This window comes from Roseobacter sp. HKCCD6576-2, from assembly GCF_013179285.1.
In the GTDB taxonomy this organism is placed as follows: domain Bacteria; phylum Pseudomonadota; class Alphaproteobacteria; order Rhodobacterales; family Rhodobacteraceae; genus Rhodophyticola; species Rhodophyticola oceani.
This window is the reverse complement of the sequence record NZ_WVNW01000005.1, coordinates 1-227,333: the sequence shown is the minus strand read 5'-3', so window position 1 is coordinate 227,333 and position 227,333 is coordinate 1. Positions and strand designations below refer to the sequence as shown.

The following is a 227,333-nucleotide window of genomic DNA, read 5'->3' as shown; positions in this document are numbered from 1 at the left end:
CGCTGGCGTCTTGCGCTTGTCGAACAACTGGATCGTCGCGCGCCTGATGGCGGTCTATGTCGAAGGCTTCCGGAATATTCCGACGCTTTTGTGGATCTTGATCGTTTTCGCGATCATGACAGAGGCGACACCGCAGCCGCGCGATTTCCGTGGCGATGACCCGGAAGCGAGCATGATTTTGTTCGACACCGTCGCAATCACCAATCGCGGGATTTACACGCCCGCGCCGGTTTGGGGCGATGGGGCGCTGATGCTCGTTCTGGTCTTTGTCGCGTCTCTGGTGGGCATTTGGGCCTTCCGTCGCTATGCGCGGAAACGCCAGGAGCAGACAGGTGAGATCCTGCCGGTTTTCTGGACGTCGCTGGGCCTGTTCTTCATCCCGTCGATTTTGTTCTACTTCATCCTCGGTCGTCCAGTGACGCTGGAGTACCCCGAGCTGACCGGGTTCAACTTCTCGGGCGGGACGCATATGCGAAACTCGTTCATTGCGTTGACCTTGGCGCTGGCGCTCTACACCGGCGCGTTCATTGCAGAGAATGTCAGGTCTGGCATTCTGGCTGTCAGCAAAGGGCAGACTGAGGCGGCATTTGCCTTGGGGTTGCGTCCGAACCGGACGATGAACCTGGTGATCTTGCCGCAGGCGCTGCGGGTCATCATCCCGCCGCTGATCTCGCAATATCTGAACCTGACCAAGAACTCCTCCCTCGCAATCGCGGTGGGGTATATGGACGTTCGCTCGACACTGGGCGGGATCACGATCAACCAGACTGGGCGAGAATTGGAAGGGATGCTTCTTCTGGGGCTATTCTATCTGATCACCTCACTCATCATCTCCTCTCTGATGAACGTCTATAACTCTTCCATCAAATTGAAGGAGCGCTGAGATGAGCGATACACATGCCCATGACGCTTCTTTCGTGCGGGAAACCATGCTGCCAGAGGCGGCACCGCCCGCAACCCAAACCGGTGTGATCAAATGGGTTCGAGAGAACCTGTTTTCGTCCTGGTTGAACACCTTGCTGACGATCATCTCGCTCTACGTGATCTATTATGTTCTCAGCCATACGCTCGGCTGGATGCTCTATGGGATTTGGGATGCGGGATCGCTTTCCGAGTGCCGTGAGATCCGCGACGAAATCTATGGCGCGGATGCCAGTGTCGCCTGTTGGGCGGTTCTGGCGGATCGTTGGGATCAGTTGCTCTTCGGCTTCTACCCACAAGATCTCTATTGGCGGCCGGTATTGGCGCTTCTGGTGTTCTTTGTCGCCGTCGCTCCGATCCTGTTTGAGAATGTGCCGCGAAAGCTGTTTTACGTCACAGCAGTCGCGCCGTTTCTCTGCTTCTGGCTGATCTGGGGCGGCTCGATTTGGACACCGATTGCCGTGGCTATTGGCTTTGTGATTGGCGGCGTGATCATCCGATTTGGTGATGAGATCCTGGGGTCACTCGGTGCAACCATCGCCGGGCTTGTTGTGCCGATCCTTTATTGGCTGTTCTTGGCAGGCCCGGTCGCAGGCGGTCTTTCGGCCATCGCGCCGATTGAGATGCAGTATGTCGCCTCCGATGAAATCGGCGGCTTCATGTTGGCGATCATTATCGGTGTGACCAGCATCATCTTGTCCTTCCCGCTTGGCATCGTTCTCGCGCTCGGACGGCAATCGGACCTGTTCATTATCAACAAGAGCTGCGTGTTCTTCATTGAGGTGATCCGCAGTGTGCCGTTGATTGTGTGGCTCTTCACCGCGTCGCTGCTTCTGAACTACTTCCTGCCGCCTGGCACCAATTTTGACCTGCTTCTGCGGGTGATCATCATGGTGACCTTCTTCGCCTCGGCCTATATGGCCGAAGTGATCCGCGGCGGGCTCGCGGCATTGCCGCGAGGTCAGTATGAGGGCGCGGATAGTCTGGGCCTGAATTACTGGCAGTCGATGCAGCTGATCATCTTGCCTCAGGCGCTGAAGATCTCGATCCCAGGGATCGTGAACACCTTCATCGGCGTCTTCAAAGACACCACATTGGTGGTCTTTGTGGGCCTGAGTGATCCCATCGGGTTCTCCAACCTGATCCGTGCCACAACCGATTGGAACGGCATCTATTGGGAACTCTTCATCTTCATTGGGGCGTGTTTCTTCATCTGCTGTTTCGCGATGTCGAAATACTCGCAATTCCTGGAGCGCAAGCTCCGCACCGACCATCGTTAAGGAGACGTCTCAATGACTGACGCTCAAACTTCTTCCATCGCGGATCGGGAAATCGACCGTAGCCATATGACCGTCTCCGATGAGGTGGCCATTGAAATCCAAGGCATGAACAAGTGGTACGGCACGTTCCATGTGCTGCGCGACATCAACTTGACCGTGAACCAGGGCGAACGGATCGTGATTTGTGGGCCCTCGGGCTCGGGTAAATCCACCTTGATCCGCTGCATCAATGCCCTGGAAGAGCACCAACAGGGCTCGATCACGGTTGATGGCACGCTCCTGTCGAATGACCTGAAAAACATCGACAAGATCCGGTCCGAGGTTGGGATGTGCTTCCAGCATTTCAATCTCTTCCCGCATCTGACGATCCTGGAGAACTGCACGCTGGCCCCGATCTGGGTGCGGAAGACGCCCAAGAAAGAGGCCGAGGAAACAGCTATGTATTTCCTCAACAAGGTCAAAATCCCAGAACAAGCCGACAAGTACCCCGGTCAGCTTTCGGGGGGGCAGCAGCAGCGGGTGGCCATTGCGCGCTCGCTCTGCATGCGGCCGCGGATCATGCTCTTTGACGAGCCGACTTCGGCGCTTGACCCTGAGATGATCAAAGAGGTGCTGGACACGATGATCCAGCTTGCCGAGGAGGGCATGACCATGCTCTGCGTGACCCATGAGATGGGCTTTGCGCGGCAGGTCGCCAACCGAGTGATCTTCATGGACCAAGGGCAGATCGTGGAGCAGAACGAGCCGGAGGAGTTCTTCATGAACCCCAAATCCGAACGGACGCAGCTGTTCCTGAGCCAGATCCTCGGTCACTGATGTTACCGTTTGGTAAGGTGCAAGCCCCCCGGAACCGCTTCCGGGGGGCTTCGTTTTAGGCGGGTGTGTATGTCATCCGCAGAACATATTGCCCCGAGGCATCATCGAACCGTTCGGCTCCCTCGGTGAGGCCATAACGGGTATAGAACTGGCGTGCCTTCGTGTTTTCGCGAAACACGTCCAACTCCAACCCGCCTTTGCGTTGCACGGCCCGATCCATCAGAGCCTGGCCGATGCCATGGCCATGATGTTCGGGCCGTAAAAACAACCCGCCGACTTCATGGCCAATTAGGGCGACGAACCCAACCGGCGTGCCATCTTGCTCAGCCACCCAAATCTCGGCCATGTCCAACAACGTGTCCCGGATCAGGTTTTCGGCCTCACTCATGAACTCTGAGCTTAGAAATGGATGCGCAACCGCGCTTGTGTCACGCCAGATTGACATGACGGCCTGCTTATCGGCAGGCGAATAAGGTCTGATCATCTGTCAGATCTCCTTTGATGTGCCCCTCCCGGAGGAGCGGCAGTTACTTGAGTCTTGGAAAAGCACATCTTCAAAGCGGCCGATCCCACATTGCGGGCGGCGTTTGCGTTCTCAGATTGTGCAGGGGCGCAAGCTGCGACCGATCAAAGGCGGGACATCAAATCTCCGTTTCAGACGATGACCAGATTAGGGGACAGGCGCGCCGACCGCAATCAGCTTGGTTCCGGCTTCAAATCGCGGGGTACCGTAAAGGCGATGACCTCGCCCATACCCGGCTCGATCTGCGCCCAGTTTTCCACGTCGAACCGCAGGATCAGGCTGGCCCCCGTGGGGTAAAACCCGAATTTCGGATGGGTCGGCGGTTTGGCGCATAGCGCATAGGCGATACTGCCAATACCGGGGTTATGCCCGATGATCGCAAGAGGACTGGTGTCAGCTTGTTGGATTTTTGTGAGGATCGTCGCGGGATCGGCATGGTAAATCGCGTTGGAATAGGACGCCGTGACTGGATCGGGCAACTGGCTGGCAATCCCGCTCCAGGTCTCTTGTGTGCGCCGCGCGGTGGAGCAGATCACCTGCTCTGGGTTGATGCCCGTGTCGCGCAGCCATGCGCCGATCCGCGGGGCCGCGTGCCGCCCGCGATCATTCAAGGGCCGGTCATGGTCATCCAAGAGCGGATTGTCCCAGTCGGATTTCGCGTGGCGGATCAGAACAAGGGTCAGGCTCATGGGTGAAAACTCCGCATGTGAAAGGCCGATTGCGCGGGCAGGCGGCCATAGGATTGGCTCAGCGGGCAGGCGCGGCGGACGGCGCAGCCCTGCATCAGGCAATCTGCACCTGCCTCTGTGTCCAGATACCCATGACAGGCCGCTGTGTCATAGCCTTCCGGTGTCAGGGCGCTCACTGGACAGGCGGTCAGGCATGGTTTGCTGCAACTCTCACAGGGGCGTTCAATGGGCAGTCGCGGCAAGTCGATCCGCTCTTTCAGCGCGAGCGCGCCGCGATAGGAGACCATAAGCCCGGCCACATCATGCACCAGGATCGTCACAGGGCTGGGCCAGGCGCGACCTGTGCGCGCAGCCCATCGGATAAAGGGCGCAAAGGGTGGGCCACCAAACGGAAACTGCGCCTTTGCGCCCAGGTCGCACGCGAGACGCCCAATCACCCGGCGGGACCAGCGGTCCATCGGGTCAGGTTTTCCGTCTGTGAACTCTGGCTCAGTGGTGACATGGGCCCAAAAGCCCGGCTCCCGCGGGCCAAGCAGGACGAGCGTTTCTGTTCCTTTCGGTGCCGCATCCTCTGGCGTGGGGTGAAATGCCCCGAAGACATCAAGATGCAGGTCGTGAACCGCGCGGGTCAGGCTCTCGTAATCCATCTACACACCCTGTCGGGCCGGGCCACGACACGCAAGGTGTCAGGCGCGGATGATGCTGCCCGCGCCATGTTCGGTGAACAGCTCCAACAACACCGCGTTCGAAACCCGACCATCAACGATCACACAGGCGCGCACGCCGTTTCTGACGGCATGCAGAGCAGTTTCGGTTTTGGGGATCATGCCGCCCGCAATGGTGCCGTCCTTGGTCATCGCTTCGACATCCGAGACACTCAACTCGGTCACCACCTCGCCATCGGCGTTCTTCACACCCGCGACATCGGTCAGAAGCAACAGGCGATCCGCCTTCAGAGCCGCAGCAATCGCGCCCGCGGCTGTGTCGCCATTGACGTTGAAGGTCTCCCCATTCCGGCCAGCGCCAAGAGGGGCGACAACCGGGATCATGTTGTCTTTGAAAAGGTTCAGCAGCACGTCCGGCGTCATCTCTGCCGGTTCGCCGACAAAGCCCAGTTTCGGGTCAGCCGGATCACAGATCATCAAATTCGCATCTTTGCCGCTTAGCCCGACGGCCCGCCCGCCTTGGGCGTTGATCGCTTGCACGATGCGTTTATTGACGGTGCCCGAAAGCACCATTTCGACGACTTCAACGGTCGCCGTATCGCTCACTCGTTTGCCGTCGACAAACTCCGAGACAACACCAAGCTTGCTCAGCATCTCGTTGATCATCGGGCCGCCGCCATGAACGATCACCGGGTTCACCCCGACTTGTTGCAAAAGTACGATATCGCGGGCGAAACTGGCCATCGCAGTGTCATCGCCCATGGCGTGACCGCCGAATTTGATCACCACGGTCGCATCATCATAGCGCTGTAGGAAAGGCAGCGCTTCGGAAAGCGTGCGGGCGGTGGCAAGGTAATCGCGGCTCATGGTTTGTTTCTTCATCGCTTCGGCCTCATGGTCGCGTCTTGTTACGGCAAGGGGCCGAGGCTGCCAAGACCGGCTCAGTCGAGCGTCGCGATGATGCTGCGGAGCGTTTCGATCCCATCCCCCTTTTCCGAAGAGGTCAGAACCAGTTCGGGGAAGGCGGCGGGGTGTTTTGACAAGGCATTGCGCACCTGTGTCAGGATCTTCTCACGATCCTTGTCTTTCACCTTATCAGCTTTGGTCATCACCACTTGAAATGTCACCGCGGCCTTGTCGAGAAGCGTCATGATCTCTTCATCCACGGGTTTCACCCCATGGCGCGTGTCGATCAAGACAAATGCCCGGCGGAGGCTTGCCCGGCCCGCAAGATAGGCTTTGAGCAGGCGTTGCCATTTCTCGACAACCGCCACCGGCGCATTCGCAAAACCGTAGCCGGGCAGGTCCACGAGATAATGGCTCTCGGCGAGGGTGAAGAAATTGATTTCTTGCGTTCGACCGGGCGTGTTGGAGGCCCGGGCCAGAGCTTTTCGACCGGTCAACGCGTTGATGAGCGTTGATTTTCCAACATTTGAACGACCGGCAAAGCAGACCTCTATGCGATCGGCGGGCGGCATCCCATCCATCGCGACGACCCCTTTTAGGAAATCGCCGCCCGTCGCGAAGAGCTTCCGGCCCCGCTCCCGCGTGATCGCGTCAGGTGCTTCGGCCAATGGGAAGGGGAGGGCGCTCATGAGAGCACATCAACGGGCATATCTTCGGTGATCTCGCCACCCTTTGAAACCCGAGCATAGACGCCGAAATTCGTGTGTCCCCAACCGTTTTGCAGCGCGCCCAACGTATTTGCATCGCGCCGCCCGGTTTCTGGGTTCGCTTCTGTCGCGCGGCACCGCCCGATGGGCTCGACGACTTCCAATTCTGCATCGCCTATGCGGAGCGTTTTGCCGACGAGGTCGAACTCCTCCCAAGGTGCCAACCCGTCCAGCCAGAAGTTGCCGCGAAACCGGCGCGGGTCGAGCTGCATGCCGATTTTTTGCGACAGTGCCCGGAGCGACGACAGGTTGAGCACCGAGACAGATGCAAAGGGCGCATCGCTCATCCCTTGCTCTGGCGATTTGACCAGGGCCGCTGGCGCGGCGCGGTTCTCTGGATAGATCGGGCGGAGCCAGTCGAAAAGTGTCGCGGGGTCGCCCGCCGGGGTGACGGTCAGGTCTGGTTGGTCCGGGTGGCTGAGATGGATTACATCGCCGTCGACCCGCGCCGTGATCGCCATCAAGCCCGGCCCTTTCGCCCCACGTAGGAAGTTGCGGCAAGACCGCCAGCCATCAGATGCGTCGCCACCATCCTCCAGCACCGCCCAGGCTCGATCCAACGGCAGCGGGCGGTCCGGGCTCAAAGTAATCCGATCGAGCGCCTCGGCTCCGATCCCCTTGATCGGATGGCGCCAGATATGGGCGAGTGTGACGGTCATTTCTCGTCAGATTTCTTGCGCTGGAAGCCTGAGCGGATGTTGCCGAACACGTCCGGTTTGAAGCCTTGGCTCCGCATGATCGTGTATTGCTGCACAAAGGTGATCGTGTTGTTCGCAATCCAGTAGACCAATAGGCCGGATGCAAAACTGCCCAACATGAACATAAAGACCCAAGGCAGATAGGCGAAGATCATCGCCTGCGTCGGGTCTGTGGGTGCTGGGTTCAGCTTTTGCTGCAACCACATCGAAATGCCGAGCAAGAGCGGTAGGATACCGATGAAGAGCAACGCCATGATCGTGCCGGGTTCGGGTGCGGCCCAAGGCAGAAGCCCATAGAAGTTGTAGATCGATGACGGGTCGGGCATCGACAGGTCGGTGAGCCACCCGAAGAAGGGCGCGTGCCGAAGCTCTAGGGTGACGAAGATCACTTTGTAGAGCGAGAAGAAGATCGGGATTTGCAGCAGGATCGGCAGGCAGCCGGAGGCCGGATTGACCTTGTTCGTCTTGTAGAGCTCCATCATGCCCTGTTGGAGCTTCTGGCGGTCATCGCCTGCGCGTTCCTTCAGCTTCTCCATCTCAGGCTGAAGTTCTTTCATCTTCGCCATCGAGACATATGATTTGAACGCCAGCGGCAAGAGCAGCGCCTTGATAATCAGCGTCAGAGCGATGATCGCGACGCCCATATTGCCGATCAGTGCATTGAGATTATGCAGCAGCCAGAAGATTGGCTTGGTCAGGAAATAGAACCAGCCCCAGTCGATCGAGTCGAGGAAGCGCGCGATGCCGCCTTCGTTCTGGTAGTTGCGGATGGTCTCCCATTCCTTGGCGCCAGCAAAAAGCTGGGTACTGATCTCAGCGGTTTCACCGGGCGCGACGGTCATTGTCGGTAGGCGAGCTTCGGTCTGATAGATGTCGCTGGACTGGACATAGCGCGTGACCGAGGTGAACGGCTGCGCTTCACCAGGGATCAGCGTGGTCATCCAGTATTTATCGGTGAAGCCGATCCAGCCGTTTTCCGCGACATCGACCACTTCCGCCGGGGTGCCTTCACGCTGGATGAAGTCCAGATCGGGGAGGTCGTCATAGGCAAGTTCGTCTAATGTGCCGTCCGATTTGCGAACGACGCCTTCATGCAAGATGAAGAAGTTTTGCAAATCTGAGGGCAGCCCGTGGCGCGCAACGATGCCGTAGGGCGCCATGCGGGCGGAGGCATCGGTCGTGTTTTCAACCGATTGCGTGACCTGGAACATGAAATCTTCGTCGATCGCGATGCTACGGCGGAAGATCAGGCCATTGCCATTGTCCCAGACCAAGGTGACGGGTGTCTCTGGTGTGAGCGTCTCGCCACTTTCGATTTGCCATTCGGTGTTCGCGCCGGGCACATCTTCAAACGCCAAATCGCCTGCGGGGGCCCAGCCATAGAGGGCATAATACGCCTCGGACTCGCCAACGGGAGACAGGAGCGTGACGGTTGGGCTGTCCTCTTCAAGAGTCTCGAAGTAGTTATTCAGAGAAAGATCATCGATCCGTCCGCCGACGAGCGAGATGGACCCGGAAACCGCGGGTGTTTCGATCGTGATCCGCTCAGCCTCGGCGAGGATGGTGGCGCGCGTCTCCGCATCGGTCGCCAGTTGCGGTGCATCACCCGCATCTGCCACCGGCGGCGTCAGAGCCATTTCGGTACCGTTTTCATCCAGCACGGTCACCGCAGGTGTATCAGTGGTGTCTGTAACCGTCGGATCAGGCGGAGGGAACAGCAAGAACCAGACAAGAATGACCAGAAAGCTTAGCGCTGTCGCAAGGATCAGGTTTCTATTCTGATCATCCATCGTTGCAGACCATCCCTTGGTTGAAGTCACGGAGGTTCAACAGATTGGGGGTGGAAAGGTCAAGGGCTTTTCCCCCGTGACCAAAGGCGTCGTGCTCAGTTTTGCATCGGCGCGGCCCCCCGTTGCCATCACACCGATGACGCGTGGCGGCCCGGCCAATGCTGCATATCAGCCGATTGACGTCAGAAAACTGTTGACATCCGACGGGCTGCGATCATCCGGCTTGACGACGAATACATGTGGGGGCGCCAAGCTTCTGGTTGTAAGCGTGGACCCACGCAATCGTGTCTTCGAACGGCATCGGGCGCGCGATACCAAATCCTTGAACATAGCCACAGCCAAGCTGAGCCAGTGTGCTATGTTCGCCAGCTGTCTCAACCCCTTCGGCCAAGGTATCCAGGCCCAAATGCTCCGCGAGGGACAAGATGGCCGAGACCATGGCGTACTGTGTCGGGTCTTCGTCGAGCTTGGTGACAAATGAACGATCCATCTTGATCCGGTTCACATGGAAGCGCCGGATATTCGCGATGGAGGCTTGGCCCGTGCCAAAGTCGTCCAGGTCAAGATTAACCCCGTGCCGCGAAAGCAATTCGATGTTGCGGATGATGATGTCATCTTCCGATTGCGCGGCGACCGTTTCCAATATCTCGACCGTCAATCTATTCGGGCGGAGATCGAACCGATCAACTTCCCATTTGATCCAATCCGCAAAGAGTGGGTCGCGCAGTTCTTCCGTTGAGAAATTCACCGCGACCGTCGCGATGTCGAGTCTCGCCCTATCCCAGCTTTTGAGCGCCGAGAGTGCATTGTAGAGCATGACTTTGCCGAGTCTGCTCATCTGCCCGGCTTCCGCGACTGCCCCAAGGAACTCCCCTGGGGCCAAGACGCCATCTTCGGGGTGATGCCATCGCGCCAAGGCTTCGAAGCCGCTGATGAGGCCGGTGTCGGTGCAGATTTGCGGTTGATACCAAGCTTTGATCTCGCCGTTGGTGAGAGCGGCTTCGACCTGGTCGACCAGATCAGCCTGCCTTTTGCGTTCCTGACCAAGCTCTGGGCAAAAGCCGCGTATGGCCGATGCCCCATGGCCACGTGCATCACCCAAGGCCATCTCTGCAGCGCTTAACATAGAGTCGCCGGTGCGTGCAGGAGACATGTCGAGCGTGCAGTGGCCAAAAGAGGCCGAGACATGGGCGGTTGAGCCGCCAACTAAGATTGGCTTCTGAAGCACGTTCCGTAGCCTATGGATAAGAGGCAGAACGCTATCAACTTGGGCACTATGGCTTGGGTGCAATACGATGCCGAATTCGGTCTCTCCGATCCGCGCAATCACGCCGCCTTCGCCCAATGCCTCCCTCAGCCGAGTGGCCGCACAGCTTAGGATTTCATCTCCCAATTGGCGGTTCCACCGCTCGGCCACGGGACCCGATTTATCGATTCCGATTGCGATGGCAACGGTCGTATTGCCGGGGGCAAACGTCACAGTGCGATCAATCATTGCCGTTAGAGCGGGCCGCCTTGGAAAACCAGTTGGCCCATCTACTGATTGTTGCAAAAGCGGGTCTTTAGGCCCGTGCTCCGCTTGGCCGAAAGCCTGCAGAGCGAGTAGCGTGGGAAGTAGGAAAGCCGTGACAAGTAGGAGATCCCAGTTGCCAAACCAGACCGCCGCGAGTGCAAGTATCGGATAGAGCGCGAGGATTTCCACGCGAGACAGTCCCGCGCGAATGCCGTTGATCAAATCGGAACTGCGCAACAACCCAAGTCTCGGCATGGCGATCCCTTCGGAATTCCATCCGACGGCTGTGTCGGATCTCACCTTCCTCGCTAAGGCAAACTGCCTGACAGGCTCTTAACGCTGCGATCTCAGTCCCCCGGTTTTGGTTCAAATGCGAACGATCTTGAGAGCCCCGCAAAGTCAAAGAGTTCCGCGTCGAGCAGATGCGAGGGGCGCGCTGACATAAGGGCCGAGAACATCTTTTGCCGTCGCCCGGGCGCCTTCGCCTCCCATGTATCCAGCATTTGCTTGATCGCCTGACGTTGCAGGCCATCTTGGCTACCGCAAAGGTCGCAGGGGATAATCGGATACGCCATCGCCCGCGCGAAGGCGTCGCAATCGGCCTCAGCCACATGCGCGAGCGGGCGATAAACAAAAACGTCACCGTCATCATTCAGCAGCTTTGGCGGCATCGTGGCAAGTTTTCCGCCATGAAACAGGTTCAGAAAGAATGTCTCCAGAATGTCATCGCGGTGATGGCCCAAAACCACGGCAGAACACCCTTCCTCACGGGCGATGCGATAGAGGTTGCCGCGGCGCAGCCGTGAGCAAAGTGCGCAATAGGTGCGCCCTTGCGGGACCTTATCCATGACAATGGAATAGGTGTCTTGATATTCGACGCGATGCGGCACCCCCATCCGGCCGAGGAATTCCGGCAAGACGGTGGCCGGGAAACCCGGTTGGCCCTGATCGAGATTGCAGGCCAGCAACTCCACCGGCAGGAGACCGCGCCATTGCAACTCAACCAGCACCGCCAGAAGCGTGTAGCTGTCTTTGCCGCCGGACAGGCACACCAGCCAGCGGCTGCCGCGCTCAATCATGCCGTATCGCTCAATCGCTTCGCGGGTTTCGCGGACGAGCCGCTTGCGCAGCTTTTTGAATTCGGCGGTTTTGGGGGCGCCATGAAAGAGCGGATGGATGTCGTCGGCGGTGTCCAGCATTGCGGGCTTTCGGCAGTGGTTTTGGGTTCTTGCAACCATAGGTCATTCTGATAGCAGTTGAACCCATAGGGAGATTATTCAGCGATGCCATAGTTTATTTTGAGCCGCCGAGGGTTTGATCGCTCAAAGAGCAGGTTCCCCAATAGACCTGCCTCGCTAACGGGGCTTTTGGTGATCGTTCCAATGCAGGTGTCGGACCGACCGTTGTTGGCATCCCCGCTGATCAAATGGGCAATACGCGTGGGTTGCTGAACGGGGTTGGACCGGATCATGTGCTGAAACGCTGACTGGCTTGCGGCGCAAACTGCGGTCTCGGCGGGTCGTTCTATTTGGGCGGGTCCCTATCCGGGACGTTGTCGATACCTGACGAGCCCCAAGGGTGACAGCGACCGATCCGTCGGAGCGCCAGCCAGCTTCCCTTCAGGCCCCCGTGTTTTTCCAAAGCTTCCAGGGCATAGGCCGAGCAAGTCGGATGATAGCGACAGTTAAACCCAACCCATGGGCTGAAGATCAGCCGGTAGGCGCGCACAGGCAACGCGAACAGTTGGGCCAAAAGGGTCATCGATGCACTTTCTTTAAGGCCCGGGATAGGTCCGCTTTGAGCTGCGCAAAGGGCAGCTCAGCGGTGGCACCTGCCCGGCCAATCAGAACATAGTCCCAGCCCGGTTGCCCTTCCAGAGGCAGAACCGCGCGGGCAATCTCGCGCAGTCGCCGTTTGGCGCGATTGCGGGCGACGGCATTGCCAACTTTCTTGGAACAGGTGAACCCGACGCGGATCACTTCGGGCGTGACCTCTTCGGTGGCGGCGCGTTTGCGAGCTTGCAGCAGAAATCCTGGCGCTGGTGCACGGGCGGCCCGCGCGGCGCGCAGGAAATCGGGTCGCTTGGTCAGAGTCTCAAGCAAAAAAGCCCCCGTCGACGGGGCCGTCGGCGGAGGCGCGTTCGGTGTCATACCACCGGCCTTTCGAGGCAAATCAGGCGCTGAGCGACTTCCGGCCGCGGGCGCGGCGGGCGTTCAGAATCTTACGGCCTGCTTTGGTGGCCATGCGCGCGCGGAAACCGTGGCGCCGCTTGCGGACCAGGTTGGACGGCTGAAACGTACGTTTCGACATTGTTTTGCTCCGTAATCTGGCCGGACGGCATCCCGGATGGAGGCGTCAAACGGCGAGGGAATCCTTGAGAACCCGGGCAATACGGTCTTGGCGCGCCCGTGTCAACAAATGCCGAGGCGGAATCGACAGAACTGAAACATCACCGGGTCAGATATGTCAGAATGGTGGGAATTTCTGACATAAACCCCCGCTTTCTGTCACGTCCTATCAAGGCAGCGTGAGGGGCCTATGTCTGGCCCCCGAACGAGGGCATGTTCTGGGCAAATCACGCCATTCAGGTAGTTTCGAGATGTCCGACACCATGACAGACCCCAAATCCCGCGTTTCCCGGTTCCTGCCCCTAATCCTCATTGCGGCAGGGGCGGCGCTGGGCTGGTTCCTGCTGGGCGATCTCTTGTCGTTTGAGACGCTGCGCGACAATCGCGAGGCGCTATTGGCATTCCGCGACGCCAACTACGTCGCCATGGTGACGGCTTTCGTCGCGATCTATGTGCTGATCGTCGCCTTTTCCCTCCCCGGCGCGGCGATTGCGACCTTAACCGGTGGCTTTCTCTTTGGTCTCTTCCCGGGCGCGCTCTTTGTCATCATTGCCGCGACACTGGGTGCGACGGCAATCTTTCTGGCGGCAAAATGGGGGCTGGGTGATCGGCTTGCGGCGCGGATGGATGCGTCAAGCGGACTGACGAAACGCATCAAAGACGGGATCGCGGAAAACGAGCTGTCGATGCTGTTTCTGATCCGTCTCGTGCCGGTGGTGCCATTCTTCGTCGCCAATCTCCTGCCCGCATTGGTGGGGGTTCGGCTGAACCGCTATGTGTTCACCACCTTCTTCGGGATCATGCCCGGCTCTGTCGTTTATACCTGGGTTGGGGCGGGTTTGGGCGAGGTCTTCGCCATGGGTGAGACGCCGAACCTTTCCATTATCTTTGAACCGGCGATCCTTGGCCCGATTCTTGGCCTTTGCGCCTTGGCAGCTCTGCCGATCCTCCTGAAAGCTATTCGCGGCAAGAAAGGTCTCTGACATGACGCGCATCAAGACAGATATCTGCGTCATCGGCGCGGGGTCCGGAGGCCTGTCCGTTGCTGCGGGCGCGTCACAAATGGGGGCTAAAGTCGTGCTCCTGGAAGGCCATAAAATGGGTGGCGACTGCCTGAACTATGGCTGCGTGCCGTCAAAGGCGTTGCTGGCCGCCGGGCACAAAGCACATGAGACCTCCGTCGCGGCCTTCGGCGTGGCGGGTCACGCGCCAGACGCGGACTTCGCGGCGGCTAAAGACCATGTGCAGAGCGTGATCGAGACGATTGCCCCAGTCGACAGCCAGGAACGGTTCGAGGGGTTCGGCGTTCATGTGATCCGCGAGTTCGGCCGCTTTATCTCAGAGACCGAGGTGCAAGCCGGAGATCATATCATCGAAGCCCGCCGGTTCGTCATTGCCACCGGGTCGCGACCATTCGTGCCGCCGATCCCCGGCCTGGAGACCGTGCCGCATTTCACCAATGAGACGATTTTCGATCTGCGCGACCGCCCCGATCATTTGATCATTATCGGCGGCGGTCCGATTGGCATGGAAATGGCGCAAGCCCATCTGCGGCTTGGAAGCAAAGTGACTGTGCTGGAAGGCATGAAGGCGCTCGGCAAGGACGACCCCGAGGCGGCCGCGATTGTGCTGGAGAAACTCACAGCCGAAGGAATAGACATTGTCGAGGGGGCGCAAGTCTCAGAGGTCACCGGTCGTGATGGCGCGGTGACCGTGACAACCGAGGACGGTCGCAGCTTTGAGGGCTCCCATCTGCTGGTCGCCGTGGGGCGTCAGGTCAATGTTGACCAAATGGACCTCGAGGCGGGCAATGTCGATCACACCCGTCGGGGCGTGACCGTGGATGCCGGGCTCCGCTCGACCAGCAACAAACGCGTCTATGCCGTGGGCGATGCCGCAGGCGGGCTGCAATTCACGCATGTGGCGGGGTATCATGCCGGGGTGATCGTGCGATCAATGCTTTTCGGCCTGCCCGCAAAGGCCCGGACCGATCACATCCCGTGGGCCACCTATACTGACCCGGAGCTTGCCCAGGTCGGGCTGACGGAGGCGCAGGCGCGCGAGGCCCATGGCGACAAGCTGGAGGTCGCCCGTTTCCCTTATCATGAAAATGATCGCGCGATTGCCACCGGACAGACCACGGGTTTTGTGAAGGTCATGGTGGTCAAAGGCAAACCCATCGGTGCCACGATTGTCGGCGCTCAAGCCGGCGAACTCATTCAAATCTGGGCCTTGGCCATTGCCAACGGCTTGAAAATGAGCGCTGTTGCCGGAATGGTCGCGCCCTATCCGACGCTTGGGGAGATTAACAAACGCGCCGCGGGGGTCTATTTTTCCCCCAAGCTGTTTGAAAACGCCTGGGTCAAACGGGTGGTGCGGCTGGTCCAGCGGTTTTAGAGCCGCCAAGCTGAGGGAAGACGCGCGACGTGAATTCGCTTTCTGGCAGATTTTTGATCCTGACGGTGATCTTCGTGATGATTGCCGAGATCCTGATCTTTGTGCCGTCTGTCGCCCGGTTCCGCGAAGACTACCTCCTGAACCGGCTGGAACGGGCCCAGATCGCCTCCCTCGCGCTTCTGGCGACGGATGGAATGATCGACGACGAGTTGGAATATGAGCTTCTGGAGAATGCGGAGGTTCTGAACGTGGTCCTGCGGCGCGACGAGGTGCGGCAGTTGATCTTGGCCACGCAGAACATCCCACCCGTCTCCTACAGTTTCGACCTGCGCGATGCGCCCGCCTGGCAGCTGATCCGCGATGCGATGATGCGGCTGACGACACCAGAAAACCAGACGATCCGGGTGATTGGAGAGCCGGTGCGCGAGGCCGGTCTGCTGATCGAGGTGACAATGTATACCGCGCCGTTGCGTGCGGCGTTGATTGACTATGGGATTCGTATTCTTTGGCTCTCGGCCCTGATCTCTGTCGTCACGGCGGCGCTGCTGTTTTTGGCGGTGCGCCGTTTTCTGGTGACCCCGATCAAGCGCGTGGTCAGTCACATGATGTCTTATGCCGAAGCGCCCGAGGATGCGCGTCGGATTATCGAGCCTGAGGCTGGCGTGACTGAATTGCGTGATGCGGAAACGGCGCTGCAGTCGTTGCAGACCCAATTGACAGGCGCATTGCGACAGCGCGAGCGCCTGGCGCAATTGGGCGAAGCCGTCGCAAAGATCAGCCATGATCTTCGGAATATCCTGACGGTTGCGACGCTGATGGCCGACCGCCTTGAAACTATTGATGATCCGACCGTCAAGCGCACCACGCCAAAACTAGTGGCTTCGCTTGGCCGGGCGGTGAACCTTTGCGAGGGCACACTTGCCTTTGGGCGGGCAGAAGAGCCGCCCCCTGCGTTGGCACGAGTCGATCTGCATGATCTGATCGGTGATCTGGTAGAAAGTGAGCGCCTGATCGTCGGCGAAGACGCGGTGACCCTCACGACCGATATCCCGGCCGGGATCATGGCGCGTGCCGATCCCGAGCAGCTCTACAGGGTTTTGGGCAATCTGGTGCGGAACGCCCGTCAGGCGATTATCGCGACCGAGCAACCAGGAGAAATCAGCGTCAGCGCAGGAGAGAATGGCGATGGCTGGTGGGTCAAGGTCCGTGATACAGGGCCGGGTTTGCCCAAAAAAGCGCTCGATCATCTGTTCCAGCCGTTTCAGGGTGGTACGCGGAAGGGCGGCACAGGGCTCGGCCTAGCGATCGCAGCGGAGTTGATCCGTGGCCATGGCGGGCGTTTGGAACTGGATGAGACCGGCCCCGAGGGCACCGTCTTTTGTATCCACCTGCCCGGCAACATCGCAGCTTGATTTGGCCCTTGCGCTGACCGAGGAGGGGGGGTAAACCCCGCTCTCACGCGCTGGTAGCTCAGCTGGATAGAGTACTTGACTACGAATCAAGGGGTCGGGGGTTCGAATCCTCCCCAGCGCGCCACTATATCTGTTGTTGTGCGACACATAGTTCTTCCTATTGCGCCAAACTCTTTCCTATTGAGACGCTCTCCGTTGCTCATTCCTAAGCCCGCTTGTTGTGTTTGATCCCGTTTCCAAACCGGAAAATCGGGGGCGATTTGGAGGTCAGACGGCGAAGCCGCCTGCTCCTGCAAATCTGCCACGTGGCGAACGCGGAGGGGGGCGAGACAGGACAAATCGACAAGGGTGGTGCGGCCCGCAGGCGTGAGCCGAGGACACGGCCTTGTCTATTTTTCTTGTCCGAGGGGGGAGGCCGCGCCTCCACCCTGACGGCGAAGGGCGTTTGGCTTGTTCAAATCCCGTAAGCCTGCTGGTGGCGTTCCAAATTGCTTCAAGAGATTTTGTCGGGTTGGCGGCAAAGCAGACATTCGCTGCGACTGCGCAGTAAGCGCCCTTTCTAAGCAAGCCCGGCCTCTCCAAACTCGTTAAAAATGACGGCGATGCGCTCCTCGGATGTCTTGGCGAGGATGACATTCAACAGGGTTGTTTTGCCGGCACCGAGAAAGCCGGTCAGCACAGTTACCGGCGTGCGCCGATCCTTTACGTCGTCTTGCCTGAGATCAGAGGGGGCCATGGAAAGGGTCTCGCCCATTTATGTAATAACATATCATTTCTATGGAAAAGAAACCGGACTGTCCAGATAGGTTATTGCCAGGCTGAAGCTGATCAGCGCGATGATGGCTCCACTGGCGACATGCAGCCCGGCGGATATCTGCTGAAGCTGTTGTCCAGTCGCTTGAACATCCACCAACTTGCGCGCGGCCACGCCCGATCCCGCAACCATCAAGTTGAAAGCCGCGGTCCCTAGCCCCATCGCCAGAACGGCCACGCATCCGACCCAGAACACCTCCATGCCAAGCGCAATCACCAGCACGAACAAGGCACCGGTGCAGGGCCGCAACGCGATGGACGCGACAAGAGCCAGCGCCTCGCGCAGTGACCCAAGGCTCTGGAGTTCGGCAACGCTTGGCCCATGCGAATGACCGCACCCGCATTCCGATCCCGCATTGGTGTGATCATGGCCGTCCGGGTTGGCGACAGCCCGATGGTTCGGCCACCCCCGAACGCCCCGGATCACCAGAACAAGACCAAGAGCTGAAACAGCAAAGGCGCTGGCTGGCGCGAGCCACGCCTCGGTCAGTCCAACCAGATCCTGCGTTGCCCATCCCAAAGCAAACCCAATCCCTCCCACAAGGATAATGGCAAAGGCAGATTGGGCCAGGCTGGCGCTGAGGGTTAGGATGGCCATCCGTCGAAGGGTTGCCCCCGATGCAAGCGCCGCGCCGCCCAAGAGCACTTTGCCGTGCCCGGGCCCAACGGCATGCACGAACCCATACGCCGCCGTTGCGACGCAGAGCGTCCAGATGGCAAACGGGTCACCGCCATGGATGGCTCGCATGGCGCCAGCCATTGCGGTCTGAAAGCCGCGTTGTTCCTGGGCCGCCCAGATTTGGAGTTGGCTCCACGGCACGAGGTGCCACAGAGCGATGGCGGCACATAGCAGGAGGCCAAGCCACATAATCGCCCAAAGACCGCTCCGCCGACGCGGTCCGGTCATGGGAGGCGGAACGGTTGGAGCTGACGCTCCGGCCGATCCGGTTTTTGGTGTCACAGGCACTCCGCCAAGGTCGTTGCCATATTGCGGAGAAGCTGCGGGTAGAGATCCGATCCTGGTTCAAGCTCTGCGCCAAGCGGATCAATCACGCCGGTATTGGCGTCCGTTCCATCCAGAACAACCTCGACAATCCCAGGATTGAATTGCGGTTCGGCAAGAACGCAATCGATCCCCTCTTCCTGAATGCGACCCTGGATCTCGGCAATCCGAGCCGGGCTTGGGTCAGAGGCGTCGCTCAGCGAAATCGCACCTGAAGCGGGGAAATCGAAATCCATCTCAAAATACTGGTACGCGTCGTGGAAAACGATGAAGCTGCCGCCGCGAACCGGGTCGAGCGTGGCAGCGATCTCAGCCGAGAGCGCCTCCATATCTTCGCGCGCCGCTGCGGCGTTGGCAAAATAGGTGCCGGCATTGTCCGGATCAGCGGCGGACAATTGACCCGCGATCAGGTTCAGCCACGTGCTGGCGTTTTCCGGGGACAGCCAGGCATGAGGATCGTGTTCGCCATGGTCGTGGCCTTCATGCCCGTGGTCATGGCCGGCATGGTCGTCATGATCATGTTCCCCATGGTCGTGGTCGTCATGCGCGTGATCATGCGCGTCGTCATGGGCATGCTCATCATGAGCGTGTTCGTCATCATGGGCATGTTCTTCATGGTCATGATCATGCGCGTCCTCTGCGTGCGCGTCATGACCTCCATCACCATGGTCGTGGCTATGCGCCTCAAAAAGCGCGCCTTCGCGGAAATCAAGCAGGATCGTTCCTTCGGCGTCCAACAGAGTCGTGACGGCGGCATCCTCGGCCAGCGTCTCAACCGCATCGTCCATCCAAGGCGTCAAGTCCTCACCCAGCCAGAACACGAGGTCCGCCTCTTGCAAAGCCGCAGCCTCCGAGGGGCGCAGGCTGTATTCATGGGGCGAGGCACCCGGCTGCACAATCAGGTTCGGCGTTCCGACCCCGTCCATGACACGCGCCACCAGCGAATGGACCGGCGCGATATCAACCGCCACGTTCGGCACATCGGCCATCGCCGTGCCACCCATCAATGCGGCCGTGGCTGATAGGGAAAGAAGCTTTCTGGACATAAGAACCCTCATGTGATTTTATAACGTTGCGAGCCACATATCTGATATGGAATAACATGACAAGAGACGCGCAGACCCAAGACGCGGAAGACACGACCCCGCTCGGGTTCCAGCATCATGATCACGGCGCCTGCATGGCGGACGCCCTCGCATCGGCCGAGGCAAGATGCGCGGCTGAGGGGCTGCGCCTGACCCCGGTCCGGCGAAAGGTGTTGGAACTCTTGCTGCAAGAACACCGGGCGCTTGGGGCCTACGCGATCTTGGATCTTCTTCGCGAGGCCGGCTTTGGGTCGCAGCCCCCGGTTGCCTATCGTGCGCTCGATTTTCTAGTCGAGAACGGGTTTGTTCATAAGGTCGAGCGCCTCAACGCATTCGTTGCTTGCGCCCATCCGGGCCGATCGCACTCGCCTGCGTTCATGATCTGCCGCATGTGCGATGCGGTGGCCGAGGCTCAATCGGCGCCCGCGAAAGGCGCGCTTGGGGCCGCTGCGCGCGCTACGGGCTTTCAGATTGAGCGCACCGTCGTGGAGGCCGAAGGGGTTTGCCCGTCCTGTGCGGAAAAGGCCGACGCATGAGCCTCATAACTGTCGACAACCTCAGCGTCCGCTATGGCGCGAACACGGTGCTGCACGACGTGTCTTTGAGCGTCGAGCCGGGCGAGATCGTGACCATTGTCGGTCCGAATGGTTCGGGCAAGACCAGCATGCTGAAGGCCATCATCGGGGCCATCGAGCCCGCAGCGGGAGAGGTCAAGCTGCAGCAAGGCCTGCGGATCGGTTATGTGCCGCAGCGCCTGCATATCGATGCGACCCTTCCGATCACCGTCGAACGCTTCATGCGCCTGACCGGGCGCGTGACGCGTCAAGACTGCGCGTCAGCACTTGAGGCGGCAGGCGTGCCAGATCTTCTGAAGCGGCAGATGTCGCAAGTGTCGGGGGGGCAGTTCCAACGGGTGCTGCTGGCCCAGGCCTTGATCAATCGGCCCGACATCCTGCTGCTGGATGAGGCGACGCAGGGGCTCGACCAGCCCGGCTCAGCTGCGTTCTACCGACAGATCGAAGAGGTCCGCCGCGACACCGGCTGCGCAGTGCTGATGATCAGTCATGAGCTTCACGTCGTGATGAGCGCGTCGGACCGGGTGATCTGTCTGAACGGTCATGTATGTTGCGAGGGAACGCCCGCAATCGTGGCCTCCGCGCCGGAATACCGGGCCCTCTTTGGCACGGGCACGGGTGGTGCCCTGGCGCTCTACCGCCACGATCACGACCATGGTCACGATCACGACCATCCGCATAGCCACGAGGCCGCTGAATAATGTTCGACGATTTTATGACCCGTGCCACCCTCGCCGGGGTTGGTGTCGCTTTCGCGGCGGCGCCTCTTGGTTGTTTCGTGGTTTGGCGGCGTATGGCCTATTTCGGGGATGCCACGGCGCATGCGGCAATCTTGGGCGTTGCCCTATCGCTCGCGCTTCAGATGTCGATTTTTCTCGGCGCCGTTGTGGTTGCGCTCATCATGGCTCTGACGGTCACGCTCCTCGCCGGGCGCGGCTATGCAATGGACACATTGTTGGGGGTGCTCGCCCATTCTGCGCTTGCTTTCGGGCTGGTTGCGGTTTCGTTCCTCTCAGGCATCCGGATTGATCTGATGGCCTATCTGTTCGGTGATATCTTGGCTGTCTCGCGCAGCGATCTTCTCGTGATCTGGGGCGGCGCGGCTTTGGTCGTGGCTCTCATCGCTTGGCGGTGGTCCCCACTTCTGACATCGACGCTGAACGCAGAGCTGGCTTATGCCAGTGGCATAGACCCCAAGCGGGAGCAGTTGATCCTGACGCTCGCCCTGGCGATCACCGTCGCCGTCGCGATCAAGGTGGTTGGCGTGCTTCTGATCGCCGCCATGCTGATTATCCCCGCCGCCGCTGCGCGGTCTCTTGCCCGCACGCCGGAAGCGATGGCCCTGATCGCGGCGGCCATTGGCGGGATTTCGGCGGTTGCCGGTCTGCGCGCGGCCTATCTGTTCGACACGCCAGCAGGCCCCTCCATCGTCTGCGTGGCGGCGGTTTTGTTCGCGGGGTTGAGCGCGATAAGCTGGCGCAACCGGAGCGGGGCGTAGGCGGCGCAGTCACTCGCACGAAGCATATCGGCTCAATGCGGCGAGCAGCCGAGAAATCTGCTGCTCACATTCTGGTCGGTTCGCGCGCAGACGCGCCATTTCACGCCAGAAGTCCTGCAGGTTGGGGGTCGTCGAAAGTGTCGAATAGTCGAGAGGTGAGCAACAGACGGACCCTCTCGCTATCGTTATCCCAAGCAGATTCGAGAGATTGGGCCTGAGCTTTACTCATCGATGAAGCGAGCACCAGTGCTGCGATGCCCATACAGGGCGCATAGTTGGCGACTAAGCCTCAATACTTTATACCTTGTCAGCCGTCTCCAGCGAACAATGATCTTAGGGCATTGGGTCTGGCGTAGCGAAGTCATAAGGTCTATCTGTTCATCTGTGAGACCTGCAAGAAAACCATGCGAGCACATCATTGCACTTTTCAGACATGATGATACTGGTCTCATAGAAGGTGATGCCAGCCGACCAACCGACCTTTGTTAACCTTTACAAACGGTAGTTGCCCCGGGTCACATGCGAAATAACCGTCCTTAACCGCTCGGTTGGCTGCTCCCGGGACCTTGCGATTGGCAACTGATACGACTTCTTGGCAAACTCATAAGTCTCATTTGGGCTCGGGGTATTGCCGTGCGTTGCGTTAACGGCGGCCTTAGGCGAACTGACATTCAGTGTAAGTGTTTTGGGTCGCAAAGATAATCCACTTCGCCAAGCAAAACATCGCCACAAAAAACCATGCTTTGTACGCTGCCAAATGTAAGAGCTATGTGTCGCTCCACACCGTGTTCGGCAGCACATGGGTTTCGATTTGCGTCGAGACTTTGGTCCTTTGACGGACCAATGCTTGCCTTCCATCGGCCCTTTTTGCGCGGTTAACTGTGACGGTCTGGCCAACAAAGCAGATATGATTTGAGGCCCGGGTACCTCCGGCGACTATCTCGTCAAGTCATTCAACACCATCTTCGCGTGCAAGCAGTGCCGCTTGCGTCCGGTTTTTGACTTTCATTTTGGTCAGGATGTTTTTGACGTGTAACTTTACAGTCACCTCCTGCAATCCGAGTTCCCGGGCGATTTCCTTGTTCGATTTGCCTTCGCAGAGCTGCAGTAAGGTTTCCATTTCGCGAGGGGTCAGGCCGCGATAGTCGGCCTTGTTGCTCGTTTCGGCTTGCTCTTTCGCAAACTCAAAGGGGAAATACTGCTCGCCTGACAGCACAAAGCGGATCGCGTTGACCATTGACTCGGCCGAAAGGGATTTCGGAAAGAACCCTCGGGCCCCGAGGCTCATCGCTTCTTTCGCGACCTCCGGCGTTGCGACACCAGACATCAGCGCGATTTTGCTGATCGGGTATTGCGTGACCGCCGCTTCGAGACCGCTCAGCCCATCCATTCCCGGCATATTATAATCCAAAATGGCCAAGTCGATGGGCAACTCCCCGCCCAGGCTTGTCAGCGCATCCCGCAAAGTTGCGACCGTTATCACTTTAAAATCGGGTGATTGTGAAAGATACGCAGCAATCGTTTCGCGCACCAAATCATGGTCATCAGCGATTAAAATATTTGGCATTGGCCACCTGTATTGCCGAACCACCTGATCTTTTATGGAAGGTTTTTAAGGCAATGAACAGCATTACCTATACGAAGGTATAGGTCCCTATCCGCAATACCTGCCACCGCGCAACATTTGGCGTGTATGACCAGCCCATCGATTTGGAACTGAAAGGATCTCTCATGCTTGGCCGAACGTCGATGTTTGGAGCCGCGATGGCTGTGGCGCTGTTGGCTCAGTCGTCTACCGCAATGGCGCAGGATGCTTGGGTGCTGACGGTGACGGGCACTAATGGTGCCGAAACCAGCTTTGCTCTGTCTGATCTCGATGCCATGGAGCAGGCCGAGTTTACGACCTCAACAATTTGGACGGACGAGGATGTGGCTTTCAGCGGTGTGCCGCTGCGCGCAATCCTGTCCGCGGCAGAGATCGAAGGCACCTCGCTTTCGATGATTGCGCTGAATGATTATGCGGTCGAAATGCCGCTTGATGAGATTGGCGAGGAGTTCCCGATTGTCGCAACGCGGATGGATGGCGAGACGATGTCGGTCCGTGACAAGGGGCCGTTTTGGGTTGTGTACCCTTATGATGCCGATCCTGAATTCCAAACCGAAACGATCTATGCCCGCTCGATTTGGCAACTCAACCGGTTATCAGCCGTAGATTGATTGGTCTTTGCCAGCTAGTCTGAGGCTGACAGGCAAGGAGTGAAGCAGAGCATTATGTCCCCGAGGCGGCTTCTCATTCTGACTGCAATTGGCGGTCTTATGGTGCTTCTTGCGGTCATGGGGATAAATGTGCTGCGCGAGGTTCGCGCGCTGTCGACGGCGGATAATGATAATATCCAATGGACAATCCTTCAGGTCGATACAGAAATTGCCAATTTGCGCGCGACCCTTGCCGAAGAGGCGATCCGCACACCGCCAAACACAGATCGGGTCCGCCTCCGGACCGATATCGCGCTCAGCCGGATTGGTTTGGTTCGAACCGGTCGCGGCGCCGAATTGTTTGCCGGAAATGAGGAGGCTCAAGAGCTCCTCGCGGCACTCGACAGTTACGCCACAGATGTGGCCGCCGTGATCGACTCTGGCGCGCCGCTTGATGCGGAGGCGATTGCCGGCATGCGGGAGCGGACCAACGCGCTCCGCCCGGATGTCCGACGATTGGCGGTGCTGGGCCTGGCCTTGGGCGCGGAGGCGTCTGAACAGCGCCGGGCCGAGTTTGCGCGGCAGTTTGCGTGGACGGGAGAGATCGCGCTGGCCCTGGTTGCGATATTAACCGTGATGCTCATCATCTTTGATCGTCTCTTGGCCCGCGCGCGGCAGAGAGATGCGGATTTGGAGGCCACGACAGATCGGCTTGCCTCAACCGTTGCGGCCTCGTTGGACGGCATCGTGATTGCCAACGAAGCCGGCGAGATCGTCGATTTCAACGAAGCCGCCGAGGGAATCTTTGGATGGCAACGCGACGAGATGATTGGCCACAAACTCGAAGACAGGATCATTCCAAATCAATTTCGCGAGGCCCATCGAAATGGCATGTCGCGCTATCTCAAGTCACGGGACCCGCACGTTCTCAACGCAGGCCGGATTGAATTGTCGGCGCTTCGCAAAACCGGTGAGGAGTTTCCGGTCGAGCTCAGCATCACCTCCGCTCAACAAGGCGATGGAGAACTGTTCATCGCGTATCTGCGCGATATCAGTGAGCAGAAGATCAATGAACAGACCTTGATTGACGCGCGAGACAGGGCCGAGCGGACTGACCGCGCCAAGTCGCAATTCCTCGCAGTCATGAGCCATGAGATGCGCACGCCATTGAACGGCATCCTTGGTGTTTTGGACTTATTGCGTACGACAAAGCCAACGGATCGCCAGGAACGGTTTTTGCAGGTTGCCACCGCCTCTGGTGAGATTTTGCTGGAGCATATCAACGAGGCGCTCGACATCACGCGGATCGATAGCGGGGCGATGACGCTGACCCCGCAGGAATTCGAGCTTGAAGAAACGATTGGGCATGTGGTCGAAGTGCTCCGCCCTTTGGCCCAGGAAAAGACGCTCAATCTCGATCTGGAACTCGAACCAAACATGGCGATGGCGTATCTGGGAGATGGGGGGCGGATCGGGCAGATTGTGACCAATCTGATCGGAAACGGCATCAAGTTCACCGATCACGGCAGTGTAACGGTTCGCGTCTCCGGCATTCATGGGGCAGAGCAAACCGTTGCGAAGATCAGTGTTACAGATACGGGCCCCGGTATCGACGCTGAGCATCTGGAAGATATCTTCGAAGACTTTGTGGCCCTGTCCCATTCTCAAGGGCGACAGTCGCGCGGCGACGGTTTGGGCCTATCGATTTCACGAAAGATCGCCCGGTTGATGGGAGGCGATCTCAAAGTCGAGAGTGTGGTGGGCGAGGGGAGCTGCTTCACGCTGACCGTGCCGCTTGAGCGCATTGCGGCGACCGACGAGAGTGACGATCCATCTCTAGGCGCCGATGCTGATGCCGATGCTGCGCAACAGTCGCGGTCCATTCTGGTGATCGAGGATAACGCGATCAATCGCTCGGTGCTCAGGGAGATGCTCATTAATCTCGGCCATGAGGTGACCGAGGCCGTTAATGGCCTTGAAGGACTCAAATTGGCGGAGGCCACGGCGTTTGATCTGATCGTGATGGATATCAGCATGCCCGTGATGGACGGGATCGAGACGACGCGACGCATTCGCGCCGGAATCGGGCCAAACAAAGAGACGCATATCGTTGGTCTGACCGCGCATGGTCGCGAAGAATACCGCGCCAGGGCCGAAGCGGCGGGTATGAATGAGTTTTGCACCAAACCGATCCGCCTCTCCGTGCTTGGCGCGGTGCTGTTGGGGGTGGCTCAAACATCGCGCGAGATGTCGCCCGCGACGGGATTGATCGCAGAGGATGTCTTTGGCGAGTTGTTGGGCGCGCTTGGTCCAGAGAAGACCCGCGAAACCGTCGACAGATACTTTGCTGAGTTACGCGAGACGTTATCGAATTTGAAAGTGCAGTCGCCGACAGCCGATCAAGTCAAGATCTCGCAAATGCTGCACAAGCTCCGCGGTGCGACTGTGATGTTGGGTCTGGATGCGCTGGTCAAAGGGATTGACCGGGCCGAGACGGCCAATACCTCAGACGACGCCGCAGGTTACGACTCGGCTCTACTGAACTTGGATTCGATGCATGATGATGTAGAGGCACATCTGGCCACCGTTCTGAATCACGAAGAAACCTCCCACACATCTGGCTAGGCGCCCTATCCTTCGGGATAGGCTGGGTCTCCAATTCCCCGGAATCTATCCTTCCGTGACCCGGACGGGGGCGCTTGCACCCCATAAAACTAGGCTCATCAGCAACATAGCGCATCCGCGCAACGGATGATGAGGAACTAGAAACATGGAAAAGACAAAGAACATCATTGTAATCGGCGGCGACGGGTTTTGCGGCTGGCCGACAGCCCTGCACCTGTCCGAGCTTGGACATAACATCACAATCGTCGACAACCTGTCTCGGCGCGAAATCGACGAGAAAATGGGTGCCGATAGCCTGACCCCCATCGCATCGATGGAAGATCGCCTGGAGGCCTGGACCGAATGCACCGGGAAAACCATCGATTTCGAAAACATCGATGTCGCCCGCGACTTTGATCGTCTGACCGAGCTTCTGGCGTCGGTTCGGCCCGACACTGTGATCCACTTCGGAGAGCAGCGCGCCGCCCCTTATTCGATGAAAGGCATCGCGGAGAAGCGCTACACCGTCGACAACAATATCTCGGCGACCCACAACCTTCTGGCCGCTGTAACCGAACTGGGCATCGACCCGCATATCGTGCATCTCGGCACAATGGGCGTCTATGGTTATGACGGTGACGGTCTGGAAATCCCCGAAGGATACCTGCGCGTCTTTATCCCCGGTGAGAACAAGCAGATCTTCCAGCGTGATATCCTCTACCCGACCAACCCGGGCAGCGTCTATCACATGACCAAATCAATGGATCAGCTTCTGTTCCAATTCTATGCCAAGAATGACCTTTTGCGGATCACTGACCTGCATCAAGGCATCGTCTGGGGCACACAGACCGAAGAGACCAAGCGCGACGAGCGCCTGATCAACCGCTTCGACTATGACGGCGATTACGGCACCGTGCTGAACCGCTTCCTGATGCAGGCCGTGGTCGGTCATCCGCTGACAGTGCATGGCACCGGCGGTCAGACCCGCGCCTTTATCCACATCAAGGACACGGTGAAATGCATCGCGCTTGCCGTTGAAAACCCACCGCAGAAAACCGGCAAGGTCGCCATTCTGAACCAGATGACCGAGACCCACACTGTTCGGCACCTGGCGCAACTGATCGCACGCAATACTGGCGCTGAGGTCGCGATGGTCGATAACCCGCGCAATGAAGCGGCCGAGAACGACCTGCGGGTCTCCAACGAGACCTTCCTGGATCTCGGGCTGGAACCCACGACGCTCGCCTTCGGCCTGATGGAAGAAACGCAAGAGATCGCGGCCAAATACGCGGACCGCTGCATCATGGACATGATCCCCTGCGTCTCGACTTGGACCGACAACCAGCAACCTGGTGTCGTGCCCCCGAAAGCCGCCTAAACCTAACGGTTTTCGCCGGGTCCGCGTGGAGGTGGACCCGGCGAACCCTCGTTTAGGCGCGGTTCATGAGGATTGGCAAATGAGACTGATTGGCATCGGGCTTCTGGCATCCCTTCTCGCAGGTCTAGCCCTCCTGCTCTCGAATTCCGAAGCTGTGAGGCTTGGCCTCCGGCAGGCGAACGATCTGGTGTTTGGTCCGCAGATGCGGTTCGAAACCCCGGTCGCGCCCCAATCTACGCGCGGCGATGACACGGCTGTCGTGTACCGCACCGCGCCGACCGATCCACTTCTTCTTACAGGACTACCTGCCTATCAGGGCGCGACGTTTTATATGCCAATCGACGCGCGCCCGACTTCTGGATACCTCCAAATCGATGCTACATTTCAAGCGCTTACCGGAGTCGAGGGGGTGTTGCGCATCTCTATCGGCAATACCCGGCGGGCCGAGATGTTGCTGCGTCCAGGAGAGGCAGGACGCTCCATGCGCATTGATCTCACGTCAGATGAGATTGCGCAGGAGCGGCTGGTTGTCTCGTTCAGCTTGCGGGGAGAGGGACCACACCGCCCCTGCGGCATCGATACTGGCTTCGAAGCCATTGTCGAGATCGAGACAACCAGCGCTATTTTTCTGACCTTGGACCAGCCGCTTGAGACGGCGCGCGATCGGGCGGTTGTCGCCGGTCGCCAGGTTCAGGTCGTCTGGCCGTCTGAACGGGCAGGTGACACCCGGCAGACCGGCTTGATCGCCGCCGCTGGGCTGCGTCAATCCGGTGTCGCGGTGACATTTCGCGATGACGACGCGGCCGCGTTTACCGGCGAGGATCTTTTGGAGCTACAGCGGGCGACACGTGCCCGTCCGCGCCAAGACCGCAATGAGTTTGCCTGGACGCGTGCGGTCGAGCCGGACAGTGCGCTGTTCCAGTTGCGGCGGTTTCAGCGGATGCAGGAATGGCGTCTCACCTATGATATGTGGGATGCTGAGGATCAGACGCTGCCGGGCGTTTTGGCATTGGCCATGCGGCTCGGGCCACAGCCCTCGGGCGGGCAATGGCAGATCACCGTGGCATTGAATGGTCGCCTGGTTGCGCATGAGCTTCTTCCAGCAAGCGCAGATGCCTATCAGGCTGATATCGCGCTTCCCGCTGACATGCAGGAGCGGCAGAACGTCATAGAAATCATTGCCAGCTCCACCTATGACGCACCGGGTGAATGCAACGATGGCCCTGATCTTGTTGCCGAAATCACCGGCGAGACCCGCCTTCTGCCGGGGACATCCTCCTACACCGATGGCATTCTGGAGCTGCAGCAGATGCTGCAGGCCCGCGCGTCGGTCAGCTTGGATGTTCTGCCGGGCGTGAACTCTGCCGAGGCGACACTGGCGGCGTCGACACTGGCCGCCGTTCTGCCAGCTACACTTGACGTCACCGCAACCTCGTCCGACGCGGACATCACCGTTTTGCCGCGCGGGACGCCATTGGCGCCTTGGACCACGGGCGCGGACTCGGGGTCCTGGCTGGTGTTCTATTCCGAAGAGACCGGCCTAACCGCGATGCCCATCGTGGACTACCCATTTGAAGACGTGGCCCATGTCGCCTTTGTCATCACCCGGTCGGGAGATGCAGCATGAGCACCGAAAGCGCCGACGACAAACGCGATCAGATCAACTTCATCTCGGTCGATAGCGCCCCCAAACGGTTTGCTGGCTTCGTTTCGGTCTGGCGGGCTCCAGCAATGCTGTTGGCCTTCACATGCCTGGCGGTCGCGCTCCTGCTGTTCGTGAACTCGCCCGTGGGCAGCACGATTTTCCCGAACCGGGATCTGGTGTTTTCCCCGCATGAGGGGCGTCACGCCATCGCGATCCGAATCTTCTTGGTGTCTTTCTTCATCTCGTTTGCAGGGTTCAGTTCGGGGTCTGCGCGCGGGCGGGTGTTGTTCGCCCTCGATATGACAATGAGCTATCTGCTAATCTGCGCGATTATGGATTTGGCCAATGTGGTGCTCCACAAGTGGGCCGGGTTCGCGTTTTCCCTGCATTTCAGTGCGATTGTCTCCGGCCTGCTCGGCTTTGCAGTGTATTCCTTCAAGCTTCTGGAACGCGGCCATATGCCGGAACGCATTCGGGTCGAACATCGCCCCATTAGCCAGCGCCGCGCCGTTTGGCGTTTGGTTGTGACCATTGTGGTCGCGGCGGCGGTGTCGATCTATGTCGGCGGGCTGGATCTTTGGATTGTCGGTTGGATGCGGCAATGGACGCTTCTGGGCGGGATCGGCCCTGGTGTGTTCCTCTTTCTGCCAGTGCTCTTTGGGCAGCTTTACGCGATCGCGATTTGGGACGTGCTGACCGCCAAAACACCGGTGTTCCGCCCGCCGGTTTCGATCATCGTTCCGGCACATAACGAGCAATACATTATCAAGGATACGATCGAAGCTATGGACAAAGCCGCGGCGCATTACGGCGGTGAGGTTCATATCTTGATCATGAACAACAACTCCACCGACGAGACCGAAGAGATCGCAACCGCGACGCTGGCCGCTTGCACCGCGGCCAAGGGGCGGGTGATCAATGTGCCGAAACCTGGGAAGTCCAACGCTCTGAATGCCGGGCTTGATGCGACGGAGACGGAGTTTCTGGTCCGCGTGGATGCCGATACGCTTCTGGGTGAGGACAACCTAAGCCGCGCGATGCCCTATTTCACCAACCCGCAGGTGGGGGTTGTGGGGGGTGTGCCTGTGCCACCCGGCGGCGCGCTGTTCGATCGGGCGCGGCTCTTGGAAGTTCTGGTCAAACACGGATTCTATTCCGTCGCTATGGGCGCGGTGAACTGCGTGGTCGGTATTCCCGGCATGTTTGTGGTCTATCGGACGGAGCACCCACGCTATCTGGGCGGGTTCGTCGAGGGAATGAATGGCGAGGACACTGATATTTCGCTTCGGATCGGTGAGCTTGGCTATCACTCAGTCGTTGACCCGAAGATCCGTTATATCTCGGAGGTTCCGGCCTCCTATATGCATATGCGCGAGCAGCGGATGCGCTGGTTCCGTTCGGTCTATCATATCAGTTCGCGCTGCCGCGACCTGATCTATTCGCGTCACAAAACCCTGCGGGGAAAGGTGATCTTGCCTTACATGCTGATCAATTCGGGGCGTCGCGCGATGCTCGTTCCGTTGATCATCTATGGCGCGCTGGAATGCTTGTTGAGCTTCAACCCCGACAGCCCGATCATGTGGCAATCGGTTGTGGCCGTGACCACGGGGGCGCCCTCGATTGTGGCGGTGGTCTCCTCACTTCTGAATGGCGTTCCGCGTGGGATTATCGCTTTGCCGGAATACCTGATCTTCCGAGTGATGCGGTCCTATTTCACGCTTGAATCGATGCTCAGCATTCTGATCGATGTGAAAGCTGAGACCATGGAGCATGCGACGCTCAAAGACATCGTCGGCACTAAACCCATACGCGTGGCATGACCGGTTTGGGGTTAGATCAGCGCGGTAGACAATTCCGGAAAACGGCTCAGCAGGATCAGAACGATCAGCGTTGCCAAGAGGAAGGGCCAAAGGGCTTTGAAAATTGCCACTGGCTTCACACCGCTCATCGCGGAGGCAATATAAAGACCGATCCCGACCGGTGGCGTGAGCAAGCCTAAAATCAGGTTGATCGAGATCACCACGCCGAATTGATAGGGGCTGATATCGTAAGAGTTCATCGCGATGGGCAGCAGGATCGGCGTGATCAAGATCACCGCCGCGATACCGTCGATCAACATGCCGACGAAAAGCAGCGCCACATTCACGATCAGAAGAAACAGGAACGGGTTTGACGTGACCGTCGTGATCAGCGCTGCGAGTTGCTGCGGCAACGCCTCATAGACCACCACCCAACCAAAGACGTTGGCGGTGGCGATCATGAAGATCACAAGGGCGGAGTTGCGCGCGGTGCGGATGAAGACTTTGCCCAAGTCACGGAACCGCACCTCGCGATAGACGAACCGACCAAGGGCCAATGCGATGACCGAGGCGATTGCGGCCGATTCCGTTGGCGTAGCAAAGCCAAAGAGGATGCCGCCGATAATGGCGCCGGGGATAATCACAGCGGGCAGGGCTTGGCCAAGCGCGCTAAACGCCTCCGGACGGGTCAGCCACCGGCCAGACGGAAAGGGCGAGAACCAGCCGATCGTGGCGATGACCAAGGCGAAACTGCTGAACATCAAAATCCCAGGCAGAATACCAGCGAGGAACATGTCGCCCACCGGGATTTGCGCCAACACCGCAAAGATCACGAAAAGCATCGAGGGTGGGATCACGGGCGCGAGCAAACCACCCGCCGCCGTTGTGGCTGCTGCGAAACCTTTGTCGTAGCCCTCCCGTTCCATCGCCGGGACCATGGCCCGGGACATGATCGCGATCTGGCTGGCAGCAGAGCCGATGATTGCCGCCATGAACATATTGGCGACGAGGTTGATCCAGGCGAGGCCACCGCGGAATCCACCGACGAAAACGCGTGCCGCATTGATCAAGCGGCTGGTGATGCCGCCTTCATTCATCAACTCGCCGGTCAACATGAAAAGCGGGATGGCAAGCAGCCCGTAATTCTCAAGGCCCGAGAACATCTGCTGCGCGAAACTGTCGAACAGAACCGTATTGCCGCTTTCCAAAACATAGGCCACAGCGGCGAGGCCGAGGACGATGGCAATCGGGACCGCGCCGAAAAGCAGGATCGCAAAGACAAGCGCGGTCATGTGGCCTCCACCCGGTCTTCGGGCAGGGCGCCACCGCCCAAAAGGTTGTTCACGCTATGAAGCAACATGCCGAAAGAGAAGAGCCACATCACCATCCATACAAGGTATTTGGGATAGCCGATGGTTGTTGTGGGTTCGGAATAGATGAAGTTGAAGGTTGCCCCCTGGAACTGCAGGATGTCGAACCCTGCTTGGACCATCTGCAGCGGCAAATACCAGCGCCAGCAGAACCAAACCATCAATATGGCAAAGACCAAGACAACTGCATCTTTTACCTTGAGGATCACTTCGGCCACCGGGCGCGGGGCCAGATCCGTCACCAGAGTGACGGCAACCGATTGCCCATGATGCACGGCGGCGGAGGCCGCAAGAAACGTCATCCAGGCCATCGTATAAATCGCCGCCTCATCGACCCAATAGATCGCGTTGCCGATCGCGCGGGTGACGACATTGAGGAGGATCAGCCCGGTGATCGCGGCGGCCAAAATCGCGGCGACCGTGATCTCAACTTTGGCCCAGAAGGCAGAGATCTTTTGCAACATGGCGAAAGGGGTCCTGCTCAATCGAAACCCACCAGCGGGAGCGCCAGTGGGTTTGATATATGTTTGATCTGTTGAGAGCCTATTCCGCCGCCAACTCTGCCGCAACGTCGCGCATATCGCCCAGAACCGAAGAGCGTTCAGACCAAATTGCGTCCCAGGCTGCCGGCACATCGCCGAAGAACTCCGGGCCAACCTCGACATAGGTTTTACCCGTGCCCTCGATCTCGTCCAGCCATTGCGGGTCCATCTCGACATAGGTGTCGATCACCTGCGAGAGCTGTTCTTGCATCAACTCCTGGATCATCGCCTGATCGTCAGCCGAAAGCCCGGCCCAGACCCGGCCAGACACCAAGCCGACCATCGGGAACATCATATGGTTCGACACCACAATCGTGTCGGCATGTTCATAGTAACGCAAAGCCCAGATCAGTTCGGCATCCATGTCGATTGCATCGACCTGACCGTTGGCCAAGGCGTCATAGACGTCGGGCAGTGGCATTGGCGTCGGCGCCGCACCGACCTCGTTGTAGAAGTCGAGGATCGGGGTAAACGGCGTGATCCGCAGCTTCAGACCTTCCAGATCGGCCGAGGAGCTCACGTCGCCGCGGGTCACGATCTGCCGTAGGCCTGCCATGCCATAGCCGATGCCGACAACCCCGGCTTGCGCGGGAAGCTGGTCAAGCATTGAGGCCGCGAGGTCAGAGCGCAGGATTTCACCCGCATGGGCAATATCTTCGGCCAGGAAGGGCGCGTAGAAGGCGCCGAAATCGGGCACCCGGTTCGAGACTTCGGCGACGGTCAGAAACGCCATATCAAGCGCGCCCGACTGCAACTGCTGCAACATCTCGGCTTCATTGCCCAACTGACGCGCCGGGAAGACCTGCAGCGTGTGTTCGCCATCCGAAGCCTCGGCCAGCGCTTCGCCAAAGCGTTCCGCAGCTTGGGTCCAAACATGCGGTGGTGGGGTGATCAGGCCAAGGCGGAACTCCTCGGCTGTTGCATATGTCCCCATCAGAACCAGGGCGGTCGCAGCCCCCCCGATCAGCGTCCCGAAAGTCTTCGGCATCTGTGTACTCCCATTGTTGATAAGCGTGGCGCTTTGATGCGCCATCATTGGTTCTAAAGCGTGACCCATCCCTCGGGCGGTTCCTTGCCAGGGTGGATTTCGCCACAGCTTACGCAGGTCCGTAATTTATTTGAAGCATAAAATTTCTCGTAGACTGGCGGCAAGTCATCGACGATGGATTGAAGCTGCATTTCGGCCCGGTGGACCAAATTTTGGCAATTAAAACAATACCATTCGATGGCATCCAATTCTCCGGTTTGACGTTTCGGCTCGATCACGAGGCCGATGGAGCCTTCTTGCGGGCGCTGCGGCGAATGCCGGATATGCGGCGGCAAGAGGAAGATATCGCCCTCGCGAATCGGCACATCATAGAACTCGGTGCCGTCATAAAGCTTCAGCAGCATGTCGCCTTGAAGCTGATAGAAAAACTCCTCGACCGGGTCATCGTGATAGTCGGTCCGCTTGTTCGGACCGCCGACAATCGTGACCATCAAATCGGCATCTTCCCAGATCTGTTGATTGCCCACCGGCGGCTTCAACAGGTGCCGGTGTTCGTCAATCCAGTTTTGAAAGTTGAAGGCGCTCAACCGTCCCATGATATCTCCTCGCGCAAGCGGTGTTTGGGTCAGACTGCGCTTGCTCTGATATCCGCTCAATCCCTAGTTCTGAAACCAGCTATCGGGAAAATCTATACCTGTTAAGGTGTCAGATGGCGTTTGCCACCTGACGAAGCGCCGTTAAGAACCCGTCGGCGGCGGGCGAGAGATTGTCCTTCTCTCGAACGGTTACACCCACCGGCCCGGTCCCAAACGGGACCTTCCAAGAGAGTGCAGCCAAAAGGCCGAGCGCGACATCCTGCTCCGCCACATGGGCCGGCATGAAGCCGATCAACTCGTTGTTCTGAATAAGCGTCCGGTTGGTCAGGTAGGAGATGCTTTCGACCATCATCGGCGGCACATAGAGGTCTTGCCCGACGAAGAACTGATCGATTTGACGTCGCAGCGTGGTTTGGGCGGGTGGGAGAATCCACCCGAATGCTTCGAGATCCGAGAATGTCAGGTCGGCCCTCCGCGCCAGAGGATGGCCCGGGCCAACCACCGCCAGGATATGTTCTTCAAACAGCACGATCTGCTCAAGCTCTTGCCGATGACGTTGCGAGGGTAGACGCCCGACCACCATGTCTATCTCGCCATTGCGGAGGGCAGGCATCAGCATTTCATTGGTGCCCTCCACAACCCGCAAGGCCACGCCTGGGCGGGTCGTCAACATCGTCTCGATCGCCTTTGGCAAGAGATGTGAGGACGCGGCCAGAAGCGTGCCCACCACAATCCGCCCACTATTGCCCTCCGATAAGTCGTCGAGTTCTTCGGCGGCGTTTGCGATCTGCGCAAAGATCAACTTGCAGTGACGGATCAGCACCTCGCCCGCTGGCGTTGCGATCACGCCGCGATTGGTGCGGGTAAAAAGCTGCACGGCGAAATCCAACTCCAGGTCTTGGATCATTTTGGTCGCGGCGGGCTGCGAGACGTTCATCTCCCGCGCGGCGTTCTGGATATTGCCGTGACGCCCCACCGCAATCAGCAGGCGGAGTTGCCTGAGTTTCAGCCGGTTGGCGATGCGTTCCGCGATCCGTTGGGCCATCTCAGAACCCGATGCCGGCTTGGCTCTGCCGGACGGCGGCGACGGCGCTCATCGCGGCCAGCGCCGAGCTTTTCGGATTGTCTGGCAGGCTCCGCCCCGAGATTTCAAACCGAAACGTGCCAAATGCGCCCTCGGCTTCCAGAACGTGGATGTTTGCGGTGATGCCGGGGTCTGCGATCAGTTCGACCTTCGTGTCGTCAAATCCGATCCCGGCAAGCGCCACTGCCGCCGCGACATTGGCGTTTTTCGGATAGGTCAGCGCCGCATCGCGGGCCGTGCCGTCAAAATGGGTGGCGGGCGCAAGGCCCATTTCTGTGAGGTTCAAGATGTCCTCCGCCGGCGATCCAAGCCAACCCTTTGGCGGTTTGCGTCCTGTATAGCGTACCGCGCCGATCTCTCCGACCGATGCCGCACGGAGCGCATCGAGCGCGCCAATTGCGCCGCTCGCCAGATGCAACCGGCGTCCCCCTGCTTTGGCGGCGATTTGCAACTCGGTTGCCAGCGCCTCATCGGCTAAGGCGCCAAGAGACAGTGTGATCACAGAGAGTCCAGCCCTGAGCGCATCAGGGCCATGGGCGGCAAGCCCGCTATGCCCCGCGCAGTCGATCAGCAGTGTCACTTCAGAAGGCAACTCGGCGACCGACCCAACATATGCCGCGTCCGGCACGGTTTGCGCCCGGGTGCTGCCGGGGCGGGTGATGAAGGCGGCAGGTCCATCGCCGCTGCGTCCCAATTGGGCGGCCACATATCCTGCGATACTGCCATTCCCGATCACGGCGATTGTCATAGCATGGCTCCTCCTCCTTAGGCTCTTGTTGGCACAAGTATTCCTTTGCAGCAAATTCTTTAGCTATTCTTTCAGTGAATACCCAATTTCGGACTTACGATTTTACCCCGCGGGAGAAGCGGTGTTGGTATCACCGCGAATAGCGCGGAATGCCGAAAACCGATGTCGAAGACTTCAAATCGCTGGATTGGCGCCCGCATGACGCGGCGGGAAGACCCCGATCTGCTGCGTGGGCGAGCCCGGTTTACCGATGATATCCGGCTCGACGCCCCGCTTCACCTGACCTTCCTGCGCAGTCCGATGGCCTCTGGAACCTTGGTGGAGGTCGAGATTGAAGAGGCGCTGGCCTCCCCCGGCGTGCACGCGATCCATCTCGCGCAAGATATCGGGCGGACCTCCCCGCTGTCGGTCAACCGAGTCCTACCGTTGCCGGACCCACCGGCCTATCCGCTCTTGGCGCAATCCCGGGTCGAGGCCGTGGGTCAACCGATTGCGGCCGTTCTGGCCATCGGCTTGGCAGAGGCGCAGGACGCAGCCGACTTGATCTTTGCCGAGATTGAGGACGAAGACACTCCGCCACCGCGCCCACTGGCTCAGAAAAACTGGAAAACCGGGACTCTCGACCAGATCTTTGCCAAGGCCGCGCTTGTGGTGGAAGCGGAAATCCAACATCCGCGCCTCGCCCCATCGCCGATGGAACCGCGTGCGATTGCGGTCGCGTATGATCGTGCAACGGAGCGGGCGACGATCTGGCATTCGACCCAAACACCCCATCGTACGCGCTCGGAACTCGCGCAGATATTGGGGGTCGATGCCGATCGGTTGCATGTGATCGCGCCCAGTGTCGGCGGGGCGTTTGGTATGAAGGCCTCGCTCTATCCGGAGGAGGTTTTTGCCGTTTGGGCTGCGTTTCATCACCGCCATGCAGTGAAATGGACGGCGAGTCGCAGTGATGATTTCTTGTCTGCGACTCACGGGCGCGGCTTGACGACAAAGGGGCGTCTGGCGCTGTCAGAAGAAGGGAAGTTCCTGGCCCTGAGTGCCGAGACTGACGCGCCGCTTGGCCATTGGCTCCCCAATAGTGGGTTGATCCCGGCTTGGAATGCGGCCCGCATTCTGCCAGCCGGGTATGACATTCCAGAGCTTGATTTGGCGACAACGGCCCGCGCCGAAAATCGCCCGGCAATGGGAATCTATCGCGGGGCAGGGCGGCCGGAAGCCAATTGCCTGATCGAACGTTTGATCGACAAAGCGGCCCGCGTCAGTGGCATAGATCCGGTTGAGTTGCGGCGGCGCAATCTTCTTGGTCCCATGGATTTGCCGCACAAAACGCTCTGTGGCGACATACTCGATTCCGGTGATTACCCGGGCGCGCTGAACCGGTTGACCGAGCGCGCGGGCTACGCTGCCTTGTTGGAGGAGAGAGACCGACGGCGCGCGACGGGCGAGTTGGTTGGCGTTGGTGTTGCTTTTTACCTCGAACCCTCTGGCAGCGGGTGGGAAACCGCGCGTGTAACGCTTGAACCGGACGGGCACGTCGACGTGTTAAGCGGCAGTTCCTCTCAAGGGCACGGTCGAGAGACGGCCTTTGCGCAAATCGCTGCGGATGCGCTTGACCGAGATCCTGCCAAAGTCACCGTCACCTGTGGTAATACCGATCTTTGCCCCGCAGGGATCGGCGCCCTGGCGAGCCGCAGCACAGCCATCGGCGGCAGCGCCGTGCTCGCCGCCTGCCAGGAGATTGCCCGTCGGCAGGAACAAGGCGAACCCGCGCCGCATAGCGCCGAAATGCGCTATGAAAATGATGGTCAGGCCTGGGGATATGGCGCGTACCTCGTGATGGCGGCGATTGATCGCGAGACCGGGGTGATGACGCTGGAACAGGTGCATGCCATTGACGATGCGGGCACCATCCTGAACCCGCTTCTGGTGGAGGGCCAAGTCATGGGCGGCTTTGCGCAAGGTTTCGGTGAAGCGATGATGGAGGCCCTGCATTTCGATGCGGATGGGCAACTCTTGACCGGGTCCTTCATGGATTATGCCATGCCGCGCGCGACAGATGTGCCACCACTGAAGATCGACAAGACCGAAACACCGAGCCCGATGAATATCCTTGGCGCCAAAGGCGTGGGGGAGGCTGGCACAATCGGCGCGCCCGCTGCCATTCTCAACGCCGCCCATGATGCGCTTGCGCCGCTTGGTGTAACCGATCTGCAAATGCCCCTGATACCCAGCAAAATCTGGCAGGCGATCTGCGCCGCCGAAGAAGGAAATACCTGATGCACTACTCGAAGCTTGATGCGAAAGACTATGCCCGAGAGCACATGCGCGGCATCTGGGCCGCCGCGCTCAACCCGTTTCATGTCGATGGCTCCTTCAATGAAGAGGGGCTCCGCGCCAATATCCGCCATTGGATTGACGACTTGGGCATCGCGGGCTTGTTCATTGCCGGGAAGCAGGGTGAGTTCTTCTCCATGTCGCTTGAAGAACGCAAACGTAACTTCGAGATTGCGGTTGAAGAATGTGATGGCAAGGCGGGCACAATCATGTCTGCCTCGGATCAGAACTTCGATACGGTTGTCGAATTGGCCAAACAGGCGCAGGCCTGCGGCGCGGATTATGTGGTCGTCCACGCACCGGTCCTGCATTTCGTGACCGATCCCGATGATACGGTTTTCAATTACTACAAAACCCTGTGCGATCAGGTGGATATCGGCATCGCCATGTGGTCGCATCCCGATAGTGGCTATCTGATGAGCCCCGAACTTTGTGCCCGGGTGGCGGAATTGCCTAATATCGTGGCGATCAAATACTCGGTCCCGCGAGAGATGTATGTGCGGTTGACCCATATGGTGGGCGACAAGATTCACGTCTCCACGGCGTCAGAGGCCGAATGGCTCGACAATATCGAAGAGCTTGGGTGGCGGCTCTATCTCTGCTCCTCGCCGCCCTATCAGTTGCAGACGAAATCCGACCAACGGATGAACGACTATACCCGGTTGGCTTTTGAGGGCCGTTTTGCTGAGGCCCGCCAGGTGCGGGACAGCTTGGAACCGGTGCGCGAGGCGATCAAAGCCAGCAAGCCAGGCGGCAAACCCCAGGCCCATGGGAAGTATTGGCAGGAACTGCTTGGGCAGGTCGGTGGTCCGGTCCGCGCGCCGCTTCTGCAATTGACCGAGGAGGAGAAAGCCGCCACCCGCGCGGCGTTCGAGGGCTGTGGCCTCAAGCTGTGATCGGCCTCTATGTCGTTAAGGCTGTATCCAAGGCGCGTGAGAGCTTGCCGACCAGCTCATCGATCTGCGCGTCTTCGATGATGAAGGGCGGTGCCAGCAGGATGTGATCTCCGCTGCGGCCATCGACAGTACCACCAGCAGGGTAGCAAATCAGCCCTTCGGCCATCGCGGCGCTCTTTACCCGCGCGTGTAACTTGCGGGCCGGGTCAAAGGGTGTCTTCGTGGCCCGATCCTCGACCAATTCGATCCCGCGAAACAGCCCACGCCCACGGATGTCACCGACATGTGCGTGCTGGGCGAAAGCGTCGTGCAAAGCGGCGGCGAGAGTGTCGCCCTGAGCCTTCACGCGCGGCATCAAATCCCGCTCAATCATCGCGTTTACAACTGCATGACCCGCTGCGGCGGCGAGGGGGTGGCCATGATAGGTATGCCCGTGCTGGAAACTGCCCGATCCATCCGCGATGGCTTTGTAAATCGCGCCGGAACACAGCATCGCCCCAATCGGCGCATAGCCCGCGCCAAGCCCCTTGGCGATTGTCACGATGTCAGGGGAGATGCCTTCCTGCTCGCTGGCAAAGAGGCTCCCCGTCCGCCCCATGCCACACATCACCTCATCCAAGATCAGCAAGATGCCATACCGGTCGCAGATCTCGCGAATACGACTAAAATACCCGTCCACCGCAGGCACGGCACCTGCTGTTGCGCCGACAACCGGTTCGGCGATGAAGGCCATCACGGTCTCGGGGCCAAGCCGCTCGATCTCGGTTTCCAATTCATTTGCCGCCCGCTGACCATAGTCATGAAGGCTCTCGCCTTCGGCTCGGTGACGATATTCAAAGCACGGTGCGATATGGCTGGTTTCAACCAAAAGCGGCGCGTATTTCTCGCGCCGCCAGGCATTGCCGCCCGCCGCCAACGCGCCAAGCGTGTTGCCGTGATAGCTCTGCCGCCGAGCGATGACACGGTGGCGCTCTGGCTCCCCGATCTCCAGGAAATACTGCCGGGCGAGCTTGATGGCGGCCTCAACCGCCTCGGAGCCGCCGGAGAGGAGATAGACTTTCTCAATCCCATCGGGCGCCTGCGCGATCAGAAGGTCGGCCAATTTCTCGGCAGGATCGGAGGTGAAAAACCCGGTATGGGCAAACGCCACTTGATCCAACTGCGCATGGACAGCCGCCCGGACATCCGCGTCGGAATGGCCCAGGCATGAGACAGCCGCGCCACCGGAGCCGTCAAGATAGGCTTTGCCGGTGCTATCGTAGAGATAACAACCGTCGCCGCGCACCGCCTTCGGCAAAGGTGCCGAACCGCGACCAAAGATATGGCTCACAGGCCTTACTCCCCCCGGACGACAAAGACCGATTGTTTGGCGTGGCGCACCACCCGGGCCGCGTTCGGGCCAAGCAGATAATCGCTCAGACCCGGCGTGTGCGACCCCATCACAATGGCATCGACATTCAATCGATCCGCAGCCTCAATGATCAGGTCATAAACCCGGCCATGCAGCACATGAGGATGCACCTCAATGTCATCGGGGATGTGCGCGGAGACCCAGGCCGTGAGCTTTTCGCCAACCTCGTGCAGCGCCTTGTCTTCAAAGCCGGGCTCAAAATAGCTGCCGACGATCGACATGCCGAAATCGGGCACCACGGTTGTGACATGCAGGATGCAGCCATTGCCCTCGCAGAGTTTCAAGGCGGCGGGCAGGGCCTTTGCCCAACTGTTTTGTGCTGAAAGGTCGATGGGTAGGAGGATCGTTCTAAACATCTCTCGCACTCCTCAGAAGGCCGGTTTGGTTTGACGCCGCCGTTGCAGCAGGACCACCAGACCTAGAAGCAAAAGCGCCGGGAGATAGAAGACTTGCTCGGGCATCCGGTCCTGCGGCATCCGCACAGCGGCCAGTTGCACGGGTGTATCGGCGTAGAAGTCGAAATCAGCCAAGGTCTCGGCGGTGGCGGTCCCGAACATTGGCTCGTCCAAACGGACGACCTCGCCGTCGGGGATCAGGAGCAGCCCGGAATTCGCGATCCGCTCCGCAGCGCTTGCCCCCTCGGCGTTCAACACCAACGTGGTTTCGGTCATCTCGCCGGTGTTGAAATCAGGCCCTTGGATGAGCAAGCGCAGTTGTGCCCCCTCGGCCGCTTCGCCCACGGCCGTTTCAAATTGGGCTGGCGGCACCTCGCGGAACGGGTCTTGCACGATATCGAGCCAGATATTTGGCACGAAAAGCGTAAAGGCCACCAGCAACAGCGCCGCGCTTTCGTAGATGCGTGAGCGGGCCAGGAAATAGCCCTGGGTCGCCGCCGCAAACAGCAGCATGGCGAAGGTCGCGACGATGAAGACCGTGACCGCCTGGAATATCCCCTCCCATGTGCCAAGATCGACCCCATACAGGATCAGTGTCGGGTTGAAGATGAACAGGAACGGCAAGGCCACCGTGCGCAAACTATAGAAGAACGCCGTGAACCCAGTCTTGATCGGGTCGCCGCCTGAGACAGCAGCGGCAGCGAAACTGGCTAACCCCACAGGGGGCGTCACATCCGCCATAATCCCAAAATAGAACACAAAGAGGTGCGCCGCGATCAGCGGAACGATCAGCCCTTCTTGTGCGCCAAGTGACACCACGACCGAGGCCATGAGCGATGAAACCACGATGTAGTTCGCAGTTGTCGGTAGTCCCATCCCGAGGATGAGAGAGAAGACGCCGATCAAGATCAGCATCACGAACAGGATGCCGCCCGAAAGCTGCTCGACGAGACCCGCGAGTTCAGTCCCAATCGGGGTCCGCGTCACAGTGGCCACGATGATCCCGGCGGCGGCCGTGGCGACCCCGATACCGATCATATTGCGTGCGCCCGCGATCAACCCGTCTCGTAGATCAACAAAACCTTCCTTGAACTCATGGGCCATTTCCGCGCCCTTGCCACGAAAGAACGCTTTCAGAGGGCGCTGCGTGACGATGATCAGGATCATCAATGCGGTTGCGAAAAACGCCGACCGCGCCGGGCTCTGCCGTTCCACCATGAGGAACCAGACCAAAACCACGATTGGCAGCACATAATGCAGGCCAGTGGCATAGATCTCTTTGACAGTCGGAAGTTTGATTTCGGTTGCGTTGGGGTCGTCGATCTCCAGATCCGGCTTGCGCGCGGCAATGGCCACCAGCCAGACATAGATCGCCGCCAAAAGTGCCATCATGATCGGCCCGGTCAGGTCAGGGACCACGTCGCGCAGGGCGCCGACACCATAGATCAGTGCGGTGAACCCGGCACCTGCAACCGCAAAGCCAATGAAGAATTTCACAATCATCCCGACGAAGCTTTTCGCCTCGCCAAGCGCGGGCATGTCTTTCTTCAGCGCTTCGAGGTGCACGATGTAGACCAGCGCGATGTAAGAGATCACCGCCGGGATGAAGGCGTGTTTGATCACCTCGACGTAGGAAATCCCGATGAACTCCACCATCAGGAAGGCCGCGGCCCCCATGACGGGGGGCATGATCTGGCCGTTGACGGAGGAGGCGACCTCGACCGAACCGGCCTGCTCATTGGTGAAGCCCACTCGCTTCATCAATGGGATCGTGAAGGTCCCGGTTGTGACCACATTGGCGATGGAGGAGCCGGAGATCAGGCCGGTCATGGCGGAGCCAACGACGGCCGCCTTTGCCGGACCGCCACGCAAATGGCCCAGACCGGCGAAGGCCAGTTTGATGAAGTAGTTCCCGGCGCCCGCCTTATCGAGCAGCGAGCCGAAAAGCACGAAGAGGAACACAAACGCTGTCGAGACGCCAAGCGGGATGCCGAAGACGCCGCCTGTGTCTAGCCATTGCGCGTTGATCAGCGCGGTGAAGGAGAGGCCCTCATGTTCGATCAGTTCTGGGATCAACCAGCCCTGGCCCATATAGGCGTAAAGCAGGAAGATAGAGCCGACGATTGTCAGCGCGGGTCCAAGCGCCCTGCGGCTGGCCTCGAGCAGCAACAGCAATCCGACAGCGCCGATGACCACTTGGGTCTGCGTCGGCAAGCCGGACCGCGCGGTCAGAGCCAGTTCTTCCGAAAACCAGAAAATGTAGAAGGCGCAGGCGCCACCAATCGCCATCAAAATCCAGTCGAAGATCGGGACGTGATGGCGGGGCGATGATTTGAAGGCGGGATAAGCCAGAAACGCCAGAACGATGGCAAAGGTCAGGTGGATGGGCCGGGTCTGCGATGAGTTCATCACCGGCAGATATTCCGCAAACCAGAGCTGCGGTTGGGCGATCCAAAGCTGGAACAGCGACCATGCCAGCGCCAACCCGGCAATCAGCAGGGCGATATTTCGGTTGGATGGGTCGCGCGCGCCGCTATCGGTGCTGGCGACCAGATCCTGTAGTTCTTCATCGGTAAATTGGCGCCCCTCGCGCCCGTCCTGATCCGTCATCGGGCCACTCCCTATTGGTGCTGCCATCTTTGGGCCGCGTATTGGACCCGGGGCGCGTGCAGTAAGGCGCGCGCGCCCCGGATCAGTGTCATAGGCCTATCGGCCTGGGTCCGATCACTCGATCAGGCCAGCTTCGCGGAAATACCGCTCGGCACCTGGGTGCAGCGGCGCGGAAAGACCGTCATTGGCCATTTCCGCCGGGTCGAGATTGGCGAAAGCCGGGTGAAGGCTGCGGAATTGGTCGATGTTTTCGAACACCGCGCTGACCACTTCATAGACCACATCTTCGGAGACATCGGCCGAGGTGACGAAGGTTGCGCCGACCCCGAAGGTCATCGTGTCATTATCATTGCCGCGATACATGCCGCCCGGAATGGTCGCCGTGCGATAGAACGAGTTGTCAGCCACAAGCTGCGCGACCGCGTCGTTGTCGACCGTCACCAGAACCGAGTCACAGGCCGTGGTCGCCTCCTGGATCGAGCCGGACGGGTGGCCAACGGTGTAGATCATCGCATCGATGTTGTTGTCGCACAGCGCTTGGCTTTGCTCCGCCGCCTGCAATTCGGAGGCAACAGCGAAATCATCCATCGTCCAGCCCATGGCGGCCATCAGCACTTCCATTGTGCCGCGCTGACCCGAACCGGGGTTGCCAACATTGACGCGCATGCCTTGCAGATCTTCGAAAGTTTCGATGCCAGCATCTGCGCGAGCCACAACGGTGAAGGGCTCCGGGTGGACTGAGAAGACGGCCCGCAGACCTTCAAATGCGCCCGTTTCCTCAAACCGCGAGGTGCCGTTGAACGCATGGAACTGCCAATCGGACTGCGCCACACCAAACTCCAACTCGCCGCCACGGATGGCGTTGATGTTGAAGACGGACCCACCGGTCGACTCCACGCCGCAGCGGATGCCATGCTCGGCCCGGTTGCGGTTCACCAGACGGCAAATCGCGCCGCCAGTCGGGTAATACACCCCGGTGACGCCGCCGGTGCCGATGGCGACGAAGGTCTGATCCTGAGCCGTGGCTGCGCTTGCACCCAAGGCGGTTGTGGCCGCGACCAGCGCGCCAACCAAATGTTTGTTCATGAACTCTCTCCCTGTTGAGCTATCTGAAACACGGATGAGAGACGATGAAACAAATCGTTGAAAATAGTCAAGCACTTGGGTCATTTGTTTCATATGACGCCGCGCCTGACGCCGAAATATGAAACGCTCGATGATCTCAGCCAGGCGCTGGCGGAGTTGGTGCATGCGGCCTCCCCGGCGATTTCCGGGTTTGCCGCTTGGGCGCTGGAGCATCCGCAGGAAATGGCCTTTCACTCTGTCAGAGCCCTTGCAAACCGGGCCGGCGTGAATGTGAACACGGTCTATCGCCTGTCCCTGGCTCTTGGGTTTTCCGGCTTTGAACCCTGTCGCGAAGCCTTCCAGTCGGCGCTTAGACAGCAGCGCGGCTTGTATGGCTCTCGGGCGGCTAAACTCCGATCCGGCGCGGGGGCAGGGGTGGTTGAAAAGGTCCGCGCCTCCGCGCAGCACAATCTCGACACGCTGTTCTCGGCGCAGAATGTCGCGCGAATCGGCCAAGCCGCCGAGATGTTGGCAGGCGCGCGGCGCATCTATTGCGTCGGTGTCCGGAGTTGTTTTTCCTTGGCGCACTACATGTCGTATTCGGGGCGGATGGCCTTTCCGAATTTCGCACGCCCTTTGGCCGAGCCGGGCAGCATCGCCGATGTTCTGACCGAAACTGGCCCGGAGGATGTGATCGTCCTCATCACCTTTTCGCTCTACTCGGCCGAGGTTGTCCGCGCCCATGCTTCGGCCTTGTCGCGCTCGGCACGGATCATCGCGATCACGGATAGCTACACCTCTCCCATCGCGAGAGAGGCGGACATCGTGTTCTGCCTGCCAATGGACGGCCCGCAGCCTTTGCCGTCGCAAGGCGCGGGATTTGCCTTGGTCGAAGCGATCATTGCCCAGATGATCACCCAGAACGGATCTGCCGCAGGTCGCATCGCCGAGTTCGAGGATCGGTTGCTGGATTTTGGCAGCTATGTCCCGCCACCGTCGCGGAGCGATGAGGGATAAGGTATTCCAGCCCGTTCAGGGGCCCAGTGACCTTTGACTTGGCGCGTCGAATTGATTGCCTCTGGACGCGGGACTAGTCATGCGTTCTCAATCAGCATAGGGCTGGCCGCACGGCAAGCGCCCGTCTGTCTCGACGGTGAAGCTTGTCCAAGGGCACATTGGTTTCGCAAGCCGCGCGAGTTCTGAGCGAGCTCATGCGCTTTGGCCCCTGCTCAGCTTTGCGGCTTGTGCAATTTGGTGCCGTTTCCACTGACCATAAAACCCGTAGATCAGCGATGCCAAGCTGCCGATCAGCAGAACGGCGGTGATCGGGCGGGAGGCGAAGTCCCAGTAGTCGTAGTCGCTGATCACCAGGCCTTGGCGGAGGCTGCGCTCAGCGATGGGGCCAAGCACCAATCCGATCACAAAGGACGCGATAGGGTATTTGAGCTTCCGCAGCAGGAAACCAAAGGCCCCCATTGCGAGCATCACACCAACGTCGACGATGTTGGAGTTCAGCGCATAGACCCCGGTCATGCAGAGCACAACAATCGCGGGGCCGACCAACGCGTAGGGTGCTTTAAGCACCAGCGCGAAATAGCGCGCGGCGCGGATGCCGAAAATCAGCATCAGGATGTTGGCGACAAACATGCCGATGAACACTGTGTAGACGAGCTGCGTATTGGTCTCCATCAGCAACGGGCCGGGGATGATGCCATGGATCGTTAGCCCCCCAAGCATCACGGCGGTTGTGGCGCTGCCCGGGATTCCAAGGGCCAGAAGCGGGATCATGGAACCGCCAACAGCAGAGTTGTTGGCCGATTCCGGCGCGGCAATGCCTTCGGCCACTCCGGTGCCGAAATCCTGTGGCCGTTTGGACCACCGCACGGCTTCCGAATAGCTGATGAAGGCCGCCGTTGTCGCGCCGACGCCTGGCAGCGCGCCAATAAAGGCCCCAATCGACGAGGAGCGCAGGAGTGTGAACCGTGTCGCTAGGAACTCCTTCATGCTTGGCAGCTTGGTGGAGACGTCGGTGATGACATCAGCCGTAGATGTCCGTTCGCCGGCCCGTTGCAGAACTTCGGCCAACGCGAAGGTGCCGATAATGGCGGGTACGAAGCTGATGCCGGTCAGCAAAGAGAGATTGCCAAACGTATAGCGCTCGGTCCCGGTGATCGGATCAAGACCGACCGTTGCAATGCCAAGACCCAGAAGCCCCGCCACAAGCCCTTTCAAGACCGATCCACCGCCGATGGCCGAGATCGCTGTGATGCCAAGAACGGCCAGCGCGAAATACTCGGGCGGCCCGAAATTCAGCGCAAACTGCGCCATAGGTGGCGCCAGGAGCATCAACACGATGGTTCCGAAAATGCCGCCAATGGCCGAAGAGGCGAGCGCGATGCCAAGGGCCTTGCCCGCCTGCCCTTTCTTGGCCATCGGATAGCCGTCAAGCGCTGTACAGGCGGCTTCGGGACTGCCGGGTGTGTTGAACAGAATGGCTGAGATCGACCCACCGAATGTGGACCCCACATAGACCCCTGACAGCAAAAGCAGACCGGCGGTGGGATCGAAGACGAAGGTGAACGGGATCAGAAGGGCCACACCCACGATCCCGGTGAGACCAGGAACCGACCCAAAGGCGATGCCCCAGATCACCGAGAAGATGATCAGCAGAAAGGAGGATGGGTTGCCGAACAGATACGCAAGCGCTGAACCATATGCTTCCAACATGATGAGGGGTCCTTCCAGGGCTCAGTAGAACAGCACGTTCAGATCATAGAAAACTCCGGTTCCCCGGGGCAGCGGCAACTCAAGCGCCTGCGTGAAGAACAGGACCAGGACCACCGTGAAACAGGCCGCGAAGATCACCCGCGCCAAGTTGTTTTTGTAAGGAATGACAAAGCTCGCAAGGATGAGAAACGCGAAGGTGGCAAGGATGAAGCCCACGTGCTGAAACGCCACGAAATAGGTCAGGATCAATACGCCCATCGCGCCGACGCGCACCGTCGCAACCCGGAACTGAGGCGGGATCGTGAAGGCCCCGGCCATCTGCGCGCGGTCCTTGCGCAGGTTGAGCACGGTGCGGACTGCGATGATCCCGGTGATCAGCGCCATGGTTGCAAAGATGATCTTGGGCCAGAAATCAGCATCGGCTTGGGCAAAGCGGCGCGATTCAGGGAAGCCGTCCGCGACAAACCACAGGAAGATCGAAAGACCGAACAGAAGGCTGGCAAAGGCCAGATCAAGCAAACGATGGGCCATGGTTCCATTCCTCGGGATATTCTGGTGGCCCGTCGCGCAACCAGCCATTCCAGGCCGAGGGCGCGACGGGCGAAAGGATCAGTCGGTCAGACCAAGCGCGTCAAGCACGCGGGTGTAGACCTCGATCTCACTGTCGATGAACGCCTGGAACTCCTCCGGGCCAAGCAGTTCCGAGCGATATTGAAGCGCCGCTTGCTCCTGCACTTCCTGGTATGAATCGGACGCAACAGCCTCGGAAACCAGACCAAAGAGCGTGTCGACCTGGGCCGGATCCGCATCCGCTGGCATCGCGAAGGCCCGCCAGCGTCCAAGCGTCACGTCATAGCCGAGTTCAACGGCCGTCGGCACATCGGGCAGCACCGGCAGGCGCTCGTCGGAGAAGACGACCAGCGGACGCATGTCGCCGGAGTCGATCAGGCCACGGGCGGGGCCGTATTCCTCATGCATGGCATCGACCTGGCCGCCAAGCGTGTTCGACACCATCTCGGACGAGCCGAAAGGAACGGTTGTGACCTCAGCCCCGGTTTCGATGTTCCAAAGACCCATGACGGTGTCGTCGAACCCTGCGGCGTTGGTGATCCCAACGTTCAACTCACCTGGGTTTTCACGGGCATGCTCCATGAACTCTTGGATTGTTTGGAACGGGCTAGAGGCCGGGACCAGGATCATACCCTGATCATATTGCACTCGCGCCAGCGGCTGGAACGAGTCCATCTCGATCCGGCCCAGCACATGGGCGATGATCTGATCGGGGCTGATGGCCATCAGCGTGTAGCCATCAACGCGACGCTGCTGGAAGTTGGCATAGGCCGGCATGCCGCCCCCGCCTTGGATTGAAATCGGCACCATCGACTGGCCGGCGATCTCTTCGAAGGGCACGCCGACGGCGCGGATGAACCGGTCAGTGCCGCCGCCGGGGCCATAGGAATGGATGACCTCAATTGTGCGGGACGGATAGTCCTGCGCCATCGCGGCGGGCGCCGCTAGAACAGTACCGGCCACAAAGGCAGCAACGGTGGCGGTTTTCAGGGACAACATATTCTCTCCTCCAAGAAATCTGTCAGGGATGTGCGGCATGTGTTTGAGAGGGCGCCCCGGTGCCACACGAGATGGCGCGCCCCTTAGATCGTCACTCCGCGGCGAGGTTGCGTGGAAGGTCCTCCTCCAGGACCGCCATCGCCGCTGCCGCGCCGCCGCTCAAATGCGGGATACCTGCTTTCGACAGGCCCATTTCGATCCCCGATAACGTGCCCATGAGCATCGCATCGTTGAAATCGCCCAGATGCCCGATGCGGAAGACGCGGTCAGCCACTTTCGACAGGCCATTGCCAAGCGAGATGTCGAAGTTCTTCAAAACGGTTGCCCGGAACGCATCGGCGCTATGGCCCTCGGGCATCATCACCGCGGTCAGAACACCGCTTTCCTGCCCCTGCTGTCGGCAGAGCACCTCAAGACCCCAGGCCCGCACGGCGGCGCGGGTGGCACGACCGTGGCGGGCATGACGGGCAAAGACATTCTCCAGCCCCTCTTCATGCAGCATCGCGACCGCTTCGTTTAGGCCGTAAAGCATGTTGGTGGCGGGTGTGTAGGGGAAGTATCCGGTTGCGTTCGGGCCGGTCATGTCCTGCCAGTCCCAGTAGGACCGGCGCATCCCACCCGTGCGTGACAGCTCCATCGCCTTTGGACTGACGCAGTTGAACGAAATCCCCGGCGGCAGCATCAGACCCTTTTGCGAGCCCGAGACGCAGACATCCACGCCCCATTCATCGAACCGGAAATCGACCGAGGCCAGGCCCGAGATAGAGTCGACCATCAAAAGTGCCGGATGACCCACGGCATCCATCGCGCTGCGGACTTCGGCGACCGGCGACACCGACCCGGTGGACGTCTCGTTATGCACCACACAGACCGCCTTGATCTCGTGGGCTTTATCCTCGCGGAGCCGGGCCGCGATGGCTTCGGGATCTGCCCCGCCGCGCCAATCGCCCGCAATGAATTCCGGCGCCAGGCCAAGCCGTTCCGCCATCTTCATCCAGAGTGTCGAGAAATGGCCGGTCTCATACATCAGCACCCGATCGCCCTCAGAGAGTGTATTGATCAGTGCCGCTTCCCAAGCGCCGGTGCCGGACGCGGGATAGATAATGACCTGCCCAGCCTCAGTCCTGAAGATCGACTTCATGCCGTCGAGCGCAGCCTGCCCCACCGCCGCAAAATCCGGGCCGCGATGGTCGATCGTTTGCGCGCTGATCGCCCGCAAAATACGGTCAGGCACCGCACTTGGACCGGGAATTTGCAGAAAGTGCCGACCGGCATTTCTCGATGTCATTGATAATCCTCCACATTGATCCGGTTCAAACACAGTCACATGTATTGCCGAATGCATAATCTTGAATTATGAATACAATTTGAAAAGATGAGCTGTCAAGCCACCGTACTGGGGAGGAGAAAAACATGCCGCTAGATATGCTAAAGGGCCGGTTTTCAGGGGAAATCCTCGAAGATGCCTTTTCTAGAGGGCGTTATTCGACGGATGCCTCGATCTACCAGATCATGCCCTCGGCTGTGGCGATTCCCCGCTCCAAAGACGATGTTTCGGCCGCCCTCGCCGCCGCGCGCGCGGCTGGCCTGCCCGTGACCGGTCGCGGCGGCGGCACGTCCCAATGTGGTCAGACGGTCAATTCAGGGCTGATCCTCGACAACTCCAAGCATTTCAACCGCATTCTCGAGATTGACGTCGAGGGGCGTCGGGCCATCGTTGAACCAGGCGTTGTGCTGGACGATTTGAACCGCGCGCTAAAACCCCATGGCTTGTGGTTCCCCGTCGATGTCTCCACGGCCTCGCGGGCGACCATCGGCGGCATGGCGGCCAACAACTCCTGCGGCGGGCGATCTCTGCGTTATGGCACCATGCGCTCAAACGTTCGCGCCATTGATGCGATCCTGGCCGATGGCACCGAGGCGCGATTTGGTGAGGTACCGGGCGGTGCACTGTCGAACCATCCCGCGCAAGCGATTGTGGACGATGTGCTCCGGCTCGGCGCGGCCCATGGCGATCTGATCGATACGCGCTTTCCCAAATTGAACCGCCGGGTTGGTGGCTACAATCTTGACGCCCTGGTGCCAGGAGATGCGCCGATAAACCTCTCGCATCTTTTGGTCGGCTCCGAAGGAACGCTGGCCTATTTTACGGCCATTGAGTTGAAGCTCTGGCCGCTGGTGGGGGAACGTGTTCTGGCGGTTTGCCATTTTCCCAGCTTCTATCAAGCAATGGATGCAACCCAGCATCTGGTGGCGTTAAACCCGCTCTCCGTGGAGCTGGTCGACAACACGATGATCGGCCTGTCGCGGCAAATCCCGCTCTTCCGGCGCACGATCGAGGCCTTTGTTGAGGGTGATCCCGCCGCGCTGTTGCTTGTGGAGTTTGACGAAGGCTCGGCCGAAGCCAATGCCCGCAAACTGGCCGAGATCACCGAGCGGATGGGCGACCTTGGGTTCTCCTGGAGTGGCGAAGGCCGCAACTGGGGCGGTGTGAAGCCGATCACTGACCAACGCCTGCAAGGCCAGATTGCAGAGGTGCGCAAATCCGGCCTCAACATCATGATGTCGATGAAGCAGGACGGCAAACCCGTCTCCTTCGTCGAGGATTGCGCCGTCGAATTGACTGACCTGGCCGATTACACCGCACGGCTGACCGAGGTCTTTGAACGTCACGGGACCCAAGGCACCTGGTACGCGCATGCGTCTGTCGGGTGCTTACATGTGCGACCGGTCCTGAACCTCAAGCTGGAAGACGATGTGAAGAAAATGCGGTCCATCGCCGAAGAAGCCTTTGCGCTGATTGCCGAATACAAAGGGTCGCATTCGGGTGAGCATGGCGACGGGATCGTTCGCTCGGAGTTTCACGAACGCATGTACGGGACCGAGATCACCGATCTCTTCCGCGATGTGAAACAGCGGTTTGACCCGGATGGGGTGTTGAACCCGGGCAAGATCGTCGATCCGCCCAAAATGGATGACCGCAGCCTGTTCCGCTATAGCGCCGACTACACCGTCCCCGCCCTGAAGACAGCCTTCGACTGGTCCGCCTGGACCGGCGCCGGTGGTGGTTTCCAAGGCGCCGTCGAGATGTGCAACAACAATGGCGCTTGCCGTAAGCTGAAGGGCGGGGCCATGTGCCCCTCCTATCGTGTGACCCGGAACGAACGGGACGTCACGCGCGGTCGCGCCAACAGCCTGCGTCTAGCGATCTCGGGGCAGCTTGGGCCGGACGCCCTGACATCCGATGCGATGGCGGAAACGATGAAGCTTTGCGTGTCCTGCAAGGCCTGCAAACGCGAATGTCCGACCGGCGTTGATATGGCGCGGATGAAGACCGAAGTTTTGGCAGCGCGGGTGGAGAAGCACGGGCTGAGCCTGCATGACCGTTTGGTGGGCTACATGCCCCACTATGCCCCCTGGGCGGCGCGCGTGCCGTGGCTGATGAATCTGCGCAATCGCATACCGGGCCTGGCGAAACTGACCGAGGGGATAACCGGATTTGCAGCCGCCCGCGACTTACCGACCTGGTCGGCCAACCGGTTCCGCGACGCGGAGTTCGCCGATCCGAACCCCGATGTCATCCTCTTCGCGGACGCGTTCAACCGTTATTTCGAACCGGAAAACCTGCGCGCGGCGGGCCGGGTGCTACAAGCGGCGGGTCTAAAGGTGAAGGTCGCGACGCCGATTGATGGCGGTCGCCCTCTGGATTGCGGTCGGACGCTTCTGTCGGTCGGCCTTGTGGAAGAGGCCCGCATTGAGGCCGAGCGTTTGGTTGCCGCGCTTCTGCCCCATGCCGAGGCTGGTGTTCCTATTGTCGGGTTGGAACCGTCTTCGCTCCTCACCCTGCGCGACGAGATTCCGGCGCTGATCACAGACGGGCGGGCGGAGACAGTCGCCGCTCAGGCATTCCTGCTGGAGGAGTATCTGGTCAAGCATGAGGTTGACCTGCCACTGCGACCTTTGGGTCAGAAAATCCTGCTGCACGGGCATTGTCATCAGAAAGCGCACCAAGTGATGCCGGATGTGCAGGCGGCACTTGGCAAGATTCCCGAGGCCGAAGTGGAGGTGGTCGAGACCAGCTGTTGTGGCATGGCCGGGGCTTTCGGCTATGGTCGCGATACGATAAACGTATCGCTAAAGATGGCTGAGGCCGATCTGCTGCCGGCTGTACGACAAGCATCTGACGACACACTGATTGTCGCCGATGGCACGTCTTGCCGGCATCAGATCGCCGATGGAGCAAACCGCACGGCCATCCACGTCGCGCGCGTGCTTGAAATGGCTCTGGCAGAGGGAGGCCAATAGTATGAACCTGTCGACCCCGCTCGCTCGGCCGTCGCTTCATGAAGAGCTTGTGACCCGCTTGCGGCAAGCCATTGTCGAGGGCTCACTCGAACCTGGCGCAAAGGTGCCAGAGAGGGAGTTGTGCGAAAATCTCGGCGTGTCCCGCACCCCGTTGCGCGAAGCATTAAAAGTGCTGGCCAATGAGGGGCTGGTCATCCTCGAGTCGAACCGGGGCGCGCGGATTTCCAACGTGACGATGGAAGAGCTCGAAGCCGCCTTTCCGGTGATTGCGGTTCTGGAAGGTCTCGCAGGCGAGTTGGCCTGCGAACGGGCGAGTGATGACGAAATGGCCCAGATTGTGGCCCGCCATCGCGATATGTTCCGCCACTATGACGCTGGCGATAGGCCGGCCTATTTTCAGGCCAATCACGACATCCACGCCGCCCTCATGGCTGCGGCTCGCAATCCGGTCCTGGCGCAGCACTACGCGATGTTGTCCTCGCGGGTGGAGCGTGCCCGTCTCTTGGCTAATGTCTCGGACAGCCGCTGGGCCCAAGCCGTCGAAGAACATCGCGGCATAATGGAGGCGGTGGAAAACCGCGACGGACCACGCCTGAGCACCTTGTTAAAGGCCCATTTGAATAACAAGCTTGTTGCATTGAAGGCAGCGGTGACCTGAGTTCTTTCTGGGTCCGCAGGCGACGTGCTGGGCGCATTGCGAAGTTCATAGATGACTTTCCATAGACCACCTCAATCCACCCGACGGACTTATAGCTGGGTCAGAACATGATTTTTCATGCGCGTGTATTCAGGAACTCGCGACGGCCTGATTTCCGGTCAAACCTTTCGTAGCAACCGACGCGCAGGTTGCGCCTACGTGTCGGATGTCAATTGGTTGAGCCCGTGTATTGTGCAGGGTCTGGTGTGGCACAACCGCATTGAGTTGTATCGCTTGAGGAGCACATGACATGACAGTGTGGGCTGAGCGGACTGGCGCACTCGATATTGGCTGACCTCCTCGCATTGGATCAGCAAGAGCCGGGCCAGTTCGACCGGTTCAGGAAAGCAATGCTTCCGCGCCTATGCCGAAATCACTGCGATACGCGTCGATCGGCCATCGCCCCTGACTTCAATTTGCGCACGCGCGGCGGAAACGACGCCAAACCGCGCGAATGCCAAGCCAGAGGCCGAACAGCACCGCCAGGACCAGCGCACCAGCATAGGTCATAAGCGCCGGCGGAGTCAGAAGGGCCGGCAGGCGCTCAGCCCGCACGAGGCCGACCTGCAGCAGATCCCCTGTCGCGAGGGCTGTGGCCCCATCGAGAATGCCGCCGTTGACGCGAAACCGCTGCGGTGCGGAGGGGATCAGCGTTAACGGATCGGTAAGCCCGGACGTAAGGCGGGCCGACCCTGCGTCGGACTGCACTCTCAACGGCATTGCATAGGCGAAGAACCATAGATCGGGATCCACCAGATCGATCGCGAGATAATACCCGTCGATCCCCTCATCTATGGGAATGTCAGGCGGCGGTCCGGCTGCAAGGTCGGGTATAGCAAGCTCAAGTAACCTGCGCCCAGACACCGATGTCGGATGATTGTCGGCCACATTCGTCATTGCGATGACGGCGGTGCCGGAGTCCGGGTACAGCGCGAAATGGGCGGCCCCCCAGGTCGTCGTGCCATCCCACCAGACCTTGCGACCGGCCTCCCCCATCCGGACACCGAAGCCAAGCCCGAACCCTTCATCGAGATCGGGATGGGCACGCGCTTGCATGGTCATCATCTCATCAACCGCTGCCGCGCTCAGAATTCTGCGGCCTTCGAAGACACCATCGTTGAGGAACATGGTTGCCAGACGCGCGAGATCCCCCGGAGTCGTCAGCAGGCTTCCAGCGGCGGCAAGCGCCGTCAGATCAAGATGCGGTTCCGGTTCCAGCATGTCGCCAGCACGTGCATGACCGGCCGCAAGCGGGCCGTCATAGTCCTCCGCTCGGCCAAGAGAGGATTGTGTCATGCCGAGCGGCGTGAGCAACCGATCTTGCGCCAAGTCCTCAAAGGTCATCCCGGCGGAGGCTGCCGCAACCTCTCCGGCGAGAACGAACCCGACATTGGAATAAACCAGCCGGTCGCCCGGCGGATGCACGATGGTCCGCGATGCGGCGATATAGGCCTCCCGGCTCTCGACCGGCGGATAGGGTGGAAAGCCGTCCCAAGTCACCGGCAGGCCGGAACTGTGCGACAGAAGCTGGCGCAGTGTCACCTCGACCTCAGCCCCATCCGCATCCATGGGGCGCAAATCAGCCGGGATATGCTCAGCAATGGGTGCGTCGAGATCCAGTCGACCGGCATCGACTTCGGTCATCACAAGCGCGGCGGTGAGGATCTTGGTCACCGACCCCGCCGGGAAACCCGTATCAAGGCTCGCGTCGATGCCCATCGCGGGGTCAGCATGCCCGTCCACAACATGCGCCAATATCTGCCCATCGCGCAGAAGGATCGCGGAGAGGGCCGGCGCATCGGCGGCGTGACGCTCCTCACCGACGATGCCAGCTGCGGCCTCCTGAAGGGGTTGCGCATCGGCGGAGGATAGGGCGGCACCTATCAGGATGACGCAGGCCGTGGCACCGCCGAACAGGCCATTGTACGCGCCAGAGGCGAAAGAGCGGAGGGATTGAACGGGCATGAGGCCTCCTTTGTCGGGATCTATAGGAGTTACGTCGGAAAACCGACCGTACTGCATGGGTTAGCGGGGACGGCCCGTGACTGTGCTGGGCGCGCGCCGTTATCGGCGGCGATGGTGCAGCAAACCGTCAAACGGGTTCGGGGCCAGTCACATTGGTTGGTTCCTCCTTTGAGGTTTGACATTCTGTCCACTTCACGCACCGGGTGTTGCGGGCTGACGTCGGGAGCCGATGGTCAGTGCCAGTTGTTTCTCCAGTTCGAGCAGAACGAACAGCACGACGCCGATCCCGACGATGATCAGCCCATCCAAGACCGAGACGTTCTCGGTGCCGAACGCGATTTGCAGCGGTGGCAGATAGGTGACCGCGAGTTGCAGGATGGTCACCGCGATCACACAAAGCCAGACGACCCGTGTACCCCGCACGGCCTCCCAGGTCAGCGAGGTGCCATAGATGTTCCGGATGAAGAACAGGTGGAAGATTTTCAGCACCACCAACGTGTTCAGCGAGAGCGTCTGTGCCAAGGCGATGTCATAGCCCTGGTTCAGCGCATAGCTGAAGATCCCGAAGACGCCGGCCAGGAAAAGGCCCGAGACCAGCACGATATGCCAGACAAGCTCTGGGCCCAGGATCGGCGCATCGCGGGCGCGGGGTGGGCGGTGCATAGTGTTTTCTTCGGTTGGTTCGAAGGCCAGCGCGATGCCAAGCGTGATGGCGGTGACAAGGTTCACCCAGAGGATCTGCAGCGGGCTGATCGGCAGGGCGAGGCCGAGCAGGAGGGCCGCCACAATGGTCAGGGCCTCGCCTGCGGATGTGGGGAGAATCCAGCTGATTACCTTCTTGATATTGTCGAACACGGTCCGGCCTTCGCGCACTGCGGCCGCGATGGAGGCGAAGTTGTCGTCTGCCAGAACGATATCGGCGGCTTCCTTGGCGGCCTCCGACCCTTTGCGACCCATGGCAATGCCCACATCGGCCCGTTTCAGGGCCGGGGCGTCATTCACACCGTCCCCCGTCATCGCGACTGACAGGCCATGGGATTGCAACGCGCGCACCAGGCGCAGTTTGTGCTCAGGGCTGGTGCGCGCGAAGATGTCGACGTCAAGGACATGACTGGCAAGGTCTGCATCATCCATCTCGTCGATCTGCGCGCCGGTGATGACCGCCCCGCCATGGGCCAGCCCGATCTCCCGCCCGATGGCAGCGGCTGTGCCCGCATGATCGCCAGTGATCATCTTCACGGCGATCCCCGCGCCGCGGCATTCGGCGACGGCCTCGATGGCTTCGCTGCGGGGCGGGTCAATGATGCCAACGAGGCCGAGGAAGGTCAGCGTGCCGTCGATATCCTCGTTCCTGAGTTCAGCAGTGCCTGCGTCCATCCTTCGGCTGGCAAACGCCAGAACGCGGCGGCCTTGGCCTGCCAACTCCGTTTCGATGACAGCCCAGTGTTCGCGATTCAGAGGCGTGGTTGTGCCATCCACGCCATGTTCGGTTGTGCACATCGCAAGCACCTGCTCAGGTGCGCCCTTTACGAAGGCGACGACTGTATCGTCGGTGCCTTCCTCAAGGCTCGCCATGAAGCGGTGGCGCGAGTCAAAGGGAATGAGATCGCGCCGGGACCATGTTTCCCCGATCTCGTCCAACCCGTGGCAGGCTTTCGAAGCCAGGCTCAGCAATGCGCCTTCCATCGGGTCGCCGCTGACTGTCCAAACCCCATCGATTTCCTGCAATTCCGCATCGTTGCAAAGCGCTGCGGCTGTGGCCAACTCGTGCAGCGCGGCGTGTTCTCCGGGGCTCACCGGCTGGTCATTGTGGAACACCTGCCCATCTGGGTGGTAGCCGTCGCCATCGACCTCAAAGACCCGGCCCGCCGTTGCGACCGTGGTGACCACCATCTCGTTGCGGGTCAGGGTGCCGGTCTTGTCGGTGCAGATCACCGAGACCGATCCCACGGTTTCGATGGCGGGCAGGCGTCGCACAATCGCGTGCCGCCGGGCCATGGCCTGCACGCCGATTGCCAAAGTGATCGACAAGACGGCTGGCAGCCCCTCGGGGATGGCCGAGACCGCAAGCACCACCACAGCCATGAACAGCTCGAAGAACTCGTACCCGGCGACGAAATACCCGAAGACAAGCAAGACGCCCGCGACCGCCAGAATAAACAGCGTCAGCCAGCGCGAGAACGCGTTCATCTGTTCAACCAGCGGCGTGGTCAGTTCCTCGACATCTGACAGCATCCCGCTGATCCGCCCGATCTCGGTCCGGTGCGCGGTTGCCGTGACGACGCCACGCCCCTGACCCGCTGTGACCAGCGTGCCGCCGAACACCATGCCGCGCCGGTCTCCCAAAGAAGCTTCCGCCGCAACCGCATCGACACCTTTCTCGACGGCCACGGATTCGCCTGTGAGCATGGCCTCTTGCACCTGAAGCCCGTGGGTCTGAAACAGGCGCAGATCCGCGGGCGGTTTGTCGCCTGCCTCCAAAAGCACGACATCGCCGGGCACCACCTCGGCGCTATCGACAGAGATCCGTTGCCCGTCGCGCAGCACGGCGGCCTGCGGCGCAAGCATGTCATGGATCGCCTCCATCGCCTTTTCAGCGCGGCCCTCCTGCACGAACCCAATGATGGCCGTGGCAACGACGACGGCCAGGATGACGCCGGTGTCGATCGGGTGACCGAGCAGAAAGGTGACAATGGCGGCCCCGATCAGGACATAGATCAGCACATGGTTGAAATGCTGAAGAAACCGCAGAACAGCGCTCTTCCGTTTCCGCGCCGGCGGCTCATTGCGGCCAAACACGTCCAACCGGCGCTTGGCCTCTGCCCTTGGTAAACCCGCTTGCTGCGATCCAAGCGCCTCAAATGCCTGCGCGGCATCCACGGCATGGGCCAGTTCCAAGTTTGATATGTCTCGTATGGGCGAATCCTTCACCGCCAAACCCTTTCGGTTGCATCGACTCTCAGTGCAAGTGAACGCATCCCGGCTGGCCCGATACACGGGTTGGCGGTGGATCGCTGTCATTCCGGGTCAGTATATCGCTGCCCAAAGCGGCATCTCACCATGATTTACGTCAAGGCGCGCGGACCGTTTTGCATCGACAAGGGCACCATGCCTGACACAGCGCGCTCGACTCGAACACGTTCACGTGCGAACGGGCACAGCCGAGGCATGTTACAGCCCCATTTCTACCGGCGACGGCGCTGTCGGCGGTGTTGCCCGAATTCGATTATGGCGACCTTGGTCGACCGATCACTGTATCTCTGCCGCATGCCGGGCCATCAGCCAGTTAGGACTCGCCGAGCGTGCGCGGTTCCAGATGCGCTAGAGGGCTGTTGCCATCTCTAAATCGACAAGATCGTTGCGCTGCAAGAGCGCTGTGTCGCGCAGACTAAGGAACTTGGACGAGGGAGTGTATCGTAAGCCCTGATGCGGAAGCCACTAACTTGTGTGTGCCATATCCCAGGAGACGGTTCTGCCAGAACTCGCGATAGATCAGCTCTGAACAGGAAACCTCCAAAAATGGGAAACGGTGAAAATGGCAGCCGAGCTAAAGGCAAAGAACTGGGTATTTCCAGCGACCGAGTCGCAGCTCAGTTCGACGATAGCGAAAGAAGATCGTTGAATTGTCTTCGGAAGGTCGAGGCAAACCAACTGGTCATAAATGCCCTGAAGCGTGTGGCTGGGGTGGTAGGATTCGAACCTACGGTACACGGTACCAAAAACCGCTGCCTTACCGCTTGGCTACACCCCAACTGTGACGCGCTAGTTACGCCGCGACGGGCGGAGGATCAAGCCCCTGGTGTGCAAAAATTCACCAGATTTGCTGGACTATTCTTGCGGGGCCTCGCGCGCCAAAAGGTCGTCATCGCCCAATGCCTCCCGTTCGGCGTCGACGATCCGTTCCAGCGCCTCTGATTCCTCGGCGTGGACGTCCTGCACCTCCGCAGGTGTGGTGGGTGGTGCTGTGGTGTCCTTGGCGGATGTGTCCGACGGCGCTTGCCGGATCGTGGTGTCGCTGATCAAACGGTAGGTCGGTTCTGGCAGCATAATGCCGGCCTCTTCCAGGCGGGCCTTGGCAATCCGGATCGCCTCGCCCTTGGCCATGCCCAGACTGGTCTTGTGCTGCATCACCCAGCCCGCGCCGGTGATGGAGATGGTGCTGTCGCCCAATTCGTTGACCCAAACACCGGGGCCGGGGCTTTCCAAAAGGAAGGGCAGCTCTTTCAACGCATCCAGGATGATCCGCTGCGCCTCGGCAATATCGGCGTTGGGGTCGACCCCGAGGACGAAGGTGAAGCGGCGTTCGTCATTGCGGCTGTAGTTGATGATCCGAGCCCGGAACACGGTCGAGTTGGGGATGCGGATATGGTTGCCGTCGAGCGATAATAGAATCGTCGCACGCGAGGTCAGGCGGATCACATGGCCCATATCGCCCTCGATCTCGACCAAATCCTTGGGGCGGAACGGTTGACGGATCGACAAGAGGATCGAGGCGATGAAGTTCTCCACCATATCGCGCACGGCAAACCCGATGGCGAGACCGACGATCCCGGCGGCGCCCAAAATCGTGCCCAGAAGGGCGGTGGCGTTCAACAGATCCAGTGTTAGCACAACCGCCAAGACCGCGAAGAGCAGACGGATCACCTGCCGGTAGATATCCGCAATAAAGGCGTTTGGCGCGAGCCGATCCCAGGGGTTCTTCAGACGCGCCAAATAGAGGCCGAGAAGCAAGACCAAGATGCCCGCCGCGACGGCCACCAGGATCAAGGGCAGTTTGGCCAAGAACTGCTCGATCCGAGCTTGAATGCGCTCAATGGCGGGGTTTAAGCGTTCGACCACATCGGTGGTCTCGGTGACAGCGTTTTCAATCGCCACAACGCCTTCGACCCGACCCACGAGCCCATTCAGCGCTTCGATTTGTGCCGTCTCAAGGGCAGTCCCCCGCAATGTAACGATGCCATCGGCGACGGAGACACTGACATTTTCATAGCCCTCCAACTGCCGCAGAATATCGCGGATGCGCGTGGCAATCGCGGTGTCTTGCTGGATGTCGCTTTCGACGGAGATCGCGCCGTCGGGTTGCTGTGCGGTGTCTTGAGCCAGCGCGATGAAGGGCAGGACGACAGCGAGGTAGAGGATCAGAAAAAGACGCATTAGACAAACGGGCGTTGTTGAAATGTCCCGCTTGTCTAGGCCGATTTCCTGCGGCGGGGAAGTCAGATTGTCTGGTCGTAGTCCCCGACGGCAGGCTCGGTGCGGATCACCGCATCAATGTCTTCGAAGATCGCCCGCATCTGCGCCTCGCTTTCCGGGCTTTCGCAGACCACCACCAGATTGGGCGTGTTCGACGACGCGCGAACCAGCCCCCAACCGCCATTCTCCAGCATCACCCGCGCGCCGTTCACCGTGACGACATCGGCGATTTTGACGCCGCCCAAACTGCCGCCCTCGGCATGACGAGCAACGAGTTTGTCGACCAAACGCTCCAGCACCTCGTATTTCTCGGTATCCGCGCAATAGGGTGACATGGTTGGAGTCGCATAGGTCACCGGCAGGGCCCCGCGCAGATCGGCCATCGACATATCCGGGTTACGATCCATCAATTTGCAGATCTCAACCGCAACCCGCATACCACAATCGTATCCGCGCCCGATGGGGCCTGCGAGGAAGTAATGGCCGGATTTCTCAAAGCCCGCCAGCGCGCCCAGTTCATGGACTCGGCGTTTCATATGGCTGTGACCCGTCTTCCAGTAATCGGCCTTGGCACCGTGTTTTTTCAACTCCGGGTCTGAGGCAAAGAGACCAGTGGATTTCACATCCGCAACGAAAGTCGCGCCGGGGTGAATCTTCGCCAAATCGCGGGCCATGATCACGCCCATCTTATCAGCGAAAATCTCTTCGCCTTCGTTGTCGACCACACCGCAGCGATCCCCATCGCCATCAAAGCCAAGCGCGAAATCTGCGCCGGAGTCTTTGACCGAAGCGGCCATATCGTGGAGCATCTCCATCGCTTCGGGGTTCGGGTTGTAATGCGGGAAGCTGTAATCGAGCCGGTTATGGGAGGGCACAACCTCCACCCCAATCCGCTCAAACAACTCGGGCGCGAAGGCCGAGGCTGTGCCATTGCCGGTGGCACAGACGACACGCAGCTTGCGAGTCATTTTGAAATCACCCGCCAGATCGTCCAAATACGCCTCGCGCACGCCGTCGACAAATTCATAACCGCCGCCGGGCCGCGCCACGCCCTCGCCGCTTAGAACAATGTCGCGCAGACGACCCATCTCGTCGGGCCCGTGGGTCAACGGGCGTTGAAAGCCCATCTTTACGCCGGTCCAGCCGTTCGGATTATGGCTTGCCGTCACCATGGCCACGGCGGGCGTATCGAGGTGGAATTGTGCGAAATAGGCCATCGGGCTGACTGCCGGGCCAATGTCTTTCACATGAACCCCAGCCTGCATCAGGCCAAGGATCAGTGCGTTTTTGACCGAAAGCGAGTAGTCACGGTAGTCATTTGCAACCGCAATAACGGGTTCGATACCGGCCTCAAACATCTGCGTGCCAAGGCCCAGACCAAGCGCTGTGATGCCGGGCAGGTTGATCTCATCTGGAAACTTCCACCGTGCATCATATTCCCGGAACCCCGTCGGCGTAACCATGGCATCGCGCAGGAAGGCCCAACTGTTTTGGGTGACGGTCGGCAAGGGCTTGGTCATTCGGGTGGCTTTCGCTGGTTACAAACGGATCGGCTCTGCTTTTGCCAGACGATCGAAGCGCATCAAACTATCCAAAAGGTGAGGCATTTGGTGCAAATGGATCATATTCGGCCCGTCGCAGGGGGCATTGTCAGGGTCTTGATGTGTTTCCGTGAAGAGCGCACCGATCCCAAGCGCCACCGCAGAGCGTGCCAGGACTGGTGCAAATTCGCGTTGACCACCGGAGGAGCCGCCCAACCCGCCGGGCTGCGCCACGGCATGGGTCGCATCCATCACCACCGGATAGCCGGTCTTGGCCATTTCCGGTAGCGCCCGCATATCAACCACAAGCGTGTTATAGCCAAAAGACACGCCACGCTCCGTCAGAAGGATGCGCGTGTTGCCGGTGCTTTCGATCTTGGCCACCACATTGGGCATATCCCAGGGTGCCAGGAACTGCCCCTTTTTGACATTGACCGCGGCGCCGGTCTTGCCGGCCGCCAACAGCAACTCGGTCTGCCGGCAAAGAAAGGCCGGGATCTGAAGGACGTCGCACACCTCGGCCACCGGCGCGCAATGCGCGGGGCCATGCACATCCGTCAGAACGGGAACCCCAATCGTCTCTTTCACCGATTGTAGAACCTTTAAGCCCTCATCCATGCCAAGCGCGGGCTTGGCGTTGATCGAGGTGCGGTTGGCTTTGTCATAAGAACCTTTGAAGATGTATTGCGCCCCCGCCTTGTCACAGGCCTCTTTGAGGGTGCCCGCGATCATCTGCGCATGATCGGCGCTTTCCAATTGGCAGGGACCGGCAATCAGCGTCAGTGGACGGTCGTTGCCGGTGGTCAAAGACCCGATATCTACATGTTTCATGACTAGGCTGAGACCTGTTCGCGGAGGATGGAAACCGTCATCGATATCAGCAGGTAAATGCCAGAAAAGACCAGGAACGCAAGAAGCGTGTTCTCCAATGCGCGGGGATAGGCCGCTTCATCCGGCGCCACGGGGAAGACCCCGATCGACAGGTAAAGAGACTGCCGATTTGCCTCGAGCCGCGCGGTTTCCATTTGCTGCAAGGCTTGCGACAGCATCAACTGCCTAGTCTGCAAATCAGCTTCGGCGACCACCAATTCCGATGAAATCCGCGCCAGAGAGACCTCGCCCGTGCCGGTGGCAGTCAATCCGCCCCTAAGCTCATCGATCAACGCTTCGAGTCGGGCAATGTTGCGCTCGGCCACCTCAACTCGGGTCTGGTTCGGGCGCGTGTTGCTTTGCAGTTCCAAGAGACGTAGGCGCTCTTGCTGCAGCTCCAGTTCAAACGTGTTGATCTGCGAGAACACCGCGCTGACTTCGGCCTCTGCGCTCAACACGCCGCGTTGTTCTTGCAACTGAATCACCCGCTGCTGTGCGAGCACCATCCGCTCTTCGGCATCTTCGAAACTGCTTCTTGCATCGGACATTTGTGCCTCGCGGACGCGCTGGCTCATCTGATCCACTCGTTCTTCGGCATACTCGATCAGAGCGGCGGCAAAGGCCTGGCTGGTCTGGGCATCGCCCGCAATGACTTCCAGCCGGATCAATCCCTCCGTCGGATCATAGCCGATGCTCAGATTGCGCCGATATGTGTCAAACATGTCCTCGTCTGTCGCGTCGGGCGCGAGGCGGGTCAGTGGGTCCATCTGCTCCGAAGAGAAATGCGCCCGAAACCCATGTTCTTCATCAAGCCGGAGCATGGCTTCCCGGCTTTCGAGATAGCTTTGAACGGTGATGCTTTCCTGCACAGTGGCAAAGCTAGTGCCGCCGAGCATCCCGGCCAGACCGCCGCCAGCGGAGCCACCACCGCCTTCGGATTTCTGAATCACAAATTCGGAATGGGTCGAAAACAGCGGCGTGGCCACGGCAAAGAAGTAATAGCCCACCAAAAACGTTGGCAGCAGCACGAAGAACATCAGCCGCGTGGCCAAAAGCGCCAGGCGTTTGCGCCGCCGCGCCGCGATATCGCGTTGTACCCGCATAATCTCGGCGGCACGGGTGCCTTCGTCGAGCGGTGCCCCGACGGGGCCGGGGACGCTTGGTTGACGGACGGTCGCGGGCAGGTTGGTCGCCGCTTTGGCTGCTGCGGACCCTACGCCGCCGGTCTGTGCAGCGGCTGCGCCGTTGCCATTTTCGTCATTGACGATCAGCTCCAACAGGTTGTTTCGAGCAAAGGGGTCAATCCCTTGGCGGCGCAACAAGCGCACCGCGTCAAAATCCGATGCGGGCTGCAGGCCATGCTTTTGCGCCGTGCGACGGGCCATGCGTAATTGCCGACCGGTCAAACCTTCTTGTCGAATGGCCGCGAGCTCTTGCTCTAGCGGGATTTCACCGGCTGTTTCCGTACTCTCCGGCGTGTCGTCTTGCGCTGGTGCCTCTTGCCGGTCATGCGCCGCCGATCCCGGGAACGGGGCCTCGCCAAACCCATCGTCGACTTCGCCGAGCAACTCGGTCTCGGTCGACGGGGCTGGGGCGCTTTGCGACGAAGAAGCGCTGCGGCGGATGCGAAACTTTTTACCCTTGGGTTTCATAATCATAAAGCCTTTTTGCTTCTTCGAGCGTGTCGAAGGAATAGAGTTGCCCGTCTTTCAACACAGCCGCCCGACGGGCAAATTTTTCAAGTGTTTTGGCCTGATGCGAGACGATGACAACCGTCGATGACTTCAACCGATCCGCCAGAATGCTACCTGCACGACGGTTGAATTCGGGGTCGGTCGATTGCGGCATGCCCTCATCAATCAAGTAGATATCGAAGTCGAGCGCCAGCAGCAGCGCGAAGTTGAACCGGGCGCGCATACCCGACGAATAGGTGCCGATCGGCATGTCAAAGTATTCTTCCAAGCCACAGAGCCAGCGGCAGAAAGCTTCGATATAGTCGGGGTCCAGCCCGTAAAGCTGTGCGATATATCGGCTGTTCTCGGTCGCGGTCAGTTTGGTGATCACGCCGCCCATGAAGCCAAGCGGGAAAGAGATGCTGCTACCGCGAACAATCTCGCCCTCATCAGGCTTTTCCAGACCGGCCATCATGTTGATCACGGTCGATTTGCCGGTCCCGTTCGGGGCCAGAATGCCAAGCGAATACCCCAAATCGACCCGAAACGAGGCGCGATCAAGGATCACCTTGCGCTGTGTGCCGGTCCAAAAGGACTTTGAAACATTGATAAACTCGAGCAAATTTGCCCCACCGCTGCTGCATCTGCCGTCGCTGCGCGCCCATCTTTCCCGTCGGCTGCGCAGGCCTAACCATAGGGTTCCAATTGGGCGCCATTATGGCCGTGATCGTCCTTTGTTCCAAGCCCGGCGCGCGTATTGTGGCATCAACATGGCGCAATCTCGGTATATTACCGCGTTGCTGTGGCCAACGCACATCTCTTGTTTCAGGTTCCGCAACAATTTTCGGGGTGGTTATCGGGCAAAGAGCGATGATCGCGTGGCCGATGCAGGCCGGCGAATGGCTTGTGACGACGTTTCTGCGCCGGGGCATGTTCCGCCGCCGTTGGTGCACGCACAGGGATTGCCGATGCGCCTATACCAGACAAGAGATCAGGCGAATGCACCCCAAGCCATGCCGGCAAGGATTGCGCCTGCGATGGCCAGGCCGAGATAAGCCACGAAAACCCGCGGTTTGACGAGCGCCCAGACCGCGACGGCAGCGGGGATGCAGCTCACCCCCCCGGCGATGACAAAGGCCATCGCCGCACCCTGGCTCATACCTTGGGTCAGGAGCCCTTCAATCAGCGGCACAGCGGCGTAGCCGTTCAGATAAGCCGGGGCACCCACAAAGGCGGCAATCAAGATTGGGCCAAGCCCGTCGCCGCCAATCACGCCCGCGATCAACTCGGCGGGGACATAATGGATCAAAAGCGCCTGCAGCAGATAGGCCAAGGCCAACCATTTGCCGAGGAAGAGCAGATTTGACCAGACGGCCTCGCCAAAGACCGCGCGGCGCGAGGCCTCGGTCCAGAATGTCCAGTTCAGGGTGAGTTTTTTCGCACTACAACACCCGCCGGTGATGCCATTGGCTTTCAGCGGATCGTTAAAAATCGGCGATTTCGCGAGGGTCATCACCACGAACCCGCCCGCGATGCCAAGGGCCACTGCGGCGGCGGTCTTGGCGATGGCGAAGTCAAACCCGAGTCCGCCCGCGGTGATCGCGAACATCGCCGGGTCCATCAGCGGCGAGGCCAGCCAAAAGGCCATAACCGCCGAGAGAGGCGCGCCTGCCGCCAAAAGCGCCGCCACGAAGGGGATCACTTGGCAGGAGCAAAAAGGGGAAAGCCCGCCGACAAGCGCGCCAAAGACAATCATCCGAAGCTCGCGGCCCTGAAACGCGCCATCCAGCAGGCGCTCGGAGCCGGAGGCTTTCATCACGCCAATCGCCAGGACGGCAAAGAGCACATAGGGCAAGGTCTCGAAGAAATGCTCGCCGGTCTCCATCACTGTTGGGACGGTGTTGGGCCGGTCGAAGGCGTAGATCACGGCGATGATCGCTAGGCCGGTCAAAAGCACTTTGTCGATCCGGGCCCAGATGTCGCGGATCGGGGAGGGGTGTTGTGTCAGATCAGCCATGAGTGACGCCTTTGAGATGGCCGCCTTGGTCGGCGCAGCATTCGGAGAGAAGGAAATTGGAGAGGTCTTCGATCTGCTGGATGGCGACCGAGCAGAGTATACGCCGCCCATCGCGGCGCTGAGTCACGAGCCCTGCGCTGACCAACTGTTTCAGGTGGTGGGTCAGGACCGACCCCTCAACACCCACATCTGCGCCCAAAGCCCCCATCGGCAGGCCCTCCGGCCCCGCCCTGACCAGACGGCGCAGGATGGCCAAACGTTGTTCCGACCCGAGGGCGGCAAAAGCTGTCGCGGCCAGGGTGAGGGCGGGTGGGGAGAGAGGTGTTTGTTTCATGATTCTAGATTTATAGAAATATAGAAGCGATGTCGAGTCTTTCCTTTCGCGGGCCGTGCCCCTAGGTCTTGGCCATGTCCTTTCAGGCGCTCACATCCGATTTGGCGGGCTGCACAATCTGCGCCGAGCGGTTCGCGGCAACGGAGACCGGTCACGCGCCGCGCCCGGTGGTATGGTTCGCGCCCGGCGCACGAGTCTTGATTGCTGGCCAAGCACCGGGGATGAAAGTGCACCTATCGGGCAAGCCCTTCACTGACCCATCAGGGGACCGGTTGCGGGACTGGATGGGCGTCGGCGAGGATGTGTTTTATGACAAAAGCCGGGTGGCGATTGTACCGATGGGGTTTTGCTTTCCCGGCTACAACGCCAAAGGCAGTGACTTGCCGCCGCCAAAGATTTGTGCCGAAACATGGCGTGCGCGGGTGTTGGCGCATTTGCCAGATGTGTCTTTGACCCTCTTGGTTGGCGGGTATGCCCAAGGCTGGCACTTGGGCGGCAAGCGCGGCGTCACGGAGACGGTGGCCGGATGGCGCGACCATGCGCCCGACGTGATCCCCTTGCCGCACCCGTCCTGGCGCAATACCGGATGGATGAAGAAAAACCCCTGGTTCGAGGCGGAGCTTTTGCCGGTGCTGCGGGCCCGCGTGGCGGAGATATTGGCGATATGACGATGCTTGATGAGGCCCATGCGGCGATGGAGGCCGCGCCGGGCGATGATGCGTTGCGGCTGCGGTTCTATGATCGCTTGGCCAGTGCTGAACTGTTCTTGTTATTGGAGCGCGAGGCCGAAGGGGATCAGATCACGCCGCAGGTGTTTCCCGTCGAAGGGCAGGACTTTGTGTTGGTTTTTGATCTGGAAGAGCGGCTGACTGAGTTCGTCGGAGATACGGCGCCTTACGCGGCTTTGTCAGGGCGCGCCTTGGCGGGGATGTTGGTGGGGCAAGGGATCGGGTTGGGGGTCAATCTCGGGGTCGCGCCTTCGTCGATTCTGATTGAGGCCGACGCGGTCGATTGGTTGGCCGAAACGCTTTCCAACGCCCCGGGCGAGGCCGAAGAGCGGCCCGACGAGGTATTTGCACCGCGCGGATTGCCAGAGGCATTGATTACCGCCTTGGATGCCAAGCTGGCCAGCGCGGAAGGGATGGCCAAATTGGCCTATCTGGCAGGGGTGACCTATGAAAGCGGGCGGCGCGCGCATTTGTTGGGATTTGTGGGCGCGGCACCCGAGGCGGAGGCCGGGTTAGCCCAGGCCGTCGCGGAAGCACTGACCTTTTCAGGCATCGAAGCAGGCAGTTTGGATGTCGGGTTTTTCGCGGCCCATGATCCGATTTGCGCCTCGCTGGCGCGGCTTGGGCTGCGGTTTGACTTGCCGGAGCCGGTGGCGCTTCAGGTTCCGGGCGCGGCACCGGGGATGGATCCGGACGTGCCTCCCAAATTGCGCTGACGCGCGGGGCGGCGGGCCGCGTCAGGCCCTTTCGGGAGCCATCCTTGGCCCGCGTTGCCACGAGAGCGTTGCAACGTCCCGGCTTTTCGTCCTGTGCTGCATTTGGCCAGAGGTTGGAGCCTCCGGCGGGGATATTTTGAAAGCAGAGAAGGGGTTAGTAGCCCAGATCGCGATCGACAAGATGGAGGAAGGGCTCTCCGACCTCGCCGCGGCGGATGTTGTCGATGATCACGCGGGCGGCGCTGTCGGCGCGGGTCTCAGACGCGATATGGGGGGTAACTGTGACCTTGGGGTGGGCCCAAAACGGATGCTCTTTCGGCAGTGGCTCGATGCGGAATGTATCGAGGGTGGCATGGCTGATTTGGCCGCTATCGAGTGCGGCGAGCAGCGCGTCATCGTCGATGAGCGGGCCGCGGCCTGGGTTTAGGATGACGGCACCACGGGGCATCAAAGCGAGGGTTTCGGCGTTGAGTGTGTTTTCGGTCGCGGGCGTGTCGGGCAGCAGAAGGGTTACAATTTCTGCCGATTTCAGGATTTTTTGTAACCCATCGGGGCCGTGACCCGTTTCAACACCGGGGATGTTTTTCGGGCTGCGCGACCAGCCGGTGACGCGGAATTTGAGCCCGGCAAGCGCCGTCGCGCAGGCCGTGCCAAGCGCACCGAGGCCCAAAATCGCCACTGTACGATTGCGCGCCAAAGGCGGTACAATACCCGCGCGCCAGACCCCGTCTTGGCCATGGATATGGGCATCCATGCCGAGATGGTGGCGCAGGGTGTGGCCCACGACCCAATCTACCATGCCTTCGGTCAGCCCATAGTCGACCATCCGGGCCAGCGGCACGGTCAGAGTCTCATTGCCGACCACATCCTCGACCCCGGCCCAGAGGTTCAGAACAGCTTTCAGGCGGGTAAAGGGCGTGAAATCCTGCACATCACCGTTCGGCGCATAGATGATGTAATCGACCTCCGCCGGATTGGCCTCGGTCGTCAGGTTGGCGTGCGACAGATTGGCCTCGGCCAGGGCCTCGCGCAGATGCGGCTCATATTGGGTCCAGCGCTCGGGGCGCGCGGCGAAGAGAATATTGGGCATGGAGGTTTTGGCCTTAACGGGGACGGTGGATATGCGCTGATTGCACCAAACCGAAGGCCACCATCAAGACCAACATGGCCGAGCCGCCATAGCTGACCAGGGGCAGGGGCACGCCGACCACCGGCGCGAGGCCCATGACCATTGCCATGTTGATCGCGAAATAGAGGAAAAACGCCACCGCGATGCCGAGCGTGACGAGCGACGCGAAGCGATCTTTGGTCTGCAGGGCGGTCACGACGCAGAAAAGCAGGATCAGCAGATAAAGCGCCAGAAGCGAGGCCGCGCCGACGAAGCCGAACTCCTCGGCCAATGTGGTGAAGATGAAATCGGTGTGTTTCTCAGGCAGGAAGTTGAGCCGACTCTGCGTGCCTTCCATGAAGCCGCGCCCAGAGAACCCGCCGGAACCCAAGGCAATCTGACTCTGGGTGATGTGATAGCCCGCGCCGAGCGGATCGGTCGAGGGGTCTAGGAACGTGTCGATGCGGCGGTACTGGTAATCCTGCAAAAGCTGCCAGGGCGTGCCGCGGGAGGCGAAGACGGCGCTGACTGCCCCGACGCCTGCGGCGACAACGGCGGCGAAATAGGCCCAGTGGACGCCCGCGAGGAACATCACGGCCCCGCCGCCCATCAGCAGCAGGAGCGCCGTTCCAAGATCGGGCTGGCGCAGCGTGAGCATGGCTGGGACCACAATGATCAGGAGTGGGATCAGCACATAAAGCGGGCGCGACATTTTCCGGCTGTCGAGCCAATCGTAATAGGCCGCCAACAGCATCACCATAGTGATCTTGGTCAGTTCCGATGGTTGCAGCCGCATGAAACCCAGGTCGATCCAGCGCTGCGCCCCCATACCGACGGCACCGAAAAACTCCACGTACAGAAGCATCAGGATCGAGATGCCATATGCGACGCCCGACATGTTGCGCCAGAACCAGATTGGGGTCATGGCAACTATGAACATGGCCAGCAGGCCCAAGCCAAACCGCTGCATCTGTGGCTCGACCCAGGGGCTCATAGAGCCGCCGGCGACGGAGTAGAGCATCAGAAATCCGATGCAGGCCACAGCGGTGATCAAGAGCACCAGACCCCAATTCAGATAGAGCAATTTGCGCAGGCCGGAGGGCGTGGATTTGACCGTATATTCCAGAAAACTCATGCCTGACTGCTCCCGCCGCTGTCTTCGGGAGGTGTCGCGGGCCTCAGCGGCATTTGCTCATGCATGTCTTCGATGCGGCGGCGCTGTCCCGACGGGTAGAGTTCGGGTGGGGGCACGTCGCCATGTTGAGCGCGCAAGAGAAGATCCCGGCCAATCGGCGCCGCCACCGCTGAACCGCCACCGCCATGCTCAACGACCACAGAGATTGCATATCGAGGCTGCTCATAGGGCGCATAGCCGACGTAAAGCGCGTGGTCGCGGCGTTCCCAAGGCAGGTCTGCATTGCGGATCACACCGCGCGCCCGCTCGGCAGCGGTGATGTTGCGGACCTGGCTGGTGCCGGTTTTGCCCGCGATGGTATAAGCCGCGTCGACTGACCGGCTCGAATAGGCGGTGCCGCGCCCGGAATTGTTGACCTCGTACATGCCGCGGCGGACCAGAGCGAGATTTTCGGGGTTCAGGCCCAGATCCTCGGCGTCTGACGGTACGTTGTCCCGCCCATCTATGGATTTCACCAGGGTCGGCACGATATTGCGCCCTGTGGCAACCCGCGCCGTCATGACGGCGAGTTGCAGGGGTGAGGTCAAGACAAAGCCCTGCCCGATGGAGGCGTTGAGTGTGTCGCCGACCAGCCAATCTTCGCCGCGATTTTCGCGCTTCCACTGCATCGTCGGCGCGAGCCCGGTGACCACGCCCGAAAGCGGAATGTCATGACGGATTCCGCAGCCGAAGCGCCGCGCCATGGCGGAGATCGCCTCTATCCCAGTCCGTTGCGCCAGCTCGTAGTAGTAGACGTCGCAGGATTGCGAGAGGCTCTGGATGAGATTCATGTGGCCGTGGCCGCCGCCGCGCCAGCAATGAAAACGCCGGTTGCCCAATTCGGTGAAGCCGCCGCAAAACACGGTTTCGTCCGGCGTGATCACACCGGCCTCAAGCGCGGCCAGCGCGACGATCATTTTATAGGTGGAGCCGGGCGGATAAAGGCCCTGCGTCGCTTTGTTGGCCAGCGGGCGGTAAGGATCGGTGTTGAGTGCGTTCCAATTGGTCGTGGAGATGCCGCGCACAAACAGGTTGGGGTCGAACGTGGGGGCGGAGGCAAGCGCCAAGACTTCGCCGGTTTCAACCTCCATCACAACGGCGCCCGCGCTTTCGCCATGGAGCCGGGCCTCGACGTAGTTTTGTAAACCGGCATCGATGGTGAGTTGCAGATCCGAGCCTGGGTTAGCGGCATCTCGGTCAAGCTCGCGCATGACCCGGCCGCCTGCATTCACTTCCACCCATTTGCTGCCAGCCTGGCCGCGCAGATCGGCCTCCATCCGGGCTTCGACATTATAACGACCGACTTGGAAATCAGGGATTTGCAAGACAGGGTCCGTGTCGCCAGTTGTCTCGAGATACCAGTCGGAGACCGGGCCGACATAGCCAACCACGTGAGAGAAATCGGCACCGAGCGGATAGATGCGGCTCAGGCCAAACTCGGGGGTGACGCCGGGCAGGGCCGGGGCGTTGACCGCAACGGTTGACAGCTCTTCCCAGCTTAGCCGATCTGCGATGGTGACGGGTACATAAGGCGGGCGTTCAAGAATTTCTTGGTGAGCGCGCTCCAGACGGCCCTGGTCCAGATTGACCAATTCGGTGAGGCGCGCGAGGACCTCGTCCAGATCGTCCACATCCTCGCGGGTCATGACGATGCGATAGTTCTGCTCATTGCCCGCGAGAAGAGTCCCTCCGCGGTCAAAGATCAATCCGCGGGCAGGGGGCAGGAGGTGAATGTTGATCCGGTTTTCTTCGGCCAAAAGCCGGAAATCATCGGCCCGTTCCACCTGCAGATAGCGCATTCGTCCGGCCAGAACGGCCCCGGTGCCTGCCATCAGGCCACCGACCACCAGGCTGCGGCGGCCAACGAGGCGGGCGCTGTCATCGGTTTCTTTGGGCGAGCGTTTCATGCGGCTTTGGCGGCCTCGGGGTCAATCGGGCCTAGCTTACGCAAGCCAATGAGAAATTTCGAGACCGCGACAACGATCGGATAAATCGCGACGGTGACAATCCCGTGTGCCAGGGTCAGGCCGAGGGTGGTTTGATCGACCATCAGCACCCAAAGCGCCACGCGGTTGAGGATCAGCAGCCCAAAGACCGCCAATGCAAAGGCACCCCACTCGAAAAGGAATGGAAACGCGGTCATCGGTGCGCGACGGGTGCGGAGGTTTTCGCTAACCAGCAGCACCAGGGCCGTCCAGAGGCCTGGCGGACGGTGGAACAGGAAATCGGCCAGCAGGAAAACCACGATAATGGAGGCCATTGGGACAACGGCGGGCTGGCGCAAGATCCATGCCAGAGTGAGGGCCAGAAGGATGTCGGGCGCAGGCAGGCCAATGTTGCCCAGGCCAAGGGGCAAGAGTTTGTAGGTCATGACCACCAGGCTCAACGCGAGATAGATCAGCCGATAGGTCCAGATATGGCGCGTAACCGGGTCGATCATTGGCCCAACTCACCGGTTTCCAGAAGCGGCGCACTGATTGGTGCGGCATCTGTTTCGGTGTCAGGCAGCGGCCAAGGTGGGCCGATCAACCCGCCGGGATCGCTAAGCGTGGTGCCAGGGTGGCTCCGCATCACCCTAAGGAAGTTTAGCCGGGCATAATCGGCCGCAAGCCGTGCACGCACCCGCCCATCGGGGGTCATCACGACCTGACCGACCAAAAGACCGGCAGGGAAAAGACCACCATCACCCGAGGTCACCACCCGGTCGCCGGCGGAAATATCTTCGGGGTCTTCGATAAACTCCAGCGCGGGGGCGAGGGAGTTGTCGCCAAGCAAAAGCGCTTGCTGGCCCGAGGGCTGCACCGTGACCGGCACTCGGCTATTGCTATCGGTTAGAAGCAGAACCCGAGCCGTGCGTTCGCCGACGCCGGCGATCCGGCCAACAACGCCCAATCCGTCCATTGTGGCCCAGCCATCCAGAATGCCGTCGCGCGCCCCCACATTGAGCAAGACGGAGCGTCGGAAGGGCGAGCCGCTATCGGCCAAGACGATGCCGGTCACGAAAGTCAGTTCGGGGTCAAGTTGTACCCGGTTCAGATCGAGGAGCCGGGCGTTTTCCTGTTCCAGTTGCAAGGCTGCCTCGCGCCAAGCCCGCATCTGCTGCAACTCGCGGCGCAGTTCCTGGTTTTGCTCGTAGAGCCTTGTGTAGCTTTGGAAGTCATCCAGCATCCGCGCCATGCCGGTGACTGGCGCCATGGCCCATTCCATATTGGGCACCACCCGGTCGATGATCTCGGCGCGCATCCGTTCAACCCTGGGATTGTCGATCCGCCAGATCAAAACGAGGGACACCAGGCATAGGACAACGACCGTCAGCAGCAGGCGCCGGACGGGGCGGGCATAGGCTTGATCATTGCGATCCCGGGCCATTTTGATCCTTGCGATCCGGCGGTGTCAGGGGCCGGGTGGCGGACTAGCTGTCGTAATCTATCGCATGGCGGAGGAGTTTTTCATACTCCAACGCTTTCCCTGTACCGAGCGCCACACAGTTCAGGCTTTCATCGGCAACCGAGATCGCCAGACCGGTTTGCTCACGAAGCGCGAGATCAAGTTCGCCCAGAAGTGCTCCGCCGCCGGTCAACATCACGCCGCGGTCGACAATATCGGCGGCCAGATCGGGCGGCGTCGCTTCAAGCGCGCTCATGACGGCTTCGCAGATTTGTTGCACCGGTTCGGCCAAGGCCTCGGCAACTTGCGCCTGACTGATCTCGGTTTCCTTCGGCACCCCGTTCAACAGGTCGCGGCCCCGGATCTGCATCGAGGCGCCGCGGCCATCATCGGGCATCCGCGCCGTCCCAATGGAGGTCTTGATCCGCTCGGCGGTGGCCTCCCCGATCAACAGGTTTTGCTGCCGACGGAGATAGGAAATGATCGCGTCATCCATCCGGTCGCCCCCCACCCGGACCGAGCGCGCATAGACAATGTCGGCCAGCGACAAGACGGCCACCTCGGTCGTTCCGCCGCCGATATCGACCACCATATTGCCAGTCGGATCGGTGATGGGCATGCCTGCACCGATGGCCGCCGCAATGGGCTCAGCGATCAGCCCGGCCTTGCGCGCACCTGCCGAGAGCACCGATTGACGGATGGCGCGTTTTTCGACCGGCGTTGCGCCATGGGGCACGCAGACGATGATTTTCGGTTTGGTGAAGGTGGTGCGTTTATGGACCTTGCGGATGAAGTGCTTGATCATCTCTTCGGCCACGTCGAAATCGGCGATCACACCGTCGCGCATCGGTCGGATAGCTTGGATCGAACCGGGCGTCCGGCCCAGCATCAGCTTAGCGTCTTCACCGAAGGCCAGCGCCTTCTTCACACCGTCTTTGACTTGATAGGCCACCACGGAGGGCTCGTTCAGGATCACGCCTTTGCCTTTCACATAGACAAGCGTGTTTGCCGTGCCGAGGTCGATTGCCATATCGGCGGAGAAAAGGCTGCCAAGTCCGAAGGCCATATTTGGGGAAAATCCTGCTGTCACGTCCAAAAGAGGCGCGGGAAGACTCACCAGCGCCAAACCGGTCTGCATATAGGCACCCTGTTTCGCGTCCGTAAAGGGCGTTATCAGCGCAGATCAGCGCTATTTCGCTGTTCCGGGTGGGGCCAAATCGCACATTCAGAGGATTTGTGGCGGCGTTTGGCTGTGGGGGTCGGCCCCGCCCGGGGTTTGAGTCACATCAAGAGACGTCTTTATAAGACACTTCCGGCAGGTCATGGCCGGCGCCCTTCTCACGGCGGAGGATCAGGCGGTTGAGGGCATTGATATAGGCGCGTACACTGGCCACGACGGTGTCCGTATCGGCGGATTGACCCGTTGCGATCCGGCCTTCTTCCTCCATCCGGACGCTGACCGTGGCCTGGGCGTCGGTGCCCTCAGTCACGGCATGCACCTGATAAAGCTGCAGCGTTGCAGCATGGGGAAAGACCGCTTTGACCGCGTTAAAGGCCGCATCGACAGGGCCGTCCCCCGTCGCTTCGACCGATTTCTCGACGCCATCGACCGTCATGGTCATCGTTGCTTTTTGCGGCCCCTCCGTGCCGCACACTACGGTCATCGATTGCAGTTGCAGATGGTCATCCAGATCGGTGGCGGCACTGTCGGAAACCAGAGCGACCAGGTCGTCATCGAAAACCTCTTTCTTGCGGTCCGCCAATTCTTTGTAGCGGACGAAGAGATCGTTCAACTGGTTGTCGCCCAGATCATACCCCAGATCTTTCAGCTTCGAGCGCAGCGCCGCGCGGCCGGAATGCTTGCCCATGACGATATTGGTTTCGCTGAGGCCGACATCCTCGGGCCGCATGATCTCGAAGGTCTCGGCATTTTTCAGCATCCCGTCTTGGTGGATGCCCGATTCATGGGCAAAGGCGTTTTTGCCGACGATCGCTTTGTTAAACTGTACCGGGAAGCCGGAAACCGTGGCGACGCGGCGCGAGATGTTCATGATCTTGGTCGCATCGATGCCGGTGGTGAAGGGCATGATGTCGTGGCGGACCTTCATCGCCATCACGACCTCTTCCAACGCGGTATTGCCCGCGCGTTCGCCCAAGCCGTTGATGGTGCACTCAATTTGCCGCGCGCCGCCTTCAACGGCTGCCAGTGAATTGGCCGTCGCCATGCCCAGATCATTATGGCAATGGGTGGAGAAAATCACCTCATCCGCGCCAGGGACCTCGGCGATCAACCGACGGATCAACTCGGCGGATTCGTTCGGGGCGGTATAGCCAACCGTGTCGGGAATGTTGATGGTGGTCGCCCCGGCCTTGATCGCAATCTCGACCACGCGGGCGAGGTAATCCCACTCGGTCCGGGTCGCGTCCATCGGGCTCCACTGCACATTGTCGCAGAGGTTCCGCGCATGGGTCACGGTGTCGTGGATGCGTTGGGCCATCTCATCCTGGGTCAGGTTGGGGATCGCGCGGTGCAGTGGCGAGGTGCCGATGAAGGTGTGGATGCGGGGCTGCTTGGCATGGCGCACGGCCTCCCAACAGCGGTCGATATCCTTGTAATTCGCGCGAGACAGGCCGCAGATCACGCTGTTCTGGGCGTTCTTCGCGATCTCGGAGACGGCGGCGAAATCGCCCTCCGATGCGATTGGGAAACCGGCCTCAATGATGTCGACGCCCATATCGTCCAGGAGACTCGCGATCTCCAATTTCTCTTCGTGGCTCATGGTTGCGCCTGGGGATTGCTCGCCATCGCGCAGGGTGGTGTCGAAAATCACCACGCGGTTTTTGTCAGTGTTCATTGGTTTCATCTCATCAAATAGAAGGCTTGGGGGCAGGCGCGCGGTCTGCGTCGCCGGAATTGGGTTCGCCAGTCGGCTCGATTAGGAGGACTTTGGCCTCTTCCTCGGCGCGTGGCCGGTGTATCACGCCTTTGGGCACAACAACGATTTCGCCGGGGCCGAAGCGGATGGGGTCATGGTCTTCGAACTCCATCGTCACTTCGCCGTCGATGACGAGGAAGAAGTCGTCCGTCGTCGCGTGTTTGTGGAAGGGGAACTCCCCTTGAAACTTCACGATCAGAACGTCGTTATCATTATAGGTCGCCACCACATGGGGGTCCCAATGGGTGTCGAACATGGCCAGTTTTTCGGCAAGGTTCACTTTCTGCATGATGTCTCTTCTTAGATTGCCTGGGTCACTCGGCGCTATTCCTCCTCTGAGCGGTCGCGCCGAAAGGCACGCTCAGAGGCGGCTAAGAAGGAGAAGACCACGCAGGTCGAGCGCGCCCAAAGGGGCGGCGGTCGGAACGATATGGCTGCGCGATGTCATGGGTCGCAGTTTACGAACACGGGCGCAGATGAAAACCCCCTTTTTGGGTCAGCGCGGTTGACCCGTGGTTCGACCCGGCTAGCTGGCAAAGGATGACAGAACGCGCATTGATCATTGGCGCATCGGGCGGCATCGGTTCCGCGCTGACGGAAGCCCTGCGACTGCGGGGGGCTGAGGTGACGGGCCTCTCACGCTCCGGCGACGGGCTGGATGTGACCGACGAGGCCAACGTCGCGGCGCATCTCGGGGCGTTGGAAGGAACGTTTGACCGGATCGTTGTGGCGAGCGGCGCGTTAGAGATCGCGGGGGCAGAGCCGGAAAAGACCCTCAAGACGCTGTCACCCGAGGCGATGCTTGATCAGTTCCGGCTCAATGCCTTGGGCCCGGCTTTGGTGTTGAAACACGGGCTGGCGCTCCTGCCACGGGAGCGGCGCAGTGTTTTCGCCGTGCTCTCGGCGCGGGTTGGGTCAATCGGAGACAATCGATTGGGCGGTTGGATCAGCTACCGAACCGCAAAGGCCGCGTTGAACCAGGTGATACGGACCTCTGCCATCGAGATCGCGCGAACGCGGAAACCGGCGATCTGTGTGGCCTTGCATCCCGGCACGGTGCAGACGGCGTTCACAGAGAAATACCTGGGGCGCCATCCGTCTGTTCCCGCCTCCGAAGCGGCCGAAAACCTGCTGAACGTTATGGACGGGCTGACCCCGATCGATACCGGCGGTTTTTTTGATTGGACCGGGCAGGCGGTGCCGTGGTGAGGCTGGTTCTAGTCCTGGGGGATCAACTCAGCCTGGATCTGTCTGCACTACGCGAGGCCGATCAGACATCCGATGTCGTGATCATGGCAGAGGTGGCTGACGAGGCCAGTTACGTGCCCCATCACCCGAAAAAGATCGCGTTTCTCTTTGCGGCGATGCGGAAGTTTGCCGTGCGGTTGGCGCAAGACGGCTGGCGGGTGCGCTACACGCGCCTTGATGACCCGGACAACACCGGCTCAATTACTGGCGAACTACTTCGCCATGCCGCCGCGTTAGGGGCGATAGAGGTGTTGGCGACGGAGCCCGGCGAATGGCGTTTGATCTCGGCGTTAGAGGATAGCCCTTTGCCCGTGCATCTGTTCCCAGATGATCGGTTTCTTTCGTCGCACGCAGAGTTCGACGCCTGGGCCGAGGGCCGCAAAGCACTGCGAATGGAGCACTTTTATCGCCTTATGCGGCGCAAAACCGGGCTGTTGATGGAGGGAGACAAACCGGCGGGCGGGCAATGGAATTACGACCATGACAACCGCAAACCGGCGCCTGATAGCATCGACTTTGATGGCCCGATGCGATTTGCGCCCGATGAGGCCGTTGACGCCGTATTGGCGCTGGTCGAGGCGCGTTTCGGCGATAACTTCGGCACGCTGCGCCCGTTTTGGTTTGCCACCGATCAGGCCGAGGCGCGTCAGGCGCTTGACCATTTCATCACCCACGCCTTGCCGAAATTCGGCGATTATCAAGACGCCATGCTCAGCGGCAATCGGTTTCTCTATCATTCTGTGATCTCGATGTATCTGAATGCTGGGTTGCTGACCTGGCAGGAGATTTGCGGCGCGGCGGAGGCGGCCTGGCGGGCGGGGCAAGCGCCGATCAACGCCGTGGAGGGGTTCATCCGCCAGATCATCGGCTGGCGCGAATACATGCGCGGCATCTATTTCCGAGAAGGGCCAGATTATGTGACCCGAAACGCCCTAGGCCATGATCGGGCGCTGCCCGCGTTCTATTGGAGCGGAGAGACCGACATGCGTTGCGTCGCCGAAGCGGTCGAGCAAACGCGGGACGAGGCTTATGCCCATCATATCCAGCGCTTGATGGTGACGGGCAATTTCGCCCTATTGGCCGGTATTGATCCCTACCAGGTGCATGAATGGTATCTGGCTGTGTACGCGGATGCCTATGAATGGGTCGAGGCGCCGAACGTGATCGGGATGAGCCAGTTCGCGGATGGCGGCATTGTCGGGTCGAAGCTCTATGTTTCGGGCGGCAACTACATCAACAAGATGTCGGACTACTGCCGAGACTGCGCGTATTCGGTTGCCCAGCAGACCGGCGTCGGGGCCTGCCCGTTCAACCTCTTATATTGGGCGTTTCTGGACCGTCATCGTCGCCGATTTGAGACAAATCCGCGTATGGCGCAGATGTATCGGGTCTGGGATCGGATGGATGCGACACGGCGGGCGCATGTTTTGGAAGGTGCAGCGGAGGTGCTGGCACGATTGGACCGGGGGGATCGTGTCTAAGCCCACTTTGGCCCAAACGCCAAATCCTATACGATTGGTGGCAAGGGGGCGTGATGACGGCAAACAAAACCCAACCAACAGGCGAGTCTGTAACCGCCTTTCTGGAGGCTGTGGAACATCCGGTGCGCCGGGCCGATGGGTTGGCGCTGGATGCGCTGTTTCGCGAGGTAACAGGCTGGACGCCGGTTATGTGGGGGCCGACGATTGTGGGCTATGGACGCTATCACTATCGGTATGACACGGGCCGAGAGGGAGATTTCCTCGCCACCGGGTTTTCGCCACGGAAATCAAATCTCTCGCTCTACATCATGCCCGGCTATGCCGAACGCGATGCACTCTTGGCGCGGTTGGGCAAGCACAAAACCGGTCGGGCCTGTCTTTATGTCAACAAGCTTGCAGATATCGACATGGACGTCTTGGCCGAATTGATCGCCGATGGGCTTGAGGATTTGGGCCGCCGCTGGCCGGTCTCCCCAAGCTGACCCCCCGGTCGGGTTGCTGCTTAGCCCATAAGCTGCCCGGCTTCCGGAACCCAACGGAACCCGTCACCATCGGTCGCGACATAACCCAAGGCGGGGAAGGGCATATGATAGCCGATGGCCGGAAGGCGTTCGGCCGCAATCATGCTCAAAACACGTCGACGGCTGGCTGCGGCGGCCTCTTTATCCATATCAAACCGCACCTCCCAATCCGGGCGGGCCAGCGACCAGATCGGGTGATTGGCGAGATCCGCGAAGAGGACGAGGCCCTCGCCCTGGCTTTCGATCCGATAGACCATATGGCCCGGTGTATGACCGAACGCCGCCATCGCGGTCAGGCCAGAGGCGGCCTCTTGGCCGTCCTCCAAGAAGGTCATCTGATCGGCAAACGGGCGCACGTTTTGGTTGAACCCGTCATTGCCGGCGGCGGCCCAAGCGTCATATTCGACACGGCCCGTGGCATAACGGGCATTGGGGAAAGTCGGTGGGCCGTCCGACAGCATTCCGCCGATATGGTCGCCGTGCATATGGGTCAACACGACGAGGTCGATCTGATCCGGCGTATACCCCGCCGCCGCAAGCGCGCCGGTGGTGCCCGCCGCGTTCAACCCCGTGTCGAACAGCACCAGGTCGGCCCCGGTGTTGATCACGGTCGGTGTGAAGAAAAACTGTGCCTGATCAGGCGAGATGAAATTGGCGGCGCTGACCTCGGCAAACTCTTCGGCGCTGACATTCATCCCGAAGATCGATTGCAGGTCATTGGCCGGCGAGGTGCCGACCAGAAGCGTTGTGACTTCAAAACCGCCAAGGGTGAACCGGCGATGCATCGCAAAATCGGCCCCAAGCATAGGTGCATCTGCCTGCGCGGCAGGCGCAAGGGCGGCCAGCGGCAGGGCAGCCCCGGCGGTGAGGGTTTGGCGGCGGGTTAAGCGAGGCATGCGGCAGGCTCCAATCTGAGGGATGTCTTTGGAGAAAGGTAGCAGCGGAATCACCCCAGGCCAGCGCACAATGGTGTGAGCCGGGCGACGTCACTCCCACCAGCGGTCAATCTGGGCAATATCGGCATCGGACCAGCCGAAGTGATGCGCCAGTTCATGGACCAAGACGTGGGCAACAAGATCGCCCAGGGGGACGTCGCCGCGTTCGGCCCATTCCTCCAAGATCGGGCGGCGGAAAAGCCAGATCGTGTCAGGGCCAAAGGGTTGATCCATCACCGATTTCTCGGTCAGGGGGATGCCTTCATAAAGACCGGTCAACTCGAACGGGTTCTCCATTCCCATCTCGGCCAGCATCTTGTCGGGTGCGAAATCCTCGACCCGCAGAACGACGGCTTGTGCCGCCTCGGAATAGGGCGCCGGCAGGGTCGCGCGCGCCGCAAGCGCCAGCGCTTCGAATGCGTTAAGATCGGGCGGTGTCGATTTGGACCAGTCGGACATAGGCCCGATATGGACAAAAGCAGTCGCCTGTGAAAGAGGATCGGCCCTGAATTTGGAGGTTCCGATGACCATCACCCGTTTTGCGCCATCTCCCACTGGTTATTTGCATATCGGAAATCTGCGTGCTGCGCTGTTCAACTACCTAATCGCGCGGAAGGCGGGCGGGCAATTCATCCTGCGCTTGGATGATACCGACCCGGAACGTTCCACCCAGGCTTATGCCGATGCGATCCAGGAAGACCTGGAATGGCTCGGCCTGACCTGGGACCGGGTTGAACGGCAATCGGACCGGCTCGACCGTTACGCGGCAGCGGCGGATGCTCTGCGCGAGAAAGGGCGGTTTTACGAGGCGTTCGAGACGCCGGTGGAACTGGACCTGAAGCGCAAGAAGCAGCTCAATATGGGGCAGCCACCGGTCTATGACCGGGCGGCGCTGAAGCTGTCGGACGCTGAGAAGGCCGCGTTGAAGGCGGAGCGCGGGCAGGGGGTTTGGCGGTTCTTGCTCGACCACGAGCGGATCGAGTGGACCGATGGTATTCTGGGCGATCTGTCGATTGACGCGGCCAGTGTCAGTGATCCGGTCCTGATCCGTCAGGACGGGCAGGTGCTCTATACGCTTGCCTCCGTGGTTGATGATACCGAGATGGGGATCACCCATGTGGTCCGCGGCTCTGACCATGTGACCAACACGGCAACTCAGATTCAAATCATCGAAGCTTTGGGCGGCACCGTGCCGAGCTTCGCGCATCACTCGCTTCTGACCGGGCCGCAAGGGGAGGCGCTGTCGAAACGTCTCGGCACGCTGGCCTTGCGCGATTTGCGCGCGAATGGAGTCGAGCCGATGGCGCTCCTGTCACATATGGCGCGGATCGGCTCGTCGCAGCCGGTGGAACTGGCCGGCTCGCTCAATGAACTGGCAGACGGGTTCGATTTGGATCATTTCGGCGCGGCCCCGACGAAATTTGACGTCGAAGACCTTTACCCGCTGACCGGGCGCTATTTGCATGGTCAGCCCTTGTCTACGGTGGCCGAAGATGTCGCGGCCCTCGGCGTGCCTGCTGATCTGGCCGAGCCGTTTTGGACCGTCGCACGGGCCAACATCACGACGCGCGCCGATCTGGCGGGGTGGTGGGCGCTGTTCCGGGACGGGGCCACGCCTTTGGTGGACGCGGAAGACCACGATTTCGTGGTGCAAGCCTTCGAGATGCTGCCGGAGCCACCCTATTCGGAGACCACCTGGGCCGAGTGGACCAGCGCGGTGAAAGAGGCGACGGGACGCAAAGGCAAGGGATTGTTCATGCCCCTCCGCAAGGCGGTGACCGGTCTGGAACGGGGTCCCGAGATGGCCGATGTAATGCCGCTCTTGCAGAAAAAACCCAGTCTCTAAACGCAGAGCGGACTTCTCTGCTTCAAAAATATCCCCGCCGGAGGCATTAAAATCTCTGGCCCGCGCGCGTCATCCATGCCACGGCTAGGGCGAAGGGACGCGCGATGGCACAAGCACAGGCGAAATTCCTGAGCGGAAATCTGTTCCGGCATATCTCGGTGATGTCGCTCACTGCGACGATCGGGTTGATGGCGGTGTTCCTGGTCGATTTTGTTGACATGATTTTCATCTCGATGCTGGGCAAGGCGGAACTGGCCGCTGCCGTGGGATATGCAGGCGCAATTCTGTTCTTCACCACCTCCTTTGGGATCGGGATGGCCATTGCTGGTGGCGCTTTGGTGGCGCGGGCCTTGGGCGAAGGCGACGAGGCGCTGGCGCAGCGGCGGGCCACCAACACGTTGATCTTCGGTGTGGTGTTCGGCGCGATTTTTAGCGCCATCGTCTGGACGAACCTGGCCGGTCTGACGGCCCTGGTTGGCGCGAGCGGCGAGACGCAAGAGCTTGCTGTCGACTATTTGCAGATCATTATCCCATCGCTGCCCTTCCTCTTGGTCGGGATGGTTGGTGGTGCGATCCTGCGCGCCCATGGCGATGCCAGGCGGGCGATGATGGCGACGATCTGGGGCGGGCTGGTCAATGCGGTTTTGGACCCGATTTTGATCTTCGGCTTGGACTTGGAACTGACCGGGGCCGCACTGGCCTCGGTCGCCGCACGGCTGACCATTGCGGCCACGGCATTGATCCCGATCATGCGCTATTACGGAGGCTTTGGCCGCCCAAACCTGCCGGAGATGCGGCTTGATTTGAGTCCGGTTGTGACCTTGGCTTTTCCTGCGATCCTGACTCAACTCGCGACCCCGATTGGTCAAGCCTATGTCACCCGTTCCATGGCGAGCTATGGCGAGGAGGCAGTTGCCGGTATGGCGATCGTCGCGCGTCTGACACCAGTCGCCTTCGGGGTGATCTTCGCGCTGTCGGGAGCCATCGGGCCGATCATCGGGCAGAATTACGGGGCCAAGGATTATGACCGGGTGCGGCGCGCCTATCGCGATGGCATGGTGTTTACAGCGCTTGTGGTGATCTTGGTGACCGCCGTTCTGTTCGCGATACGTGGGCCGATTGCGGATTTGTTCCAAGCGTCTGGCATCACCCGCGATCTGGTGTTCCTGTTCTGCGGCCCGCTGGCGCTGGCCTTCTTCTTCAACGGGATGATCTTTGTCTCGAACGCGGCGTTCAACAATCTCGGCCATCCCTATTATTCAACCTGGATCAATTGGGGTCGCCACACATTGGGCACGGTCCCTCTGGTGATCCTTTTCGCGTCCTGGTTTGGCGCAGCGGGCGTCTTGATTGGCCAAGCGGTGGGCGGGCTGATCTTTGGGTTGATCTCGCTTTGGCTGGCGCTTCGGGTTATCGGCAAACAAGAGGCGGTGGCCGCGCCCGGGGTCTTTCAGCGTCAGGCGCGGCAGCTACAACTGTTTCACCACCGTCGATAGGCTCTCAAGCTGATTATCGACGAAGCGCCGTTCATCGGCCTCAAGCGGTTGTGCACGTGGGTAGATAGGGGCGGCGCGATCATTAAGGATCGACAGCTCCCAGCCGATGGTCGTGTGAAAAAACTGCGCGGCGCCGTTTGTGCCGAACTCCCGCAGATAGCCCTGAACCACCGTATCGAGATAGCTGAGCAGGATCGGGTGATCTTCCCCATCGGCTTCGTGGTGTGGCTCAACTTTGTAGATCTGCACCGCGACGCTGTCTTCATGGTTATGGCTGATCTCTGCCACCTGATGGCGGGCATAAGCCCGTTCGCGCGCATCGAGAGCGGCCCAATCCGCACCAGGCACCGCTGCGATCAGCCCGTCGATCTCGGCCCCCGGCATCTCGACCGCCGTTAGATACGCCACGCGCCTCAGCCGCGTGCCGCGCCAAGCACGCCCCCAGCCCGATACTCGCGCTTTGGTCGCGCGTGGATAGGCATGGGTGGCGCGATTAACCAGGCTGCCATAGCCAAAAAAGAAGGGGTCGGACATGGGCGGTAGTTTTGAGCCGGCATACGGCGGCATGCAAGCCCCTTGCCGGAATCAAAAATCTGGGTATTTTGGGCGCAGTTCAGGCAGGGAGAAGCTGGCGCATGCGCCGGTGCCGAAGGAGCAACCGCCCCGGTAAACTCTCAGGCAACAGGGACCTGTTTGAGCAATAGAACTCTGGAGAGAGGCGCGGGGACCGCGTCCGCCGAAGGGATAACGATCTCAGGCGAAAGGACAGAGGGGGCATCGAGACGCGCGCATGAGGCGCGGGTGATACGATGCCGGGCCGCGCCCCGGTGACCGGGGGAAACATGGCCGAGTTGAAGCGCCTGACATTACATGATCTGCACGCCGAATTGGGCGGCAAATTCGTGCCGTTTGCGGGCTATGATATGCCCGTGCAATACGCCGCCGGCGTGATGGCCGAGCATTTGTGGTGCCGCCAGAAGGCGGGGCTCTTCGATGTCAGCCATATGGGGCAGGTGCTCCTGCCGCTTGATCAGGACGCGGCGCTTGAAGCCTTGGTCCCGGTCGATGTGATTGACTTGGCGCCCGGACGGCAGCGGTATGGGCTGTTCACCAATGACGCAGGTGGGGTGCTTGACGATCTGATGATCGCCCGACGTGCGGAGGACCTGTTTCTGGTGATGAATGCCGCGTGTAAGGACGCCGATATCGCCCATCTCGCGGCGCATCTTTCGGGTGTGCAGCCGGTGGAGGGCCGGGCGCTCTTGGCGTTGCAAGGTCCCTTGGCTGAGGCGGCTTTGGCCCGCGTGCTGCCAGAGGCGGCCGAGATGCGGTTCATGGATGTGGCGCAGATGGGCTGGCAAGGTGCGGAGCTTTGGCTGTCACGGTCCGGCTATACGGGCGAGGACGGGTTTGAAATCTCGGTGCCGGAGGCCCAAGCTGACGCTTTCGCCCGGGCGTTACTGGAGATGGATGAGGTCGCGCCGATTGGTCTCGGCGCACGCGATAGCTTGCGATTGGAAGCCGGGCTGCCGCTTTATGGCCAAGACCTGAGCGCGGAGATTACGCCGATCGAGGCGCGGCTTGGCTGGGCGATCTCGAAAGTGCGCAGGGCGGATGGCGCGCGCGCAGGCGGGTTCCCCGGCGCGGACCGGATTTTGGCGGAGATGGCCGATGGCGCGCCGCGCAAGCGCGTCGGGCTGCGCCCAGAAGGTCGCGCGCCAATGCGGGCTGGCGTGCCGCTATTTGACAGCGCGGAAGGTGGCACAGAGATCGGGGTTATCACATCGGGCGGCTTTGGCCCGTCGGTGGGTGGCCCGATCGCAATGGGCTTGATCGACAGCGCCACCTCATCCGATGCTGTGATCTATGGCGAAGTGCGCGGCAAGCGCTTGCCCGCCATCCAAACCGCCACACCATTTTATAAGCAAAGCTACAAACGTTGAGCGAGGGAGACGACAGATGAAATACACAGAAGAGCATGAATGGCTGCGCGTCGACGGCGATGTCGTGGTTGTGGGCATCACGGAACATGCCGCGACGCAATTGGGCGATGTGGTGTTCGTGGAACTGCCCGAAGAGGGCACTGAGGTGGCCAAAGATGACGAGGTTGTCGTGATCGAGAGCGTGAAGGCCGCGTCTGACATCCTGGCCCCACTCGACGGCGAGATCGTTGAGGTGAATGGTCCGCTCGCGGACAATCCCGGCATGGTCAATGAAGACCCGACCGGCGATGCCTGGTTCTTCAAAATGAAGATCGCCGACATGAGCGCCATGGACGAGATGATGGATGAAGCCGCCTATAAGGATTTCATCGGAGACTGACGGATTTGTGCATCGCCGAACCTTCGTGAGGGCTCGGCGATCCTTGTGACCGTTCCGAACACTGGCCTTGCGCCGCAGACCTGGAGAGCCCGGATATGACCTGGACGCCCACCGATTACGACCCGACCGATTTCGGAAACCGCCGCCATATCGGCCCGTCGCCAACCGAGATGGCCGAGATGTTGCAAGCGGTGGGTGCGGGCAGCTTGGATGAGTTGATCGACCAAACCGTTCCGGCGGCGATCCGACAGGCCGATGCGCTGGATTGGCCCGCGCTTTCAGAAGCCGAGTTGATCGGCCATATGCGGGCGATTGCGGGCAAGAACAAGGTCATGACCAGCATGATCGGGCAGGGCTATTACAACACCCATACCCCGCCAGCGATCCAACGGAATGTGTTGGAAAACCCCGCCTGGTACACGGCCTATACGCCGTATCAGCCTGAGATCGCGCAAGGTCGGCTTGAGGCGCTGTTGAACTTCCAGACCATGGTCGCCGATCTGACTGGGTTGGAGGTGGCCAATGCGTCTCTGCTCGATGAATCCACGGCCTGCGCCGAGGCGATGGTGATGGCGCAGCGGGTGGCGAAGTCGAAGGCCGCGGCTTTCTTCGTGGACGAGAATTGCCATCCGCAGAATATCGCGGTGATCCAGACCCGGGCCGAGCCTCTGGGTATTGATGTGATTGTCGATGATCCGGCCAATCTGGACGCTACGGCGGTTTTTGGCGCGGTGTTCCAATATCCCGGTACCTATGGCGGGCTTTCGGACCCCTCGGCGCAGATCGCGGCGCTGCATGAGGCGAAGGCGATTGGCATTGTCTGCACTGATCTCTTGGCGCTCACTCTTATAAAAGAACCTGGTGCGATGGGCGCGGATATCGCCGTCGGGTCAGCGCAGCGTTTTGGCGTGCCGCTTGGCTATGGCGGGCCGCATGCGGCGTTTCTCGCCTGCCGCGAAGCTTATAAACGCGCGATCCCGGGGCGTTTGGTCGGTGTCTCCATTGATGCGCGTGGGGGCAAGGCTTACCGGCTGGCTCTGCAAACGCGGGAGCAGCATATCCGCCGCGAAAAGGCGACCTCGAATGTCTGCACGGCGCAAGCATTGCTGGCTGTCATGGCGTCCTTCTATGCGGTGTTCCATGGGCCGCAGGGTCTGAAAGCGATTGCGCAGCGGGTGCATCTGAACACCGTGCGTTTGGCGGCAAGTTTGCAGGCTGGCGGGTTTGCGCCCGAAGAAGAGGCGTTTTTCGATACCATTACGGTGCCCGTTGGTAAAAAGCAGAGCCGGATCATGGCCGCAGCTGTGGCGCGGGGGATCAACCTGCGCGATGTGGGCAATGACAAGATTGGCATTTCGGTTGATGAAACGACGACCGAAGAGCACCTGGCCGCCGTTTGCCGTGCCTTTGGTGTGCTTTTGGCGGGGCCGCAGACACTGCCGGCGATCCCCGATGACCTGCTGCGCGGGTCGGATTATCTGACCCACCCGATTTTCCATATGAACCGGGCGGAATCCGAGATGATGCGCTATATGCGCCGCCTCTCGGACCGGGATTTGGCGCTTGACCGGGCGATGATCCCGCTTGGATCCTGCACCATGAAGCTGAACGCGGCAGTCGAGATGATGCCGATCACCTGGCCGGAATTTGGCGCGATACACCCGTTTGCGCCCGCCGACCAGGCCGAAGGCTATGCAGAGATGCTAGAGGACCTCTCGGCCAAGCTCTGCGACATCACCGGCTATGACGCGATGTCGATGCAGCCCAATTCCGGCGCGCAGGGCGAATATGCCGGGCTTTTGACCATTGCCGCCTATCACCGGGCCAATGACGATGAGGATCGCGATATCTGCCTGATCCCGGTTTCGGCGCATGGCACCAACCCGGCCTCGGCGCAGATGGCGGGGATGAAGGTGGTCGTCGTTGCAGCCGCCGAGAATGGCGATATCGACCTGGATGATTTCCGCGCCAAGGCGGAGGCGGCGGGCGACAAGCTCGCGGCTTGCATGATCACCTATCCGTCGACCCATGGCGTGTTTGAAGAGACCGTGCGTGAGGTTTGCGAGATCACCCATGACTTTGGTGGGCAGGTCTATATGGACGGCGCCAATCTCAACGCCATGGTGGGGCTCTCGAAACCGGGCGATATCGGGTCGGACGTGAGCCATTTGAACCTGCACAAGACCTTCTGCATCCCCCATGGCGGTGGTGGGCCCGGCATGGGGCCGATCGGCGTCAAGGCGCATCTCGCGCCGCATCTGCCGGGGCATCCCGAAACCGGCGGGCTGGAAGGCCCGGTTAGCGCCGCGCCTTATGGTTCGGCGTCGATCCTGCCGATCTCCTATGCCTATTGCCTGTTGATGGGGGGCGAGGGGCTGACCCAAGCGACCAAGGTCGCAATCCTGAACGCGAACTATATCGCGGCGCGGTTGAAAGAGGGCTTTCCGGTGCTCTTCACCGGCAGCCAGGGGCGCGTCGCCCATGAGTGTATCCTCGATACACGACCGTTTGCGGAGGCGGGCGTGACTGTCGATGATATCGCCAAGCGCTTGATCGATAATGGTTTTCATGCGCCAACGATGAGCTGGCCCGTGGCGGGCACGTTGATGGTCGAGCCGACCGAGAGCGAAACCAAAGCCGAGATCGACCGGTTCTGCGATGCGATGATGTCCATTCGGGCAGAGATTGCCGAGGTCGAGGCGGGCACAATTGCGGCCGAGGACAGCCCGTTGCATCACGCGCCGCACACAGTGGAGGATTTGGTGGGTGAGTGGAACCGGGCCTATAGCCGCGAGCAGGGCTGCTTCCCGGCGGGGGCTTTCCGGGTCGACAAGTATTGGCCACCGGTCAATCGGGTCGACAATGTGCATGGCGACCGGCATCTGATCTGCACCTGTCCGCCACTGGAGGAGTATCTCGACGCGGCTGAGTAGGATGCGGTCCGTTTGAGTTCGTCGAGTCACAGGGGGCGGCGATCTATGGCTGTTTTGGCCTCAGATGCCGCCGCCTTTAGGCGTCTAGGCCCACCGGGACAGTTGGGTCGAGCTTCTGGAACCGTGAGCAGGCTGGGCTCCACCGAATGATGTATTCGGTCGGAGAGTCCTGTCTATCGAGTGACCTTCAAGATGGATGGGACAACCGCGGGCAATCGTCAGCAACGCGCATTGACCATGCGACGTTGCTTGATGAGGCAATCTGTGTTTCGCGCCGCAGGTCGACCGGTGCTCATGGCGGCTTCCGCACCAAAAACCGTGCGAGAGGGGGCTGATTTGATCAACGATACGGCGTTCAAAGTATGTCTAGCGACACTTTCACGCGATCCATCACGATCGAAGATGTGAACCGGTTCACATTGGATTCGTCAAAGAAATACTCTTGCGTGAACTCTTCGTATTCTTTGATGTTCTGAACGACGACGACCAGGATGAAATCCGCCTCGCCCGTGGTGTAATAGCATTGCTGCACCTGAGGCGCGCTGCGCATGCGCCGCTTGAAGGCGTCAAGCCGCACGCGGCTTTCGCGTTCCAGCATGACCTGAACGATGACCGTCATCTCGCGGCCCAGCTTCGCCGGTGACAGGACCGCGATTTCCTTTTCAATCAGCCCGGTCTCGCGCAGCCGTTTCAGGCGTTTCTGCACGGCCGGGGGTGACAGGCCAATCTCGAACCCGATCGCTTCTGCGGTCAGGCGCGCGTTGGATTGCACGAGGGTGAGAATCTCTAAGTCTTTGTCGTCCATGGTCACATAAAGATCATGTCTGGCTCTCATAACAACGTTTTTTATCGCCTTGCCGCGAAAATCGACGTCTTGCCTCGCGAAGCCTTCCTACGATCATCGGTGCGAGAAAAAGAAACTGCGCAAAAAGACTGGTGGTACGAGACCTGTTTGTCTGAGCGTTGGCGCCCCTCTCTCTGGCGCTTTGCTTTGCCGACAGGTGCCTTGTGCGGATGTGCTTTGCACGTTCCCCAAGCCACCTCAGGCACGGAGGTAACAATGCCAATGACACCAACCAAACTGTCCATCGCCGCGGGGCTTGTCGTTTTGGGGACAGCTGCGTCTGCGATTGCGGGCCCGCTGACCGACCGGATCGAAGCCGGAGAGCCGATCCGTATCGGCTTCTCGAATGTGCCGATCTGGGGTTACCCCGATGAGAACGGCGAGGCGAAAGGTTTCGTGAACGAAATCGCCATCGGCATTCTGGCCGAGATGGGCATCACGAATATCGAAACCAACGTGACCGATTGGGCGGGTCTGATCCCCGGCCTGCAGGCCGGGCGCTATGATCTGATCACGGGCGGGCTTTATATCCTCAACAGCCGCTGCGAAAACATCGCCTTTTCCGAGCCGATCGGATCGATGGGCGATGCGTTCATCGTCCCGGCGGGCAACCCGATGGGTCTCAACAACTACCAGGATGTGCTGGAACAAGGCGCGATGCTGGTGGCACCTGCGGGGTATAACACCATTGAGGCTGCGCGCCGCGAAGGCATCGGTGATGATCAATTGATGCAGGTGCCTGGGCCAAGCGAAGCGCTGGCCGCTGTGCGCGCCGGGCGGGCCGATGCCGCCGCTCTGACCTATTTCGAAGCCGATTATCTGGCCGAGCAATCCGGCGGCACGATCGACGTGACCAATCCGCAAGACCTGCCGGAATGGACGCTGAATTGGGTCGGTATTGGGTTCCGCTTCAACGACACCGATTTCATGGAACAGTTCAACGCTGCGCTGGCGGACTATGTCGGTACCGAAGAAATGCTGGCCTCGGTCGAGGAATACGGGTTCACCGCCTCGCATTTGCCGGGAGACCGGACGGCGGAATGGGTCTGCGCAAACCGCTGATCAAAACAGGCGGCGGCGGGCCAGCAGGCCACGCCGCTGCCTTACACGCGCGGACAGGTGGGGCCGATGTCGTTTACCGAATTTCTACTACAATACTGGCCTAGGCTTCTTTCTGGGACCGGCATCACCGTGGCCCAGTTCTTGCTCGCGGCTGTGCTCGGCATCGCCATTTCGCTGGTGATGGGGTTGATGAAGCTCTCTGAAAACCGGCTCATGCGCGGCACGGCGATCACCTATATTGAGTTCTTTCGCGGCACCTCGCTTCTGGTGCAGCTCTACTGGATCTTCTTTGTCCTGCCGCTCTTCGGGATCACGGTGGAGAAGTTCACCGCAGGCTATCTCGCCGTCAGCATGAATATCGGTGCATATGGCGCGGAGCTGGTGCGCGGCGGCATCCTGTCGGTGCCCAAGGGCCAATGGGAAGCTGCGCTGGCGCTTAACATGAGCCCCGCCCAACGGATGCGCCGGATCATCCTGCCGCAGGCGCTGGTCAATATGCTGCCGCCCTGGGGCAATCTGATGATCGAGCTGCTGAAAGGCACAGCCCTGGTCTCGCTGATCTCGGTCACGGACCTGATGTTTGAGGCGCGCCAGATCAACAACACGACCTTCCTGTCGGCGCAGATCTTCGGGACGGCCCTGATCATCTACTACATCCTGGCACGTTTCATGGTCACGCCCTTCATGCGCTGGCTGGAGCGCCACATGTCCCGCAAGATGGGGAGGAGTTGAGCGATGCTGGAATGGCGTTGGGAGTTTGTCTGGGAAATCCTACCCCGTCTGATCGAGGCCACCGGCAACACGCTGTTGGCCGCAGGCGGCGGCTACGCGATTGCCGTCGTTCTTGGCCTCGTGCTGGCGCTGGCACAGCGCACGCCTTACCGCGGGCTGACCTTCGTGGTGCGGGAATTTGTGGAGTTCATCCGCTCCACCCCGCTTCTGTTGCAGATCTTCTTCATTTTCTTTGTCGGGCCGCAATTCGGTATCCGGCTCAGCCCCTGGACCTCGGGCATGATCGCGATCGGGCTGCACTATGCCTGCTACCTGTCCGAGGTCTATCGCGGCGGCATCGACAGCGTCGCGCGCGGCCAGTGGGAGGCCGCGACCGCGCTCAACATGACCACGTTTCAGACCTATCGCCGGGTGATCATCCCGCAGGCGATCCCGCCCGCGATCTCAGGGCTCGGCAACTATCTGGTGGGCATCTTCAAAGACACGCCGATGTTATCGGTGATCGGGGTGACAGAGTTGATCCACACTGCCAATGCGATCGGGTCCGAGCATTATCGCTTTTTCGAGCCGTACACACTTGTCGGCCTGATCTTCCTAGCAATCTCACTGCCTGCGGCGGGCCTGATCCGGCTCTTCGAAGGCTATGTGCGCCGCAAAATGGGACTATAAGACAATGGAAACCCTTTCAGATTTCCCGCTTGAACTCACAGGCGACGCAACACCGATGGTCCGGTTTCGCAAAGTGCGCAAAGCTTATGGCGCGCTGACCGTGCTCGACGACCTCGATCTGGATGTGGCGGAGGGCGAAATGGTCTCGATCATCGGCCCGTCGGGGTCCGGCAAAACCACCGTGTTGCGCATGCTGATGACGCTGGAGCAGATCAATGGCGGTTGCATCTATGTCGATGGTCAGCCCCTGACGCATATGCCGAAAAACGGGAGACTTGTACCCGCCAGCGCGCGCCATCTGCGGGCCCGGCGCTGTGACATCGGCATGTGTTTTCAGCATTTCAACTTGTTCCCGCATATGACTGCGCTCGAAAACTGTATGGAAGGCCCGGTGCATGTGTTGGGCATGCCGAAGGCGGAGGCGCGCGACCGGTCCGAAGAGCTTCTGGAACTGGTGGGGATGATCGGCAAGAAAGATCAGCACCCCTCGCGCCTGTCGGGCGGACAGCAACAGCGGGTGGCCATCGCGCGCGCGCTGGCAATGCGGCCCAAGGTGATGCTGTTCGACGAGGTGACCTCGGCGCTTGACCCGGAGGTGATCGGTGAGGTCACCAACGTCATTCGCGGGCTGGTGTCGGAACACAAGCTGACCATGCTGATGGTGACTCACCAGATGGGGTTTGCGCGCGACATCTCGGACCGGGTCTGTTTCTTCTATGGCGGCAAGATCGAAGAGCAAGGCCCCCCGGCCGAGCTGTTCGGCAATCCGCAGAAAGAACGCACGCAGCAGTTTCTGAGCGCTGTGCGAGAAGCGGTCTAACGCCCCTCAAATGGATCGGGAGAAAGGTGCCATGTTTGCAGAGAGATTGACCAGGCTCCGCGCGCATCTCGTGGATGCGGGTATCGACGTGGCGCTGATTACCGATGACGACAACATCTATTACCTGACCGGCTACTACGACTATCTGCATATGGAGTTCGGCCGCCCGACAATCCTGGTGGTGCCCAAAGACGGCCCGACGCTGCTGATCACGCCAATGATTGACCTGACGCTGGCCGAGGCCACGGCAGAGGTCGATCGGATCGCGCCTTGGAATGACGGCGCTGGTGAGGAATGGCGGACGGAGTTGCCGTTGGCGTTGGCCGGGGCCGGGCGGGTTGCGGTCGAGTACGATCACATGCCGCCTTTGGTGCGCCGCTATCTCGATACATTGGTCGATGTTCGGCGCGTCACCAACGTAACACCGATCCTGGCCGAGATGCGCATGATCAAATCGCCGGAGGAACTGCAACTGGCCCGCCATGCCGGTGAGGTCGCCTCCGCGATGATGCAAGCCGGGCGAGACGCGATAGGCGACGGCGTGGCCGAATTCGAGGTGGCTTTGGCGACCTCGGCAGCCGGCGCGCACAAGGCTGCCGCCCTGCTGGAGGTCTTCTACGGTGACACCATCATGTCACCCATGACCCATTTCTTGCAGATCATGGCCTCTGGTCCCGAGATCACCAAAACGCATCACCGGGCCAGCACCCGGATCATGCGCCGGGGAGAGCCGGTGTTCCTGTGTTTCTGCGGCATGACCAATTTCCACCGTTTCAAGCTCGGCTTTGACCGCACATTCTGGATCGGCGAGATCGCGGACGATACGCAGGCCGCGGTCTATGAGGTGGCGCGCGCCAGTCAGCAAGCCGCACTGGATGCGCTCCGGCCCGGCGTGACCGCCGAGAGCGTGCATCAGGCCTATGCAGCGGTGATCCAGGGCGCGGGCTATGATTACCCGTTCCGATGTGGCCGCGCGACCGGGTTCAGTTTCCTGGAACACCCGCAGCTGGTGACCGGCGACACAACAATCCTGCAACCCGGCATGGTTCTGGCCGTGGACGGGTCGGTTGCGACCCCGGAGTTCCGCGCCCAGGTCGGCGACAGCTTCATTCTGACAGAAGATGGCTATGAGCCGCTCACACTGCACCCGAAATCGCTAGCAGAGGTGGTATTGTAACATGTTCAAATCCGGCGACACCGTCGCATCGAAACCCTGGACCGCAGAATTGAACGGCGGGCGCCACCATCGCGCGCAGCTTGGGTTCATCTTCATGTCCACCGATCTGGCGGGTGAACAGGACTTTTTCGACATGGTCCCCGAGGGGGTTGGCGTGCACATCACCCGGCTGAAGACCGAGGATTACACCACCAAAGAAACCCTCGCCCGACATATCGACGCCATGGCCGATGCCGCCGCGCGGTTGCAGCCCGATATGAAGCCTGAGGTAATCAGCTATAGCTGCACCAGTGGGTCGATCGTGAATGGGGAAGAAGCTGTGTTTGCTGAAATCCGCAAGGGCGCCCCCTGGGCAGAGCCGATGTGCCTGGTGACTGGGGTCGTGGATGCGTTGCGCGAGCTTGGCGCACAAAAGCTGGTCGTCGGCACGCCCTATCTGGACGAGATCAATACGGCAGAGGCGGAGTTTTTGGTCGAGAAAGGCTTTGAGATTTTGGACATTCAGGGCCTCAACCTGGAAACCGGGATCGAGTTTGGCTGCGTCACGCCCGCCTATTGGAAAGAGTTCGCGCTGACCATTGACCAGCCTGAGGCGGATGCGATCTTCCTCAGTTGCGGCGGCATTCGTGCGCTTGAAGTGGTCGAGGAAATCGAACAGATCGCGGGCAAACCGGTCATCACCAGCAATCAGGCGCAATTCTGGAGCTGTCTGCGGCGCGCGGGCATCGAAGATCAAATTGCTGGCTTTGGAGAGATTTTCGCGCGGCCCGGCACATCGCTGTTGCCGCGCCGCTGAAGTCAGTCAGATCACCGGCAAGTCACGCGGCGCGCGCCGGGTCAGAAGCTCGGCGCCATCGGCGCGAATGACGATGTTTTCCTCATGCACCATCATCAGCCCGTCGCCATAGCTGAGCGAGGGTTCAAGCGTCAGTACCATGCCCTCTTGCAGTACCGTCTTGTCAAATGCCGCATGGGAGGGTTGTTCGGTCAGTTGCATGCCAAGCCCATGGCCCAACCGCCCGATATCTCCGCCACTGGAATCCATCTCGCCGATCACCGTCGACATGGCCAGAAACAGATCGCGGCACGTGTTGCCGGGCTTTGCGGCCTCAAGCCCAGCTTCGGTGGTCCGCCAGAGCACGTCATAGGCCCGCAGAGCGGCCTCATCGGCCCGGCCAATCGCCCAGTTACGGTCGAAATCGCAGAAATACCCGTCCCAAGTGCAGCCAGTGTCCAGCATCAGGATGTCGCCGGGATGCAGCGGACGATTTGATGGCGGAGAGATCACATCGCCATAGCCGCCCTGATCAGCACCCCCGACCACATAGGGCGCGTCATCGGCCCCTTGCGCCAGGGCCTCCCGGCGGAAGGCACGGAAGACCTCCTCCAACGGCATACCTTCGGCCACAAATGCCGGCACATGTTCGAACGTGGCAGAGCCAATGGCGCAGATATGGGCCAGTTTCTCGATCTCGGCAGGGGATTTCACCATGCGAAGCCCCTGCACCAAGCCGGTTGCATCGGCGACCTGAAGCCCCGGCAGAGCGGACAGCAAGCGCTCCCAATCGCCCAAAGGCATCCGGAGATTGGTTTCATGGCCCTTCGGCACGCCAATCTGCGCCCTTTGCATGGCCAACGGGGCCAGCAGATCGGTGAGCAGGCTGATCCCGTCATCCGTGGGCGCAGGCGCGCTCCAGGTGCGGATATCGTCGAGCCAGCTTTGCCGCATCAGCGTCGCGCCGATCTCGGGGATAACCGCAATGGGTTTTCCGCCGGCGGGCACAAACAGAAACCAGGGTCGGGTCGGGCTTTGCCAGAACAGGGTCTGAAAACCGCTGAAATACCGAACCTCAGCCTCCGTGGTCAGCAGCAACCCCGCGAGCCCGGCTTCGGCCATCCGCATCTGCGCCCGCTCTACCCGGGCCGCATATTCGGCGTTAGGAAAGCCTCTTGCCGGAGCGTCAGGCCGCATCGCAGCCCTCCATGATCCGGTTGAAGATCGCCTGATCCGTCACGCCCTCGGACCCGATCAAAAGCACCCGGGCATGGCTGTTCAGGCCAAGCTGAGCCGCTAAATCTCTGTCGTTACAGGCGGTGATCAACGCCGCAAGGCCGGCCACAGCACTTTCGCCTGCCTCGATCGCCGGGTCGTCACCAAGCGGTTGCGCCAGCAGACGCATCGCCGGGCCAACCAATGACTCTGGGATCGTCAGGAAGTCGGACGCCTCTTCGGCCAGAATTGGCCACGCCAGTTCCGAGGGATCACCGCAGGACAGGCCGGCCATAAGGGTTTCTTCGGCCAGATCGACCTTGGTCGCCTCTCCGCGTCGGGCGCTTTCGATCAAACAGGGCGCCAATTCCGGCTCGACGATGATCACACGGGGTGAGTTATCGCCCCAATGCTGCTTGAAGCTGGCGATGATCCCTGCCGCCATGCCACCCACACCGCCCTGCAGGAACACATGGGTCGGCGCGCTGTCTATCGCCTCAAAAATCTCGTTGGTCATCACGCCATAGCCCGACATCACATCACGCGGCGGCACCGAATAGCCCGGCCAAGAGGTATCGGAGACCACGAACCAGCCATTGGCCTCCGCCTCTGCCTTGGTCAGCCGCACAGACTCGTCATAATCGCCCTCGATCCGGATCACCTCTGCCCCCAGGTTGCGCATGGCAATCGCCCGGCCCTCGCTGACTTCGGAATGGATGTAGATCCGGCAAGGCGCTCCGAACCGTTTACACCCCCAAGCCAATGATCGGCCATGATTGCCGTCGGTGGCCGAGACCAGCATGATCTGCGCGCACTCCTCGGCCAATTTGCCCTGCCGGATGTCGGCGAGGCTGACATCCCGCCCAAGGCGCCGGGCAATCTCGCGTTGCAACACGCGCTGCGCGGCATAGGCTCCGCCAAGCGCTTTGAAGCTGCCAAGGCCAAAGCGGGGTCCTTCGTCCTTATACAAGATTTCGCCCACGCCGATCCTTTCCGCCAGCGCCCGCAGCGCCCACAGAGGCGTCGGCGCATATCCATCCCATTGCGTGATCTCGGCGCGGGCTGTGGCGATACTCTCGGCGGGAATGACCCGAAGGGCAGCATCACCTTCGATGCGGTTGGCCGCCACATGTTGCATTTGCGCAGGGGGGAGAAGCTCAGTCATGTTTAGTCCTGTCTGACGGGGAGACGGTCGCGGATCAGTTCGGCCCAAAAGGCCGCCCCGATCGGCAAGAGCGCGTCATTGAAATCATAGGTATCCGCATGCAGCGGTTGCGCGTGTGGCCCTGTCTCGCCATTGCCGAGCAGCAGGAAACAGCCCGGAACAGCGGTGCAGAACTGCGCAAAATCCTCGGAAAAGCTCATCGGTGGACAGTCCGGGATAACGTCGAGTCCGGCGGCACTGCCCGCACGGATCACCGCCTCGGTCGGCGTGGGCGCATTGATTGTCTCCACGAACTCGGCGTTGAAGCTCATCGTGGCTTGCACGCCATGCGCCGCGGCGACACCATCAACAATCTGCCGCATAAAGCCTGCAACCGCCTCCCGATCCTCCGGTCGGCGGGCCCGTACATCGCCCTTCAGCGTCACATGGCCGGGCAACACATTGCGCTGCCCATCGCTTAGAAACTCCGTGACCGAAACGACCGCGCCCGCACCAGGAGAAAGCTTGCGCGAGATGATGGTTTGCAGCGCCAGCACAAGCTCAGCCCCTACGGTCATGACCTCTGCGCCGACATGTGGCATCGAGGCATGGCCGCCTTGACCGGTGAGCTCGATCCGAAACAGGCTTTCGCTGGCACAGATTTGCCCGACCCTTGTCGAAACCTGACCCAACGGCGCGCCCGGCAAGTTGTGGATCGCGTAGACCTCGTCTAGCGGCAGTTGCGCTAGCAATCCCTCGTCCAACATCGCCCGCGCGCCGCGGCCCTGTTCCTCATCCGGTTGGAAGATGAAAACAACTGTGCCGTCGAAATCGAGGCTCTCGCTCAGAAGCTCCGCCGCGCCTAAAAGCATTGCCATATGGCCGTCATGCCCGCAGGCATGCATCACGCCCGGAGTCGACGAGATATAATCATGGTCGCTTTGTTCCTGGATCGGAAGCGCATCCATATCGGCCCTGAGACCGATCGCGCGGTTGCCGCCCCCGGCGCGCAAAATGCCGATCACGCCAACACCTTCCTGCACCTCCAGTCCAAGAGCGCGCAGATGTGTTGCGATCTTGGCCTTCGTCTGCCGCTCTTCAAACCCTAGCTCAGGGTTGCGGTGGAAATCGTGGCGCAGCGCCGTCAGTTTTGTGAGAAGATCAGTCATACAAGTCCCAAGCTATCACAATCGAAGTATTGCGGTTTTGGGTTGCGCAAGACTGTCAAAGATACCCATTTTGGAGATTAAAACTATCTCCCTTGGTGGCGTTTCTTGATTGTTTTCGGAGCGGATCGCGTTGCGGGGCAGTAAATGTTGACTGTCCGTCGGCGCCACAACCTGGTCAGAGGTTGGGCGGCCACCATCGGATTGCCTCGGAATCTACCGGCCATAACAGCCAATAGTACGGACAGAGTGGATACAGGCATCGGAATCGGCTGCTGGTGCCACAATATGGGCGGTTGCGCTGTTGCCGCCCAATGATCCTGGACCGATTGGGCAGACGCACGTGTTCACGTCATCTGGCTGTTCGGTGGCGACTTGGTGCAGTCTGGCGGGTCTGTCCCAACATCACCTTATGTGGCCCGTGTGTATTCAGGTGAAATATTCCGGCCCAAAGTTCCGCAGGTACATACTCTCCCGCAGGCGCTCGAAACCGCGTTCGCGTAACTGTCGAATCCGTTCCCTTGAGACGCCGTATTGCGCACCGAGACACTCAAGCGTCGCGGGTGGGTCATGGAGTTGGGTCGCGACGACGATATCGCGTTCCCGGTCAGGCAAGCCGGATAAGGCATCGACAAGCGCCCGGCGTAGTGCCGTCGCTTCGAGCTTCCGCAGCGGCGCGGGATCCTCGAGACTGTCCGGATCAACCAGAAGGGCGATACGGTCTTCCCCATCATCGCCAAGGGCGGGTGCGTTCAGGGAATGATCGCGACCGCTGATTTGCGCACGCAACTCAGCAACCCGTTCGATATCTATGCCGAGCGCCTCGGCGAGCCGTTTGTCGGCCTCCGCGCGGCTAATCCGCGGCCCGGTTGCCATCTCTGCCTCAAGAGCCGCGATTTGCGCCGCTGCCTTGCGGGTCTGCGCGGAGTTGGGCCGCTTGACGATCGACTTGTTGGCGCGTGCATAGTCCTGAATCTCGGCACGTATCCACCAGATCGCATAGCTGGCAAAGCGATTTTCGCGATCGACATCGAACCGGTCGGCGGCCTTCATCAACCCGATATTCGCTTGCTGCATCAAATCCGGATCAGCCTCTCCAGACCCTCGCATGAAGCGTTTCGCAATCGACGCGGCCAAGGGGGCAAAGGCATGGATCAGCTTGTCGCGGGCGCGCCGGTCGCCACGGTCTTGCCAGGCGCGAACCAGATGACGTTCCTCCTCCGCGGAGAGCATGTCAGCACTGCGCTTGCGGCGCGCGTGGCGGCCGAAATTGGGGACAGGTTTGTTCATAGGCTCGGACTCATTTAGTATCGAAGCGAAACTAATCAGATCGGCCCGGTGTTGTCAAAGTGATTTCGATTCGATACCAGTTGACTATGATCAATGAACACCAGACGCCGGATCGAATCGCTGAATTGCTGGTCCATGTGGGCCGCGCTGCGCGCAGCGAGGATGGACGCTCGGAACTGACGGCGGCGCAGTGGACCTGCTTGCGGTTCTTCGCGCGGGCCAACAGCAACACGCGGACGCCCTCGAATTTCGCCAGTTTCCAGGCGACGACGCGAGGCACGGCCTCGCAGATAATCAAATCGCTGGAAAGCCGGGGCCTGATTGCCAGACGGCGGTCGGACCGGGATGGGCGGAGCGTATGCTTCGACTTGACAGAGGTCGGGCAAGGGATGCTGATGCAAGATCCGCTGCGCGATCTGATGGGTGTGATTGATGAGCTTGGCGCCAAAGAGCGCGACCGTTTCTTGGAAACACTGTCGCGACTGGCGACAACGCTTGCCAGCCTGAGGGAGGTTCCGTCTTTCGGCACCTGCGACGATTGCAGTCATTTCTCATCTGACGGAGGCACGGCTTATTGCGCCTGCATTTCGGCGGAACTTGCCACCGAGGAAATCGACAAGCTGTGCGCGAGTTATCGCGGACCAAGCCAGACATTGAAGACGGAAGGAGAACGGGATGACCGGGCCTGAGCAAACCGTGGGACCCCGCATGATTGCGATCAGCAGCGGCAAGGGCGGGGTCGGCAAATCGACGGTCACCGCCAATATCGCCGTCGCGATGGCCGAGGCAGGCCTGTCCGTTGGCGTGGTGGATGCCGATATCTATGGTCCGTCGATCCCAGGCATGCTGGGCATTCCGGGTACCAAGCCCGCCATGACGCCGCAGCAAATGGTGATCCCGGCCGAGGCGCATGGCGTGAAGGTCATCTCCATGGGGATGCTGACCGATGATGACAAGCCTGCGATCCTGCGCGGCCCGATGGTCACCAAATATCTGCAAATGTTCGTCAAGCAGGTCGATTGGGGCCAGCTTGATGTGCTCCTTTTGGACCTTCCGCCAGGCACCGGTGACATTCAACTGACGCTGGCGCAGGCGTTTCCGCTCGCGGGTGCCGTGGTGGTCAGCACGCCGCAAGATGTGAGCCTCAAAATCGCCCGACGCGGGTTGCGGATGATGGAACAGGTGAATGTGCCGATCCTGGGCGTGATCGAGAATATGAGCGGGTTTACCTGCCCGTCCTGCGGAACGGTCACGCATATTTTCCACCAAGGCGGCGGAGAAGCCATCGCGGAGGAATTGGGTGTGGCGTTTCTGGGCAAGGTTCCGCTTGATCCCAATGTCGTGGATTGCGGCGACGATGGCACCCCTCTGGTCAAGGCCGCTCCGGGCAGCCCGGCGGCCACGGCTTATCGTCAGGTCGCGGCGGCATTGGCACAAACCGACGATAGCGCAGGGGGCATTGCGACGCCCTTTGCCTGGTCGATCGCCGATGGCGCTGGCAAGCCGATGCCAGCCGCACCCGTCACCGGGGGGGCGCCGGACAAGCTGGCGGCATTGGACCATGACGATGGCGGCCTGACGCTGCGTTGGGCCGATGGATTTGAACAGCGCCTTGCCCAACGCGATCTACGCCTGGCCTGTACCTGTGCCCAATGTCGTGACGAGATGACGAGTGCGCGTCTGCTGGACCCCGACACGGTGCCGCTCGACACACGGATCACGCGGATTTGGAGCATCGGGAATTATGCGCTAGGCCTGTCTTTCACCGATGGGCACGACACTGGCATCTACACGTTCAAGGCGCTCCGCGCGTTGCAGGGGACGGAGCTTGAAGATGTCTGACCCGACAACGCGGCGGCGCATTCGGGCCCAAAGCTCGGCAAGCGATGAAAACGCCATGGGCTTTGTTCTGGATGCGCCTCTGCAATCCGGCAGCCCACTCCGCTTTGATGCGCCGGACGGCCCGCCGCTGGCGCGGGCGCTTTTCGCGATCCCTGGCGTGCGGCGGATCGAGGTGACGGGGGCAACGATCTGGGCAAAGAAGACCGAAGCCGCCGATTGGGACAAGCTGAAGCCTGCCATCGCCGCCGTCATCCGCCACGTGCTTGACGAGACTGAGACCCCGCTCCTCTGGGAAGACGCCCCGGACGACGCTGACCCAGATGCGGTGCTATTCCGAGAGGTTGAGGATTTGCTCGACCGTCAGGTCAATCCCGCCGTCGCCGCCCATGGTGGGCAAATCTCGGCGGATCGTGTTGAAAGCGGGACGGTTTATCTGCGCATGTCCGGCGGTTGCCAGGGCTGTGCAGCCTCGTCCGCCACGCTGCGCGAAGGCGTCGAACGGATGCTACGCGCCGCCCTGCCGCAGATCCGCGAGATCGTGGATGTGACGGATCATGCTGCGGGCAGCAATCCGTTCTATGCGCGCGACGATGGTCCGTCGCCGGTGCTGAACCGGCCCGTTCCGGAGGGTGTGATCGATTGGGACGATGGGCATATCATCGTTGACCCGGCGTATCTTGCGCCGAAGCTTGGCCTGACAGCAGATGCATTGCGCCTGGGTCTGCAGCTTGGCGATGTCACGGGCGTGACCGAACGCGGCGAAGGCGCGGATGCGGGCAAGACTCGAGTCATTATGCGCACGACCACCCGCGCTTGGGCCGCAGAGGTCTTGAGCGATGGAACGGCGCGAGAAATCCCGCCGCCGCGCGAAACCGATGCCGCCGTGAACCGGGAGCGTGAGCTTGCCGACCGGGTGCGGGCCTATCTTGTGGCGCGCGCTCCGAGCCAAGCGCCGGTCACCTATGGGGCGCTGGCGCGCGCGCTTGGGCTTTGGGCGCCGGGCTCCGTCCGCAAGATCACGCGTGCGCTTGAAACTACGATGCGGGAGGACGCGGCGGCAGATCAGCCTTTCATCGCTGCTCGCGCTGTCAGCCGCGGACAAGGCAGCTTGCCCGGCAAAGGCTTCTTTGAGTTGGCCCGCAGCCTGTCGCGAGGACCGCACAACGGCGAAAGCGATCAGGACTTCTATGACAGCGAATGCGACCGCCTCAATCAGGCGCTTGTCGATGCGGGTGACCAGATATCGAGCGCTGAGAGCCAAGTTCGGTAAAAGAGGTTTGGAACCTGGGTCGCGTCTCCGCTAAAGAACGACGGTCGCACCTTCCGACAAGCGGTCAACTGCCCGTTTGCCTGTTGCAAAACACGCCCCTGTGCGCCGAACGACAGAGGCGCTCATTGCGCAACTCAGGTCAGACGGTAGAAAGCTGCGCGAGATCAGCCGAATATCTTCAGTCAGCTCTCCACCGAGGTGTCGCGGGGTGTCTTGGAGATATCACCGCTGACCGAAGCGCGCGCGGAGGCTTTCAAGGGTATAGCTCTTGGCCACCGGCCCATGCTCTTCGGGGAAGAAATTCGGGTCTGAGGGCAGGCAATCCCGGCCACAGACTTGATGCATATTGCCGGTCTGACCATTCACAAACCAGAGCCGCCCGCCCGGGGTTGAGACCCAGCCATTGACGCCTTGTCGCATATCCCCCTCAACATCGACTGTGGAGGGGACCTCCCCATCATACCCCTCGCCCCAGGCCGCATGTGTGTGCCAGGAGGAGATCACCTCGACGCCCGGTGGGACCGGTAAGGAGGCGCAAGAGGCATTGGTGCCCCAACTGACCTTCGTGCTGTCGAGTTCCCCGGATGGGCGGCGCACCACATAGCCGCAGACCTCGCGATTAAACTCGATCGAGAGGGGGTTCATATTCATATAGAGCGCGGTGATAAATTCCGTCTCTTCGGCGCTTTGGGCCTGGGCAAAGGGGGCGGTCATCAATGTGACAACGCAAGCCAGGATCAATCGCATCGGGGAATCTCCAGTAGATAAGACAATACTTAAACGATAGCGGCTATGTCTGATTTTGCCAGTCATTTGCCCAGCCAGAGCTGCAACGGGCAAAGAAAAACGGGCGCAGCCATATGGCGCGCCCGTTCGAAACTCTCAACTTGCCAGAAACGGCAAAAACCTGTCGCTTATGCCAGGGCCAGGTTGGTCGCGCTTTCGCGGCCGTCACGGCCAGCTTCGACGTCGAAGGTCACTTTCTGACCATCGTTCAGACCGGTCAGACCGGCGCGCTCAACGGCCGAGATGTGCACGAACACGTCGCGCGAACCACCTTCGGGCTCGATGAAACCGAAGCCTTTAGTTGCGTTAAACCATTTTACGGTGCCATTGGCCATCCGCTTTTCTCCTTTAAAATCAACTGCCCGCGTGGTGCGGCAGCGACGGCGTCAGTCAGTAGCAGGTCGAGTCGTGCGCCTATGGTGGGGAAACAGCGGGTCGAATTGCGGTAACGGTCGCAGGGCGCATATGGGGCGCATTTGGTCACAAAGCAAGAAAATTCGCCCCGGCTTGGCGATCTCTTGCTGACCAAAACTCACCGCCGGACGATGGTCATGGCTGATAAGGCCAAGAGCGCGACCGCGCATGTGGCCACCGCGATCCAGCCGAAATACCAGAGCTGCCCGGCGGCCTCATCGCTGGCAAAGGAGGCCGCGAACCGGGCTTGTCCAGTCATCGTCAGCCAAAACGCCAGCCCGGTGGCCAACGCCAATCCAGGGATGGCGAAACGCGCCGGAAGTCGGCTCGCGAGTGCTGAAAGAAGCAAGCCCAAGACCAACCCGATCCAGGCGACCTGCGTGTCCCACCAGGGGTGCGCGCCCATGGCTCGGGTCAAGCCCAGATGAGCGGCAAGCGGCACCAACAGACCGGCGATGAATGCGGCGATGGCGGATCGGAGAAACGGGCGGGTCATAGGGCCGATCATATAGCCGCCCAATCGGTGAAGCGGAAGGGCGTGGGCGCCGGTCGCGGCGCAGTGGGCTGGCTTGGTGGCATTGGTTTGCGGCGGGTCATTGGATGGCTCCTTTCATGGATCAGACATGGGGCGGAACCGGCGCCGGGGCAGAGATGTTACGCCAATCTGGCGTCGATGTGAGCAATCGTGCACGTCTGTGCATGGCCGCAGGTCTGGCCTGCGGTTGGTTGCGCGTGCTGGGCCAGGTATGACCCGAAGCCGTGCCATAGGGTGGTGGCCCGAGATCGCTGCCGACCATCGGACTCTCGAGTATCGAGGGGTGCGGAGAAGTAAGTCGCTCCGCTGCGCCCGAGCTGACCAATGCCTACGCGTTGAGGTGCACCAAGTGGAATCACCTAAAAATGCAGTTGCGCAAGGTTGCCTGCAAAGAACAGTCGAGTTAGGAGGCCATATCTAGCCTCTGGACGAATGGACCAGATAGGCGGAAAGATTTACCTTCCAGTCGACTTCTTACCGCACAAATTTCTTGTACTTCACCCGTTTTGGTTCCAGCGCGTCCGGGCCTAGGCGACGTTTCTTGTCCTCTTCATAGGCGGAGAAATCGCCCTCGAACCATTCCACATGCGCCTCACCTTCGAAAGCTAGAATATGGGTGCAAATCCGGTCGAGGAAGAAGCGGTCGTGGGAGATGACCACGGCGCAACCGGCGAAATCGACCAAGGCGTCTTCAAGCGCGCGGAGGGTTTCGACATCGAGGTCGTTGGTCGGTTCGTCGAGAAGGAGCACATTTCCGCCCGAGCGCAGGAGCTTCGCCATATGCACGCGGTTGCGCTCGCCGCCTGAGAGCATCCCGACTTTCTTTTGCTGATCCCCGCCCTTGAAGTTGAAAGCCGAGCAATAGGCGCGGGAGTTCATTTGGGCGTCGCCCAATTCGATGATCTCGGCCCCGCCAGAGATCTCTTCCCAGACGGTTGCGTCACCTGACAGCGCATCGCGGGACTGATCGACATAAGCGAGATCCACTGTGTCGCCGTATTCGAGCGTGCCCGCATCGGGGGCTTCTTGACCGGTCAGCATGCGGAAGAGCGTTGATTTACCGGCACCGTTCGGGCCGATCACGCCGACGATCCCACCCGGGGGAAGCGCAAAGCTCAGGTCCTCGATCAGTTGTTTGTCACCGTAATGCTTGGCCAGCCCATCAACCTCAATGACTTTGCCGCCAAGACGCGGCCCATTCGGGATGATGATCTGCGCCCGGCTGAGTTTCTCGCGCTCGGATTGGCTGGCGAGGTCGTTATAGGCGTTGATCCGGGCCTTCTGTTTTGCCTGACGGGCCTTGGCACCCTGGCGGATCCATTCGAGTTCCCGCTCCAAGGTCTTCTGCCGCGATTTGTCTTCGCGGGCCTCTTGCGCCAGCCGTTTGGCCTTCTGCTCCAGCCAGGCGGAGTAATTGCCCTCGTAGGGAATGCCCCGCCCGCGGTCGAGTTCCAGAATCCAACCGGTGATGTCATCAAGGAAATAGCGGTCATGAGTGACGATCAGGATCGTGCCTTTGTAGTCGATCAGGTGCTGTTGCAGCCAAGCGATGGTCTCCGCGTCCAGGTGGTTGGTCGGTTCGTCGAGGAGTAGCATATCGGGCGCTTCGAGAAGCAGCTTGCAGAGCGCCACGCGGCGGCGTTCTCCGCCCGAGAGGTGCTCCGGCATCGCCTCATCGGGCGGGCAGCGCAGCGCCTCCATCGCGACATCGATCTGGCTGTCGAGATCCCAGAGATTGTTGCTGTCGATCTCATCTTGCAGTTGCGCCATCTCGTCGGCGGTCTCGTCGGAATAGTTCATCGCGAGTTCGTTGAACCGGTCGAGCTTGGCCTTTTTCTCGGCAACGCCGAGCATCACATTGTCGCGGACCGAAAGGGTTTCGTCGAGTTGCGGTTCCTGTGGCAGGTACCCGACTTTCGCGCCCTCGGCGGCCCAGGCCTCGCCCGAGAAGTCTTTATCCAGGCCGGCCATGATCTTCATAAGCGTGGATTTACCCGCGCCATTGACCCCGACAACGCCGATTTTCACACCGGGCAGAAAGCTCAACCGGATGTTTTCAAAGCATTTCTTGCCGCCTGGATAGGTCTTGGAGACACCGTCCATGTGATAGACATATTGATAGCTGGCCATGCAGGGATGCTCCGTCGGAAATCTGGGTTTTCCGTTACTTAATGGGGGCGCGGGCGATGGGCAATCATCGGATGCCGATTTTGCTCTGTGCGTTTGGGCAACGGTTTTCCGCCGATCTGAACCAGAGTCGAAGTTCGATGTTGCGACTCTACCATTGGCTGGCTAGGACAACCTCACTTGAACCCCTCTGAGAGGAAATCCAATGAACTGCTCCATCGCACAGGTACGAGGCCTTCACGGCCAGACCCCGTAGACGCGGCGCGACAGCAGTTCTGTTCGAAGGCCGCCCATGACGCGGCCTTTTTTCATGTCTTCCGTTCATGTGGCGGCTTTCCATCAATTAAATGGAGAGCACGAAATGACCCCTCAAACGATCAGATTCAGGCGGCGGAGCTTTGGCAGTTTGCTGCGCGCTCTGGGGAGCCTGTTTGGCCGTTCCAAGACTGCCAAAACAGATGTGTCTCGATCTGCCGATGTCCCCGATTACTTGCGGGCCGATGTCGGGTTGTTGCCACAGGCCCGGAGGGCGCGAACCACGGATCCGCCGCAGATCAACCCATATAAGTTGTTCTAACTCTGAAACGATGAGCGATTGGGGCCGAGCCGAGAGGGTCGGCCCCATTTTTGCGAGTTAAGGCCCGCAGAAGGTATTGCGCGTTGTGGCACTGGGTTTTCGACCGGGGCGGTTGTCGGCCACCTTCTGCGACGTTCTTGGTCGGCGGATGTGACTCCAAGGCTGGCAAAGAGACTGATTGGACGTCTCGCGATCGCGGTTCAGGCAACCAGCATTGGTTTTCATCTCTGCGGTTTACGCAGAGAATGGCCCGATTACCTTGACGCGACGATACGGCAGGTCGGTGTCATACGATTTGCTCAGATTCAGTGGCGCCGCAGCGCCGAACCGGGGAGGGGATGGATTGACAGCGCCCCACCGACAACCCATCAAAGCCGTCGTGTCCAAGGGGAACTCATGCGATATTCGTTGCCTCATGCTGTCGAGGGCCAGGCCATTGGCCTGTTCGGGGGGTCCTTCGATCCGCCACATGCGGGCCATGTGCATGTGAGCCGCGAGGCGTTGAAACGGTTCGGTTTGGACCGCGTTTGGTGGCTGGTTTCCCCTGGAAATCCCCTCAAAGCCGAAGGGCCGGCGCGTCTGGAACGCCGAATGGCGGCCGCGCGGAAACTGGTGCAGCATCCGCGGGTCGAGGTGACCGACGTCGAGGCGCAGCTTGGCACGCAGTACACTGCCGAGACGCTGGAGCGGCTGTTTGCGGCGTATCCAGGCGTGCGGTTTGTCTGGCTGATGGGGGCCGACAACCTCGCCAGTTTCCATCATTGGCAGCGGTGGGAGTGGATTATGCGCAATGTGCCTGTCGGTGTCATGGCGCGCCCGGGGCAGCGTATCTCGGCCAGGACGTCAAAGGCGGCCCAGGTGTTTCGCCGGTATAAACTGCCTGCCTCCGCCGCGCCTGGTCTGGCCTGGTCCGAACCGCCGGCCTGGTGTTTTCTCAACGTGCCGATGGTGGATGTGTCGTCGAGTGAGATCCGCGCGCGCGGTGATTGGGTGCGTTAACGCGCTTTGCCTGCAGGCAATGCCAAAGAGGCCAGGCCGGAGATCAACAGCAGAGCCAGCCCAGTGAGGGCGAGCATGTCTGGGAAATCATTGAAGATGAGCCAACCGAGGAACGTCGCTGCCACGAGTTGGGTGTAGACAAAGGGCGCCATCGCGGAGGCCGGTGCCAACCGAAGTGCGATGACCAGCAGCAGGTTGCCAAGCATGGAGCCAAGCGCCGAAACCGTTGTATAGGCCGCGACAGGCGCGCTGAACGCAGGTAGGGCCGTCAGGCCGAATGGGGCCAGAACCAGTGCGCCGATCATCAACTGAGAGAAAAGAAGCGCCCGGGCGCGCGCCGCGGTCGCCAGCCAGCGCGATGCTGTGAGGAAGGCCCCATAACAAAGCCCCGCCAAGACCGCGAAGCCAAGCCCTGGGGTCATGCCGAAGCCGGGTTTCACGACCAAAAGCACACCGATGAACCCGACCAAAAGCAAAGTGGTTCGACCGCGCGAGATCGGCTCGGCCAGAAGCCACGCGGACAGAAAATAGCTGATGATCGGGCCGACGAAGAATGCGCCGAAGACATTGGCGATCGGTTCAGTCTTAAGCGCGGTCAGGATTGAGGTGATCCCGGCCACGACCAGCAAAGCACGCAGCCAAATCCGCCAATCCAGAAACAGGCGCGGCGGGGTGAGATGCAGAACGAAGGGCGCGAGGATAACCGCGCCGAGCGCAAACCGGCTCCAGGCAACGAAAACCGGTTCGGCCCCGTAGGTCGTGGTTAGCAGTTTTCCGGCGCTGTCTCCCATCGGGATCAGGGCCATCGCGACCAACATCAGGGGAAGCGCGCGGAGCGTGTCGGATTTCATGATCCCCGCATATGGGGTTTTTGTGACCGCTGAAAGGGTTGAGCGGCGTCCCGGCCTGCGGTTTAGTTGCGACAGAGTTCCGAGGTATTTGATCAGATGATTTCACGGCGCATATTTGTAGGCGGCGCTTTGGCCGGATTAGCCCAACCCGCATGGGCAATGCCACCTGACACATCGCTTAGGCCGATGGTTCGGCCCACCGGGTTGGCGCGGCGCGCGATCCCATCCGCAGTAGAGCTGATCGCCGAGGCACGGTTGGGTGGGCGCGTGGGCTTCGCCGTGGCTGATGCGCGGACCGGTGAGATGTTGGAGGTGGTCCATCCACTGTTTGGCATGCCCCCGGCCAGCGTCGCCAAGGCGATCACCTGTGCCTATGGGTTGGACCGGCTTGGGCCGGGATATCGGTTCCGCACGCGATTGGTCGCGGATGGGCCGGTGCAAAACGGCCGTCTTGATGGCGACCTATGGCTTGTCGGTGGCGGTGACCCGTTGCTTGGCACCGACCAGTTGAGTGCGATGGCGCGCTCCTTACGTGAAAGTGGACTTCGCGAGGTGACCGGGCGGTTGATGCTTGCATCCAACGCATTGCCCTATATCCGCGCGATTGATCCGGAGCAGCCCGCGCATGTGGGATATAATCCGGCGATCTCCGGTCTGAATCTCAATTTCAACAGGGTGCATTTTGAATGGGCGCGGGATGGTGGCGAGTATAGTGTTCAGATGGATGCGCGCTCGGAGACGTTGCGCCCGCCCGTGGCGCGGATGCGGATGCGCGTCGCCGACCGCGATGTGCCTGTCTACACCTATGAAGAAACCGAGACCCGCGAGAATTGGACTGTCGCCCGGCGCGCGCTTGGCAATGGCGGCAGCCGTTGGTTGCCGGTTCGCCGTCCCCATCTTTACGCTGGCGAGGTGTTTCAGGTCTTGGCCCGGTCAAACGGGATTGTATTGGCCGGTCCGGGAGAAGGTGTTTCGCCACAAAACGGCTCGGTCCTTGCGGAACATGTGAGTGAGCCCTTGGAGGATATCCTGCGTGGGATGATGCGCTGGTCCACCAATATCACCGCCGAGGCGGTGGGCTTGAGCGCAAGTATCGCCGGGGGTGCCGCGCCCGGCTCCCTTGACGGATCAGCGGCCGAGATGAACACATGGATGAACCAGCGGCTTGGGTCGCGTCACACGGCCTTCATTGACCATTCGGGTCTGGGCGACGCGAGCCGCGTCCGACCGCAGGATATGACCCATGCCCTGGTGGAGGCGGGGGCCAATGGGATGGTCCGACGGCTGATGAAAGACATCCCGATGCGCGACGCCGAGGGCAATCTGATCGCCGATCATCCAGTGGAGGTTGTGGCCAAGACCGGGACGCTGAATTTCGTCAGCTCGCTGGCAGGCTATGCCAGAGCGCCCGGCGGACGGGATCTGGCCTTCTCAATCTTTTGCGCTGACCTCGACCGGAGACAGGCGCTCAACCCGGCGCAAATGGAGCGCCCAGAGGGTGGCCGCAGCTATACAAGACGGTCAAAGCGGCTCCAGCAGCGGCTGATTGAGAGATGGGCTGGAGTCTACGGGTAGAAAGAAGCGCTGGACCTGCTGGCAGGCCGCAACGGCGTCAGTAAGGTTTCTCAATCGATAGCGTTTTCTTGAGTTGAGCCCATGTTGCGGCCTCAAAACGTTCGGGCCAGTCGACGCCCCATTGCTTTGCAAGCATGCGCGCGCGGGGAAGATATGCCTTCGCATAAGCCAAATGGCCCGCGATCATCTGCTCCCGGGTCGCGACCGGCGGCGGTAATGCTGTCAAAACCTCCTTTTGCGCGTCGGTGATCAACCGGTTCAGGTGCAAGACACCCCCCCTATGAGGCGCGCCGGTTTCCGCAATCAGAAGGTCGACCAACTTATTACGCAGGTGGAAAACCCCAAGTACGCCGTTGATGTATTCTTCGCGCCCGGCAGCGAGATGCAGGAGACCTAGGATCCGAATAAACTCTTCAAACTGGTACCTGAGATATGCTGGGTTGGGTGCTGGCGCGACCGTTTTCGCGGGTAAGGTGTCGTATATCTCGTCGTGATCAAAGAGGGGTTTCAGTGCGTCTTGCTTATGCGCCCCCATCTGATCGGGTTTCAAGATCACGACATCTGTGCGGAGCCAATCCTCCGTGATTGCATTGATCAGCACCGGTCTGACATTTCGGTCCCACCACAAGACGATCTCGCCGGTCTTGCTGATGGCCTCTCGCCACAGGCTTGCGATCTCATCCGTGGCGCCTTCCGGCGTCACCAAGACAAAATCAATGTCGCTATACGCGTCATCGAACCCTGTGGCGTAACTGCCGCTGAGAAATAGAGCCCGAACACTCGGGTGGGTCCGCAGTGTCTCGGTTGTCGTTGCGATGACGTCGGCGTGGTTCATGGGGTGATCCTTCCCTCGCTGGCGTCACGCGCCATATGGGCTTAGCCGCAATTCAAAGCGTCATATGCCGCGCTCGGGCGCCGCGTTCGATCGCGGCGGCGTGCAGCCGGTCGATATCGAGTTGATAGCGGATTTCCATCAAGAATTGCAGTTCGGTTTGGCGCAGTTTTCCATCCGCAGCGGCCACATCACAGCCAAGCGCATAGGCCGTTTCGAACAGCTTTTCCGGCAGGGCATCCTTGATCAGACCGAAGAGCGCATCCAGCCCATCTTCCTCTTCGAACAGGTCAAATACGGTTTGCGAGACGCGTTTCATGCGGTCCGCATCATAGTCGGCGAAGACGGGCAAGTGATTGACGAGCTCTTCCATCGTCAGAAGCTCTGAGGTGCGGATATTCTCATCAGAGACCGAAACGGCCACCATCACGGCCACCAGCGCATCCTGTGCGGAAAGGGCGGTTTCTTCGGTCATCGGTGGTCTCCTGCTCGGGCACGTATCTTCGGTTGGAATTTATTGACCCTCGGGGCGCGGGGCAATAGGTGCAGGGGCGCGCGCGGCAAGGTGGCGCGCCCCAATGAATGGATGAGAGACGATGACCAATCTGCGCGACACCGCGATGACTTCCAAGGCCTGGCCCTTTGAAGAGGCGCGCCGTCTGGTCAAACGTTACGAAAAAGCGCCGCCCGAGAAGGGGTATGTGCTGTTCGAAACCGGTTATGGCCCGTCTGGCCTGCCGCATATCGGGACCTTTGGCGAGGTGGCGCGCACGACGATGGTGCGCCGCGCCTTCGAGGTGATCAGCGACATCCCAACCCGGTTGATCTGCTTCTCCGACGATATGGATGGTTTGCGCAAAATTCCCACCAATGTGCCGAACCAGGAGCAGATGGCCGAGGATTTGCATCTGCCGCTGACCAAAGTGCGCGACCCATTTGGCACCCATGACAGCTTCGGCGCCCATAACAACGCGCGTCTGAACGCGTTTTTGGACAGTTATGGCTTCGAGTACGAATTCATCTCCTCGACCGACTATTACCGTGATGGGCATTTCGACGAGATGCTGCTGACGGCATTGGAGCGGTTCGACAGAATTCTCGACATCATGCTGCCGACCCTGGGCGAGGAACGGCGCGCGACCTACTCGCCCTTCCTGCCGGTGAGCCCGAAAACGGGCCATGTGCTTCAAGTGCCGACGTTGGAACGCAATGTGGCCAAAGGCACGATTGTCTATGAAGAGCCGGATGGTGAACGGGTCGAAGTGCCGGTGACCGGCGGGCATGTGAAAATGCAGTGGAAGCCTGATTGGGCGATGCGGTGGGCCGCTTTGGGCGTCGATTATGAGATGTCGGGCAAAGACTTGATCGACTCCGTCACCCAAGCCACGAAAATCTGCCGCGCGCTTGGACGTCCTGCGCCAGAGACGCTGACCTATGAGTTGTTCAATGATGAGCAGGGGCAGAAGATTTCGAAGTCGAAAGGCAACGGTCTGTCGATGGAGGAGTGGCTGACCTATGCCGCGCCGGAAAGCCTGCAATACTTCATGTATCAGAAGCCGAAAAGCGCCAAGCGGCTCTATTTCGATGTGATCCCGAAAGCGGTCGATGAGTATCATCAGCAACTCCGCGCATACGGGACGCAGGATGCGGCGCAGCGGATGAACAACCCGGTGTTCCATATCCATGGGCATAATGTGCCAGCGTCGAATATGGTCGTGAGCTTCGCGATGCTGTTGAACCTCGCTTCGGTGGCCAGTGCCGAGGATAAAGAGGCGCTCTGGGGTTTCATCCGCCGTTATGCGCCCGATGCGACGCCCGAGAGCCACCCGGATCTGGATCAGTCCGCCGGATTTGCCGTGCGCTACTACAACGACTTCGTGAAGCCTCACAAAGTGTTCCGTGAGGCGGATGAGAAAGAGGCCGCCGCGATGCGTAATCTTGCGGATCGGCTGCGCGCTTATGACGGGCCAGTGGAAGATGAGGCGTTGCAAACCATCGTCTTTGCAGTCGGCAAAGAGCATGCGTTCGAGCCGCTCCGCGACTGGTTCAAGGCGCTTTACGAAGTGCTTTTGGGGGCGTCGCAGGGCCCGCGTTTTGGCGGGTTTGTGGCGCTTTATGGCGTAGCTGAGACCGTGCAACTGATCGAAGATGGGCTGGCAGGCAAGCTGGCCGCTTGAACCTCTCGCGTTGACGGGCGCTGTCTGGGCTCTACCGTTTTGTCGGACATGACGGCGGAGGACATGGGCCATGCGGCGCATATATTTGGCGATGATGATGATCTGTGCGGGCGCGGTGGCGGCCGCACAAGAGGTTCTGGCACCCAACCCGGCGATTGAACGCACGATCCAGAACCAGTTTGAGGCCTTCCTGGCCGATGACGTGGACGACGCGTGGACCTATGCCAGCCCAAACATCCAGCGCCTGTTTCAGACGCCCGAGCGATTTGGGCGGATGGTCGAAGAGGGCTATCCGATGGTCTGGCGACCTGGGCAGATCGACTATCTGGATTTGCAGACGCTTGGCGGGCTCATCGTGCAGCGGGTGCAGATCATTGATGGCCAAGGGGTAGCGCATGTGTTGGGGTATCAAATGATCGAAACCGAGGCCGGATGGCAGATCAACGGTGTCCGCCTTCTGCGCGCGTCCCAAGTTGGTGCCTGAAATCATCTCGGTATGACAATATGATCTGAGCTGCTGCGGGGTGGGGTAGGGTTCGTCAGTTAGATGTTGATAGTTGAGGCTCGGCTCAGCCAGTGACATGGCGCAAGATGACCAACTCATCCGCGGCCATCAACTGAGCCGGGGGTTGATCGATTCTGATCGCTGGGGGTTGTGTGACGGGACGGTCCGGCTATCTTCCGCGTCTTAAGAGAGCAGAGCCCCGGATCGGAGGTGTGTGATTTCCGATCTTCTACAAGAAAATGTCCAAGACTATCCACGACCACCCGCTTTAGAGGCGGTGACGCAGGTTTTAAGGGTGGTGCTTGGCGGGATGACCATTGCCGAAACCCGTGCCGGTTTTCGGGTGCTCGAAACCCATCACGCGCCGACTTACTATTTCCCGCCACAAGATGTCGCCGCTGGCGTTCTGACGGCCGCGCAGGGCACCAGCTATTGCGAATGGAAGGGGGCCGCGCGGTATTGGAGTGTATCGGCAGGCGGCGTGCGACGCCAACGTGCGGCATGGAGCTATGCCCGACCGAGCGAAGATTTTGCGCCATTGGCGGGGTATCTGGCGTTCTATGCCGAGCCGATGGAGGCCTGTTATGTGGGGCGGCATAAAGTGATGCCGCAGCCCAGTAGTTTTTACGGCGGTTGGGTCACCGAAAATCTGCGCGGGGAGATCAAAGGCGCACTGGGGACCGAGCACTGGTAACTGGTCATGGTCGGCGATAGGTGGCGCGTCTTTCCCAGCTAACCGGGTCCATCAGAACCCAAACGCCATCGGATACGGTGTACCCATAGGTGATGGAGGGTTCCCCCTGCATCTGAAATGTGACCTGCGCCCCATCCGTCACCAACTGGGCAAGCCGCTCTCGGGTCCAGAGTTGGGTGCCGCCGTTGCGCAGGGCCCAGATGCCCGTCAGCGCTGGGCTATCGTCACCAAGCCTGAGCTGGTACCGTCCATCGTTTGAGAATAGCCAGTCTTCGCGTGCATCGCGCGCCATCCAATGACCTTCGACACCTTTGCCACTCCCGCTTTGTCGGACATAGTCGGACCCGTCCCAGGTCATCACGGTGGCATCTTCGGAAAATGTGAGCGCTGCAGGGGGCGTAGCGACGTGATAGCTGCCATCTGGCAGGATCTCATAGGTGAAGGCTTCGCCGGGAACGATCCAAATGCCTGGTAGGTTGGGGTCAATCTCGTTCATCTATTCACCATGGCTTCGGCCGGGGGATAGGCCTAGCGGGCGAGATCAGCAGTGGTGAGGTGGAACGCTTTGCCGAAGCCGCCATTGAGAAAGCTACACGTGATTTGAAGTCGAACCAGTCGGAAATCTGTAAAATTGTAATAGACTTGTGCTTTTGGGTAATGCGCAAGGTAATGCGCGCGCAGGCCATCTTTGTCGGCACGCTCTGCCCGACACTGCAAGGTCAGCCGTGGGTAAGTCAAAGGATCGCCTTTCGCACCGGGTTCACCCAATAAGAGGGAGCAGGCTGGGTTCGCGGCCAAGGCGGCACTATGGCTTGAAAGGTCCGATATCAGGGTGAGCGGCGTGCCGTCCTTGTCGGGCACCACAGCGATCCGGCTCACCATCGGCGCGCCATTTTTGGGGTCTAACACACCCAAAGCCCCAAACCGCGCATCATCGATCAGCTTTCGCGCCAGCGCGCGGGCTTCATCATCGGTGTCCCGTATGACGGAGGTTTGACGTGTCATGATCTAGAGTTACCACGCAGGTGTGCTTGGCTCCAGCCCACCCTTGCGCGCCTTGGCTATGCACCCTAACCACGGGTTGGCAGCAAAGGGGCCTGACATGGACAGAGATCAACTCAATGTGGCGGTGCGCGATGCACTGGCTGAGCGTGCTGAACCCGTCAGCCGATTGGGCTATTTCTGTGCACCGTTTCGTCCGGCCCAAGGCCCACTCTCCGACAGGGTGATCAAGACCTATCGCGGCGGGCGAGACCCAGAGGTTCTGTCGCTTTTGGCCGAACGCCATGAGGCTTATGCCGCATGTCTCCGCGATGCGGGGGTGAATCTGCCCGAGACGCAGTTTCTGGTGCTCGAAGAGATCGGATTTCGCCGACCTGTGATCGTGCAACAGGCGCTGCCGCCGGAAACGATGCTGCGCGACATGTTACTCGCGGCCGATCTTGACCGCGCGATTGCCCTCCTCAATCAGGCCGCTATTAGCATCGCGGCATTCTGGCAGGCTGTGGCCGACCGACCGGCGCGGATCGGCTATCACCCCTCGATCCGTAATTTCGCCATGGGGGCCGACGGGCCGATCTTCTTTGATACCTTTCCGCCGCTCATTGGCTATAGCCGGGCGGAGATGGGCAAGCTGCTGCTCCGCTTCTCGGAATCTGCCCTGATCCGAGGGATCGGCCCGGTCTTGCCTGAGCGCATTCGGGCGATCCAAGATGAATGGTACTCACCCGCTGGCACGATTGTTGGCCTGATCGGCAGTGCCGTGCGGCTGCGCCCCCAAGATGAGGCGGCGCTGTTGGCGTGGGCGCGCGGCTTTGCCGAGACCCATCTGAGCGGGGCGATGAAAGACGAGGTTCTGGCCGAGCTCGACGCACCACCACGCTTGCCCGCGATTTGGACAACAACACGCCGGATATTGGGGCTTGAGGGCAAACCCAATGTCTGAGCCGCCGCGGATGAAGGTGGTGCTGGTGACGCCCGAGATTCCAGGCAATACCGGGACGATTGGGCGGACGTGCGTGGCTTTGGATTTGGAGTTGATCCTGATTAAGCCCTATGGCTTCGACATTTCCGCAAAGTCAGTGCGCCGGGCGGGTTTGGACTATTGGCAGCACGTGCGGTTGAGCGAATACGACAGTTGGTCAGATTTTCTAAGCGCGCGTATGCCGGATCGTGAGCAGCTGTTTTTCTTCGAAGATGATGGCGCGCAATCGGTCTATGCGCCGGATTATCCCTCCGATGCCTATCTTGTCTTCGGTCGCGAGACCAAGGGGTTGCAAGGGGAGATACTTGACGGGATGGCGGACCGTGTTTTCCATCTGCCGATGCGAAGCCCACATATCCGGTCGCTGAACCTGGCCAATGCGGCGACAGCCGTTGTTTATCAGGCGATGCGGTCGCATCTGCTCTGATCCGAGTCACGACATTGCTACAACATGACCTGACATCGGGCCCGGTGTTGCCTCGGTACGACCATATTTTCTTTCGAACGTCATATAAACCGACACCATACGAGGGGTGACGACTATGAGTAACAGGTTCAATGCGGATTTCTTGCGGAGCGAAAGTGGCGCTGTAACCGTCGACTGGGTCGTGTTGACCGCCGGCGCTGTTGGCCTTGCTATGGCGACTTTGGCGGTCGTCTCTGGCGGCGTTGAAGACCTCACAGGCGAAACTCAGCTTGCATTGGCGGAGATTGATCCTAGTGAACCGCTCTTTGGCAGTTTTGACGTTGGCGGCTGGGGTAACAACCCATTGTTAAATACCTCTGGCGTGACGGCTCAAGGATATGCAAACTGGACTGGCGGGTATTCAGACGATCAGTTAGTCGAGGTCTATAATGCATACCATGCCGGCGCTCACCCGACGATGCTCGACCCTGGCGACCGCGTTGACTCAATCGGGGCGCTTGAAGCAGAGATGAATGGGCGTGACATCGACATTCCCGCCGGGAACCCAAGTTATGATGATCTCTATGCGGGCTATACTGGCTAACTCCGGACGATTGATGGCATGACAGAAGGCCGCGCCCATGCGCGGCTTTTTTCTTTGCGCGGAGCTTGAGCCGGGCGCTACGATTGCGGCAGAAAGGACAGCCACATGCCATCCATTGCCAAGGGTGCGGCCCTACAAACCGTGATCACCACCTTTGAAACCACGCCCGGCAATTGCCGCGATTTGATTGAGGCACTGACCGAAGCTTATGACGTGTTCATCTCACACCAGCCTGGGTTCATTGCGGCTGGTCTGCATGTGAATGATGCCCAGACCCGCGTGGCGAATTACTCTCAGTGGCAGCGCCGCGAAGACTTTCAAGCGATGCTTCGAAGCGACGAGATGGTCCGCCGCAACCGCGAGATCACCCAGATGTGCCGGAGTTTCGAGCCGGTGATGTACGATGTTGAAGCGGTGTTTGACAGCTAGGGAGCCTGGACGTGGCCGAAATCGAGCAAGAGATACGAGCGCTCCGCGATGAAGTGGCGCTGCTGAATTCGCATCGTTTCATACGGCTGCATAACTCCGTGTTTCGGGTGCTGTTGTTCAATCTGGCGCGGGGCCTGGCGTTTGGGTTGGGCACGGTGCTGGGCGCATCGCTGCTGTTGTCGGTTCTGGTCTGGTCGCTCAGCCAGATCGAGTTTTTACCGATCATCGGTGAGTGGGCCGCCGAGATTGCGCGGCAGATGGAGGCGCAACGCTAGCTGCCGATAGGCTTTTGCTATCGCGGTTTGCCTGGCGACAACCCGCGCCTATGTCTCAGTCACACAGTCAAGGAGACATCTCAATGCAATGCCCCATCGACGGAACCCAACTGGTTATGGCCGACCGCCAAGGGGTGGAGATCGACTATTGCCCGCAATGCCGGGGTGTGTGGCTCGACCGGGGTGAATTGGACAAGATTATCGAGCGCTCGACCCCATCCGCGCCGCCTCAGCCGCAGCGTGGCGGGCGCGATGACTATGACCAAGGGCGGGATCGGTCGTCGAGCTATCACAAAAAGAAACGGCGCGGGTCGTTCCTGGACGATATCTTCGATTTCTGAGGTTTAGCGCCGCGTCGGGCAGATCACGACCTGCTGTTCCGTGCAGCTTGTGTCGGTGCAGCTGACGCTTTCGACCACCATGCCGCGGCGGAGACGTACTTCGCCGCCTGTGGGCACAATGCGGGTCACGCAGGTCAGCGTATTCCGGTTGCCCGTGCCAATGCTGAGCGTGACCGGCCCGTTTGAGACGCCGAGGCCAAAGCCGATAGATTGCGCGACGGCCGGGCCGGTGAAGGCCAATTGGCCGAGGGTGCAAAGAATGGAAATCATGCGGCGCATGAGCGGTCTCCCTGATCGATGGTTCAGGGATAGGTCGGGTCGTGCAAAGGTTTGGTTCAATAACTAGGCCGAGGGCACAATCACACAGGCCCGAAACACCGCCACTTCGGGTGCGGCGCCGTCCAGGCCGAAGCGTGCGCCGACAGGCGCGGTGAAGGCCGTGGCCGTTTCATTCTCGGCCAACCCGTTCAGAACATTCCCAAAGCCACGATCCGTCACGGTTAGCGCGCGGCGATCATCCGAGAGTTGGTGGTTTCCGGTGGTGATTGTGTTGGGGCTGGCACCCTCGAAGCGGATGCCAAAAACGGGGCCGTCTGGCCAAGGCTGCTCGAGCGTCAGAGTGATCGTGTATTCGGGCAAGACCGGATCATAGGTCAGGCGGATATCGAGTCCAGGTTCCGAATGGGTGAGCGTGCAGAGAGAACCCTCAACACCGGCCTGCCAAGCCTGCGCCGGGAGCGCGGTCAGCATCAGAAAGGCAAGGGCGCGCAAAAGGATCACCCTCCTGTCGACGCGATGGCTGTGATCTGCGTCATTTGCGGTGGGGTGGCGAAGGTGGGGCCGACGGTGGCGCGATAGGCGGCAAAGGACGGGCTGTCGAGGGAGGCCTGTTTCGTGGCGTCATCGGGGAATTCAAGAACGCCGATGAATTGCGTCGGCTCATCGGTTTTGAAGCAGGAATAGTGAAGGCCGGCGACGCCCTCGAAGGTAAGCCCGGCAACGAGTGCGCGCATAGCGTCGACCTGACGGGTGTGATCCTCGGCTGAGGCGAGCGTGTAGCGGACGAGGAGGGACATGGGCGGTGGCTCCTGTTGATCGGGCATATTGGAGCGGGAGAGGCGGCTTTGGTCAACGCGCAGAGGGTTGTGCGGATATGAAGGGCGCTTGTCTTGCCGCGCTTGGCGGCGCAGGGTCGGGCGATGACACGTGACGAATTCAACAGCTTCTGTGGCGGGATGACAGCGACCTCCCATGTGGTGCAATGGGGCAATGCGGATGTGTGGAAAGTGGGGCCGAAGGTCTTTGCCATCTGCGGCTGGAATGATGGCAAGGACGCCTTCACCTTCAAGGTGGGCGAGATTGCCTTCGAGGTGCTGGGCGGGGAGCCGGGCATCCGCCCCGCGCCTTATCTGGCATCACGAGGGATGACATGGCTGCAGGTCTATAAAGACGGCGCGATGAGTGACGCGATGCTGCGGGAGCATATCGAGGAGAGCTATCGTCTGGTGGTGGCCGGAATGACGAAGAAGATGCGGGAGGGTTTGGGGGGGAGCGCCGGGTCGACCGAAGGCCGGTGAAACGTCCAGCGGACGTTTCAAGGCGCGAACGGGCGGAGCCCCGGGGGATTGGCATTTGAACGCGCGTCGAGCAACAAGCCACCCCGACCGGAATCAAGCCGGAGGCGCCGGTCGAGCGCCTGCCCGTCCCGGCGGGCTGGCGCTTTGGAAATGTCTCGAACAGCTTTTCCGGAGCAATGACTTGGCTACCATAAATCAAGTCACTCAGGCGTTGCAGCGCCATCCTACGGGCAGGCGCTTGACCGGCTTGTGTGGTACCAGCCGGAAGATCACCGTTTTCAAGACACCTCTGCGCCAGGGTTCGGGAGCGCGCGTTCTGGATAGCGACGGCTCCAGGTCTCAATGAGAAAAACCGCTATGGCGGAGGCTGTGTTTACTGAGAGGCGAGCAATCCGGGCATCGACACGTGGTCGACCTTTCTCGCGACCATGAGCGTCTCCAGCATGCGTTCTCAATGCACCTATCCCTTCTATTGAATTCGACAGGCCTGCAAGAATTGCTCTAACGTCGGCAGCGACTTGAGTTTCAACGCTCGGTTTGTCCGGTGCCAACCCCAGCGGACCACGTACTGCTTTGTAGAGAGGTTTGACGGAAAGCTCTTTTGGAAGCGGCAGGTCTAACTCGACCAGGATTGATCGGCACACGCTCTCGATCAACGAGCAAGCTGCGGTAATCGCATCTTCAGGATCGTCATCGACGAAGTTTCTCGCTCTCTCGATTTCCAGTGCAACAGTGTCGAAGTTGAAGTTTGCTGCGAGAATTGTGGCAGCCGCAACGATTTCGCTGTCGTTCCTCTTTTCTATTGCTTCGACAAGTTCATGGAACGCCTGGTCGTCCTCTGCAAATGGCAGTAGAAATACCTCAAGCTCCTCCACTTCCATAAAACCGGACGCGATCAGATTATTTCGTCGTTGGGTTTCAATCTCACGTTGACGGTTCCTGTGAGACCACAACGCCCTGAGCAGTTTTCCAGCTTGTAGCGGAGTGGCTAAGTCCAAATAAGCACGGATCCTGTTCGCCTTTGAATTGCCCCTAGATGCGTACCGATCAGCGTAAATGTCTTCGTTGAACTGGTCCTCGAAGAACTCTGCTAATGTCTTGTTTGAAAAATCGAGCGCATATCCGTCAGCCATCTCGAACAGGTCGTCAATTGCCCTCAACTCCGCGTGCTTAAGCTTAACCAATGACCAGTCTACCTCCCCCTCCGCCTCACATTCCCACCCCGCTGCCCCGGTCGTCCCGCCGTAGACCGCCCCTCGGCCTTCGCGGCCCCTTCAACCGCCGCCTCCACCGCAGTCTGCCGCGCCAGCGGGTCGTCGGATACCACCAGGTCCACCGTTTCCAGCCGTTTGATCTCGTCCCTCAGCCGGGCAGCCTCTTCGAATTCCAGGTTCTCCGCCGCTTTCCGCATATCGGTGCGGAGGCCGTTCAGGACCGCCTCAAGGTTTGCGCCGTGGAGTGGTTTCTCCACCTTCGCAGTCACCCGGTTCATGTCCACATCGCCCTTGTAGAGCCCGGCCAGAATGTCCTCGACATTCTTCTTGACCGTCTCCGGCGTGATCCCGTGTTCCTCGTTATAGGCAATCTGTTTTGCGCGCCGCCGGTCGGTCTCACGCATGGCGCGCTCCATTGAGCCGGTGATCCGGTCGGCATACATGATCACCCGGCCTTCGGCGTTCCGCGCGGCGCGGCCGATGGTCTGCACCAGCGAGGTTTCCGAGCGCAGGAAGCCCTCCTTATCTGCATCCAGGATCGCCACCAACCCGCATTCCGGGATGTCCAGGCCCTCGCGCAGCAGGTTGATCCCGATCAGCACGTCGAAGGCGCCAAGCCGCAGGTCGCGCAGGATCTCGATCCGTTCCAGCGTGTCGATATCGGAATGCATATAGCGGACCTTGATGCCCTGCTCATGCATGTATTCGGTCAGATCCTCGGCCATGCGTTTGGTGAGCGTGGTCACCAGCGTGCGGAAGCCATCGGCGGTGACGCGGCGGACCTCGTCGAGGAGGTCATCGACCTGCATTTCCACCGGTCGGATTTCAACCTGTGGATCGAGCAGGCCTGTGGGGCGGATCACCTGTTCGGTGAAGACGCCGCCCGATTGCTCCAACTCCCAGGCTTGCGGGGTGGCGGAGACGAAGATCGACTGCGGTCGCATCGCATCCCATTCCTCGAACTTTAGCGGGCGGTTGTCCATGCAGGAGGGGAGGCGGAACCCGTGCTCCGCCAGGGTGAACTTGCGTCGGTAGTCGCCCCGATACATGCCGCCGATTTGTGGCACCGAGACGTGGGATTCGTCGGCGAAGACAATCGCGTTGTCGGGGATGTATTCGAAAAGCGTGGGGGGCGGCTCGCCGGGTATGCGGCCCGTCAGATAGCGCGAATAGTTCTCGATCCCGTTGCAGACGCCGGTGGCCTCCAACATCTCCAGGTCGAAATTTGTCCGCTGCTCCAGCCGCTGCGCCTCCAACAGCTTGCCTTCGCCGATGAGCTGGTCGAGCCGGACCTGCAGCTCCGCTTTGATGCCCTTGATCGCCTGCTGCATCGTGGGGCGTGGTGTCACGTAATGCGAGTTGGCGTAGACGCGCACTTTCTCGAACGTGTCGGTTTTCTCGCCCGTGAGCGGGTCGAACTCGGTGATGCTTTCCAGCTCTTCACCGAAGAAAGAGAGCTTCCAGGCGCGGTCGTCCAAGTGTGCGGGCCAGATTTCCAAGCTGTCGCCGCGGACGCGGAAGCTGCCGCGCTGGAACGCCTGATCGTTGCGGCGGTATTGCTGGGCGATCAGATCGGCCATGACCTTGCGTTGATCATACTCTTTCCCGGAAATCAGATCCTGGGTCATCGCGCCATAGGTCTCCACCGAGCCGATGCCGTAGATGCAGGAGACCGAGGCCACGATGATCACATCGTCGCGTTCGAGAAGCGCGCGTGTTGCCGAGTGGCGCATTCGGTCGATCTGTTCGTTGATCTGAGATTCTTTCTCGATATAGGTGTCCGACCGCGCCACATAGGCCTCGGGTTGGTAGTAGTCATAATAGCTGACGAAATACTCCACCGCGTTGTCGGGGAAGAACCCTTTGAACTCGCCGTAGAGTTGTGCGGCCAGCGTCTTGTTAGGGGCGAGGATGATCGCCGGGCGTTGGGTTTCTTCGATGACCTTGGCCATGGTGAAGGTCTTGCCGGTGCCGGTGGCGCCGAGGAGCACCTGATTCTGGTCGCCCTCGCGAATCCCGCCTGCCAATTCTTCAATCGCGGTGGGCTGGTCGCCCGCCGGGTCGAATTCTGTATGTAGAATGAACTGTTTGCCGCCTTCCAGTTTGGGCCGCGCGCGGACCTCATCGACCGAATGGTTCAAAACCGGCATTTGTTCTGGTGAATTGTTATGCATCGAAACCCCCTGCAGCCTCCTTAGAATGGTCTTATTTTGTTCTTGTTCAAGGCCTCAAGCTCGGGTGTGCCGAGAACCCCTGACATGCCTTGCCAAAAGGTTAAGATTTTTCCTCGTGTTTGAGTTAAATGCACACAACCTTAAGGCGAATTTTTCATTGCAATGAAACCAGCCGCCGCCTACCTTCAATGAGCAAGCAGCAGAAGCGGTTGCCAACCGGGTTCGACACCCACCCACCCCTCGCTCCCTCGAGCCGGGTTGGCAACCCACTTCCCTCCCCTCCCTATATACACGTCGGCGCGACAGGAATGCCCGTTGCATCAATGGCTCTGTTTGGAGATAAGACTGGCAAGTGATGAGGAGACCGCCCATGCGCGCGCGTATTTATCAGCCCGCCAAAACCGCCATGTCCTCGGGCACGGCCAAGACCCATCATTGGGTGTTGGAATTCGCGCCGGCTTCGCCGCGTGAGGTGGACCCGCTGATGGGATGGACCAGCTCTGACGACATGAACAGCCAAGTGCATCTGAGCTTCGAGACATTGGACGCGGCAAAGGATTATGCGGCCGAGAACGGGATTGATGCCATCGTCATGCAGCCGAAAAAGCGCAAACCCAATATCCGCGCCCGCGGCTATGGCGAAAACTTCGCCACGGATCGGCGCGGCGCCTGGACGCATTAAGCGCCCATTCCCAGCCTTTCGGTGCTATAGTCGGGCGGAAATCCATAATCCGGGGTGGCTGTGATCTGGCTGAACCCGGTGATTTGAGCAGGACCGACAACACGATGCGCGTTGCTTCTATCACGCCGATGAAAAATGAAGGCCCATTTATTCTAGAATGGGTCGCTTATCACCGGTTGATCGGTGTCACTGATATCTTGGTCTTCTCCAATGACTGCACCGATGGCTCGGACTTGCTTTTGGACCGGCTCGATGAGTTGGGTCTCGTGCGCCATTATGCCAACCCGTCGATGATTATGCAGATTGAGCGGCATCATCTGGCGGTGATCAAATATATCAACACGCTCAGCCGGTTGAAGCGGGTCGATTGGGTCGTGTCGCTGGATATGGATGAGTTCATCTGTGTGAATGCGGGCGACGGGCGGCTGGAAGATCTGTTCAATGCCTGCGATGGCGCCGATGTGATCAGTATCAATCAGTTGAATTTCGGCTGCGCAGGTCATCAAGAGTTCACCGAAGAGTTCCAGATGGACCGGTTTACCAAGTCGCAGAACTACACCGGCCATATGAACCCGCGAAATCCGCGGCGCGGCGTGAAGTCTTTTACGCGTGTGGGCGCGCCGGTGGATCGCATCACCAATCACTCCCCGCGGCCCATTGCCGATCGGGGGCACGAACTCAATTGGGTCAATGCCGCGGGGCAGCCGCTGCCGGACGAATTGAAGGTGCGGGAGATCAAATCTCTGGACGAGGGGCTGTTCTCCTATGACCTCGCGCAGTTGAACCATTACGCCCTGCGCTCAATGGACAGCTTCTTGACCCAAGTGGCGCGCGGCAATGCAAATCATGCGGATCGCTCGGCAGACCTGAGCTATTGGCGGCGCTACAATATCAATCAGCAAGATGAGACACGGATTCAGCGCTGGTCGGAGCCAGTCCGGGCAGCGATGGACGAGATGCTTCAAGATGACGAGTTGGCCGTGTTGAACGCGGCCTGTATTCAAGCCCACCGCGATCAGATCGTAAGCTTGCTTGATCAAGATGATTTCGCAACCCTCAGACGCCGCATCGGTCGCGCGCACAAGCGCGGATGGGAGCAATCCCTCGATGAGGCACAAGTCTAGACCTCGGCGGGCCAAGGCGCTAACTGATCCTCAGCGGTCCCCTAGCTCAACTGGATAGAGCAGCTGACTTCTAATCAGCAGGTTCGGGGTTCGAGTCCTCGGGGGATCGCCACAGTTTCTTAACGCCATTTCCGATCCGAATCACGAAAGTGTGAAAACACCGGTCTTCTCCCTCTTCCCGGCGGAGGCATGCTCATCAGCGGCGATTTTCCCGCCTGAACAGGGCGATAGGGGTTCAGTTTCCCGAAAACGGGGCGGCTTTTCAGTTCCGCGATGGACGCAATCGTCCTATAGTCAGTGAAAATTGCTGTGCACCACCTGGGAGGGATAGGATGATACGCTCGGAGCTGATTACCAAGCTTTCGGAAGAGAACCCACATCTCTATCAGCGCGATGTCGAGCGCATCGTGAACGCGATTTTCGAAGAGATTATCGAAGCCATGGCCAATGGCGACCGTGTCGAGTTGCGCGGCTTTGGCGCTTTCTCCGTGAAGAAGCGCGACGCCCGGGTCGGCCGGAACCCGCGCACAGGCGAAAGCGTCTCAGTTGAGGAAAAGCATGTGCCTTTCTTCAAGGCGGGCAAACTGCTACGGGATCGTCTCAACGGGCATGACAGCTGAAAGGCTCCCTTAGGTGATCCGCTATCTGAAATACGCGTTTTTGGCGCTTGTCGCGTTTGGGCTGGTGATCTTGGCGCTCGCCAATCGCGGCACGGTTATGTTGCAGCTTCTGCCGGAGAACCTGGCGCTCTGGACGGGCTGGTCCTTCACGATTGAGCTGCCGCTGTTCCTGGTGATTTTCGGCGGCGTGGTCCTCGGCTTGTTGATCGGCTTCGTCTGGGAATGGCTCCGTGAACATCGCCACCGGGCGGAGGCGAAGACCCATCGCCGCGACAAGCAGAAGCTTGAGCGCGAGGTGCAAACCCTCAAGGGTCGGGCCAATGAGGGCCAGGATGAGATCTTGGCGCTGCTTGAGGATACTGGCCCCGCGCGCTAAGGGCTGGGTCCATGGATGTTGCGATCAAATTTTGCGGCTTGAGAACCGAGGCTGACATCGCTGCTGCTGCGGCGGCGGGCGCGCGATATGTCGGCTTTGTGTTTTTCGCCAAATCACCGCGCGCGGTAACTTTCGATGAGGCACGCGCCCTTGCCCTCAAGGTGCCGGTCGGAATAGCGAAGGTCGCCCTCGTCGTGGATGCTTCGGATGCGGTTCTCGATGAGATTGTGGCCCAAGTCCCGCTGGATATGCTGCAATTACATGGGACAGAGACGCCGGATCGGGTTTCCGAGATCAAAGCGCGCTATGGTTTGCCGGTGATGAAAGCCATCGGTTTGGCCGAAGCGCGCGACTTGGAGGCCATCGACCGATATGCCGCCGTTGCGGATCAGGTGTTAATCGACGCCAAGGCCCCCAAAGGCGCCGAACTGCCAGGTGGCAATGGGCTGAGTTTTGATTGGCGGTTACTGACGGGACGCAAGTATTGGACCAAGCCCTGGATGCTGGCCGGTGGTCTGACGCCCGAGAACGTGGCCGAGGCTGTGCGTCTGACCGGGGCGCGGCAAGTGGATGTCTCCTCCGGCGTCGAACACGCGCCCGGAGAGAAAGACGCCGACAAAATCGCGCGGTTCGCCGCCGCCTTGTCCCAATGACTGTTCGTTTCCGCGTCGCGGGGCCAGAGGATGTTCCGGCGGTTCTGGCGCTGCTTCGCGAAGATCATCTTGGTGCGGAACGGGAAACCGCGCCCGATGCACTCTATCAGATGATGTTCAGCCGGATCGACCGAGAGGCCCATGTGCGGCTGGTTGTCGGGCAATTGGAAGGCGAGATTGTCGCCTGCTACCAACTGACCGCGCTCGATGGCCTCTCGCATAAAGCCATCCGCCGTGGTCAGATCGAGGATGTGCGCGTCGCCGAACGGCTGCGTGGGCAGGGGATCGGGCATCAGATGATGGCCGATGCCGAGGCACGGGCGCGCGATATGGGATGCGGTCTCTTGCAGCTTGTGGCGCATCACACGCGCGAGGACACACATCGATTCTATATGTCCAACGGCTTTACGCCCTACCATGTTGGCTTTAAACGCACCCTGTCCAACGCGGGAGATCAGGAATGAACGACCTCTTCAACAGCTTCATGACCGGCCCCGATGAAGACGGGCGCTTTGGCGATTTCGGTGGGCGGTTTGTCTCTGAAACGCTGATGCCGCTGATCTTGGAGTTGGAGAAGCAATACGAGTTCGCCAAGACGGATCAGAGCTTCTGGGACGAGATGCACGATCTCTGGACCCATTATGTCGGTCGCCCCTCGCCGCTCTATTTCGCGGAGCGCCTGACTGAGCATCTGGGTGGGGCAAAGATTTATCTCAAACGGGACGAGTTGAACCATACCGGCGCGCATAAGATCAATAATGTGCTAGGGCAGATCATCCTGGCCCGTCGCATGGGGAAGACCCGGATCATTGCCGAGACCGGCGCGGGGCAGCATGGCGTGGCCACGGCCACCGTCTGTGCCAAATTCGGGCTGAAATGCGTGGTGTATATGGGCGCCCATGATGTGGAGCGTCAGGCACCGAATGTGTTCCGGATGCGGTTGCTTGGGGCCGAAGTGATCCCAGTAACGAGCGGTCGGGGCACGCTGAAAGACGCGATGAACGATGCGCTGCGTGATTGGGTGACCAATGTGCGCGACACATTTTATTGCATCGGCACGGTGGCGGGCCCGCATCCCTATCCGGCGATGGTCCGCGATTTCCAGGCGATCATCGGCAAGGAAGCCAAGGAACAGATGATGGCCGCCGAGGGCCGTCTGCCGGATACAATCATCGCCGCCATCGGCGGCGGGTCAAACGCGATGGGCCTGTTCTTTCCGTTCCTTGATGACAAAGAGGTGCAGATCATCGGTGTTGAGGCCGGCGGTAAGGGCGTGAATGCCAAGATGGAGCATTGCGCGTCGCTGACCGGTGGGCGGCCCGGCGTGCTGCATGGCAACCGGACCTATCTGCTCCAAGATGATGATGGGCAAATCCTTGAGGGATACTCGATCTCGGCGGGCTTGGATTATCCGGGCATCGGGCCGGAGCATTCCTGGCTGCATGAGATTGGCCGCGCGCAATATGTCTCGATCACGGATGCGGAGGCGCTGGAGGCGTTCCAATTGTCCTGCGCGCAGGAAGGGATCATCCCGGCGCTTGAGCCGTCCCACGCGCTGGCCCATGTGATGAAAATCGCCCCGGACCTGCCGCGCGATCACCTGATCATCATGAATATGTGCGGTCGGGGGGACAAAGATATCTTCACCGTCGCGCGGGCCTTGGGCTTCGAGATGAACGGGCACTGAGCGCCGTCGTCGAGGACTACAACCTGTGCTGGACCTGAACGGCCTAAACCTTTGGTTTAGGGCGGTTCAGGCGAGGTGATGCTGATCCGCTGCCGCATCAACCTCGGTTTATTTCTGACGATTTTCACAGATGCTAGATTGGCTTTGGGTTTACGTGTCCGCGCCTAAACCTCGCGGAAATAGAGCCGCCTCAGTGTTTGGTCTTCTGTAGAGGCAAGGTCGCACATGGGTTGGGGCCGAACCAAATGAGGAGTTGTGAGATGAAACAGACACTGACAGCCGCAATGATCGCAATGCTTTTGAGTGGCACGGCCCATGGCGCCTTGGTGCAGAGCATCGAGACCGAAGAAGAGCACGCCAATACCTATGAAGAGATCGCCCAGAACTGGCTTCCGGAATGGCTGCGGGGCGACGGCAGTCGTGATGCGTCTGATGACGACTATGACGATTACGATGATGATTACGACGACGATGATGATGATGACGATGATGACGACGATGATGATGACGACGACGATGACTAAAACCCGCCAATGGGGTTAAGATGGCAGAGATCCTCTCCGGCGGCGTAGCGCAGGCCGGGGAGGATCATTTTTGATGAGGTCGACGAAGATGGTGACACGCAGAGACATGCTTGCCGCGGGATTTGCCGTGGTGTTGGGGGCTGGGTCGGCCACCGCGCAATCGACCGTCACAGACCAAGTCGTCGCGCAGCTTCGGGATCAGGGATACACTGTTCAGCGGATGAACCGAACCCTTTTGGGTCGCGTGCGGATCATCGCGCGGCGTGGTGATCAATCCCGCGAGGTCGTCTTTGATCCGCGCAACGGCCTGATCCTCCGCGACTACACAACCGGGTTGTTTGGGGCGTCGGACGATGACGATGATCAGTCCGGGTCACGTGGCGGACAGGCGGGCGGCGGTAATGGTGGCGGCGATGATGATGATGACGATGATGACGACGACGATGATGACGATGACGACGACGATGGTGACGACGACTGAGATGGTGATGTGGGACGTTTGGAGATGTTGAGGCGCCCGGTCGTTTTTGTCGTGATCCTTGTCGTGCAGTTGCTCTGCGCGGTTTTCTTTGTGTCGGAAATCATGATGTCCGTTTTGGGCCTGCCTTTCGCGCCCATCCCCTGGCAAGTTCATGAGTTGATTGAGATCGGGGCGGGCGTTGGACTGATCCTTGGCGTCGTTCTCGGGGCGTTGTTGTTGCGCTCCGCGCTGCGTCGGACGCGCGCGGCGGAGCGGGCGCTCCGCGCTGCCTCTGGTGCGTTTATGGACTTGGTTGAGGAGCGTTTTGACGAGTGGAAACTCACGCCCGCAGAGCGGGACGTGGCGCTTTTTGCCCTGAAGGGGATGAGCCTGTCGGAGATTGCCGCCCTACGCGCGACCTCCGAGGGCACGGTTAAGGCGCAAACCAACGCAATTTACCGTAAGGCGGGTGTCACGGGACGGCCGCAACTGCTCAGCGTCTTTGTTGATGATCTGATGGGCGACGGGGTCGTCGCGGCGGAGTAGGGGCCGCTTATGCGTCCTCGTTCAAGTCGTAGAGCTGCAAAACCGGCAGCGGCACAATCGCCAACGCACCACTATGGGTGGCCGCAAGATTGACCCGCGGCGCGACGCCTTCTTCATGGGCTTGCAGGAAGCGAGTGGCGCAAAGGCACCATTGATCGCCCGGCTTCAGCCCCGCGAAGCCATATTCCGGGCGCGGCGTGCTGAGGTCATTGCCGACATATTTCGAGAAGGCGAGGAACTCCGCCGTCATCACGGCGCAGACCGTGTGCGAGCCATGATCGGTCGGGCCGGTGTCGCAGCATCCATTGCGAAAGAAGCCTGTGACCGGATCTTTGGAACAGCTTTGCAGCGTGCCGCCCAAGACATTGACGGACGGCGCCATATCGAAACTCATAGTCGAAACTCCCCGAATTCGCACGTTCCGATAGAATAATCCTCTTATTATTGAATGCAATGGCTAAAGACGCCAATCGATCCACCGCCCATGGAAATCCACGCGGCCCAGGTCGATCTCTTCGCCGCCGGGCCATGTTTTCAAGGTCATTCCAGCGCCAGAGCTTTGAGCGTCGGCTTCCATTGCGAAATGCGCGATTGGGGCATCAAGGGTGGCGTTGCATCCAGCAGCTTCCATTGCCGCGGTGCAGGCCGCTTGGGTATCGGGCGGGAAATACTGCCAGGCGATGGTGTGATAAATGAAATGGGTTGTGCCGGGGCGTCGTGTCGCCAGGCGATCCGCCAGCCATCCCGCCGCATCGCCTTTGGCGGGGCGCGTCTGGGCCAGGTTCATCGCGGCGCGGGTCAGGCGGAGCCGGTCGGGTTGATCTGGCCAAAGATATGACAGCAAACGCAGCGCCTGATCAGGTGCGCTTGGGTCGAGCGGATTCAGATCGACGCCGGCCCGATCAATGACCTTGAGCGGGAGGTCCGGAGGCAAGGCACCCGTCCAGTCTGGTGTCAGGCGCACGGGCGCGTTTTCGGCACCTCGCAAGGCACCATCTGCCAGCAAGGCAAAATCGCTGAAGGCCAGGTTCAAGCCCGCGCTGGCACCCAGTTCCGAGATCGTGAGCGGTAGACCGAACATCTCCGTAACCTGCAGAGCTGCGGGGATCAGGGCGGCACTCCGGCGAACCTCATTGGTTTGCGGCGGTAGATCCAGCCAGGCCATCAATCTGGCCTCATGCGCCACAAAGGCGCGCGCGACCTCGGACCAGAGCACGTCATCACTGACCTCATGAGGGGGATAGACCGCAGCCAACGCCGGATCACTGCCATCCAGCACCAGCCCATGCAGGCTTCCCGCGATCCGCAACGGCACCGATTGCCCGGAAGAGGTGACATCGCCAGTCCAGGCAAGCAGCCGTTCAGCGACCGCGCTCTCAGCGGTCAGCCGCTCGGCCATGAGCGTCATCAGCCGCTCCATGAACGGAGAACCCAGTTTCGCGCAGGCTCTGGCTTGCGACTGGAAGGCGCTCCGTAACACTTCGCTCATTTGAATTTATCCATCAATCTTTGCAGGGGCGACCGATCATCAGGCGCCGCTTCAGCGGGTTTTGATTTTGGCGCCGACGCAGGTTTTGCTTCAGCTACCCGATTGGACGACCGGGGCGGGGCCACGCGCAGCGCCACGGCGTTCATAAACTTGCCGGAATCGCCGCCAGCCAACTCCGGCGCGCCGTCGCTGACACCCCGCAAAAGATCGCTCAGCCAATCCTGTTCCGCTTTGGCGAAATCGGACAAAACATGGCGTGAGACCAGGTCTTTCCGCCCAGGATGCCCGATGCCGATCCGCACCCGGGTGAACTCCGGCCCGATATGCCCGTCGATGGAACGCAGACCGTTATGGCCCGCCAACCCCCCGCCGGTTTTCACCCGGAGCTTCCCGGGGGCGAGGTCCAACTCATCGTAAAACACCGTCACATCGCCTGGTTCGAGCTTGAAAAACCGCATCGCCTCGCCGACGGATTGGCCAGAAAGGTTCATGAAGGTTTCTGGCTTGAGCAGCATGATCTTTTCGCGGCCCAACCGCCCTTCGGCGATCTGACCCTGAAATTTTGACCGCCACGGCCCAAATCCGTGATCCTCGGCGATCCGATCCACGGCCATATACCCGATATTATGGCGGTTTCCGGCGTATTTCGCGCCTGGATTTCCCAGCCCGACGAAAAGGCGCATGGGGTCTCTCCCTTGCTGATGGATGGGCCGGTGATGCCAGCCCGGGCCGGTTTTGCCAAGCTGGAATGCCGCGCCGCGTCATGGCAGTGTTGCGAGAACAGCCTTTGGAGAGCTTGATGCCTGACTTGCCCAAAACCATGCGCGCGCTCGTGTTGACCGCGCCCGGCGCGCCCCTGGAGTTGCAGGAGGTCCCGGTGCCGACGCCTGGCCCGGGCGAGGTTTTGGTGCAGATCGCGGCCTCGCCGATCAACCCGTCGGATTTGCATTTTCTAGAGGGAGAATATGGGCTGAACTGGCCCTATCCTCTGATCCCCGGGCTGGAGGGAAGCGGCGAGGTTGTGGCGGCGGGCCCTGGCTTGATGGGGCGCTATGTGATGGGCAAACCGGTGTCCTGCACGGCGGACAAACAGGGCTGTTGGGCCGAATATATGGTGACGCAAGCCGCGCTCTGCCTGCCATTGCCGCACGACCTGCCGCTTGGAACGGCGGCGATGGCGGTGGTGAACCCGCTGACGGCGGTGGCGTTCATCCAGATCGCGAAGGCTGGCGGGCACAAATCCCTGATCAGTACCGCGGCAGGCGGGGCGCTTGGCGCGATGACCCGCCGGATGGCGGCAGAGGCGGGTATCGAGGTAATTAATGTCGTGCGCGGCCCGGCGCAGGTGGCGCGGCTCAAGGCCGAGGGGGCGGCGCATATCTGCGATCTCTCCGCGCCGCCATTTCCGGCTGATTTGGTCACGCTTGGCCAGGCCAAGAAATGCCGTTTGGCGCTGGATGCGATCGGGGGAGAGATGACCGGGCAATTGGTCGAGGCGTTGGCGCCGAAGGGTGAGGTGTTGATTTATGGCGCTTTGGCCGGGGCGGCCTCGACCTTGAATCCGGGTACGATGATTTTTAAAGGCATCACGGTGCGTGGGTTTTGGGTGTCGAAATGGCTAGAGAAGCGCCCGCTGCCGCAAAAGATGATGATCATGCGCCGGATCGTGGCGGCGCTGAAATCCGGTGCAGCGCAAAGCCAGGTGGCCGAAATTCGTGATCTGGCCGACGCAGCGACCGCACCCGCTGACTACGCCGCCCGGATGAGCGCGGGCAAAATCCTGATTTCGACGGGTGCGCTTCCTCTTGGGGTCGAGGCCACGCCTATCACCTAGGCTCAGCCCCCTACGCTTCGCAGTATTCAGAAAACCTTCCGATCCTTTTCAGGTCTTTCCGACGGGTGACAGCTATCTCGGGCCTGCCGTCTTGGCCGGGACCTCTCCGGCTGGCGGCAATGTTGGACCAGGACAGAGGAAGGAAACCGACATGACCCTCGCGCTCGGCGCTACAGCGCCAGATTTCAAGGCCGAGACCACCCAAGGCACCATCCATTTCTATGAGTGGATGGGTGATAACTGGTGCGTTTTGTTTTCGCATCCAAAGGATTTCACACCCGTCTGCACCACAGAGATTGGCAGTATGGCGCGGCTGAAACCCGAATTTGACGCTCGGAATGTCAAGGTTATTGGCCTCAGCGTCGACTCGATCGCCGCCCATACACGTTGGATTGAGGATATCGTTGCGACCCAGGACATCGCCCCGAATTTTCCGTTGATCGGTGACCCGGAGCTCAAGCTCGCGAAGCTTTATGGCATGCTGCCCGAAGATGCGGTGGGTTCGTCGGATGACCGATCCGCTGCGGACAATGCCACCACACGCTCCGTCTTCGTGATCAGTCCGGACAAGAAGATCATGCTGACAGTGACATATCCGATGACGACGGGCCGAGATTTTCGGGAGTTGCTGCGCGCTATCGACAGTTTGCAACTGACTGCGCAGCACAAGGTGGCGACCCCGGCAAACTGGAAGCAGGGCGATGATGTCGTGATCGTTCCTTCGATGTCGGATGCCGATGCTCGGGCGCGGTTCCCGAAAGGGTGGGAGGCGCCGCGCCCCTATATGCGGATTGTCCCGCAGCCAAGATAACTTTTTGATAAATACACATTAATGGAGGAACGAATGAGTGTTTCTTTAACCCGCAGAGGGTTCGGAGGTGCTGCTATCGCCGCTGCCCTGCTGCCCCGGCTAGGGCTTGCCCAGACGATGGAATATGCCAACCCTGACCTGCTCATGGCGGCTCAAGACTTGGTCCCGCTCGCTTTGCCCGCGGCAGAAACCAGCACTCCGCTCTATCGCAGCCAGGGCATGTTACTGCTCGATATCCGCTCGGCGGAAGACTATGCGTCCGGGCATATCCCTGGTGCTCTGCATCTGGACCCAAATGCCGTAGTGGCCGAGCAGTCGCCGATTGAGGGCGCGCTGTTGCCCGTCCCCGATTTGGCCGAGATCTTGAGCCTCTTAGGGATCGACCCTGAGACCCGAGTGGTGATCTATGATGATCGTGGTGGGTTCCATGCGGCGCGAATGTTCTGGCTCCTGGAATATCTGGGGCATCAGAATGTGGCCCTGCTGAACGGCGGCTTGTCGGCCTATCAAGCTGCCGGTGGCCGTTTGGCGGAGCAGTCCACGCCATATGAGGCCAGCATATTTGTCCCCGCGCCGATGTCGCGCCGGGTTGCCACCGCAGATTATGTTCTGGGGCACCGTGGCGATGCAGAGACAGTGGTCATCGATGTGCGCCCGCCGGCGATGTACGAAGAAGGTCACATCCCTTGGGCGATCAACCTGCCTTGGGTCGGTAATCTGGACGAGGATGGGTTCTACAAGCCAGCCGAGGCGCTGACGGCGCATTTTGCCGAGCATGGTGTGACGGCTGACCGGAATGTGGTGATCCATTGCCAAGTCGGTCTCGCCTCATCGCACAGTTATGTCGCGCTGCGCCTTCTGGGGTTCCCCCGAGTCCGCGTCTATCACCGCTCTTGGGCTGAATGGGGCGTCGATGATGATCTGCCCCGGACAACAGGATCATAACGATTGTTCTATGCGGAGGCGGCTAAAGCCGCCTCCGTGCAATGCCATTTTTAGTCGGCCTTCGTTGGCATCAATCTCCCGGCGCACACGCCAGATAGGTCCGCTGGATACGCCGCGGGTTTTGCGTTGCCGTTCCTGTTAAGCTTGGTCGCTAGCGACATTGAGCCTTAGCTGCCTGTGTCATGACAGCCGTCTCAGCACTGCCGAGATAGACCTTTCCCTGCGTTTAATCTGAAACTGATCCGGCGAACTGCACTGCGTCGTTCGCGACATCCACAGTCATCGCGGATTAAGGGACGGCCATCTAGATTCTGGCCGCATGGATCTCGGTTGAAATGTCGGGAAATCCGATGGGTCGGAGCCATAGTTTGCTTGTCTTCCGACCGATGTTGCATCGAACCGCCGCATGCGAAGCGCAAAGCTTTGTTTTACAGTCAAGAAGACCATCGTTATCCAGTGTGCAGACAAAGACTCTTTTAAGGGCAGAGAATGAGCGACGGCGGCAACCTTCTTTTTCTCATCGCGCTGCTTCCCTTCATCGGGGCCCTCGTGCCGGGCCTGATGATCCGGGCTGGGCGCAATGCATGTGCGATCTTTACCGCAGTGCCGACAACTTTGGCACTCATCATGCTTTTAACCCTCGCGCCGGCGGTTATGCGCGGCGAGGTGATCCAGGCCGAGCTTGAATGGCTGCCGCAACTGGGGTTGTCGGCCTCTTTCTTCCTGGATGGGCTCGGGCTGCTGTTTGCCGGGATGATCCTGGGTGTGGGCCTTCTGATCACGCTTTACGCGCGGTTCTACCTGTCGGGCGAGGACCCGATGGGGCAGTTTTATACCTATCTATTGCTATTCCAGGGCGCGATGCTGGGCATCGTGATCTCGGATAATATCCTGCTTTTGCTGGTGTTCTGGGAGCTGACCTCGCTGTCGTCCTTCCTCTTGATCGGCTATTGGAAGCACTTGCCCGAAGGGCGGCAAGGCGCGCGGATGGCACTGGCCGTGACCGGCGCGGGCGGGCTGGCGATGATTGGCGGCATGCTGATCCTCGGCAATATCGTCGGCAGCTACAACCTGACCGATATCTTGCAAGCGGGGGACCAGATCCGCGCGTCGGAATGGTATCTGCCCGCGCTGATCCTGATCCTGCTGGGCGCCTTCACCAAATCCGCACAATTCCCATTCCACTTCTGGCTGCCCCACGCGATGGCCGCGCCGACGCCGGTCTCGGCCTATCTGCATTCGGCGACGATGGTGAAAGCGGGCGTGTTCCTGATGGCGCGCATGTGGCCGGTGCTGTCGGGAACGGATGCCTGGTTCTATATCGTCGCGACCACGGGCCTTGTGACCATGGTGCTGGGCGCGCTGATCGCGCTCTTCAAAGATGATCTCAAGGCGCTTCTGGCATTCTCGACGGTCAGTCATCTGGGCCTTTTGACCATGTTGCTCGGTTTCGGAACCCAAGCCGCGGCGGTGGCGGCGGTGTTCCACATCATCAACCACCTGACCTTCAAGGCCGCGCTCTTCATGACCGCCGGGATCGTCGATCACGAAACCCATACACGGGATATCAAACGGCTCGGCGGGCTCAGGCATCTGATGCCGATCACCTTCCTGATCGGGACGGTGGCGGCGCTGTCGATGGCCGGTCTCCCGCTCCTGAACGGGTTCTTGTCGAAGGAAATGATGCTGGAGGAGGCCTCGCATACCGACTGGCTCGGCAGCCATTACGCCGTGCCGATCGCAGCGACAATCGGCGCGCTTCTGTCGGTGGCGTATTCCTTCCGCTTCGTCGCGCATGTCTTCCTCGGGCCCAAGCGCGATGACTATCCGTCGACACCGCATGATCCGCCTTTCGGCATGTGGGCCGCGCCCGGGCTTCTGGTGGTCCTCGTCCTGGTGATCGGCATGGCGCCCTTCCTGGCCGAAGGGGTCGTGACGGCGGCGGCCAATGCGGTGACGGGCGCGGATTTGCACCCGCATCTGAAAATCTGGCACGGCGTGACGCCCGCGCTGTGGATGTCGATCATCGCCATTTTGGGCGGTGCAATGGTGCTCCTGCTGCATCGCCCCCTCGACCGGGCCTGGATCGCCGCGCCACGCCCCGAAGCGAAAGCAATCTTCGATCGGTTGGTCGCGGCGCTTGTCTCATTCACGCGTGGAATCACCGAGATCACCCATAACGGTGCCATCAGCCGCTACCTTGCCATCTTCACGGTGACCGCCGTCGCACTTGGCTGGATCGCCTATTCCGGCAGCGGCCTGTCGGCCCCCACGCGAGAGCTTTTGCCGGTTCCGGCGGTCATCGCTGTCGTCTGGCTGATGTTGATCGTGGCCACGGTCTCAGTTGTCGTAATGCATCACCGTCGGTTCCGCGCGCTGGTCTTGATCGGGGTCATAGGGTTGTCGATCTCGGCTGGCTTTGCCTATCTCTCGGCCCCCGATCTGGCGCTGACGCAGATTTCGGTTGAGACGGTGACGATCATGCTCTTGCTGCTGGCGCTACACTTCATGCCGAAGGAGACGCCGAAAGAGAGCCCGATGGGCCTCAAACTCCGCGATGCGTTCATCGCGCTGACTGCCGGTGGTGGGGTTGGGGCGCTGGCCTATGCCTTCCTCCTGCGCGATATCGACACGATCTCAAGCTACCACATCGACAACAGCTATGAGGGCGGTGGCGGCACCAATGTGGTCAATGTCATCCTGGTCGATTTCCGGGGCTATGACACCTATGGCGAGATCATCGTGTTGGGGATCGCGGGCCTTGTGATCTATGCCCTGATGCATGCGCTGCTCGATGGGCCCGCGGTGCGGCGGCTTAAGAACATGGATTATTCGCAGGACCGGTCCCGCGACCGGCACCCGCTGATGATGGTTGTGGTCACCCGTGTGTTGATGCCGATCGCGATTGTCGTGGGCATCTACATCTTCCTACGCGGCCACAACCAGCCGGGCGGCGGATTTGTGGCAGGCCTTGTGGTCGCCATCGCGCTTTTGATGCAATACATGGCCTCCGGTTTCGCCTGGACGCAGGAGCGTAAGCGGATCGAGTACCACACGATGATCGGCCTTGGCGTCGTTATCGCGGGCGCAACCGGGATCGGGTCCTGGCTGTCGGGCACGCCGTTCCTGACCAGCGCCTATACCTATGTGCATCTGCCGCCGATTGAGGAATTTGAACTGGCCACCGCCATGCTTTTCGATCTTGGCGTGTTCCTGACCGTTCTGGGCGCGGTCATGTTGATGCTCTACAGCCTTTCTCGAATCGCGCGCTTCGCGGGCGAAACGGTGAATGTGGAGCCCATGGATTACGACCCCGGCGATCAGGTCGCCGAGACCAAGGCGGAGACCTGAGATGGAGCTTATCGTTGCAAGCACGATTGCCGTTTTGACGGCGGGCGGGGTTTACCTCCTGCTGCGGCTCAGGACCTTCCCGGTGATCCTGGGCATCACGCTTTTGTCCTATGCGGTCAACGTCTTCCTGTTCGCAAGCGGGCGGTTGGCCATCGACATGTCACCGATCCTGTCGCGCTATGGCGAAGCCAGCTATACCGACCCGCTGCCCCAGGCGTTGGTTCTGACCGCCATCGTGATCTCTTTCGGGATGACGGCGGTGCTGGTGATGATCGGGCTGGCCGCGTATCTCGAGGCCGAGAGCGACCGGATTGACATCGCGCCCGAGGACGAGGCCGAGCCGGCGAAGGATGACCAAGCATGATGCACTGGATTATTCTACCGGTGGTTCTACCGGCCCTTCTTGCGCCGCTGATCGGCTTTGTCATGCGCCACGACATGACCTTGGCGCGTGCGGCCTCGCTCACCGGCACCGTTTTGCTTCTGGCGATTGCCATCGGGCTTACCGGCATGGCGGCCGACGGTACGACGCATATCTACCGGCTCGGCGACTGGCCCGCGCCCTTCGGGATCGTCCTGGTGCTCGACCGCCTGTCCGCCTTGATGGTTCTGTTGACGGCGGTGCTGGCGCTGATCGTTCTGATCCACGCGATCACAACAGGGTGGGATGCGCGCGGGCGGCATTTCCATGCCCTCTTCCAGTTTCAGCTTATGGGGATTTGCGGCGCGTTCCTGACTGGTGACATTTTCAACCTTTTCGTCTTTTTCGAGGTGCTGTTGATCGCGTCTTACGGCTTGATGATCCATTCCGGCGGGCGCGAGCGGATGCGCGCGGGCCTGCAATATGTGGTGATGAACCTCGCGGGCTCCACGCTCTTCCTCTTTGCGCTCGGCACGCTTTACGCCTCGACCGGCACGCTTAACATCGCCGATCTCGCTGCGCGCATCCCGGAGATTCCCGTAGAAGAGGCCGCTCTGGTGCGGGTGGCGGCGATCCTCCTGATGATCGTCTTCGCCGTGAAAGCCGCGCTCTTCCCGGTGCAGTTCTGGCTGCCCGCGACTTACGCAAACGCCCCTGCGCCGGTGGCCGCGCTGTTCGCAATCATGACCAAGGTCGGGGCCTATGCAATCCTGCGGGTCCACACCACCGCCTTCGGCCCAGGCAGCGGCGGAACCGAGGGGCTGGCGGGCACTTGGCTATTCCCCGCCGCGATCGTCACCATCGCAGTCGGGGCCTTCGGCGTGCTCGGCGCGCGGCGTCTGATGCCGCTCATCGCCTTTTCCGTGGTTGGCTCGATGGGCACGCTCCTTGTGGCAGTCGCCGCCTTCTCGCCCACCGCGACCTCCGCGGCGCTCTACTATATGGTACATTCCACCTTCGCCGCGGCGTGCCTGTTCCTGATCGCCGATTTGGTGGTCACGCAACGAGAGGCCGACACGCTGACGCCAATGCCCGCGACCGTGCAAAATGGCCTTTTCGCGGCGCTTTTCTTCGCCGCCGCGATTGGTATGGCGGGCATGCCACCGCTCAGCGGGTTCCTGGGCAAGCTTTTGGTGCTTGATGCCCTTCGCGCACCCGGCGCGATGCCTTGGGCCTGGTCGGCGATCCTGGTCGGCTCTCTCCTGACCATGGTTGGGTTCGCGCGGGCTGGCAGCGCGCTCTTCTGGAAATCCACCGCCACGCCCGTGCCGGAGCCGGACCCGGAGGCCATCACCGTGCACGACGCGCCGGAGCCTATCCGGGCCACTCCGATGCAACTGGCGCCGAGCATGCTGACCCTCGCGGTCCTGGCCCTGTTAGCCGCTTTCGCCGGACCCGTGTCGGCCTATCTCGAAGACACCTCAGCACAGCTTTTCGACCGCGAGGGCTATGTTGCGGCGGTTCTCAATCCAGGCGAGGAGGGCTGATCCATGCTGACCCGTCTTATCCCCCATCCACTCCTGAGCCTCACGTTGGTCTTGGTCTGGATTGGCCTCGTCAACACCTTCACGCTCGGCAATCTCATTCTGGGAAGTGCGATTGGCTTGATCGTTCCCATGGTCACCGCCGCCTACTGGCCGGACCGCCCGAAACTCGCCCGGCCATTGAAGATCGTCGAATACTGCCTGGTCGTGCTCTGGGATATCATCGTCGCCAATGTGCAGGTCGCGATGATCATCTTGTTCCGGCGCGAGCGGACAATCCATTCGAAATGGATCCCGGTCCCGCTGGAACTGACCTCTGCCGAAGCGATAACGGTCCTGGCGGGCACCATCACCATGACCCCTGGCACCGTCTCGGCGACCCTGTCCGCCGATGGCGGCTGCGTCCTTGTTCACTGCCTCCACACCGATGACCCGGACAGCGTCCGTGACGAGATCAAATCCCGCTATGAACGGCGATTGAAGGAGATTTTTCCATGATCGAATATGCTCTGTTTTTCGCCGCCGGATGCTACGGCGTGGCCCTGCTACTCGATCTCTGGCGCATTGCCGTGGGCCCCGACGCCGCCGATCGCATTCTTGCGCTCGACACCATGGTGATCAATGTGATCGCGCTTCTGGTGCTTTACGGCGTATGGCGTGGCACCGCGATCTATTTCGAAGCCGCAATGCTGATCGCCATGGTCGGGTTCGTCTCCACCGTCGCCTATTGCCGCTTTCTGTTGCGCGGCGACATTATTGAGTGAGGTCACTCATGAGCTTTATCGCAGAACTCCTTATTGCCCTCTCCCTCGTGGTCAGCGGCTTTTTTGGTTTCGTCGGGTCCTATGGCCTCGTGAAGCTGAAAGACACCGTGCAGCGTTTGCACGCGCCAACCAAGGCCACGACGCTTGGCGTCGGCGGCGTCTTGGCCGCCTCGTTGATCTTCTTCTACGCGGAAACCGGGCATATTTCGGTGCACGAACTCCTAATCTCGGTGTTCTTGTTCTTGACCGCGCCGATCACCGCGAACTTCATCGCCAAGGCCTATCTGGCGCGGAACCTGCGTAAAGATCAGTTGCCGGATAGCGCTAGCGAATATGGTTGGTCGGTTTATGATGATCCGCCGGATGGTGCTTCCGATAAGTGAAGTTTTCGCGACGGGTTCGACACATCGTTTCGTCTGCGGGTCGGCAGGCTCTGGTTAAAAGGCGGTTGTCTTCGCCGCTCACTGGGTCCCTTCAAAACTGGCTGCCCAGTGCAGCGATGCGTGCGGCGAATAAGAACGCAGCTGCGTCGACCATCGCTTGAGTCTAATCGCCTCAGCTTCAGTAATCTGTTTTGTGTGGGCTGTTTTCGGTGGTCCGGATGCGATCGGACCACTTTAGCTCAGTGCGCCCGCCATATTCAGAAGCTTGGATTCTGACAGTTCTGGTCTCGCGATGACCCGCTCGCGTGTAACCAGCCATGGTTATGGTGGCCATCCTTGCCCACACTGAACCAGGCACGGATTTCGGCCTTCTCGAAAGCTGTTGTCGTTTTATATCAGAATTTTAGCCGTAAATGGCGGAGACGAAGGGATTCGAACCCTCGAGACCCTTCCGGGCCTACTCCCTTAGCAGGGGAGCGCCTTCGACCACTCGGCCACGTCTCCGTCGACCCGTTTAGTGGGTCCAGGGGCGGGTCACAAGATCAAATACGAAGACGTTCTCCGCCTTGGGCAATTAGATTGATGGGTGGCGTCGGCTTAGGGCCCAATGCGATACAACCTAAGCGCTGATCTATCTGGCTGAATAGGGCTGGCAACACTACCTGCGCAACGTGCTGACCGATACTGATCAATTTGTGTGGCCCCGGCGCTAACTTACCTGACTAGATCCTGTGCGCACCGTCTAAGTGTTGAACAGGAAATGCAGCACGTCGCCGTCTTTGACGGTGTAGCCCTTGCCTTCCGCCCGCATTTTGCCGGCGTCTTTCGCCGGTTGTTCACCTCCGAGTGTTACGAAGTCCTCATACGCAATTGTCTCGGCGCGGATGAAGCCTTTCTCGAAATCGCCATGGATCACGCCCGCGGCTTTTGGTGCCGTGGTGCCCGCGGTGATGGTCCAGGCGCGGGCCTCTTTGGGGCCGACGGTGAAATAGGTCTCGAGGTCCAAAAGCGCGTAACCGGCGCGGATCAGCCGGTCGAGCCCGGCTTCCTCCAGTCCCATTTCGCTCAGGAACATCTCGGCCTCGTCGGCGTCGAGCTGGCTGATCTCCTCCTCGATCTGGGCGGAGATTACCACATGCGCCGCGCCTTGCTCGGCGGCCATTTCCGCCACGCGGGCCGATTGGGCATTGCCCTCAGCGGCGGCATCTTCCTCGACATTACAAACATAGAGGATCGGCTTGGTGGTCAGAAGTTGCAGCATCTCCCAGGCCTTGGCGTCTTCGGCATCAACCTCGACCATCCGTGCGGGTTTGCCGTCTTCCAGCATCGCCAAAGCGGCTTTCAGCAGGCGCTCCTGCTGAACCGCTTCCTTATCGCCCCCACGAACCTTCCGTACGATGTTCTGCATCCGCTTCTCGATGCTTTCCATATCGGCCAGCATCAACTCGGTCTCGATGGTCTCGGCATCGGCAATCGGGTCAATCCGACCATCCACATGGGTCACATCGCCATCTTCGAAACAGCGGAGCACATGGGCGATGGCATCGACTTCGCGAATATTGGCCAGAAACTGGTTGCCCAAGCCTTCGCCCTTCGACGCGCCTTTCACCAGACCGGCGATATCGACAAAGGTGATCCGAGTCGGAATGATCTGCTTCGAGCCTGCAATCGCGGCCAGCTGGTCGAGCCGCGTGTCCGGCACCGCCACATCGCCGACATTGGGCTCAATCGTGCAGAACGGGAAATTCGCCGCTTGCGCCGCCGCCGTCCGGGTCAGTGCATTAAACAGCGTGGATTTGCCCACATTCGGCAATCCAACAATGCCCATTTTAAAACCCATGACCGGCCCCGTGTTTTGCAAGTGAATATCGCCGCGCATCTAGTTTGGCAGGAGCCTGCCCGTCAAGCCGATCGCGATCTTGACTCGGGCCTTTCCCAAGGTAGTGTCGCGCGCGCAGGCCCCTTTGGGCTGCCCTCGCGTGGCTGAGGAGACGCCGTTTCGCGCAAACCGGGCGCCCGCCGGGTGCGCAGCAAGTCAGACCCATGTCGGTTATCGAGCAAACCAAACCCGGCCCCGTGCCGTCGGATGGTGGCACCCGTGCTGAGGTGATGCCGCTTATCCGGCTGTCGATGCCGCTGATGATCGCCTTCGCGGCGGCCACGCTGATTGGCGTGGTCGATACGGTCATGATTGCCCCATTGGGCACCGTGCCGCTGGCCGCCGCCGGGATCACCACCGCGTTTCTGATCATCATGATCTCGGCCCTTTGGGGTCTTGTGACCGTGATTGGGGTGGAGATTGCGCAGGCCCATGGCGCGGATGACGCCAAAGAAGTGTCCGCACATCTGCGCAACGGTCTGGCACTCTGTGCTATTGGCGCGGCCGGGGCTGGAGCGTTGATGCTCGTCGCGTTCCCGTTTCTGACCTGGCTCAACCAGCCGCCGGAAGTGTTGGCGATCCTCTTGCCCTATTGGATCAGCATGGCGATTTGGCTGGTGCCGATCCTAATGTTCTTCGCCTTCAAGACGCTTTTCGACACGGTTGGGCGGCCTTGGACCGGTGTTGCGATCTCCTATCTCGGCGTGGTGGTGAACGTTCCGCTGAACTACGGGCTGATCCATGAGGTTGGTATGGGGCTGGTGGGCGCGGGTATTGCCAGTGTGTTGTCCAGCCTCGCATCGCTTGTCGTTGCCTGGATGTTCTGGCGCCGCTCGCCAGATCTTGCGGCCTATCGTCAGGTGGTGCCAGTCACTTGGGCGCGGATCAAATCGCTTTACCGCGAGGGCCTGCCGATCTGTATCGGCTATGCGGGCGAGGGCGGGGCTTACGCCTTTCTCGGTATCATGCTCGGCTGGTTTGGCGCGGTTGAACTGGCCGCGAACCAGGTGGTGAATGCCATTGGCGGCGTGTTTTATGTGATCCCGCTTGGCATGGCGAGCGCGGTGTCGATCCGGATCGGCTTCGCCGTCGGCAGGTCGGAACGCGCCCGGTTGCGTCCGATCCTGAGCGCGGCGCTCTGGATCATCACTTTGTGGATGCTTGCCATCACAGCGCTCTATATCTTCGGGGGGCGCGCCATGTCCGAAGCGCTGACGGAGGATCAGGCCGTCGTGGACCTCGCCGTGGGCCTCTTCATTGTGGCGGCCCTGGTGCAGGTGGCCGATGGGATACAGTCTAGCACGCTTGGCGCGCTCAGGGGCATGTCGGATAACCGCGTGCCGACCGCGATGACGCTGATCAGCTATTGGCCGCTGGCGCTGCCCGCCGCCTATGTGATCGGCTTCCCGATGGGTTATGGCGCGATCGGGGTTTGGGCGGGCTATGGCACCGGTATCGGATTGGTGGCGGTCTTGCTCTCCGTCCGCTTCTGGCGACAAACCGCGCCGCGTTGATCGCAAATGTGCTAGAACAGCACCATTCGAAACGCGTGCGAAGAGGCCCATTATGACCCCGATTCCCTATCTGACCTTCCAGGGCACCTGCCGGGAGGCGATGACATTCTATGCCGACGTCTTTGGCGGCGAGATCGATATGATGATGAAACCGGGCGATGCGCCCGATTTCGAGGTGCCGCACGGTAAAGAAGACTGGGTCATGCATACCGGCCTGCAATTCGAGGGCGGCGGCGCGATTTTCGCCTCCGACGATATGTTCGGCGATGCAGAAGCGATGCAGGGCAGTTCGATCCATATGGCCTTTCCGACCGCCGAAGAGGGCCGCGTGGCCTTCGAGAAGCTGGCGGAGGGCGGTGAAGTTAGGATGCCTTATGGCGAGACCTTCTGGACACCCGGCTTTGGAACACTGCGGGATCGCTTCGGGATCAACTGGATGATCTCCACCAACGAACACATCTCCTGACCGCGCCGAATTTATCGCGATACCCGGACGGAAGGCGCCTGTTTCCCGGTGCCCATTGATTTCCTGCGCCACATGGCCCAAACCCGCGCGAGGACATCGCTGAGGGACGGCCCATGACCAGGATCGACGACACATTTGCGCGGCTCAATGCAGAGGGCAAGAAAGCCTTTGTGGCCTATGTGATGGCGGGCGATCCGAATTATGAGACATCGCTTGAGGTCGTGAAGGGCCTGCCAAGCGCAGGTGTGGATATCATCGAACTGGGCTTGCCTTTCACCGACCCGATGGCCGATGGACCGACGATCCAACTGGCCGGGCAACGCGCGCTGGAGGCCGGGCAGACGCTTGAAAAGACCCTGCAAATGGCGCGCGAACTGCGTAAAGAGGATGACAGGACGCCAATTGTGATGATGGGCTATTACAACCCGATCTATAATCGCGGTGTTGATCAGTTTCTGGCCGATGCAAAAGCGGCGGGGATTGATGGGCTTATCGTGGTCGATTTGCCGCCAGAAGAGGATGATGAGCTTTGCATCCCGGCGCAGAAGGCGGGGTTGAACTTCATCCGCCTGGCCACGCCGACCACCGATGATGCGCGCTTGCCCAAAGTCCTGCAAAACACCTCGGGCTTTGTTTATTACGTGTCGATCACCGGCATCACCGGCGCAGCCGACGCGCAAGCGGGCGATGTCGGCCCAGAGGTCGCTCGGATCAAGGCGCAGACCGATCTACCGGTGATTGTTGGCTTTGGGATCAAGACGCCTGAGGCGTCGGAGTCCATCGCCAGCGTAGCCGATGGTGCGGTTGTGGGCTCGGCAATTGTGTCTGAGATTGCGGCGGGAAAACCCGTGTCTGAGGTCCTTGATTTCGTCAAATCCCTCGCGGACGGCGCGCATCGGGCCTAGCGCAACGGGCGGTATCACTTCGCCGCATTGCCTAAAATCCAGCGCATTGGTAACCCTTCTTGACCAATACGTGCCGGAAGGGGAGCCGATGCCCGTTATTACCGAGATCGAAGACCTGCGCCGCCTGCATGAGCGCCGCACGCCGCGGATGTTCTACGATTATGCGGAATCCGGCAGTTGGACCGAGCAGACCTTCCGCGAGAACAGCTCCGATTTCGATCTGATCCGGCTGCGCCAGCGCATCGCGGTGGATATGGCGGGACGCTCTACCGCCAGCCAGATGATTGGTGAGGATGTCTCCATGCCGGTGGGTCTCGCACCAGTCGGACTGACGGGGATGCAATGCGCCGATGGTGAGATCAAAGCGGCCCGCGCGGCGGAGAAATTTGGCGTGCCGTTTTGCCTCTCCACCATGTCGATCTGTTCCATCGAAGACGTTGCGGCGCATACGTCGAAACCGTTCTGGTTCCAAGTTTACACGTTGAAAGACGACGAGTTCATGCAGCGCCTGTTTGATCGGGCGCGGGCGGCGAACTGTTCCGCCATTGTCATCACGGTCGATCTGCAGATCATGGGGCAGCGCCACAAGGATCTGAAAAATGGCCTCTCCGCCCCGCCAAAATTCACCGTCAAAAGCATGGCCAATCTGGCCACGAAAGTCCCTTGGGGTCTGGAAATGCTTGGCACCAAGCGCCGCTTTTTCGGCAATATCGTGGGCCACGCAAAGGGGGTGAGCGATCCATCCTCACTGGCCTCCTGGACGGCCGAAGCCTTCGACCCCTCGCTCGACTGGGAACGGATCAAACAGTTCCGCAAGATGTGGGGCGGCAAGGTGATCCTGAAAGGGATTTTGGATGTTGAGGACGCGATCAAGGCCGCAGAGGTCGGGGCCGATGCGATTGTTGTGTCGAACCATGGCGGGCGGCAATTGGATGGCGCGCTCAGTTCGATCAAGATGCTGGAGCCGATTGTGGAGGCCGTAGGTGACAAAGTCGAAATCCACCTCGATAGCGGTATCCGTTCAGGCCAAGACGTGTTGAAGGCGCTCGCGATGGGGGCCAAGGGCACTTATATCGGGCGGGCCTTTGTGAATGGTCTTGGGGCCATGGGGGAGGCGGGCGTGACCAAAGCGCTGGAGATCATCCATAAAGAACTGGACGTGACCATGGCGCTTTGCGGCGAGCGGGATGTGGCCAATCTGGGCAAACATGATCTGCTTGTGCCCAAGGATTTTCACGGCGATTGGGCGTGACGCGCCTGCCGTGAGCGCAGCAATAGCGCGAGGATCGGCGCGATCAAGGCCAGCCCGCCCACCACGGCAAACGCTACGCGGAGCCCATAGGCGTCGGACACTTGCCCCATCACGATCGGCGCCAACAGGAAGGCGGCGAAGCCCATCACATTGACCCAAGCGACGGCCGATGTGCGATGCGCGGGGGGCACCAGACGGCCCACAAGCGCCAAGGCCATCGGCCCCACAACTGAGACGCCAAGCCCAATGATGCCGAAGCCGATATAGGCCAGGAGCGGCCCGCCCGCGATGGCGGCCAGAAACGCGCCGGTGCAGGCCATGACGGCACCAAGCGTGATGATCGAGACATCGTCGAAGCGACCGGTGATGGCTTGACCTGAAAACCGCCCAAGCGCCATGGTCAGCCCCAGGATTGCTGGCCCGAAAGCGCCCTCCGCCGCGCGGCCGTCAAGGGTGCGCTCGATATGAAGCGCGGACCAGCTTTCCACCACGGCCTCGACAAAGAACGCCGTCAAAACGATCCCGCCGCACAGCAGCACAATCGCCCAGGGCAGACGCACCGCTCTCCGCTCGGCCTCGGAAACCTGTGTCACTTCGGTCCGCATGCCAAGGCTCAGAAGCGCCACCACCAGCGCCAGGGCAGTGAAAATCGCGGCGGCGGAAAACCCGGCCTCGCGGGCCAGGCCGGTTGCCATGGCGCTGAGCGCATAGGCGATGGAGAACATGCCATGATTGGCATTCATCAAAGAGCGATTGTGCCGCGCCTCCAGTTCCGAGACCCGCGCGTTGGAGACGATATCGAGAAGCCCCGACCCAAGGCCCAGACCGACCATTGCCAACAGAAATACGGTCGCCGTCCCCGCCAGGCCGGGCACCAAATAGGCGACCGCAACGACCAGCGTTGCCATTGGAAGTGAGAATGCGCCCATGCGGCGGTCGAATATCGGCGCCAGCCAGAGCGTTGCCAGAAGCCCGATCGGGCTGCCTAAAAGCAAAAGTCCGAAGAGCGCATCATCCGCCCCGATCTGTGCCTTTAGCACGGGCACCAAGGCGGCAAAGCTGCCCCATAACAACCCCATCGCCACGAACCCAAGCGCGGCGCGACGAGACAGGTGGAGGGCGGTCAGAACAGACATAAAATCGCGCATGACACGGGCCGCGAAACGGCACAAGCCGTCAAATGGAGAATCACCTTTTCAAATCTGGCGATCTGCCCTATACGCACGGCTTCTCGCGGCCCGACACCCTTGGAGGCAGCCGCAGTTTACATTGATGGAGAATAGCAATGGCTGGTGAGATTCCTGATCTCGAAGCCGAGGCACGGACGGGGACAGGCAAGGGGGCCGCTCGTCAAGCACGCCGTGAAGGCAAAGTGCCCGGTATCGTTTATGGTGGTGGCGTAGATCCGCTGCCAATCAACATCCCCTTTAACGTTCTGCTGAAGCGGCTGAAGCAAGGCCGGTTCCTCTCGACGCTCTTCAACATGAAGGTCGAGGGCCAGGACGATGTGCGCGTGATCTGCCGGAACGTGCAGCGCGATGTGGTCAAAGACCTGCCGACGCATGTGGATTTCATGCGCCTGCGCCGCAACACGCGGATCAACCTCTTCATTCCTGTTGAGTTCATCAACGAGGATGAGGCGCCCGGCCTGAAGCGCGGTGGCGTGTTGACCGTTGTGCGTCCCGAAGTGGAACTGATGGTCACTGCAGGCGATATCCCCGAGAAGCTGGTGGTCGATTTGGCCGGTCTGAACGTGGGCGACACGATCACGATCAGCGCGATCAGCTTGCCGGAAGGCACGCGGCCGATCATCGACCGTGATTTCGTGATTGCCAACCTGACGGCACCGTCCAGCTTGGTCTCCGCCGACAATGCCGATGAGGGCGAGGCCACCGAGGCCGAAGCCGGCGAAGAGGCGACCGAAGAGGCAAACGAAGAGGCGTAAGCCACACGCCCGAAAGACAATTGAGACGCCGCGCGAACCCTGCTTCGCGCGGCGTTTTTCTTTGACAGGCTGGCCGCACCTTGGCGAGATGGGCCGCGGAGAGGGAGGCGTCATGCAGCGACGGGTGTTTTTGGCAAGCGGTGTCGCGGCGGGTCTCCTCGGGCGGTATGCATTGGGGGATGAGGTTGTGCGGGCAAATGGGTTCTGGATGCCAGAAGAGGCCGAGCCGCATCAGCGCAGTTTCATGCAATGGCCGGTGAACCGCGAGGTACATCCCGATCGGGTTTTCCTTGAGATGCTGCAACAATCGATCGCGGATATCGCCAACGCGATCGCCGATTTTGAGCCGGTGGTGATGTTGATGGAGGCCCGGTTCGCGCCGCAGGCGCGCCGGATGCTGTCCGACGCCGTGGAGATTTGGGATATCCCAACCGATGATCTCTGGTGCCGCGATTCCGGGCCGGTGTTTCTACGCAATGCGGCGGGCGACCTCGCTGTGGCTCAGCTGAATTTCAACGGGTGGGGCGGGAAACAGACTCATGCGCATGATGGCGAGATCGCCGCGCGAGTCGCGGATCGGCTCGGTTTGCCGTTGATTGAGAGCGGTGTCGTGGGGGAAGCGGGCGGGCTGGAAAGCGACGGCGATGGCACTTTGATCGCGCATGAAAGCTCCTGGGTGATCGATAACCGGAACCCAGGGTTGAGCCGAGAGGAGATCGAGGCGCGGCTCTTATCGGTTCTGGGCGCGCGTAAAATGATCTGGGCACCTGGCGTCGTGGGGGCGGATATCACCGATTACCACATCGACTCGCTTGCGCGATTTTCCGAGCCGGGCAAGGTGGTGATCCAGATGCCGGAGGCCCCGCGGCGGGGGGACCCGTGGTCTCGTGCAGCATTTGAAACCTATGACATCCTCGCCGCTGCGACCGATGCAGAGGGGCGCCCGTTGGAGATGGTCGTGATCCCGGAGCCTTGGGATACGCGTGTGACCTCGGATGATTTTGTCGCCTCTTACGTGAACTATTATGTGTGCAACGGCGCGGTGATTGCGGCGCAGTTTGGCGATGCAGAAACCGACGCCGAAGCGGAGGCGACCCTCGCGCGGCTCTATCCTGGGCGCGAGATCGTTATGCTGGAGGTTGATCCGGTGGGCGAGGTGGGTGGCGGCATCCATTGCGCGACGCAACAGATGCCAGCGGTTTAAGCGGCGGTATCCAAAGCGGTCACCGTGCCCGGCCCGTAAAGCGCGCCGAACTCGGTGCTGAGAAAATCCGACAGCCCCACCTGTTCTTGGCCAACAAATCCGGCCCGAGGCAAGCGGCCTTGCCGCATCAGATCGACGACGGCGGTGACACCGGCGGCGGTGGTCACTTGAATGGCGCTCCAGGTCTTGCCAGCGATCTCTCGGGCGGTGGATTTGTTGATATAAGAGCGTTCGGTGAACACCCCGTCGCGGATGCCGGTTGCCGTGCAATAGACCAAGACCATGTCTTGTTTGGTCCGGGGCAGGGCGGTTTCGAAGACTTCTTTTAGAAGGTCGCGGCGGCGCGCGAGGCCCAGATCATCCAGAAGCAGCTTGATGATATCGCGATGGCCTGGGTAGCGGATCGTCCGATAGGACACCCGCCGCGCCTTGCCCGCAAGGCTTTCCGACAGGGTGCCGAGTCCGCCCGAGGTGTTGAAACACTCGTATTCAACACCATCATGGCCAATGATTTCCAGGTCTTCCAGCGGTGCAAGCTTGACCGGCTGCCCGTCAAGCAGGGCGTCACAAGGATTGAGATATTCGTTAATCAGCCCATCGGTGGACCAGGTGAGATTGTATTTCAGCGCGTTGGTTGGATAGAGCGGCAAGGCACCCACGCGGAGTGACAGCGTGTCGAGCTCATCGAATTGTGCGGCCAGATCGGCGCCCGCGATCCCAACAAAGCCGGGGGCCAAGCCACATTGCGGCATGAAGGCTGTGTTTGCGCCCTCGGCCAAGCCGCGCACGGCGTCGGTCGCGGCCACGTCTTCGGTCAGATCGAAGTAGTGCGCGCCTGCGGCTTTGGCGGCAGTCGCAATCGCAGGCGTCAGGAAGAACGGCGCCGCGCTGATCACCGCGTCGCAGCCGGTGAGCGCTTGCGTCAGGGCCGGGGCATCGGTGACATCGGCTTGCAGAACTTGAACGCCAGGCGTTCCGATTTGGGCCAGGCTCTCTGTGTCGTGATCAATGACCCGAATGTCATAGTGCGAGGAGGTTTTGAGGAGTGCCGTAATCATGCGCCCAATCTTGCCCGCACCCACAATGCCTACCGTCCAACGCGCCATTGAGCTCTCCTCGTCTTTGTCTGTTCGCTAACCCCAGTTCAGCGCGGAGCCTGTCGGGCGCGTAGAGGGCAAACTGACGAAAATCGAAGAGCGGGCCGACGATTTGTCGGGCGGTTTCACGATATGTCAGGCGATGGCTGCGGATTGTTGTAAAATCCGGGCCGCTGTCTCGCTATAGCGGCGGTCAAACTTCCGGCCGAAGACGACGAAGGTTTTGGTGCGCAGTACACCCGGAATTTCGACAAGTTCGTCAATCAAGAGGTCCAAATCCTCAATCCTGGGGGCCTCTGCAGTGAGGAAGAGATCGAACTCACCATTGATCGACAGGCAGATTTTGATCTCGGGGAAATGGGTGAGCCGGTCGAGGATTTTTCGCGTATCTTGTTGCCTGATCTCCAATAACATCAAGATTTGCACGGTTTCGTCACCAGGGTTCTGTCCCAGAACGACCGAATAGCCGGTGATTGTGCCATCGCGCTCCATTCGGGCGATCCGCTCATGAACCGTGGAACGCGCGACGCCGAGGCGCGCGGCAATCTCAGAGGTCGCGGCGCGGGCGTTGTGCTGAAGTTCCGTGATAATCCGGCGGTCGAGCGCGTCGCGCATGATGCATCCTTTGATAAGGCAATTTGCCGGATCATCGGCAGAATTGAACGCACCGTCAACTGATGCGGAGTGGGCAGCCTAGATTTTGCGCTTCATATGTTGGTCTTGCGTGCAGTTTGCCGGTCTTGGCGACAAACCGAAAATGGCCCGTTCCGATCTTATCGGAACAGGCCATCTCGAAGCAGGGGCGCCTTAGTCCTGCTGCGCGCCAATCGCCCAGGTGCGGACCCGTTTCGACAGCCAATCGATGGCGAAGATCAGGATCAACACGTTCAGCACCACGAAGGCCACTTGGTCATAGAGCGACGCCCGGAACCGCTCGATAATGATCATCCCGATTCCGCCAGCGCCGACGATGCCAAGGATCGTGGCGGAGCGAGTGTTGCTCTCCAGGAAATAGAGCGATTGCGAGATGAAGACCGGCAGAACCTGCGGCAGATACCCATAGCGGATCACCTGGATCGGCCCGGCACCGGTTGATTTCACGCCTTCAACTTGTTTGCGGTCGATATTCTCGATCGCCTCTGAATAGAGCTTGGACAGCGTCCCGAGGTCACTGACGAAAATCGCCAAGACGCCGGCTAGCGGGCCAAGCCCGACCGCGCGCACAAACACCAGACCCCAGACCAGTTGATCAATTCCGCGCAGGATATCGAGGAAGCGCCGCACCAATTGTCGCAAGGGGGCGAAGGTGACGATGTTGCGCGCGGCCAGAAAGCCCACGACAAGCGCGCCCAGGGTGCCCAGAAGCGTGCCGAGAAAGGCCATGGCGAGGGTTTCGGCGATGCCGCGATAGATATTCGCGTATTGCCAGGTTGCCATGTCTTCCCAAACCACGAAGGCGCGGAGTAGCGCCAAGACGCGGTCTGAGGTCTCGAAGAACCGGGCGATGTCGAAAAACCAGAGCGACCAGAGCACATAGGCGATGGCAACAACCCAAAGGCCCCACCGTTTGATCAGCTTGCCCGGCGTGTCGAACACGCCCGGATGGCTCTCCCGAATTGCGGCAATCTCGGCGTCGGAGACGGCAGAAACAGTGGCCAAAGTCATGCGAAATTCTCCCGGCCGATATAGCCCAAACGCAGGCGTTCGCTGAGCAGATCGATCAACGTCACCATCAGAACGACGAGGATCAGCACGGCCAAAACCCGGTCATCGGAATAGAAGCTGATGACGCGGTTGAGTTCCTGGCCGATGCCACCCGCCCCCACAAAGCCGATGATCGAAGAGGCACGGACATTCACCTCGAACCGTAGCAGCGCGTAGCTGACGAAATTCGGCGTGACTTGCGGGACGACGCCATAGGCCATCTTTTGCACCCAGGTGCCGCCGACCGCGGTGATGCCTTCCACGGGGCGCGCGGAGGCGTTTTCATTGACCTCAGCGAAGAGCTTGCCCAACGCGCCCGCCGAGTGAATCGCGATGGCGATGACCCCGGCCAGCGGGCCGATCCCGATCATGAAGACAAAGACCAGGGCCAAAAGAATCTCGGGGATGCCGCGGCAGATTTCCAGGAACCGGCGCGAGATCCAGTAGATCCAGCTATTCGGGGCGAGGTTCGCCGCCGCCGGGAAACTCAGCACGAAGGCCACTGCGGTTCCGATCAACGTGGCGGTGATCGCCATCAGGATCGTCTCCCAGATCAGCGTCACATAGGTCCAGAAATCCGTGTACCAATAGGTGATTGACCCTGCGACGGCGCGGCCATCTTCGGTGCGCCCTTCGAACAGCACCTCCCATTGCAGGTTGGGGATAATGGTGCCGAAATACTCGAAAATCCGCGGGATGCCATTGGCCAGCCGCTCAGGGTAGAATTGGCTGATATAGACTGACAATGCCAAACAGACCAAGAAAGCCGCCAGCATGATCAGGTTCATCGTGCGTTTGGAGGCCTTGAGTTCGGCCCGATGTTTTTCAAAGAGCCCAACGGCCCCGAGTGCGGTTTGATCGCTCATTGTCGCCCCCGTCAGACCAAGGCGTGCGCGGGTTCGGCCGGACGGCGGGCGGCGAGATTGGTGGATGTGGCCCCCTCGTTCAGCGCTTCGTCGGCTTCCGCGCCATAGATATCGCGGGCCATGCCGTGTGTGAGTTGCGCTGGCGTGCCGTCAAATACGACGCGGCCGGCCTGCATGCCGATGATCCGGTCGCAATAGTCGCGGGCGGTGTCGAGCGTGTGCAGGTTGCAGATCACGGTGATCCCGTCCTGCTGGTTGATCGTGCGGAGCGCATCCATCACGACTTTTGCGTTGAGCGGATCCAGCGAGGCGATCGGCTCGTCGGCCAGCAAAATCTTCGGTTCCTGCGCCAAGGCGCGGGCGATGGCGACGCGCTGCTGCTGCCCGCCGGAGAGGGTTTCGGCGCGTTGCAACGCGGTGTGGGCCATGGTCAGCCGGTCGAGCGCTTGAACCGCGAAGGCGCGCTCTTGTGGCGTGTAGACTTGGGCCAATGCGCGCCAACCGGGCAGATCGAAAAGCCGACCGGTCAGAACATTGGTCAACACATCAAGGCGACCGACCAAATTGAACTGCTGGAAAATCATGGCGCAGTCCGAACGCCATTGACGTAAGGCCCGGCCTTTCAACTGCGCAATATCCGTGTCGCCAAAGAGGATTTGCCCTTCCGAAGGGTCGGTGAGCCGGTTCAAGAGGCGCAGCAGGGTCGATTTCCCGGCGCCAGAGCGGCCAATGATGCCCACCATCTGGCCATCTGGGATGTCGAGCGTCACGTTATCAACGGCGGCGGTCTCGCCAAACCGACGGGTCAATTTCTCTAGTTTCAGCATGATTGGGTGCCCCCTGCTGTTGTGGTGGAAGGGCCCTGGCGGTTCCGGCTGTCCCGGTCGGAAATGGCGCGGGCTGACATACAAAAAAGAAGGGCCGGGCAAAGCGCCCGACCCCGGTATCTTTTAGGTCTGCTTAACGGTCGCCCTGAAGCTCACGGCGCATGTTGATGATCGGCTCATAGAACTCATGATTGATCGGCCAATAGCCCATGGATTCGCCATCGTTGATCGCGTCGAAGCAGTCCCGGTCGGAGACCTGAAGCTGCATCATCGCACCCATGACCAAGTCTTTGAGTTCTTGCGGCAGGTCGGAGCGGATCACGCGGGGGCCGTTGGTGATCAGGTTCGATTGCCAGATGATCTGAATCTCCGACATATCGAGCATGTCTTTGTCGACCATCGAGCGCAGGTTGCCGCGGCTATAACCTTCGGCAATGTCGCCAACGCCGGAAGTCCAGGTGACGCCCGCATCATATTGACCGTTCAGAACCGCAACCACGGCTTGTTCATGACCACCGCCAAAGCCGGTTTCGGAGAAAAACTCCTCGAAATTCAGGCCTTCCTCGGCGGCCAACTCGTAAGACGGCACCAGGTAGCCCGAGGTGGAGTTCGGATCGGCGAAGGCGAGGCTGTGGCCTTCCATATCGGCCAGGCTCTCGATGCCGCTATCGGCGCGCGCATACATCACCGAGTAATAGCCGAGCGAGCCGTCGATCTGCATGGTCGTGTAAAGCGGCTCAACCGCGTCGGGGTCTTGCAGCGAGATGCCAGCATAGCCCGAAGATCCCAAGCCTGCGAACTCAAGCTGACCGGCCAGAAGGCCTTGCATGACGCCCGCATAGTCAGAGGCGGGGAAGAGCTCGACCGGCACGCCGAGCCGCTCTTCGAGGTAAGCTTGCTGACACGCGTGCTCCCGCAGACGGTCGGCTTCGTTTTCGCCGCCAAGGATGCCAACGCGGAACACTGGAACTTCGTCGCGCCAATCGGCGTCTTGCGCGAGAGCTGCGGTGGAGGTGAGGGCCGTGGCGCCGATAATGGCGACGCTGAGTGTGGTTTTGAACATGATCTAGTCCCGTCCTGAACGCTTTTGATGTTCAGAGCCAGGGCTGTCCTCTGTTGAGCCCTGGTCCCCAAGATGCACGCCGTGGGGTAGGCTGGGACAGTGACGGTTAGGCGACGAAATTGTTAAACCTTCGTAACCGGCAATTCGACAACTCCGCGGAAACGGACGTAAACCGCTGAGGAGGCCAGAGATTCACGGGTAAGCTGGTTCGTGCGGGGCCTAGCCCGGATGGTATTTCTCAATAAAGGCGTCGATATCGAGCGCTCGGAAATCGGGCAAACCGGCGCGCAATTCATCATGGGTCCAATCCCACCAGGCGATGTCCATCAGCGCTTCGCCCTGTTTTTCGGTAAAACGGCGACGGATTTCGCGGGCCGGAACACCGCCGACAATCGTATAGGGCGGCACATCTTTAGTCACCACAGCGCCCGCGCCGATCACGGCGCCCGTACCTATGGTCACGCCAGCGGTCACCGTCACCCCGTGACCAAGCCAGACGTCATGGCCAAGCGTCACCCAATTCTCCTTACGCCACTCGAAGAACTCCGTGTCATCCTCGCCCAGATCGAAGGCGGCGGCGCGATAGATCGCGTGATGCTGACACACCCGCCATGTCGGGTGATTGCCCGGGTTGATCCGCGCACCATTGGCGATGGAACAGAACTTGCCAATCGTGGTCCAGATCACATGACCATCCTCGGTGATATAGGAGTAATCCCCCATCTCGCTGGCTTTCATTTGCGTCCGGCGCCCAACCTCGGTCCAACGGCCGAGGGAGACATCGGCGGCCACCTCGGCGTCGGGATGAATGCTTGGACGTTCGCTGAGCTGTTTCTGGGCCATGGCGGTCTCGCGGTCTGAGGGATGTTTGGCGCGACCCTAGGCGTGCCTATTGGGGTTCTGAAACCCCTCCGCTGCCGATGTCATGAAACTATCATCAGAGCTGCACCGGCCCGTTACACAAGCACGCTCAAGACAGGGCCAGAATGCGCGTGCCCGCGCTCAATCACCCCCGATAAGGATGCGCATGCGATGTTCGATGCCCCCGCAAACCGCCCGCTTTTGTTGAGCAATGCCACGCTGGTCACGCCCGATGGTCTCGTCGAAGGCGGGGTGATGATCGACGATGGAAAGATCGCCGAGATCGGCGCGACCGTCACGGGCGGGCAAGATCTGACCGGGCAAATCCTCATCCCGGGGATCGTCGATCTCCATACCGATCATGTCGAGGCGCATGTGCATCCCCGGACCTCCGTGCAATGGGCCTTTCTACCAGCGTTGATGGCGCATGATGCGGTGGTCATCTCTGGCGGCACCACAACCGTGTTCGACAGTCTGTCCGTCGGTGCCGCGATGCAGAAGCCGGAGCGCCGGGAAATCCTCGTTCCATTGATCGAAGCGATGGAAGAGGGACAGCGCGCGGGTATGTTCCGGGCGGAGCACATCTTGCATATGCGCTGCGAGATTTCCGACCCCGCCACCTTCGGTCTGGTCGATGCCACCATCGGACGCGAAATCGCGCAACTGATCTCGGTCATGGATCACACGCCCGGCGACCGGCAAAGCCCGGATATCGAGAAATGGTTCTGGCACATGATCCGCGATATGGAGGTCGGCGAAGACGAGGGCCGCGCGCGGATGAAGGAGCTCTTCGAACGCTCCACCCGCTTCGGCCCCGAAGTCCGCGCTCATGTGATCGCCGCCGCCAAGGCGGAGGGTGTGCCGTTGATGACCCATGATGACCGGACTTTGGCGCATGTGGATCAGGCCCAGGCCGAAGGCATCCGCATTTCCGAGTTTCCAACCACCATCGAGGCGGCGCGCCATGCGCGCGGCTTGGGCCAGGCGATTGTGGCCGGTGCGCCGAACTATCTGCGCGGTGGGTCGCAATCGGGCAATGTGGCGGTCAAAAAGCTTCTGGCCGAGGGGCTCGTTGACGTGCTGGCCTCCGACTACATCCCGCGTAGCCCGCTGGATGCGGCCTTTGCCATCGCGGCGGATCCGGACCTGCCCTACGATCTGTCGCAAACCATTGCCATGGTGAGCACCGCCCCCGCCGAGTTGACCGGCCTCACGGACCGTGGGCGGATCGCGGAGGGGTTGCGCGCCGATCTGGTGGCGGTGCGTGTCACGGATGGTCAGCCCGTCGTCACCGCCGCATGGCGCGCCGGGCGGCAGGTCTTTTGAGCGGAGCGACAGCGATGGACCCGCTTCAAATTGGCGCTGCCTTGATGGTGGCCGATCTGCCCCACTATCGCGATTGGTTGATCGACGGGCAGCGCGATCTTGAAATTCAGGACTTCTTTGCAACCGAGCTTCTGCTTGGCGATTGGCAATCGCGTGTGGATCAGGCGAAATCGCTGCTCGACGGGTTCGAGGGGCGGCTTGGCATCCATGGGCCGTTTATCGGCGTGCCAATCGACAATGACGATCCGGAGATCGCGCCGCTTATCACCAAACGGTTCCTGACCGGGCTGGAGATTTGTGCCGCGCTTGGTGCAACGCAGATGGTGGTGCATTCACCCTATACCACCTGGGATTACAATAATTTCAACAACAACCCACGGGTCGGCAACAGCCCCTCGGCGCGGGAGCGGAAGATCGCGCAGGTCCATGCTGTGATGCGCCCGGTGGTGGACCGGGCGGCGGCCCAGGGCGTGACCCTGGTCATAGAGAATATCGAGGATATCGCCCCCGGCGATCGGCTTGAGCTGGCCCAAAGCTTCGGCTCGGACGTCGTGAAGCTCTCAATTGATACCGGCCATGCGCACTACGCCCACGGGTCCACAGGGGCACCGCCCGTCGATTATTTCGTGAGCCAAGCGGGCGCGATGCTGGACCATGTGCATTTGCAGGATGCCGATGGCTATGCCGACCGGCATTGGGCGCCGGGGCAGGGTACGATCAACTGGCATCAGGTGTTCCGTGCTCTGGCCGCGCTTCCCGTTAAGCCGCATCTTGTGCTGGAGCTGCGCCAGGTGACCGATATCCCCGCCGCGATGGCCTATTTGGAAGGCGAAGGGCTTGCTTGCTAGATCAAGCCACGCGCGTGCCATTCGACCAGACACCGTGCAGAACAGGCACATCGCCGACCTGCGCAAAGCGGATCAAATCGGCGCGTTTGCCGGGCGCGATCATGCCGCGATCCATCAGCCCCGCCGCTTTGGCGGGGGCGGAGGTGACCGTCGCCATGGCGCGGGACATATCCCCCCAGAGCGTGCCCAGCTTCATCGCCGCATAAAGCAGCGCGGCGGGGACATAATCCGACGACAGAATGTCCAAGAGGCCTGCCTCAGCGAGGGTTTCAGCGGCCACATTGCCCGAATGCGAGCCGCCTCGGATCAGGTTCGGCGCCCCCATCATCACCGCGATTGCATTCTGGCGGCAGGCGCGGGCGGCCTCCATCGTGGTCGGGAACTCGGCCAAGCGGATGCCATGCGCCGCCGAGACGGCCACGTGATCAACGGTGGTGTCGTCATGGCTGGCCAAAACCGCGCCATAGCGTTGCGCGGCCTCCACCGCGGCGGCCTCATGCGGGGCGCGGACTCTTGCGCCCAATGCCGTCCGCTCAATGACATGGGCTTCAAACGCCTCTTGGCTGATCCCGTGTTTGCCCCGCATATAGGCTTCATATTGGGTGAGATCGGCGAACTGCCGTTGCCCCGGCGTGTGGTCCATCAAGCTGAGAATTCCAACCCGATCATCCGGGCCGAACCCATCCAACTCCTCGATCAAGCTGTGCGAGCAGATCTCAGCCCGCAGGTGCAGATGATGGCTGATCTTCAGCGCGCCCGCTGTGCGCATGGCGAGGATTTCATCGGCCATTTTCCGGGCATACCGCGTCCATCCGGTGCTGATACTCCCTTCCAGCGACCCGACACGGATCGCATCGAACACGGTTGTAATGCCGGTTGCCGCAAGCTCTGCATCATGGGCCACAATCGCCGCATTATGTGGCCAGTCGACACGGGGACGTGGGCGGAGATGCCGCTCAAGATTGTCTGTGTGCAGTTCAATCAGCCCGGGCGCGACGATATCGCCGCCGCAATCGACTGCGCCCTTAGGCACGGCACTGCCCGCGACCACATCTGTGATTTCACCATTCTCGAACCGCAGATGACCGGTCAGGGTCTCTTCGGGCAGAACCAGGGTGGCATTGGCAAGGATCACCGCATCTGGCATGGCGATAGTCTCCGATCAAGTAGGCAAGGGGCAAAACGATGACCGCATTCACCCGTTACGCGATTTATGTATTGCCGCAAGGGGCGCTTTACGATGCGGGGGCGGCCTGGTTGGGTTGGGATGCCGTTTCGGGGCAAGAGGTGGCGCAGCCGATGTTGGACGATTTGCCCAGGCCGGTTGCAGAGTTGACAGCGACGCCCCGCAAATACGGCTTTCACGGCACGATCAAGCCGCCGTTCCGTTTGGCGGAGGGAACCACGCGGGCGGCTCTGGAAGACGCGGCGGCGGCTTTGCTTGCCAGCCTCGCCCCAGTTGAGCTTCCCGGTCTGACCGTGCGGCGCTTGGGCGGGTTTGTGGCGCTGGTGCCCGACGGCCCCGCGCCGGACCTGGCTGCGCTCGCAGGCGCGGTCGTGAAAGGTTTGGACCGCTTCCGTGCGCCGCCGACCGAGGCCGAACTGGCGCGCCGTCGCACATCCGGCCTCAACGCCCGGCAGGAGGCGATGCTGGCCGCCTGGGGCTATCCTTACGTGTTGGAGGAGTTCCGCTTCCACCTGACGCTCAGCGGTCGCTTGCCCGAGGTGGAGGCCGATGCCTTGGCCGCGCGTCTGTCGGATCATCTCGCGCCGGTTCTGGAACGGCCCTACGTGATCGACACTCTGGCCTTGATGGGCGAGGCGGAGGATGGACGGTTTCATCTCATCCACCGCTACACCTTGGCCGGGTAAAGCGCGGCAAGTGCCGTGGCGACGCTGTCGGCGAGTGCGCCGCTATTGTTGATCTGTGTCACGCGAACGCCCTGCGGCATTGGTGGTGCGGTCCGGGCCAGCCGGGCAGCAACATCCGCTGGCGTCTCTCGTCCGCGATCCGCCAAACGCTGCGCCAGAACTTCTGGCGATGCGGTGATCGACAACACATGCACCTCGGCAAACACGCTGGCCGCCGTGCCCAACATGCTGCGGGACAGGTTCGCCAAGGCGTCTTGGCCCGCGCTCAGGCGCGAGGCGACGCCAGATGGGATACCATATGACAGACCATGCGCCTCCCAATGCAGCGCGAAATCGCCGTTGGCGACGCGGGTCTGAAACATCTCTCGGCTGACCGGCTCATAATCTTCGCCGCCGGCTTCGGCGGCGCGGGTGATCACCCGGCGCACCCGATAGAGATCAGGCCGGGCTGCACAAAGCGCCTCCATCACGCTGTCTTTGCCAACGCCCGAGGGGCCAACGACCGCGATGAACCGTCCTTGTGTCATGCGGCCTGCCTTGGGGTGAAGGCGCTGACATCAATCTCCCGATCGGCAATCCGGGCGCGGGCCGGTGCATCATGGAAGATGCCGACAATCGCCGCGCCGCGGGCCTTCGCCTCCTCGATCAGGCTCAGCACCACCGCGCGGTTTTCCGGGTCCAAGCTGGCAGTCGGCTCGTCCAGAAGAAGCGCCGGATAGCCATGGGCAAAGCCGCGCGCGATGTTCACCCGCTGTTGCTCCCCGCCCGAGAAGGTGGTGGGCGAAAGCGACCAGAGCCGTTCGGGGATGTTCAGCCGCGCCAACAAATCCCGGGCACGGTCAAAGGCATCGTGCTCGTCCATGCCAATGGCCAGGCAAGGTTCGGCCACAACCTCCAGCGTTGGCACCCGGGGGACGACGCGGAGGAACTGGCTGACATAGCCAAGCGTCTCACGCCGGAGTGTCAGGATATCGCGCGGCTCGGCTTGCGTCAGGTTAACGCCGCCAATCACCACCCGGCCCGCTTGCGCCAGGTAATTGCCATAGAGGATGCGCATCACGGTGGATTTGCCCGCCCCCGACGCCCCGGTCAGCGCGACGCATTCGCCGGGCGCGACCACAAAGCCAGCGCCCTCCAAAACGGGGATCACCGCGCTGCCCTGATTGTGCAGCGTGAAGCTTTTGCCCAAATCCTGAACCTCGATCATCGTGCCGTCTCCTCAAACCTGCAGAACCGAGCTGACCAGCAGCTGCGTGTAGCCATGTTGTGGATCGTCCAACACCTGATCGGTCAGCCCGGTTTCCACAACATGCCCGTCTTTCATCACCATCAGCCGGTCCGCCAGAAGCCGGACCACCGCCAGGTCATGGGTCACCACAATCGCGCTCAACCCCATGCGGCGGACGAGACCGCGAAGCAGGTCCAAGAGCCGCGCCTGGACGCTCACATCCAAGCCGCCGGTGGGCTCATCCATAAACACCAACCGGGGCCCGCTCACCAGATTGCGGGCGATTTGCAGCCGCTGTTGCATCCCGCCGGAGAAATCGGCGGGGCGGTCATCAATCCGGTCGATGCTGATCTCGACCCGGGTCAGCCAGTCCTCCGCCGTCTCCCGGATCTCGCCGTAATGCCGCGCGCCGACAGCCATCAACCGTTCGCCCACATTTCCGCCCGCGCTGATCCGCATCCGGAGGCCGTCACGCGGGTTTTGATGCACGAAGGCCCAATCCGTCCGGCCCAGCATCCGCCGTTCCGGCTCAGACATCTGAACCGTATCGCGCGGCCCCTCGGCGCGAGTGTCGAAGAGGACTGCGCCCGCGTCGGGGTCCAAATGCCCGGCCAAGCAGTTCAGCAGGGTCGACTTGCCCGAGCCGCTCTCGCCGACAATCCCCATCACCTCGCCGGGATAGAGCTTGAACGACACATCGGCGCACCCGATCCGCCCGCTATAGGTTTTGCTGAGGTTTTGAACCTCAAGAAGGGGTGTCATGGATGGGCCTCCTGAAATTGCGTGATGCGGGTGCGAAGCGCGTCGGGGGCTTCGATATGCAGAATGTGCCCGCCGGGCATGATCTCGAATGTTGCGTTTGGGAGCTGTTCAGCCATCAATTGCGCGCCGACATGGGTCTGCCGGTTGTTTTTGCCAACAATGACAAGCGCGGGCGCGGTGACGTCGGCCAGGCGCGGGCGGCCATCATACGCGAACGCGGCGGTCAGCGCATCTTCCATTCTGTCGCGGGACATTGCCGCGATCTGCGGCTTGATATGGGCCGCTGCTTCGGGTGGTTGGCCCAAGCCCGAAAGGCGTGCGACGCCGCCGGGACCGAGCCGCCGGAACAGCCACAGCGCAATCTGGGCGGTGATCCGCGCGCTGCGGCTGATATGCACGGTCGGCACCGCCTCGATGGTCACCAGCGACCGGATACGCTCTTTCAGCCGCGCGGCCAGTTCCAGCGCCACCATGCCACCTAGGGAGTGGCCCACCAGATGCATCTGATCCGGCAGTTGCGGCATCAACGCGTCGGCGAAGCTTTCCACAGTTGGCGATGCTGCGCGGGGCGCGCTGCCATGGCCGGGCAGGTCGGGTGCCATCCCCCCGAACCCGGCCCATGTCGCCCCGGACAGGCCTGAGCCGTGTAGCCAGACGACATTCATTCAGCGCCCCCAATCGCGTTCGAAAACGCGGTTGGTGTCAGCACCATGTCCTCGATGCCAAGCACGAAATCGCCATGTTGGGCGCTGGTTTCGGCTTTGATGTCTTTCCAGTCCTGATCCGCCATGAAGGCGGCCCATGCGGCGGTCATTTCCGCCTCATCTGCCCAGGTCAGCAGATACACGAAGTTTAGCACGTCTTCGGTCTCGCTGGTCCACATCGCCTGAATACGGAACCCATAGGTTCCCATGATCCGCGCGGCATGGTCGCGGAACCGATCCAGAAACGGGTCACGATTGGCTTTAGGGACTTGGTAGATGCGGAGTTGGTTGATCATGCGGACGCTCCTGAGGTTTGTCGATCCGCACAGTAATCTGTGTCGGAACAGACAAACATTCGACCCCCTGTGTCATCAACGATCACTTCGTCGAGATAGCTCTCTTCCGACCCGCACAGGGCGCAGGGATGATCGGCCTTGGAGGGGTCAAACGGATAGTCCTCGAAATCGAGGCTGACGACCTTGGTATAAGGCGGCACCGCGTAAATCCGCTGCTCCCGGCCCGCGCCGAAAAGCTGCAAGGCCGCGCTTTCCAGTTTCGGATTGTCGAATTTCGGGATTGGCGATGGGTCCATCACATACCGATCCTCAACCGTCACCGGATAGGCATAAGCCGTCGCAATCGAGCTGTGACGCGCGATATCTTCATAAAGCTTCACATGCATCAGCCCGTATTCCTGAAGCGCATGCATTTTGCGCGTCTCCGTCTCGCGCGGCTCCAAAAACCGGAGTGGTTCGGGGATCGGCACTTGATAGACCAGGATTTGATCCTCGGTGAGCAGCGTTTCCGGAATCCGGTGCCGCGTTTGGATCACCGTCGCCTCGGCGGTCTTTTCGGTCACGTCCACATCGGCGGTCTTCTCAAAGAACTTCCGAATGGAGACGGCGTTTGTCGTGTCATCCGCGCCTTGGTCGATCACCTTGAACCGATCCTCCGGCGTCAAACACGCCGCCGAAACCTGCACCCCGCCTGTGCCCCAGCCATAAGGCATCGGCATCTCGCGGCTGGCAAACGGCACCTGATAGCCCGGGATCGCGACCCCCTTTAGGATCGCGCGGCGGATCATCCGCTTGGTTTGCTCATCGAGATAGGCGAAATTGTAGTGGGTCTGCTCGGTCATTCCGCGGCCTCCTGATGACTGGCTTGAGCCTCGGCGCGCAGTTTCCGGATCAGTTCCAGTTCCGATTGGAAATCCACGTAATGCGGCAGTTTGATATGCTCCAAGAAACCCGTGGCCTGCACATTGTCAGAATGTGAGAGTACGAATTCCTCGTCCTGCGCCGGGGCGCCCACATTGTCTTCGCCCAGTTCTTCCCACCGCATTGCCCGATCGACGAGCGCCATGGAGATGGCTTTGCGTTCGGAATGGCCGAAGACCAGGCCGTAGCCCCGGGTGAATTGCGGTGGTTCGGTTTTCGACCCGGTAAACTGGTTCACGGTTTCGCATTCGGTAACCGTGATCTCGCCCAGATCAATCGCAAACCCAAGCTCGGGGATCTCCATCTCAACCGGCAATTGACCGACGCGCAGTTCGCCCACAAACGGGTGGTTCCGGCCATAGCCGCGCTGCGTCGAATAGGCCATTGAGAGCACGAACCCTTCATCGCCGCGGCTGAGCGCTTGCAGCTTCAGCGGTCGGTCGGCGGGGAAGTCGAGCGGTTCCCGGGTTAGGTCGCGTGGGGTGTCTGCGCCCTCTCGCTCCGGCTGGATCAGGTCTTCGCGGGCCAAGAACTCGGTCACATGTGGCGTCGGCTCAGCGCGCGGGGTGGCTTGCGGCGTCTCGGCCAGGTCGCCTTCGGCGGCCAAGGCGAAATCGATCAATCGGTGCGTGTAGTCGAAAGTCGGTCCCAGAACCTGCCCGCCTGGGACGTCCTTGAAGGTTGCACTCACCCGCCGGTCGCAGGTCATTGCGCCGGTGTCGATTGGCTCGGACGCGCCAAACCGGGGGAGGGTGGTGCGATAAGCGCGGATCAGGAACACCGCCTCAATCATATCGCCGCGCGCTTGTTTGATCGCCAGAGCCGCCAAATCGGGGTCATAAAGCGAGCCCTCGGCCATGACCCGGTTCACCGCCAGCCGCAATTGCTCGCGGATTTGCGCCACCGACAGCTCTGCCACATCCAGGTCGCCGCGCCGCTCTTCGGCCAGCCAGGCATGGGCGTTGTCAATTGCCCGCTCGCCGCCTTTCACTGCCACATACATTAGTCGACCTCCGTCACGAAAGTTGATCGGGGCAGGGCGGCCAACTGCTCGCCCGCGCAGAACACGCAATCAAACCCAAGCGGGAACTGGGCCCGATTTGCCTGAAACGCCGCGATTTCGGGCAAGTTTAGTGCTGCTTCCACCTCAATCCCCGGCCCCGTCAATCGCGTGCCAGTGGCGGCAAGCCTATCTTGTTCCACGATCAACGTCGTCGACCGGTCCGGATATTCCGGCGTGCCGATCCGATAGGCCGAGAGCGGGGCGAGCGCCTCCCACGTGCCAAGTGCGAAATCGGCGCGGTTGGCGGGAACGAAAGGCGCGCCGGTATGGAAAGTCACCCAAGAGCGTATCGCGTCGGTGTCATGGCTCGGGGCCAGATAAAGCCCTGTCTCCGGATCGCAGAGCGTCAGGAGCATCGCGCCTGCCGCTGGCGAGATCGGCGCGGGCGGGGTGGCGCTGGCGACGGTTTCAATCCGCCCGGGCCGCGCCATCGCCTGCAAAACGGCACGAAACGCGTGGGAGGCGTCGAAGGCCGGGTTGGCAAAGCCGCCGGTCATCACATCGCGCATCAATCTTCCCCCCGAACCATGGTGAAAAACTCGACTTTGGTCGCCGCGGCCCGGGCGGCGCGCGCATGACCCTTGATCCTCGCCTCGTCGCGGAGCGGCGCGAGGATGGCCGCGTCTAACGCGGCGGCGTCGCCTGCTTCGGCCAAGGCATCAACCAGCGCGGCGGTTTTTGCCGCGCGTTTGTCGCGCCCCTGCACATAGCCATGACCAACAGCGCCCGAGCCAAGGCGGACCGAACAGCGTGTGACGGTCATCTCGCCCAGGTTAAAGGGTGCGCCGACTGCCCCGGCGCGGCCACGCACCATAACGGTGCCAATCTCCGGCGGGCGCAGCATTTCATGCTCAGGGGCCGCGCCATAGGCCTCCCACAGTGCGGCCAGTCGAGCCGCCGGGGCCTGGGCCAAGGTGGACAGCCGGTCGCGCCGGGCTTGTTGATCAGGGATCTCAGACATCTTGCGGAGTTGTCCATTTTAATATACAACTATACAAATCCCTTACGCGGATCGCTCGAGTCGGGCAACCCGTGATCGCGTGAAACTTTAATGACAGGGGGCCGTCATGGGCCGCGCCGCAGTTTGGACCTCGATCCGCGACAGCCTTTCGGCAGAGATCGCCAGCGGGCATTACGCGCCGGGTGATCGGCTGCCGACCGAGGCGGAACTGGCCGCCCGGTTTGGGGTCAACCGCCATACGGTCCGCCGCGCCTTGGCCGATCTGGCGGCGGCCGGAACGGTGTTTCCACGGCGCGGCGCGGGTGTGTTCGTCACCCACCAACCGACAGACTATCCGATCGGGAAGCGGGTGCGGTTTCATCAGAACCTGATCGCGGCGGGGCGGGAACCGGGGCGACAGAGTCTTCATCGCGCCACCCGCGCCGCCGATGCACGCGAGGCGGACGCGCTCGCCATCGCCCCCGGCGATCCGGTGCATGTCTCCGAGGGGGTTTCCTTTGCCGATGGGCAACCGATTGCTTTGTCACGGGCCGTTTTCCCCGCCGCGCTGTTCCCCAATCTCCTGACCAATCTTGCCGCGACCGGGTCCGTGACCGCAGCGTTCAAGGCCGAAGGCTTGATGGACTACACCCGCGCCTGGACCCGGCTGACGGCAATCGCGGCCTCACCCACGCAGGCCGGGCATCTGCGTGTGCCGCCGGGCGCGCCAATCCTGCGGTCGGTGGGTGTGAACGTCGACCCCGATGGGCGCCCGGTCGAATATGGACGGACCTGGTTTGCCGGGGATCGCATTACGCTGACCCTGGCCGATCACGAGGTCTGAGCTCGCTGGCCCATTGGCAGTTCCGGGAGCGCGGGGTAACACCGACGCACGAACAAGGAACGCTGGCCGCCATTGATGACCGTGCCCAACCCTTCTCCCTCCGGCCCTTGGCCGATGATCCAACGCCTTGGGGTGAGTGGCCTCTTGGTGCGCTTCGGCGATCAGTTCTGCGAGGCTGCCAATCGGGCGGCTTTAGCCTTTCGCGCGGCGGTCGAGGCCGGACCTCTGACCGGTATCATCGAAACCGCGCCCTCTCTGGTGTCGGTCTTTCTGCGGGTGGACCCGCTGACCGCCGATCTCGAAGTGTTAGAAGCTGAGTTGTATGATCTCTTGGCGCGCGCAGATTGGTATGCCGCGCCTCTGCCCCCGGGTCGCCGACTTATCCGCATTCCGACGGCATATGGCGCAGATATGGCCCCGGATCTCGTGGAAACGGCCGAGGCTGCAGGTCTTTCTGAGGTCGAGGCGGTCGCCCAGTTTTCCACCACCCGGCTGCGTGTGCTGAGCCTGGGGTTCGGTCCGGGGCAACCATATCTCGGGGAATTGCCTGAGCATTGGAACCTGCCGCGCAGAACAGAGTTGGCCCCGCATGTGCCCGCGGGCGCATTGGTCTTGGCGATCCGGCAATGTGTGCTGTTTTCCCGCCCGTCACCGACCGGTTGGCGGCATATGGGGCAAACTGCGTTTCTGAACTTTCGGCCCGAGAGTGCCGAACCGTTTGCGCTGAAACCCGGTGATGAGTTGCAATTCCCGACAGCCGATCCAGACCATGTGGCCCATATGATCGCCGATCCCGATTGTGTGGATGGCGGGGCAGAGATAGAGGCGCTCCCATGACCGCGCCCGCGCTGATCGTTCACCAAGTTGGTCCTGGTGTGACGGTTCAGGATTTGGGCCGCCCCGGCCATTTGGCTTACGGCCTGTCGCAAGGCGGCGCGCTTGACCGTTTGGCGCTCTATGAAGGGGCGGCGCTGCTTGGTCAGTCACCAGATTGCGCGGCCTTGGAGATGATCGGGATGGGCGGCGCGTTCGAGGTAACGCAACCGCTCCGCATCGCCCTGACCGGGGCACCGATGCAGGCGAGTTTGGATGGCAGCCCGTTGATCTGGAATGCGAGCCATCAGTTGCCCGCCGGGTCCAGGTTACGGATTGGCGGGGTGACATCGGGCAGCGTCGGCTATCTACATTTGGGTGGTGGGATTGAGACACCGCCCCTCTTGGGTGCGCGCGCCACGCAGCTTAATGCCGGACTCGGTGCGTTGCTGACCCCCGGTGTGCGCTTGCCTGTCGGGCCAGATAAGGGCGGCCCAATCGGGCTGGGGCTGGATGTGGCGGATCGGGTCTCCGGCGGGGTGCTGCGTATCCTGCCCTCCGTTCAAACCGCGCTCTTTGACGCCGAGACCCGCGAACGTCTTGAGCAGAGTCAGTTCACGCGCGACCCGAGATCGAACCGGATGGCACTGCGGTTAATCCTCGATGGGCAAGGTTTTGCGTTGGACGGTGGGTTGAGCGTCGTGTCTGAGGTCATCGTGCCAGGTGATATTCAGATCACGGGCGATGGGGTGCCGGTGATCTTGATGGCCGAATGCCAGACGATGGGGGGCTATCCCCGGATCGCAACCGTTTTGCCCACCGACCTGCCGCGCGCGGCGCAATTGCCTGTTGGTGCGACGCTTCGTTTGCAGTTTATCACACCGGAGGAGGGCGTCGCGGCGCTGAAGGCCGAACAGACGGCGCTGGCCGATCTGCCCCGGAAAGTCCGGCCCTTGATCCGGGACCCGCGCGACATCCCCGATCTTCTGAGCTATCACCTGAGCGATGGCGCGATCACGGGTCGCGAAGAGGAGACCGATAGATGAGCCTCAGTGTCGATCTGAATGCCGATATGGGCGAAAGCTTTGGCCCATGGGTCATGGGCCGGGATCAAGAGCTGTTGGGGGTTATCACCTCCGCCAATATCGCCTGCGGGGCCCATGCGGGTGACCCCGATGTTATGGCCGAGACGATGGCTTTGGCGCTCCAAAACGGGGTTGGCATCGGTGCGCATCCCGGCTTCGCCGATCTGCAAGGCTTTGGGCGCAGGCGCATGCATCTGCCGCATAAAACGCTCGCCAATCTGGTGCGGTACCAACTGGGCGCGGCCCAAGCCATTGCGCGGGCGACCGGTGGTGAGGTGCGGCATTTGAAGCTGCACGGTGCGCTGGCCAATATGTGTTCAGAGGACGCGGCGCTGGCGCGGGCATGTTATGAAGGCGCGCTCTCGGTCGCTCCCGATATCATCATCATGGTTCTGGCGGCCACCGCGCAAGAAGAGGCCGCCCGCGATCTGGGCTGCGCCTGGGCGGGCGAGATTTTTGCCGATCGGGCTTATAATGACGACGCGACCTTGGTGGACCGATCTTTGCCCGGTGCGGTGATCCATGATGCGACGTTTGCCGGGCCGCGGATCGTGGAAATGGTCAAAGCGGGCGCGATCATCACCCAATCGGGTCGCCATATCCCGACCGCCATCGATACCGTGTGTTTACATGGCGACACCCCCGAGGCGGTGGAGATTGCTCGCGCCGTGCGGGCCGCGTTGGAGGCTGAGGGCATTGCGCTTGCGCCCTTTGCCGGGCGCAGAGGGTAATTTGCCAGGGCCGACTGGTCGCCGGGCAGAGGCCCTGCTAGGTCTCAGGGCAACACATGCATTTTTCGGAGGGATCACATGGCAAAGCTGGCGTTTCTGGGTCTGGGGGTCATGGGCTACCCAATGGCGGGGCATCTGCAAGCCGCGGGCCATGCGGTCACGGTATATAATCGGACGACTGCCAAGGCGGAGGCTTGGGCCGCCGCGCATGGCGGAGGTTTTGCGGCGACCCCGCGTGACGCGGTGGCTGGTGCCGATTTCGTCATGTCCTGCGTTGGCAATGATGATGATTTGCGCGCCGTTGTGTTGGGGGAAGACGGCGCGTTGGCGGGCATGAGCTCTGGCGCGATCTATGTGGATCACACCACGGTTTCCGCAACAGTGACCCGCGAATTGGCGGCTGAAGCGGGAGCACAAGGTATCGGTTGGGTCGATGCGCCGGTCTCCGGCGGGCAAGCCGGGGCGGAGAACGGGCAGTTGGCGATCATGTGCGGCGGCGATGAAGCGCATTTTGCCGCCGCAGAGCCAGTGATGGATGCCTATGCCAAAGCCATCGTGCATTTCGGCGACGTTGGGGCCGGACAATTGACCAAGATGATCAATCAGGTCTGCATTGCCGGGGCGATTCAGAGCATCTCAGAGGGCTTGTTTTTTGCGATGCAGGCGGGCCTTGATGCGAAGAAAGTGGCGGAGTTGGTGAGCCAGGGCGCGGGCGGGTCCTGGCAACTGGCCAACCGGGCCGGGACCATGGTGGACAACGCATTCGACCATGGTTTTGCCGTGGATTGGATGCGGAAAGACCTTGGGATCGCATTGGCGCAGGGCAAAGAGATGGGCGTGAGCCTGCCGGTCACTGCGATGGTGGATCAGTTCTATGCTGAGGTGCAGCAGCTTGGCGGCGGCCGGTGGGACACGTCGAGCCTGATCCAGCGGTTCCGCAAAATGAACGGGATGGATATCTAACCAAGCGGCGCCGCTGGCGCGGCACTGGGTTTGACTTTTGGTCGGCGGCGACGCGACGTGTCATACTTGATGCGGCGTATGCCGTTGGCGTTGGATGCCTCCGGCGGGGATATTTGTGAAGCAGAGAAGTGATCATCCCGATCTTGCGGCGTTCCTGACGGAGATCAGCGGGTTTGACGCGGTGATCGATGTGCGCAGTCCGGCGGAGTTTGCCGAAGATCATCTGCCCGGTGCAGTGAATATGCCGGTTTTGAGCGACGCGGAGCGGGCGCGGGTCGGGACGATTTACACGCAAGAAAGCCCGTTTGTCGCGCGGAAGATCGGCGCGGCGTTGGTCGCGCGCAATGCGGCTGCGCATATCGAAACCTCGTTGATGGAGATGGGCGGCGGTTGGCGACCTTTGGTTTATTGTTGGCGTGGTGGGCAGCGGTCTGGGTCTTTCGCAACGATTTTGCAGCAGATCGGGTGGCGCGTTGCCGTGCTGGACGGGGGGTATCGGGCCTATCGGCGGCAGGTTGTGGCGGCATTATATGATCGGCCTCTGCCGCATCGGGTGATCCGTCTGGACGGCAATACGGGCAGCGCGAAGACGGCGATATTGACCGAGTTGGGCGCGCGTGGGGCTCAAATCTTGGATTTGGAAGGCCTGGCGGCGCATCGCGGTTCAATCCTTGGAGAAACCGGAGCGCCTCAGCCTGCGCAGAAAGGCTTTGAGAGTGCTTTGGCACAGGCCTTGCATGGGTTGGACCCAAGCAAAGTGACGATTATCGAAGCGGAATCGAGCCGGATCGGCAATTTGCGGGTGCCGCCAGCGCTTTGGGCGGTCATGTGCGATGCGCCGCGTTTGGTCCTCGCCGCGCCAGTTGCGGCGCGCGCGGCCTATCTGGCCGAGAGTTATGCGGATTGGGGGATGGATGTGGCGCGCCTTGAAGCACGGCTCGATCATCTGCGTGGTTTGGTCGGGCATGAAGAGGTGGATCAGTGGATCGCTCTGGCACGAGCGGGGAGCCTCCGCGCGCTATCGGAGGCATTGATCGTACGGCATTACGACCCAGCTTATGCCAGGGCACGCAAGGCGGATCGCGGCGCGGTTTTGGACCGGTTTGAGGCGGCGGATTTGAAGGCCGTAGCGCGCAAGCGATTGACCGATCAGATCGTGGCTTGGTTGGCGTCTAACGCAGGGTGATCTCTGGCGCGCCAGTTCGAAACTGGCCGATGATGGCAGCGTCATGGCCGAGTGTTCTAATCTGGGCGACGGCATGCTCCGCTTGATCGGATGGCAGTGCGGCGAGAAACCCGCCTGAGGTCTGCGGATCAAATATCAGGGCGCGGCGCGGGCCGGTGCCACCGGTGGTCTGCCCGGCCAGCGCGGCCTCGTTTTCGTCATGTAGGCTGGCGCGGAGACCGCCAGTAATCAGCGCCTCGGCCCCGGGAAGAACCGGCAGATCGGCGAGGGTGATGTCTGCCGCGAGGTGTGAGGCTTGGCACATGCCGATCAGATGCCCGGCGAGGCCAAAGCCGGTCACATCCGTCATCGCATGGGCGACCGGCGCGAGGAGGGCTGCCGCATCGCCTTGCGGCTGGCTCATCTGCGTCCAAGCACCCGCCACTATCGTTCCATCTGCGACTTGTGCCATCTCTGCGGCCAGGATCACGCCGGTGCCGAGGCCGCGGGTGAGGATCAGCGCGTCACCAGCCTGCGCGCCCGCGAGGGTGATTGCTCGGGTGTCGGGCAGGCCAGTCAGTGTGAATCCGAGGCTCAGCTCCGCCCCCTGTGCGGAATGCCCGCCGACGATCTCGGCCCCTTCGGCGGCAAAGATGGCGCTGGCCTCGGCCATGATCTCGGCCAGCCAGGCGGCCTGCATTTTGGGCGCCATGATTGGCAGGGTTACGCTCGCCAAGACGGCTTGCGGTCGCGCGCCCATGGCCCAGATATCGCCCATTGCATGGACCGCAGCGACACGGGCCAGAAGGCCTGGATCGGCGCTGAACCCTCTAAGATGGTCTGTGGTCAAAACCACCGGGGCTCCGCCCATGCTGAGCACGGCGGCGTCATCGCCCGGGTGGCTCAATACATCGTCGCGTAGACCCCTTGGCACCTTGGAGAGCGTGGTTTGCAACGCCTGACGTCCCAGCTTTGCGCCACAAGCCCCGCAGATCGGTTGGCCCTGCATCATGTCGATCACGCCATCGGTTGCGCCTTCTGGCAGCGCTGGCGGGCGCATCTTCGGTAATACCTTGAATTTCTGCATAAAGGCCCGATCAATTCGGTCTTTCCAACGCCACATCAGCGCGCCAGAGAGCGCAACGCCGCGTTTTTCTGCCAGCGCTGCACGTCGGCCCAGAGAGATCAATTTCAGATAATCGGCCTGGGGGCGGAAGGCGCGCGGGCGTCCGCCCGTCAGGTCGGCGCGCAGGTTGTGGGCGAGGATTGGCGCGGCGCGGACCGCAAAGACGCCGGCTTTGGGACGCGGTGCAAAGCTCAGATGGGCGCAATCACCCACCGCATAGATCGATGGGTCGCTGACCGATCTGAGCTGATCATTGACCACCAGATACCCACGCTCGGTCTCCAGCCCCAAATTCGCCACCCAGTCATGCGGCCGCGCGCCGCCTGCGCCAATGGTGAGATCGCTGGCAATAATCTGGCTATCATCCAGCATCAGAGATTTGGCGCGGACCTCTGCCACGCCGGCCCCCTGGCGCAATGTGATCCCGGCATCCGCAAGCGTCTGGATCAGTCGTGCGCGGCTTTTCGGCGGCACGGCGGTGAGCGCCTCGGCCTGTTCAACGACTGTGACACTCGGGGTGCGCCCGAGCCTCTCCAGCCGATGCTGCGCCGCCATCGCCAGTTCCACACCCGCGACACCGCCGCCGATGACAGCCACGGAGGGTGCGGCGGGTGCGGCGTCGCAAAACCGGGCCCAGATCTCGGCAAACTGGTCGAGCGGTTTGGCCGGGATCGCATGTTCGTAAAACCCGGACAATTTCGGCATCGCCGAGGTCACGCCCACATCAATCGAGAGGAGGTCATAGGCGATGGGCGCGGCGCGCCCCGCGATGGTTATGGTTTTGGCGGATCGATCCAAACCGGTCGCGGCCCCGATGATCAACCGGGCACCCGCAAACCGGGCCAGTTTGACCAGGTCGATCTGCAGATCATCCTGGCTGTAATGCCCCGCGACATGCCCGGGCAACATGCCGGAATAGGGCGCCGTGGGGCCGGGATTGATCAAGGTTAGCCGCGCGCCGGGCACCGGTTTCATCCCCCAGGCCCGCAAGACAAGCGCATGGGTATGCCCGCCGCCCACCAGCACCAGTTCCTTGACCAAGGGCACAGCCGGGATCATGGCGCGTTGGCCTCAAACGGGTCGTCTGGATACCCAACGCCGGTCATATAAAGCCCATAAGGCGGTGCCACCGGGCCGCAGGCTTGGCGATCGGCGGCGTCAAGCGCGGCTTTTGCGTCTTCAGGGGTCCATGTGCCCGCGCCGACCCGCTCCAATGTGCCCACAAGCGAGCGCACCTGATTGTGCAGGAAGGATCGCGCGCGCAGGCGAAACTGAAACTCTCGGCCGCGGGGTGTCTCTAGCGTCGTGATTTCAATCGCGTCGAGGGTTTTGACCGGGCTGGCGGCCTGGCACTCCGTCGAGCGGAAGGTGGTGAAATCATGTCGCCCGATCAGGTGCTGGGCGGCCTCTTGCATCGGCTCTAGCGACAAAGACGCCTTCACCAGCCAGGCTTGACCCGCGTCCGAGACAAGCGGCGCGCGGCGGTTGATCACTCGATAGAGATAGCGCCGTTCGCGTGCAGAAAACCGGGCATGCCACTCATCGTCGACCTTGGCGCAGGCCAAAACCGCCACCGGGGCGGGCCGCAAATGGTAATTGAGCGCCTCAGACAGGCGAAACGGTGTCCAATCCTGCGCCATGTCGCAATGGGCGACCTGACCCCAGGCATGCACGCCCGCATCGGTCCGCCCGGCGGCCGCGATTGTCGGCACATCAGCCTCCAATTTGGCCAGCGCGTCTTCCAGAGCGCCTTGTACGCTTGGGCGGTCGGCTTGACGTTGCCAACCGGCAAACGGCGCGCCGTTATATTCGAGTTTGAGGGCGTATCGAGGCATGGGCGCGGGCTACCGTAAACCGGGCGGTTGCGCAATCAACCCTGTAAACCCTGCCTCACGATGACTATTCTTTGATCCAGAGGCAGGCGAAAGGCACGTGGACGGTGGTGATCGGAAGAGTAGCGGATGCGGTTGGCCGCGGGATCGAGGATGTGACCTCTTCCGTGGCCGAGACCTTTCTCGACCCGGTGATCCGCCTGGGCGTGACGGGGGTGAGCCGGGCGGGCAAGACCGTGTTCATCACGTCTTTGGTGGCCAATCTGCTTGATCGTGCGCGGATGCCCGGGCTGGAAGCCGCCCAGTCGGGCCGCATTCAGGCGGCGTTTTTGCAGCCGCAGCCGGATGACACCGTCCCGCGGTTCGATTTTGAAACCCATCTCGCGGCCCTGACAGGTCCCGCGCCGTTTTGGCCCGAGAGCACGCGACAAGTCTCGGAATTGCGCCTGTCGCTCCGGGTGCAGCCGAAGGGGCTTCTTTCGGGATTGTCGGGGCCCAAGACGGTGCATCTGGATATCGTCGATTACCCGGGCGAATGGCTGTTGGATCTTGGGTTGCTGGACCAAACCTATGTCGAATGGGCCGCTGCGGCCTTAGAACAAGCCAAGATCCGCCCCGGTGGCGCGGCTTATCTGGCGCAGTTGAATGACCTCGACCCAACGGCGACGCTGAAAGAGCCAGAGGCGCAAGCCTTGGCGCGCGCATACACGGCCTATCTAACGACGGCGCGCGAGGCGGGGTTTTCCGATTGCACCCCGGGCCGGTTCCTTCTGCCGGGTGAGTTGGAAGGCAGCCCGGCCTTGACCTTCGCGCCGTTGCCGGAAAGCGCCACGCCGCGCGGCTCTCTCGCTCGCGAGTTTGCCCGCCGGTTCGAAGCCTATAAAGCACAGGTCGTCAAACCCTTCTTCCGCAATCATTTTTCCCGGATTGACCGGCAGATCGTCTTGGTCGATGCGCTTGGCGCAATCCATTCCGGCCCGCAAGCTGTGGAAGACCTCCGCCAAACGATGGCGGGCATCTTGAGCGCCTTCCGCCCGGGGCGGAACAGCTTTCTGACTGCGATCATGGGGCGTCGGACGGATAGAATCCTCTTTGCCGCGACCAAGGCCGATCATCTGCATCACACGCAACACCCGAAGCTGACCGCGATTATGGAGGCCTTGGTGCGCGACGCGCGCGACCGGGCCGATTTTGCCGGGGCCAAGACCCGGGCGATGGCGATTGCCGCGCTGCGCGCGACGGTAGAGGAAACACGAACCCATAACGGCGAAACGCTCGATCTGGTGCGGGGCAGCTTGCTGGATGGTGGCAAGCAGGCGGCGTTTCACCCCGGAGACCTGCCCGAGGATCCCAATGCGTTGATGGTGCCGGCACGCCAAGGCGCGGAGGTCTGGCTTGACGCGGATTTTGATGTAATGCGCTTTGCGCCGGCGCTGTTGTCGCTGAAACCGGGGGACGGGCCGCCGCATATTCGGCTCGACAGTGCAGCGGAGTTTTTGCTCGGGGATAAACTCAGATGACGGGCATGCGGCACATCGCAGAGGGGGGCCAGCCCCCCAACCTACGGTCTCCCCCCGGGATATTTGGAAAGCAGAGAAGCAGGACCCAGCCATGACCGACCGCAAAGGCCCCGTGCTGATCGAACTGGACGAGGCGCCAGAGGTGGGGCCGGGCGCGGCGCCGCCCGTGCCCGATGCGCTGCCGGTCGCGGATGGTCAGGCGATGCAGACCATGGCCGCTTTGGCCACCCGCCGCCCGTCGCGGTTGGGGCGGTTTTTGTGGGCAGCGACATTGGCGCTTCTGGGATTTGTGCTCTCGATCACGGCGTGGAATTTCGTCACTGGGCTTTTGGCGGCCAATCCAGTCTTGGGATGGGTGGCAACCGGGTTGGTGGGGTTGGTGCTGTTGGCGTTGATCCTGATCGCGTTGAAGGAAGCGGCGGCGTTTTCGCGGCTTGGTCGGCTCGACAATCTCAGGCGTGAGGCAGAGGCGGCGCTGAGCGCCGGGGATTTGGGGGCGGCGCGCAACGTGGTCAATCGGCTTTCGGCGCTCTACCGAGGCCGGGCCGAACTGCGCTTGGGCCGCGAGGCTTTGGACCGTCGGATCGGCGATGTTTTCGACGCCGAAAGCCTGTTGGCCTTGAGCGAAGCCGAACTGCTTGTGCCGCTCGACCAAGCCGCTCGGCGCGAGGTGGAGGCCGCCGCCCGGCAGGTGGCGATGGTCACTGCTCTGGTGCCGATTGCCTTGGCCGATGTGATCACGGCGCTGACCGCCAATCTGCGGATGATCCGGCGGATCGCGGAGATTTATGGCGGGCGCTCGGGCACGCTTGGCGCTTGGCGGCTGACCCGGGCGGTTCTGACCCATTTGGTGGCCACGGGCGCTGTCGCCATCGGCGATGATTTAATTGGCTCGATGGCGGGCGGATCCGTCCTGTCGAAGGTGTCGCGCCGGTTTGGGGAGGGATTTGTGAACGGTGCGTTGACGGCGCGCGTCGGTGTGGCCGCGATGGAGGTTTGCCGCCCGCTGCCTTTTGGTGACAATCGTCGCCCAAGCGTTACATCCCTCGTGAAACGTGCCCTGACCGGGCTTTTCGGCCAGAAGGAGGACTAAATGGAATCGCTTGCCGCCGATCTTCGCACGATGGTGCGCACGCCGCTGCATGAGGACCATGTGCGTGCGATGCGCCGCGTCGGCACCGATAGGGTGCTGAAAACCGGGGATTATCTGTTCCGCCCTGGCGATGTGCTTGAGACGTTTTGCTATCTTATCGAAGGGGAGTTGGAAGCGGTCGATGCGCGCACTGGCGAACGCTATGGCACGTCGACGCTTGGCCCGACGCAGTTCTTTGGCGACATTGCCTTTTTGTCGGGTGGCAAAACCATGATGGGCTCCCGGGCGGTGCAGGATTGCCGTGTCTTATGTGTCGAGCGCGAGGTGATGCTGGACCTGATGGCGCGCATCCCAGAGATGTCCGATATCATCATCACGGTTCTGGCGGCCCGTCGCCGGGCCCTGCTTGAAAGCGGGCAGGCGAGTCTCACGTTGATCGGGGCGGAGGCGGACCGAAACATCCGCCAGATCGCCAGTTTCGCGGGGCGCAATCGTATCCCTGTGCGCTCGCTGACGTTGGATGAGCATGAGGCGGAGGCCTTGGCCCATCAATGCGCCATCGGCAAAGCACAGCCCGCGGTGATTTTCGGAAAATCCGAGGTGTTGGAGAACCCAACCCCGGCCCGGCTGGCGCGGCGGATCGGATTGGACCTCTCTTTTGATCCGGACGAGGTGCATGACGTCTTGATCGTCGGCGGCGGTCCGGCGGGTGTTGCGGCCGCCGTTTATGCCGGGTCAGAGGGTATGAATGCGCTGGTTTTGGAAGACATGGCCATCGGCGGGCAAGCCGGCACCTCCAGCCGGATCGAAAACTATATGGGGTTTCCAACCGGCATTTCGGGGGCCGATCTCTGCTGGCGTGGCGAGGTGCAGGCGATGAAATTCGGCACGCGCTTTGCCGTACCGCGCCGGGCGGCGGGTCTTTCCGTGCGTTCTGACGGCGCTTTCTGTGTCGCATTGGAGGATGGGTCGGAAACCTGCGCCCGCGCTCTGGTTGTCGCGACGGGGGTACAATATCGCCGTTTGCCGATCGACGGTTTGGAGCGGTTCGAAAATGGGGGAATCTATTACGCCGCAACCGATGTCGAGGCGCGTTATTGCCGCGATACCGAGGTTGTGGTGATCGGCGGCGGCAACTCCGCCGGGCAAGCCGCGATGTTCCTCAGCCGCACGGCGCGGCATGTGCATGTGCTGGTGCGCGGGCCGTCGCTCGCGGCCTCAATGTCGGACTATCTGCTCAGCCGATTGGAAGCCGACCCCGCAATCACCATCCACTATCGGACCGAGATGACCGCCTGCCATGGCGAGGAGGAGTTGGAAGCGGTCACCATCCGCGACAAATCTGAAGGCCGCGATTGGCAGATCAATACCCGCGCCGTTTTCATTATGGTGGGGGCCGCGCCCAACACCGCCTGGCTCTCCGGCCATGTGGATTTGGACGAGAAGGGCTTTGTCAAAACGGGTGCGGCAGTCGGCGCCGCCTCGGCCTATACCACATCTCACCCAGGGATCTTCGCGGTGGGCGATGTGCGCGCCGGGTCCGTGAAACGGGTGGCCTCAGCCGTCGGCGAAGGGTCCGTCGTGATCAGCCGGGTCTGGGACCATCTTTCTGAGAACGGGTGAGGTGCCATGCTGCGCTCGCTTGGGTTGCGAAGTGACCTTTCGGTCTTAGCGGGTGTAAGCGAGGTCGAAACTTATCCGGATCGGATCGTTCTGCGCACCCCGTCTGAGCCATCGTTTTGGTATGGTAATATGGTGATCTTCCGCGAGGACCACGTTGAGCCGAAGGTGCAGATTGCCCAATTTCAACGCGATTTCCCCGATGCTGAGCATGTGACACTGGCCTGGGATGCGCCGGGAATGGAGCGCGGCGCGGGCCATGCGGCGCTTGTCAAAATGGGGTTTGACCTGGACGAAGCCGATGTCCTGACCCTGACCGGGCCTCTCATTGCGAGCGAAGCGCCAGAAGGGATCACGATCCGCCCGATTGCCACCGATGCGGATTGGGAGCAGGTGATCGCGCTCCAAATCGAGACGGGGGTCGAGCAGGGCTATGATCGTGCGGCACATACGCCTTATGTCCGGGCGCGGTGCGCCACGCGCCGCCGCCAGATCGCCGGGGGCGGTGCCTGTTGGCTCGGCGCGTTTGACGGGGACCTGCTGGTGGGTGATCTGGGCGTCTTTCTCGGCGAAGGCACGGCGCGCTATCAAAATGTGGAGACCCGGCCCAGTCATCGTCGGCGGGGCATCTGTGCGGCGTTGGTGACCGCAGGCGCGGGGTGGGCCGCGGCGTGCGATCCAGACGCAATCCCGGTGATTGTGGCGGATCGAGATGGCGCGCCGGGCCGAATCTATCGCCGCTGCGGCTTTAGCTTGGCCGAGACGCTGATATCGGCTGTCAAAGGCAGCTATTGACGGCTGACATCACTGGCGGAACATGTCACCTCTAGCGCATGACCGCTGACCGTCCTCTTCTTGGCATCCTGCTAATGCTCGGGTTTTGCATGCTGATTCCCTTGGCCGATGCGCTGGCCAAGATTCTCGGCGATCATTTCCCGTTGCTGCAGTTGATTGTTGTCCGGTTTGTGGCCCAAGGGTTCCTGCTTTTGCCGCTGGCGCTGGCGGCGGGCGCGATCCTGTTTCCGTCGCGGCGGATCACTCGGCTGATGTTTCTGCGGACGATTTTGCAGATCACCGGGCTTGCGCTGATGTTCACGGCGCTCCGTTATCTGCCGCTGGCCGATGCTATCGCGATTGCGTTTGTGATGCCGTTCATCATGCTTTTGTTGGGCAAATACGTCCTGGGTGAGGAGGTCGGCCCGCGCCGCTTGGCGGCCTGCGCGGTTGGCTTTGTCGGCACCCTGATGGTGGTGCAGCCGAGCTTTGCCGAGGTTGGCGCGCCCGCCCTTTTGCCGCTTGGCGTGGCGCTTGTTTTTGCGCTTTTCATGCTGGTCACGCGCCAGATCGCCAAAGAGGTGGATCCGATGGCGTTGCAGGCGGTTGCGGGGCTGATGGGGCTGCCGATCTTGTTGCCGCTGTTTCTCTTCGCGCCGGGGCCGGGCAGCCCGCCTGCGATTGGGTGGATCATGCCGCAGGGGGTCGACATTTGGCTGCTTGTCGCGCTTGGGACCATTGGCGCGGCGGGGCATCTGTTGATGACCTGGAGCCTGCGTTTTGCGCCGTCGGCGACCCTGGCGCCGATGCAGTATCTGGAGATCCCGATGGCCACGCTGGTCGGCTGGCTGATCTTCCGCGATCTGCCGAACGGCTTGGCGGCGGCCGGTATCCTCCTAACCTTGGCGGCGGGACTCTACATCGTGATGCGCGAGCGGGCGGTGATGCGCGCTGCGGCAGAAACCGGCTAGGCGGCGATGCGCAACTGGGACGCCAGCCACGCCGCGCGATAAGCCTCCCCCTCAAACCGGCAGAGCACGGGTGCAGCGGTCGGACCATAGGCGGCGGGCCTGCGGATCAGGTCGGGAAAGAGGCTGATCAGCTCGGCCAAAGGTGCCTCGTCCAAGGCAGAGATCGCCATATTGGCCGGGAAGAAGCTTTCGCTAAGGCACCCCTCCGCCTCCACCACCCGGTGCCGGTCAAACATCAAATGGGTGTAGCTAATCTGCCCACCGCTGCGCCGGGTGATCCCCGGAAGACCAACCAGATGTTTCGCAGCCAATAACGCGCTATCGCAGCCGAAGAGCAACTCAACTTCACTACCGCAGAGATACATTCGATGCTCAGGCGACACACACAACTCTCGTGTGTTTCCAAGCGCGCCTTCGGCGATCACCACCGGCGCAAACGCGCCTTGCGCCGGGACGGTGGTTCGCCCGATCCATGACACCGCGCAAGATGGATCGTCCAATGTCCAGAGCCGGTCGCCGATCCGCACATCTTCAACCGCCACCAACCCGTCTGAGCCGCGCATCAACGTGCCGGGTCCGAAACACGGGATAAAATCGCGATAGCGCGAGGTGCCGTCATTGTTGCCGCCGGTTTTCACATAGCTTGTGCCGTCGACTAGCGCGGTATCTGTCGCAAAGCCCCAGACATCCGAGGTGACACCGCCTTGGGAGAACACATAGACGGTGATGGTTGGGCCGGTTTCATTGCCGAACTCATCCAACGCGCGCAGAAAGATCTGTGATTCCGATTCGACTTCGGTGCCGTCGGCCACAATGCCACCGCCATCGATGATGACGTGATCGGCTTCGTCATCATCGTTGAACCGATTTCGACCGCCGCCCGTGTCATCGAGCGTGACCTCTGTTCCGAAGCCTTTGCTATACTCGAAGATCGTGCCGTTCGGCGTATCAGAGTTGTTGATAATTGAACTGCCAGGGGTGAGCGATGGCGATGCATTGGAGACGGTTAATCCAATGCTATCAAACGCGAAGAACGTTCTAGCGACCACAGCGCATCCAACTCAGTAAAAAGTCCATAAGCCTATATGATCGGAGAGGCAGGCCAGGAGATGAACACCTTGCGGCAATTCTAGGGCATCGTGTTCAATTACGGCCAAACTCCGCCGGTGAAATCGGGGCAAGCCCCATGATTTCGGCAGGATGTCGCCATGAGCCGGTGCGCGAACGGGTTATGCTGGGCCCGGATCAGAGATTATCGGAAGAACTCGCAACCGCGAATCGGTCGCGGGAAGTCGCGCCGATCAAGGTGCGGTGCAGGTGCGGCCAATGCAATCGACGCTGCACCGCATAACGGCATCTGACGTTTCTGCCGCATTTGCGTGTCTTTACCCCGCCTGACACCAAGCTTATAAACCGCCCCATGACGTATCGCAGCCTGCGGATCATCATTCGAATTACAACCCCGGCTCTCTAAGAACTGAGACGCCGGGACAAGGTGTTTGAGCCATCGCACCGCCCTGATATTTCAAGAGACATCCGAGACGAAGGACGCCGATCATGTGCGCCGAAACGACCGATCAAAACCTCGACTACAAATCCACGCTGAACCTGCCCCGAACCGAGTTTCCGATGCGCGCAGGCCTGCCCAAGCGCGAGCCTATGTGGCTGGAGAAATGGGAGAAAATCGGGATCTATGACCGCCTGCGCGAAAAACAGGGCCGCAAACCCTTCACGGTGCATGACGGCCCGCCCTATGCCAATGGCAATCTCCATATCGGTCACGCGCTGAACAAGATCCTGAAAGACATGGTCGTCCGCAGCCAGCAGATGATGGGCCATGATGCGCGCTACATCCCCGGATGGGACTGTCACGGCCTGCCGATCGAATGGAAGATCGAAGAGAAATACCGCCAGAAGGGCCAGGACAAAGACAGCGTGCCAGTCAATGAATTCCGTCAGGAATGCCGCGACTTTGCCCAAGGTTGGGTCGACATCCAGCGCGAGGAGTTCAAGCGCCTTGGCGTCACCGGCAAATGGGAAAACCCCTATCTGACGATGGATTTCCACGCCGAGCGGGTGATTGCCGAGGAATTCCAGAAGTTCCTGATGAATGGCACGCTTTATCAAGGCTCCAAGCCCGTGATGTGGTCGCCGGTCGAGAAAACCGCCCTAGCCGAGGCCGAGGTGGAGTATCACGACCACCAAAGCCACACGATCTGGGTCACCTTCCCGGTTTTGAGCGACACCCGCACCGATCCGCTGGTGATGGGGGAAGGCGTGACCACCGGGCGGGTGGAGCCGCTTGGCGATCTGGATGGCGCGCATGTGGTGATCTGGACCACCACGCCCTGGACCATGCCGCAGAACCGGGCGATCTGTTTCGGCCCAGACATCTCTTATGGGCTTTATGAGGTGACGGGGCGGCCTGAGGAATGCTGGGCCCAAATCGGGCGGCGGTACCTGGTGGCCGACACCTTGGCCGAAAGCATCTTCACTCAGGCCCGTCTGGACGACAGCATGTATCGCCGGTTGCGCGATGTGACGGCGGATGAGCTTGGCGCGCTGGCCTGTGCGCACCCGCTGCGCGGGGCCGAGGGCGGCGATGGCGAGTGGGATTTCGATGTCCCGCTGCTCCCTGGTGATCATGTGACTGACGAGGCGGGAACCGGGTTCGTGCATACCGCGCCCAGCCATGGCGATGACGACTATCAGATCGGTGTCAAATACGGGCTGCCGATGACCTATAACGTGTTGGAAGACGGCTCTTTCCGGCCCGATCTGCCGTTTTTCGGCGGCACGCTGATCCTCAAGCCGAATGGCAAAGAGGGGAACGCCAACACAACCGTGATCGACAAACTGGTCGAGGTCGGGGCGCTCTTGGCGCGCGGCCGCATGAAACACAGCTACCCGCATAGCTGGCGGTCGAAAGCCCCGCTGATCTTCCGCAACACGCCGCAATGGTTCGCTGCGATCGACCGCGAAGTTGGGGATGGTCAAGACACCTATGGCAAGACGATCCGTGAACGGGCACTAACCTCCATCGATCAACTGGTGGAATGGACGCCGCAAACCGGGCGGAACCGGCTCTATTCGATGATCGAAGCGCGGCCCGATTGGGTGCTCTCGCGGCAGCGCGCTTGGGGCGTGCCGCTTACCTGTTTCGTCAAGAAAGGCGCCAAACCGACGGATGCCGACTTCCTCCTGCGCGACGAGGCGGTGAATGCCCGCATCCTCGCCGCATTCGAAGAAGAAGGCGCGGATGCCTGGTATCAGGACGGGGCGAAAGAGCGGTTCCTGGGCAATGACCACAATGCCAAGGATTACGATCAAGTCTTTGATATCCTTGATGTCTGGTTCGATTCCGGCTCCACGCATGCCTTCGTTCTGCGGGACCGTGAGGACGGCTCCGAGGATGGCATCGCCGATGTCTATCTCGAAGGCACCGACCAGCATCGCGGCTGGTTCCATTCCTCAATGCTGCAAGCCTGCGGCACCAAGGGCCGCGCGCCGTACCGCGCGGTGGTGACCCACGCCTTCACGCTCGATGAGAAGGGCATGAAAATGTCCAAGAGCTTGGGCAACACCATCGTGCCTGAGCAGGTTGTGAAGCAATACGGCGCTGACATCCTCCGCCTTTGGGTCGCGCAGACCGATTATGTGCATGACCATCGGATCGGGCCGGAAATCCTGAAAGGCGTCGCCGACAGCTATCGTCGCTTGCGCAACACGATGCGCTTCATGTTAGGCAGCCTCGCCGATTTCACCGAGGCCGACCGGGTGGAGCCCACCGAGATGCCCGAGTTGGAACGGTGGGTGCTGCATCGCTTGGCCGAACTCGATCATCAGGTGCGCACGGGCTATGCGAACTATGACTTCCAGGGTGTGTTCCAGGCGGTTTTCACCTTTGCGACCACGGACTTGTCGGCCTTCTATTTCGACATCCGCAAAGACGCGCTCTATTGCGATGGCGACACGGCGCGGCGGCGCGCGGCGCGCACGGTGCTCGATATCCTGTTCCACCGGCTAACCAGCTGGCTCGCGCCGGTTCTGGTCTTCACGATGGAGGAGGTCTGGCTGGAGCGGTTCCCGGGTGAGGACAGCTCGATCCACTTGATGGATTTCCCGGACACGCCGGGCGAATGGCGCGATGAGCCGCTGGCGCAGAAATGGGCCAAGATTCGCACGGCCCGCCGGGTCGTGACGGCGGCTTTGGAGATCCAGCGTCAGGATAAGGTGATCGGCGCCTCGCTTGAGGCCGCGCCCGTGGTCCATGCCCGTGATCCGGAGATGCTGGAGGTTCTGAAATCCGTGGCGTTTGACGACATCACGATCACCTCTGCTCTGACCCTGACCGGCGACCCGATCCCGGCAGAGGCGTTCCGCCTGCCAGAAACCGAGGGCGTCGGCGTGGTGTTCGAACCCGCCGAGGGCGAGAAATGCCAGCGCTGCTGGAAAATCCTCCCGGATGTGGGGCGGCATGCGCATCCGGGCGTCTGCGGACGATGCAATGAGGCGCTAAGCTGATCCAAACATGTGTCGCGGGCTGAGCGGCTCGCGGCACGCCATGGCGACTTGGTGCCTTTGGCTGTTCAACTCGCGGCTTGCCGGATCAAGGCCACCAGCGCCGGTGTCGGCAAGGATTGGCCGGGGAGCAGTTTCACATGCCGCCCGGTCTTGTTGGCGCCTTTGAGCAATTCGTCCGGGTCATCCAACTCGGCACCATGCACAAAGCCAAGATGCGCGTGGGCTTTGCCGCCATAGAGGTAGATGACGGGCTCACCCGCCGCGTTGAACCAAACGGGCGCACCCCATTTCATGTCGGAAGCGGCCCCTGGGAGCGTATCTTCGAGAAGCGACTGCAACGCCTCCAATAGCTCCCTGACCGGTTTGGGTCGGACGGCGATATATTCGGGAATGGTGGGCGGTGCTTTGGCCATGACCCAAGTGTGCCACAAGGTTCCATTGTCGGTATTGCTTTGGATCAATCTCGCGCGTTTGGCGCCGGAGCGATTGTGCATCAGAGAACACGGACCTGTGGCTTGGGTTGCCCGCCCCGGCGGTCTAGATTGATGGCAACGCATCTGCCGTTCGGCAAGAAAAGGACCAACCGACATGACTGACAGCTACACCCCGCCCGCCGTTTGGACTTGGGAGCAGGGCAACGGCGGCGAATTCGCCTCGATCAACCGGCCCATCGCCGGGCCGACCCATGATAAAGACCTGCCTGTGGGTATACATCCGTTGCAGCTCTACTCCCTGGCGACGCCCAATGGGGTGAAGGTCACGGTTCTTCTTGAGGAGCTGTTGGCGGCGGGCCATGCAGATGCCGAATATGATGCTTGGCTGATCAACATCTCCGAAGGCGATCAGTTCGGCAGCGGCTTTGTCGATGTGAACCCCAATTCGAAAATCCCCGCGCTGATGGATCGCTCCACCACGCCGCCGACGCGGATTTTCGAATCCGGTGCGATCCTGCTCTACCTGGCCGAGAAACATGGGGCCTTCGTGACCGAGGCCAAGGACCGGCCCGAGATGCTGTCCTGGCTCTTCTGGCAGATGGGCTCCGCGCCCTATCTGGGCGGCGGGTTTGGCCATTTCTACGCCTATGCGCCCGAGAAATGGCAATACCCGATCGACCGCTTTGCCATGGAAACCAAGCGCCAACTCGATGTGCTGAACCGGCATTTGGCCGATAGTGAGTGGATGGCTGGCGGGGTCTATACGATTGCCGATATGGCGATCTGGGCCTGGTATGGGCAGTTGGTTCTGGGCCGCCTCTATAGCGCGGCGGAGTTCCTGGATGTGGCGAGCTACACCCATGTGATGGACTGGGCCAAACGGATCGACGCACGGCCCGCGGTGCAGCGTGGCCGGATGGTGAACCGCGCCTTCGGGGAGCCGGAGATGCAACTTCACGAGCGCCACGATGCCAGCGATTTCGAGACCAAGACCCAAGACAAACTGGATGCAGCGGAGTAGCCGATGGCGGAACAGGCAAGCGTCGAAACCCCCGTCGGTTGGTTAACCCTGACCGAGGAAGACGGCGCGATCACGGCTGTCAATTGGCGGGCGGGGGCGGGGGCAGCGGAAACGCCCGTCCTACGCCAGGCCGTGGCCGAGATTGACGCCTATTTCGCCGGGGACCTGACCGAGTTTGCCGTGCCGCTGGCCCCCAAAGGGTCTGCCTTTCAAATCGCGGTTTGTGATGCGATTTCGGCCATTCCCTTTGGCTATACACGAACATATGGCGAGATCGCGAAAGATCTCGGGCAATCTGCGCAATCCGTTGGCCAAGCCTGCGGCGGCAATCCGATCCCGATCCTCATTCCATGCCACCGGGTGATGGGGTCCAAGGGCCTGACCGGGTTTTCCGGCGCAGGCGGGGTGGAGACAAAGGTGGCGCTGCTCCGCCATGAAGGGGGGGCCTCCCTGCTGATCTAAGAGACGTTCGTTGCTGAGAGGGAACCGGAATTTTCAAGAATTTCGGCCCGGAAAATACCTATTTTCCGACGCCCTCACCCCTTGATGCCGGACCAGGTGACCTGTGCCTCTCCGGCCGTCATCGGCCCGCCCGCGCGATCAAACCGCAGATAGGCCAGCGCTTTGTTGCCCGATTGCGTGTGAAGCACCCCAACGGCACGTCCATCTTCGGCCAATATCTCCGTACCAACCGGTGCCGCCCCATCGATCTCAACCTGGGCCAGACCTTTGCGCAACTCCGTCTTATGCTTCATTCGCGCGGTCACCTCTTGGCCCACATAGCAGCCCTTCCGATGATCCACGCCCGCGAGCCGATCAAACCCCATTTCCAGGACGAAACTCTCCTCGGGGCGCAGCTCTATCCCGGTTTCCGGGATCACATGCGCCACCCGGATCGCCTCCCAATCGATTTCCGGCGTCCCACCGTCGATCCCATAGCCCCGCCAGCCAAGCGCCGGATCGCGCGGGTCGGCCCAAGCACCGTCCGGCACCGCGCCCATGCCGCGCACGACGCCCAGACCGCTGTCCTCAATCGTCACATCGGCGCGCAGCTTGTACATCATCAAGCGCTGCGCCAGCTTCGGGGCGATCTCCGCCTTCACATCCAGGAGGATGTGATCGCCCTGATCCAGCAAGAAGAAATCGGCCAGATACTTCCCTTGAGGGCTCAAGAGCGCGGTGTAGACCAAACCGCCGCCGACCGGTTTCACATCATGGGTCACCAACCCGTGCAGGAAATGCGCCCGATCCGCGCCACCGATCTTCAGCACCATTCGATCTGTCGCAATTTCGCCTGGCATATCACCGCTCCTGATATCTCAAATCACACCTAATCATGACCGGGTCCCTGCCAAGACCTGTCCAGCCAATTGACCGCACGCACGCGCCGATTTACCCCTGATTTATACGCGAAAGAAAGACCCCATCATGAGCCTTGCCAACGGTCGCCACTACCTCGCCATCCCCGGCCCCTCGGTTATGCCTGACCGGGTGCTGCAAGCCATGCACCGCCCCGCGCCGAATATCTACACCGGCGAGTTGGTCGACATGGTGGCCACCATCGTCCCCGATCTGAAAGCCGTCGCGCGGACGGAACATAACGTCGCGATGTATATCTGCAATGGCCATGGAGCCTGGGAAGCGGCGTTGACCAACACGCTCAGCCGCGGTGACAAGATTCTGATCCTGGGCACCGGGCGGTTCTGTCTGGGATGGGGCGAGATGGCGACGGCGCTTGGAGTCGAGGCGCAAGTGATCGATTTCGGTCAGACCGCGGATATCGATATGGCGCGCGTCGCCGATGCGCTGGCTGCGGATAAAGCCCATGAGATCAAGGCTGTGTTGGCGGTTCAGGTGGACACCTCCACCTCGGTCAAGAACGACATCTTGGCCCTGCGCCAGACGCTTGATGCAGCGGACCACCCGGCGCTGCTGTTTTCCGACAACATCGCCTGTCTCGGCTGTGACGCGTTTGAAATGGATGCCTGGGGTGTCGATCTGATGGTCACCGGCAGCCAGAAGGGCTTAATGACCCCACCGGGCATGGGCTTTGTCTATCATGGTCCGAAGGCCGAGGCCGCGCGCGGTCGTGCCGATTTGGTGACGCCCTACTGGGATTGGCGACCGCGCACCGATCCAGACATCTTCTATAAGTATTTCTGTGGAACAGCCCCGACGCATCACCTCTATGGGCTGCGTGTGGCGCTGGATATGATCCTGAAAGAAGAGGGGCTGGAGCAGGTTTGGGATCGTCATGCAACCCTCGCCCGGGCGATCTGGACTGCCTTCGAAACCTGGGGGCAAAGCGGCGCGATGCGGTTGAACATCGCTGAGGCTGAGAAGCGCAGCAACGCAGTCACCACCGTCAATATGGGTGGCGGCAACGGTGCACGGCTGCGCGATTGGATGATTGCCGAGGCGGGCGTGACCCTAGGCGTGCCGCTTGGCATGGACGACGCACCAGAGGACTATTTCCGCATCGGCCATATGGGCCATGTGAATGCGCAGATGGTTCTGGGCGTGTTGGGCAGCCTGCAAGCAGGGATGAGTGCGCTGCAAATCGCGCATGACCCCAACGGGTTGAGCGCGGCTGCCGAGGTGATTTCAGGCGCGGACTAAGCCGAGCGTGCTTCGGTCAGTGCCTCTGGCAGCGCGGCCTCGAACAGCGCCAAATCGGCCTCTTTACCGCAAGACACGCGAATGCAGCGGTCTTGCGGCGGGGTAAACGGCATCCGCACGAAAATCCCACGTTTGATCAGCGAGGCCAGCACAGCCCGCGCAAAATCACCATCTCCGCCGCAATCGATCGTCACGAAATTGGTTGCCGAGGGCAGCGGTATCAGCCCATTTGTGCGTGCGATTTGGCCAATCCGGTCGCGGGCTTTGGCGATCTCGGCGATGGTTGTGGCAAGGTACTCTTGGTCGGCCAAGGCCGCCAATCCGGCGGCTTGCGCCAGCCGCCCCATGCCAAAATGATTGCGGATTTTGTTGAAGGCCGTGATCAAATCCACATGGGCAACCGCATAGCCAATCCGCAAGCCCGCCAGCCCGTAAGCCTTTGAAAAGGTGCGAAAACGAATGACGCGCTGATCGTCTATATCCAAAGCCGGGGCCGTGCTCGCCGGTGCTGTGTCCACATAGGCTTCGTCCAGCGCCAGCAGGCATCCGTCGGGCACCGCGTCGATCATCGCCTGCACCGTCGCGGCACCATGCCAGCTCCCCATCGGATTGTCCGGGTTCGCCAGATAGATCAGCTTGGCGCGCGCATCCCGGGCGCGGGTGATTAGTGCGTCGGGGTTTTCGTGATCGCCCTGATAGGGCACCTGATGCAGCGCGCCGCCAAAACCGGTCACGTGATAGTTGAATGTCGGATAGGCCCCGACGGAGGTCACCACGGCATCCCCTGGCGCGATCAGCAGTCGGCAGAGATAGCCCAGGAGCCCGTCAATCCCTTCCCCCACAACGATGTTTTCCGGCCTGACGCTATGATGGGCGGCCAGCGCTTGGCGCAACTCATGCGCTTCCGGATCGCCATACATCCAGGCCTCATGCGCGGCCTCGGCAATCGCGGCTTTCACCTTGGGGGAGGGGCCAAAGACGCTCTCATTTGCGCCCAACCGGGCCGCAAATTCTGCGCCACGGGCGCGTTCCTGGGTCTCGGGGCCGACAAAGGGCACGGAGGCGGGCAGGCTTTCGACAAGTTGGGTATAACGGGGTCCGGTCATGGCCGGAGAGAAGCCCGAAATCGAGGCAAAGCGCAAGTCGGGAGTGATGCCGAATAGGTTACGAAAATTCTGCGCCTTGGCGATTTTCGTAACCTATTTGATGCGCCGCAGCGGCGACCTGACCTAGCCGATCTCTTCGAGTCGGGCGAGAGCGTCGCGGATTTTGCCCTCTTCCTCCTCGCGGGCGGCGAGATTGTTGCGGGTTTCCTCCACCACGGCAGCAGGCGCACTTTCGGCGAATTTCGGGTTGTTGAGCCGTCCGCGCAACCCGCCCAACTCCTTGGCCAGTTTGCCCAGAACCTTCTCCAGCCGGGCCTTCTCCTCATCCACGTCGATGATATCGGCGATCGGCAGACCGAAGACACCGCCCTCAACCGCCACGGTCACGGCGCCCTTCGGCAGATCGTCAACGACAGTCAGGCTATCGACCCGCGCGATCCGCTGAATGATCGCGGCGTTCCGATCCCAGGCGGCCTGGCCGCGCGCGTCCAACTCAGCCTGCAAGAGCGGCACTTTCAGGCCTGCCGGTACATGCATCTGCATCCGGACGGAGCGGATTTCGTCAATCATGGCAATGACCCAGGAGATTTCCCGGTCGGCCTCTTCGTCGATCAGTTCCGCGCCATAGCTCGGCCAATCCGCATGGATCAGCATTTTGGGGCGCTCGGCGATCTGGCCCCAAAGCTCCTCGGTGACAAAGGGCATCACCGGGTGGAGCAGGATCAGGCATTGGTCGATCACCCAGGCCATGGTGGCGCGGGTTTCGGAGATCACGGCCTCGTCGCCGGAGGCAAAGAGCGGCTTGGCGAATTCCAGATACCAGTCGCAGACCCGGCCCCAGGTGATGGCGTAGAGCCCGTTCGCCGCGTCATTGAAGCGATAAGCGGTGAGCGCCTCGTCATGCGCCACGCGGGCGCGCGCGATCTCCCCCACGATCCATTTGTTCACCGTTTGGGTCACGCTGGCCGGGTCGAATCCGTCCAACGGTTTGCAGTCGTTCATCTCCGCGAACCGCGCGGCGTTCCAGAGCTTGGTGCCGAAATTCCGATACCCCGCCACGCGGTCATCGGAGAGTTTCACGTCGCGCCCCATCGCGGCCATGGACGCCATGGTGAAGCGCAGCGCGTCGGCGCCATATGTGTCGATCAGTTCCAGCGGGTCGAGCACGTTGCCGATGCTCTTCGACATCTTCCGACCCTTCTCGTCCCGGACAAGGGCGTGAACATAGACATCTTTGAACGGGACTTCATCGACCACGGCAAGCTGCATCATCATCATCCGGGCGACCCAGAAGAAGATAATGTCGAAGCCCGAGATTAGGACAGAGGTCGGGAAATAGCGTTCGAGCTCGGGGGTTTGCTCGGGCCAGCCAAGCGTGCCAATGGGCCAGAGGCCCGACGAGAACCAGGTGTCGAGCACGTCGGGGTCGCGGTAGAGGGGTATGTAACCCTCATACATGTCATCTTCTGACCTATCGAAGGTCGCTGCACGCTCATCCGTATAGACTTTGAACTCGCAGCCAAAATCATCCCCGTAATAGGCCTTTGCTAGCGCGATCGCAGAGGCCTCGTCAGGTGCACAAAACGGCTGCAAATGGGTGCCCCGATCACGCTTCCCTTTGTTCGTCGGTACCCAAGCGATACCGCCATCATCGGTTTTCTTGGGGCCATACCAAACCGGAATCTGGTGCCCCCACCAAAGCTGGCGTGAGATGGTCCAGGGTTGGATATTCTCCAGCCAGTTGAAATAGACCTTCCGGTGCTGCTCGGGCATGATGTTGGTGCGCCCGTCGCGAACCGCCTCCAAGGCGGGTTCCACGATCTTGGCGGTGTCCACAAACCATTGATCGGTCAGGAATGGTTCCACCGAGACCTTGGATCGGTCGCCATGGGGGACCATGTGCCGGTCCGCGTCGATCCCGTCGAGCCAGCCATACTCCTCGGCCCAGGTGACAATCGCATCGCGGGCCTCATAGCGGTCGGCGCCGTCGAGCCGTTCGATGGCGGCGGCGATCAAATCGTCCGGGCAGCCTTCGGCGAACTCCGTATTGCCGCGCAGCGCCATCGCGGCCTTGGTGTCCATCACGTTGATCACGCGAAGGCCGGTGCGTTGGCCCACATCCCAGTCGTTGAAATCATGGGCCGGGGTGATTTTCACTGCACCGGTGCCCTTCTCCGGGTCGGCGTAGCTGTCAGCCACGATGGGCACGCGCCGCCCGGTGATCGGCAGGATCACGTGTTTGCCGATCAGATGCGCATAGCGCCGGTCATCGGGATGCACCGCAACGCCGGTATCGCCCAGCATGGTCTCGGGCCGGGTCGTGGCGACGGTCAGGTAATCGCGGGTCTCGGTGTCGGTGACATTGCCGTCCGCGTCGAATTCCACCGGGTGTTCATAGCTCTCGCCATCCTCCAGTGGATAGCGCAGGCGCCACATATACCCGTCTTTCTCGATCTGCTCGACCTCCAGATCGGAAATCGCCGTTTCGAAATGCGGGTCCCAGTTCACCAGCCGTTTGCCGCGATAGATGTAGCCCCTGTTATACATCTCCACGAAGACTTTGATGACGGCATCGTGGAAATTGCCCTCCTCGCCCTCGGGCGAGTTCGGCGCACCGGACATGGTGAAGGCGTTGCGGGACCAATCGCAGGAGGCGCCGAGGCGTTTGAGCTGGTTGATGATGGTATCGCCGCTTTCGGTCTTCCACTCCCAGACCTTTTTCAGGAAATCCTCCCGGCCCAGATCACGGCGGGTGGCGTTGCCTTCGGCGGCCAGTTTGCGCTCAACGACCATCTGCGTGGCGATGCCTGCGTGATCCTGCCCCGGCTGCCAGAGCGTGTCGAAGCCGCGCATCCGGTGCCAGCGGGTGAGGATGTCCTGCAGCGTGTTGTTGAAGGCGTGGCCCACATGCAGCGAGCCGGTCACATTCGGCGGCGGGATCATGATGCAGAAGGTCTCGTCGCGCGACGCGTTTGCGCCCGCTTTGAAAGCGCCTGAGGCTTCCCATTCCGCGTAGATCCGGGCCTCGGCCTCGGCTGCGTTAAAGGTCTTTTCCATCGCCTTATACCCTTGGGGTTTTGTCTGTCTGGGATCATCTAGCGAAGCGGGCGGGAAAGGCCAAGCCTCGATCCGGTCCAGGGGGCCTGGACACTGGCGTTTGGGCCGTTAATCTCAGTCTGAAAGCAGTTTGCTGCGAGGACATACCCCATGACGAAATTCGGAACCAGCCAGCCGGTCACCCGGTTGGAGGACACCCGCCTGCTGACCGGGCATGGTCGGTATATCGATGATATCGCGCCGGAGGGGGCGCTTTTTGGCTATGTGCTGCGAAGCCCTGTGGCGCATGGGGAGATCACCGAGTTGGACTTGGACGATGCGCGGGAAGCGCCGGGGGTGCATCTGGTGCTGAGTGCGGCCGATTTGGCGGCGGCGGGGCTGGCCAATGCGATGAAGTTTTCGACGGTGAAGAACCGCGATGGGTCGGATGGCGCGGCCCCCGCGCGGCCGATCTTGGCCGAGGGGCGGGTGCGGTTTGTCGGCGAGCCGGTGGCCTTTGTGGTCGCCGAGAGCTTGGCCAAAGCGAAAGATGCCGCCGAGATGATCGGCTTCGATTTCGACGAGTTGGAGCCGCATATGGCGGTGCAGCCGGGCGGGGCGGAGCTGCACCCCGAGGCGCCGGAGAATCTGGCCTATGATTGGGGTCTGGGCGATGAAGAGGCGACCGAAGCCGCTTTGGCCGCCTCGGCGCATCGGGTGCGGTTTGAGATTGAGGACAACCGGATCATTGTGAACTCGCTGGAGCCGCGGGGGTGTTACGCCGAGCTTGAGGGCGACCGGCTGCATCTGGCGGTGAACGGGCAGGGCGTTTGGGGCACCAAGGCCGCCTTGGCCAAATGGTTCGGGCTGGACGCGGAAGATGTGCGCGTGACCACACCAGATGTGGGCGGCGGGTTTGGTATGAAGGGGATGGATTACCCCGAGTATTTCCTGGTGGCGCATGCAACGCGCGCGCTTGGCCGACCGGTTCGCTGGATGTCGGAACGGACCGAGGCGATGCTGAGCGATAATGCGGGCCGCGATCTGGTCTGTATCGCGGAGCTTGGCTTTGACGCCGACTATCGGATGACCGCCTATCGCATGTCGTCGCTCTCGAATATGGGGGCCTATAACTCGCAATTCGGTCAGCCGATTCAGAGCCAGTTGTTCAGCCGCGTACTGACCGGCGTTTATGATGTGCAGGCGATTTATATGAACAATCGCGGCATTTATACCAACACGACACAGGTCGATGCCTATCGCGGGGCCGGGCGGCCCGAGGCGATCTACACGCTCGAACGGGCGATGGATTATGCGGCCCGCGAGTTGGGTGTCGATCCGCTGGAGCTGCGCCGCCGGAGTTTCATCGCGCCGGAGCAGATGCCCTATAAGACCGCCGTGGGCGAGCTTTATGATGTGGGCGCGTTTGACCAGCTTTTGACCCGGGCCGAGGCGGAGGGTGATCTGGCCGGATTTGCGGCGCGGAAGGCGGCCTCAGAAGGTCAAGGCAAGCTGCGCGGCTTGGGCGTGTGTTATTATATCGAGAGCATTCTGGGCGACCCAAGCGAGACCGCGAAGATCGAGCTGACCGAGACCGGAGCGAAGGTTTATGTGGGCACGCAATCGAACGGGCAGGGGCATGAGACGGTCTATGCCCAGTTTGTGCATGACCAGACTGGCCTGCCGATTGCGGATATCGAGGTCGTCCAAGGTGATAGCGATCAAATCGCCAATGGCGGGGGGACCGGCGGCAGTCGCTCGGTCACAACCCAGGGCACCGCGCTCAGGGCCACTGGAGATGCGCTGATCTCTGGCCTGGTGCCGTTTGTCGAAGGCATGATGGAGGCCGAAGATGTCAGCTTCGATGCTGAAGAGGGCGTGTTCCGTGCACCGGGCTCGAACACGGTCGTGACGCTTCTGGAAGCGGCGGAGGCGGCGCGGGCCGAGGGGCAGGCAGCGCTTTGCGTGGCTGAAGAGACCACAAAACTGCCGGGCCGGTCCTTCCCCAATGGCTGCCATATCGCGGAGGTCGAGATTGATCGCGATACCGGCGTGACCGAGGTTGTCCGTTACACCGTGGTCGATGATTTCGGCAATCTGATGAACCCGATGCTGGCAGAGGGGCAGGTCCATGGCGGCGTTGCGCAAGGCATTGGTCAGGCCATCACCGAACATGTGGTTTATGACGACGATGGTCAGCTTCTGACCGCGACCTTCATGGATTACGGGATGCCGCGGGCCGACGATATGCCGTTTGTCGCCTTCCATACCGAGCCTGTGCCGTCGACGGCCAACGCGCTTGGGATGAAGGGTTGCGGCGAGGCGGGAACCGTGGGGGCCTTGGCGGCCGTGGCCAATGGAGTGCAAGACGCACTTTGGCCGCTTGGTATTCGGCGGGTGGATATGCCGTTTACGCCGGCGCGGGTTTGGGCGCTGTTGCAAGAGGGAGAAGGGGGCATTGCTGCGGAATAACCGGCTCTGGACCCGTCTGAAAGGGTTTCGCAGCGCGCCGCCGCGCCTACCGGTTGTGCGCCCGGCCTATTCTCATGTGGTTCTGCTTGATGGGACCATGTCGAGCCTCTTGCGTGGGCAAGAAACCAATATCGGGCTGACCTATCGGTTGTTGTCGGAACTTGGCCCGTCAGAGCCCGTCACGCTCTACTATGAGCCGGGGATTCAGTGGCGCGGCTACCGGCGCGCAGTCGAGGTGCTGGCCGGGGTTGGGATCGATCGGCAGATCAAGCGCGCCTATTTGTTCTTGGCGCGGAACTATCAGCCGGGAGATCGGATCTTCCTGATGGGGTTTTCGCGCGGTGCCTATGCGGTGCGCTCGCTGGCCGGGTTGATCGACAAGATGGGATTGCTGCGCGCGGCCCAGGTTGAGGAAGAGACCTTGGCGCGGGTTTATGAGCATTACCGGTCTGATCCAGACGGTCCGCGCGCGGCGGCGTTGAAGGCCGCGCTTTGTCATCCGAAGGTCGAGATCGCCTTTATGGGTGTCTATGACACGGTGCGCGCCTTGGGCCTACGCTGGCCGGTGGTGTGGCGATTCATGGGGAAGCCGCATCCCTATCACAGTGACGGTTTAGGGGCCTCGACCAAAGAGGCCCGGCATGCGCTGGCGATGGACGAAACCCGCGATGTCTATGCCCCGGTTTTGTGGAGCGTCGATGCGGCACGGGCCGGGCAAGTGCAGCAGGTTTGGTTTCGGGGGGCGCATGGCGATATTGGCGGGCAACTGGGCGGCTTGCGCGCGGCGCGACCCTTGTCGAACATCCCACTGGTCTGGATGTTGGGCGAGGCGGCGGTCTCTGGTCTGCCGCTGCCGCAACATTGGCGCACGCGCTATCTGACCGATGTCACGGCGCCGTCGGTTGGCACGATGTCGGGGTGGAGCAAAGCGTTTTGGTCGCGCCATCGACGGGTGATTGGGCGCGATCCGTCCGAACGGATACATCCCTCGGCAGAGGCGGCCGCGGCAGAACGGGGTGTGGTCTTGCGGGGTGGCGGCCCACGTCACGCCCCCGGGTGAACCGGGAACCCTCCGCGGGCCGCGTTGCCACGGGCAAGGGTCGGCCCAGGTGAGATGCGGCTAGGGTCGGCGCTTGGCGCGCAGCGTTGGGTCGGATTGGCGTGGATCTTCAGGCCAAGGGTGTTTGGGATAGCGCGCGCGCATATCCTTGCGCACATCCGCGTAGGAGCCCGACCAGAACCCCGGCAAATCGGTGGTGATTTGGATCGGGCGGTTGGCCGGAGAAAGCAGCGTGATTTTAAGCGGCAGTTTATCGGGGCCGATCCGGGGATGTGTCGTGGTGCCGAAGACCTCTTGCAGGCGAAGCGCGATTTCGGGCGTGTCGGTGCCGTAGTCAATCGGGACCTGCCGATTGAGCGGCGTCTTCCAAGTGGCCGGAGCGAGGGTATCCAGCCGTTGCTGGGTCTCCCATCCGAGAGAGGCCGCCAGCGCCTCGACAAGGTTCAGGCGTTTGAGATCAGCGGCAGAGGCGATGCCCTCGAGATAGGGCGCGGCCCAATCTTCCAACCCATCCAGGAGGGCGGCATCGGACATATCGGCCAGGCCCGCGAACCGGATGCGGGCGCGGAGCAGGGTGGCGGGTTTGGTCCAGTTGAGCGCGTCGAGGCCGAGATCGCGAATGCCGTTGACCATCGCGGCGCGGATGGCCTCGGGCGGGGCATCCGGCCATCCACGATCATCCAGAATGATTGCGCCCAGACACTCTTGTTTCCGCGCCAGAACCCGCCGGTCACGACGCGACCAGGTGCACCTCTCATGCCAAGTGATCTGATCCGCGAAGAGGGCGCGGATTTGGCTTTCGGCAATTGGGATCGCTTGGCGGATGCGGGCTTCGCGGGGGTTGCCATCAAGATCGGTCACGACAAGAAGCCGTTGCCCGGCAAGCGCGTCTCCTTCAGGCAAAGCAGCCCCTTTGCCACCCGACAGGAGATAGCGCGGCGCATCCCCTTTGCGCCGGAGGGCGATGCGGTCGGGATAGGCAAGGGCTGCCTGTTCGGCGGCGTCATGCGCCGGGCCGGATTCGAAGCGGGCGAGGCGTTTCGCCTCTGTCTTGATCCGCGCGATTGCGGCGCGGTCGGCCGCTGCCGGAGCTTGGCCGGTCAGGGCGCGGAGACGCAAGGCGAGGTCGCTGCCTTGGCCCCGGAGCGGATCGCGGTCGGCCAAGAGCGCGGCGAGCAGAGCACTGCCCTTGCCGCCGAGGCTGACCATATGTGCCAGGCGGGGATGTAGCGGTAGTTTGGCAAGCTGGCGACCATGGTTGATGATCCGAGCGGTGTCATCGAGCGCCCCGATGGATTTGAGCAATGCGCGGGCCTCTGCAAGCGCGCCTTCGGGGGGAGGTGTGAGAAATGCCAAACCTTCATCGCCGCCCCATTGCGCGAGATCGAGGGCGAGGCCGGCGAGATCGGTCGCCTCGATCTCCGTGGGTGGAAAGGCGGGGAGCGCACCCTCGGCCCCTTTGGTCCAGTTGCGATAGCAGACCCCGGGCGCGATCCGACCGGCGCGGCCCCGGCGCTGATCAGCCTCGGCGCGGCTCACGGGCTCGGTCACCAGGCGCGACATGCCAGAGCTTGGGTCAAACCGGGCGCGGCGGGCACGGCCGCCATCGATCACCACACGGACGTCTTCGATGGTCAGCGAGGTCTCGGCGATCGCGGTGGCCAGAACGAGTTTTCGCCCCTCTTTCGCAGGTCGGATGGCGGCGCGTTGGTCGCCGAGTTTCATTGCGCCATAGAGGCTGTGGACATGGATATCGGGCGGAAGTTGGCCTGCCAACAAGCTGGCGGTGCGGCGGATTTCGCCTTCGCCAGGCAGGAACACGAGAAGGCCACCCTCAGTCTCTTGGACAGCTCGCAGAATGAGGTCGGCCATCGTGGTCTCGAACCGGTCGGTCTTGGCCGGCGGGCGGTCGCGCCAGATGGTCTCGACCGGGAAGGCCTGACCTTGAGATGAGATCAAAGGGGCATTGTCGAGCATGGCGGCCACGGGCCCGGCATCAAGCGTGGCGGACATGACCAAAATTTGCAGATCGTCGCGCAGGGCCCCCCGGACCTCCCAAGCCAGCGCCAAGCCTAGATCGGCGTTGAGGGAGCGTTCGTGGAATTCGTCGAAGATCACCGCGCCGATGCCAGGGAGCTCCGGATTGTCTTGTAGCATCCGGGTGAGGATGCCTTCGGTCACCACCTCGATCTGGGTTTCTTTGCTGACCGCACTGTCGCCGCGCATCCGGTAGCCGACCGTCTGACCCGGGGCCTCGCCCAAGGTTTCGGCCATACGTTCGGCGGCAGCGCGGGCGGCCAAGCGACGGGGTTCCAGCAAAACAATGCGGCCCTTGGTGATCTCGGCCTCGCGCATCGCTAGCGGCACCCGCGTGGTCTTGCCTGCGCCGGGCGGAGCCTGCAGCACCGCGCGACCCTTGGTGGCCAGGGCGTGCATCAGCTCTGGCAGAATGTCCTCAATGGGAAGTGGCATCGGCCTATGGTCGTCTGATGATCCGCACCGGCCCATAAAGGGACTGTGCCGCGGCCGAGGTCAACCGAAAGACGCCCGGCGTGGTTTCGGTCGCGGGCGGGCGAGACGGGAGCGCGCGGACAGAGAAACTGCTCCGCTCCTGCGCCTAGCGCGGAACAACAAAGGAGATCAGCACCAGACGGCTCGCCAGATAAGGGCGCATGACAAACCGGTCATCAAATTCGCTGTCGCATGCCATGGCACTGGACAGTACGCGCGGGATGCGGGCAAGTAACGGGACGCGCCCAAATTGCGGCGCGCGGGCAGGATACTGGGGAAAGACGACCCATACATGACGGAACAACAGGCCGCTCAGACAGATTTGGCAACGCGGATTTTGGCGGGTGAGCGCCGGGCTCTGGCGCGCGCGGTGACTTTGGTGGAAAGCACGCGGGCCGATCATCGCGCCGAAGCGGCGGCCTTGCTGGAGGTTTTGCGCGGTCATGGGCGGCAAGCCCTGCGCATTGGACTCTCCGGGACGCCGGGCGTGGGGAAATCGACCTTTATCGAAGCGTTTGGGATGATGTTGGTGAGCCAGGGACTCCGCGTGGCCGTTTTGGCGGTCGATCCGTCCTCAACACGCTCTGGCGGCTCGATTCTGGGCGACAAAACACGGATGGAGCGGCTCAGCCGCGAGCCAGGCGCGTTTATCCGCCCGTCGCCCTCCTTGTCCCATCTCGGCGGCGTCTCGCGGCGGACCCGCGAGGCGGTGGCGCTCTGCGAGGCGGCGGGGTTCGATGTGGTGCTGATCGAAACCGTGGGGGTCGGGCAATCCGAGACCATGGTTGCCGAGATGTGCGATCTCTTCGTCTTGCTTCTCGCGCCTGCGGGCGGCGACGAGTTGCAAGGGGTCAAGCGCGGCATCATGGAGATTGCCGACCTGATCTTGGTCAACAAGGCTGATGGCGAGTTGAAAGCGGCGGCGACGCGAACCTGCGCGGACTATGCCGGTGCGTTGCGGCTGATGCGTAAACGAGCGGAGGATCCTGAAGGGTTTCCCAAGGCGCTTCCCGTTTCGGCGTGGGAGGATGACGGGTTGGACGCAGCCTGGGACGAGATGCAGACCTTGGCAGCATGGCGCCGAGCGGAGGGCCATTGGGAAAAACGCCGAGCGGCACAAGCGGCGCATTGGTTTGAAGAAGAGGTGCGGAGCGGTCTTCTGGCACGGCTGAGCCGCGACGCTGACGTGAAGCGCGCGATGGCTGAGATGGCCGCACGGGTGGCCGCGGGTGAACTGAGCCCGGATGCAGCAGCCGAAGAGATGTTGGGCCGACTGAAGAACTAGCCTGGTATTTTGTTCGAAAGCGGGTGCTTGCTAAGGAAGCATTAACCAAATTGATTGAATTCTCGGAGCGTCGGCGGATCGGTTTCTAGGGACCGGTTATCACCGCAGGTTATGTCGCGCTAAGAGGAATATCGATGACGGATCTGACGTCTGATTTGGAGGGGCAGGTCCCCGGGTTTTCCGAAGAAGCGATGCGGGGCCTGGATGATTTGGAGGCGCGTATTCCGCCCGCAGATGCCGTGTTGACACCGGCCTTTACCCGCAGCTTCCGCCAGACGGACCGGCTCTCGCCTGATGCGGCGGCGGGCGGCGGCCTGGTCACCGGCAAAGATGGCACGAAGCGCCCGCATTATTGGGGCCATCGTGCGCGGCTTCGGGAGCGTTTTTTGTCAGGCGGGCATAAGCCGATGCCCGACTATGAAATCCTGGAACTGCTGCTTTTCAACGCGATCCCGAGGATGGACCTGAAACCGCTGGCCAAAAGACTCCTGGCGGCATTTGGTGATTTGAACGGGGTGGTCGCAGCGTCTGAACACCGGCTGTTGCAGGTCGAAGGTGCGACGGCAAAGGTCTATCTACAACTGCGCATTGTCGAGGCGTTTGCCCATCGAATGGCGTTGGCCAAAGTCATGCATCGCGAGGTGGTCTCGTCCTGGGACGATTTGATCACCTATTGCCGCACGGCGATGGCGCATCGCGAAACAGAACAGTTCCGGGTGCTATTTCTAGACCGCAAAAACGTGCTGATCGCTGATGAGGAGCAGGCGAAAGGCACGGTTGATCACGTGCCAGTCTATCCCCGCGAAGTGGCGAAACGGGCGCTGGAGCTGAACGCGTCCTCAATCATTCTGGTGCATAATCATCCGTCGGGCGACCCGACGCCGAGCCCGCAAGACATCGATGTAACCCGCCGGATCGTGGAGGCCTGTGACACGATCGGCGTGGCGGTGCATGATCACGTGATCATCGGCAAGGAGGCCGAGGTGTCGTTTCGGGCGGAGGGGCTGTTTTAGCGTTTTAGGCACGCTTCGCCGGCGGTCGCGCGCGCGGCGACGCTACCCGAAAATCCCGTCGCCCTGCTCGTCGATCACCTGTTTCGCTTTGCGGATGGAGAAGGCCTCCGCCTCCTCGGCGCTCTGGATCGTATCGGCGCGCAGCAGATGATGCACCTTCACCTCGCCGTCGATCTCCTTCTCGATCCGCGCGGCGAGGCGATAGCCACCTGGCCCTGATTGTGGCTCCGGGAAGATGCGGAAGTCTTTATAGACTTCGGGGTCCTCTTGAGGCTTGGCCCCGCCGCCGAAGAGTTTCGATAAGAGCGACATCGCACTACCCCGTCTGGTTCATCTGGTCGATGTAATACCTAACGCAATCCTGCACCCGGCGGAACCTGTCGCCGCCCAGATGCGTGCCGCCGAACCAGCGGCTGACGATGACAACGTGGTTCTGGAGGTCCTCGCGCTTCAGCATCCGCAAGATGACCATGCCCGCGCCGGCCTCTCCGTCATCGTTCTTGATCGGGCCGTCGGAGGTGAGGAGCGCCCAGGTGTTATGGGTGGCTTTAGCGAATTTCTTATTGCGCTTGAGGGCTTTGACGGTCGCGAGTGCGTCGGCTTTCGAGGCCGCCGGTGCGCCTGAAACCGCGTATTTGGAGCCGCGGTCGGTGAGGATGTTGTCAAAAGTGGTGAGGGTCATTGAACCGGGATAGCGTGGTTCGCCATCACCGGAAAGAGCGGAGCCGGGCCCGGGCCTGCCCGTGGGTTGGCGCAAACACGGTGGATCGGGGCGGTTAATAGAAGCCAAGCCATTGCTCGGGCTAAACGGAGCGTCCCGCCGCCAAAGCGCCAGCCCGCCGGGACGGGCAGGCGCTCGCCCGGCGGCCTTGATGCCGGGCTGGCCAGAGTGGCTGACGGTCAGGCGCGCAGATTGAAGATCATAAGATACACTGTGAGTGATCGGTGGGTTCACAGATTTCTCCCAGGTCTACTCTCAATCATGCTACCATCCCAAATTATAAAACATGGGAGAATTGGCATGCCCTTTATGTTTGAAGAGAGCGATGACCCTAATCTGCAATTGTCGTCATTTCTCGATCAACTGAGTGGTTTTCTGCAAACCCTCTTGTTTGATGACGCGCCCTATGGCTACCGGATACTATTCATTGACGACATGCGCGACCGACTGAGATTGGCCTATGAAACTGAAACTCTGCCACATTTCGATAGAGTGCGAGCGGCCGTTCAAGATACGCCACCAGAAGTTTTTGCACGCGTCGGTCTGACAGGGAATAGTCTCCAAGCAAAACTTGCTGCGCTGTTCAGTTTGGGGCGTCGTTTTCGCGACGGAATAGTCGATGCGCTCCGCTACCTATTGGCTCAGATCAACTCACTACTAGGTTCGATTTCTGCTGCCACTGGTGGCATCGCAGACCTGATCTCGGAGTTCAAAGATATGGTCGAGAATTGCATTGACTATGTCGAACAAGGCTAGGGTCAGAAGAGGTGTACGAACGGTGCTCTTTCTCACTGATCCAAGAAAGACCTTAACTTCCGACTACGGCTCGGATGCTTCAGCTTCCGTAGCGCCTTCGCCTCAATCTGCCGAATCCGCTCCCGAGTCACGCTGAACTGTTGGCCGACCTCTTCAAGCGTATGGTCGGTGTTCATCCCGATCCCAAACCGCATCCGCAGGACACGCTCTTCACGTGGGGTCAAAGATGCCAAAACCCGAGTCGTGGTTTCTTTCAGGTTCTCCTGGATCGCGGAATCGAGCGGTAGGACGGCGTTCTTATCCTCGATGAAATCGCCGAGCTGCGAATCCTCTTCGTCGCCAATCGGCGTCTCCAGCGAGATCGGCTCCTTGGCGATTTTCATCACCTTGCGCACCTTCTCCAGCGGCATCTGGAGCTTCTCGGCCAGTTCTTCCGGCGTCGGCTCGCGGCCAATCTCGTGCAGCATTTGGCGCCCGGTGCGGACCAGTTTGTTGATCGTTTCGATCATATGCACCGGAATCCGGATCGTCCGGGCCTGATCCGCGATGGAGCGGGTGATCGCTTGGCGGATCCACCAGGTCGCATAGGTGGAGAATTTGTAGCCGCGGCGATATTCGAACTTATCGACTGCCTTCATCAGGCCGATATTCCCTTCCTGGATCAGGTCAAGGAATTGCAGGCCGCGGTTGGTGTATTTCTTGGCGATTGAGATCACGAGACGCAGGTTCGCCTCGACCATCTCTTTCTTAGCCTGGCGCGCTTCTTTCTCCCCCTTCTGGACCTGGTTCACGATCCGGCGGAATTCGTTGATGTCGAGGCCGACATAGGTACCGACTTGCGCCATATCGGCACGCAGCTCTTCAACCTTGGGCCGGGAGCGCTCCATCAATGCTTGCCAACCCCGACCGGTATTCTCGGCCATCCGGTCGACCCAAGTCGGGTCCAGCTCATAGCCGCGATAAGCTTCGATGAATTCGCGACGGTTGATCCGAGCTTGGTCGGCCAGTTTCACCATGCCGCTATCGATCGACATGATCCGGCGGTTGATGCCGTAAAGCTGGTCGATCAGCGCTTCGATCCGGTTGTTGTGGAGATGCAGCTCGTTGACCAACTCCACGATTTCCGAGCGTAGCTTTTGATAAGCTTTCTCTTCCTTAGCGGAGAAGCTGGAATCTTCATTCAAGGTCGCAGAGATCCGCAAATCCTGCATCTCGGAGAGTTTGACATAGTCGCGCGCGATCAGGTCGAGGGTTTCCAAGACACGCGGTTTCAGCGCGGCTTCCATCGCCGCCAGGCTCATATTCGCCTGTTCGTCCTCATCATCCTCGTCATCGTCCTGGGTGATCGGGTTGCCGTCGGCATCAAGCTCTTGCTTGGCCTCGCCTTCGGGCTTGGCCGACGCGGCATTGTCGTTGGAGACGGGGGCAGCAACGACCGGTTCGTCGCCGTCTTCGTCCTCGCCCATTTGCCGGCCGAATGTGGCGTCGAGATCGATCACGTCGCGCAGAAGAATATCTTCGTCGAGAAGTTCGTCGCGCCAGATGGTGATCGCCTGGAAGGTCAGCGGGCTTTCGCAGAGCCCCGCGATCATCGTGTTGCGCCCGGCCTCGATGCGTTTGGCGATGGCGATCTCGCCCTCGCGGGAGAGCAGTTCCACCGAGCCCATTTCGCGCAGATACATGCGCACCGGGTCATCGGTCCGGTCGAGTTTCTCGGTTTCGGTCGCGGCGACGGCCACTTCGCGGGAGGTCGAGGCCTCGACCACTTCGGTCGCCGGCTTGGCTTCGGTGTCCTCTTCCACCTCGTCATCTTCGATGATGTTGATGCCCATTTCGGAAAGCATCGACATCACGTCTTCGATCTGCTCGGAGCTGACCTGCTCGGGCGGCAGAACGGTGTTCAACTGATCGTAGGTGATATAGCCCCTGGTTCGCGCTTCCGCGATCATCTTTTTGACGGCGGTTTGGCTCATATCGAGGCTGATCTCGGCCTCGTCCCCGTCTTGTTTGCGATCGTCGGTGTCTTTGGCCATGCGCGATAATCCTTTCGCTACGGGGTGATTCGCACCCACGCCGTAAACTCATGTCTTAGCGCGAATCACTGATTCGCACACCCGGGTTAGCCCTTTTTCTTCTCCCATGCGCGTCCATCAATCAAGCTGCGCAGGTGCGCGGACAAGGCCGCCCGGTCTTCGCCTTGATCCGCCGTCTCTGGCGGTGTGGGGTGATCGGCGCGATGTCGGGTCTGGACGGCGTGGTTCAAGCGCCAGGACAGGTGGGTATCTTCTTCGGTCGTTTCTAAGTCTTCCAACGCCTCGGACAGTTCATAGGCGATGCCCCGACGGGCGGCGAGTTTGGCAAATTCTTCCGCCAAGCAGAGCGCCGCTTTGTCGGGGTCGCCATCCGCACGCAAGAAGGGTGCGATGCGCACATGGCCGAGCGCGCGCAGGTTTTCAAGGGTTTGTCGCAAATTTGCATCATCTAACTCGGCCAAAAGCACCACTGCATCCCGTGCTGTGCTGTGAAGCAGGTGCGCGGCGAGGCGGGCTTGATCGGGATGGCTTGGCGCGAGCCGGTCGAGATCGGGTTCGAATTGATCGATCAGGCTGGGGTATTGGCAAAGCGTTGCGAGGATCAATGCGGCCCGCAGATCGGCATCCGAGAGTGACCCCGCAGCCAGCGCCGAGGCCCGGGTGCTGGCCGCAGGCGCGGCCTCAGCTTTTGGTTTGAAGCCGCCCCGGTTGGCCGGTTTGCGATTGCCTTTAAAAAGCTGCCAGCGCAGATCATTGATCGCCTCGCCATAGTGCCGCTTTAGCGACGGGTCTTGGATCTTGCTGATCGCTTGGCGCAGCGTTTTGTCGAGGGCAGCGCGACGCTCGGGGCTGTCGAAGCTTTTGCCGTCGGTCTCGCGGCGCCAGAGCAGTTGCACCATCGGCTGCGCGCCCTCGATCAAATCGCGCATCGCTTGCGGGCCTTTGGCGCGGAGCAGATCGTCAGGGTCTTGCCCCTCGGGCATCAGCGCAAACCGTAGCGATTTGCCGGCCTCTAGCATCGGCATCGCCAAGTCGATCAGGCGCATCGCGGCGCGCAAACCTGCCGTATCGCCATCCAGTGCGATCACCGGTTCGTCGGCCATGCGCCAAAGCAGCCGAAGCTGATCCTCGGTGATCGCGGTGCCAAGCGGCGCAACGGTTGCTTCAAAACCCGCCCGGACCAAGGCGATCACATCCATATAGCCTTCGGCCACAATCAGCGGTTGGCCTTTGCCAGCAGCCTCCCGCGCGGGCCCATGATTGTAGAGTGCGCGGCCCTTGTCGAAGAGATCTGTCTCGCGGCTATTGAGATATTTCGCTTGCGCGTCGGCGGCCATTGCCCGCCCGCCAAACCCGATGCAGCGCCCGCGCGCATCACGGATCGGAAAGATGATCCGGTCGCGGAACGCATCATAAGGCGCGCGGCCATCGTCGGGCTGACGCGCGATATCGGCGGCAACCACCTTCTCCGCCCCGATTCCTTTGTCGGTCATCGCCTGGAAGGCAGCGTTTTGAGCGCCGGGCGCATAGCCGATCTCGAATTGGTCGAGCGCGGCCTCATCCAAGCCTCGCCGCGCCAAGTAATCGCGCGCGTCGCCGCCCGCCGCGGTCTTCAACTGCAGGCGGAACCAACCAAGAGCGGCTTCGGTCACCTGGGCCAGTTCTGTCCGGTGGTCGGCCTTCTCTTGAGCGCGTGGGTCGCGTTCGGGCATCGGCATGCCAGCCTCGCGGGCGAGGATCTCCACAGCCTCCATAAACCCCACATTCTCGGTCTCGCGGACAAAGCCGATTGCGTCGCCTTTCGCGTGGCAGCCGAAGCAGTAATAGAACCCCTTGCGGTCATCGACGTGGAAGCTGGCGGTCTTCTCCTGATGGAACGGGCAAGGCGCCCACATGTCTCCCTTGGCCTGGTTCGACTTACGGGTGTCCCAGATGACCTTGCGCCCCACGACCTGGCTCAGGGACGTACGCGTGCGAAGCTCATCGAGGAAACCGGGGGGCAGACTCATGCGCCTTAGTATTGGGTCGAGGCAAGACGAAGTCCAGAACACCCAGCGAAATGCTCGAAACGTGCCAAATCATTCAGTTTTTCAGCATAGAATGGCCTCAATTGGCTTCTAAAGCCGGTGTTAACCATAAATCCTCTGGTGAGGTTTTGGGATGTGATGCCGTTAAGGCCAATAAGGTTGTGAGGATGAGCCGGATTAACTGGGAACCAATGACGAGAGCGTTTCTGTCGAGTGAGAGCGGGGCGGTTGTCACAGATTGGGTCGTTTTGACTGCGGCCACCATGGCGCTATCGCTTGGTGTGTTTGCCGTTGTGTCGCCGGGTCTGGAGGATTTGTCCGCTGAAACCGCCGAGGTGCTCTCGGATTCGGATGTGGTGTTTGAGTCGCAGTATTTCGGTCAATCCGTCATGGATATGGCGCTGGCGATGGAGGTCGACAATCGCAATGACGCATGGAAAGAGCGGCGCGTGGATCGCGTGCAATCGCTGTCTGATCAGCGATTGGCCAATCAGCTGAACAACTGGAACAGCCGGACGCCAGAAAACAGCAATCACTCCCAAGAACGGATCGATTTTGAAGTTCGGATTCGTGAACTCGAAACCGAACGGCGCGGCACTTAGTGCTCAAGTTCGGCGCGGGCGGCCACGGCTTTCATCGCCAGTGCCAACTCATGAACGGCTGTCGCTGCCATGGAGCGGAACACCAGGATCGTGAAGCTTTGCGCGCCGCTGCGGGCGATAAGCGCCGACATATGGCCAAGAAGGCTCCGCGCCGCATGGCCGCGTTTGAAGACACTGGGGTTTAGATCCAGCGGTGTTAGACGCGCCAAAACGGCCTCAACCTCTGCGCCTTGGATGTTGAGGATGGCCCAAGCATCGGTTTGATCGACCAAGGCGGCATGGGTGGCGAGGCTTGGATTCGGAGCCGTGCCGATCAGAAAGGCCTGATCCATCCCGCTCCAATAGGCTTTGACCTCGCCGCTGCCAGTTGCGCGGTTGGGGCCGGGGAAGGTCATGCCATGGGCGGCTTTCAGAGCGGTCGAGAGCGGTTTCACTTGACCCGCGAAAGGCATCACGGCGGTAATCGCGGCGGGGCTGTCTTCGCTCAGTGTGAGGCCGCCGATCTCAAGCGGCAGCAAACCGTCGGCGGGGCTTTTGGCAATAAGATTAGCCACGAACGCGCCCTCCCTCGGGGTCAAAGAACACGGGGTCGCACACCTCGCAGAGGGTTTCGATCCCTCTGAGATGGTCCACATGGTTCACGGTCTCACCATGCCGTGCGCGACCATTTTTTAGGAAGGCCTGGCCCAAATAGGTGCCAAGCGTCGGCGAGAAACAGACCGAGGTGACATAGCCTTGATCGTTCACGCGGATTGCCTCGGCCCCTTCGTCAAAGAGATGCGCGCCGGCGGTCAGTTGCTTCACCGCACCGATGGGTTTCAGGCCGACCAATTGTTCCCGCTCCGGGCCAAGCAGCCCCTCGCGGGCCGCAGCGGTTTTGCCGATGCAGTCTTTCTTGGCGGAGATCATCCGCCCCATGCCGATATCGAACGCGGTCACGCGGCCATGGATTTCGGCATGGGTGATGAAGCCCTTTTCGATCCTGAGCACGTTCAGCGCTTCCATTCCGTAAGCCCCGCCGCCCATGGTTTCAGCGCGGGCGACTAGATCGCGGAACAATGCATCGCCATAACGCGCGGGCACCGCGACTTCATAGGCGTGCTCGCCCGAGAAGGAGATGCGGAACAGGCGGCCATCGACCCCATGCACTTTCACCGGGCCGCAGGCCATGAAAGGCCAGCTTTCGCCATCGATGGGATCGTCTAGCACCGTGTTCAAGAGATCGCGGGCCATTGGCCCGGCCACGGCGAATTGCGCCCATTGTTCGGTGACTGAGACGAAGCGCACATCCAGGTCGGGGCGCAGCGCCTGGCTGACGAACTCCAGATGCGTCATGACCTGCCCGGCAGCGGCGGTGGTGGTCGTCATCACATAATGCGTGTCGGAGAGGCGAGCCGTGGTGCCATCATCCATCACCATTCCGTCTTCGCGCAGCATCAGCCCATAACGCACGCGGCCTGGTTTCAGGGTCGAAAAGGTATTCGTGTAGACGAAATCGAGGAAAGCGCCCGCATCCGGCCCCTGAACATCAATCTTACCAAGCGTCGAGACATCACAAATGCCGACCGTTTCGCGGACCATATTGACCTCGCGGTCGCAGCTTTGCCGCCAGGTCGTCTCGCCTTGGGCGGGGAAATAGCTGGGCCGGTACCAGAGACCGGCTTCGATCATCGGCGCGCCGCGCTGGATCGTGGCCGCATGGGACGTGGTGAAGCGCTCAGGCGCGAAGCCCTTGCCCTTTGCGCCCGCGCCCATTGCCGCGATTGAGACGGGGATATAGGGCGGGCGATAGGTGGTCGTGCCGGTTTCCGGAATGCCGCGTCCGGTCGCATCGGCAAGAATGGCGAGGGCGGAGATATTGGAGTTCTTGCCCTGGTCTGGCGCCATGCCTTGCGTCGTATAGCGCTTCATATGCTCGACGGAGCGGAAGTTCTCCTGCGCCGCGAGTTTCACATCTTTGGTCGTCACATCATTGGCGAAGTCGAGCCAGGCGCGGCCATTGCCCGGCACCGACCAAAGCATATCGGAGGCCCCGGCCTCGGCCTGCGCGCTTGGGGCCGTGATGTCAGGGGCGGTTGCCCCAAGCGCGGTGAGCGCTTGGCTGGCGGCATCGATTCCCGCTTGCAGACAGGCGGCGGTGGCGTACCGGCCCGCGCAAGCCCCCGCCGGAATCAGCCCGGGGATCGCATTCTCCGCCGGAACAAAGCCGCTGATGGCATCGTCCCAAACCGGGCGCGCGTTCATGTGGCAGGTCAGGTGCACGGTTGGGTTCCAGCCGCCAGAGATAGCAAGGCAGTCGGTCGCGATGGTTTCTTCGCCGCCAGCATGGCGGACGGTGATCTCGCGCAGAGCTTGGCGGCCTTTGGTCGAGATGACCTGCCCGCCGGTGATCACGCGGTAATCGCCTTTCGCCTGGACCTCGGCGCGGCTGTCGATAACGGCGGCCACATCGATCCCGGCCTGGGTCAAGTCTCGGGCGGTGCGGTGGGCGTCGTCATTGGTGGCAAAGAGCGTCACCTTTTCACCGGGCGCGACACCATAACGGTTCAGATATGTCCGCACGGCGCTAGCCATCATGATGCCGGGCCGGTCGTTCATCGGAAAGGCGATTGGGCGTTCTAGGGCACCGGCGGCGAGCACCGCCTGTTTCGCCTGGATCCGCCAGAAGCATTCCAGCGGCAGATCGGGGGTGGCTGGCACGTGGCTGCCGACCCGCTCGAGCGCACCGTATGTTCCGCCGTCATAGGCGCCAGTCACGGTTGTCCGCGTCATGATCCGCACCCGGCCTGAGGCGCGCAACTCGGCCAGTGTATTCTCCAGCCAGATCGCAGCCGGCAATCCGTCGATCTGTTCGTCTTCTGACAGGAGCCGCCCGCCGACAACAGCGCTTTCCTCCGCCAGGATCACATCCGCGCCACCCTTGGCCGCTGTCAGCGCCGCCATCAATCCGGTGGGCCCCGCCCCGATCACCAGTAGGTCGCAAAACGCAAAGGCTTTCTCATAACGCCCGCTATCCGGCTCCCCCGAGAGCGCGCCGAGACCGGCAGCGCGGCGGATGATCGGCTCATAGAGCTTTTCCCAGAAGGCCCGCGGCCACATGAAGGTCTTGTAGTAAAAACCAGCGCTTAGGAAGGGGGAGAGCAGGTCGTTGACCGAGAGAAGATCGCGGTTGAGCGGGCCGATCCGGTTTTGGCTCCGCGCCTCCAACCCGTCGAAAATCTCTTGCATCGTGGCCCGAACATTCGGCGTCTTGGCCGCGCCCGCGCCGATTTCCATCAGCGCATTGGGCTCCTCTGATCCGGCGGTGAGCACCCCACGCGGGCGGTGATACTTGAACGACCGGCCCATCAGGGTCACGCCATTGGCCAGCAGCGCTGAGGCCAGCGTGTCACCCTGGAAGCCAGAATAGCTCCGTCCGTCGAAGCGGAACGAGACCGGACGTGCCCGATCGATCAGGCCTTTGCCATCAATCCGCATTTGCGCCTCCGGTCACGTCACGGGCCAACTCCACCTTCAGCACCTCATGGGTCACCGTGTTCCGCGTCACCTTCAGCCAGGCGGCGCAGCCTGCGCCGTGATGCCAAAGCTCACCGGTCACACCAGCCGGGTTTTCTCGCAGATGCAGGTAGGTGTCCCAAGCGTCCTCACCGGCCTCGGGGGCGGGGCGGGCGAGATAGGTTTCGTGACCTTTGATGCTGAACTCGCGACTGTCGCGATCCCCGCAGAGGGGGCATGTGATACGCATTCTCGTCCCCTAATGTAGATTATGTTGAGAGCCGGTGCCCTCTTCATCCAAGAGCGCCCCGCGGCGGAACCGATCCAGCCGGAAACGCGCGGCGGGCTCGTGATGCCGGTCGGTGGCGATCAGATGGGCGAAGGAGAAGCCGGAGCCCGGCACCGCCTTGAACCCGCCATAACACCAGCCGCAATCGATATAGAGCCCGTCGATATGGGTCTTGTCGATGATCGGAGATCCATCCGGTGTCATATCCATAATCCCGCCCCAACTCCGCAGCATCTTGGCTTTGCCGATCATCGGCATCAGCGTCATACCCGCCTCCAGCACATGTTCGGCCATCGGCAGGTTCCCCCGCGCGGCATAGGAGCTGTAGAAATCCAGATCGCCGCCAAAGACCAAGCCGCCTTTGTCGGACTGGCTGATATAAAAATGGCCCATGCCATAGGTGACCACATTGTCGATACAGGGTTTCAGGCCCTCGGTGACAAAGGCTTGCAGGATATGGCTTTCGATCGGCAGGCGCATGCCCGCCATGGCCGCGACTTGCCCCGAGCGCCCGGCGACGACAATCCCGACCTTCTTGGCCTTGATCGCGCCGCGTGTCGTCTGCACGCCTGTGACACGTCCGTCTTCGATATCGATCCCGGTCACTTCGCATTGCTGGATCAGATCGACGCCCCGTTGATCTGATCCTCTGGCATAGCCCCAAGCCACGGCGTCATGGCGCGCGGTGCCCCCACGCGGGTGGTAGAGCCCGCCATAGATCGGGAAGCGTGTCTGGTCATAGTCGAGATAGGGCAGCATCCGGCGGCAGTCCGCCTGGCTCAGCAGGATCGCGTCATCGCCCTGGTTGATCATCGCATTGCCGCGCCGGACGAAGGCATCGCGCTGGCCGTCGGAATGGAAAAGGTTGATGATCCCGCGCTGGCTGTGCATCGCGTTATAGTTCAGTTCCTGCTCCATACCTTCCCAGAGTTTCAGGGAATGGGAATAAAACTCGGAGTTGCCCGGCAGGAAGTAGTTGGCGCGCACGATGGTGGTGTTGCGCCCGACATTGCCGCCGCCGAGATAGCCCTTTTCCAGAACGGCAATGTTGCGAAGCCCGTGCTCTTTGGCGAGGTAGAAGGCGGTTGCAAGCCCATGACCGCCGCCGCCGATGATCACGATGTCATAGGCGGGTTTGGGATCGGGGTCGCGCCAGACGGGTTTCCACCCGCGATTGCCTTTCAGGCCCTGGGCCAGAACCTGCAAGCCCGAATAGCGCATCACCGTCTCCCATCTACCGACTGACACTCAATCGGGTCTTGAGAGACTATTCAAGGGGTCCGTCAGAAAGGAAAGCGCAGCGGCGACATTGGGTGGCCAAGTCGCGACTTAGGCGCCATCTGGTCCTGGGTCCTCCGCACCATCCTCGTCGTCTCGCTCTCCTTCATAGAGCTCACAGTTATAGCCGCAGTAACTCGGTTCTATCCCATAATCGATATCGAGGAGCGGTACATAGCGCGGTCGCGTGAGGGTGAAGTTGGTGAACTCGAGATTACTCAGCCCTACATTGAATGCTGGTCGGTAGGGCAGAGTGGTTTCCACGAGCAGAACTGCGTCGCCAGGTGCCATAATGGGTAGGCGGTCTTCAATCGCGGGCAAATCGGCGTCGAACAGCCTTGCCTGACCGTCTGTGGCATAAGATCGATCCACACGATAGTGGCCGGTGTGTGTCCGGAGAATCTGTGTCACGCGCAGCGAAGTACCCTCGATATCATAGGAGATGTTCTGAAAGACATCGGCGAGGCCCTCAATATCGCTCGCATAGACCGTATCTTGTTGACGCGATAGCACGTCGGCGACCGCGTAGGTGGCTTTGACCGAAGTATTATAAGTTCGGAACGCGTCAAAGAATACGAAGCTACCAACGAAAAGCCACGCCATAATCGGCGTAATAATGACTGCTTCGAATGCCACAACGGCACGGGTATCGTGAATGAATCTCAGGACCAGCTGTTTCAAATCAACCTCCTTACTCCGGCTCGTTCACAAAGACGGTGCTTGAAACCATATGAAGACCACCGGTGTCATCGCGTGTCAGATTGAGGCCAAAGCCAGAGATCGGGAGGATGCGGTCAACAACAACGCAGACTCGAACCAGCATGAGATTATCCAAACTGTCATTTACCCGACCTGCGAAGGCTCTGTTTTCATCAGGCCGGATCATATCGTTTCGGTTGATGCAGAGTGCATCTCCCGGCGGCATGATGTAGTTCGTCTGATCGACATCGCGCAAATCCAGTTCTAGAATGCTTAGGCAGTCCGGAATGACCAAGGTGTTGGCACAGATGTTCTCGCGGATCGCGGTTGCAAACTCCACCGGGTCATCGGGGCGGGCCACCAGATCGAGGCGCAAAAGCCGGATGGTGCTGTCCATCGCGCGTTCCAACATCACCTGTCGAGTCAGAATCATGCCAGTTTCAAAAACCGCGATGAACAGGGTGATTATGATCGGGAACACGATGACAAATTCCATCGTCGCCGTGGCCTGTTCTGACCGCGCGAAACGCCAGATATGATGCGTGAGCCCCGACATCGAGCTTATTGCACCAACCGGAGCCGGTTGATCGTGGTGGCGATCGAGGCGAACGCGTCTGCAATCTCCAACCCATTCACATCAAAGTAATGCGAGGGCGAGGTGGCGCAGTACTCCATGACTTCTGCACCGTCTGCCGGTGCTTCAAAAGCAACCGTAAAGACAATGATGTCTTGGGCGCGGGCTGCATCGCAGATCGCCCTTAGATTAGCATCGGCGATGCCTTGGTCGGCATATTGCCTATAGGTGTTGTACCGTAAATCTCGGTAGTAGCTCCAATCGCCTCCCCCGCGTCTTGCCCCCTCGAAATAGAACTCACCAGCCATCATCCGGGCCGACCAGCGCGACCAGAAATACTGCCATGGAACGCGGTCGGACTCGTTGCCGCGATAGGGCTGGATGGAATAGGTGCCGCTAGCACTATCAGGGCGACTACGACCGTCATTGGTCCAATTGCGTTCGCCCCGGTCCGGAATCCAGTATAACTCGGTGCTGGGCATGTACATAGACCAGCGGTCATGGTCCTCGTGATAAAACACGTTCGACAAACCATCACGGCGCGGGCCGGTGATATCGTATTGCCGCGTATTCTCTCCATCGGTCATCAAGACGACGATCTTCATTGTATCTTCGTCTGTCGGAACCCCGTCAACTGGGTAATCCATAGGACGATCGTCAAAATCTTGATGGATTAAGCCTTGTGCGACAAGCTGTTGCGCGGCTGGCTGGGCTGCGGGGTCGAGAAGGCCAACGCCCCAATTCATACCCAGATCAATCGCGGTCCAGCCGCCAGCACTAAAGCTGTTGATATGGGCGTGTAGATCGCTGACGCTGTTCGACCAGGGCAAGATCGCGGCGAAATCATTGGTCTGGCAATGAGGGCGCCGGAACGAGCGATAGGACATGTTTGGCGCATTAGAGTCGAAGTTCGCGAGATCGAAATGCGCCAGCCGTTGAACCGGCTGCGAGGGGTCGATCGCGGTTGTTTCAAAATCGGCCCCTGAGAACCGGGTACAGCTTGAGCGGCTATGCTCGTCAGACAGCGTAAATACGCTTTCTATCGTCGAGCCCGCATTGACCCGACCGTTATAGGGCACAATGGAGACCGAGACGAGCATCTCGTCTTCGACATAATCATTGGCCTCCATCACCGTTGTGACAAAGTCGCGTGCAGCGGTTTGCATATTGGTCAGTTTGTTGTTGTGCCGCATTGAGCCGGAGATGTCCAAAACCATGGAAATCTCAACGTTATCAATTTGCTCTTCGGCTATGCCAAACCCCGGCGAGGTCAGCGCACGGACGCCGAACATGTGCATGAAAACGGAGTTGATGTCCATTTCGGCATCAGCCGAAACCGTCCGAGAATTCAGGTCGTCTTCGACTGCCACCGTCAAACGATAGTCCTCTAGGCCCGAGATTTCGAAGTAATCGCGCACAACGGTTTCTGGGTCCAAGGTATTGCTCATCGATGCCGCCGCAAGAACGGCTCGGTCCAGCGTATACTGAAGCTGCACGCGCTGCGTTTCGTAGCGCATTACGTCGATGGCGATGCCGCCAATTCCGATCATCAGCACAAACATCATCACACTAAAGATTGTGATGGTGCCGTCCTCGTTGCGGGCGAATCCCGAAATGCTCGCGCGGTTGCGCAGGTTTTGCAGGGTCTGTTTGGTCCGAGCAGTCATGACCAGGCTCTCCACATCAATGGGTTGGAAATCACGCGGAAACGCAATCTCCGAGGCCGGGTCTGCTCCTTAACCAAGGCAGAAATGGGGCAAAGCGAGGGAGGAAACGGGGTGTTTTCATTAAGGAAACAAACGATTAACGCCCCTTTCGGCGAATCCAGACGAGGTTTTGCGGCTCGGTTTTGGGGATGTCGACTTGCTTTGCGGTGGCGCCTGTGGTCGGGTCGCTTTAAGGCCTGCACCGTGACAGGCCGCCCTGTCATGTGCCGAGGGAGGGAGATGCCATGACGACCGAACCGAGTTTCCGCCAGTCCGTGGATTTGATGTTCAACCGCGCCGTTGCGCTGATGGATTTGCCACCGGGGTTGGAGGAAAAGATCCGCGTCTGCAACTCCACCTATGTGGTCCGGTTCGGCGTCCGTCTGCGTGGCGAGATTCAGACCTTCACCGGTTACCGCTCGGTGCATTCGGAGCATATGGAGCCGGTCAAGGGCGGTATCCGTTATGCGCCGAACGTCCATCAGGATGAGGTCGAGGCGCTGGCCTCGCTGATGACCTTCAAATGCGCTTTGGTTGAGGCGCCGTTTGGCGGATCGAAGGGGGGCCTGTGCATCGACCCGCGCCATTACGAAGAACACGAAATGGAGCAGATCACGCGGCGCTTCGCCTACGAGTTGATCAAACGTGACCTAATCAACCCGTCGCAGAACGTGCCAGCGCCAGACATGGGGACAGGCGAGAAAGAAATGGCCATTATGGCCGACCAATACGCCCGGATGAACACCACGGATATCAACGCCAAGGCCTGCGTCACCGGCAAGCCGCCGCATGCGGGCGGCATCCAGGGACGCGTCGAGGCCACCGGGCGCGGCGTACAATATGCCTTAAAAGAGTTCTTTCGCCATCCAGAGGATGTGGCCGCCGCCGGGCTAGAGGGCAAACTTGATGGGAAGCGGATCATCGTTCAAGGCCTTGGCAACGTCGGCTATCACGCGGCGCTGTTTCTTTCGAAGGAGGATGGCGCGAAAATCACCCATGTGATCGAGCGCGACGGAGCGCTGACTGATCCCAAAGGGCTAGATATCGCGCTTGTCCGGGATTGGATCGCCCATCATGGCGGCGTACGGGGTTGTCCACACGGCACTTATATCGAAGAGGGCATCAAGGTGCTGGAGGAGGATTGCGATATCCTGATCCCCGCCGCCCTTGAAGGTGTCATCAACATGAATAACGCCGAACGGATCAAAGCCCGGTTGATCATCGAGGCTGCGAACGGGCCGATTACGGCCGGGGCGGATGAGATTTTGCGCCATAAGGGCGTGGTGATCATCCCTGATCTTTATGCCAATGCGGGCGGTGTGACGGTCTCCTATTTCGAATGGGTCAAAAACCTCAGCCATATCCGGTTTGGGCGGATGCAGCGGCGCCAGGAAGAGGCTCGCCACGAGTTGATCGTGAATGAGTTGGAGCGCCTGTCGAAAGATACGGATCTTGGCTGGACGTTGAGCCCGCATTTCAAAGAGCAGTATCTGCGCGGAGCCGATGAGCTGGAACTCGTGCGCTCGGGCCTCGATGACACGATGCGGACGGCCTATCAGTCGATGCGCGAGGTTTGGCACAGCCGCAATGATGTGACCGACCTGCGCACGGCAGGCTTCCTGGTCTCGATCGGTCGTGTGGCCGCGAGCTATAAGGCGAAAGGTCTCTAAATCAGCGCGGTCGAGAATGCTCAGCTGTCTTGGTCGCGTTGCACGAGCAGCACGCGGATCAGATCGGCCACGGATTTCGACTGCGCCCGAGAGGTGACGCCACCGACCAGGATTGTGCGTTTGTAGCGCCACCAAAGGCCGGGTTTGTAGACGCCGCTGTCCGGCTCTTTCAGGCGAATTATGAAGCCGCTTGCCGGTTTGAAGGCGAAAAACCCGCGATCGACCGATGCGATATTATCGATCCGCGCCAGTACAGTGCCGTCAGCCTCGCGCAATTCCGCGCGTGTCAACTCCAGAGTGATGCTGCTGGCTTCCCACAGCTTCCACGAGAGGTAGAGCATGGCGGCACCAAGCACGATCAGAAAGACCAGCCAGCCGAGATCGGCGGGCGGGGTCGCCGCCGCGATGTAAAGCAACATCATCCCTAGCAGCCCCAAAATGCCCGTCGCGACATAGCGTCGAGCGGTTTTCGGTTCGATGGCTGCGATGACCTCGTCGTCCATAGCGTCTCTCCGTTGCGTCGCGCTGCCATAGCGGGTTCCATCAGGATTGGCGAGGGGAGGGGCGGCTTTGCCCATTGGCACCGGCCCATATCCCCGCTCCGTTTCCCCCGTGCATCGCTGCACAGACCCCGTTCAGGGACTTGGAATTGTCGCATGACCGCTCCGCGATATATCTGCCGCAAGCTTTGAAAAGAGGAGAGGACCGATGTCTATCCGACCTGTCACAGAAACCCGCCGCGCCATGCCGACCATGGAGGGCGCCGGCGTTCATTTGCACCGCGCGTTCGGGTTCCAGGATCCGACCGAGTTGGACCCGTTCCTGCTGTTCGATGATTTCCGCAATGAGCGGCCCGAGGATTACCTGAAAGGTTTCCCATGGCACCCGCATCGCGGGATCGAGACAATCACCTATGTGTTGGCCGGATCGGTCGAACATGGCGATAGCTTGGGCAATACCGGCAAGCTCGGCGCGGGCGATGTTCAGTGGATGACCGCAGGGTCGGGCATCATGCACCAGGAAATGCCGCTCGGGAACGCCAAGGGGCAGATGCATGGGTTCCAGTTGTGGGGCAATCTACCCTCCAGCCTGAAAATGACCGCGCCGCGCTATCAAGATGTGCAGGGCAGTGAGATCCCAGAGGTGACCGATGATGACGGCACGGTTGTGCGCGTGATCGTCGGTGAATTCTGGGGCAAAACCGGCCCGGTGGACGGGATCGCCGCCGATCCGCAATATCTGGATGTTTCAGTTCCGGCGGGCGTGAAGAAAACCTTCAAGATCGACACCTATCGCCGGGCTTTTGCCTATGTCTTTGAAGGCGCGGCGGCGTTTGCCGATGCCAGCCAACCAACCGGTGTGCTGCTTGAGAAAGAGGTGATGGGCCAGGAGGTGAACATCCGCGATCTCTCTGGTGATCGGACGTTGATCCGCTTTGGCACCGGCGATGAGGTGACGGTTCAGGCCGGGCCAGACGGCGTGCGGTTTCTCTTGATCTCAGGCGCACCAATTGACGAGCCCGTCGCCTGGCATGGGCCGATCGTGATGAACACCCAAGCCGAATTGCAGCAAGCGATGCGCGATTTGCAGAACGGGACGTTTATTCAGCCCGCGCATTGAGCCGTTGGCGTGGGGTCAGACGATCCCGCGCCAAACCAACACTGCGATAAACACAGCCAAGACGACGGCAATCCGAAAACCGATCTCCGCGCCAAGGATCGCCCGCGTTTGCGCTTGGCGCTTGCCCGGCTCAATGCTCCGCAATTGGGCTTTGAATGTCGCCAAAGCGTGTTCCGCCGGGGCCGGGTCAACCTTTTGCGCCAGTTTTGGATGCTCAAGCCGGCGCTCCAGTTCGAGCAGGTAATCTGCAGCTTGGCGCGCGGGCGCTGGCAAAAGGCGTCCGGCGCGGCGCACCGCTTTGGCAAAGCTGCGCGCGCGAATGCCGAGCCGCTCCGCGATCAGCGCCCGGCCTTCTTCCATCATGTCATGCAACCGATCCGGTGTCATCTGGCCCCCAATTGACGGGGCGCACCATAGAGCCGGATTCGCGACGCTCAACCCCTCTGGTTGATCTGAGCGGCGGTCGTTAGAAGGGGCTATGCTTGCGATTTCTCATTTCGGCGATCCCAGTGATCTGCCCCCGATCCTCATTGCGCATGGGCTTTTTGGCTCGGCCCGAAACTGGAATGTGATTGCCAAACGGATGTCGGAAACGCGGCAGGTGATCAGCGTGGATATGCGCAATCATGGCCAGAGCCCTTGGGAGAATGGTCATGAATATGCCGACTTGGCTGCGGATCTGGCCGAGGTGATTGGCACGCTCGGCGGCCAGGCCGATATTGTCGGGCATTCCATGGGGGGCAAGGCGTCGATGGCCTTGGCGCTTCTGCATCCCGAACAGGTTCGGCGCCTCGTCGTTGCGGATATTGCGCCGGTCCCCTATGGCCATACGCAGGTGCAGTTGATCCACGCGATGCGGGCGCTTGATCTCTCGAAGGTCGAGACCCGGCGGGACGCGGATGAGGCTTTGCAAGCGACGGTGCCCGAGGACGGCGTGCGGGCGTTTTTGCTGCAGTCTTTGGACGTCAAAGGTCGGGCCTGGCGTCTAAACCTCGATGTGTTGGAGACGTTTATGCCGAAAATCATCGGCTGGCCCGAGATTGCCGGGCAGTTCGATGGGCCGACATTATTCCTGTCCGGTGCGGCTTCGGATTACGTGCGGCCCGAGCATCGTGACCCGATCCGCGCCCTCTTTCCGGCGGCACGGTTCGCAAAGATACCCGGCGCGGGGCATTGGCTTCACGCCGACAAGCCTCGGGAGTTTGAGGCCACGGTTGCTGCGTATCTGAACGCGTAACCGTCGACCTGAAATTCGATTGCCTACTGGGCTCGAATCTTCTTCGCGGCGATCCAGGACACGGGCGCGGCGATGACAGCGCCGATTGCGGCGGCAGCGACGATCGGTTGCCAGCCATCCATCTGCATCGCCAGAACGGCGACCACACCAGCACCGGCCAACGCTGTGCTGGCCATGGTAAACAACAAGAAAAACAAGCGCATATGTGTCGTCCATCTCCTTAGGGCGCGGTTCCTTCATTCGGAAGTATCGGCGCGGTCAATCAATGTCTTTGACTTGGATCAGATGGGCACGTGTCCTCGCGTGATAAAATGTAACAGATTTGTAACGGTTGCGCCTGGGAGGGGCTAAGCCAATGATTACACTTGACGATATCGAAGACATGACTTGCCTGAGTCGCGCGGAAATCGCGGCGGTTGCGGAACATGAAGGGCTGCCCGATCTCAATGCGTCGGCACTAGCGGAGCGGATGATGGGGCTGCATCACGGGCCGCAAAGGGTGCAGGAGATGATTTGCGATGACATCCGTCAGGCATTGCATGCGGATGATCTGTCTCACGCGCGGGAGCTGTTTGTGGTGCTGAAACACTTCATCGCAGAGCACCCAGACGCCGCGCGCGGTGTGTCACAGCGCTGAGATAGATCCGGTATAGTTGATCAAAACATCCGATTTATCTTCGGCAACCGGGTTCTGTGCGCCACGCGCGACGACCTCAATATCTAGATACAACAGGCCTATCATGAGGATTCCCCACACTAGGTCGCCATATATGGTTGATCTGCGGCAACGGCCCGTGTATGGGGTGGGTACAGGTGCATAGACGCGGTACGCATTACTGACGCGGACGGGGCCTGACTGTTCATGGCAGTCAGGTCCCGTTTCGTTTCCAGGGTGCGGAAAAAGATGAAGGCGTCAGGTGCTCAGACGCGGTCCTCGCATTGGGCCGAAACCCTTTCCTGACGCCTTCGATGAACCATTCCCCCCAGGAGGGCGTTTGGCCCAGTTGCATTGGATCTTGCGATCCGCCGCTGGTCTGGTTCCAGCCCGAAAGCCGTTCCCATGACCCGCCGCGCCCGTTGCCCGAAAGCCCGGTCTCACGGCACCACATCCACACCCGAGGGTCCGTCTGTGGCTGTTGCGGTCCTGACCCGAAAGACTATCCCACAACCCCATCGGTTTCCGCCCGAAAGCATTCCCCTCTGGATGCGCCTACAACCCTCGAAAGGCCTGTAATCGCGCGCTTTTTGCCCGAGTAACACTGGCTCCTCCACCGCCTTGTCCGAAGACCTCTTGGTGATCTCGCCCGCGTCCCCGATCCGGCACGTTTCGGTCCAAGCTCATGTCCTGACCCGATCCGCTCCGGCTCCTCGAAGGGGCCGTCTGCGCCCCGCTTGGGGTTGCCCCGTTGCGGTAACAAAACATTCACAAACCAAACCGAGATCGCGCAAGTGTGAAGCAGTGCAGCATGGAAATTTCTTGGGGATGAAATGGTGGGTAAGTCTGGGGGTGCGCTGGGGGCGGGGCGGAAAAACGGTTTGCGGCGGCAGGGTTGGGCGGGGCCGGGACGGGGTGTGGATGTGACCCGCAGTTTCTGCGGGTGCGAAGGCGATTTTTGCCGGAATCGGCGGATATGGAACCGATACAGAAACGGTCTGGATGTCATACATACGCGCGCGGGAATCGCCCTTCGGCGGTCGATTGGCCCGTTTCACGCCCCAATCACGATGGAGAGACCTAACGAGGACGTGCGTTCCCGGCGCGCCGCCTGGCCCCTAGCCTTGGTAGAAACAGACGGCGGATGGCCATGAGAGTCGCGTTCTGGACCGCAATGGGGATCACGACGCTGGTGATGATAGCGGGCGGCGTGGCGAAACTGACCGGGCATCCGGTGGCGCATGGCGTGTTTGCCGATCTCGGCACGCCGGGCTGGTTGGTCTATGCGGTTGGGGTCTGCGAGTTGGCGGGGGCGGCGGGGCTGTGGCTGCGCCAGACCTCGGTCTGGGCGGCGCTGGGGATTGCGGGGATCATGCTGGGCGCGATCTATTACCACCTGTCCTTTCCACCGCTGCCCGCGGGTCTGCCCGCGCTGGTGGTGCTGCTCTCGGCGATTTTCATTGTGAACCGGGGTGGGGTAAGGCGCGGGTCCGGCAAAGCCGGATGAAAGCGCCAGTGGCGCTTTCAAGCGCCGAACGGGCGGAGTTCCGGGGTGTGCGTTTGGTGTCGCGCCAGTCGAAATCGGGCCGAACGGGTTTCACATAACGCAGAGGGCAGGGCCCGGACCGAGGGGAGGGCGAGAAGCGCCCGCCCCGTGGGGGCGGTTCGGGCGCTGCCCGGTGAGACCGGAAGGTGCCCTACAGCCATTCATTAGGATTTGTTCCGGTTAGACAACTCTTGCTCGAGACGAAGACGCTGAGCCGTTCCAAGCTCGAATGGCAATGTCAGAGACAGCAAGAAACCACTAGTTGCCAAGAAGGCCAAGACCGAGAATAGGGCGTCTAATTTTTCGAAGTTGTTATTCTTCACAATCGAGCAAACGACGAGGAGAAAGATAGTCAAAAGATGAATCACAAAGATCACGTTTAGTCGTTGCAGTTTCTTCTGTACTTCTTTCAGGCTTTCCCAAGCCACTCGGCGCGAACCAGGCAATAGCATCCCTGGGTCACCAACAATCGCTACAACTGCAAAAAGAGTTGCGGCAAGAATTGAAAAGGCGAGACCAATGAACTGTAGAGCGGCGTCTGATCCTTTGAGCCATGGTCCGGCATGCCAAGCCGCGACTACGGAAAGGACCAAGGTGCCAGCAACATAAAACACTCGAAGCCACGATATGTTCTTTGCTGGGGTCAATTCTACCTCTAGTCAATGAGATGGAGATTCAATAGCTCGTTGAGTTGTTCCTGAAGTCGTTGAAAGGTTTGCACAGCATCGATAGTTGTTTTGTTTCCATCTACTGAGAACGGTCGAGAGACCGTCAGTTTGTCTTTTGTGATGCGAAGCCCACTTTTTGTGACTATCGAAAAACCGTCTTCATAGTCTTCTCGTTCGGCGTAGAGTTCGTCACTCATCTCGATGAGGATGTTTTTGACATCTGCTCTGAAACCCGATTTTCCCGCCGTTTGTAGTTAGAGTTTTTCGCTCGTATT

218 protein-coding genes, 4 tRNA genes, 1 pseudogene and 1 riboswitch (1 of these 224 running past the window's edge) are annotated in these 227,333 nt (G+C 60.7%); of the genes and pseudogenes, 107 read left to right on the top strand and 116 right to left on the bottom strand.

All coding sequences use genetic code 11. The features are described 5' to 3' along the window. The 3 genes in view from GTF44_RS17640 to GTF44_RS17630 are tightly spaced (at most 12 nt apart) and all read left to right on the top strand, a layout consistent with a single transcriptional unit that may run on beyond the window. Positions 1-883, top strand: partial view of an amino acid ABC transporter permease gene (locus GTF44_RS17640; protein ID WP_171561471.1) — the 3' portion only. Its footprint begins 335 nt before the window's first position; 883 of the gene's 1,218 nt are visible here — the last part of the coding sequence; its start codon lies off the left edge, out of view; the stop codon is at positions 881-883. Between the two features lies 1 nt (position 884). Then, positions 885-2,201 carry an amino acid ABC transporter permease gene (locus GTF44_RS17635; protein WP_171561469.1) on the top strand — a complete coding sequence of 439 codons (1,317 nt, stop codon included), beginning with the start codon at positions 885-887 and terminating at the stop codon, positions 2,199-2,201. Between the two features lie 12 nt (positions 2,202-2,213). Continuing rightward, positions 2,214-3,017, top strand: a complete 804-nt coding sequence (locus GTF44_RS17630) for an amino acid ABC transporter ATP-binding protein (RefSeq protein WP_290154322.1) — start codon at positions 2,214-2,216, stop codon at positions 3,015-3,017. A 55-nt stretch (positions 3,018-3,072) separates the two neighbouring features. Here GTF44_RS17630 and GTF44_RS17625 read toward each other — a convergent pair whose 3' ends face one another. The 12 genes from GTF44_RS17625 to rpmH all read right to left on the bottom strand — a co-directional run bounded on the left by GTF44_RS17625 (position 3,073) and on the right by rpmH (position 12,878). Next, the gene (locus tag GTF44_RS17625) at positions 3,073-3,501 is read right to left on the bottom strand and encodes a GNAT family N-acetyltransferase (RefSeq protein WP_171561467.1); all 429 of its coding nucleotides are present in this window, start codon (positions 3,499-3,501) and stop codon (positions 3,073-3,075) included. Positions 3,502-3,713: 212 nt separating this feature from the next. Next, the gene (locus tag GTF44_RS17620; protein ID WP_171561465.1) at positions 3,714-4,229 is read right to left on the bottom strand and encodes a histidine phosphatase family protein; all 516 of its coding nucleotides are present in this window, start codon (positions 4,227-4,229) and stop codon (positions 3,714-3,716) included. After that, positions 4,226-4,876 (bottom strand): ferredoxin, encoded by a 651-nt coding sequence (locus GTF44_RS17615; RefSeq protein WP_171561463.1) that lies wholly within the window; start codon positions 4,874-4,876, stop codon positions 4,226-4,228. Before GTF44_RS17615 ends, GTF44_RS17620 begins: the two co-directional genes overlap by 4 nt. A 39-nt stretch (positions 4,877-4,915) precedes the next feature. Then, on the bottom strand, positions 4,916-5,776 hold the full coding sequence (argB, locus tag GTF44_RS17610; RefSeq protein ID WP_145215095.1) for an acetylglutamate kinase: 861 nt from the start codon (positions 5,774-5,776) through the stop codon (positions 4,916-4,918). A gap of 59 nt (positions 5,777-5,835) precedes the next feature. Beyond that, entirely contained in the window at positions 5,836-6,489 is a 654-nt protein-coding gene (gene yihA / locus GTF44_RS17605; protein WP_171561462.1) for a ribosome biogenesis GTP-binding protein YihA/YsxC, read from the bottom strand. After that, positions 6,486-7,226 (bottom strand): MOSC domain-containing protein, encoded by a 741-nt coding sequence (locus GTF44_RS17600; protein ID WP_171561460.1) that lies wholly within the window; start codon positions 7,224-7,226, stop codon positions 6,486-6,488. Before GTF44_RS17600 ends, yihA begins: the two co-directional genes overlap by 4 nt. Continuing rightward, entirely contained in the window at positions 7,223-9,055 is a 1,833-nt protein-coding gene (gene yidC, locus GTF44_RS17595) for a membrane protein insertase YidC (RefSeq protein WP_171561458.1), read from the bottom strand. The genes GTF44_RS17600 and yidC overlap by 4 nt, the downstream gene beginning before the upstream one ends. A gap of 214 nt (positions 9,056-9,269) precedes the next feature. Continuing rightward, positions 9,270-10,823, bottom strand: a complete 1,554-nt coding sequence (locus GTF44_RS17590; RefSeq protein WP_171561456.1) for a GGDEF domain-containing phosphodiesterase — start codon at positions 10,821-10,823, stop codon at positions 9,270-9,272. Between the two features lie 92 nt (positions 10,824-10,915). Further along, positions 10,916-11,767, bottom strand: a complete 852-nt coding sequence (gene ttcA, locus GTF44_RS17585; protein WP_171561454.1) for a tRNA 2-thiocytidine(32) synthetase TtcA — start codon at positions 11,765-11,767, stop codon at positions 10,916-10,918. Positions 11,768-12,092: 325 nt separating this feature from the next. Next, positions 12,093-12,329 (bottom strand): membrane protein insertion efficiency factor YidD, encoded by a 237-nt coding sequence (gene yidD / locus GTF44_RS17580; RefSeq protein ID WP_145215112.1) that lies wholly within the window; start codon positions 12,327-12,329, stop codon positions 12,093-12,095. After that, a complete protein-coding gene (gene rnpA / locus GTF44_RS17575; protein WP_171561453.1) occupies positions 12,326-12,718 on the bottom strand; it encodes a ribonuclease P protein component in 393 nt (130 codons plus the stop codon). The genes yidD and rnpA overlap by 4 nt, the downstream gene beginning before the upstream one ends. Positions 12,719-12,740: 22 nt before the next feature. Then, a complete protein-coding gene (gene rpmH / locus GTF44_RS17570) occupies positions 12,741-12,878 on the bottom strand; it encodes a 50S ribosomal protein L34 (RefSeq protein WP_025311815.1) in 138 nt (45 codons plus the stop codon). Between the two features lie 289 nt (positions 12,879-13,167). Here rpmH and GTF44_RS17565 point away from each other — a divergent pair, with 289 nt between their 5' ends. The 4 genes from GTF44_RS17565 to GTF44_RS17550 all read left to right on the top strand — a co-directional run bounded on the left by GTF44_RS17565 (position 13,168) and on the right by GTF44_RS17550 (position 16,849). After that, positions 13,168-13,899 carry a TVP38/TMEM64 family protein gene (locus GTF44_RS17565; protein ID WP_171561451.1) on the top strand — a complete coding sequence of 244 codons (732 nt, stop codon included), beginning with the start codon at positions 13,168-13,170 and terminating at the stop codon, positions 13,897-13,899. A 1-nt stretch (position 13,900) separates the two neighbouring features. Next, the gene (locus tag GTF44_RS17560) at positions 13,901-15,313 is read left to right on the top strand and encodes an NAD(P)/FAD-dependent oxidoreductase (protein ID WP_171561449.1); all 1,413 of its coding nucleotides are present in this window, start codon (positions 13,901-13,903) and stop codon (positions 15,311-15,313) included. Positions 15,314-15,390: 77 nt separating this feature from the next. Further along, a complete protein-coding gene (locus GTF44_RS17555; protein ID WP_171561546.1) occupies positions 15,391-16,725 on the top strand; it encodes a sensor histidine kinase in 1,335 nt (444 codons plus the stop codon). 47 nt (positions 16,726-16,772) lie between these two features. Then, positions 16,773-16,849, top strand: a tRNA-Arg gene (locus GTF44_RS17550). A gap of 441 nt (positions 16,850-17,290) precedes the next feature. On the opposite strand, the pseudogene GTF44_RS17545 reads toward GTF44_RS17550, so the two are convergent. The 3 genes and pseudogenes from GTF44_RS17545 to GTF44_RS17535 form a co-directional block, all read right to left on the bottom strand. Beyond that, positions 17,291-17,461, bottom strand: a pseudogene (locus GTF44_RS17545) (GTP-binding protein); the annotation flags it as partial. A gap of 39 nt (positions 17,462-17,500) precedes the next feature. Then, positions 17,501-18,298: a nickel/cobalt transporter gene (locus tag GTF44_RS17540; RefSeq protein ID WP_171567911.1), complete on the bottom strand. Its 798-nt coding sequence runs from the start codon at positions 18,296-18,298 to the stop codon at positions 17,501-17,503. A 197-nt stretch (positions 18,299-18,495) separates the two neighbouring features. Next, positions 18,496-19,587: a zinc ABC transporter substrate-binding protein gene (locus GTF44_RS17535; RefSeq protein ID WP_171561446.1), complete on the bottom strand. Its 1,092-nt coding sequence runs from the start codon at positions 19,585-19,587 to the stop codon at positions 18,496-18,498. Positions 19,588-19,643: 56 nt separating this feature from the next. Here GTF44_RS17535 and GTF44_RS17530 point away from each other — a divergent pair, with 56 nt between their 5' ends. Genes GTF44_RS17530 through GTF44_RS17520 form a run of 3 tightly spaced genes read left to right on the top strand, consistent with a single transcriptional unit; the run spans position 19,644 to position 21,699 of the window. Then, positions 19,644-20,162 carry a transcriptional repressor gene (locus GTF44_RS17530; RefSeq protein ID WP_171561444.1) on the top strand — a complete coding sequence of 173 codons (519 nt, stop codon included), beginning with the start codon at positions 19,644-19,646 and terminating at the stop codon, positions 20,160-20,162. After that, on the top strand, positions 20,159-20,902 hold the full coding sequence (locus GTF44_RS17525) for a metal ABC transporter ATP-binding protein (protein WP_171561442.1): 744 nt from the start codon (positions 20,159-20,161) through the stop codon (positions 20,900-20,902). Before GTF44_RS17530 ends, GTF44_RS17525 begins: the two co-directional genes overlap by 4 nt. Beyond that, on the top strand, positions 20,902-21,699 hold the full coding sequence (locus tag GTF44_RS17520) for a metal ABC transporter permease (protein ID WP_171561440.1): 798 nt from the start codon (positions 20,902-20,904) through the stop codon (positions 21,697-21,699). Before GTF44_RS17525 ends, GTF44_RS17520 begins: the two co-directional genes overlap by 1 nt. A 949-nt stretch (positions 21,700-22,648) precedes the next feature. On the opposite strand, the gene GTF44_RS17515 is transcribed toward GTF44_RS17520, so the two are convergent. Then, positions 22,649-23,266, bottom strand: coding sequence for a response regulator transcription factor (locus GTF44_RS17515; RefSeq protein ID WP_171561542.1), 618 nt, complete (start codon positions 23,264-23,266; stop codon positions 22,649-22,651). A gap of 164 nt (positions 23,267-23,430) precedes the next feature. On the opposite strand from GTF44_RS17515, the gene GTF44_RS17510 reads away from it, so the two are divergent. From GTF44_RS17510 to GTF44_RS17490, 5 genes are all read left to right on the top strand, one after another. After that, positions 23,431-23,916: a molybdopterin-dependent oxidoreductase gene (locus GTF44_RS17510; RefSeq protein WP_253261294.1), complete on the top strand. Its 486-nt coding sequence runs from the start codon at positions 23,431-23,433 to the stop codon at positions 23,914-23,916. Between the two features lie 99 nt (positions 23,917-24,015). Beyond that, complete coding sequence (locus GTF44_RS17505) at positions 24,016-26,520, top strand: ATP-binding protein (RefSeq protein ID WP_171561673.1); 2,505 nt, start codon at positions 24,016-24,018, stop codon at positions 26,518-26,520. 145 nt (positions 26,521-26,665) lie between these two features. Beyond that, positions 26,666-27,877 carry an NAD-dependent epimerase/dehydratase family protein gene (locus GTF44_RS17500; RefSeq protein ID WP_171561437.1) on the top strand — a complete coding sequence of 404 codons (1,212 nt, stop codon included), beginning with the start codon at positions 26,666-26,668 and terminating at the stop codon, positions 27,875-27,877. Between the two features lie 79 nt (positions 27,878-27,956). Further along, the gene (locus GTF44_RS17495; protein WP_171561435.1) at positions 27,957-29,504 is read left to right on the top strand and encodes a hypothetical protein; all 1,548 of its coding nucleotides are present in this window, start codon (positions 27,957-27,959) and stop codon (positions 29,502-29,504) included. Then, positions 29,501-31,342, top strand: coding sequence for a glycosyltransferase family 2 protein (locus GTF44_RS17490; RefSeq protein ID WP_145215156.1), 1,842 nt, complete (start codon positions 29,501-29,503; stop codon positions 31,340-31,342). Before GTF44_RS17495 ends, GTF44_RS17490 begins: the two co-directional genes overlap by 4 nt. Before the next feature lie 11 nt (positions 31,343-31,353). Here the strand turns inward: GTF44_RS17490 and GTF44_RS17485 are convergent, their stop codons facing one another. The 6 genes from GTF44_RS17485 to GTF44_RS17460 form a co-directional block, all read right to left on the bottom strand. Beyond that, a complete protein-coding gene (locus GTF44_RS17485) occupies positions 31,354-32,613 on the bottom strand; it encodes a TRAP transporter large permease (protein ID WP_171561433.1) in 1,260 nt (419 codons plus the stop codon). Further along, positions 32,610-33,155 carry a TRAP transporter small permease gene (locus GTF44_RS17480; RefSeq protein WP_171561431.1) on the bottom strand — a complete coding sequence of 182 codons (546 nt, stop codon included), beginning with the start codon at positions 33,153-33,155 and terminating at the stop codon, positions 32,610-32,612. Before GTF44_RS17480 ends, GTF44_RS17485 begins: the two co-directional genes overlap by 4 nt. Before the next feature lie 79 nt (positions 33,156-33,234). After that, on the bottom strand, positions 33,235-34,221 hold the full coding sequence (locus GTF44_RS17475) for a TRAP transporter substrate-binding protein (protein ID WP_145215165.1): 987 nt from the start codon (positions 34,219-34,221) through the stop codon (positions 33,235-33,237). A 53-nt stretch (positions 34,222-34,274) separates the two neighbouring features. After that, a complete protein-coding gene (locus GTF44_RS17470; RefSeq protein ID WP_145215168.1) occupies positions 34,275-34,817 on the bottom strand; it encodes a 3-hydroxyanthranilate 3,4-dioxygenase in 543 nt (180 codons plus the stop codon). 109 nt (positions 34,818-34,926) lie between these two features. Then, positions 34,927-35,862, bottom strand: a complete 936-nt coding sequence (locus tag GTF44_RS17465; protein WP_171561430.1) for a LysR substrate-binding domain-containing protein — start codon at positions 35,860-35,862, stop codon at positions 34,927-34,929. A gap of 1 nt (position 35,863) precedes the next feature. Next, the gene (locus GTF44_RS17460) at positions 35,864-36,649 is read right to left on the bottom strand and encodes an aspartate dehydrogenase (protein ID WP_171561428.1); all 786 of its coding nucleotides are present in this window, start codon (positions 36,647-36,649) and stop codon (positions 35,864-35,866) included. Between the two features lie 198 nt (positions 36,650-36,847). On the opposite strand from GTF44_RS17460, the gene GTF44_RS17455 reads away from it, so the two are divergent. Together GTF44_RS17455 and GTF44_RS17450 are read left to right on the top strand one after the other, a co-directional pair. Then, positions 36,848-38,929, top strand: coding sequence for a xanthine dehydrogenase family protein molybdopterin-binding subunit (locus GTF44_RS17455; RefSeq protein WP_253261293.1), 2,082 nt, complete (start codon positions 36,848-36,850; stop codon positions 38,927-38,929). Continuing rightward, positions 38,929-39,882: a dihydrodipicolinate synthase family protein gene (locus GTF44_RS17450; protein WP_171561425.1), complete on the top strand. Its 954-nt coding sequence runs from the start codon at positions 38,929-38,931 to the stop codon at positions 39,880-39,882. The genes GTF44_RS17455 and GTF44_RS17450 overlap by 1 nt, the downstream gene beginning before the upstream one ends. A 7-nt stretch (positions 39,883-39,889) precedes the next feature. Here GTF44_RS17450 and GTF44_RS17445 read toward each other — a convergent pair whose 3' ends face one another. From GTF44_RS17445 to GTF44_RS17430, 4 genes are all read right to left on the bottom strand, one after another. Next, positions 39,890-41,212 carry an aspartate aminotransferase family protein gene (locus GTF44_RS17445; RefSeq protein WP_171561423.1) on the bottom strand — a complete coding sequence of 441 codons (1,323 nt, stop codon included), beginning with the start codon at positions 41,210-41,212 and terminating at the stop codon, positions 39,890-39,892. Positions 41,213-41,217: 5 nt separating this feature from the next. After that, the gene (locus GTF44_RS17440) at positions 41,218-41,649 is read right to left on the bottom strand and encodes a universal stress protein (RefSeq protein WP_171561421.1); all 432 of its coding nucleotides are present in this window, start codon (positions 41,647-41,649) and stop codon (positions 41,218-41,220) included. A gap of 12 nt (positions 41,650-41,661) precedes the next feature. Further along, complete coding sequence (locus GTF44_RS17435; protein ID WP_171561420.1) at positions 41,662-44,298, bottom strand: TRAP transporter permease; 2,637 nt, start codon at positions 44,296-44,298, stop codon at positions 41,662-41,664. A 114-nt stretch (positions 44,299-44,412) separates the two neighbouring features. Continuing rightward, positions 44,413-45,384, bottom strand: a complete 972-nt coding sequence (locus GTF44_RS17430; RefSeq protein ID WP_145215192.1) for a TAXI family TRAP transporter solute-binding subunit — start codon at positions 45,382-45,384, stop codon at positions 44,413-44,415. 93 nt (positions 45,385-45,477) lie between these two features. Between GTF44_RS17430 and GTF44_RS17425 the strand changes: the two genes are divergently transcribed. Further along, complete coding sequence (locus GTF44_RS17425) at positions 45,478-46,380, top strand: MurR/RpiR family transcriptional regulator (RefSeq protein WP_171561418.1); 903 nt, start codon at positions 45,478-45,480, stop codon at positions 46,378-46,380. Positions 46,381-46,572: 192 nt separating this feature from the next. On the opposite strand, the gene GTF44_RS17420 is transcribed toward GTF44_RS17425, so the two are convergent. From GTF44_RS17420 to GTF44_RS17405, 4 genes are all read right to left on the bottom strand, one after another. Continuing rightward, complete coding sequence (locus GTF44_RS17420; RefSeq protein ID WP_171561416.1) at positions 46,573-48,090, bottom strand: tripartite tricarboxylate transporter permease; 1,518 nt, start codon at positions 48,088-48,090, stop codon at positions 46,573-46,575. Positions 48,091-48,111: 21 nt separating this feature from the next. Further along, positions 48,112-48,621 carry a tripartite tricarboxylate transporter TctB family protein gene (locus tag GTF44_RS17415; RefSeq protein WP_171561414.1) on the bottom strand — a complete coding sequence of 170 codons (510 nt, stop codon included), beginning with the start codon at positions 48,619-48,621 and terminating at the stop codon, positions 48,112-48,114. Between the two features lie 78 nt (positions 48,622-48,699). Beyond that, positions 48,700-49,659 carry a tripartite tricarboxylate transporter substrate binding protein gene (locus tag GTF44_RS17410; RefSeq protein ID WP_171561412.1) on the bottom strand — a complete coding sequence of 320 codons (960 nt, stop codon included), beginning with the start codon at positions 49,657-49,659 and terminating at the stop codon, positions 48,700-48,702. A 91-nt stretch (positions 49,660-49,750) separates the two neighbouring features. Beyond that, complete coding sequence (locus tag GTF44_RS17405) at positions 49,751-50,947, bottom strand: alanine--glyoxylate aminotransferase family protein (protein WP_171561411.1); 1,197 nt, start codon at positions 50,945-50,947, stop codon at positions 49,751-49,753. A gap of 125 nt (positions 50,948-51,072) precedes the next feature. Here GTF44_RS17405 and GTF44_RS17400 point away from each other — a divergent pair, with 125 nt between their 5' ends. Both GTF44_RS17400 and GTF44_RS17395 read left to right on the top strand, forming a co-directional pair. Next, the gene (locus GTF44_RS17400) at positions 51,073-53,964 is read left to right on the top strand and encodes an FAD-binding and (Fe-S)-binding domain-containing protein (RefSeq protein ID WP_171561409.1); all 2,892 of its coding nucleotides are present in this window, start codon (positions 51,073-51,075) and stop codon (positions 53,962-53,964) included. 1 nt (position 53,965) lies between these two features. Continuing rightward, positions 53,966-54,622 (top strand): GntR family transcriptional regulator, encoded by a 657-nt coding sequence (locus GTF44_RS17395; protein WP_171561407.1) that lies wholly within the window; start codon positions 53,966-53,968, stop codon positions 54,620-54,622. A 450-nt stretch (positions 54,623-55,072) separates the two neighbouring features. Here the strand turns inward: GTF44_RS17395 and GTF44_RS17390 are convergent, their stop codons facing one another. From GTF44_RS17390 to GTF44_RS17345, 10 genes are all read right to left on the bottom strand, one after another. Beyond that, positions 55,073-56,626 carry a serine hydrolase gene (locus GTF44_RS17390; protein WP_171561406.1) on the bottom strand — a complete coding sequence of 518 codons (1,554 nt, stop codon included), beginning with the start codon at positions 56,624-56,626 and terminating at the stop codon, positions 55,073-55,075. Between the two features lie 192 nt (positions 56,627-56,818). Further along, the gene (locus GTF44_RS17385; protein ID WP_367383403.1) at positions 56,819-59,557 is read right to left on the bottom strand and encodes a cation-transporting P-type ATPase; all 2,739 of its coding nucleotides are present in this window, start codon (positions 59,555-59,557) and stop codon (positions 56,819-56,821) included. Positions 59,558-60,302: 745 nt separating this feature from the next. Next, positions 60,303-60,377, bottom strand: a tRNA-Gln gene (locus GTF44_RS17380). 77 nt (positions 60,378-60,454) lie between these two features. Further along, positions 60,455-61,780: a mechanosensitive ion channel family protein gene (locus GTF44_RS17375; RefSeq protein WP_171561402.1), complete on the bottom strand. Its 1,326-nt coding sequence runs from the start codon at positions 61,778-61,780 to the stop codon at positions 60,455-60,457. 62 nt (positions 61,781-61,842) lie between these two features. After that, positions 61,843-63,339 carry a phosphomannomutase/phosphoglucomutase gene (locus GTF44_RS17370; RefSeq protein WP_171561400.1) on the bottom strand — a complete coding sequence of 499 codons (1,497 nt, stop codon included), beginning with the start codon at positions 63,337-63,339 and terminating at the stop codon, positions 61,843-61,845. Positions 63,340-63,357: 18 nt separating this feature from the next. Next, the gene (kdsA, locus tag GTF44_RS17365) at positions 63,358-64,191 is read right to left on the bottom strand and encodes a 3-deoxy-8-phosphooctulonate synthase (RefSeq protein ID WP_171561399.1); all 834 of its coding nucleotides are present in this window, start codon (positions 64,189-64,191) and stop codon (positions 63,358-63,360) included. Positions 64,192-64,193: 2 nt separating this feature from the next. Continuing rightward, positions 64,194-65,888 carry a capsule biosynthesis protein gene (locus tag GTF44_RS17360; protein ID WP_171561397.1) on the bottom strand — a complete coding sequence of 565 codons (1,695 nt, stop codon included), beginning with the start codon at positions 65,886-65,888 and terminating at the stop codon, positions 64,194-64,196. Further along, a complete protein-coding gene (locus GTF44_RS17355) occupies positions 65,866-66,525 on the bottom strand; it encodes an ABC transporter ATP-binding protein (protein WP_145215225.1) in 660 nt (219 codons plus the stop codon). Before GTF44_RS17355 ends, GTF44_RS17360 begins: the two co-directional genes overlap by 23 nt. Positions 66,526-66,894: 369 nt before the next feature. Then, positions 66,895-67,920: a permease gene (locus tag GTF44_RS17350; protein ID WP_171561395.1), complete on the bottom strand. Its 1,026-nt coding sequence runs from the start codon at positions 67,918-67,920 to the stop codon at positions 66,895-66,897. Then, positions 67,913-68,254: a helix-turn-helix transcriptional regulator gene (locus tag GTF44_RS17345; protein WP_171561393.1), complete on the bottom strand. Its 342-nt coding sequence runs from the start codon at positions 68,252-68,254 to the stop codon at positions 67,913-67,915. Before GTF44_RS17345 ends, GTF44_RS17350 begins: the two co-directional genes overlap by 8 nt. A 74-nt stretch (positions 68,255-68,328) precedes the next feature. Here GTF44_RS17345 and GTF44_RS17340 point away from each other — a divergent pair, with 74 nt between their 5' ends. Together GTF44_RS17340 and GTF44_RS17335 are read left to right on the top strand one after the other, a co-directional pair. Further along, complete coding sequence (locus tag GTF44_RS17340) at positions 68,329-68,922, top strand: uracil-DNA glycosylase family protein (RefSeq protein ID WP_171561392.1); 594 nt, start codon at positions 68,329-68,331, stop codon at positions 68,920-68,922. Beyond that, positions 68,910-69,698: an SseB family protein gene (locus tag GTF44_RS17335; RefSeq protein ID WP_171561539.1), complete on the top strand. Its 789-nt coding sequence runs from the start codon at positions 68,910-68,912 to the stop codon at positions 69,696-69,698. The genes GTF44_RS17340 and GTF44_RS17335 overlap by 13 nt, the downstream gene beginning before the upstream one ends. A gap of 154 nt (positions 69,699-69,852) precedes the next feature. On the opposite strand, the gene GTF44_RS17330 is transcribed toward GTF44_RS17335, so the two are convergent. The 8 genes from GTF44_RS17330 to GTF44_RS17295 all read right to left on the bottom strand — a co-directional run bounded on the left by GTF44_RS17330 (position 69,853) and on the right by GTF44_RS17295 (position 78,592). Further along, the gene (locus GTF44_RS17330; RefSeq protein ID WP_171561390.1) at positions 69,853-70,788 is read right to left on the bottom strand and encodes a glyoxylate/hydroxypyruvate reductase A; all 936 of its coding nucleotides are present in this window, start codon (positions 70,786-70,788) and stop codon (positions 69,853-69,855) included. Positions 70,789-70,801: 13 nt separating this feature from the next. Continuing rightward, a complete protein-coding gene (gene rodA, locus GTF44_RS17325; RefSeq protein ID WP_171561388.1) occupies positions 70,802-71,941 on the bottom strand; it encodes a rod shape-determining protein RodA in 1,140 nt (379 codons plus the stop codon). Further along, the gene (mrdA, locus tag GTF44_RS17320; RefSeq protein ID WP_171561386.1) at positions 71,938-73,887 is read right to left on the bottom strand and encodes a penicillin-binding protein 2; all 1,950 of its coding nucleotides are present in this window, start codon (positions 73,885-73,887) and stop codon (positions 71,938-71,940) included. The genes rodA and mrdA overlap by 4 nt, the downstream gene beginning before the upstream one ends. Further along, positions 73,884-74,420: a rod shape-determining protein MreD gene (locus GTF44_RS17315; RefSeq protein WP_171561384.1), complete on the bottom strand. Its 537-nt coding sequence runs from the start codon at positions 74,418-74,420 to the stop codon at positions 73,884-73,886. Before GTF44_RS17315 ends, mrdA begins: the two co-directional genes overlap by 4 nt. Continuing rightward, a complete protein-coding gene (gene mreC / locus GTF44_RS17310) occupies positions 74,417-75,349 on the bottom strand; it encodes a rod shape-determining protein MreC (protein ID WP_171561382.1) in 933 nt (310 codons plus the stop codon). The genes GTF44_RS17315 and mreC overlap by 4 nt, the downstream gene beginning before the upstream one ends. Before the next feature lie 43 nt (positions 75,350-75,392). Next, positions 75,393-76,433: a rod shape-determining protein gene (locus GTF44_RS17305; protein WP_145215253.1), complete on the bottom strand. Its 1,041-nt coding sequence runs from the start codon at positions 76,431-76,433 to the stop codon at positions 75,393-75,395. A gap of 220 nt (positions 76,434-76,653) precedes the next feature. Next, a complete protein-coding gene (locus GTF44_RS17300; protein ID WP_171561380.1) occupies positions 76,654-78,222 on the bottom strand; it encodes a 2-isopropylmalate synthase in 1,569 nt (522 codons plus the stop codon). A 13-nt stretch (positions 78,223-78,235) separates the two neighbouring features. Continuing rightward, positions 78,236-78,592, bottom strand: a complete 357-nt coding sequence (locus GTF44_RS17295) for a cupin domain-containing protein (protein WP_171561379.1) — start codon at positions 78,590-78,592, stop codon at positions 78,236-78,238. Between the two features lie 251 nt (positions 78,593-78,843). Here GTF44_RS17295 and GTF44_RS17290 point away from each other — a divergent pair, with 251 nt between their 5' ends. From GTF44_RS17290 to GTF44_RS17280, 3 genes are read left to right on the top strand one after another with little or no spacing between them, the layout of a single operon-like run. After that, positions 78,844-79,512 carry an SDR family NAD(P)-dependent oxidoreductase gene (locus GTF44_RS17290; protein ID WP_171561377.1) on the top strand — a complete coding sequence of 223 codons (669 nt, stop codon included), beginning with the start codon at positions 78,844-78,846 and terminating at the stop codon, positions 79,510-79,512. Next, on the top strand, positions 79,506-81,032 hold the full coding sequence (locus tag GTF44_RS17285; protein ID WP_367383402.1) for a cryptochrome/photolyase family protein: 1,527 nt from the start codon (positions 79,506-79,508) through the stop codon (positions 81,030-81,032). Before GTF44_RS17290 ends, GTF44_RS17285 begins: the two co-directional genes overlap by 7 nt. Before the next feature lie 53 nt (positions 81,033-81,085). Beyond that, positions 81,086-81,514, top strand: coding sequence for a DUF1801 domain-containing protein (locus tag GTF44_RS17280; protein ID WP_171561373.1), 429 nt, complete (start codon positions 81,086-81,088; stop codon positions 81,512-81,514). A 20-nt stretch (positions 81,515-81,534) separates the two neighbouring features. Here the strand turns inward: GTF44_RS17280 and GTF44_RS17275 are convergent, their stop codons facing one another. Both GTF44_RS17275 and GTF44_RS17270 read right to left on the bottom strand, forming a co-directional pair. Then, positions 81,535-82,449 carry an MBL fold metallo-hydrolase gene (locus GTF44_RS17275; protein ID WP_171561372.1) on the bottom strand — a complete coding sequence of 305 codons (915 nt, stop codon included), beginning with the start codon at positions 82,447-82,449 and terminating at the stop codon, positions 81,535-81,537. A gap of 90 nt (positions 82,450-82,539) precedes the next feature. Continuing rightward, positions 82,540-82,947: a metallopeptidase family protein gene (locus tag GTF44_RS17270; RefSeq protein ID WP_171561370.1), complete on the bottom strand. Its 408-nt coding sequence runs from the start codon at positions 82,945-82,947 to the stop codon at positions 82,540-82,542. Between the two features lie 64 nt (positions 82,948-83,011). Between GTF44_RS17270 and gltX the strand changes: the two genes are divergently transcribed. Together gltX and GTF44_RS17260 are read left to right on the top strand one after the other, a co-directional pair. Further along, on the top strand, positions 83,012-84,334 hold the full coding sequence (gltX, locus tag GTF44_RS17265) for a glutamate--tRNA ligase (protein WP_171561368.1): 1,323 nt from the start codon (positions 83,012-83,014) through the stop codon (positions 84,332-84,334). Between the two features lie 104 nt (positions 84,335-84,438). After that, a complete protein-coding gene (locus GTF44_RS17260) occupies positions 84,439-85,830 on the top strand; it encodes an MATE family efflux transporter (protein WP_171561367.1) in 1,392 nt (463 codons plus the stop codon). On the opposite strand, the gene GTF44_RS17255 is transcribed toward GTF44_RS17260, so the two are convergent. Continuing rightward, positions 85,804-86,364, bottom strand: a complete 561-nt coding sequence (locus GTF44_RS17255; RefSeq protein WP_171561365.1) for a gamma-glutamylcyclotransferase family protein — start codon at positions 86,362-86,364, stop codon at positions 85,804-85,806. The genes GTF44_RS17260 and GTF44_RS17255 overlap by 27 nt on opposite strands. Positions 86,365-86,439: 75 nt before the next feature. Beyond that, a riboswitch (glycine riboswitch) is annotated at positions 86,440-86,531 on the top strand. A gap of 141 nt (positions 86,532-86,672) precedes the next feature. Between GTF44_RS17255 and gcvT the strand changes: the two genes are divergently transcribed. From gcvT to gcvP, 3 genes are all read left to right on the top strand, one after another. Then, positions 86,673-87,773: a glycine cleavage system aminomethyltransferase GcvT gene (gene gcvT / locus GTF44_RS17250; protein WP_171561537.1), complete on the top strand. Its 1,101-nt coding sequence runs from the start codon at positions 86,673-86,675 to the stop codon at positions 87,771-87,773. Between the two features lie 16 nt (positions 87,774-87,789). Further along, positions 87,790-88,152 (top strand): glycine cleavage system protein GcvH, encoded by a 363-nt coding sequence (gene gcvH / locus GTF44_RS17245; RefSeq protein WP_171561363.1) that lies wholly within the window; start codon positions 87,790-87,792, stop codon positions 88,150-88,152. 95 nt (positions 88,153-88,247) lie between these two features. Then, complete coding sequence (gene gcvP / locus GTF44_RS17240; protein ID WP_171561361.1) at positions 88,248-91,085, top strand: aminomethyl-transferring glycine dehydrogenase; 2,838 nt, start codon at positions 88,248-88,250, stop codon at positions 91,083-91,085. Positions 91,086-91,440: 355 nt separating this feature from the next. Here gcvP and GTF44_RS17235 read toward each other — a convergent pair whose 3' ends face one another. After that, a complete protein-coding gene (locus GTF44_RS17235) occupies positions 91,441-91,890 on the bottom strand; it encodes an Lrp/AsnC family transcriptional regulator (RefSeq protein ID WP_145215293.1) in 450 nt (149 codons plus the stop codon). A gap of 255 nt (positions 91,891-92,145) precedes the next feature. On the opposite strand from GTF44_RS17235, the gene GTF44_RS17230 reads away from it, so the two are divergent. From GTF44_RS17230 to GTF44_RS17205, 6 genes are all read left to right on the top strand, one after another. After that, entirely contained in the window at positions 92,146-92,991 is an 846-nt protein-coding gene (locus GTF44_RS17230) for a transporter substrate-binding domain-containing protein (RefSeq protein ID WP_253261291.1), read from the top strand. Positions 92,992-93,057: 66 nt separating this feature from the next. After that, positions 93,058-93,723, top strand: a complete 666-nt coding sequence (gene ehuC / locus GTF44_RS17225) for an ectoine/hydroxyectoine ABC transporter permease subunit EhuC (protein WP_171561360.1) — start codon at positions 93,058-93,060, stop codon at positions 93,721-93,723. Positions 93,724-93,726: 3 nt separating this feature from the next. Continuing rightward, positions 93,727-94,392: an ectoine/hydroxyectoine ABC transporter permease subunit EhuD gene (gene ehuD / locus GTF44_RS17220; RefSeq protein ID WP_171561358.1), complete on the top strand. Its 666-nt coding sequence runs from the start codon at positions 93,727-93,729 to the stop codon at positions 94,390-94,392. Between the two features lie 4 nt (positions 94,393-94,396). Beyond that, the gene (gene ehuA, locus GTF44_RS17215) at positions 94,397-95,212 is read left to right on the top strand and encodes an ectoine/hydroxyectoine ABC transporter ATP-binding protein EhuA (RefSeq protein WP_301270775.1); all 816 of its coding nucleotides are present in this window, start codon (positions 94,397-94,399) and stop codon (positions 95,210-95,212) included. Positions 95,213-95,243: 31 nt separating this feature from the next. Next, positions 95,244-96,389 (top strand): Xaa-Pro peptidase family protein, encoded by a 1,146-nt coding sequence (locus tag GTF44_RS17210; protein ID WP_171561356.1) that lies wholly within the window; start codon positions 95,244-95,246, stop codon positions 96,387-96,389. A 1-nt stretch (position 96,390) separates the two neighbouring features. Then, complete coding sequence (locus GTF44_RS17205; protein ID WP_171561355.1) at positions 96,391-97,185, top strand: arylmalonate decarboxylase; 795 nt, start codon at positions 96,391-96,393, stop codon at positions 97,183-97,185. A gap of 6 nt (positions 97,186-97,191) precedes the next feature. Here GTF44_RS17205 and GTF44_RS17200 read toward each other — a convergent pair whose 3' ends face one another. The 4 genes from GTF44_RS17200 to GTF44_RS17185 all read right to left on the bottom strand — a co-directional run bounded on the left by GTF44_RS17200 (position 97,192) and on the right by GTF44_RS17185 (position 101,979). After that, positions 97,192-98,361, bottom strand: a complete 1,170-nt coding sequence (locus GTF44_RS17200) for a Xaa-Pro peptidase family protein (RefSeq protein WP_171561353.1) — start codon at positions 98,359-98,361, stop codon at positions 97,192-97,194. After that, a complete protein-coding gene (locus GTF44_RS17195; RefSeq protein WP_171561351.1) occupies positions 98,351-99,544 on the bottom strand; it encodes a diaminopropionate ammonia-lyase in 1,194 nt (397 codons plus the stop codon). The genes GTF44_RS17200 and GTF44_RS17195 overlap by 11 nt, the downstream gene beginning before the upstream one ends. A gap of 2 nt (positions 99,545-99,546) precedes the next feature. After that, a complete protein-coding gene (locus GTF44_RS17190) occupies positions 99,547-100,692 on the bottom strand; it encodes an amidohydrolase (RefSeq protein WP_171561349.1) in 1,146 nt (381 codons plus the stop codon). Between the two features lie 426 nt (positions 100,693-101,118). Next, entirely contained in the window at positions 101,119-101,979 is an 861-nt protein-coding gene (locus GTF44_RS17185) for an RNA polymerase sigma factor RpoD/SigA (protein ID WP_171561348.1), read from the bottom strand. A gap of 86 nt (positions 101,980-102,065) precedes the next feature. On the opposite strand from GTF44_RS17185, the gene GTF44_RS17180 reads away from it, so the two are divergent. The 3 genes from GTF44_RS17180 to GTF44_RS17170 are packed head-to-tail and all read left to right on the top strand — an operon-like array spanning position 102,066 to position 105,091. Continuing rightward, positions 102,066-102,668 (top strand): MarR family winged helix-turn-helix transcriptional regulator, encoded by a 603-nt coding sequence (locus GTF44_RS17180; RefSeq protein WP_171561346.1) that lies wholly within the window; start codon positions 102,066-102,068, stop codon positions 102,666-102,668. Continuing rightward, the gene (locus GTF44_RS17175) at positions 102,655-103,821 is read left to right on the top strand and encodes a P-loop NTPase (protein ID WP_171561344.1); all 1,167 of its coding nucleotides are present in this window, start codon (positions 102,655-102,657) and stop codon (positions 103,819-103,821) included. Before GTF44_RS17180 ends, GTF44_RS17175 begins: the two co-directional genes overlap by 14 nt. Next, the gene (locus tag GTF44_RS17170) at positions 103,814-105,091 is read left to right on the top strand and encodes a DUF6522 family protein (protein WP_171561342.1); all 1,278 of its coding nucleotides are present in this window, start codon (positions 103,814-103,816) and stop codon (positions 105,089-105,091) included. Before GTF44_RS17175 ends, GTF44_RS17170 begins: the two co-directional genes overlap by 8 nt. Before the next feature lie 222 nt (positions 105,092-105,313). Here the strand turns inward: GTF44_RS17170 and GTF44_RS17165 are convergent, their stop codons facing one another. The 3 genes from GTF44_RS17165 to GTF44_RS17155 all read right to left on the bottom strand — a co-directional run bounded on the left by GTF44_RS17165 (position 105,314) and on the right by GTF44_RS17155 (position 106,787). Further along, complete coding sequence (locus GTF44_RS17165) at positions 105,314-105,838, bottom strand: DUF4329 domain-containing protein (protein WP_171561340.1); 525 nt, start codon at positions 105,836-105,838, stop codon at positions 105,314-105,316. A 167-nt stretch (positions 105,839-106,005) separates the two neighbouring features. Beyond that, positions 106,006-106,212 carry a cold-shock protein gene (locus GTF44_RS17160; RefSeq protein WP_121896372.1) on the bottom strand — a complete coding sequence of 69 codons (207 nt, stop codon included), beginning with the start codon at positions 106,210-106,212 and terminating at the stop codon, positions 106,006-106,008. 197 nt (positions 106,213-106,409) lie between these two features. Beyond that, entirely contained in the window at positions 106,410-106,787 is a 378-nt protein-coding gene (locus tag GTF44_RS17155) for a hypothetical protein (RefSeq protein WP_171561338.1), read from the bottom strand. A gap of 116 nt (positions 106,788-106,903) precedes the next feature. Here GTF44_RS17155 and GTF44_RS17150 point away from each other — a divergent pair, with 116 nt between their 5' ends. Continuing rightward, positions 106,904-107,041, top strand: coding sequence for a hypothetical protein (locus GTF44_RS17150; protein ID WP_171561336.1), 138 nt, complete (start codon positions 106,904-106,906; stop codon positions 107,039-107,041). A 259-nt stretch (positions 107,042-107,300) separates the two neighbouring features. Here the strand turns inward: GTF44_RS17150 and ettA are convergent, their stop codons facing one another. Beyond that, positions 107,301-108,956: an energy-dependent translational throttle protein EttA gene (ettA, locus tag GTF44_RS17145; protein WP_145215340.1), complete on the bottom strand. Its 1,656-nt coding sequence runs from the start codon at positions 108,954-108,956 to the stop codon at positions 107,301-107,303. 970 nt (positions 108,957-109,926) lie between these two features. Here ettA and GTF44_RS17140 point away from each other — a divergent pair. Beyond that, complete coding sequence (locus GTF44_RS17140; protein WP_171561335.1) at positions 109,927-110,529, top strand: nicotinate-nucleotide adenylyltransferase; 603 nt, start codon at positions 109,927-109,929, stop codon at positions 110,527-110,529. On the opposite strand, the gene GTF44_RS17135 is transcribed toward GTF44_RS17140, so the two are convergent. Next, positions 110,526-111,380 (bottom strand): DMT family transporter, encoded by an 855-nt coding sequence (locus GTF44_RS17135; RefSeq protein WP_171561333.1) that lies wholly within the window; start codon positions 111,378-111,380, stop codon positions 110,526-110,528. The two genes, GTF44_RS17140 and GTF44_RS17135, sit on opposite strands and share 4 nt — an antisense overlap. Positions 111,381-111,539: 159 nt before the next feature. Between GTF44_RS17135 and dacB the strand changes: the two genes are divergently transcribed. After that, positions 111,540-112,955 carry a D-alanyl-D-alanine carboxypeptidase/D-alanyl-D-alanine-endopeptidase gene (gene dacB, locus GTF44_RS17130; protein WP_253261290.1) on the top strand — a complete coding sequence of 472 codons (1,416 nt, stop codon included), beginning with the start codon at positions 111,540-111,542 and terminating at the stop codon, positions 112,953-112,955. Positions 112,956-112,992: 37 nt separating this feature from the next. Here dacB and GTF44_RS17125 read toward each other — a convergent pair whose 3' ends face one another. Further along, positions 112,993-113,790, bottom strand: coding sequence for a nucleotidyltransferase domain-containing protein (locus tag GTF44_RS17125; protein ID WP_171561330.1), 798 nt, complete (start codon positions 113,788-113,790; stop codon positions 112,993-112,995). 52 nt (positions 113,791-113,842) lie between these two features. After that, positions 113,843-114,262 carry a tellurite resistance TerB family protein gene (locus tag GTF44_RS17120; protein WP_145215355.1) on the bottom strand — a complete coding sequence of 140 codons (420 nt, stop codon included), beginning with the start codon at positions 114,260-114,262 and terminating at the stop codon, positions 113,843-113,845. Positions 114,263-114,383: 121 nt separating this feature from the next. Between GTF44_RS17120 and GTF44_RS17115 the strand changes: the two genes are divergently transcribed. From GTF44_RS17115 to GTF44_RS17105, 3 genes are all read left to right on the top strand, one after another. Then, positions 114,384-115,964, top strand: coding sequence for a lysine--tRNA ligase (locus tag GTF44_RS17115; RefSeq protein ID WP_171561328.1), 1,581 nt, complete (start codon positions 114,384-114,386; stop codon positions 115,962-115,964). 70 nt (positions 115,965-116,034) lie between these two features. After that, entirely contained in the window at positions 116,035-116,448 is a 414-nt protein-coding gene (locus GTF44_RS17110; protein WP_171561327.1) for a DUF4864 domain-containing protein, read from the top strand. A gap of 235 nt (positions 116,449-116,683) precedes the next feature. Beyond that, positions 116,684-117,163 (top strand): DUF427 domain-containing protein, encoded by a 480-nt coding sequence (locus tag GTF44_RS17105; RefSeq protein WP_367383467.1) that lies wholly within the window; start codon positions 116,684-116,686, stop codon positions 117,161-117,163. A 4-nt stretch (positions 117,164-117,167) separates the two neighbouring features. Here the strand turns inward: GTF44_RS17105 and GTF44_RS17100 are convergent, their stop codons facing one another. Continuing rightward, positions 117,168-117,659, bottom strand: coding sequence for a hypothetical protein (locus GTF44_RS17100; RefSeq protein WP_171561326.1), 492 nt, complete (start codon positions 117,657-117,659; stop codon positions 117,168-117,170). 32 nt (positions 117,660-117,691) lie between these two features. Further along, complete coding sequence (locus GTF44_RS17095) at positions 117,692-118,168, bottom strand: HugZ family protein (protein ID WP_171561325.1); 477 nt, start codon at positions 118,166-118,168, stop codon at positions 117,692-117,694. Positions 118,169-118,265: 97 nt separating this feature from the next. On the opposite strand from GTF44_RS17095, the gene GTF44_RS17090 reads away from it, so the two are divergent. The 6 genes from GTF44_RS17090 to GTF44_RS17065 all read left to right on the top strand — a co-directional run bounded on the left by GTF44_RS17090 (position 118,266) and on the right by GTF44_RS17065 (position 121,202). After that, the gene (locus GTF44_RS17090; protein ID WP_171561324.1) at positions 118,266-119,108 is read left to right on the top strand and encodes a DUF6206 family protein; all 843 of its coding nucleotides are present in this window, start codon (positions 118,266-118,268) and stop codon (positions 119,106-119,108) included. Next, positions 119,101-119,574 carry a tRNA (cytidine(34)-2'-O)-methyltransferase gene (locus GTF44_RS17085; protein WP_216365115.1) on the top strand — a complete coding sequence of 158 codons (474 nt, stop codon included), beginning with the start codon at positions 119,101-119,103 and terminating at the stop codon, positions 119,572-119,574. The genes GTF44_RS17090 and GTF44_RS17085 overlap by 8 nt, the downstream gene beginning before the upstream one ends. A gap of 115 nt (positions 119,575-119,689) precedes the next feature. Next, the gene (locus tag GTF44_RS17080) at positions 119,690-120,157 is read left to right on the top strand and encodes a hypothetical protein (RefSeq protein WP_171561174.1); all 468 of its coding nucleotides are present in this window, start codon (positions 119,690-119,692) and stop codon (positions 120,155-120,157) included. A gap of 105 nt (positions 120,158-120,262) precedes the next feature. Continuing rightward, a complete protein-coding gene (locus GTF44_RS17075; protein WP_145215377.1) occupies positions 120,263-120,586 on the top strand; it encodes an antibiotic biosynthesis monooxygenase in 324 nt (107 codons plus the stop codon). Between the two features lie 11 nt (positions 120,587-120,597). Further along, positions 120,598-120,861, top strand: coding sequence for a DUF5665 domain-containing protein (locus GTF44_RS17070; protein WP_145215380.1), 264 nt, complete (start codon positions 120,598-120,600; stop codon positions 120,859-120,861). Positions 120,862-120,944: 83 nt separating this feature from the next. Continuing rightward, positions 120,945-121,202 (top strand): zf-TFIIB domain-containing protein, encoded by a 258-nt coding sequence (locus GTF44_RS17065; protein ID WP_171561323.1) that lies wholly within the window; start codon positions 120,945-120,947, stop codon positions 121,200-121,202. Positions 121,203-121,205: 3 nt separating this feature from the next. On the opposite strand, the gene GTF44_RS17060 is transcribed toward GTF44_RS17065, so the two are convergent. The 3 genes from GTF44_RS17060 to GTF44_RS17050 all read right to left on the bottom strand — a co-directional run bounded on the left by GTF44_RS17060 (position 121,206) and on the right by GTF44_RS17050 (position 122,278). After that, positions 121,206-121,481: a hypothetical protein gene (locus tag GTF44_RS17060; protein WP_171561322.1), complete on the bottom strand. Its 276-nt coding sequence runs from the start codon at positions 121,479-121,481 to the stop codon at positions 121,206-121,208. 63 nt (positions 121,482-121,544) lie between these two features. Next, positions 121,545-121,973: a hypothetical protein gene (locus tag GTF44_RS17055; RefSeq protein ID WP_171561321.1), complete on the bottom strand. Its 429-nt coding sequence runs from the start codon at positions 121,971-121,973 to the stop codon at positions 121,545-121,547. A gap of 5 nt (positions 121,974-121,978) precedes the next feature. Next, entirely contained in the window at positions 121,979-122,278 is a 300-nt protein-coding gene (locus GTF44_RS17050; protein WP_171561319.1) for a putative quinol monooxygenase, read from the bottom strand. A gap of 123 nt (positions 122,279-122,401) precedes the next feature. On the opposite strand from GTF44_RS17050, the gene GTF44_RS17045 reads away from it, so the two are divergent. Further along, positions 122,402-122,779, top strand: a complete 378-nt coding sequence (locus tag GTF44_RS17045; protein ID WP_171561318.1) for an MmcQ/YjbR family DNA-binding protein — start codon at positions 122,402-122,404, stop codon at positions 122,777-122,779. Positions 122,780-123,057: 278 nt separating this feature from the next. Here the strand turns inward: GTF44_RS17045 and GTF44_RS17040 are convergent, their stop codons facing one another. Together GTF44_RS17040 and uvrB are read right to left on the bottom strand one after the other, a co-directional pair. Further along, positions 123,058-123,963, bottom strand: coding sequence for an abortive infection family protein (locus GTF44_RS17040; protein WP_216365114.1), 906 nt, complete (start codon positions 123,961-123,963; stop codon positions 123,058-123,060). Positions 123,964-123,971: 8 nt separating this feature from the next. Continuing rightward, a complete protein-coding gene (gene uvrB, locus GTF44_RS17035) occupies positions 123,972-126,167 on the bottom strand; it encodes an excinuclease ABC subunit UvrB (protein WP_301270774.1) in 2,196 nt (731 codons plus the stop codon). 370 nt (positions 126,168-126,537) lie between these two features. Here uvrB and GTF44_RS17030 point away from each other — a divergent pair, with 370 nt between their 5' ends. The 11 genes from GTF44_RS17030 to GTF44_RS16980 all read left to right on the top strand — a co-directional run bounded on the left by GTF44_RS17030 (position 126,538) and on the right by GTF44_RS16980 (position 132,839). Further along, positions 126,538-126,849 carry an ETC complex I subunit gene (locus tag GTF44_RS17030; protein WP_171561316.1) on the top strand — a complete coding sequence of 104 codons (312 nt, stop codon included), beginning with the start codon at positions 126,538-126,540 and terminating at the stop codon, positions 126,847-126,849. Between the two features lie 104 nt (positions 126,850-126,953). Continuing rightward, on the top strand, positions 126,954-127,973 hold the full coding sequence (locus GTF44_RS17025) for a glycosyltransferase family 2 protein (protein WP_171561314.1): 1,020 nt from the start codon (positions 126,954-126,956) through the stop codon (positions 127,971-127,973). 35 nt (positions 127,974-128,008) lie between these two features. Beyond that, positions 128,009-128,085 (top strand) — tRNA-Arg (locus GTF44_RS17020). A gap of 220 nt (positions 128,086-128,305) precedes the next feature. Further along, positions 128,306-128,593 (top strand): integration host factor subunit beta, encoded by a 288-nt coding sequence (gene ihfB / locus GTF44_RS17015; RefSeq protein WP_171561313.1) that lies wholly within the window; start codon positions 128,306-128,308, stop codon positions 128,591-128,593. Positions 128,594-128,609: 16 nt separating this feature from the next. Continuing rightward, positions 128,610-128,969 (top strand): lipopolysaccharide assembly LapA domain-containing protein, encoded by a 360-nt coding sequence (locus tag GTF44_RS17010; protein ID WP_171561523.1) that lies wholly within the window; start codon positions 128,610-128,612, stop codon positions 128,967-128,969. 11 nt (positions 128,970-128,980) lie between these two features. Then, positions 128,981-129,622: a phosphoribosylanthranilate isomerase gene (locus GTF44_RS17005; protein WP_171561311.1), complete on the top strand. Its 642-nt coding sequence runs from the start codon at positions 128,981-128,983 to the stop codon at positions 129,620-129,622. After that, complete coding sequence (locus GTF44_RS17000; protein WP_171561310.1) at positions 129,619-130,086, top strand: GNAT family N-acetyltransferase; 468 nt, start codon at positions 129,619-129,621, stop codon at positions 130,084-130,086. Before GTF44_RS17005 ends, GTF44_RS17000 begins: the two co-directional genes overlap by 4 nt. Further along, complete coding sequence (gene trpB, locus GTF44_RS16995; RefSeq protein ID WP_171561308.1) at positions 130,083-131,309, top strand: tryptophan synthase subunit beta; 1,227 nt, start codon at positions 130,083-130,085, stop codon at positions 131,307-131,309. The genes GTF44_RS17000 and trpB overlap by 4 nt, the downstream gene beginning before the upstream one ends. A 260-nt stretch (positions 131,310-131,569) precedes the next feature. Then, entirely contained in the window at positions 131,570-131,833 is a 264-nt protein-coding gene (locus GTF44_RS16990; RefSeq protein WP_171561172.1) for a hypothetical protein, read from the top strand. An 88-nt stretch (positions 131,834-131,921) separates the two neighbouring features. Then, on the top strand, positions 131,922-132,314 hold the full coding sequence (locus GTF44_RS21975; RefSeq protein ID WP_216365861.1) for a PepSY domain-containing protein: 393 nt from the start codon (positions 131,922-131,924) through the stop codon (positions 132,312-132,314). 24 nt (positions 132,315-132,338) lie between these two features. Next, positions 132,339-132,839, top strand: a complete 501-nt coding sequence (locus GTF44_RS16980; protein ID WP_145215428.1) for a helix-turn-helix transcriptional regulator — start codon at positions 132,339-132,341, stop codon at positions 132,837-132,839. A 7-nt stretch (positions 132,840-132,846) separates the two neighbouring features. Here GTF44_RS16980 and GTF44_RS16975 read toward each other — a convergent pair whose 3' ends face one another. The 3 genes from GTF44_RS16975 to pth form a co-directional block, all read right to left on the bottom strand. Further along, positions 132,847-133,233, bottom strand: coding sequence for a DUF2237 family protein (locus GTF44_RS16975; protein WP_171561307.1), 387 nt, complete (start codon positions 133,231-133,233; stop codon positions 132,847-132,849). Between the two features lie 63 nt (positions 133,234-133,296). Further along, positions 133,297-134,328, bottom strand: a complete 1,032-nt coding sequence (locus GTF44_RS16970) for a DUF2332 domain-containing protein (protein WP_171561305.1) — start codon at positions 134,326-134,328, stop codon at positions 133,297-133,299. Further along, positions 134,325-135,011, bottom strand: coding sequence for an aminoacyl-tRNA hydrolase (gene pth / locus GTF44_RS16965; protein ID WP_171561304.1), 687 nt, complete (start codon positions 135,009-135,011; stop codon positions 134,325-134,327). Before pth ends, GTF44_RS16970 begins: the two co-directional genes overlap by 4 nt. Positions 135,012-135,127: 116 nt before the next feature. Here pth and GTF44_RS16960 point away from each other — a divergent pair, with 116 nt between their 5' ends. The 9 genes from GTF44_RS16960 to GTF44_RS16920 all read left to right on the top strand — a co-directional run bounded on the left by GTF44_RS16960 (position 135,128) and on the right by GTF44_RS16920 (position 144,321). Continuing rightward, positions 135,128-136,162, top strand: a complete 1,035-nt coding sequence (locus tag GTF44_RS16960; protein ID WP_171561302.1) for a zinc-binding dehydrogenase — start codon at positions 135,128-135,130, stop codon at positions 136,160-136,162. Between the two features lie 151 nt (positions 136,163-136,313). Beyond that, positions 136,314-136,973, top strand: a complete 660-nt coding sequence (locus GTF44_RS16955; RefSeq protein WP_145215443.1) for a peroxiredoxin — start codon at positions 136,314-136,316, stop codon at positions 136,971-136,973. Between the two features lie 33 nt (positions 136,974-137,006). Next, positions 137,007-137,918: a sulfurtransferase gene (locus tag GTF44_RS16950; protein ID WP_171561300.1), complete on the top strand. Its 912-nt coding sequence runs from the start codon at positions 137,007-137,009 to the stop codon at positions 137,916-137,918. Positions 137,919-138,407: 489 nt separating this feature from the next. Then, on the top strand, positions 138,408-141,269 hold the full coding sequence (locus tag GTF44_RS16945) for a monovalent cation/H+ antiporter subunit A (RefSeq protein WP_171561298.1): 2,862 nt from the start codon (positions 138,408-138,410) through the stop codon (positions 141,267-141,269). 1 nt (position 141,270) lies between these two features. Beyond that, a complete protein-coding gene (locus GTF44_RS16940) occupies positions 141,271-141,633 on the top strand; it encodes a Na+/H+ antiporter subunit C (protein WP_171561297.1) in 363 nt (120 codons plus the stop codon). Continuing rightward, on the top strand, positions 141,630-143,177 hold the full coding sequence (locus tag GTF44_RS16935; protein WP_171561295.1) for a monovalent cation/H+ antiporter subunit D: 1,548 nt from the start codon (positions 141,630-141,632) through the stop codon (positions 143,175-143,177). Before GTF44_RS16940 ends, GTF44_RS16935 begins: the two co-directional genes overlap by 4 nt. A gap of 3 nt (positions 143,178-143,180) precedes the next feature. Further along, positions 143,181-143,672 carry a Na+/H+ antiporter subunit E gene (locus GTF44_RS16930; protein WP_171561294.1) on the top strand — a complete coding sequence of 164 codons (492 nt, stop codon included), beginning with the start codon at positions 143,181-143,183 and terminating at the stop codon, positions 143,670-143,672. After that, positions 143,669-143,938, top strand: coding sequence for a K+/H+ antiporter subunit F (locus GTF44_RS16925; protein WP_145215461.1), 270 nt, complete (start codon positions 143,669-143,671; stop codon positions 143,936-143,938). The genes GTF44_RS16930 and GTF44_RS16925 overlap by 4 nt, the downstream gene beginning before the upstream one ends. 8 nt (positions 143,939-143,946) lie before the next feature. Continuing rightward, complete coding sequence (locus GTF44_RS16920; RefSeq protein ID WP_171561293.1) at positions 143,947-144,321, top strand: Na+/H+ antiporter subunit G; 375 nt, start codon at positions 143,947-143,949, stop codon at positions 144,319-144,321. A 414-nt stretch (positions 144,322-144,735) separates the two neighbouring features. Here the strand turns inward: GTF44_RS16920 and GTF44_RS16915 are convergent. Both GTF44_RS16915 and ychF read right to left on the bottom strand, forming a co-directional pair. Next, positions 144,736-144,825: transfer RNA gene (locus GTF44_RS16915), tRNA-Ser, on the bottom strand. 238 nt (positions 144,826-145,063) lie between these two features. Next, positions 145,064-146,161, bottom strand: coding sequence for a redox-regulated ATPase YchF (ychF, locus tag GTF44_RS16910; RefSeq protein WP_171561292.1), 1,098 nt, complete (start codon positions 146,159-146,161; stop codon positions 145,064-145,066). A 203-nt stretch (positions 146,162-146,364) separates the two neighbouring features. Between ychF and GTF44_RS16905 the strand changes: the two genes are divergently transcribed. The 4 genes from GTF44_RS16905 to GTF44_RS16890 all read left to right on the top strand — a co-directional run bounded on the left by GTF44_RS16905 (position 146,365) and on the right by GTF44_RS16890 (position 150,337). Then, the gene (locus tag GTF44_RS16905) at positions 146,365-147,714 is read left to right on the top strand and encodes an MATE family efflux transporter (RefSeq protein ID WP_171561291.1); all 1,350 of its coding nucleotides are present in this window, start codon (positions 146,365-146,367) and stop codon (positions 147,712-147,714) included. Between the two features lie 52 nt (positions 147,715-147,766). Continuing rightward, complete coding sequence (locus GTF44_RS16900) at positions 147,767-148,180, top strand: VOC family protein (RefSeq protein WP_216365106.1); 414 nt, start codon at positions 147,767-147,769, stop codon at positions 148,178-148,180. 113 nt (positions 148,181-148,293) lie between these two features. Beyond that, entirely contained in the window at positions 148,294-149,085 is a 792-nt protein-coding gene (gene trpA / locus GTF44_RS16895) for a tryptophan synthase subunit alpha (RefSeq protein ID WP_171561290.1), read from the top strand. Between the two features lie 88 nt (positions 149,086-149,173). Continuing rightward, positions 149,174-150,337: an alpha-hydroxy acid oxidase gene (locus tag GTF44_RS16890; RefSeq protein WP_145215482.1), complete on the top strand. Its 1,164-nt coding sequence runs from the start codon at positions 149,174-149,176 to the stop codon at positions 150,335-150,337. Here the strand turns inward: GTF44_RS16890 and GTF44_RS16885 are convergent. Continuing rightward, the gene (locus GTF44_RS16885) at positions 150,319-151,473 is read right to left on the bottom strand and encodes an MFS transporter (protein ID WP_171561289.1); all 1,155 of its coding nucleotides are present in this window, start codon (positions 151,471-151,473) and stop codon (positions 150,319-150,321) included. The two genes, GTF44_RS16890 and GTF44_RS16885, sit on opposite strands and share 19 nt — an antisense overlap. Before the next feature lie 149 nt (positions 151,474-151,622). Between GTF44_RS16885 and GTF44_RS16880 the strand changes: the two genes are divergently transcribed. Further along, positions 151,623-152,282 (top strand): 50S ribosomal protein L25/general stress protein Ctc, encoded by a 660-nt coding sequence (locus GTF44_RS16880; protein ID WP_171561287.1) that lies wholly within the window; start codon positions 151,623-151,625, stop codon positions 152,280-152,282. A gap of 112 nt (positions 152,283-152,394) precedes the next feature. Further along, a complete protein-coding gene (locus GTF44_RS16875; protein ID WP_171561285.1) occupies positions 152,395-153,486 on the top strand; it encodes an agmatine deiminase family protein in 1,092 nt (363 codons plus the stop codon). Here GTF44_RS16875 and GTF44_RS16870 read toward each other — a convergent pair. The 7 genes from GTF44_RS16870 to GTF44_RS16840 all read right to left on the bottom strand — a co-directional run bounded on the left by GTF44_RS16870 (position 153,483) and on the right by GTF44_RS16840 (position 159,886). Continuing rightward, a complete protein-coding gene (locus GTF44_RS16870) occupies positions 153,483-154,592 on the bottom strand; it encodes a saccharopine dehydrogenase family protein (protein WP_171561283.1) in 1,110 nt (369 codons plus the stop codon). The genes GTF44_RS16875 and GTF44_RS16870 overlap by 4 nt on opposite strands. 126 nt (positions 154,593-154,718) lie before the next feature. Next, the gene (locus GTF44_RS16865; RefSeq protein ID WP_171561282.1) at positions 154,719-155,198 is read right to left on the bottom strand and encodes an Lrp/AsnC family transcriptional regulator; all 480 of its coding nucleotides are present in this window, start codon (positions 155,196-155,198) and stop codon (positions 154,719-154,721) included. A gap of 192 nt (positions 155,199-155,390) precedes the next feature. Continuing rightward, positions 155,391-156,248 carry a phosphonate ABC transporter, permease protein PhnE gene (phnE, locus tag GTF44_RS16860; RefSeq protein WP_171561280.1) on the bottom strand — a complete coding sequence of 286 codons (858 nt, stop codon included), beginning with the start codon at positions 156,246-156,248 and terminating at the stop codon, positions 155,391-155,393. Then, the gene (phnE, locus tag GTF44_RS16855) at positions 156,245-157,153 is read right to left on the bottom strand and encodes a phosphonate ABC transporter, permease protein PhnE (RefSeq protein WP_145215500.1); all 909 of its coding nucleotides are present in this window, start codon (positions 157,151-157,153) and stop codon (positions 156,245-156,247) included. Before phnE (GTF44_RS16855) ends, phnE (GTF44_RS16860) begins: the two co-directional genes overlap by 4 nt. Before the next feature lie 11 nt (positions 157,154-157,164). Then, complete coding sequence (gene phnC, locus GTF44_RS16850) at positions 157,165-157,980, bottom strand: phosphonate ABC transporter ATP-binding protein (RefSeq protein WP_171561278.1); 816 nt, start codon at positions 157,978-157,980, stop codon at positions 157,165-157,167. A gap of 133 nt (positions 157,981-158,113) precedes the next feature. Then, a complete protein-coding gene (gene phnD / locus GTF44_RS16845) occupies positions 158,114-159,043 on the bottom strand; it encodes a phosphonate ABC transporter substrate-binding protein (protein ID WP_171561276.1) in 930 nt (309 codons plus the stop codon). A gap of 219 nt (positions 159,044-159,262) precedes the next feature. Then, positions 159,263-159,886: a DapH/DapD/GlmU-related protein gene (locus GTF44_RS16840; RefSeq protein ID WP_171561275.1), complete on the bottom strand. Its 624-nt coding sequence runs from the start codon at positions 159,884-159,886 to the stop codon at positions 159,263-159,265. Between the two features lie 189 nt (positions 159,887-160,075). Between GTF44_RS16840 and GTF44_RS16835 the strand changes: the two genes are divergently transcribed. Both GTF44_RS16835 and GTF44_RS16830 read left to right on the top strand, forming a co-directional pair. Beyond that, positions 160,076-161,230 carry an alpha-D-ribose 1-methylphosphonate 5-triphosphate diphosphatase gene (locus GTF44_RS16835; protein ID WP_171561273.1) on the top strand — a complete coding sequence of 385 codons (1,155 nt, stop codon included), beginning with the start codon at positions 160,076-160,078 and terminating at the stop codon, positions 161,228-161,230. A 14-nt stretch (positions 161,231-161,244) separates the two neighbouring features. After that, positions 161,245-162,078 carry a sugar phosphate isomerase/epimerase gene (locus GTF44_RS16830; RefSeq protein WP_171561271.1) on the top strand — a complete coding sequence of 278 codons (834 nt, stop codon included), beginning with the start codon at positions 161,245-161,247 and terminating at the stop codon, positions 162,076-162,078. Position 162,079: 1 nt separating this feature from the next. Here the strand turns inward: GTF44_RS16830 and GTF44_RS16825 are convergent, their stop codons facing one another. Continuing rightward, positions 162,080-163,225 (bottom strand): alpha-D-ribose 1-methylphosphonate 5-triphosphate diphosphatase, encoded by a 1,146-nt coding sequence (locus tag GTF44_RS16825; RefSeq protein ID WP_171561269.1) that lies wholly within the window; start codon positions 163,223-163,225, stop codon positions 162,080-162,082. Between the two features lie 38 nt (positions 163,226-163,263). Between GTF44_RS16825 and GTF44_RS16820 the strand changes: the two genes are divergently transcribed. Then, positions 163,264-163,950 carry a DUF1045 domain-containing protein gene (locus GTF44_RS16820; RefSeq protein ID WP_171561267.1) on the top strand — a complete coding sequence of 229 codons (687 nt, stop codon included), beginning with the start codon at positions 163,264-163,266 and terminating at the stop codon, positions 163,948-163,950. Here the strand turns inward: GTF44_RS16820 and phnN are convergent. Genes phnN through phnG form a run of 9 tightly spaced genes read right to left on the bottom strand, consistent with a single transcriptional unit; the run spans position 163,932 to position 169,885 of the window. Beyond that, positions 163,932-164,477, bottom strand: a complete 546-nt coding sequence (gene phnN / locus GTF44_RS16815; protein WP_171561266.1) for a phosphonate metabolism protein/1,5-bisphosphokinase (PRPP-forming) PhnN — start codon at positions 164,475-164,477, stop codon at positions 163,932-163,934. The genes GTF44_RS16820 and phnN overlap by 19 nt on opposite strands. Next, a complete protein-coding gene (phnL, locus tag GTF44_RS16810) occupies positions 164,474-165,157 on the bottom strand; it encodes a phosphonate C-P lyase system protein PhnL (RefSeq protein WP_171561264.1) in 684 nt (227 codons plus the stop codon). Before phnL ends, phnN begins: the two co-directional genes overlap by 4 nt. Before the next feature lie 12 nt (positions 165,158-165,169). Further along, the gene (gene phnK / locus GTF44_RS16805; RefSeq protein ID WP_171561263.1) at positions 165,170-165,940 is read right to left on the bottom strand and encodes a phosphonate C-P lyase system protein PhnK; all 771 of its coding nucleotides are present in this window, start codon (positions 165,938-165,940) and stop codon (positions 165,170-165,172) included. Beyond that, positions 165,937-166,605, bottom strand: coding sequence for an alpha/beta fold hydrolase (locus GTF44_RS16800; protein ID WP_171561261.1), 669 nt, complete (start codon positions 166,603-166,605; stop codon positions 165,937-165,939). Before GTF44_RS16800 ends, phnK begins: the two co-directional genes overlap by 4 nt. Then, a complete protein-coding gene (locus GTF44_RS16795) occupies positions 166,602-166,940 on the bottom strand; it encodes an NIPSNAP family protein (protein WP_171561260.1) in 339 nt (112 codons plus the stop codon). The genes GTF44_RS16800 and GTF44_RS16795 overlap by 4 nt, the downstream gene beginning before the upstream one ends. After that, the gene (locus tag GTF44_RS16790) at positions 166,937-167,782 is read right to left on the bottom strand and encodes an alpha-D-ribose 1-methylphosphonate 5-phosphate C-P-lyase PhnJ (RefSeq protein WP_171561259.1); all 846 of its coding nucleotides are present in this window, start codon (positions 167,780-167,782) and stop codon (positions 166,937-166,939) included. Before GTF44_RS16790 ends, GTF44_RS16795 begins: the two co-directional genes overlap by 4 nt. Then, a complete protein-coding gene (locus GTF44_RS16785; RefSeq protein ID WP_171561258.1) occupies positions 167,779-168,864 on the bottom strand; it encodes a carbon-phosphorus lyase complex subunit PhnI in 1,086 nt (361 codons plus the stop codon). Before GTF44_RS16785 ends, GTF44_RS16790 begins: the two co-directional genes overlap by 4 nt. Then, a complete protein-coding gene (gene phnH / locus GTF44_RS16780) occupies positions 168,864-169,436 on the bottom strand; it encodes a phosphonate C-P lyase system protein PhnH (RefSeq protein WP_171561257.1) in 573 nt (190 codons plus the stop codon). The genes GTF44_RS16785 and phnH overlap by 1 nt, the downstream gene beginning before the upstream one ends. Next, a complete protein-coding gene (gene phnG, locus GTF44_RS16775; RefSeq protein ID WP_171561256.1) occupies positions 169,433-169,885 on the bottom strand; it encodes a phosphonate C-P lyase system protein PhnG in 453 nt (150 codons plus the stop codon). Before phnG ends, phnH begins: the two co-directional genes overlap by 4 nt. A 106-nt stretch (positions 169,886-169,991) precedes the next feature. Here phnG and phnF point away from each other — a divergent pair, with 106 nt between their 5' ends. From phnF to mnmH, 6 genes are all read left to right on the top strand, one after another. Next, positions 169,992-170,708 (top strand): phosphonate metabolism transcriptional regulator PhnF, encoded by a 717-nt coding sequence (phnF, locus tag GTF44_RS16770; RefSeq protein ID WP_171561255.1) that lies wholly within the window; start codon positions 169,992-169,994, stop codon positions 170,706-170,708. A gap of 75 nt (positions 170,709-170,783) precedes the next feature. After that, positions 170,784-171,545, top strand: a complete 762-nt coding sequence (locus tag GTF44_RS16765) for an allophanate hydrolase subunit 1 (protein WP_171561254.1) — start codon at positions 170,784-170,786, stop codon at positions 171,543-171,545. Further along, the gene (locus GTF44_RS16760) at positions 171,542-172,567 is read left to right on the top strand and encodes a biotin-dependent carboxyltransferase family protein (protein ID WP_171561253.1); all 1,026 of its coding nucleotides are present in this window, start codon (positions 171,542-171,544) and stop codon (positions 172,565-172,567) included. The genes GTF44_RS16765 and GTF44_RS16760 overlap by 4 nt, the downstream gene beginning before the upstream one ends. After that, complete coding sequence (pxpA, locus tag GTF44_RS16755) at positions 172,564-173,337, top strand: LamB/YcsF family protein (protein ID WP_171561251.1); 774 nt, start codon at positions 172,564-172,566, stop codon at positions 173,335-173,337. Before GTF44_RS16760 ends, pxpA begins: the two co-directional genes overlap by 4 nt. 78 nt (positions 173,338-173,415) lie before the next feature. Then, on the top strand, positions 173,416-174,300 hold the full coding sequence (locus tag GTF44_RS16750; protein ID WP_171561249.1) for an NAD(P)-dependent oxidoreductase: 885 nt from the start codon (positions 173,416-173,418) through the stop codon (positions 174,298-174,300). A gap of 115 nt (positions 174,301-174,415) precedes the next feature. After that, positions 174,416-175,486 carry a tRNA 2-selenouridine(34) synthase MnmH gene (gene mnmH / locus GTF44_RS16745; protein WP_367383400.1) on the top strand — a complete coding sequence of 357 codons (1,071 nt, stop codon included), beginning with the start codon at positions 174,416-174,418 and terminating at the stop codon, positions 175,484-175,486. On the opposite strand, the gene selD is transcribed toward mnmH, so the two are convergent. Together selD and truA are read right to left on the bottom strand one after the other, a co-directional pair. Then, positions 175,473-177,650: a selenide, water dikinase SelD gene (gene selD / locus GTF44_RS16740; protein WP_171561245.1), complete on the bottom strand. Its 2,178-nt coding sequence runs from the start codon at positions 177,648-177,650 to the stop codon at positions 175,473-175,475. The genes mnmH and selD overlap by 14 nt on opposite strands. Continuing rightward, positions 177,647-178,426, bottom strand: a complete 780-nt coding sequence (gene truA, locus GTF44_RS16735) for a tRNA pseudouridine(38-40) synthase TruA (protein ID WP_171561243.1) — start codon at positions 178,424-178,426, stop codon at positions 177,647-177,649. The genes selD and truA overlap by 4 nt, the downstream gene beginning before the upstream one ends. A 104-nt stretch (positions 178,427-178,530) precedes the next feature. On the opposite strand from truA, the gene GTF44_RS16730 reads away from it, so the two are divergent. The 5 genes from GTF44_RS16730 to GTF44_RS16710 all read left to right on the top strand — a co-directional run bounded on the left by GTF44_RS16730 (position 178,531) and on the right by GTF44_RS16710 (position 184,401). Beyond that, positions 178,531-179,943 (top strand): YcjX family protein, encoded by a 1,413-nt coding sequence (locus GTF44_RS16730; protein WP_171561519.1) that lies wholly within the window; start codon positions 178,531-178,533, stop codon positions 179,941-179,943. Positions 179,944-180,034: 91 nt separating this feature from the next. Then, a complete protein-coding gene (locus tag GTF44_RS16725; protein WP_171561241.1) occupies positions 180,035-181,036 on the top strand; it encodes a YcjF family protein in 1,002 nt (333 codons plus the stop codon). Beyond that, a complete protein-coding gene (locus GTF44_RS16720; RefSeq protein WP_171561240.1) occupies positions 181,037-182,659 on the top strand; it encodes an FAD-dependent oxidoreductase in 1,623 nt (540 codons plus the stop codon). A gap of 6 nt (positions 182,660-182,665) precedes the next feature. Beyond that, entirely contained in the window at positions 182,666-183,451 is a 786-nt protein-coding gene (locus GTF44_RS16715; RefSeq protein ID WP_171561238.1) for a GNAT family N-acetyltransferase, read from the top strand. Between the two features lie 38 nt (positions 183,452-183,489). Then, complete coding sequence (locus GTF44_RS16710) at positions 183,490-184,401, top strand: DMT family transporter (protein ID WP_171561236.1); 912 nt, start codon at positions 183,490-183,492, stop codon at positions 184,399-184,401. Here the strand turns inward: GTF44_RS16710 and GTF44_RS22155 are convergent. Further along, the gene (locus tag GTF44_RS22155; protein ID WP_171561234.1) at positions 184,398-185,450 is read right to left on the bottom strand and encodes a Hint domain-containing protein; all 1,053 of its coding nucleotides are present in this window, start codon (positions 185,448-185,450) and stop codon (positions 184,398-184,400) included. The two genes, GTF44_RS16710 and GTF44_RS22155, sit on opposite strands and share 4 nt — an antisense overlap. A 508-nt stretch (positions 185,451-185,958) precedes the next feature. Between GTF44_RS22155 and ileS the strand changes: the two genes are divergently transcribed. After that, positions 185,959-188,925: an isoleucine--tRNA ligase gene (ileS, locus tag GTF44_RS16700; protein WP_171561233.1), complete on the top strand. Its 2,967-nt coding sequence runs from the start codon at positions 185,959-185,961 to the stop codon at positions 188,923-188,925. A gap of 65 nt (positions 188,926-188,990) precedes the next feature. On the opposite strand, the gene GTF44_RS16695 is transcribed toward ileS, so the two are convergent. Continuing rightward, on the bottom strand, positions 188,991-189,338 hold the full coding sequence (locus tag GTF44_RS16695) for a DUF1801 domain-containing protein (protein WP_171561231.1): 348 nt from the start codon (positions 189,336-189,338) through the stop codon (positions 188,991-188,993). Positions 189,339-189,513: 175 nt separating this feature from the next. On the opposite strand from GTF44_RS16695, the gene yghU reads away from it, so the two are divergent. Then, positions 189,514-190,380, top strand: coding sequence for a glutathione-dependent disulfide-bond oxidoreductase (yghU, locus tag GTF44_RS16690; protein WP_171561229.1), 867 nt, complete (start codon positions 189,514-189,516; stop codon positions 190,378-190,380). 3 nt (positions 190,381-190,383) lie between these two features. After that, complete coding sequence (locus GTF44_RS16685; RefSeq protein ID WP_171561228.1) at positions 190,384-190,842, top strand: methylated-DNA--[protein]-cysteine S-methyltransferase; 459 nt, start codon at positions 190,384-190,386, stop codon at positions 190,840-190,842. 74 nt (positions 190,843-190,916) lie between these two features. Here GTF44_RS16685 and GTF44_RS16680 read toward each other — a convergent pair whose 3' ends face one another. Further along, positions 190,917-191,681 (bottom strand): folate-binding protein YgfZ, encoded by a 765-nt coding sequence (locus tag GTF44_RS16680; protein WP_171561226.1) that lies wholly within the window; start codon positions 191,679-191,681, stop codon positions 190,917-190,919. Between the two features lie 127 nt (positions 191,682-191,808). Here GTF44_RS16680 and GTF44_RS16675 point away from each other — a divergent pair, with 127 nt between their 5' ends. Next, entirely contained in the window at positions 191,809-192,999 is a 1,191-nt protein-coding gene (locus GTF44_RS16675; RefSeq protein WP_171561224.1) for an alanine--glyoxylate aminotransferase family protein, read from the top strand. Here the strand turns inward: GTF44_RS16675 and GTF44_RS16670 are convergent. Both GTF44_RS16670 and GTF44_RS16665 read right to left on the bottom strand, forming a co-directional pair. After that, complete coding sequence (locus GTF44_RS16670; RefSeq protein ID WP_171561223.1) at positions 192,996-194,105, bottom strand: pyridoxal phosphate-dependent aminotransferase; 1,110 nt, start codon at positions 194,103-194,105, stop codon at positions 192,996-192,998. The two genes, GTF44_RS16675 and GTF44_RS16670, sit on opposite strands and share 4 nt — an antisense overlap. 123 nt (positions 194,106-194,228) lie before the next feature. Next, positions 194,229-197,162: a valine--tRNA ligase gene (locus tag GTF44_RS16665; protein WP_171561221.1), complete on the bottom strand. Its 2,934-nt coding sequence runs from the start codon at positions 197,160-197,162 to the stop codon at positions 194,229-194,231. Positions 197,163-197,312: 150 nt separating this feature from the next. Here GTF44_RS16665 and GTF44_RS16660 point away from each other — a divergent pair, with 150 nt between their 5' ends. Both GTF44_RS16660 and GTF44_RS16655 read left to right on the top strand, forming a co-directional pair. Further along, entirely contained in the window at positions 197,313-199,613 is a 2,301-nt protein-coding gene (locus GTF44_RS16660; RefSeq protein ID WP_171561215.1) for a xanthine dehydrogenase family protein molybdopterin-binding subunit, read from the top strand. Then, positions 199,600-200,673, top strand: coding sequence for a DUF2235 domain-containing protein (locus tag GTF44_RS16655; RefSeq protein WP_171561213.1), 1,074 nt, complete (start codon positions 199,600-199,602; stop codon positions 200,671-200,673). Before GTF44_RS16660 ends, GTF44_RS16655 begins: the two co-directional genes overlap by 14 nt. 60 nt (positions 200,674-200,733) lie before the next feature. Here the strand turns inward: GTF44_RS16655 and hrpB are convergent, their stop codons facing one another. Then, positions 200,734-203,145: an ATP-dependent helicase HrpB gene (gene hrpB / locus GTF44_RS16650; RefSeq protein ID WP_171561211.1), complete on the bottom strand. Its 2,412-nt coding sequence runs from the start codon at positions 203,143-203,145 to the stop codon at positions 200,734-200,736. A 331-nt stretch (positions 203,146-203,476) separates the two neighbouring features. Between hrpB and meaB the strand changes: the two genes are divergently transcribed. Together meaB and radC are read left to right on the top strand one after the other, a co-directional pair. Beyond that, positions 203,477-204,469, top strand: coding sequence for a methylmalonyl Co-A mutase-associated GTPase MeaB (meaB, locus tag GTF44_RS16645; protein ID WP_171561207.1), 993 nt, complete (start codon positions 203,477-203,479; stop codon positions 204,467-204,469). A 134-nt stretch (positions 204,470-204,603) separates the two neighbouring features. Beyond that, on the top strand, positions 204,604-205,482 hold the full coding sequence (gene radC, locus GTF44_RS16640; RefSeq protein ID WP_253261289.1) for a DNA repair protein RadC: 879 nt from the start codon (positions 204,604-204,606) through the stop codon (positions 205,480-205,482). Between the two features lie 42 nt (positions 205,483-205,524). Here the strand turns inward: radC and GTF44_RS16635 are convergent, their stop codons facing one another. Continuing rightward, positions 205,525-205,794, bottom strand: a complete 270-nt coding sequence (locus GTF44_RS16635; RefSeq protein ID WP_171561204.1) for an HlyU family transcriptional regulator — start codon at positions 205,792-205,794, stop codon at positions 205,525-205,527. Positions 205,795-205,798: 4 nt separating this feature from the next. Continuing rightward, positions 205,799-206,164, bottom strand: a complete 366-nt coding sequence (locus GTF44_RS16630; RefSeq protein ID WP_171561202.1) for a YigZ family protein — start codon at positions 206,162-206,164, stop codon at positions 205,799-205,801. Between the two features lie 339 nt (positions 206,165-206,503). On the opposite strand from GTF44_RS16630, the gene GTF44_RS16625 reads away from it, so the two are divergent. After that, positions 206,504-206,959 carry a hypothetical protein gene (locus GTF44_RS16625; protein WP_171561200.1) on the top strand — a complete coding sequence of 152 codons (456 nt, stop codon included), beginning with the start codon at positions 206,504-206,506 and terminating at the stop codon, positions 206,957-206,959. 32 nt (positions 206,960-206,991) lie between these two features. Here the strand turns inward: GTF44_RS16625 and rpoD are convergent, their stop codons facing one another. Then, entirely contained in the window at positions 206,992-208,992 is a 2,001-nt protein-coding gene (gene rpoD / locus GTF44_RS16620; protein ID WP_171561199.1) for an RNA polymerase sigma factor RpoD, read from the bottom strand. 86 nt (positions 208,993-209,078) lie between these two features. Continuing rightward, entirely contained in the window at positions 209,079-211,001 is a 1,923-nt protein-coding gene (dnaG, locus tag GTF44_RS16615; protein WP_171561197.1) for a DNA primase, read from the bottom strand. Between the two features lie 185 nt (positions 211,002-211,186). Here dnaG and GTF44_RS16610 point away from each other — a divergent pair, with 185 nt between their 5' ends. Next, positions 211,187-211,621 carry a hypothetical protein gene (locus tag GTF44_RS16610; RefSeq protein WP_171561171.1) on the top strand — a complete coding sequence of 145 codons (435 nt, stop codon included), beginning with the start codon at positions 211,187-211,189 and terminating at the stop codon, positions 211,619-211,621. On the opposite strand, the gene GTF44_RS16605 is transcribed toward GTF44_RS16610, so the two are convergent. From GTF44_RS16605 to GTF44_RS16575, 7 genes are all read right to left on the bottom strand, one after another. Then, positions 211,618-212,175 (bottom strand): sarcosine oxidase subunit gamma, encoded by a 558-nt coding sequence (locus tag GTF44_RS16605; protein ID WP_367383399.1) that lies wholly within the window; start codon positions 212,173-212,175, stop codon positions 211,618-211,620. The genes GTF44_RS16610 and GTF44_RS16605 overlap by 4 nt on opposite strands. Continuing rightward, entirely contained in the window at positions 212,168-215,098 is a 2,931-nt protein-coding gene (locus tag GTF44_RS16600; protein ID WP_171561193.1) for a sarcosine oxidase subunit alpha family protein, read from the bottom strand. The genes GTF44_RS16605 and GTF44_RS16600 overlap by 8 nt, the downstream gene beginning before the upstream one ends. Continuing rightward, positions 215,088-215,366: a sarcosine oxidase subunit delta gene (locus GTF44_RS16595; protein ID WP_171561192.1), complete on the bottom strand. Its 279-nt coding sequence runs from the start codon at positions 215,364-215,366 to the stop codon at positions 215,088-215,090. Before GTF44_RS16595 ends, GTF44_RS16600 begins: the two co-directional genes overlap by 11 nt. Before the next feature lie 9 nt (positions 215,367-215,375). Then, on the bottom strand, positions 215,376-216,626 hold the full coding sequence (locus tag GTF44_RS16590) for a sarcosine oxidase subunit beta family protein (RefSeq protein ID WP_171561190.1): 1,251 nt from the start codon (positions 216,624-216,626) through the stop codon (positions 215,376-215,378). 108 nt (positions 216,627-216,734) lie between these two features. After that, positions 216,735-217,364 carry a TadE/TadG family type IV pilus assembly protein gene (locus GTF44_RS16585; RefSeq protein ID WP_171561188.1) on the bottom strand — a complete coding sequence of 210 codons (630 nt, stop codon included), beginning with the start codon at positions 217,362-217,364 and terminating at the stop codon, positions 216,735-216,737. Between the two features lie 10 nt (positions 217,365-217,374). Then, positions 217,375-217,878: a TadE/TadG family type IV pilus assembly protein gene (locus GTF44_RS16580; RefSeq protein ID WP_171561186.1), complete on the bottom strand. Its 504-nt coding sequence runs from the start codon at positions 217,876-217,878 to the stop codon at positions 217,375-217,377. A gap of 65 nt (positions 217,879-217,943) precedes the next feature. Next, complete coding sequence (locus GTF44_RS16575) at positions 217,944-219,623, bottom strand: TadE/TadG family type IV pilus assembly protein (RefSeq protein ID WP_171561184.1); 1,680 nt, start codon at positions 219,621-219,623, stop codon at positions 217,944-217,946. 284 nt (positions 219,624-219,907) lie between these two features. Between GTF44_RS16575 and GTF44_RS16570 the strand changes: the two genes are divergently transcribed. Continuing rightward, positions 219,908-221,332, top strand: coding sequence for a Glu/Leu/Phe/Val dehydrogenase (locus tag GTF44_RS16570; protein ID WP_171561183.1), 1,425 nt, complete (start codon positions 219,908-219,910; stop codon positions 221,330-221,332). A 20-nt stretch (positions 221,333-221,352) separates the two neighbouring features. Here GTF44_RS16570 and GTF44_RS16565 read toward each other — a convergent pair whose 3' ends face one another. Further along, positions 221,353-221,835 (bottom strand): hypothetical protein, encoded by a 483-nt coding sequence (locus tag GTF44_RS16565; protein ID WP_145215670.1) that lies wholly within the window; start codon positions 221,833-221,835, stop codon positions 221,353-221,355. A 205-nt stretch (positions 221,836-222,040) separates the two neighbouring features. Between GTF44_RS16565 and GTF44_RS16560 the strand changes: the two genes are divergently transcribed. Next, a complete protein-coding gene (locus GTF44_RS16560; RefSeq protein WP_171561181.1) occupies positions 222,041-222,952 on the top strand; it encodes a pirin family protein in 912 nt (303 codons plus the stop codon). A gap of 15 nt (positions 222,953-222,967) precedes the next feature. Here GTF44_RS16560 and GTF44_RS16555 read toward each other — a convergent pair whose 3' ends face one another. After that, positions 222,968-223,339 (bottom strand): hypothetical protein, encoded by a 372-nt coding sequence (locus GTF44_RS16555; protein ID WP_145215676.1) that lies wholly within the window; start codon positions 223,337-223,339, stop codon positions 222,968-222,970. 91 nt (positions 223,340-223,430) lie between these two features. Between GTF44_RS16555 and GTF44_RS16550 the strand changes: the two genes are divergently transcribed. Next, positions 223,431-224,189 carry an alpha/beta fold hydrolase gene (locus tag GTF44_RS16550; protein WP_171561179.1) on the top strand — a complete coding sequence of 253 codons (759 nt, stop codon included), beginning with the start codon at positions 223,431-223,433 and terminating at the stop codon, positions 224,187-224,189. A 23-nt stretch (positions 224,190-224,212) separates the two neighbouring features. On the opposite strand, the gene GTF44_RS16545 is transcribed toward GTF44_RS16550, so the two are convergent. Continuing rightward, positions 224,213-224,392, bottom strand: a complete 180-nt coding sequence (locus GTF44_RS16545; RefSeq protein WP_145215680.1) for a CTP synthetase — start codon at positions 224,390-224,392, stop codon at positions 224,213-224,215. A 152-nt stretch (positions 224,393-224,544) separates the two neighbouring features. Between GTF44_RS16545 and GTF44_RS16540 the strand changes: the two genes are divergently transcribed. Together GTF44_RS16540 and GTF44_RS16535 are read left to right on the top strand one after the other, a co-directional pair. Beyond that, on the top strand, positions 224,545-224,826 hold the full coding sequence (locus tag GTF44_RS16540) for a hypothetical protein (RefSeq protein ID WP_145215683.1): 282 nt from the start codon (positions 224,545-224,547) through the stop codon (positions 224,824-224,826). 1,162 nt (positions 224,827-225,988) lie between these two features. Then, on the top strand, positions 225,989-226,351 hold the full coding sequence (locus tag GTF44_RS16535) for a DoxX family protein (protein ID WP_171561178.1): 363 nt from the start codon (positions 225,989-225,991) through the stop codon (positions 226,349-226,351). 203 nt (positions 226,352-226,554) lie between these two features. Here GTF44_RS16535 and GTF44_RS16530 read toward each other — a convergent pair whose 3' ends face one another. Beyond that, on the bottom strand, positions 226,555-227,037 hold the full coding sequence (locus GTF44_RS16530; protein ID WP_171561176.1) for a hypothetical protein: 483 nt from the start codon (positions 227,035-227,037) through the stop codon (positions 226,555-226,557). Positions 227,038-227,333: the final 296 nt, after the last annotated feature.

Coding starts and splice junctions, on each gene's coding strand:
- GTF44_RS17635 (WP_171561469.1), top strand. CDS start 885: ATGAGCGATACACATGCCCATGACGCTTCTTTCGTGCGGGAAACCATG.
- GTF44_RS17630 (WP_290154322.1), top strand. CDS start 2,214: ATGACTGACGCTCAAACTTCTTCCATCGCGGATCGGGAAATCGACCGT.
- GTF44_RS17625 (WP_171561467.1), bottom strand. CDS start 3,501: ATGATCAGACCTTATTCGCCTGCCGATAAGCAGGCCGTCATGTCAATC.
- GTF44_RS17620 (WP_171561465.1), bottom strand. CDS start 4,229: ATGAGCCTGACCCTTGTTCTGATCCGCCACGCGAAATCCGACTGGGAC.
- GTF44_RS17615 (WP_171561463.1), bottom strand. CDS start 4,876: ATGGATTACGAGAGCCTGACCCGCGCGGTTCACGACCTGCATCTTGAT.
- argB (WP_145215095.1), bottom strand. CDS start 5,776: ATGAAGAAACAAACCATGAGCCGCGATTACCTTGCCACCGCCCGCACG.
- yihA (WP_171561462.1), bottom strand. CDS start 6,489: ATGAGCGCCCTCCCCTTCCCATTGGCCGAAGCACCTGACGCGATCACG.
- GTF44_RS17600 (WP_171561460.1), bottom strand. CDS start 7,226: ATGACCGTCACACTCGCCCATATCTGGCGCCATCCGATCAAGGGGATC.
- yidC (WP_171561458.1), bottom strand. CDS start 9,055: ATGGATGATCAGAATAGAAACCTGATCCTTGCGACAGCGCTAAGCTTT.
- GTF44_RS17590 (WP_171561456.1), bottom strand. CDS start 10,823: ATGCCGAGACTTGGGTTGTTGCGCAGTTCCGATTTGATCAACGGCATT.
- ttcA (WP_171561454.1), bottom strand. CDS start 11,767: ATGCTGGACACCGCCGACGACATCCATCCGCTCTTTCATGGCGCCCCC.
- yidD (WP_145215112.1), bottom strand. CDS start 12,329: ATGACCCTTTTGGCCCAACTGTTCGCGTTGCCTGTGCGCGCCTACCGG.
- rnpA (WP_171561453.1), bottom strand. CDS start 12,718: ATGACACCGAACGCGCCTCCGCCGACGGCCCCGTCGACGGGGGCTTTT.
- rpmH (WP_025311815.1), bottom strand. CDS start 12,878: ATGTCGAAACGTACGTTTCAGCCGTCCAACCTGGTCCGCAAGCGGCGC.
- GTF44_RS17565 (WP_171561451.1), top strand. CDS start 13,168: ATGTCCGACACCATGACAGACCCCAAATCCCGCGTTTCCCGGTTCCTG.
- GTF44_RS17560 (WP_171561449.1), top strand. CDS start 13,901: ATGACGCGCATCAAGACAGATATCTGCGTCATCGGCGCGGGGTCCGGA.
- GTF44_RS17555 (WP_171561546.1), top strand. CDS start 15,391: ATGATTGCCGAGATCCTGATCTTTGTGCCGTCTGTCGCCCGGTTCCGC.
- GTF44_RS17540 (WP_171567911.1), bottom strand. CDS start 18,298: ATGGCTGGCGCCATGCGAGCCATCCATGGCGGTGACCCGTTTGCCATC.
- GTF44_RS17535 (WP_171561446.1), bottom strand. CDS start 19,587: ATGTCCAGAAAGCTTCTTTCCCTATCAGCCACGGCCGCATTGATGGGT.
- GTF44_RS17530 (WP_171561444.1), top strand. CDS start 19,644: ATGACAAGAGACGCGCAGACCCAAGACGCGGAAGACACGACCCCGCTC.
- GTF44_RS17525 (WP_171561442.1), top strand. CDS start 20,159: ATGAGCCTCATAACTGTCGACAACCTCAGCGTCCGCTATGGCGCGAAC.
- GTF44_RS17520 (WP_171561440.1), top strand. CDS start 20,902: ATGTTCGACGATTTTATGACCCGTGCCACCCTCGCCGGGGTTGGTGTC.
- GTF44_RS17515 (WP_171561542.1), bottom strand. CDS start 23,266: ATGCCAAATATTTTAATCGCTGATGACCATGATTTGGTGCGCGAAACG.
- GTF44_RS17510 (WP_253261294.1), top strand. CDS start 23,431: ATGCTTGGCCGAACGTCGATGTTTGGAGCCGCGATGGCTGTGGCGCTG.
- GTF44_RS17505 (WP_171561673.1), top strand. CDS start 24,016: ATGGTGCTTCTTGCGGTCATGGGGATAAATGTGCTGCGCGAGGTTCGC.
- GTF44_RS17500 (WP_171561437.1), top strand. CDS start 26,666: ATGGAAAAGACAAAGAACATCATTGTAATCGGCGGCGACGGGTTTTGC.
- GTF44_RS17495 (WP_171561435.1), top strand. CDS start 27,957: ATGAGACTGATTGGCATCGGGCTTCTGGCATCCCTTCTCGCAGGTCTA.
- GTF44_RS17490 (WP_145215156.1), top strand. CDS start 29,501: ATGAGCACCGAAAGCGCCGACGACAAACGCGATCAGATCAACTTCATC.
- GTF44_RS17485 (WP_171561433.1), bottom strand. CDS start 32,613: ATGACCGCGCTTGTCTTTGCGATCCTGCTTTTCGGCGCGGTCCCGATT.
- GTF44_RS17480 (WP_171561431.1), bottom strand. CDS start 33,155: ATGTTGCAAAAGATCTCTGCCTTCTGGGCCAAAGTTGAGATCACGGTC.
- GTF44_RS17475 (WP_145215165.1), bottom strand. CDS start 34,221: ATGCCGAAGACTTTCGGGACGCTGATCGGGGGGGCTGCGACCGCCCTG.
- GTF44_RS17470 (WP_145215168.1), bottom strand. CDS start 34,817: ATGGGACGGTTGAGCGCCTTCAACTTTCAAAACTGGATTGACGAACAC.
- GTF44_RS17465 (WP_171561430.1), bottom strand. CDS start 35,862: ATGGCCCAACGGATCGCGGAACGCATCGCCAACCGGCTGAAACTCAGG.
- GTF44_RS17460 (WP_171561428.1), bottom strand. CDS start 36,649: ATGACAATCGCCGTGATCGGGAATGGCAGTATCGCAGGATATGTGGCC.
- GTF44_RS17455 (WP_253261293.1), top strand. CDS start 36,848: ATGACGCGGCGGGAAGACCCCGATCTGCTGCGTGGGCGAGCCCGGTTT.
- GTF44_RS17450 (WP_171561425.1), top strand. CDS start 38,929: ATGCACTACTCGAAGCTTGATGCGAAAGACTATGCCCGAGAGCACATG.
- GTF44_RS17440 (WP_171561421.1), bottom strand. CDS start 41,649: ATGTTTAGAACGATCCTCCTACCCATCGACCTTTCAGCACAAAACAGT.
- GTF44_RS17435 (WP_171561420.1), bottom strand. CDS start 44,298: ATGACGGATCAGGACGGGCGCGAGGGGCGCCAATTTACCGATGAAGAA.
- GTF44_RS17430 (WP_145215192.1), bottom strand. CDS start 45,384: ATGAACAAACATTTGGTTGGCGCGCTGGTCGCGGCCACAACCGCCTTG.
- GTF44_RS17425 (WP_171561418.1), top strand. CDS start 45,478: ATGACGCCGCGCCTGACGCCGAAATATGAAACGCTCGATGATCTCAGC.
- GTF44_RS17420 (WP_171561416.1), bottom strand. CDS start 48,090: ATGTTGGAAGCATATGGTTCAGCGCTTGCGTATCTGTTCGGCAACCCA.
- GTF44_RS17415 (WP_171561414.1), bottom strand. CDS start 48,621: ATGGCCCATCGTTTGCTTGATCTGGCCTTTGCCAGCCTTCTGTTCGGT.
- GTF44_RS17410 (WP_171561412.1), bottom strand. CDS start 49,659: ATGTTGTCCCTGAAAACCGCCACCGTTGCTGCCTTTGTGGCCGGTACT.
- GTF44_RS17405 (WP_171561411.1), bottom strand. CDS start 50,947: ATGACATCGAGAAATGCCGGTCGGCACTTTCTGCAAATTCCCGGTCCA.
- GTF44_RS17400 (WP_171561409.1), top strand. CDS start 51,073: ATGCCGCTAGATATGCTAAAGGGCCGGTTTTCAGGGGAAATCCTCGAA.
- GTF44_RS17395 (WP_171561407.1), top strand. CDS start 53,966: ATGAACCTGTCGACCCCGCTCGCTCGGCCGTCGCTTCATGAAGAGCTT.
- GTF44_RS17390 (WP_171561406.1), bottom strand. CDS start 56,626: ATGCCCGTTCAATCCCTCCGCTCTTTCGCCTCTGGCGCGTACAATGGC.
- GTF44_RS17375 (WP_171561402.1), bottom strand. CDS start 61,780: ATGCGTCTTTTTCTGATCCTCTACCTCGCTGTCGTCCTGCCCTTCATC.
- GTF44_RS17370 (WP_171561400.1), bottom strand. CDS start 63,339: ATGACCAAGCCCTTGCCGACCGTCACCCAAAACAGTTGGGCCTTCCTG.
- kdsA (WP_171561399.1), bottom strand. CDS start 64,191: ATGAAACATGTAGATATCGGGTCTTTGACCACCGGCAACGACCGTCCA.
- GTF44_RS17360 (WP_171561397.1), bottom strand. CDS start 65,888: ATGATTATGAAACCCAAGGGTAAAAAGTTTCGCATCCGCCGCAGCGCT.
- GTF44_RS17350 (WP_171561395.1), bottom strand. CDS start 67,920: ATGGCTGATCTGACACAACACCCCTCCCCGATCCGCGACATCTGGGCC.
- GTF44_RS17345 (WP_171561393.1), bottom strand. CDS start 68,254: ATGAAACAAACACCTCTCTCCCCACCCGCCCTCACCCTGGCCGCGACA.
- GTF44_RS17340 (WP_171561392.1), top strand. CDS start 68,329: ATGTCCTTTCAGGCGCTCACATCCGATTTGGCGGGCTGCACAATCTGC.
- GTF44_RS17330 (WP_171561390.1), bottom strand. CDS start 70,788: ATGCCCAATATTCTCTTCGCCGCGCGCCCCGAGCGCTGGACCCAATAT.
- rodA (WP_171561388.1), bottom strand. CDS start 71,941: ATGAGTTTTCTGGAATATACGGTCAAATCCACGCCCTCCGGCCTGCGC.
- mrdA (WP_171561386.1), bottom strand. CDS start 73,887: ATGAAACGCTCGCCCAAAGAAACCGATGACAGCGCCCGCCTCGTTGGC.
- GTF44_RS17315 (WP_171561384.1), bottom strand. CDS start 74,420: ATGATCGACCCGGTTACGCGCCATATCTGGACCTATCGGCTGATCTAT.
- mreC (WP_171561382.1), bottom strand. CDS start 75,349: ATGGCCCGGGATCGCAATGATCAAGCCTATGCCCGCCCCGTCCGGCGC.
- GTF44_RS17305 (WP_145215253.1), bottom strand. CDS start 76,433: ATGGCCTTCGGACTTGGCAGCCTTTTCTCCGCCGATATGGCAATCGAC.
- GTF44_RS17300 (WP_171561380.1), bottom strand. CDS start 78,222: ATGAACACTGACAAAAACCGCGTGGTGATTTTCGACACCACCCTGCGC.
- GTF44_RS17295 (WP_171561379.1), bottom strand. CDS start 78,592: ATGCAGAAAGTGAACCTTGCCGAAAAACTGGCCATGTTCGACACCCAT.
- GTF44_RS17290 (WP_171561377.1), top strand. CDS start 78,844: ATGACAGAACGCGCATTGATCATTGGCGCATCGGGCGGCATCGGTTCC.
- GTF44_RS17280 (WP_171561373.1), top strand. CDS start 81,086: ATGACGGCAAACAAAACCCAACCAACAGGCGAGTCTGTAACCGCCTTT.
- GTF44_RS17275 (WP_171561372.1), bottom strand. CDS start 82,449: ATGCCTCGCTTAACCCGCCGCCAAACCCTCACCGCCGGGGCTGCCCTG.
- GTF44_RS17270 (WP_171561370.1), bottom strand. CDS start 82,947: ATGTCCGACTGGTCCAAATCGACACCGCCCGATCTTAACGCATTCGAA.
- gltX (WP_171561368.1), top strand. CDS start 83,012: ATGACCATCACCCGTTTTGCGCCATCTCCCACTGGTTATTTGCATATC.
- GTF44_RS17260 (WP_171561367.1), top strand. CDS start 84,439: ATGGCACAAGCACAGGCGAAATTCCTGAGCGGAAATCTGTTCCGGCAT.
- GTF44_RS17255 (WP_171561365.1), bottom strand. CDS start 86,364: ATGTCCGACCCCTTCTTTTTTGGCTATGGCAGCCTGGTTAATCGCGCC.
- gcvT (WP_171561537.1), top strand. CDS start 86,673: ATGGCCGAGTTGAAGCGCCTGACATTACATGATCTGCACGCCGAATTG.
- gcvH (WP_171561363.1), top strand. CDS start 87,790: ATGAAATACACAGAAGAGCATGAATGGCTGCGCGTCGACGGCGATGTC.
- gcvP (WP_171561361.1), top strand. CDS start 88,248: ATGACCTGGACGCCCACCGATTACGACCCGACCGATTTCGGAAACCGC.
- GTF44_RS17235 (WP_145215293.1), bottom strand. CDS start 91,890: ATGGACGACAAAGACTTAGAGATTCTCACCCTCGTGCAATCCAACGCG.
- GTF44_RS17230 (WP_253261291.1), top strand. CDS start 92,146: ATGCCAATGACACCAACCAAACTGTCCATCGCCGCGGGGCTTGTCGTT.
- ehuC (WP_171561360.1), top strand. CDS start 93,058: ATGTCGTTTACCGAATTTCTACTACAATACTGGCCTAGGCTTCTTTCT.
- ehuD (WP_171561358.1), top strand. CDS start 93,727: ATGCTGGAATGGCGTTGGGAGTTTGTCTGGGAAATCCTACCCCGTCTG.
- ehuA (WP_301270775.1), top strand. CDS start 94,397: ATGGAAACCCTTTCAGATTTCCCGCTTGAACTCACAGGCGACGCAACA.
- GTF44_RS17210 (WP_171561356.1), top strand. CDS start 95,244: ATGTTTGCAGAGAGATTGACCAGGCTCCGCGCGCATCTCGTGGATGCG.
- GTF44_RS17205 (WP_171561355.1), top strand. CDS start 96,391: ATGTTCAAATCCGGCGACACCGTCGCATCGAAACCCTGGACCGCAGAA.
- GTF44_RS17200 (WP_171561353.1), bottom strand. CDS start 98,361: ATGCGGCCTGACGCTCCGGCAAGAGGCTTTCCTAACGCCGAATATGCG.
- GTF44_RS17195 (WP_171561351.1), bottom strand. CDS start 99,544: ATGACTGAGCTTCTCCCCCCTGCGCAAATGCAACATGTGGCGGCCAAC.
- GTF44_RS17190 (WP_171561349.1), bottom strand. CDS start 100,692: ATGACTGATCTTCTCACAAAACTGACGGCGCTGCGCCACGATTTCCAC.
- GTF44_RS17185 (WP_171561348.1), bottom strand. CDS start 101,979: ATGAACAAACCTGTCCCCAATTTCGGCCGCCACGCGCGCCGCAAGCGC.
- GTF44_RS17180 (WP_171561346.1), top strand. CDS start 102,066: ATGATCAATGAACACCAGACGCCGGATCGAATCGCTGAATTGCTGGTC.
- GTF44_RS17175 (WP_171561344.1), top strand. CDS start 102,655: ATGACCGGGCCTGAGCAAACCGTGGGACCCCGCATGATTGCGATCAGC.
- GTF44_RS17170 (WP_171561342.1), top strand. CDS start 103,814: ATGTCTGACCCGACAACGCGGCGGCGCATTCGGGCCCAAAGCTCGGCA.
- GTF44_RS17165 (WP_171561340.1), bottom strand. CDS start 105,838: ATGCGATTGATCCTGGCTTGCGTTGTCACATTGATGACCGCCCCCTTT.
- GTF44_RS17160 (WP_121896372.1), bottom strand. CDS start 106,212: ATGGCCAATGGCACCGTAAAATGGTTTAACGCAACTAAAGGCTTCGGT.
- GTF44_RS17155 (WP_171561338.1), bottom strand. CDS start 106,787: ATGACCCGCCCGTTTCTCCGATCCGCCATCGCCGCATTCATCGCCGGT.
- GTF44_RS17150 (WP_171561336.1), top strand. CDS start 106,904: ATGGATCAGACATGGGGCGGAACCGGCGCCGGGGCAGAGATGTTACGC.
- ettA (WP_145215340.1), bottom strand. CDS start 108,956: ATGGCCAGCTATCAATATGTCTATCACATGGACGGTGTCTCCAAGACC.
- GTF44_RS17140 (WP_171561335.1), top strand. CDS start 109,927: ATGCGATATTCGTTGCCTCATGCTGTCGAGGGCCAGGCCATTGGCCTG.
- GTF44_RS17135 (WP_171561333.1), bottom strand. CDS start 111,380: ATGAAATCCGACACGCTCCGCGCGCTTCCCCTGATGTTGGTCGCGATG.
- dacB (WP_253261290.1), top strand. CDS start 111,540: ATGCCACCTGACACATCGCTTAGGCCGATGGTTCGGCCCACCGGGTTG.
- GTF44_RS17125 (WP_171561330.1), bottom strand. CDS start 113,790: ATGAACCACGCCGACGTCATCGCAACGACAACCGAGACACTGCGGACC.
- GTF44_RS17120 (WP_145215355.1), bottom strand. CDS start 114,262: ATGACCGAAGAAACCGCCCTTTCCGCACAGGATGCGCTGGTGGCCGTG.
- GTF44_RS17115 (WP_171561328.1), top strand. CDS start 114,384: ATGACCAATCTGCGCGACACCGCGATGACTTCCAAGGCCTGGCCCTTT.
- GTF44_RS17110 (WP_171561327.1), top strand. CDS start 116,035: ATGCGGCGCATATATTTGGCGATGATGATGATCTGTGCGGGCGCGGTG.
- GTF44_RS17100 (WP_171561326.1), bottom strand. CDS start 117,659: ATGAACGAGATTGACCCCAACCTACCAGGCATTTGGATCGTTCCCGGC.
- GTF44_RS17095 (WP_171561325.1), bottom strand. CDS start 118,168: ATGACACGTCAAACCTCCGTCATACGGGACACCGATGATGAAGCCCGC.
- GTF44_RS17090 (WP_171561324.1), top strand. CDS start 118,266: ATGGACAGAGATCAACTCAATGTGGCGGTGCGCGATGCACTGGCTGAG.
- GTF44_RS17085 (WP_216365115.1), top strand. CDS start 119,101: ATGTCTGAGCCGCCGCGGATGAAGGTGGTGCTGGTGACGCCCGAGATT.
- GTF44_RS17080 (WP_171561174.1), top strand. CDS start 119,690: ATGAGTAACAGGTTCAATGCGGATTTCTTGCGGAGCGAAAGTGGCGCT.
- GTF44_RS17075 (WP_145215377.1), top strand. CDS start 120,263: ATGCCATCCATTGCCAAGGGTGCGGCCCTACAAACCGTGATCACCACC.
- GTF44_RS17065 (WP_171561323.1), top strand. CDS start 120,945: ATGCAATGCCCCATCGACGGAACCCAACTGGTTATGGCCGACCGCCAA.
- GTF44_RS17060 (WP_171561322.1), bottom strand. CDS start 121,481: ATGCGCCGCATGATTTCCATTCTTTGCACCCTCGGCCAATTGGCCTTC.
- GTF44_RS17050 (WP_171561319.1), bottom strand. CDS start 122,278: ATGTCCCTCCTCGTCCGCTACACGCTCGCCTCAGCCGAGGATCACACC.
- GTF44_RS17045 (WP_171561318.1), top strand. CDS start 122,402: ATGACACGTGACGAATTCAACAGCTTCTGTGGCGGGATGACAGCGACC.
- uvrB (WP_301270774.1), bottom strand. CDS start 126,167: ATGCATAACAATTCACCAGAACAAATGCCGGTTTTGAACCATTCGGTC.
- GTF44_RS17030 (WP_171561316.1), top strand. CDS start 126,538: ATGCGCGCGCGTATTTATCAGCCCGCCAAAACCGCCATGTCCTCGGGC.
- GTF44_RS17025 (WP_171561314.1), top strand. CDS start 126,954: ATGCGCGTTGCTTCTATCACGCCGATGAAAAATGAAGGCCCATTTATT.
- ihfB (WP_171561313.1), top strand. CDS start 128,306: ATGATACGCTCGGAGCTGATTACCAAGCTTTCGGAAGAGAACCCACAT.
- GTF44_RS17005 (WP_171561311.1), top strand. CDS start 128,981: ATGGATGTTGCGATCAAATTTTGCGGCTTGAGAACCGAGGCTGACATC.
- GTF44_RS17000 (WP_171561310.1), top strand. CDS start 129,619: ATGACTGTTCGTTTCCGCGTCGCGGGGCCAGAGGATGTTCCGGCGGTT.
- trpB (WP_171561308.1), top strand. CDS start 130,083: ATGAACGACCTCTTCAACAGCTTCATGACCGGCCCCGATGAAGACGGG.
- GTF44_RS16990 (WP_171561172.1), top strand. CDS start 131,570: ATGAAACAGACACTGACAGCCGCAATGATCGCAATGCTTTTGAGTGGC.
- GTF44_RS21975 (WP_216365861.1), top strand. CDS start 131,922: ATGGTGACACGCAGAGACATGCTTGCCGCGGGATTTGCCGTGGTGTTG.
- GTF44_RS16980 (WP_145215428.1), top strand. CDS start 132,339: ATGTTGAGGCGCCCGGTCGTTTTTGTCGTGATCCTTGTCGTGCAGTTG.
- GTF44_RS16975 (WP_171561307.1), bottom strand. CDS start 133,233: ATGAGTTTCGATATGGCGCCGTCCGTCAATGTCTTGGGCGGCACGCTG.
- GTF44_RS16970 (WP_171561305.1), bottom strand. CDS start 134,328: ATGAGCGAAGTGTTACGGAGCGCCTTCCAGTCGCAAGCCAGAGCCTGC.
- pth (WP_171561304.1), bottom strand. CDS start 135,011: ATGCGCCTTTTCGTCGGGCTGGGAAATCCAGGCGCGAAATACGCCGGA.
- GTF44_RS16960 (WP_171561302.1), top strand. CDS start 135,128: ATGCCTGACTTGCCCAAAACCATGCGCGCGCTCGTGTTGACCGCGCCC.
- GTF44_RS16955 (WP_145215443.1), top strand. CDS start 136,314: ATGACCCTCGCGCTCGGCGCTACAGCGCCAGATTTCAAGGCCGAGACC.
- GTF44_RS16950 (WP_171561300.1), top strand. CDS start 137,007: ATGAGTGTTTCTTTAACCCGCAGAGGGTTCGGAGGTGCTGCTATCGCC.
- GTF44_RS16945 (WP_171561298.1), top strand. CDS start 138,408: ATGAGCGACGGCGGCAACCTTCTTTTTCTCATCGCGCTGCTTCCCTTC.
- GTF44_RS16940 (WP_171561297.1), top strand. CDS start 141,271: ATGGAGCTTATCGTTGCAAGCACGATTGCCGTTTTGACGGCGGGCGGG.
- GTF44_RS16935 (WP_171561295.1), top strand. CDS start 141,630: ATGATGCACTGGATTATTCTACCGGTGGTTCTACCGGCCCTTCTTGCG.
- GTF44_RS16930 (WP_171561294.1), top strand. CDS start 143,181: ATGCTGACCCGTCTTATCCCCCATCCACTCCTGAGCCTCACGTTGGTC.
- GTF44_RS16925 (WP_145215461.1), top strand. CDS start 143,669: ATGATCGAATATGCTCTGTTTTTCGCCGCCGGATGCTACGGCGTGGCC.
- GTF44_RS16920 (WP_171561293.1), top strand. CDS start 143,947: ATGAGCTTTATCGCAGAACTCCTTATTGCCCTCTCCCTCGTGGTCAGC.
- ychF (WP_171561292.1), bottom strand. CDS start 146,161: ATGGGTTTTAAAATGGGCATTGTTGGATTGCCGAATGTGGGCAAATCC.
- GTF44_RS16905 (WP_171561291.1), top strand. CDS start 146,365: ATGTCGGTTATCGAGCAAACCAAACCCGGCCCCGTGCCGTCGGATGGT.
- GTF44_RS16900 (WP_216365106.1), top strand. CDS start 147,767: ATGACCCCGATTCCCTATCTGACCTTCCAGGGCACCTGCCGGGAGGCG.
- trpA (WP_171561290.1), top strand. CDS start 148,294: ATGACCAGGATCGACGACACATTTGCGCGGCTCAATGCAGAGGGCAAG.
- GTF44_RS16890 (WP_145215482.1), top strand. CDS start 149,174: ATGCCCGTTATTACCGAGATCGAAGACCTGCGCCGCCTGCATGAGCGC.
- GTF44_RS16885 (WP_171561289.1), bottom strand. CDS start 151,473: ATGTCTGTTCTGACCGCCCTCCACCTGTCTCGTCGCGCCGCGCTTGGG.
- GTF44_RS16880 (WP_171561287.1), top strand. CDS start 151,623: ATGGCTGGTGAGATTCCTGATCTCGAAGCCGAGGCACGGACGGGGACA.
- GTF44_RS16875 (WP_171561285.1), top strand. CDS start 152,395: ATGCAGCGACGGGTGTTTTTGGCAAGCGGTGTCGCGGCGGGTCTCCTC.
- GTF44_RS16870 (WP_171561283.1), bottom strand. CDS start 154,592: ATGGCGCGTTGGACGGTAGGCATTGTGGGTGCGGGCAAGATTGGGCGC.
- GTF44_RS16865 (WP_171561282.1), bottom strand. CDS start 155,198: ATGCGCGACGCGCTCGACCGCCGGATTATCACGGAACTTCAGCACAAC.
- phnE (WP_171561280.1), bottom strand. CDS start 156,248: ATGACTTTGGCCACTGTTTCTGCCGTCTCCGACGCCGAGATTGCCGCA.
- phnE (WP_145215500.1), bottom strand. CDS start 157,153: ATGAGCGATCAAACCGCACTCGGGGCCGTTGGGCTCTTTGAAAAACAT.
- phnC (WP_171561278.1), bottom strand. CDS start 157,980: ATGCTGAAACTAGAGAAATTGACCCGTCGGTTTGGCGAGACCGCCGCC.
- phnD (WP_171561276.1), bottom strand. CDS start 159,043: ATGTTCAAAACCACACTCAGCGTCGCCATTATCGGCGCCACGGCCCTC.
- GTF44_RS16840 (WP_171561275.1), bottom strand. CDS start 159,886: ATGGCCCAGAAACAGCTCAGCGAACGTCCAAGCATTCATCCCGACGCC.
- GTF44_RS16835 (WP_171561273.1), top strand. CDS start 160,076: ATGTTCGATGCCCCCGCAAACCGCCCGCTTTTGTTGAGCAATGCCACG.
- GTF44_RS16830 (WP_171561271.1), top strand. CDS start 161,245: ATGGACCCGCTTCAAATTGGCGCTGCCTTGATGGTGGCCGATCTGCCC.
- GTF44_RS16825 (WP_171561269.1), bottom strand. CDS start 163,225: ATGCCAGATGCGGTGATCCTTGCCAATGCCACCCTGGTTCTGCCCGAA.
- GTF44_RS16820 (WP_171561267.1), top strand. CDS start 163,264: ATGACCGCATTCACCCGTTACGCGATTTATGTATTGCCGCAAGGGGCG.
- phnN (WP_171561266.1), bottom strand. CDS start 164,477: ATGACACAAGGACGGTTCATCGCGGTCGTTGGCCCCTCGGGCGTTGGC.
- phnL (WP_171561264.1), bottom strand. CDS start 165,157: ATGATCGAGGTTCAGGATTTGGGCAAAAGCTTCACGCTGCACAATCAG.
- phnK (WP_171561263.1), bottom strand. CDS start 165,940: ATGACACCCCTTCTTGAGGTTCAAAACCTCAGCAAAACCTATAGCGGG.
- GTF44_RS16800 (WP_171561261.1), bottom strand. CDS start 166,605: ATGAATGTCGTCTGGCTACACGGCTCAGGCCTGTCCGGGGCGACATGG.
- GTF44_RS16795 (WP_171561260.1), bottom strand. CDS start 166,940: ATGATCAACCAACTCCGCATCTACCAAGTCCCTAAAGCCAATCGTGAC.
- GTF44_RS16790 (WP_171561259.1), bottom strand. CDS start 167,782: ATGACCGAGCAGACCCACTACAATTTCGCCTATCTCGATGAGCAAACC.
- GTF44_RS16785 (WP_171561258.1), bottom strand. CDS start 168,864: ATGTATGTGGCAGTGAAAGGCGGCGAGCGGGCAATTGACAACGCCCAT.
- phnG (WP_171561256.1), bottom strand. CDS start 169,885: ATGTCTGAGATCCCTGATCAACAAGCCCGGCGCGACCGGCTGTCCACC.
- phnF (WP_171561255.1), top strand. CDS start 169,992: ATGGGCCGCGCCGCAGTTTGGACCTCGATCCGCGACAGCCTTTCGGCA.
- GTF44_RS16765 (WP_171561254.1), top strand. CDS start 170,784: ATGACCGTGCCCAACCCTTCTCCCTCCGGCCCTTGGCCGATGATCCAA.
- GTF44_RS16760 (WP_171561253.1), top strand. CDS start 171,542: ATGACCGCGCCCGCGCTGATCGTTCACCAAGTTGGTCCTGGTGTGACG.
- pxpA (WP_171561251.1), top strand. CDS start 172,564: ATGAGCCTCAGTGTCGATCTGAATGCCGATATGGGCGAAAGCTTTGGC.
- GTF44_RS16750 (WP_171561249.1), top strand. CDS start 173,416: ATGGCAAAGCTGGCGTTTCTGGGTCTGGGGGTCATGGGCTACCCAATG.
- selD (WP_171561245.1), bottom strand. CDS start 177,650: ATGATCCCGGCTGTGCCCTTGGTCAAGGAACTGGTGCTGGTGGGCGGC.
- truA (WP_171561243.1), bottom strand. CDS start 178,426: ATGCCTCGATACGCCCTCAAACTCGAATATAACGGCGCGCCGTTTGCC.
- GTF44_RS16725 (WP_171561241.1), top strand. CDS start 180,035: ATGACCGACCGCAAAGGCCCCGTGCTGATCGAACTGGACGAGGCGCCA.
- GTF44_RS16720 (WP_171561240.1), top strand. CDS start 181,037: ATGGAATCGCTTGCCGCCGATCTTCGCACGATGGTGCGCACGCCGCTG.
- GTF44_RS16715 (WP_171561238.1), top strand. CDS start 182,666: ATGCTGCGCTCGCTTGGGTTGCGAAGTGACCTTTCGGTCTTAGCGGGT.
- GTF44_RS16710 (WP_171561236.1), top strand. CDS start 183,490: ATGACCGCTGACCGTCCTCTTCTTGGCATCCTGCTAATGCTCGGGTTT.
- ileS (WP_171561233.1), top strand. CDS start 185,959: ATGTGCGCCGAAACGACCGATCAAAACCTCGACTACAAATCCACGCTG.
- GTF44_RS16695 (WP_171561231.1), bottom strand. CDS start 189,338: ATGGCCAAAGCACCGCCCACCATTCCCGAATATATCGCCGTCCGACCC.
- yghU (WP_171561229.1), top strand. CDS start 189,514: ATGACTGACAGCTACACCCCGCCCGCCGTTTGGACTTGGGAGCAGGGC.
- GTF44_RS16685 (WP_171561228.1), top strand. CDS start 190,384: ATGGCGGAACAGGCAAGCGTCGAAACCCCCGTCGGTTGGTTAACCCTG.
- GTF44_RS16680 (WP_171561226.1), bottom strand. CDS start 191,681: ATGCCAGGCGAAATTGCGACAGATCGAATGGTGCTGAAGATCGGTGGC.
- GTF44_RS16675 (WP_171561224.1), top strand. CDS start 191,809: ATGAGCCTTGCCAACGGTCGCCACTACCTCGCCATCCCCGGCCCCTCG.
- GTF44_RS16670 (WP_171561223.1), bottom strand. CDS start 194,105: ATGACCGGACCCCGTTATACCCAACTTGTCGAAAGCCTGCCCGCCTCC.
- GTF44_RS16665 (WP_171561221.1), bottom strand. CDS start 197,162: ATGGAAAAGACCTTTAACGCAGCCGAGGCCGAGGCCCGGATCTACGCG.
- GTF44_RS16660 (WP_171561215.1), top strand. CDS start 197,313: ATGACGAAATTCGGAACCAGCCAGCCGGTCACCCGGTTGGAGGACACC.
- hrpB (WP_171561211.1), bottom strand. CDS start 203,145: ATGCCACTTCCCATTGAGGACATTCTGCCAGAGCTGATGCACGCCCTG.
- meaB (WP_171561207.1), top strand. CDS start 203,477: ATGACGGAACAACAGGCCGCTCAGACAGATTTGGCAACGCGGATTTTG.
- radC (WP_253261289.1), top strand. CDS start 204,604: ATGACGGATCTGACGTCTGATTTGGAGGGGCAGGTCCCCGGGTTTTCC.
- GTF44_RS16635 (WP_171561204.1), bottom strand. CDS start 205,794: ATGTCGCTCTTATCGAAACTCTTCGGCGGCGGGGCCAAGCCTCAAGAG.
- GTF44_RS16630 (WP_171561202.1), bottom strand. CDS start 206,164: ATGACCCTCACCACTTTTGACAACATCCTCACCGACCGCGGCTCCAAA.
- GTF44_RS16625 (WP_171561200.1), top strand. CDS start 206,504: ATGCCCTTTATGTTTGAAGAGAGCGATGACCCTAATCTGCAATTGTCG.
- rpoD (WP_171561199.1), bottom strand. CDS start 208,992: ATGGCCAAAGACACCGACGATCGCAAACAAGACGGGGACGAGGCCGAG.
- dnaG (WP_171561197.1), bottom strand. CDS start 211,001: ATGAGTCTGCCCCCCGGTTTCCTCGATGAGCTTCGCACGCGTACGTCC.
- GTF44_RS16610 (WP_171561171.1), top strand. CDS start 211,187: ATGAGCCGGATTAACTGGGAACCAATGACGAGAGCGTTTCTGTCGAGT.
- GTF44_RS16600 (WP_171561193.1), bottom strand. CDS start 215,098: ATGCGGATTGATGGCAAAGGCCTGATCGATCGGGCACGTCCGGTCTCG.
- GTF44_RS16595 (WP_171561192.1), bottom strand. CDS start 215,366: ATGCGTATCACATGCCCCCTCTGCGGGGATCGCGACAGTCGCGAGTTC.
- GTF44_RS16590 (WP_171561190.1), bottom strand. CDS start 216,626: ATGCGCTATTCGGGCTTGCAGGTTCTGGCCCAGGGCCTGAAAGGCAAT.
- GTF44_RS16580 (WP_171561186.1), bottom strand. CDS start 217,878: ATGGAATTTGTCATCGTGTTCCCGATCATAATCACCCTGTTCATCGCG.
- GTF44_RS16575 (WP_171561184.1), bottom strand. CDS start 219,623: ATGACTGCTCGGACCAAACAGACCCTGCAAAACCTGCGCAACCGCGCG.
- GTF44_RS16570 (WP_171561183.1), top strand. CDS start 219,908: ATGACGACCGAACCGAGTTTCCGCCAGTCCGTGGATTTGATGTTCAAC.
- GTF44_RS16565 (WP_145215670.1), bottom strand. CDS start 221,835: ATGGACGACGAGGTCATCGCAGCCATCGAACCGAAAACCGCTCGACGC.
- GTF44_RS16560 (WP_171561181.1), top strand. CDS start 222,041: ATGTCTATCCGACCTGTCACAGAAACCCGCCGCGCCATGCCGACCATG.
- GTF44_RS16555 (WP_145215676.1), bottom strand. CDS start 223,339: ATGACACCGGATCGGTTGCATGACATGATGGAAGAAGGCCGGGCGCTG.
- GTF44_RS16550 (WP_171561179.1), top strand. CDS start 223,431: ATGCTTGCGATTTCTCATTTCGGCGATCCCAGTGATCTGCCCCCGATC.
- GTF44_RS16545 (WP_145215680.1), bottom strand. CDS start 224,392: ATGCGCTTGTTTTTCTTGTTGTTTACCATGGCCAGCACAGCGTTGGCC.
- GTF44_RS16540 (WP_145215683.1), top strand. CDS start 224,545: ATGATTACACTTGACGATATCGAAGACATGACTTGCCTGAGTCGCGCG.
- GTF44_RS16535 (WP_171561178.1), top strand. CDS start 225,989: ATGGCCATGAGAGTCGCGTTCTGGACCGCAATGGGGATCACGACGCTG.